We start from the raw sequence: 174,168 nt of genomic DNA, 5'->3' as shown, positions 1-174,168 counted from the left end.
CCCTTATAGAGGGCGATCTGCTTGCATAAGGGTATCTTTCCGCTTGAATGGTGCCCTTATAGAAGTGGGGTTGCTTGCATAAGGGTACCTTTCCGCTTGAATGGTGCCCTTATAGAGGGCGATCTGCTTGCATAAGGGTATCTTTCCGCTTGAATGGTGCCCTTATAGAGGTGGAGTTGCTTGCATAAGGGTACCTTTCCGCTTGAATGGTGCCCTTATAAAGGGCGATCTGCTTGCATAAGGGTATCTTTCCGCTGAAATGGTGCCCTTATAGAGGGCGATCTGCTTGCATAAGGGTACCTTTCCGCTTGAATGGTACCCTTATAGAGGGCGATCTGCTTGCATAAGGGTATCTTTCCATTTAAATGGTACCCTTATAAAGGTGAAAATAGTGGCCACTCATGCTACAGTATTACAATTCAGGACACCCTACGGCACTATACCTAAATATTAAAGCCAGCTCATAAATAAACTGAGCTGGCTCGACTCTTAATCTTTTTTAACTGGCAATCCTTCTTGTTCCCATCCGGAGAAGCCGCCTTCGAGGTTTAATACATCCTTGAAGCCATTTTTCAGCAGCAGGCTTGTTCCGATGGCGGAGCGTGCGCCTGACTGGCAATGGGCGATGATTTTCTTGTCTTTTGGCACTTCGTCGAGCTTTTCGGTCAGGTTGCCGAGCATCATATGATGGGCACCTGGTATGTGGCCGCTGTCCCATTCGCTCTGGTTGCGGACGTCGATGACAAAGTAGTTTTCGTCTTCCATCAGTTCTTTTGCCTCGCTTGCGGTTACAGATTTGTATTCCTCGAGGCCTCCTCCGAGCTCTTTCGGATCGACATACCCTGTTACCTGGTCAAGCCCAATTGATTGCAGGGATTTTTTCACGTCGGGCAGTTTTTCCGGATCTGCGATTAATACGATGTCCTGGTCATAGCTTAATAGCCAGCCGGCCCAGTTTGTGAAGGATTTATTGTACGGGATATTGATCGTTCCCTCCGCATGCCCGTCAGCGAATTCACTTGCCGGCCGGGTATCTACGACTGCTGCATTTCCTGTGTCGGACAGTGACACTTTATGAGTTTCCTCGCGTCTGAGCAATTCAGGGCCTTCCTTGTTCAGCTTTTTCATCTGGGCAAAGTATTTCGGAGGCTCTGGCTGTCCGGCTAGCAGCTCCTGAACAAATTGGTCCTCTTCATTGATCTGGAAAGCCCAGTTGAATTTTTTCTCATAGCCCAAAGTCGACATTGGAACCGCACCAAGGGATTTCCCACAGGCGCTTCCAGCTCCGTGTGCTGGCCATACTTGCAGGAAGTCAGATAGCTTTTCCACTTTCCGGAGCGATTCGAACATCTGGCGGGCGCCTGCTTCCGATGTATCCTTGATGCCTGCCGCTTTTTCGAGAAGATCAGGACGGCCGACATCGCCGACAAACAGGAAGTCACCCGTGAAGATGCCCATTGGTTCATTGGCACCGCCGCCCTTATCCGTCAGCAGGAATGAGATGCTTTCCGGTGTATGACCTGGGGTGTGGAGCACTTCAAAATAAATATTCCCAATATTGAATGTCGATCCCTCAGTCAGCAATTCATGCTCATACTGGTCGACATATTGATACTTCCAGTCCTTATCCCCTTCATCGGATACATACAGCTTGGCGCCATGGTGGTGGGCAAGCTCCCTTGCTCCTGACAGGTAATCCGCATGAATATGGGTTTCAGTTGCTGCTGAAATATTGAATCCTTCTTTTTTTGCGATATCCAGATAAGGCTGGATATTCCTTGCCGGGTCGACCACAAGAGCCTCACCCGTCCTCTGGCAGCCGATCAAGTATGACATATGTGCTAGCTGGTCATCAAAAAACGACTTAAAATACATATGAACTCCTCCTTCATTTTTCAATAGGTTTATGAAGTCTATACTCTTTTATACCCCACACCATATTTTTTAAAAGTCGAAAAAATCCCAGTACCGGGTGTTGCCTTAATTCCAATATATACCTATATATGTATTTTACCCTGTTATAAAATTCACTTCAAATAAAAAGAACCTGCTCCAAAAGCGGAAGCAGGTCTAGGTTCTTGCAGTCTTTTTCATCATGAATATATAGAGAAGAATCGAAGCAAAAACGGAAATGGCGGACGCAATGTAGATGCTTCCATATCCAAGCCAGTGGCCAATCTGGCCAAAAGCCATCGCCCCGACTCCGACACCTAGGTCGAAAAAGGAGAAGAAGGTCGCATTCGCCATTCCTTTCCTGTTCATCGGAGCATCCTGGACAGCCCAGGCCTGCAATGCGGGCTGTACGGAACCAAAACCGAATCCATACAGGCCGGCTGCAATAAACATCACAAGGCTGTTAGGCAGCCACGCTAAAAGGATCATGGCGATCATGATTAAAAATGTTCCAGGCAGGAAGACGGCACCATGACCTTTTTTATCATAAAGTTGGCCGGCAAATGACCTGGACAGCATCAGGGTTAATGCAAAAATGAAGAAGTACCACTCGATCCCGGCGATTCCTTTTTGTGCTGAGTAGAGCGGCAGGAATGACGCGATCCCTCCAAAGGTGATCGTAATGAACAATAACAGCAAGGACGGCTGCAGGGCGGACTTCTCATATACATCCCACCTCCGCTTCTCCGTATTCTCTTCGGTTTGCTCCACCTTTTTATAGGTGATACGTGATGCAAGGAGAAATGCAGCAATGCCCAAAGCAGCACTGATTAAAAATAACTGTTTGAATGTGATAGCCGCTGCCAAAGCAAGTCCAAGCGAAGGCCCCATCGCGAGTGCCACGTTCCCGGAGAGCCCGAAGTATCCCATTCCCTCTCCCCTGCGCCGCGGCGGGATTAAATCAGTTGCAATCGTGCCAGATGCTGTTGTCGAAAATCCCCAGCCGACTCCCTGGATGATCCGCATTAAAAACAGGAAGGCAATTCCGGATGCAAATCCAAAAGAACCTACTGAAAACACGAAAATTGCCAGCCCTGTAAGGTATATGAATCCTCTCCCTTTCGTTTCCAGCATCCGTCCGGCAAATGGGCGAACGAGCAATGCTGAAAACGTGAAAATTCCTACGACAAAACCGATTAACTGGTCATTTCCACCCAAATGCTCCACAAATAGCGGGATAGTAGGCAAGGTCATTTGAAACCCCAGGAATATGAAGAAATTCGCCAGGAAAATAAACAGGAAATCCTTGCTCCAAATTTTTTCAGTGCCCTGAGTTTGGTGAGCTCCTTTTGCTTGTTGATCCATCTGCTTCATCCTTTCTGACTGAATTTTTAAGGCACTGTTGCCATTTTTCCCTTTAAAAAAGAACCATGTTCAATATTCCGTCAATTTGTTGTAGCGTTTTTGTGAACAACTTCACAATTCCCTCATCTTTCTTTCGGATTCTGATATATTGTAAGTGTAATCAATAATTACTATTTTTTGAAGGGAAGCGATTTAGATGTTCGCGAAATGGTTAAGAGAAAACAATGTTGCTGCTGGCCTGTTGACTGTCATCAGGGTATGGCTCGGATATAACTGGATGACTGCCGGATGGGGAAAATTGACTGGTGAAGGATTCGACGCAACTGGATATTTAAAAGGTGCCGTTGCCAATCCGGTGAAAGGTCCAGATGGGCACATGGTTTATGGATGGTATGTGAACTTCCTTGAAAACTTCGCGATTCCGAATGTCGACCTATTCAACTTCATCGTGCCGCTTGGGGAATTCCTTATCGGTCTTGGATTGATCCTTGGTTGTTTGACTACTGCTGCGATGTTCTTCGGACTTGTGATGAACTTCAGTTTCTTCCTTGCAGGCACTGTATCTCATAACCCAACTGACATCTTCTTCGGCTTCATCCTTCTGATCGCTGGCTACAATGCTGGCAAATACGGTTTAGACCGCTGGGTGGTTCCTTTCATCCGCAAGACTGTTTTAAAGAGAGAACCGGAAGCTGCACATAAAGCCGTTTAACTTCAAAGAGCCTAAAGAGCCTGTATTTTGCAGGCTCTTTTTCATTGCCTGGAAATGATCGCTCGTTCAAAATCTTGACAATATGTTATTGCTATTTTGTGAACAGCGTTCTCAAGCCCTCATCAAAAGGCCAAAAACCAATATATTGTAGTGTAATCAAATAATCATTCATTTTTGAAGGGATGCGATTCATATGTTCGCAAATTGGTTAAGGGAAAACAATGTGGCGGCTGGCCTGCTGACAATTATTCGGATCTGGCTTGGCTATAACTGGATGACTGCCGGATGGGGAAAATTAACCGGAGAGGGATTTGATGCAACAGGGTATATAACCAATGCCATCGCCAACCCAGTCAAAGGTCCAGAAGGAATTGTTTATGGGTGGTATGTATCTTTTCTTGAAAACTTCGCGCTTCCAAATATTGAGCTTTTCAACTTTATCGTTCCCGTCGGTGAATTCCTCGTAGGTGTGGGACTCATTCTTGGCTGTCTGACAACTGCCGCTATGTTCTTCGGATTGCTGATGAACTTCAGCTTCTTCCTTGCCGGAACCGTATCCCACAATCCAACAGATATCTTCTTCGGATTCATCCTCCTCTTCGCCGGATATAACGCAGGAAGATACGGCCTGGACCGCTGGGTGATCCCATTCATCCGTAAAACAATCTTTAGGAACAAAGCAGCAACGAAATGAATAAGCAAGCCTCCTGAGTGAACTCAGGAGGCTTTTTTCATGTCGATGCTCAAATTGGTCTCACATTCACATAACAATGAGTTTGAAGATGGTTAAGCCAATTCCGATCAGGAAGCCGCACACCGCTCCGTTCACTCTGATCCATTGCAGGTCTTTTCCAACATTGTTTTCCATCATATCAATGAGTGTTTCCGTATCAAGCTTATCCAGGTTCTCTCTGACAAGCTTCCCGATTTTTGAATGGTTCCTTTCAATCAGGCCAGCAATTTTAGCATGAAGCCAGCTTTCGACCGCTGCTACTTTTTCGTCGTCTGCCTTGATTTCATCGATGAATTTTTTCACGATTGGAATGACTGTGTCATCCACAAAACTGTCCTTTTCGATTAGCGCAATCACACGATTCTTTGACTTTGCCAAAACTCCCTTGATTTGTCCGGTCAAATCCATTTCTTCGACCATTTTATTTTTCCAGGACTGGATTTCGGACATAAGGACTTCACGCTCACTGATGCTTCCCAGCTCTTTGCGAATTTTATCAAGGATCATATGGCGGTATCGATTATCATCCTGCTGCAGGTTTTTCATTCTTTTTAAAATGAATGATTGCAAAATATTGCCGACTTTTTCCTCGGTGATCATATTGCTGAAAGATTGAATGGCGAATTTCAGGAGACCATCCGCTTCGGTTGTATCAATTGCCTGTTTCCCCAGCTTGCCAAGGACCATTTTCGCTTCAGCCTGCGATGCCCATTTTTCTGTCTCTTGCAGAACATAGTCAAATGCAGCTGAATCATATTCCTTCGCCAGGACATGGCTTGATGCCTTTTGCAAAAACTCGGAAGAATCCGCTGAAAGCAGGAATCCTTTGATTTCTTTTTCAATCGTTGGCGCAAATCGTTCAACGTCCACTTTTCTTGCCACATCCAGACTGAATGCCTGGATGCTGTTTTTTACAGATTCAGAGTGAAGCTCCTTCTCAATCGTTTCGAAAATCTTATCCAAAATATGAATCTGCTTGAACTTTTCCATGATGCTTTCTTTCGTGAGCCAGTCATTCTCAAGCATATTGATTAATGCGCGCGTCACTTTATCACGATTTTTCGGCAAAAGAGCCGTATGCGGAATCGGGATGCCGAGCGGATGCCTGAACAGCGCCGTTACAGCAAACCAGTCAGCGAGTCCGCCGACAAGACCGGCTTCAAAGCCGCCCATCAGCAGTTTCCCAATCAGCGAGTCCTGAAAAGGAATCATAGCGAGGAATCCCGCTCCCATAATCGCCAGCGAAATGGCTGCTAAATGTCTAGATCTGTTGTTTCGTTTTTCCATATATCTCCCTCTGTAACTGTTTAATTGAAACTTGTGCAGTTCTGAAGCTCGCTTCTGTTCCCCACCTTGTATGTGAATTCTGGAAAAGAGCCTCTTCAATATTTTACCCAATTTATAGGGGAGAAAGCTATAAAAAAGGAAAAGTCCCAGGAGCATCGGCTGCTGGGACTTCCTTACATCATACTCTTACTCCATCCACTCTGGCTTTCCAAAACCTTTGAAATCATTATCAATGATTTTTTCAAAATCATCTGACTCGACGACTTCCTTGATGTCTTTTGCAAATTGGGCATCCTGGTCCTTTGTGTTAATGACGACACGGTTGCGATACTGGTCCGGCATGTTTTCAAGCTGAAGCGCAGTCAACAGATCCATTTTTGCTGCGAGGGCAAAGTTGCCGGGTACAGCAGACAGGTCAACGCTTTCGACGGCTCTTGGAAGCTGTGCTGCTTCGATTGGCTTGAACTGCAGGTTCTTGACATTATCTTTCACATCTTTTTCAGAAACAGTCAACGGATCAGCATTAGGATCAAGCTTGATCAGGCCGGCATCCTCAAGAATCAGGAAGGCACGTGCTGCATTGGTTGGATCGTTTGGAATCGCGATGGCAGAACCCTTTGCGACTTCATCCAGTGAGTTGAACTTCTTTGAGTAGATTCCCATTGGCGCTGTTGGGACGACAATCACTTCAGACAGCTCAAGATCGTGTTCTTTTGCGAAGTTTTCCATGTACACCTTATGCTGGAACAGGTTGGCGTCAAGATCCCCTTTTGACAGGGCCAGGTTTGGCTGGATGTAGTCGCTGAATTCGACCACTTTCACTTCATAGCCTTTTTTCTCAAGCAGAGGCTTGATTCCTTTTGTGACCATATCGCTATACGGCCCTGATGTCGCTCCGAAGGTAACTTGCTTTTTGTCAGCCTTCGCATCGTCGCCTGTTGCGGAATCACTGCCGCATGCAGCCAACAACCCGATTGATAAAAGTACCAGTAAAGAGAATAATAATTTCTTCATTTTAAAATAACCCCCAATTTTTATCTTTTGTCTACTAATTTAGCAATCCTGTCGCCGCCAAACTGGATCAGCTGGACGAGACAGATTAAAATAATCACCGTTGTAATCATGATGGTATTGTCATACCGGTAATAACCGAAGCGAATTGCCAGATCACCGACTCCGCCGCCGCCAACAATACCGGCCATTGCCGAGTATGCCACAAGGCTGATGATCGTGATGGTGACACCCTGGACGATTCCCGGCTTAGCCTCTGGAATCAGGACATCCTTGATGATCATCCACGGAGTAGCTCCGGTGGCCACCGCTGCTTCGATGACCCCTTTATCGATTTCGCGCAAGCTTTGCTCGACGATCCTCGCAAAGAACGGAATCGACGCAACTGATAATGAAACGGATGCGGCAGTCGGCCCGATTGTCGTGCCGGCGATTAAATTCGCCAGCGGCAGCAGGGCGATCAACAGGATGATGAACGGAACCGACCGGATCATATTGACGATGAAACCGGCAATATTTTTAAAAAGCTGGTTTTCCAGGAACAGGCCTTTATCGGTGACAAAAAGAAGAACCCCTGTCGGCAATCCAACAATGATCGAGACAAGGATGGAGATGCCGACCATATAGATTGTTTCAAAGAATGCCTTATTCAGTTCCGGCAGCAGTGCGACCAGATTATCAAGCAGCATCTTCAATCACCTCCAAATTTCTTGTCCTTGATGCGATATAGTCAATAGCCCGGTCGATTTCAACTGTCTCGCCCGACACTTCCATAATGAAAATCCCCAGTGGGATCTCCTGGATATACTCGATTTTTCCGTGGAGGATATTTCCCCTCACCTTGAATTTTTGGAATACATCCGAGATGACACCCTGCTCGGCAATCTCGCCCTGGAAATAAATCTTGATCAATTTGCCTTCCCGCACCTTCATCAGTCTTTCAGGCAATTCGAATTGAAGGATGGAGTTGACGAAATCCTTTGTCAGCAGTTCCTGTGGATTGGCAAAAATATCGTAGACATTTCCCTCTTCGATGATTTTTCCATCCTGCATCACGGCCATCCTATCACAAATCGTCTTGACCACTTCCATTTCATGCGTGATGAGTACGATTGTGATTCCTAACTCTCTATTAATCTTTTTAAGTAAAGATAAAATAGAGCGGGTCGTGCTTGGGTCAAGAGCGGAGGTTGCTTCATCGCATAGCAGGACGGATGGATTATTCGCCAGCGCCCTGGCTATGCCAACACGCTGTTTCTGGCCGCCGGACAACTGGGCAGGATATACGTCTTTCTTGTCGGAAAGGCCCACCATATGTAAAAGCTCTAGCACTCTCTCATTTATCTCTGTTTTCGGAGTGCCGGCAGCTTTTAGCGCAAAAGCGATATTCTCGCTGACTGTCTTTGCGCTTACAAGATGGAAATGCTGAAAAATCATCCCGATTTTCAAACGGGCTTTCCTTAGCTCACCCTTGCTCAAAGAGGTTAGCTCCACACCATCAATATAAATTTCTCCCGATGTCGGCTTCTCCAGGAGGTTAAGACATCTCAGCAAAGAACTCTTGCCTGCGCCGCTGTATCCGACAATCCCGTAAATTTCGCCCTTTTCTACTTTTAATGAAACATCGTCAACACCTGTCACCGATCCCTTTTTCGTTTCATATACTTTGATCAGGCTCTTCACTTCAATCATTTTTGCACCCCCGTTTTCACTCAATAAAAAAAGCCTCTTTCATTCAAAGAAAGAGGCATCGTAAATATCTATACGACTTATCTTTCAGAATGAAACCATTCTGCAGGAAGTGGCACCTTTCCATAAAGGAGGTTGCCGGACGTCATCGGGCCTAATCCCTCAGTCTCTCTTGATAAGTAACTTATTAAATTCATTTCGATAATTGAAATATTAAAACTCTCTGATATATTTGTCAACAAAGTTTTTTTGCATGGTTTCCATTGAAATCGTTTACATCGTTGGGGCTGTAAGAGAATTTAATTTCAAAAGAAAAACCCTTGTTTAAGATAAAACAAGGGCTCCATAAACGAGCGCACCGGCGATGACATAGGCCGGGTGCACCTTCAATTTTTCCATCAGGACGAAGCTGATTCCGCCTATCAGAATCGTTTGCGTTAAACCGACACCTTCATAGGAGGAAAAAAAGAAATCATAGGTCATGACTCCCAGAAGCACGGCAATGACTGGTCTGACTACCATAGTCAGTCTTTTGACACGAGGAGAATCCTTGAATTTCATCAGCAGCCCGAGCAGTCCAATCATTAAAATCAATGATGGTGCCACGGCTGCAAACACACCGACAATGGCGCCGAGGATTCCGCCTTCTGAATAGCCAATATACCCTGCCATCTTGGTCGCGATTGGTCCCGGAAGTGCATTGCCCATCGCCAGCACTTCACTGAATTCATTGACCGTCATCCAGTTGTATCGGTCGACGACTTCATTTTCAATCAACGGGATCGAGGCAGGACCTCCGCCATAGCCTAAAATACCAGGAATGAAAAAGGCCAAAAATATTTGAAAATAGATCATTTCTGCTCCCCTCCCATTTGTTTCTGTTCAGATGGTGAGGAGTCTTTTTTCAATAAAGCACCAAGCAGCAAGATGAAAATCAAAATGGCCGGATGCACGTTCAAGAATTGGAGCAGCACCAGGCTGCCAATCAGCGCAACGGCTGTCCAGGCCCAGCCGAGCTTAGATTTTCCAGACTTCTTGATGAAGTCCCAGGTCAGGACGGCGAGCATGACAGCAACAACCGGTACAACAGCATCAGCCATTCCTTTTACCCATGGCTGATCCTTGTAAGAGTTCAAAGTCGTAAGCAGGATAATCATCAGGAAAATCGTCGGAATCATCGTTGCGGCCAGGGCATTCAGCATGCCAAGGAAACCGCCGACTCGATAGCCGATATACCCAGCCATTTTCGTTGCGATCGGACCGGGGAGCGCATTCCCCAAAGCAAGAATGTCACCGAACTCATCAGAGTCCATCCATTTATATTTATCTACTACTTCCTTATGTACAAGCGGAATCGAGGACGGCCCGCCCCCATAGCCAAGGATTCCCACGCGAAAAAACGCCAGGAATAAATCTTTTTGCTTCAAAACTTCACCTTCTCTTTTGTTATTAGCTCTAAGCAGTCTCTTCCTATAATTCTTATTTCTTTTATTTAATTATAGACTCATATATTTGAAACTGCATGTCAAATTAAAGGAATTATATCGTCGTTGGGCCTCGTTTATCTTAATTTCCGCCATTTCGCGGGCATTGATTTACTCCACAACTCAATAATTTGGCGATTTCTTCATTTTTTCGATCACTTTTCGAATTATTTCGACCACATTTTGAATTATTTCGACCACTTTTTCAATTATTTCGACCAAGTATCGATTTTACGGTTAATTCATCGCTTTTCATCCCCACAAAAAAAGTACCACAGCTCCAGGCCATGATACTTTCAAAAATCATTTATTAAACTTAAAAATAGAAACAGATTCGTTCAATTCATTGGTCAGTTTCCTCAAGTCTGTTACCTTTTTCGAGAGGTTGCCGAATGCCGATAATTGTTCTGTTGTGGATGCTGAAATTTCTTCGCTTCCCGCTGCAGTTTCTTCGACGACAGCACTGATGGATTCAACATTGTGCAGGACCTTTGCTCCCAGCTCCTTGGAGGCTTCCATTCCTTTCACAAGCTGGGTGATTTTTTCCGAAATGCCGCTTACCCTTGCTTCTATATTTTCAAAAGCTGACATTGTCAGATTCATCGATTCCATTTGCTCATCAGCGATGACGCCGCCTTTGTTCACTGCTTCCCCAATTTCATCGAGTCCCATCTTCAACAGGTTGACCATATCGAAAATTTGCGTTGTTGCCAGATTTGACTCTTCGGCCAGCTTCCTGACCTCTGACGCCACGACCGCAAATCCTTTGCCAGCCTCTCCTGCTCTTGCTGCTTCGATTGCGGCATTCAATGCAAGCAGATTGGTCTGTGCTGAGATGGCTGAAACGGATTTCGCCATGTCTTCGATTTTTGCGGCATAACCAACAAACTTGCCTGTTGCTGCCTGGATGGAATAGGAGGCCTCTTTATTTTCTGTAATTAAAACCTTTTGCCCCTCAATGGCTTTCCTGCCTTCTCCAATCGCTTCGACTGCTTCCTGGCTATATGAAGAGGATTCCTGGCTGTAGTCCAAGTTCAGCATGATTTCCTTGTCCATTTCGTCAATCAGCTCGACGGATTGCTGCAGATCTTCCGAGACGGTTTGGGCACCTGCTGAAAGCTCATCCGTCGATACAGCAACCTGGTTCGAAATCTCGGTAAGCGCTACATTTTCCTGTTCGATTTCCTCTGCAAAATCTTCTACTTCTTTGCTGGTCCTATTCACCTTTTGCAGCAGGGATGTCAATTGTGCTGCCATCATGTCAAATGACTCATTCAAGGTTCCAAGCTCATCCTTATGCTTGTAGGGAACTTTTTCAATCATCAGGTTCCCTTTTGCAATTTCCTGTGCATTAATGGCAATCTGTTTCAGCGGTCTTGTAATCGAGCTCGTCAGCCTGATCCCGATCCCCCCGGCAACAAGAACAAGCAGGATGCTGCCGATGATTGCCGAAAGGATAATGAATTGAATCTGGTTCTTTAAATCCTCCTGAAGATAATCGTAATAATCATTCACCTGGATATTCAAGAGGTACAGATCATTCAGGATCCCCTCACTGCGCAGCGATTGCCGCTTCACTTCTGCACTGATTTTATCATCAAGTGCTTTCTCCGCTTCGGCCTTCAGGGCGGTGAACTTATCAAAAGCCTTATCCAACACTTGCCTGCTGTCCTCCTGCTGAATCAATCCTTTAGCCTGTGTGAAGGTTTCCGATGTTTTCGCCATTTTTGCCAATGCATCCTGCCTGTTTCCTTCGGTCGGATTGAAGGAAAAATTGCTTAGCGATTGCTTCGTGGCCGAAGTTTCAGCCTGCAGGTTCTGAACAGTCAGCAATACCTGTACATAATCTTGATTAGATGCCTGGACCATCAGCATTCTGTAAATGATAAAAGAAATCATTACAATTGATAGGCCGATGGCGAGCAATAAATTCAATAGTAATTTCTTTTTGATTGTCATCTTGGTTCCCCCAGTTGCAGCTGTTAATCTAGCTGAATTGAAACTTCATTTGTTGATAGCTTTTCTTCCAAGTCTTTCAAGGTCTTTTCCTGGTCTGGAGTCAGCTTGATGACACGGATTGGCGCAAGCCCGACCCCTTTTTCATTTATGCCCAGTTCAATTTGTCTCGATTGAAGCTTCTTCCCGGCCTGGAACTCCTTTACCGCTTCATAGAGGGCGATATCCACATTTTTCAGCATGGAAGTGATAATGGCCTTTTCGGCAAAAAAGTATTGGTCGCTATCTACACCAATCGCAAACTTTTTCCTGGCTTGCGCTTCCTTCAATACACCTACTCCCGTAAAACCAGCAGCAGCATAAAGAACATCCGCTCCATCATCAATCATTCCCGCAGCAATCTTCCCTCCAAGATCTGCATTGCCAAAGTCCTCAGAGTAGGCAACCTTTACCTCTGCATCCGGCTTCACTGCTTTCACACCCTGCTCAAATCCCGACTTAAATTTGCGGATTAGCGGCACATCCGCACCGCCAACAAACCCGACAACTTTTGATTTTGTGGCCATTCCGGCAACCGCGCCGGCGAGGAAGCTGCCCTGTTCTTCTTTAAAAACAATCGATGTGATATTCTCCATTTCTGATACCGAATCAACCAGTATAAACTGTTGTTCCGGATATTTTTTTGCAACTTTTTCCAAATCCTCAAGAACCATAAAACCAAGCCCGATGACAAGATCGTTTCCGTCTTCCACCAGCTCAGTAAATCCCTTTTCATAGCTGCCTACTTCCTGCAGCTCCCGATAATCAAATTGAATATCCAATTCATCCCTTGCTTTTGTCAGTCCGGCAAACGCCGCATCGCTAAACGATTGGTCACCAAGTCCGACGTCAGACAACATGATGCCAATCTTCACCCTTTCGTTCGCCTTTAACTCTGTGTTTGCGCAGCCCGCAAGTCCCCCTGCGAGTAAAACTGCGATAAAAAGCATATACATAATTCGTTTCATCTTGATGTCCTGCTCCCTTTTCCAGTAAATTTATATGTATTTCATCGGCCATAGTCTATATTTGTTAATGCTATAAAAGAAAGTCTATCTTTTATCAATTTTCAAAATAATGCACACAAAAAAGCAGACTGTCATTTCCCAGTCTGCTTAGTACCTGTCATTATTTTATTTTCGCGAATTTGTTCAAGTCACCATTTTCCCCAAGGACGATCAGGATGTCCTCTGCTCGGAGCGTCTTCTCCGGATCTGGCGATATATCGACTTTATTTGCTGTTTTGACGCCGATTACCGTGATATTGTATTTGGCACGGAGATTGATTTCAATCAGGTTTTTGCCGGCCATGCTCATTGGCAGCTTGATTTCTTCAATGCTGTAATCATCTGAAAGCTCAATGAAATTCAATACATTCGGGGACGCCATCAGCTGATGGGCAACGCGTTCTCCCATGTCCCGTTCAGGGAAGATGACTTTGTCCGCCCCTACCTTGAACAATACCTGTGCATGGTGTTTGTTGAGTGCTTTCGCCACAACATTGGAAACGCCCATCTCTTTTAAAATCAGGACGGTGAGGATGCTCGCCTGAATATCATCTCCAATGGCCACAATGACCGTCTCAAAATTTCTGATTCCAACTGCCCGCAATGTTTGCTCGTCGGTCGAATCGCCGATCACAGCATGGGTAACAAACTCTTTATATTCCTCGATATGCTGCTCACTTTTATCAATCGCCAGAACTTCATGTCCTTCATTATAAAGGGTGGTGGCGACACTCGAACCGAAGCGCCCCATCCCAATTACTGCATATTGCTTTGCCATATTAATATCCTCCTACCCAATCATCACTTTTCCAGCTGGATGTCGATAATGTGTTTCTTTTCTTTTTCTTGCCACTGCATAAGCAAGTGTCAATGGACCAACACGGCCCGCAAACATCGTAATAAGAATCAGGATCTTTCCATATGATGACAGATCAGGCGTCAAGCCCATTGATAGGCCGACAGTTGAAAAGGCCGATACAGCCTCGAAAAAGAGCATCAAAAAGTCTTTCCCCGGTTCCGTAATCGTCAAAACCATTGTAATCGAACCTACTAAAAATAGCGCAATCAGCGTAACCGTCAGTGCCTTTGAAATAATGCTGTTGTCCATTCGTCTGCCAAAAAAAGTGACATCTTCACAGCCGCGGATCTGCGATTTAACTGCGCCTAACAGGATTGCAAAGGTGGTAGTCTTGATACCTCCGCCTGTTGACCCTGGCGATGCACCTATGAACATCAGAAAAATGATCAAAAACAAGGTGGACTGTTTAAGGTCCGGGATATTCAAGGTATTGGATCCAGCTGTTCTTGGTGTAACAGCCTGGTATAGCGCCCCGAACATTTTACCAGTCATCGACAAGGGCTTCAAGGTCGATGGGTTGTTGTATTCAAGAATGAAAATCATCAGCGCGCCGGCCAACACCAGGACACCGGAAACGGACAGAACGAGTTTCGAGTGCAGCGAAATTTTTCTTGTACGTCGATATTCATAAAGCTCGTTCATGACAATGAATCCGATTCCGCCCAAACTGATCAGAGTGATCATGGTGATATTGACAATTGGGTCTGCTGAATAGGCCGTAAGCCCTTTGAATCCGCCCATCAAATCAAAGCCGGCATTATTAAAGTTCGAAACGGCGTGAAAAAAACCAAAATAAATGGCTTTTCCTGCAGCCATCTCCTGTGAAAATCGCAGAGACAAAATGATTCCGCCGGTAATCTCAATTACCGCTGTAAAAAGGAAAATCCGTTTCACGAGCCTGACAATCCCTTCGACAGTCTCGTTATTCAATGACTCCTGGATAATCAGCCTTTCTTTGAATGAAATTCTTTTTCCTAAAATAAATGCAAGCAAAGTGGCAAAGCTCATGAATCCAAGCCCGCCAATCTGGATCATGGACAGAATGACCATTTCCCCAAATGTGGTGAAGGTATCACCTGTGTCGACGACAACAAGGCCTGTTACACAAGTTGCTGATGTTGCGGTAAACAAGGCATCCAATAACGGGAGGCCTTTGCCATCAACTGTGGAGGATGGCAACGAAAGCAACAATGTCCCTAACAGAATAATTGCGCCGAACCCGACGACAAGCACTTTTGGCGGGTCCAGACTGAAAAACATTTTACTGCGCATGGCCCTTCCCTCTTTCCTTAGTATGAGGAATTATTCGTCGAATATTTCTTTGCAGGGACTTTTGTCTAACTGGATCCTGATCATGCCGGCGTATCAAAAATCATGCAAAACAAAAAAGCCCCCAGAGGCTAAAAGATTTCAGCCTTGTGGACTTTTGAATAGTCGTCACACAAGCTTCATCTTCCTCTTCTGCAACGCTTGCGAAGTTAGCTGTCGGATTAGGACTCAGAATAGCCCCGCCTTTTAAAAAGGCTTCACCCCAAGTGGATGCATCCACAAAATGGTTCCCCCGCTCCTGCCGGATTCAGCGATTTAGAAATATGAAACTCATTGAATTAGACTCTTTTTCGTAAAACCTTCGCCGAAAAGAGAGTATATTTTTTAAAACTGTAGTAATCATACTCCTCTGCCTTTCGAGTTGTAAAGCAGGAAAAGAACAGCAAAAACAGCCCTTTTAATCCAATTTAAATGAATACTCCTGGAAAATCACTATCTAGCTCACTGAAGCACAGTATTTCTTCGTTTTTCAAAAAAATCAAGACAGCTTCTTAACCAGCATCTTTTTGTTGCCAAATGAAAAACCGGGACAGCATATGCTTCCCGGCCGGGTTATTGGTCTGCAGCGGATTGATCAGGAAAATGAAAGGCATACAAGCATTTAATGAAATCCTCAAATCTAAGTGATGCCTCGCCATGTTGTTCACCGTTATCCCTGACACTGGTCATGACGCCATTGTACCAGTGCTGTAGACTATCGTTATTAGGATTAAAAAAGTAAACCCGCAAATCCCCATCCTGTTTAGCTTCGACTCTTTGAATCAAAATCGCATGCGGGCCAAGAAGGTTGCCTTTCCTGTCATACATCAAGATTCCCGCTGGCTGCGGCAAATGTTTCTTTATAGTGTCAGCTCCTGCAAAATAAAAATGATGGAAAAGAGCAACAAATTCATGTTCATTGTTCTTATTCCGTTCTGCAAAGCCTGGGAAAACACCTGCCATATGGAATTGGCTATTGACCCATTTATGAGGATCGGAATCTCTGCCTGCAGCTCTTTTAAGCATTTCACCATAAATTGCATCAAGGTGGGGAAGCATGACTGCTGACAGAGAGTCAATATGAACCAAATCTTTTAACTCGCAACGCACTAGGGATGATGAAGATATCGCTTGCCCTTCAAATTGAAGTTCTATTTCTCCGCTGGTCAATAATCTTCGGGCCATACTGATCAATTTATGAGGATATTTCTGTGAAAGGTAACTTAGAAGCCGCGTTGATTGGCATGTCGGATTAAATCCTTGTGCTGCTCCTAGCGGATGCCCTAAAATACTGATCAGCCCGGTTAAAATTTGATCTCTACGAGTCAGGCGATTTCTGCTGTTTTCATTAAGAGGATTAACCTTGGACGAGTGGTCACAGACGAATGCTTCAAGCTCTCTGACTACTTCAGCACTAAATACCTGCCGCTCAAACATATGATATAAACCATAAATACTCTGGCTTGCTTCTTTACCGGTGATCTCCTCTGTAATCTTGCGGATTAATGGAAAGTTTCTTTTAAGGGCCGCTCTAGCAGCTCTGCTTTTACCGAAAAAGATCTCAAGAAAATATGGTTTTTCTTTAGAAATATATTGAAGGAATGTGTCATGGTAAGTTGATACAAGGCCGGACTCCAGCATCGAATCCCTTAATTGCGAAGCCTCTGATAACAGAACAAGATCTCCTGCATTTTTTATTTCCTGAAGATAGTCCCCCTGCCTTCGGGCAAGTTCAGAGGGGAAAAAGAGAGAGCGCTGACATGCCTGAAGGGTTGGGTGACGGCTGACATTCCCATGCGCCAGGTTGCATGCACTATTGACCATGCTGATAACTTCACGGACTATTATTGGCCGCTGAGCTAAAAGATTGGTTATATCCTGTTCCAGTAAATCGAAAATTTTCGCGGAAAAACAGCATGAAGCCAGATATCTCATCAATGAACCCGCGCAGTCATCGTTATCTTTCCACCTTTTTTGATTCTTTTTCGTCTCTCCCAATGCCAGTATGTCGACATTAAGGGCCAGCAGGTTTTCCAGGTATGCAGCTGCCTCTTTTGAAGTCATCTCAGGGTTAGCATATACCCCTCTTGCCAACGCCAGGATCCTCAAATTACTGAGTGCTTCCGCTGCAGCCATGGACCCTCCAGCCATCAGTGTTCCCCTTGTAAGACTGGGATTCAACCCCTTTAAATCCTCCCATACAGTGCCGGCAAAAACACCTGCAGATTCAAAGATAGATGCATAGCCATACAGATATTCCAGTCCTTTATTCTCTTCCAGCAGCATGGCCGCCTCTTCCAGCACCATCTCTCGGAAATGCTTTTTTTGCTCTTCAGCACTGCCCCATAGCTGATATAAAGCTCCGTGGAACGAGGAATCTGCAGTTTTCAATATATATCCCATATCTCCTACCCTTTCTGATCGAATCCTTCCCTTAATCATAATGGCCAAAAAAAGACTCACATACTGGGTAACTTGAAAAATAACGTATACTTTATATTCTGCTTCAAATAGGTGAACCCTTTAAGACAAAATAAAAAACCTGCTATCAGCATACTGCCGATAACAGGTAATTGTTCCATATTAAACATTTTAAATCCAGGCTGGATATGCCTTGCCCCAGCTTTCTTTTGCCAGCGCTTCAACTTCACTTACAAGCGAGTCCTCTACCATATAGGTCTCGCCTTGCTCATATGGATTATAATGGAATGCGTACATCCGCGCCAGGAACTTATGGAATGGAAGAGAGGATTCTCCTTCTAATTCTCCATTTCCCTGGACGGCAGGCGTAATGCTCTGCCCCCAGTTTTGGCCGCTGTCATTATTAGGATTATAGAAATAAACACGGTAATCCCCCTGGTCATCCCTGGCTATTCGCTGGATCGAAACAGCGTGCAGTCCCATCAGCTCAGCGTTCACACTTGTAATGAAGATGCCGACTGGATTAGGATAAATCATTTCGTACCCTTCATTGTAGTCAGGATGGTGGGTGGCATAAAATAGCTTCACAAATGCCTGATAATTTGAAACGGCTCCTGTTATGGGATCGACCACATTGATGAATCCCCTCGGAATCCATTCCCCATAAAATTCAGGGTTCACCCATTTATGTCCATCTTCTCCCCTGAGAAGTGTTCTTTTCATCATTTCGTTATAGATTTTATCAAGATGCGGAACGAGCACGACGGAAACGGGATCCAGCTCCATATCAATCTTGTCGGCTACACCACCTTCAATCTGGCTCGAATGGATTGGTTCCCCCTCGAAGGTCATGTCAATATCATTATCCCGTGCGGCTCTTGCGATATACTCTAAAAGCTGGCCAATTCCATGCTGGGCCCAAAGGCTGATTGCCCTTGCAGACTGGCATGTAGGATTCAAGCCCTGCCCGATTCCAAGAGGCTGGCCAAGCACGCTCACTGTTCCGGCCACAAGAACTCCGTTCGGAGAAATGCCTCCTTGCTCGAATTCTTTCTTCATGAGTGCCCTCTTGACCTCATGATGGATTGGAAGTTCGAATAGACGGCGAATCCCCGGCAAAATTGGCTCTTGTGTCAGGACGCCCCTATCCAGCATTTTAGCCAGACCATATATTGATTGCCTTGTTTCTGGAAAAATCGAAAGCTGGATCAAGTCATGAATCAGCTGCTGGTTCGCATTATAGCTGGCAACGCCAGTTTCAGACAAATCAAGCGCAAGCGGCACAAGTTCCGGATGAGCCCGGTTTATATATCGAATGTAAACGGCATGGTATGGGGAAACAAGACCGGTATCCTTCATTGAAGCAGCAAAAGCCTTTGCCTCGGTTTCCAGCTCTTCTTGATATGCCTCTTTCAGTCTGACACGGTAATCTCTCTGGCTTTGATTTTCCCGGCTCAAAGGGCTTGGTGCCTGAAAAGCATTATGGTATTTCCTGATCGTTTCTTGTTCCTGGCCCTCGATTCCCGTTTCCATTAACTGTTCAGCTGATTCAATCATCTTAATAATCCTGTTAACCATGATCGGTCTTTGAACGGCCAGCCGCTCAATCTCTTCAACAAGATTATTGGCAATCGCCTTAAAGCTTAATTCTTCGCCAAGAAAACGGAATAAACGCTGTGCCCTTTCAATATGTTCACCATGTTCAATTCTCGCCTCCTCGGTTTCAGGAGGAAAAAGAAGGTCAAGGTTCAGCGCTAGTACCTCATTCAAAAATTCCCTTGCTTCTTCCGGCGTCACCAGGTCATGCTGATAATCCCCTTTCGCAATCGAAAGCATCCTCATTTCACTGAGAAGTTCCACAATGGAGTTTACTCCCTTAACCTTTAGGGAACCACCAACAAAGGAGGGCTGCAATTTTTCAGGATTTTCCCATGGCCCCCCATTAAAGACACCAGCCTGATCATATAAAGAACCCTTTTCATACAGATGAGACAATCCTTCTTCCGTTAAGGCAAGCTCTATTGCGAGCTGGAAAACGTTTGTCTGGTACATGCTTTTAGCGAAGGGTTTCGCCTGGTCAAGAGTGTCGAGCGCCTGGTTGAACCTGTCTTTTACACTAGTCATGTCATTGCTCATCGCTGCTCTTCTCCCTTATAAATAAAAATCGTAATTCTCGTATTCTTTCAAAAGCTCTCTCATCTTTGTGCTGTCATCGCCAAAGAAAAAGATTGTTCCGTAGTGGTTTCCGAACCCTACCCGCTCAGCCACCTTTGAAGTAACAGGGATGAACATATCATGTCTTTCGAAGTATGGATTTTCTTTCAGTTCAGCTGGGACATTCAGCTTTTCAATCAGCTGTACACGGGGATAGACCATGAGGCTTCCCGCAAATCCTTTAGCAGATACAACTTCTTCTGGGAAAAAGGCTTCGAGCTCTTCTTCAGTTGTCAGTGGATCACTGCAGAGAATTTGCGCCTGAAATGCACTGAAGCCATAAGCCCTTTCAATCAGTTCAAAAATATGTCCTCCCGGAACCCTGGCAGCCACTTCGCCAAAATTAATTTTTCCATCCGGGGAAATGAAAAATTCCGGGTGGATTACGCCGTATTTTATCTCGAAGGACTCTACCAGTTTCTCAATTTCCGCCCTGATCTGCGGCCTCCATTCCTCCAGAGAAGGGGATGCCGGCACGAAGTTGGAATGGCCAAGCTGTACATATTCCGTGATATTCAGGAAGCGGATCTTTCCGTTATGGATAAAAGCTTCACAGGAAAATTCCTGGCCATCAAGATGGCTTTCCATAAGACATGGAAACTCTGAATCGTCCATCATCTCAATCTCTTTTGCTTCCCTGATCACCCTGTGCCCGACTGTGCCCGCTTTATTCAGAGGCTTTACATGAATCGGATCATTCGGATCGCCATCCAGCTTAATCAATGCCTCATTAACCCGCTTCAGGAATCTGTACACATCCTGCTTGTCATATGCCTCTTCAAATACTCCGACTCTCATGCCAGCAATTTGTGCTTTACGTTTCATCAGCCCTTTGTCCCGAAGCAGAAGGGAACGATTAAAGATTCTAGGGTCTTCTGTAAATCTTGCATTTAGCGCCCCGGCCCACTCGACCGTTTCTTCATAAATTGGGACAGCCAGCCTAGTGTTGAGCATTCTGAGCTTTTCATAAAGCTCGGTCGATTTTTCATTTAAACGATCGAATTCCCATCCAATAAATTGAATTTCATGCTTGTCCGCAAACTCCTGGAAATCAGGCGGACCCACTACAACGAATGGACGGCCAAGCTTATCCATAGCTTCGATCGCAGGAAGACTCCATCCTAATATAGCTGTAAGCTGCTCTTTTTTTTCTGTATTCTCCATTAAAGCTCCCCGCTTCCACTAAAAAAAGTAGTATAACGACTTATATATTTCCAAAATAGCAATTTTTCAAACTAGTATTTTCAAAAAAATGGTTTAATATTCTTGTTTTTCAGGTATGTAATTATAGTTTCCATCAAAATAACAATCATATTAGGATAAAGGAGCCGAAAACTTGATTATAGACTGGCATGAAAAGCTGCTGGAATACTTCCCGGCCCGTGAAATGAAATCAAAAAAACATTTTGAATCCCTTTTTACCGAAAAGGAAAAATTATATAAAAAGGAAGAAGGACCGGAATATGTCCTTATTTACCTTGAACAGAAGGATTTTATTTTTATTGATTATATTTTGGTAAGCGGCAGCAGAAGAAGCAGGGGTACAGGATCCAGGCTTTTGGGCAGGCTTAAACAAAAGAATAAAGCCATCATTCTCGAAGTCGAGCCCGAAAACGCCAATGATCCCGATTCTTTAAAGCGGATCGATTTTTATCAGCGAAATGGATTTAAGGAATATGGTTCTATTCAGTATGAAAGAATTCATGCTGTCACTGGCGAACTGAATAAAATGGACATTTATTGCTGGGCTCCCTCACCAAGAACGGAAGAATGGGTATTCGAACGAATGGAAAACGTTTATGAAGAAGTCCATGCTTTTAACTCAGAAAAGTTATATAGCAAGAAGCCGCAGCCTGTTGAGGAAGTATTGAAGCTTAGAAAGAAAAGCTTTAGCAGGGCTAAATGACTTTTTGACTCAGCATGTCGGAAGCGAGCAACGGAGGAATGAACATGAAAAAGGCTATGATCATTGTCAATCCATCGTCCGGAAAAGAAAAAGCGAAGGACTATGTGGAAAAAATACAAGAAACCCTGCAAGAAGCATTTCACCTGATTGATGTAAAAGAAACGGAAAAGGAGGGCGATGCTGCGGCATTTGCGACTGAAGCCTGTGTGGCTTTATATGATGCGGTCATCGCTATGGGCGGTGATGGTACCATCAATGAAGCCATCAATGGACTAGCTGAACAGGCACACCGTCCCGCTCTCGGCATCATACCGCTAGGGACGGTCAATGATTTTGCCAGGGCACTCAAAATTCCGCTGGAACCATATGAAGCCATCTCTATTTTGGAAGAACAAAATCTTCGTCCTGTCGATATCGGAAAGGTCAATGAGTCTTATTTTGCCAATGTTCTAGCAGTCGGGGCGATTGCTGAGGCCTCTTACAATGTGAGCGCAGAACAAAAAACCAGGCTCGGCCCACTGGCTTATTTTATGGAAGGAGCAAAATCCTTCCTGAATGGTGAAGCGATTGAAATCAGTGTTGAACACGAAGGAGGGAAATGGGAAGGAGAAACCTTCCTTTTGCTTACAGCCCTCACTAATTCCGTTGGCGGGTTTGAGGCACTTGCACCTGAAGCAGACGTGAATGACGGTAAGTTCCACACTTTTATCATAAAAAAGTTATCCATTCCAAAAGTCGCATCACTCATCCCTTCACTTTTGAGAGGGGAGTTGGAAGAAAGCAAGGAGGTCGAATATATCCGCACCTCCTATCTTAAGGTATCCTCCGATAAAGCACATGTCGTGAACATCGACGGAGAAGAAGGCGAGCCACTGCCCTTCAGCGCAAAAGTCCTCCCAGGGCATCTCGATATCTTTGTGCCATCTAATCAAAAAACCTGAGCAGGGGATTTCCCCTGGCTCAGGTTTTTTTCAACATTATTTTACACTTGAATCAAAGTTATAGAAGAACTTGGCTGTAATGGAGCCATCTTTGTTTTCCTTGATGTCCGTTACATGGATACCGGAATCAGCTGGTGTAGCACCGTAACCTTTCCAGAAGTAGTAAGAACCTGTGTGTACATTGCCGCTTACTGGAGTCAGCTTGCTGCCTGTTTTAAAGAAGTCACCTGCGTCTCCTCGGTTAAGGTTCTTTTCGAGGTCATACTTGCCATCTGCCTGAAGGACAGATAAACCGTAGTGAGTCACTACATCACCATTGCTAGCAGTCTGTGACTGGTTGTACAGGAAGCGCTTATTCATCCAGTTTTCAACGTTGTTCGGACGGAAACCGGCTGTCTGGTAAAGGTTGATAACATTTTCATCAACATGCCATGCTACTAGACCATGAGCATCTTCACCTTGACGGACCATACCTTTGTTGAAGCCATCCTGCTGCATGTTTTCAAACAAGAAGTATTCTGTACCGTTTGATCCTGGAACTTCCATTTTCACGATTCCGTCGTCAGCTGTTGCTTTGTTTACAGCTGGCAGAGTGATTTCTTTCACGCCGCTTTCAGGTGTCACCTCGATTGGATTAGCCCATCCAAGGAAAACCTTTGAGAATGGATCGAAGTGTGTCGGTGAGTTTCCGCCGTACTCAGCTTTATTCGGATAGCGCATCCATGACCCGCCAGCCATCATGGAGTAGTTACCTACACCTTCTGATGAGTAAAGAGTGTCATAGAAATCCGGCAATCCTAAAGCATGTCCAAATTCGTGAGCATATACGCCAGTCTGTACTGGGAATGGACCTGTTTTCGCTTCTTCTTTATACGCGTTAGTAGCAGCATCGAAACCAGCTACGTTCCCGCCGATTCCTGGCTGGATGTTGTAGTTGTTAACGACTACCCCATCATAAGTCATGTCTTCTTTGACTGTTCTGTCAATCCATGCGCCCTGGCTGATTCCTTCGTACTGAGGTGCAGTCTTGCCAGTTTCGTAATATTTTCCATAGTAAAGCGCACTTAGCAGGCTCCACTTGTGAGACCAGAATTGGGCTGGGTCGCGGCTGTACTCTGCTCCAGTACCTTCATGGATTACGAATACGTTTGGAACTTCACCATTTTCATCAGCATATTTTGAAAAATCGACTTGATCATCCGCTGCTTTTAACAGGTCACGAATGAATTCACCAGTATGAGCGTCACCGTTTACGTTGCCCAGCTTATATACTCCGCCTTCAGCGTATGTGCCTTCCTGATCGAGATAATAAGATGCGCCCTTAGGAAGCTCAACCCACACAAATTCTGTGTTTTCCTTGCGAACCAGGTTGGTTTTTCCGTAACTTGATTCCTTATAAGCATTCTGCATAGTACGATCTTTTGGTACATCTGGACCATCATATTTTTGGAATTGCTCCAGTTCATACGGATTGTACTCCGTTCCAAAAATAAGATCTTCGTAATATTTTGGATCTACTTGTCCTTCCATGTCCCCGATTGGCTCGTCACCATCCTTGTACTTAGCCAAAATAACCAGGACCGGAATATCACCAGTTGCTTCCTTGTATGCAACTTGATTGTCGCCCGGCTGTTGGAATTTCGCTCCAGTCTGGGCAATTTTCTCTGCAGGATCGACTTTGGAAATATCGATTCCTAATTCCTTGGCTCTATCAACAAGCTCTGGAGCAGCACCTACATGGTGAGCAAGGCTTAGTTCATATTTACTTTGTGGTTTTACCGCGGAATCAGTTGCGCTGACTCCTGCAAACACTGCGCTTCCTGCCAAAGCAAGGGATAACGCCGAAGTTGAAAGGACTTTTAACAATTCATTCACTCCCTATTAGAATATTTCCATTTCCTAAATAATATAAAATATTCAGTATATTCTAAATAGGGACTATGGCTTATTTGATAGGTTTTCCGCTGCGTCGAAAGACTTAATTTCCAGTTTTGTCGCATAAATAGTTACTATATTACCATAATAATCCATTACTAAGAGATGGGTCAGAAAAAGTCCTTGCTGACAGCATTGTGGCTTAAACAACTTCTTAACGTTTTTTATCATGAGTCTTTTCATTCAGACAGCTTTGGGGCATTCCTTTTTAAAAGATGTCATAATAACCATGGGTTCTTGACAGCTTCGAGCCTTCCCTCCTGAAACCTGTCAAAATAACGATGGATTCTTGACAGCTTTGACCCTTTCCTCCTGAAACCTGTCAAAATAACGATGGGTTCTTGACAGCTTCGAGCCTTCCCTCCTGAAACCTGTCAAAATAATCACGGGTTCTTGACAGCTTCGAGCCTTCCCCCTTAAAAGCTGTCAAAATAACGAGGGGTTCTTGACAGCTTTGACCCTTTCCTCTTGAAACCTGTCAAAATAACCACGGGTTCTTGACAACTTCGAGCCTTTCCTCCTGAAACCTGTCAAAATAACGATGGGTTCTTGACAGCTTTGACCCTTTCCTCTTGAAACCTGTCAAAATAACGATGGGTTCTTGACAGCTTCGAGCCTTCCCTCCTGAAACCTGTCAAAATAACGATGGATTCTTGACAGCTTCGAGCCTTCCCTCTTGAAACCTGTCAAAATAACGATGGGTTCTTGACAGCTTTGACCCTTTCCTCTTGAAACCTGTCAAAATAACCACGGGTTCTTGACAACTTCGAGCCTTACTTCTTTAAACCTGTCAAAATGATCAGGGTTTCTTGACAGCTTTGGGCCTTCCCTCCTGAAATCTGTCAAAATAATCACGGGTTCTTGACAGCTTCGAGCCTTCCCTCTTGAAACCTGTCAAAATAACGATGGATTCTTGACAGCTTCGAGCCTTCCCTCTTGAAACCTGTCAAAATAACGATGGGTTCTTGACAGCTTTGACCCTTTCCTCTTGAAACCTGTCAAAATAACCACGCTTTCTTGACAGCTTCGAGCCTTCCCCCTTAAAAGCTGTCAAAATAACGATGGGTTCTTGACAGCTTCGAGCCTTCCCTCCTGAAACCTGTCAAAATAATCACGGTTTCTTGACAGCTTCGAGTCTTTCCCCCTGAAACCTGTCAAAATAACGATGGGTTCTTGACAGCTTCAAGCCTTCCCTCGCGAAACCTGTCAAAATAATCATCCTCCAACCACAACAAAAAGACTCCGCCGAGGCGAAGTCTTTTCCACACATGAATTTTACAGGATATCCATCCAGATTTTGATTGCTGTACCCAGGATCAGTACTGCCAGGATGTATTGAAGAATTTTTGTGTTTACTTTTTTACCTGCGTTCGCACCTAATGGTGATGCGATCAGACTGGCTACAACCATGATCATCGCCGGCCAGAAGTCTACCTGTCCAGTGGCAATTTTACCTACTGTTGAACCGATAGATGAAATGAATGTGATGGCCAGTGAAGTGGCGATAGTCATCCTTGTTGGGATTTTCAGGACAACGAGCATGATTGGCACTAGCAGGAATGCACCAGCTGCACCAACGATACCGGCGCCGATTCCGACGATCAGGGCGAAAAATGCGGCAAGCCATTTGTTGAATGTTACTTGATCAAGCGGGATATCATCGACGTTTTTCTTAGGGATGAACATCATAACTGCTGCAATCAATGCAAGAATACCGTATACAAGGTTGATGCCGCCTTCTGACATAAAGCGGGAACCGTAACTTCCGATCAAGGAACCAACCAGGATCGCAGCGCCCATGTAAATGATCAATGTCTTGTTCAAGTATCCGCCTTTACGGTAAGCCCAGACACCGCCGATGGTCGCGAAGAAAACCTGGACCGCACTGATCCCTGAAACCTCATGGGCACTGAATGCCGCGAGGCCGAACAATGGTGGTATATATAACAGCATTGGGTATTTAATGATGGAACCGCCAATTCCAACCATCCCGGAGATATAAGAACCGATAAAACCAATTAAAAATATAACGATAATAAATGATAAGTCCATCAGGTTTCCTCCTTAATTTAAATCACTGAACTCTGTTGTATTAACCTTTATAACCAAAAGAAAAGGGAGACCAGCTCCCCCTTCGTTCAATTAGGCCTTCTTCATCCAGAACTTGAACACACCGTTTTCTTCTTCATGCTTCAGTAGTTCGTTTCCAGTTGATTGTGCCCAAGCTGCAAGATCTTTTACAGCGCCTTTATCAGTTGTGTGGATTTCTAGTACTTCTCCAGATTGAAGGTCAGTGATTGCCTTCTTTGTTTTTACGATTGGCATTGGACAAGCAAGTCCTTTTGCGTCTAATACTTTTGCTACGTTCATGTTAAAATCCTCCTTGGTTGTTTAAAAAGTTGTATTTTTCGATACTGGTCAGGGAGCAAAGCCCCCTTGTCAGATTTATCTTACCGCACAGCGGTTTGGTCCGATTTCCATTTCTCTTTGCTTCTCATCGTCTGGGGTGATTTTGCCCATGTTTGTTTCACGGATTTCCTGGTATGCATTAGGCTGCGGAGGCAGGTTCTCCGTTACGAGTCTGCGGAATTCCGCTTCGTCTTCGATGTTCAAGCCATGGTTTTTCGCGAATAGAGTACCTAATTTTTCAGATACGCTGCCGTCTTCGTTCAGCTCTTCGATGATCATGAAGTGTGCTGGAAGAACAACCAGGTCATCGGAAAGCTGCTTGTAGCGATTGTATAGTGAGTTTCTTAAATCCGTTACCCAGTCTTCTGCTTTACCAGCAAGGTCCGGGCGTCCAATTGAGTCAATGAATAGTATATCCCCTGACAGAAGATATTTTTCATCAACGACAAAAGATGTAGAACCAATTGTGTGGCCTGGTGTGTAAAGTGCGTTGATGTCGATATTTGTGTCACCAATCTTTACATTGTTGCCATCTTCAAGAGGCTGGTAGTTGAAGGTTACTTCATCAGCATCTTTTGGAGGCAGCCAGTATGTTGCACCTGTTGCTTCGGCGATTTTTCTGCCGCCTGAAATATGGTCTGCGTGCAGATGTGTATCGAATACATGCTTGATTTCAACGCCAAGCTCTTTAGCGAAGTCAAGGTATACATCTGTCATTCTTGTTGCGTCGATCAAAGCAGCTTCACCGTTTGAAACGACCGCGTAAGAAAGGCAGCCTTTACCGATACGGACGAACTGGTACATGGATCCGCCATCTTTAAGCTCACCAACCTTAACTGGCTCAAGGTGTTCGCTCCATGCTTTCATTCCGCCTTGAAGATAAGATACTTCGCGGCCAGCTTCGTCAAGCATTTCAGCGACCATTACAGAAGATCCTTCTTTCGCGCAAACAACAAGCACTTCTTTGTCAGTTGGCACTTGATCAAGAATCTCTTCCACCCCATCAAGCAGGTCGAAGTAAGGAATGTTCAGGTACTCGAAGTTCTCACCTTCGATTTTCCAGTCATTGAAGTCGCTCTCGTTACGGACATCAAGGATAAATAAAGGTTCTTTATTGAATACTTTTTTTGTTACTTCTTTAGACGTCATTGGTTTCATAATCTATTGTACCTCCCTGGGTATGATTTTTTCTAAAAAAATAATTACTGTACTTTTGTATCAGTTGGGCCATTCCATCCGGACATGCCTGGTACAACATTCCAGACTTTCTCGAATCCATTGCTTGCAAGTGCCTGGGAAGCCATGTCACTTCTGTTGCCTGTGCGGCAAACAACAAGGATTGTTTTTGATTTATCAAGTTCTTCCATACGGCTTTCAAGATCGCCGAAAGGAATAGAGACAGCATTTGGAATATGACCGAATGCATATTCAGCAGGTTCCCTAACATCCAGGACAAGAACATCTTCGTTTGCTTCCAGCTTCTTCAGTACATCCTCATTGGAAACAATGTTCTCGAATTTGGTTTCTTCCTGCTCTTCACCTGAACCGCCTTTGCGGATGTAGTGCTTAAGAACATCGCCTTCTTCAATCGTTCCAAGGTACTGATTGCCAGAGCTTTTAGACCAGGCCTGGATATCTGCCCTAGAACCTTTATCCGTTGCAAGCACTTCTAAAACCTCGCCCGGATTTAAATTGTTGATTGCTTTCTTCGTTCTGACAATCGGCATTGGGCATGCTAGCCCTTTTGCATCGACTGTAGCATTTGTCTTAAAAGTTTCCATTTGTCGACCTCCAATTAAAATATCTATTAGATGAACAGGTTGACGTTGCCGTTTTCAGCATCAGCCAGGTAAGCTGCTACACCGGCAAATTCGACACCTTCCATGATTTCTTCTTGAGTAAGACCAAATAAGTCTACTGTCATCTGGCAGGCAACAAGTTTTACATCCTGTTCTTTAGCCATTTCAATCAAGTCCGGAAGCGGCATTGCATTATGCTTCTTCATGACATCCTTGATCATTTTAGGGCCAAAGCCTGCATAGTTCATTTTTGACAATCCCAATTTGTTCGCGCCTCTTGGCATCATCTTGGCAAACATCTTTTCAATGAAACCTTTATCCGCCTGGATTGGCTCATCTTTCCTTAGAGCGTTTAATCCCCAAAATGTGTGGAAGATTGTCACTTCATGATCATAAGCAGCTGCACCATTGGCAATGATATAAGCAGCCATGACTTTGTCATAATCCCCACTGAATAAAATGATTGTCGTTTTTTTCTGTTCTCCCATTATCTAACTCCCTCTCTTCAATTACGGTAATGGGTATTTTAAACGGCAAAAAAAATAAAATATGTTTTCCAACGTGATTACGTTGTTAAATACCTCACAGGGTATATATTATAAAAGATTCATCCCATTGTCAACCGTAAATTTGAATTTTTTATGACTTTTATCTGTTGAGATTGATTCAAGCCATTTAAGGCAGGACTCAATCCGGATATAATCATCCTATGCACAACTCAGTAAAAGTTGTTAAAGGTTCCTATGAGTATATTAAAAAAACAAAATAGAAGCTCTTTTGCCGATTGTCTCTATTTATATAGAAGAAAGTAGTTTCCTGATATAAGGATAAATTAGTTTTCTGGTATGTAAAATGGAAAGGATTGTGAGTTCATTAGAAGGAATTAATGCGGAAAATAAAAAAGAAAACCAAAGCCTGGGGTGAAGAATCTTTCAATTAGCAGATTGTAAAGATTGTGAACCAGGCTCCTTAGTCTTCGTCAAGCATTCTATATTTAACACTTTCATCGTAAAGCCCGTTTTTCTTGCTCCATGCCCAGATGATACCTGCAGAAGCGGTGAATGCGAACATGACGATCAGTAAAATCCATGCTCCCGGTGCCATTCCTACACCTCCTTTTAATATAATCTTCATCACTATCGAATTACTCTAACAGAAATTCCCGAAACCGTCCAGAGTATAATTCAGGGGTTGTAAAAAAAAATCTATCGGATTACAATGTGGTCAAATAATGAAGGAGGTACAAAAATGGACCATCAATCCCTTGGCTTTTTCTTCGATCTCTTCTATTACATCGGAGTGCCCATCCTGATTATCTTCATCCTTGATACACTTCGTAAAAAGAATAATAAAAAAGAAGAACAAAACTAAAACTTTCTCAACAGAGCGAATGCACTTCGCTCTGTTTTTTTTTGCCATAATTGTAAAAATAGACGTTATTTTACCAGTTAGTCAGCAAGTATAAAACAATTGGATAACACTATAAAAAAGTCGAATAACTTTATTTCAATATGGGATGTATCATGTAACATAGCAGATTGTGAAGAAATTGTGAAATTTTTGTGGTTATTTTATGAACAAGGGAGTGTCAAAATGTTTACAGACGAAAAATGGAGTTCTTCCAAGAACTGGTTCATTGCTGCTGTTTTTTGGATCATCATCGGCATGAGTATGGGACTTCTTACTGCAACAAAACAAATTTGGCCAGAATTGTTGAACAATCGCTGGACAACTTACGGGCATATTCGCTCAGCGCACGTCATGCTCGTCATCTATGCATGGTTATCAATGGCTTATGTAGGATCAATGTTCTACATGATTCCCAAGCTTGCAAAAACAAAAGTTTACAGCGAAAAGCTGGGGAATTTCGCACTAGTATTTTATAACATTGTCATTTTAGAAGGTTTCTTCGCATTGCTATTCGGACAGACATCTGTCATCGAGTACGGTGAATTCCCGCTCTGGGTTGACGTTCAGCTCCTTGTCGCTATCGGACTTGTTGCTTATAACCTTTTCAAGACGGTTGGACAAAGAACAGAGAAAATGCTTTATGTCAGTCTTTGGTACTTCCTCGGCTCATTGCTGTGGCTGCCATTGACATGGATTGTCGGAAACTTCCCGGCACAATGGATTCCAAGTGGCGTGCAGCAAGGTTTGATGGGCTGGTTCCTTGGACATAACGCAATCGGTCTCTGGATGACGACGGTCGGTGTCGGACAGATTTACTACCTGCTTCCTAAACTGACAGGACGTCCTTTATACAGCCACCAGCTTTCCATGATTGGATTCTGGGCAATTGCTACATTCTATGTTTGGAATGGTCCTCACCATTTGATGAATGGTCCAATTCCAAGCTGGATTTCTAAAGCAGGCGTCATTCCTTCCATCGTTCTATTGATACCGGTTTGGGCCGTATTGGCTAACTTCTGGGGTACGATGAAAGGTTCATGGTCACAGACAAGGACGAGCGTACCGCTTCGCTTCACAATGGCCGGTACGATTTTCTACCTTTTCGCATGTCTTCAGGGGCCATTGCAAGCCCTTCCATCCGTAAGTTCAGTCATTAAGTTCACGCACTGGACAGTCGGGCATGCACACATGGGACCATTCGGCGCGTTTTCTTTCACATCGTTCGCAGCTATCTATTACATTCTGCCTAAAATCGTTGGCCGCGAAATGTTCAGCAAGAGAGCAATGGAAGCACACTTCTGGTTCTCTACTGTCGGTTTCCTTGTCTTCGCATTCTCATTATGGATCGCAGGTGTCGTCCAGGGATTCGCCTGGATCGAAGGTGTACCATTCCTGCAGACTGTCTTGATGATGGAACCGTACGTACAAGGCCGCGCAATTGGCGGAACGATGATGTATGTAGCCCAGTTCTTCCTTGCATGGAATATGTATAAGACTATTAAACTTGCAAAACTTGAGAAAAAACAGCAAGCACAGCAGCAAGCTGCTACTGCTTAATGAGGAGGGAACACGTTGGAACGTAAACCATCAGCTGTATTAATCGTTGCATTGATTTTATGGATGTTCGGTGTAGCCGGCACGGTCATCCTTCCCCTCTTCGACCAGGAAATCAACTCTGCGACTGCAAGCGGTGAACTCCGCAACTACCCAGAGGATTCTGCTGAAGCAAGAGGAAGAGATATTTATATCCAGAATGGCTGCCAGACATGCCACACACAATTTGTCAGGGCATTGCCTGCCGATACGAACCAAAACCTTGGACCAGTATCTCAGGGCGGCGACTACAAATATGATTTACCACATCTTTTAGGTTCTAACCGTACTGGCCCGGATTTAATGTGGGTTGGCCTGAAATATAACGAAGACTGGCAGCGCCAGCACTTGATTGATCCTCAATCAACAAGCCCTGGTTCTATCATGCCATCCTTCGATTACCTGACCAATCAGGAACTGGATGACCTTGTTGCATACTTGATGAGCCTCAAGCCAACAGAAGAAAGATTGGAAGAGTACCAGAAAGAACGGGAAGAAGCAAAAATCAATGGAAAGTAAATAAGATCCATTAACTGCTCATTGCCTTGAATCCCAGCGATTTAAGGCGATGAGTTCCTATAACAGCATTTAAAGGCAGGTGTAGAACATGAAAAAAGAATATCAGCAACATGATAGCAAAGATGAGGATATTGTCTCCGGTATTAAAATTGAACATAATAGGGTGCCGAAACTCCTGGTAGCTGTATTTTATGTTGTGGCCATTTGGGCGATTGGGTATGCGATCTTCATGCCTGGAAAGCTTGCAGTCGAACCTGCGGCAGCTCCACAGGATAACAAGGGAGAGCTTATTTTCACAGGAACTTGCCTGAACTGCCATGCTACTGGTGCTGCCCCTGACTTGAAGGGTGTTACGGACAGGATGTCAGAAGAAGACATTAAGAATGTCATCAAAAAAGGCCGCAACACGATGCCTGCAATCGGACATCTTTACACAGAGAAAGAGATCGACAAGGTTTATGAATACTTAGAGGATTACAGATAAGGAAAGGAGGATTTACGTGGGTAAAACAATAAGTAGATGGGCATTTTTCATCATTATTTTCACACTGCCGTTCTGGAACGGTTTCCGGATGGATATCGACAACGAAAAGCTTTTCTTGTTTGGCTTCCAATTATCCTATGAGGCTGGCTATTTATTTTTCGTTTTCTTATTCTTGTTCCTGATGGCTTTCCTTGCACTGTCTATGATCGTGTACAGGGCTTTTTGCCAATATGCATGCCCGCATAATACCTTCAGCATGCTTTTGAACAAAATCGAATCGAAGTTGGGTGACAAAGGCAAAGCAGTTACATTCCTGCTTGCTCTGGTTGTCAGCATCTTCATGGCTTACTCGACTGTAAGTTACTTCTATAACCCTATTACAGTCTGGGAGTCACTCGTCAACTTTAAAATGGATAAATACTTCTTCCTTGTCACTTCAACTGCTGTTCTTTATACAGCTTTGTCTTACAAGGCAAGAAACTCTTTTTGTAAAGTCTGCCCATACGGACTTGCCCAGGGCATTTCACGTGTTGATGACAAAACAAAATGGCTTACACATCCTGGAGTATGGATTACATGGGGTACAACAACTGCCCTTGTTCTTGTCCTGCTTGTTGGATGGTTCTGATCAAATTTTAAAGCGAGGTGAAAACATATAATGAAAAAGATCTTGAAACTATCTGCATTCGCTTTACTGGCTGTCTCGCTTACTGCATGTTCTGAGGCAGCAGTTAAAGATACATCTCTTGATGATAAAAACAAAAAGGATCTCCCTCCACTCCATGAGGATTATTCTTCTAACTGGTGGAAAGACCAGCCGAACGGAAACGCAGACTCCAATAAGGACTGGGATGGAGAAGGCTGGATCCTCTCAGCGAACGAAGTTAGTAATGGGGTGGCCATTGCTGACATCAAAACTGGGAATCCGGTAAAATACATCCAAAGCTCAGGTACACCGCACCACATCCATTTGAACAAGGACCAGACTTGGGCATTTGCGACCCAGCGTTATGGAACAAGCGTCTTAGCGATCAATATGGAAACTTTAGAGTCTCATAATATCGATTTCCCTGGCTTCGAAAAACCGCCTGCGCCACAGCACATGACCTTATCTCATGACGGCAAATACGCCTTCACTTCATTGAATGGTGTAGAAGCAGTCGGAATGATTGATGCAAAAACAGCTAAACTCGTTAAGGTGTTTAAAAACGTCGGTAAAAAGCCAAGGGACTTGAATGTCACTCCTGACGGCAAAAAACTCTTTGTCAGCTTGCAGGCAGAACCATTTATCACTGTTATCGATATTGATACCGGGGAAATGAGACACCTTGAACGGACAGAAACAGACTATGGCAAAGGGACAGGTTCTGGCCTTGATATGTCAAATGACGGAAAATATGTTGCAGTTGCCAACACTGCTGACGATGAAGTTGCAGTTTATGACGCTAAAACAGAAAAGCTTTTAAAGAAATTTGGAGATATCCCTAAACCAGTTAACTTAAGCTTTATGGGCAATACGCATGATCTGGTTACAGGCAATCGTAATGATGGGTCAATTTCAATCATTGATACTGCCAAGCTAAAGTTCATCAAGACAGTAAAAACCGGAGCCGGTACGAACATCGCTTACCTTGGTCCAGATGGCTACTGGTATACTTCGCAAAACGGGGCTGGCTTCTTGACAGTCCTTGATCCAAAGGATAATTACAAAATTGTCAGGAAGATCTGGGGAGTACAGAATATTCACTGGCTGTCATGGAGTCCGGACGGAAGCATGATGTTCGGATCTAACTGGGGCGACAAAACGCTCACAAAAATTGACTTAACGAAAAAGAAGGATTTCAGACAGACAATTCCTGTTGGGTTGAATCCAAACGGCATCGCACTTAAAACAAATGTTCCAAAAGAACAGATTCTGGCTTATCAGAAAGGCAATGAGGAAGAAGCAAACAGAATCAAAAAAGCCTCTACCCTTGTATTCCCTGAGCCAAAAGATGTTAATGAGGAAGCTTTCCTCGGAACATGCCTGCAGTGCCATGATATCGGCCGGATCATGAAGAATTCAAGCAAAGGCGCAGAACAGTGGACATCTGTAGTGGACCGGATGGCTGGTAATGGAGCAAAGATGACAGATGAACAAAGACAGCAGATCATCGATTATCTTGCATCTGATGCACACAAGGCCCTTAAGATCCAAACAGAGCTTGAACTGGAGATAGCCGAACAAAATAAAAAATAAAAAAAAATCCTAATGCCTCTTTAACAGGAAGCATTAGGATTTTCATCTAGATTTCTTATAAAGTTCCATACTCTTTCATGCAGACTCGACTTGAACTGCTTATCCTTCCTTAACAAGAAGAATGGACGGAAACGGTCCCTGTCTTTAAAATGACTGACAATGAGCTGCCTGGATTGAACCTCCGGACAGATGGCCAGCTTGGAAAAGACTGCGACGCCAAGGCCATTTTTCACCCCTTCCTTGATGAGCGTGTTGCTGTTATAAACAAGGACGGACTTTGGTTCGATGTTCAGGCCTTTCCATAAATCCAGCGTCGCCTGTCTCATTGCGCAGCCAGGTTCGCGGATCAGCCAGGTCATTTCTTCAAGCTTTGCAGGATCCTGATTTTCCGGATTGACCCTGAGCTGCGGGGACACGCCAAGAACGAGCAGGTCATCATAAAATTCATGGGAAATAAAATCATAGCGTCCAGCTTTTCCCTCAACAAGAGCTAGGTCAATCTCGGAGGCATAAAGCAAATCAGTTATTTCGACCGATGTACCGATTGTGACCTGTATTTGATGGCTCGCTATATCAGGATTCAATTTTATGATATCCTGGATCATTTTGGATATGAGGCATTCACCAATTGTATTGCTGCAGCCGATCTTGATTGTTTCACTGGAATCTCCTTCAGCGAGAAGGCTTTCCAGTTTATCATTTAACGCCAGGAGCTGCTGGCCATGCTCATACAGGGTTTTACCCGCTTCTGACAGCCTTATTTTACGATTGGCCCTAATGAACAACTGCTTATTATAGTAAGTCTCCAACTGGCTGATTTGATGGCTGACTGCAGGCTGCGAAAGGTTCAGCATCTTCCCTGCCTGGGAGAAGCTCTCATATTTTGCAGCCGCTATGAATGTCTTAAGATGTTCGAGATTCAATATGATCGCACCCCTTTACTAATAGATTGGAGGGAATAAAATGAAGAAATTAGATATCACCGTTACAGTTATCGTATTATCTGTCTTTATTTTCGGTTTAATGTACTTCACCAAAGACGATTCAATTAGCTATCGCGATGTAAAATTTGAAATCGCGTCGATGGTCATTTTAGCCACTGTATCCCTGTTCACTTATTTCGGGATCAGAAGAAATTTAAATCATTAATTGGCATTATACCACACAGGGTTTAGATGTGAAGACAAAAAAACGCAAGGATAAAACCTGGGAGCTCTCTCCTGGGTTTTATTTTTTTATTCAGACAGTATACTAACAAGCAAGCGGGATTATGAATCAGTTCACATTTGAGAGAGAAAAAAATTGAAAGTCACTCTCAGTCATTATACAATATATTACGATATATACCAACAGGGGTATAAAAGGAATTATTCTTCATTAATCCTTAACAAAAACAATCCAATATAGTTTATAGAAAAGGAGTGAATATGGATATGTCAGATATTGGTTTATTTTTTGCTTTTACCGCCGGGATTTTATCATTTTTCTCCCCATGCGTGTTCCCTCTCCTCCCTGCTTACATAACTCATTTAACAGGAGGCAAAATTGAGGGATCAAAGGTCGCTGTCGATCGGGCAACGCTTTTTACCCGTTCATTCGGATTCATCATCGGCTTTAGCCTGATTTTTATCATCATGGGGGCCTCAGCTTCGTTTCTGGGACAGGTTTTCGCAAATTACAGGACAATCGTTATGCAGATTGCCGGCTTGCTGATCATCATTTTCGGCTTGCAGATGGCCGGTTTGTTGAATATTAAATTCTTGATGATGGAGAAAAAGGTCCATTCTGAAACGAAATCGAAGGGCGTTTTTGGTTCTGTGTTTCTGGGGATGGCGTTTGCAAGCGGATGGTCACCATGCGTCGGATTGGCTCTATCCTCCATCCTGCTTCTGGCCAGCTCATCCGATACTTTATATCAGGGAATGTACCTGCTGACTTCATACTCTCTCGGAATGGCTGTGCCTTTCCTGGTTATTTCTTTCGTCATTTCCTATTCATTAAAAGCAATCAAGAAGATCAATAAATATCTGTCAAAGCTCGCACTTGTAAATGGTATGATTATGGTAGGCATGGGCTTCCTTGTCCTGTCAGGCCAAATGCAGAAAATCAGTGCATGGCTGTCAGCTTACAGTTTATTTGGGTTCTGATTTTAAAAAGGATCTACCTTAATGCCTGAAGGAGTGACCTATTTTTGTGAAGAAAGAACTGATCGGCAAAAGTGTATTGGTAGTCGAAGACGACCCAAAAATAAGGACGCTAGTCAAAATCTATTTAACGAATGAGGGCTATGAGGTTCTTGAAGCGGACAATGGAATTGACGCTCAGGAGATGATTGAGAAATATGACCCTTGCATCCTTATACTTGACCTGATGCTTCCCGGCAAAAGCGGAGAAGAAATTTGCCGCTGGCTGCGGAACGATTTGGAAAGCATGATGCCTGTCATTATGCTTACTGCAAAGGCCTCTGAAAAGAGCAGGATCGAAGGCTTCAAGCTTGGCGCTGACGACTATGTGGTAAAACCATTCAGTCCGGCTGAGCTTATGGTCCGGATTGAAGCCGTATTGCGAAGGACGGCAAGCAGATGCGGAAAGCTGACTTTTACAGGACTCACCCTAAAACCGGCAAAAGGCCAGGCGCTGGTTGATGGTGAACCACTCGATTTGACCAACTTTGAGTTCAGGCTTCTCCATATGTTCATGCAGCATCCTGGACAGATTCTTTCGCGGACGCAAATACTCGATACCATTTATGAAAATAACGAAAAGGCCGTGACCGAGCGGACAATCGATGTACATATCAAGAATCTCCGTGAGAAAATCAAGGAAAAAACGCCGAAGGATTATATTCAGACAGTAAGAGGAATGGGGTATAAATTTGCGGCGAATTAAAAGCATCACGAACTTGTTGTTATCGAAGCTGGTGGCGGTCAACAGCATCGTCATCCTGCTGGTCATCATGCTGGCCGGTATTTCTGTAAAAGACTATGCCTGCTTCCTCGTCAATCATGAACAAGTGACCGGGCAGCAGCTCGTCGAAACCTTGAATTCATTCCTGATCAAGGTAAGCGTCATCGCTTTCATCGCTGCCGGGCTTTTGCATTATTTTTCAGTCAAAAAGATAGTGAATCCGGTTAAAGCGATGGCTGCTGCCGCAAATCAGGTGAAAACAGGAACAATCCCTTCGAAAATTGATGTGCAGGCAAGCGGTGAACTGGGTGAACTCGTAACAAATTTCAATGCCATGACCGAAACGCTTTCGGTTGTCCAAAAAAGGCGTGAAGAAATGTTAAGGGATATCGCCCATGAATTAAGGACGCCGCTAACGAATATCAACGGGTATCTAGAAGCTCTTCACAGCGGTGTATTGGAAGGTGACCAGGAACTTTTCGGATCGCTTCTCGAAGAATCAAGGCGGATTACAAGAATTGTCGATTTGATTGCCGAACTTGATGCATGGAGCCAGGAGTCCCATTTCCCCGAAAAACAATTCGAGGAAATCGATATGAAACAAGTATTGGCTGAATCACTTGCAGCGTTCCACTTGAAGCTATCAGGCAGGTTCGAGACATTCAGCCAGCAGCTCGAACACGCTCCTGTTCTTGGCCATAAAGACGGCTTGAAACAAGTCCTGTCCAATCTGCTGCAAAATATTATCGATTATGACACTGGCGGACACCTTGCCATTCAAGGACAGCGTGAGGGTGCAGAATACAGAATAACTTTTTCACATGAAGGAACCTATATCGACCCGGAACATAAAGAGCTAATTTTCGAACGGTTTTACAGGCTTGAAGAATCCCGCAGCACAAAAGCTGAGGGGGCCGGTCTTGGCCTGGCGATCGCGAAAAGTATCATGAATGCCCACCAGGGACAAATTGGACTTGATACTGATGGGCATAATCACTCATTTTGGATCAGGATACCACTCCATTCTGTTTCTTAATCAATCCTTAACAATCCGATTACATACTGGACTGAAAAGTAGTTTTCGAATTAAAGGAGTGATACTCATGGAATTTACTTATTATAATGAGAAACTTATCGGACAGATGGAATATGGTTTCCTTCCAATCTCCCCTAACGCAGAATTGGGATATAGGCCGATGGAACTGTTCGTATCCTCACTGACTGGCTGCAGTACAGCGGTGCTGGCAAATATTCTGGTCAAGAAGAGAATAGACTATAAAAGGATCGACGTTAATGTATCAGCAGTCAGGAATCCCGAAGAGGCAAACCGGATTGAACGGCTGACATTCGATGTAGCCGTGCAGACCGACACATTGGATAAGGCGAAGCAAGCTGAAAAGATTGCCGCCCTTGTCCTGAAAAATTGCGGCATGATCCAATCGGTCATTGGAAGCATCGACATCCGATATCTGATTGAATTCACGCCAGACCAGCCCAAAAAAGGTGATGTTGCTTGAATTATATAACGATTGGCAGATTCACGCTGCCGGCAGATTTGCTTGCGGCGTTCGCTGCCATATTTATCGGTGCCCTGATCTACCGGGCCAGGGAAAAAAAGAGCATAGGTGACTGGTATTGGAACAGCTTTTTCATCTACATAGCCATCTATAAGCTAAGCTATGCAGTTTTCAATTTCAAGATGTTCCTTGACACCCCCTTCTCCCTCCTCTATTTTAACGGTGGCACAGAAGGCCAGATCCTTGGTTTTGCAGGCATTGCAGCCTATTTGTATTGGATTGCAAGGAAAAAGGAAAGCATGATCCAAGTGACCGAATATCTGCAGGGTTATTTCCTTTTCTTTATGCTCTATTGGACCGGACTATTCGCATTTTCAGAGGCTTTCATCGCTGCTGGGGTACAGGCACTCCTGGCGATCATTTATGGAGCGTTTTATTTTAAAAAAATGGAGCTTTCGAAGGAATATGCTATATTATTCTTGATGCTTGAAGCACTCGTTCTCAGTCTTTTTTCTGATTTGCTTTCAGCGGAAAACGTGCTGATCTTTGCACTTGGTATTTATTTGCTAGTATTTCAGGGTTTAAATAAGGAGGAATTACAGCATTGAACAAAAATCTTTTATCATTCGCGATTTTAGCATTGGCTGTTGTCATTTTGGTCGTGAATATCTGGAAACCAGATTCGACCGAAAGCGAAAAGAAAACAACAGCACCAACAGAGGAATCCGTTGAAACAACTGAAGATATCCCGGGCGCTAAGCTGTCATCATTAAGGGAAGGCGCTGAGGCACCTGATTTTGAATTGAATACCCTTGGAGGAGAAACAGTCAAGCTGTCCGATTACCGCGGCAAAAGAGTGATCCTGAACTTCTGGGCGACATGGTGCCCCCCTTGTAAGGCCGAAATGCCACATATGCAAAATTTCTATGAAGAATACAACGATCAGGGCGTTGAAATCCTCGCTGTCAATTTGACCAGCATGGACAAAGGTGTGGAGGAAGTCCAAAAATTCGTTGATGAATATGGTTTAACCTTTACCATCCCTTTGGATGAGGAAGGAAACGCAGGAACAACCTATCAGGCGTTCACAATCCCAACCAGCTACATCCTCGATGAAAAAGGCGTAATTACCAAGAAAATCGTCGGACCGATGGATGAGAAAATGATGAAGGAACTCACAGGGGTAAAATAAGAAAAAGTCACGGTCTGTGCCGTGACTTTTTTGTTTTGTTTTGTTGTAGGTGCTGCTCCGACCTTGAAAAGTCTTCCTTGGACATTTTGACGATGCTTCGCCTTCGAAATGTCCATTAAAACACCTTTCTTGGACATTTTGATGTTCCGTCTCCTCCGAAATGTCCATTAAACCTTAATTCTTAGACATTTTGGCGCTGCTTCTCCTCCGAAATGTCCATTAAACCCTATTTCTTAGACAATTTGACGCTGATCCGTTTTCAAAATGTCCATTAACCAAAAGGTTTCTAGATGCTCAAAATCTTTGGTTCTCGATTAGCTTTGAATGTTCCCTTTTCATTTAAGAATTGCTTGATCACATCTATCGCATGGACACCGTGATAAGTTTTTCCTGCTTCCGCCCCTTTGAACAACTGCTTCCCGCCTCCGGCAATTTTATATTTCCTGTTCAGGTCGATTTCCTTGCCACCAACGAGCAGCTTCTGGATCCTGTTGCCTTCAGGGTTGTACGGCTTGAAAGCCATGAACATTCCAGAGGATCTTAGTATATATCCGCCTTTTTGCTTGAATGGATCCCTTGAGAATACCATCTCCAAATTCTTTTCGAGTGCATTGATCAACTGCTCCCCGCTCAATTCCAGCGTGAACATTCCAGGGTTTGTCGGGATGATGGTATGCAAATCGTATTCCGTTATCTCACCAGGCTTAACGGGTGTTCCATAACGCCAGCCATGGGAAAACGCCAGGTCGCAATCAGCAAATGCATGAAGATAAGCGTCAGTGATCAGCTGGTCCATCGGTGCTTCATTTAGGGTCATCCTGTGTAAAATCGACTCCGTCCTGCCTGCCACAGTAGTCCGTTCCTTCCTGTAAGGCTCCAGGATATTGGCAATCATCCCTTCCATTTCCTCATCTACAGGAAAGCTCTCATCGATTTCTACCAGTTCATACTGATAATTAGCCATTTTTCCGCCTTCCATAGTGATCTCCAGCTTTCCAAGGAAAGAAGCACTGGATCCTGCCTGAACGACCAGAGCGCCATTTACGGTAATCGGTTTTTCAATCCGGTCATGGCTGTGTCCGGATAGGATAATATCAATTCCCTCTACCAGGGTTGCCAGTTCAACATCAAGCGGGAGGCCCATATGGCTCAGCAGCACAATCAGATCCACGTTGCCTTTTAACTCCTCGACGCAACGGAGAGTCTCCTCCACACCTTTTGAAAATGAAAGACCTCTAGAAAAGCTTTCCGGCATCGTTTCGTCGACATATGGATAGGTCAGTCCAATGACTCCTAGCTTTAAGCCATTCATCTCTTTAATCATATAGGGCTTTAAAAAAGATTGATTGGAATCCGGCTCCTTTACATTGCATGAGAGAGCCGGGAAAGGAAGGGCATTTGCCAATGAAGATAACTGCTCTTTTCCATAGGCAAAATCCCAATTTCCCGGGACCCAGCCATCCAGTTCCATCTTTTGCAAAGCTGGTACTAGCGCATCCCCTTTTGAAGCAACTAACGGGAGTGACCCATGAAAAAGGTCGCCGCCATCGAGGAATAATACATTTCCTTTTTGCGATCTAAGATCTTTGATATATTTTGCAATCCGCGGAAGGCCACCAGTTTTACGGAGCTCGGGCTGGTTGTCGTTCCAAAATAATTCATCATGCAAATCCAGACTTCCATGGGTATCGTTCTGCTGGATGATCGTCAACTTGGTCATAGTTTCCTCCTCTATCAATTTTCTTTACGTATAAAAGCTTTTTCCGTAAACGTCCTGATTGCATGATGCTTATGGAAAAAGCCTTGTTAATTAAAGGCTCTGTTAAACAAGACTGTTGATTTTCGTTCCAGGCGCTTCGCTTTCCGCTGGAAGAATAATGAAAAAGCCCAACTGCCGGCTTTTTCAAAAGGCAATTCTTCCTGGCTGGCGCTGAGCCTCCTCGTCGCTTTGCTCCAGCGTGTCTCATCTGACCAGCTGCGCCCGCAGGACACTGAATAGCTTCCTCGAATTTGCCCATGCACGATGGAAATGCGATAGCATTTTCGGAGGAGTCTACGCGCCTTCCACTACAATCAACAGGTGTAAAAACAAGATTTAGCTTTAACAGAGCCTATTTAAAAAAGGAGTACCTTCACCATAAGGTACTCCTTTTATCTATCTTACTGCGCAACGATTCGGGCCGATTTCCATTTCCCGCTGTTCTTCGATATCCGGGTTGATTTTGCCCATATTCGTCTGCCTGATTTCCTGGTAGGAGTTAGGCTGAGGCGGAAGGTTCTCGGTCACTGTCTTCCTGAACTTCTCTTCACTGTCGATTTGCAGTCCATGGTTCTCGGCATAGAGCACGCCAAGTTTTTCAGACACGCTGCCGTCATCATTCATTTCATTGATGCCCATATAGTGGGCAGGCAGGACAAGCAGTTCATCGGCAAGCTCCTTATAGCGCTTGTACAAAGTATTCCTCAGATCACCAACCCAGTCCTGTGCCAATCCGGCAAGGTCAGGGCGTCCGATTGAGTCGATGAACAGAATGTCACCTGTCAGCAAGTATTGGTCATCTATAATAAACGAAGTACTCCCGATTGTATGACCAGGAGAGTATAAAGCCTGTATCACAGTGTTTCCAACCTTGATTTCATCGCCATCCTGAAGGGGTTCATATTGGAAGGTAACTTCTTCTGCGTCTTTAGGCGGGAGATAGTATTTAGCCCCCACTTTATCAGCAAGCTTCTTTCCGCCGGAAATATGGTCAGCATGAAGATGGGTATCAAGAAGGGCAACGAGTTTAAAATCCTTGCCAGTCATGAACTCCTCATACTGTTCAATCATCCGGTTTGTATCAATAATCCCAGCCTCACCATTGGATTCAACAAGATAGGAAAGACAGCCTTTCCCGATCCGGACGAATTGGTAGAGCGATCCGCCATTTTTAAGGTCTCCGATTTTTATAGGCTCAAGATGCTCACTCCAGGCTTTCATGCCGCCTTCAATCGAATAGACATTTGAATATCCAGCTTCTTCGATCTGTTCGGCAACAAACTCTGAAGAGCCACCTTTTGCACATACGACATAAATCTCCTGATTTTTTGGCAGTACATCCTTTATTGGATCGATCCCTTCAAGCAGGTCAAAGTATGGCGCATTATGAACTTTTACATTGCGGCCTTCGATTTTCCAATCATCGAAGTCATCCGTATTTCTTGCATCAATGATAAACAGGTCTTCATGGTTAATGACTTTTCGAACTAATTCTTTTGCTGTAATTGTCTGGACCATTTCATTCCTCCTGTTATGCTTTGATTCTTAGAATGTCAATGTAATGTCTGCATCGCTTGCAAAGTGAAGGAAAGAAGCTGCTCCGCCAACGTCAATACCATCAACGAACTGGTCTTTTTGAAGAGACATTACGTCCATTGTCATCTGGCAGGCAATCATCTTGACGCCCATTTCAGCTGCCATTTCAACAAGCTGTTCAACTGGAGGAACGTTTTCTCTTGCGAAACCTTCCTGGAAGTGCTCAGTTCCTGCTGGCATAGGAAGTTGCTTATGCGCTTCCTTATGGATCAGGTTAAGCCCTTCGAATGTAAAGAAGATTCCTACTTCTGCGTCTGTTGCTGCTGCCGCAGTCGCGATATTGAATACTTTATATGCATCGAACATTCCGCCGTTAGAGGCGATGATAGCTACTTTCATTATTTGGTTCCTCCTTATTTTTCAACTGATGTTTCCGTCGGGCCTGTCCAGTCCTTCATCCCGGAAACAACATTAATTGGTTTCTTGAATCCTTTTTCAGCAAGCTTCTTCGCTGCCATATCACTTCTTGATCCGGAGCGGCATATGATATAGACATCCTCTTCAGGATCCAATTCATTAAATCGCTGCTCCAGTTCTCCAAGCGGAATCGATTTTGCATTCGGAATATGGCCAAAAGCATATTCAGCAGATTCCCTTACATCGAGAACCGTTACCTTCTCTTCGCCTTCCAGTTTTGCCAACACTTCTTCAAGTGTGGCTGTATGAGGGTGTGGCGATTCATTGTTCAGTTCATCTTCACTTGCTTTACGGACATAATGCTTTAGCACATCTCCATCCGTGATTGTACCGAGATATTGATTGCCTGTACTTTGAGCCCATGCTTTAAGATCTGTTGTAGATCCTTTGTCAGTCGCCTGCACTTCAATAACCTGTCCAGGTTCCATCTCATTCATGGATTTCTTCGTTTTGACAATCGGCATCGGGCACGCAAGTCCTTTTGCGTCCAGTACTTTATCCGCAGAAATTGACATAGTAATCCCCCTTCCTAAAGCTTAGTATTTTATGAATTCGCGGAATCCATACTGAAAAAAATCTCCCTAGTTTATATACCTCCTACGGTAAAAACTATGCGTATATTGTAAATAAAATAAAAAAAAACAGCAACCATTTTGTCTTGGCTGCTGCTTCCTGCTTATTCGGTACTAAAATAGGTATTCGGAGCAGGCAGATTTGGAATGCTGTAGCCGTTTCTGCCCAACAAACGGAATGTAACTCACCAGATTTAGGCTACTGTATTGCCTGCCTATGAGATGGGTGCCGGATTATTGTTCAATCTTCCCGTTCACCAAAAGCCGCTTCCATGTCTGGCCTCCATCTTCAGATTCATAAAGGTCATTCAAGATGGTGATGAAGGCAATTCTTCCCTCCTGTCGTGGGTCAGCCGCTATATATGTGATTGGATTATCATCCTTAAGATGCGGAATCGGAAGCTCTTCTGATGCCCCTTCCCGCTTGGGATCCAGCTTGTACATTTTAATTCTTAGATCCTGAACCGGAGAAATAAACAGTGATTTTTTCGAGAATGCTGCTGCAGTCACCATCTCGAAATCTCCCGCTTTCTTCATGTTCTTCCCGAAGTCATCTGTGAGGAAGACACCTTCCTTTGTTGCCATTGCGAATACTCCCCCGTTTTCCGGGTGAACTGCAATCATACCAAGTGTTTTCGCCTCCAGTCCCGTCATGTCAATTTGCTCCCAGCTTCCGGCATGATCCCTGGATAAATAGACGCCTCTTTCCATGCTGGAATTTGGTTCTTCATTGATTAAATAAAGGCTGCTGTTGTGGTAGCCAGCGGAAAGGAAGTGGAAATCACTTTCACCGTAAAAAGCGATTTTCTCAAGTGTCCTGCCCTTATCCGTGCTTTTTATAAGGCCAAGCGGATCCTTCAAACCCGCCCCTTTTTCTGGGTGACCACTTGCAAAGAACCCATCCTGGGTTGCCTGAAAACCCATATAATCATGATTTTGTCCGCCATTTTCCAGCCATTCACCCTTTATAAACATTTTTAGGCCATTATGCGATGCAACATAGAGGCCAACATCATTACCTGGATATCCTATTCCATGTACGTGGTCTATTTTTTGCTCAGCTGCTTTTCGGACGAACTTTTCAGCTGGAATATCGCTGGTTATGTTCCCCTCCGTGCTTGGCTGGTTTTCAACTTGTTCTTGCTGTTCCTTCTGTTTCTGCTTTACCTGGTTTACCTGGTTTTCCTCCTGGTCCGAACAGCCTGTCAAAACCAGTGCGGTGAAGACAAAAGCTGCGGCCAGTAGCCTGTTTCTATACCTCATTTTACATCCTCCGTTTTCTTTTCTTCGTTGTCCAATAATAGTAGCAGACACCCACCACAACCGCAAAGACCGTCATTGACAGCTGGTACTCTGTTTTCCAGCCCAGCAAGGTGTGGACCGAATAGGATTCAATAAAGAGTGCAGGAATTTTACCAATCGTACTCGATACCATAAATGCAGGTGCGCCCATTTTGCTGTAAGAGGCAGCAAGCGTCACCAATCCTGAAGGTGCGAAAGGGAAAAGCCGCAATAATATCACCAGTATAAACGCCTCTGTGCCAGCAGTGCTCTTCAGCCGTTCCAGTCCTTTAATCGGTTTGGTGCTATTGATTTTTTGCGCCAGTTTTTTTACCCCTTTACGATAAAGAAAAAAGCTGATGATTGCTCCGGCAGCTTCTCCAATGATCGAAAGAATAAGGCCGCCGCTGAAACCAAAATAAATAATATTAGCAGCTGTCACAAATGCGCTCGGTATAACTCCAAGTATTGAGATTGTTATACTGACCGTCAGACTGATCAAAACCGCAATCCAGACCGGCTGTCCAGATAAAGTATCTAATAATGCCATTTATGTTCCCCCGAAAAAAGTACAATAATTTGTCACTGCTTCTGCTAAGTTTTTGCACACTGTCCCGCTAAAATTTACATATAAACGAAAGGAGTTGAACTGATGATGAAAAAACTGTCATTAAGTTTTTTAAGCGCAGCCTTAATCCTAGGAGCCAGTACAGCCGCCTTCGCGGAGGAAGGAACAGAAGGAAAAGGCATATTCAATTTTGGCCAGATGAAGCCGCTAATCGAAAAAATGCACCCAGGCTTGTCCGATGAAGAGGTCAAGCAAATGTACAATGACTGCCACGGAACCAATGGTGCTATGCCTAGCAAAAACTTCAATATGATGAATGGAGGCCATATGGATATCGTTGATTGAAAACTGGCTATTCCACTTCAAATAAGGTTCTGGAGAAATCCAGAGCCTTTCATAATGTACTTGGTCTATTCTAGCTGAAGTTTTTGCAAAAAAACATGAAGAAAGAGATATTTTCCCCTGAACATGAAAAAACAACCTGACCAAATCGGTCCAGGCTGTCTCAAAGCATTCTTAAACTAATCCTTCACCTTCACAAAGCTGTGACGGCAGGTCGGCTACAATTGTTCCGCTTTGCGAGTGCTGTGAGGGAAGATCTGCTACCAATGTTCCTTCTTGGGCATGCTGTGATGGCAGGTCGGCTACAATCGTTCCGCTTTGCGAGTGCTGTGAGGGAAGATCTGCTACCAATGTTCCTTCTTGGGCATGCTGTGACGGCAGGTCGGCTACAATCGTTCCGCTCTGCGAGTGCTGTGAAGGAAGATCCGCTAACATTGTTCCTTCTTGTGCATGCTGTGACGGCAGGTCGGCTATGGTGACTCCATCGCCCGAATGTTGTGACGGCAAGTCGGCTATGATTGTACCACTTTGCGAATGTTGGGATGGCAAATCGGCAAGGCTTCTATCTCCAGAATCCACACCTGACACACCAGCAAAAAACGCAGCAATAATGGTCATCAGTAATATTCTCTTCATTGTATCCTCCTCTGCCTATGGCTAAAAAGTTATAATGCGTATCAGCAATATTTCAATAATTTTTCCATTTCAGTTTCTACTAAGCTCGCAAACTTCTCATTCTTCTGCAGCTTGAAAAGCATGACTGCTTTTTCAAGATATTCCTTGCCTTTGTTTTCTTTACCCAATTTGATGAAATTCATGCCTGATTGGTAATAAAGTTCTCCAAATAAATACATATTTTCTTCATATATACAATTATCGATGCCTTTGCTGCAGTATATGAGTGATTCCTCATACCTTTCCAGCTTTGACAACGCCTGTGCGAGACCGTAAAGAATCCTTAGCCAGATGCTTGAATCCTGGACTTGAGGCAGCTCTGTCAGTTGGTTAAGGGCACTCAGAAAAAGCTCGACTGCCTTGTCAAGGTTCCCGCTGTCCTTTTCAATGATGGCCATACTGGTCAAAATCTCAATCTCACGTTCGGTCATGCTATCCTGTTCCTGATGAGTCATGGCCAATGCCCCATCCAGCAGGCTGATGGACTTTTGCTTATCTTTATCAAGGTAGTAAATACAGATTCCCTGGTGCCAAACTAAAAATTGATCGAAAGACGTATGCTTAAAAAGCGGATTATCCTGCTCCTTTTGGATGATTTCATGAATAGCCGCATAATCCCGCTCTCTTTTATATTTTTTAATTAACTCCGTGACAGCGATAGCGTAATTGTATGTATCCGTGGAAGCGATATCGAAAAAATGGTTAAGCTCTACTTCAAGCTTTAAAGCCATTTTGTATAATTGATCAATTGTTGGATATTTCTCTTCTTTTTCAAATTGAATGATATCCTCTTCAGAACATATACCTGCAGCCAACTGTTCCTCAGTCAACCCTTTAAAAACTCTTGAAGACTTAAGTATTTTTCCGAAGTTATATCCAACCAGGCTCATCCCTACACCCCATTTAAACGTAATTATATATATTTTATCATAGTGTTTGTAAAATTTAAAAATTTGTAGTGCAGAACTTGAAATAGTGAAAATTATTGATAAGAAAGGTAGTGAAGTGCTATGCAAGACAAAGACAAAAGGATGACGACAATAGCTCCAACCTTGTTTTTTTGCCGCCACAGCGTTATACCCATCAATAAATAATACAAGATGATAAAAGCTATGGCGATCCACATAATAAGTACCATCTAATCCCTCACTTCTTCAAGGCTAGGCAGTTTTGTCTGTCGTCCAAATTCACCAAATCGAATGGAGATATTCACCTTGACTGCTGCATCAGGATAAGTGTGCATCCAGTCAAATTCACGGAATTCCCGAAGGGTGGCAAACTCTTTCCTCATCGGTATGGATAAATCGAATGTATCTCCTTTTAATTCTTCCTGGCTATAGGCAATAAAATCGGTAAAGTTTTTTTCAATTGCAGCCGTAAGAGACTTTTTTAGCTTCTTAACCTTATCCCGGTTCTTTGCATAATTGGTCATGCTTGGGTCGCTGTATACTTCTATAAATAAAGGAACATCAATTTCAATGGTTGGACGGCCTTTCCCGGTAATCAGTTTAAATTTGTTGTCTTTTTTTTGAGAAATTCTTAAGCTTAGCTTATATCTCTCATCAAAAGGATCTTCAATCGCAGTCAAGATATCATCGGTTGTCCATTTATTGTCTAGTAGACTTGATATCCTAGTCTCTTCCCCAGTTATTTTGCCAACCATCATTCCCTCTTTGAAGACAGCAGATCCAAGGAACTGGGCATTGGCTGTCGTTCCCTCCACTTTAATCTCACCCGCCATAAGGTCATCGTCCGTTGAATGCATTCCATCTTTTTCCGCCATTTTGGTTGTAGCGTAGATGGCCAGATATAGGTCTGAATCTGCTTCCGTGACCCGAAAAAAACTATTCAGATCCGCTTCCGGAATCATGCCAGTTTCCTGACCTCTTTCAATCATGAGTTCTAAAAATTTATGAGGCCTGGATTCAATTTTTGGATGATTATTTTTTATGAATTCAGCCGCATCCTCCTTAGTGACAATAAATTGTGTACTCCGCTTAATTTCGCGATCCTTGGTTGCACTATAGATGACCCTGATAAAATCCGGATCTCTGGCTAATTCTTCTGAAACAATGAGAGCCTGAAGCAGATCATAGGATATTTCCTTCGCCACAACTGTATTGGCTGTATTGCGCGATGAAATAAAATCATCTGCAACCAAAGTCACGATTTCCTGCGTTGGCTCATTCGCTCCGCCTGAAGTCTGCTGTGACCCCACCTCCGGATTGGCAATCAGGTATGTCACACGGAGGTTTCCATCCGGTTTATGCTTATCAAGCCCTATACCAATGACGTATGCTTTATCATCCAGTTCCTTGTGGTCCCAGCATCCCGACAGGCTCAAAGTAATTGCGGCCAGGATCGTCGCTTTAATTATTATAGAGTGAATTTTCATTTTTAAAATCCCCCCGAATTTTTGCTACAACCCACATGAGTGGCGGCAGAATCATAAAGGCAGGACTCAAAACCAAAAGTATTTTTTCCCTTAGGGAGTAGAGAGTGATTGATGGAGCATCCGGTGACAATCCAATTAATACGATAATGGTTGCGATCAAGGGAATGAGGTATTCAAACTCCTTAATTTTAAGAACGCCCCCCAGGAATATGGCGATAAGATATAGATAAAACGAAAAACGGATAAAAGTTGCGACCAGCCAAAAGGGAAAAAATAAGGTTTCAACGTTTGCCAGGAATCCAATTTGGATATAACGGATTGTTTCATGGAAAGGATAGTTCAACATTTCAGCAGTGGTATAATCAAATAAAACAACAAACCCCACAAGTGCCAGGCTCAATTCCACTGTGATAAATCCGAGACTAATGAGGGTGCCTTTTTTCATATCTTTATAAGAAGAAACGATTGGCATGATGAGCGCAAGGAAGAAAAAATCCACAAATATCGAAACATTCTTTACGGAGGCTTTTGCTACTTCGAGTGGCCCTTCACCCCAGATGGGGAAAAGATACCCGATTGTTCCTTCCTTAAAAGTAAAGACCAGGGCAATGAACAACGTAATTTTGATATAGGGGAGCAGTAGCCAGGAAACAGTCCCGATCTGTTCTATGCCCCTCTTAGCTCCATATGCGCAAATAACCATTAAAAGGATGTAAAGGATAATACTTGGTGTTTTCGTAAAATACATGGACCCAATGATGTCGACATAGGTACCCGAGTCTGCTATCACTGCAGCTGTCCCGCCAATTATCAATAGAATAGATAGCATTGTTCCTAAAATTTTACCAAAAAGGTGCAGCAGAATTTCATGCAGGTTTTTTCCTTTATGAGCTGAATACACTTTTATTAATAAAATGACCGGAAAAAGTGAAAGAATGCCAATCAGCAACGATGCCATCCAGCCGGCATTTTTGGCATTTTCATAAATAATCGCAGGAGTGTCATCACTTAACTTCGCCCCAATGGTCAACGAGATGATCGCGAAATATTCTTTTATGCCGATTTTCCCCTTATTTTCCTTCATCGTCTATTCTCCATTAGCCTTTTTTTGTAAATCAGAACTTTTTAAGAAGCCTGGCCTTAATATTTCATTTTTTATCAGCCTGCGGAAAATCGTATCATTCGATGACTTGTAATTTGGTGACATAGGAGCTAAATACGGAACACCAAATGACTTGATTGAAACCATATAGAATAGGCCTCCGACAAACATTGCAGTCATACCATAAATACCCATCACCGCTGCACTCAGGATAAATAGAAAGCGCACCAGTCTTACGGCGAAGTTCAAACTTATATCACTAACTGCAAACGAGCTGAGACCACCAAGTGCGACCACAATAATGACAATGGGACTGATAATATTCGCTTCAACGGCTGCCTGTCCAAGGATAAGAGCTCCTACAATTCCAATGGTTGGACCTATGGGGCTTGGAACGCGAAGCCCTGCTTCCCTGATCAATTCAAATGCCATCTCCATGATTAAGATTTCAATCACCGCGGGAAAAGGAACTTTCTCACGTGAAGCCGCAATTGCCAGCAGTAAATCTGGCGGAATCATTTCAGCATGGAATGTGGTGATTGATATGTAAATAGCAGATGTGAAAATCGTAATAAAGAGAGCCGTCATTCTTAACGCTCTCGTAAAATTTCCATAAAGAAACCTCAGATAATGATCTTCAGGAGTATGGAAAAAAGACCAGAATGTGGCGGGAAGAACGAGACCATCAGGTGAGTTGTCCATTAAAAGGACGATATAGCCATCTTCTAAAAAAGAGGCTGCCCTGTCAGGCCTCTCTGTCGAAAGAAGGCTTGGAAATAATGAATAATTCCGTTCCTCAATATATTCCTCAAGCAGCGATAAGTTCTGGATGGCATTCACTTCAAGACTGCCCAATCGCTTCTTGATGTTGTCAATCAGCTTTTCATTAGCCAAGCCGCGAATATAAAGAACGTACACATCATTGTGGGAACGCTGCGAAACTTCAACGACTTCCACAATCAGGTTCTCATTTTTGATTTTCTTCCGGAGCAGCGAAATATTGACCACTGCTTTTTCATTGAAAGACTCTTTCGGGCCCTTGATTAAAATTTCACTGTCCGGCTTTTCGATTGCCCTGCCCTGGAAATCAGGACAATCAAGAACGTATCCCCTTGCTTCCCCATCCAACAGGAGCAGGGCGTTCCCTTTATTCACATCCTTTACAGCATCCTTGAATACGTCTATTTCATGGACCATCTGGATGGAAACGACATCCTTCACCTGTTTATTTGCTGATGTGTTTTCCGCCAGGGGCTTGAGAATGTTCTCTTCTATACTCTTAACATCCGAAATCGTGCTGATGAAAATGAGGGCAGCATTTTTCCGAAAGCCCTCAAGATACATTTCGCGTAATTTTACATCTTTATTGTCAGGAATGCTGTACAGTTTCCTGATCACCGACAGATTATTTTCAAGATCCGCCGAGAACTTCTGATTCTTTAGGCCAGCCTGCTCTCCCGTCAGTTTGTCCGCTGAGGGAGTAGGTTGTTTCTGCTGTTTTTTGAACAGCCTGAGCATTTCTTTTAACATATTCAATCTACTCCCTGCCAGTACGGTTGGCTTATTTCCTTTTCTTAACTTTTACTAAACTCCTATGTTTTATGAGTTTTATCCATATAAAAAGCTCAGGAAGTTTCCTGAGCACATCAATCCTTATTTTTTTTCCGTGATGCCAGCAAATAGACGACTCCTGCCCCCATGGCAATGATGCTGAGGGGAATTATGTACGGCCTGGCTACGTCCTTGATACCTGACCAGTTCTCGCCAAGGACAATCCCGAGATAGAGGAAGAATACCGTCCACGGAATCATCGCAGCTATCGTATACAGCGTGAACTTGATGGCAGACATGCCAGCAATCCCTGCAGGTATCGATATCGCATGTCTTACGACCGGAATGAACCTCGCTGAAAAAATAACCCCAGGCCCATATTGTTCGAACCATTTTTCCGAGACTTCAAGATGATGTTTGTTGATCAATAAGTATTTCCCATATTTCTCAAGCATCGGGCGCCCGCCTAAATAGCCAAGCCAATACAGGAACAGCTGGGCGAGCGTCCCACCGATGGTTCCCGCTACCACTGCCCCTATAAAACCAATGGTCCCTTCGGAAATCATATAGCCACCGTATCCCAGGACAATTTCACTCGGGATGATCTCAAGCATCAAACCGAGGGCAATCCCTAAATACCCAAGGCTCGACAGCCAGTCCAAAACATTCATAATGAATGCGTGCATATCTTTTCACTCCAGTCGATTGCTTCTTCTCTTTTAAAAATATATTGAACAATGTACAAGTTTATCTCTATTTTTCACTATACAAAACAAAAAGCGCAAGCGCCTTGTTCAGCCCCGACAAGCGCTGGAGGGCCGACCGGTGAAGTCGTTCTTTGACTTCATTGGGCGGACCGAAGCGACTCGAGGGGCTAGGCGCTGGAGCTAGATTAAGAATACTACATATAGTTATCCTCACCTAAACAATTTTCTAATTTCCTAAACAATGAAAAAGAACCCGCCTTTTAGACAGGTTCTTAGGAACGGAAACGTCAGCCACGCCAACCGCCCTTGAAGAGTACCCTCAAACCGATAAAAATAATGACGAAAGCGAAAAGTACGATAACAATGACACCAATAATGACGAAAATGCCTCCTGAAAGAGTCAACAGCATTGGACCGTAGTGAATCAATGCCCATCCAGCGACCATACAGGCGAGAAATAACAAAATGTTGGATCCCCAGTTGAATGACATTTAATAATCCCTCCTTTCCCTATTCAGCATATGCCAGGAATCTATATTGGTACGGGCTAATGAACAATTATCGCTTTTTTGTGTAAAAGTGTGTTTGCTCGACAAGAATAGAATTACATAAATTTTCCTAAGCCTGTTTTTCAATAGAGAAAAAAGGGAAAAGTAATTATTGCTTTCCTACATATATAGCAAGAGTGAAAGAGGAGGAATCAAAATGACGAATCAGTTATATATGCGCTTTGTCAGGCTGCCGATTCTTGCAAGAATCCTGATGATTGCCGCTTTGATGATATTCCTGTTTGGATCTGCCATCCATTATATTGAGCCCAAAAGCTTTCCGACCATTTTTGATGGGGTCTGGTGGGCGATCATTACAGCATCTACAGTTGGCTACGGAGACTTTTACCCTGTATCTACTGTTGGAAGAATAACCGCGATGATCTTGCTTCTGGTCGGGACTGGATTTTTATCATCCTATTTCATTCATTTATCTGCAGCTACTGTAACCAAACAGAATGCATACGCGGAGGGGAGAGTTGGTTATAAAGGGGGGAATCATATCATCATAATCGGCTGGAATGAAAGGTCTCGCACGATTATCAGGTCCCTCATCCGATCTGAATCCATCATTCTTATTGACGATACACTGGGTTCTAATCCAATCAAGGATGACAATGTACATTTTATCAGGGGGCGTGCCAACAAGGATGAAACTTTATTGAATGCCCGCATTTCAACTGCCAGAAAAGTAATTATTACTTCAGACCAAAATCTGGATGAGCTGCAGGCTGATATGAATACGATTCTAACACTGCTTGCCATCAAAGGACTGAATCCCGACATCCGCTGCATCGCTGAAATCCAAACGAGCGAACAGGTCAATAATGCGAGGAGGGCTGGCGCGGATGAGCTGATTCCCGCTAATGCTTTGACCAGTGCAGTCCTTATGAACAGCATCGCCTCTGAGGATGTTGTGAGTCCATTGTTGGACTTGCTAGGCGTATTAAATGGCAAACGCTTGACATATATAGAGGCGGAAACCGCTCTGATTGACAAGCACTTCCAGGAAGCAAGCAGCTCTCTGTTGAAAGAACGCAATACGATCCTGATTGGCATAAAAAGAGGGGATGACATAATCGTCAACCCCCAAAACAATATCAAAATCAAATATGATGATCAGCTTCTTGCCATTTCAAACGATTGATAATGTTCACAGTCTTGCCAGTTCAAAGGATTAGTGATGATCAGCTTCTTGCTATTTCAAACATAATGATGAATAGCTTCTTGCGATGTTAAACATTACTGATGATAAGGCCTTTTGTCATTTCAAACATTAATGACGATTAGACCTTTTGCCATTTCGAACATTAATGACGTTTTGCCTTTTGCCATTTCAAATATTAATGGTGGCCAGCTTCTTGTGATTTCAACCATCAATGATGCAATAAGGCAATTTCTACTTCGCGGACAAGTGATCGTCCGACTTCAATGTACTTTTCCGGAAAGCTCGCATCCTTATCCACTGGTTCCTGGAACTGGTTGAAGGATGCGCTGGCATTTCCAATCTCTGCATGGTCATCAAGACCTCGCTGATACTTATGCGAAAGCAGGAATGGTCGCTGAAGTGCGACAGTGCAGCCTTTTGAGTCCAGCTGTCCATCGATCGCTTTAAACGGGAGACGCAAAAATTGATAGCCCACCTCGTCATCGATTTTATAGTCAAAGGCTCCATGGTCATAATCCCAGTTTCCCCCTACGGAATACCCCAACGGTTTAAGCAGCTGTTCCAGTTTGTAAAGATCAAAATGTTTGCCCTCAAGCTCAGATTGTATCTCAATCAATGGTTTGTCCGCCTTTCCAAATGTTTTTGCTTAGTTTTAACCAAAATAGGCGATTTAATGAGCGGTGAAAGTGTGGATTGGCCCAAGGAGCCGGGGTTGAACCGGGTGTTGGTGTGGTGTTTAGTGCCTTTATTGGCGAAAATATAATTTTATTGGCGTTTCCACTATTTTTTTGGCGAAACTTTCTTTTTTTGGCGATTTGCACATGTTTATTGGCGAAATCAGAATTTATTGGCGAACTGGAAATTCCGCATGATTTTTTCCAATTTCTAAACAAAAAGGAGCACCCATGTGGGTACTCCTTCCTCATCATTATTTAAGTCGCTTTTCCAATTCCGCTTTCTTTTCTTCAAAGCCAGGTTTTCCAAGCAATGCGAACATGTTCACTTTGTATGCTTCGACGCCCGGCTGGTCGAATGGGTTTACGCCAAGCAGGTAGCCGCTCATTGCGCATGCTTTTTCAAAGAAGTATACCAGGTATCCGAATGTATACTCATCAAGCTGGGGAATTTCCACAACCAGGTTCGGTACGCCTCCATCCGTATGGGCAAGCATTGTGCCTTGGAATGCTTTATTGTTCACGAAATCAACTGTCTTGCCAGCAAGATAGTTCAAACCGTCTAGATCGCTATCAGCTTCTTCAATTGTCAGCTCATGGCGAGGCTTTTCCACCTTGATGATCGTCTCGAACAAATCACGGCGCCCTTCCTGCACATACTGTCCAAGGGAGTGAAGATCTGTTGAGAAGTTAGCTGAAGAAGGATAAATACCCTTCTGGTCTTTTCCTTCACTTTCGCCGAACAGCTGCTTCCACCATTCAGAGAAGTACTGAAGGGATGGCTCATAGTTGATCAGCATTTCGATTGTTTTGCCTTTATTGTAAAGCGCGTTACGGACAGCAGCGTACTGGTACGCAGGGTTTTCTTCAAGCTCGGACTTGCCGAAATCTTCCCTTGCCTGCGCTGCACCTTTCATCATCGCTTCGATATCTGAGCCGCTGACAGCGATCGGCAGTAAGCCTACTGCAGTCAACACAGAGTAACGGCCGCCAACATCATCCGGAATCACGAATGATTCGTAGCCTTCTTCGTCAGCAAGAGTCTTCAATGCACCGCGTGCTTTGTCTGTAGTCGCGTAGATGCGTTTGCGTGCTTCTTCCACACCATACTTCTCCTCAAGCATCTTGCGGAAAATGCGGAAAGCAATCGCTGGCTCGGTTGTTGTACCGGATTTTGAGATGACATTAATGGAGAAATCTTTTCCATCTAAAAGATCCATCACATCTGTCATATAAGTAGAGCTGATGTTGTTGCCGATAAAAATGACCTGCGGAGTTCTGCGCTTTTCCTTTGGAATAGCGTTGTAGAAGCTGTGCTGTAAAAATTCCAGTGCTGCACGTGCTCCAAGATAAGATCCGCCAATGCCGACTACGAGCAGGACATCAGAATCACTTTTAATCTTTTCCGCTGACTTCTGAATGCGTGCGAATTCTTCTTTATCGTAGTCGACAGGGAGATCAATCCAGCCTAAAAAGTCGCTGCCTGCACCCGTTTTTTCATGTAACGAATGGTGTGCTACTTTTACAAAATCCCTTAAATATGTAACTTCGTGTTCACCAAAAAAGCTAAGCGCCTTTGAGTAATCAAAACGAACATGTGTCATGTCTGATCCTCCATTATTTTATATTCTCTATCACTTTATCGAAATGAATCTCAATAATCAAGAAACACCCCCAAATGTAAGCGTGCCCAATTGTGAAATTTTAAGTAAAGTTTAAAATTAGTTCTCCAATCAGGCACTCCTACTATTTTTGTTTATCCAAAGGGTATAGAATAGTAACTCCCTAATTATGGAATCTGCTTAGCTTTAACAATCAGCCTGTGGGTCGCAGTATCAATCGGGGTGCAGGTGATGAGAGTTAAAGTCTTTTCATTTTTACTGCCGCTTAATACAGAAACATCTTCAGGTTCTACTACTAGGGTTTCATAAACTTTGTATTGGAATGTTCCATTTTGCCCCTTAACAGTAACTACATCCCCGGTACCAATTTCATCAAGACGATTAAACATTCTTCCATACGAACGGCTTCGGTGGGCAGCAATTGCGCTGTTTCCCGGTGCACCTGGAAGGGAGGTTCCATTTAACAGACCTGAACCCACACCAAGGTTACCCTGCGAGGCGCCATACAGGATCGGTAAGCGTAAATTGATTTTATCAATTTCAATTACACCAAGCATACCGGAATTGTTGCGCTTTGAGCTTTCCTCTTCGATGGTTGAGCTTGTGGGATCAACCAGTTGGTTTTGATCGACTTGATCCTGTTCTTCTGCTTTGAAAACACCATTAAGTTCATCCAGACTCTCTTTTGCAGCTTGCTGGTCAAAAGTGACATCAGCTGCTTCAGCTTCAAATGTTTTTGCTTCCCAATCATTCATCAACTTTTCCTGCTGATAATCAGTATATAAATTTGATATGGATGGATATAAAAACAGAAACACTCCGGATATTATAAGCATTAAGGATAGTATTTTTTTCATATTGCACACTCCCATTCAATATTAATTCAAAAATAAAGAGGGGAATCTCTTCCCCCCTCTCCTTTAGTTACTGATTGGCTTTCTCATTCTTAATCCTGTACCTGCTGCCATAAGAAGGAAGCCTACTATATAGAACATCATATTGCTGCTTTCTCCTGTTTTTGGAAGTACTTTTCCGGACCAGTTTTGTTTATCGTACCCTCCGGAATTATTATCATTATTGCCAGTTATTCCGGTCTCATCATCCTTGTCAACATCTGTCTCATTGCCAACATCAGTCTTATCATCAGCACCGAGGACTGCTTCATCAATTTTCAAATGAAGAACCTGGTCTTTCAATTCAAAAGAGAGCATGCTAAGCGTGATAAATTTGGTCGTTCCATCCTCAAACTCTAGTTCTATCCCCTTGATATTGGTAACATCTAAACCGTTAGCGAAAATAAGTTTCCAGAGGTTGTTAATCCGGGTGAGTTCGATCTTCTCGCCGCCTTTAATCACCAATGTCAACTTGACTACTGTTTTAATATCCAGATTAAGATTGATATACAGTTCTTTAACTATTTCAGTAACATCTGGTGATTCTCCATCTTGGTCGGAATCTTCGTCGCTATCTCCTGTTCCATTCCCTGGTTCTTCTGTATTATTATCCTCAGGTACTGTACAGTCCTCAATCCAATAATTAATTGACCCTTCTGCTTCTACTCCAACTCTAAGGTCTTCGATTTTATAGACTCTTTCAACGCCTGATTCAAATACAAGCTTAAATTCCGTGATATCATCCTTTGCAAATTCACCATCATCTTTGAGCTTATAGAGCGGGGAGTTACCTGGGTTGGACATTTCTTCCCACTCACCATTTAATTTAACAAACACACTCTTAACTGGAGCAACGCAGTTTTTCAGATGGAGGTGAATCTCTGTGCTTTTGTTGCCATTCTCTTCACCGTTATCATCTCCTGGTTCCTCTGTGCCTACACCAGGGTTCACTGTCCCGTCGCCTGGCTCTTCAGAAATGTCTTCTTCGTCAATAGAGCAGCTCTCAAGCCAATAGTTAATGGATCCTTCCGCTTCTTTTCCTACCCTAACTTCATCCATTGAATATATTTGTTCAGTTCCTGACTCAAACGTAAGCCTGAATGCAGTAATATCATCCTCTACAAACTCACCGCCATCTTTCAGTTTATAAAGTGGCGAGTTACCCGGGTTTGACATCTCTTTCCAAACTCCTTTTAACTCGACCGCTACTTTTTCAACATCTTCTGGGCAGTTTTTCAAATGCAGGTGGATTTCTGTGCTTTTATTGACATTCTCTTTAGGGCCCTCGATAGATGCCATGTCTTCCATATCGTTTTCTTTTTCTTCTTGAGCGGCATTGGCATTTTCGTCTTGACTTGAACCATCTTTTGCTGATTGATTCGATTCATCTTTTCCGTCTGGAGTTGGGTCATGATTTTGTTCTTGAGTTGTTGCCTCTTTTTCTTCTTGAGTTGAGTCATTGTTTTCTTCTTGTGTTGAGTCACCATTTTGTTCTTGAGTTGTTGCCTCATTTCCTTCCTGAGTTGATTCATCGTTCTCTTCTTGTGCTGAGACATCATTTTGTTCTAGACCTGCCTCAGCGTTCTCTTCTTGAGTTGACTCGTCATCCACTTCTTGGTTTGAGTCATTGTTTTCTTTTTGAGTTGCTTCTTTGCTTTCTGCTTGATTTGAATTCTCGGCCTCGCTTTTCAATTTTGTGTATTCTTCCTTATCTAGTGACACACCTTCATTTTCATTAGCGAATGCCGGTACTGTTAGTGAAAATAACATTAGGAATGCAATCGAGACTGCTGATAATTTTTTCATAAAAGTCGTTTTCAATTTCTCGTCCCCTTTTATATTGGTATTGAAAATTTGCTCGTAAAAATAACTGAATATTCAGTTATTTAAAATAATGTGTATCCTCCTTTCCGTAAAAATTCACCTATGTTTAGACAAAAAAAGCCGCCTGGAATAATACTTTTTCCATGGCGGCTGGACGGTCATAGCTGCATTTTCGCAGCCTTAGACTCCTGGCTTTGCGTCCCTGCTTTTCAACAGGTTTGCTATTAGCATGAATGATGTTTTTTGTTTATGTAAAATATTCCTCGGCTTCCTTGTCTTACATTTTTAAGAATTACCACAGTTACCCAGCAGGTTAAACATATAGTCCTATTAAATTTTTTGGTAAATTTTTCTCCTAATGTATTTATCACCCGTAAAAGGGGTCCTTTTCATTATTTTTTTCTTTTTCCTAATGGTTTTTATAAGATCATTGTCCTGATACAAAGACAAAGGACCCAGGGTTAATCCCCCGGGTCCTCATTCATTTATAACGACATACGATAGATTTCCACTACGTCGTCTTTATTCATTTTTGCAAAGTTGCCAAATTCACCGTTTGCCATTGCTTTATCGGCCATCAAATCGAGTTTGCTGTCATCAATGTCATAATCAGCAAGTCTTGATGGTGCGCCGATGCTGTTCCAGAATTCACGCAGCTTTTCGATTCCTTCCAACCCGGCTTCTTCGTCCGTCCGGCCTTCTGGATTCACGCCGAAGACTCTGACAGCCATTTTTTTGAAACGTTCTGGTTTTACCTTAAGGTTATGCTTCATCCAGTTCGGGAACAGAATCGCCAGGCCGCCTCCGTGAGGGATATCGTATACCGCAGATACAGCGTGCTCGATATTATGGGTAGCCCAATCACCACGGTAGCCCATATTCAGGATGCCGTTCAAGGCCATCGTTCCAGCATAAAGGATTGTTGCACGGTATTCATAGTTTTCCAGGTCATCAAGCAGCTTTGGAGCTGTTTCCATCACAGTCAACAGCAGAGATTCACACATGCGGTCCTGGAATTCCGTGTTCTCGGTCAGATGGAAGTAGTGCTCGAAAACATGGGACATCATGTCGACAATGCCATAAATCGTCTGGTTCTTCGGTACTGAAAAAGTATTCACAGGATCGAGGATCGAGAATTTCGGGAATGTTACCGGGCTTCCCCAGCCGTACTTTTCATTCGTTTCCCAGTTTGTAATGACAGAACCGGCATTCATTTCTGAGCCTGTAGCTGCCAAAGTGAGCACGGTTCCCAACGGAAGAGCTTCAGAAGCAAAAGCTTTCTTGGTAACCAGGTCCCATGCATCGCCATCATATTTTGCTCCGGCAGCGATAGCCTTCGTGCAGTCGATGACGCTGCCTCCGCCTACTGCCAGAAGGAATTCGATGCCTTCTTCTTTGCAGATCTTTACACCCTTCTGGACAGTAGAAAGCCGGGGATTCGGTTCTACACCAGAAAGCTCGGATACTTCGGCTCCCATTTCTTTAAGAGTGTCCATCACAGAATCATAAAGTCCGTTGCGCTTGATGCTTCCGCCGCCATAAACCAGCAGGACCTTCTTTCCGTATTGCGGAACTTCATTTTTAAGTTCCTCAAGCTGGCCTTTGCCAAATATCAGTTTTGTTGGATTGTAAAAAGTAAAGTTGTCCATTTAAATCACCTTCCTCTAGGATATTATGTTCTTTTTCAAAACGCATTGCAAAAAATACACTCCTTAATGTTCTCTAATGTGCCGCAAAAAGTTACAACTTTTTTTAGAAGGGTAGGAAAGAAATATAGGGCGGATGAATAATTCATATCGTGCTGAAACATTCTATAAAAGAACAAATTTAATTTAAGGAGGAAACATCCATGAGCGGTATTCAACGTGCAGCACTTGTTCTTACCATAATCGGGGCAATCAACTGGGGCTTAGTCGGATTCTTCCAATTTGATCTTGTTGCAGCAATCTTTGGCGGCCAGGATTCAGCGTTGTCAAGAATCATCTATGGTTTAGTCGGACTTGCCGGTTTAATTAACATTGGACTTCTTTTCGCGCCTAGCGAAAGAGAGGAAAGAGCAGCAGAACCGCGCGCTACCCGTTAGAAACCAAAAACCCGCCAAGAGGCGGGTTTTTTATCGTTTTATGATAAAACTTTCTTGATTCGCTCGATGGCCCAGTCCAGTTCTTCCTGGCTGATGACAAGCGGCGGTGCGAAACGGATGACTGTATCATGCGTTTCTTTGCACAGCAGGCCTTCTTCTTTCAATTCTTCACAATATTTGCGTGCCGGTTCTGTCAGCTCGACGCCGATGAACAGGCCGCGGCCGCGGATATCCTTGATGATTGGATTATCGATTTCTCGAAGCTTGCTGACAAAATATTCTCCAAGCTCCAGGGAACGGTCAGCAAGTTTTTCATCAATCAGCACATCAAGAGAGGCGATGGAAACCGCACAAGCCATTGGATTGCCCCCGAAAGTCGATCCGTGTGAGCCAGGGTTGAAAACTCCCAACACAGCATGATCTGCCACCACACAAGAAATCGGGAATACCCCGCCGCCAAGTGCTTTTCCGAGAATATACATATCAGGCTCAATGCCTTCCCATTCGCATGCGAACATTTTTCCGGACCTGGCAAGACCAGCCTGGATTTCATCAGCAATGAAAAGGACATTGTTTTCTTTACACACATCAAATGCCGCTTTCATGAAGCCTTCAGGAGGGATGACGATGCCTGCCTCGCCCTGGATTGGCTCAATCAGGAACGCCGCAGTATTTGGTGTGAAGGCTTCCTTCAGGGCTTCAAGGTCTCCGTAAGGAATCAATTTGATTCCTGGCAGCATCGGCCCGAAACCGCGCTTGTATTCTTCCTCCGAAGATAACGAAACAGCTGTCATCGTGCGGCCGTGGAAGTTGCCGACACATGCGATGATCTCTGCCTGGTTTTCTGCTACTCCTTTTACATCATAAGCCCAGCGGCGTGCAGCCTTCACTGCTGTTTCCACTGCCTCAGCTCCTGTGTTCATCGGCAGGGCCATTTCTTTATTCGTCAGCTTGCAGATCTTTTCATACCATGGGCCAAGCTGGTCATTGTGGAATGCCCTTGAAGTAAGCGTAACACGATCAGCCTGGTCCTTTAGCGCCTGGATGATTTTCGGGTGACGGTGCCCCTGGTTGACAGCAGAATAAGCACTAAGCATGTCCATATATTTATTGCCTTCAGGATCCTCAACCCAAACTCCCTCTGCCTTCGAAATAACAATCGGCAGCGGATGATAGTTATTCGCACCATACTTTTGAGTCTGTTCAATAAGTGAACTCGTTTTTGTCGCCATGAATCTTCCTCCGTTCCAATGAAAAAATTGGTAGACACTCATATTGTAACCTGTAAGCTCTTTCATTTTAACCCCCTAAAAGAGAATAGGGACGGAAAGATTCCTTGATTTCACCAGTAGGTAAATTCAATGATGGATACTTTTCCCCTTTCATTAAGGATTTCTGTCCATCATGGCACCAATCAGCTTTATTGGTGTACTGTTTTTCCAGTTATTGGTGGTTCAGAGCACCAATCGGCTTTATATTGGTGCACCGTTTTCCTAGTTATTGGTGTTTCGGCGCACCAATCGACTTTATTGGTGTACTATTTTCCCAGTTATTGGTGTTTCGGAGCACCAATCGGCTTTATTGGTGCACCGTTTTCCCAGTTATTGGTGTTTCGGAGCACCAATCGGCTTTATTGGTGACTTCTTTTTTCAAACTCACTACTTTCTTCGTTCGTTTCAGCTGCCTTTTTTTGTACGTCATACCCTCGATGTTGGGCACTTCCTTCGTTTCATCAACGATTTCTATCCGTCTCAATCACCATTTGTGCCTGACAGACTAAAATAAAAAAACCGGACGCAATGTCCGGTTCCTCGTTAAACCTTATTTCTTAGCCATATCTGACTGGTTGATCCACTCTTGAAGCTTATCCTTCAACGTGTTGAAGCCTTGTGCTGAGTCGTCCTGGTGCTGTACGACTGCAGCTGGGCGCTTGTTGCGTGGCTTTTTAGCGCGTTGTGGTTGTTCTGGAGCTTCTTCTGTTGCACGGATTGATAAGCCAATTTTTCCAGCAGCTTCATCAATTGACAATACTTTCACTTTCACTTCGTCGCCAACTGACAGGTGCTCGTTAATATCCTTAACATACCCGTGTGTGATTTCTGAAATGTGCACAAGACCTTGTGTATTTTCATCTAATGCTACGAAAGCGCCATATGGCTGAATTCCTGTTACTTTACCTGTTAAAACACTGCCTACTTCGATTTTCTCTGACATGGAAACACTCCTAAATATTGTTTTATTTTATCCCATTAATACGCAATTAAAAATTATATCATATTCTGTAGCATTTATCAAAAGGAATATGTTAATGCAATATGAGTGTTTCCATTATCCTCTTACTGGATTGGCAAATATTGTACTTTCCAGAAGCCATCCTCCTGAACCATCTGGAAGACTGGGCCATCTGTACGATCTGTGTAATGAAGCTGGATGCCGATGACTTTTTTCGGATCATCATCTGGGTGGTATAACGAAGCGTACTGATACCCTTTCAATATTTTGCTAAGATTCATTTCAGGATCGGCTTCCTCCATTTCTTTTATATATTGTTCCTTCGGCGGAAGGGCGCTTTGCCTGCTGTATAATGCGTACTTTGTCTCAAAATCCCCTGCTTGATCTGCATGAAAATACAATTGCATGATTTCAAACGGGCCGTAATGTTTCAGGATATTGAAATTCTTCTTGGCTGCAAATTCCTTATAGCTCGAAAGCAGTGAATCCGGCAGCGGAAGTAGTTCTTTGTCAAAGACGTCCTCCCGTTTTAAATCAGCAGGAAGCACCAAATACAATGGATAATCAAGTTCCTCGCCATCTGCCGGCTTTTGGAATTGGCTGCTTTGCATTTTTTTGTACATTCTATTCACCGCAGCTGCTGTATCGGTATCTGGATAGGTTTTCAGCATATATAAATATGCCTGTTTCACTTCGTCTTTTACCTCGTTATTCTTTTGATAAATATGTGGACTTACAACGAAAAGGGCATATAGCGACTTTGCGTCATTCCTCATTCTTTCCTCAATGACCTCATCTTTCACTGTTGACATTGTTTTTTCGACCTTTACCAATAGATCTGCCAGGCTCTCAAAGGAAATGACCTCTCCGTTACGGTCTTGAACCCTGTTGGTCCTAAGTTCCAAATACTTGATAAAATCTTCATTCGCCGCTCCGCGAAGGCGGTCTGCAATGCTGCTAAAATCCACATACGGTACGATCCTGCCACTATCCTCCGTAAAAGCATACCCATTATCAACAGCCTTTGCTGACATCTCTTTTAAAGCTTTAGAAGAAAGTCCTGCTCCGCCGGCATTCATCTTCTGGACAACCTTATCGACATTTTCATTCTCAATCGCTTTATTTATGTCATCTTCGTAATATGTCATTGAAAGATAATAGGCCCCCAAGAATGACTCCAGTTGATTAAGGAGAATTTCCTCAGGACCACCCATGGAAACTTCTTCGCTTTTTTCTTGCAAAAGCTCATCGATCACCTCTGACGGCATGGTGAAAGCATTGTCAATCTCGGTGGTAAGCCTTTTTCTGGTATCCTCTAAATCAGTTTGTTTATATGCTTGAAGATTCGAAAGGAAAGCGGCTTCGGCTTCATTCAGTTCCATTGGGATATTTCGATATAGATAATTTTCAAATCCAGATAAAAAGCCAAGCTTCTCTTTTGTCTGGAGTTCCTTCTCCTGATAAAACTCTTCCAAGTCATCAAATACTGCTTTTACATCGGATTTTTTCAATTCACCGGAACTATTTTCACCGGAGGCTGCCTGGTGCTGTTCTGTTTTCTCTTCAGGAGGGGCCTGATCTCCGATATATTGCATCATCAGGACTCCGGCGATCATGCCGACGCCGATAAAGCTGGCTGCATATGGCAAGTGAAACCATTTTTGCTTTGAATTCTTTTTCTGATCCTTTTTGATGGCCGCCAAGATTGCTGAACGGTTCTCCTCTTCAGGCATCTCGTCGTATGCTTTTTTCAGGCTGTCCAGCCGTTTTTCCAATAATTGATCATCCATGGTTTTCACCTTCCTTCTTCTCAGCCAGTGTGAGCAGCTTCTTTAAATGTTCCTTGCCTCTCATCATCCTGGTTTTTACATTTGCGAGCGACGCGCCGGTAATATCGGCGATTTCGTCATAGCTTTTATCATGAAAATAAAAGAGGATGATCGGAATGCGATACTTCTCATCGAGTTTCTGGATGCACTCATGGAGCACCCTGTCCTCTTCAAAGCGGAGGATGCTTTCCTCTGCTGTCTTCCCGTTAAATGTCCTCTCCTTGCCGATTTTCAGGACCTTCTTGATATGCCTCTGCTTATTCCGGGCAAAATCCCTCGTTACATTCAAAGTGATTTTATAAAGCCAGGTCGTGAATTTTGCGTGCGAAAACTGGTCAAGAAAACGATAGACCCTGACGAACACTTCCTGTGTGATATCATCTATGTCGTCATATTTGTTTCCGAGCTGGAAGGCAAAGCGGCGGACGGTCGGAGTGTGGATATCAATCAGCTCCGCGAACGCCTGCATATTTCCATTCCTGGCCCGGAATACTAATTCATCATCATTCATTTGGATCCCCCAAACTTATACGTATCTTTAATCAGGTGCTTCACATGGTTATTCTAGGACGGATGCGGCCGATTGCGTCCCGTAGTTTCAATGTGAAAGCTTTACCTATAAAACGGCGGATTTCAGTTTTTGTTTCAAAAAAATAACAAAAAGCTTAATAAATGTTTAAAATCTGAAAATGCTATGCTTTTTCCTGAAAAAATAGTAACATGAAAAGGTATTTTTTTATTTTGTCAGAAAATATAAATATTCAGATTATTAAAGGAGTTTTCTTATGAACAAGCACGAACAATGGACTTCTAAGCTTGGGTTCATCCTTGCAGCCGCGGGGTCGGCCATTGGACTCGGGGCGATTTGGAAATTTCCTTATATGGCAGGAACGAATGGAGGCGGAGTTTTCCTCGTATTCTTCCTTCTGATGACTATATTCATAGGAGCGCCGATTTTGCTGGCTGAATTCATCATTGGCCGGAATACCCAAAAGGATGCGGTCATGTCCTACAAGCATCTCGCCCCGAAAAGCCTGTGGCCATTGCTGGGATATGGCGGTGTCATTGCTTCCTTCCTGATTCTTTCTTTCTATAGTGTCGTTGGTGGCTGGATTCTGTCCTATCTGGCCCGCAGTTTTACCGGATCTCTTTCGGGGCTGACCCAGGCTGAGTACGGAGCCGCTTTCGAACAGACGATCTCAAATCCTGTTGAAGCGGTCGCTGTTCAGCTTTTATTCTTGGTGATGACCATCTGGGTCGTGCAGGGCGGTGTCCAGCAGGGCATTGAAAAAGCGAGCAAGTACATGATGCCATCGCTGTTCATCCTGTTCATCATCCTTGCGATCCGATCATTGACACTTGATGGAGCCATGGACGGGGTTGAATTTTTCCTGAAGCCTGATTGGTCAGCTGTAACAGGGCAGACCATCTTAATGGCCCTGGGACAGTCATTTTTCGCACTGAGTGTCGGGCTATCCGTCATGGTGACATACGCTTCCTACCTTCCAAAAGGCGAAAGTCTGGCAAAATCAGCGTTTTCAGTCGTCGGCTTGAATATCCTGATTTCTTTGCTTGCCGGCCTGGTGATTTTCCCGGCAGTCTTCGCGCTCGGTTTTGAACCTGAAGCAGGCCCTGGCCTTGCTTTTGTCGTGCTGCCAGCCGTTTTTGATCAATTGGCTTTTGGCGGATTGTTCTTGACGGTTTTCCTGATCCTGCTGTTATTCGCAACCCTTACATCCGCATTTTCAATCCTTGAGATCATTGTCGCCGTCCTGTCGAAGGGTGACAATGGAAAGCGGAAGAAATATGCCTGGATTGGCGGACTGCTTGTATTTGCTGCTGGAATACCAAATGCCCTATCCTTTGGGGTCCTATCGGAAGTGAAGTTTTTCGGTAAAACATTTTTTGACCTTGCCGACTTCCTGACAAGTAATATCGCCCTTCCTTTGGGTGCCTTTTTCATCGCCATTTTCGTGGGATATGTGCTGCCGAGGAAATTGGTCAGGAATGAACTCGAGGAAGGCACCGGAAACAATCCGGTACTTTTCAAGGTCTGGTACTTCTTGATTCGCTACATCGTGCCTATCGGCATCGGCTTTGTTTTCTTACAGTCGATTGGTATAATTTAAAGTTAAGAAAACGTTCACATTATTGTCGATATTTTCAAAAATTTAATGATAAACTTATAGTAAGAGATATTTTATTTTTGGAGGTGAAGAGCGATGACTGCAATTGGACAGAATATCAAAATGTGCCGTGAACGAGCCGGAATTTCCCAGGAGGAGCTCGCTTTAAAAATCAGGGTAGGTACCCGAACGATCCAAAGATACGAAAGCGGCGAGCAAACACCTAAATTGCAGACGGTTTTGAAGATCTCAACAGCCCTCGATGTCCCGGCATCCGAGCTGATGGGAGATGTTTATTACGCTGCACCGCCAGAACTTGACCAAAAATCAACCAGTGTATAATGGATAGATGAGCAGGCAGGAACGGATGCCTGCTCTTTTTTTAAGCAAAAAATTTCCGTAAACAGTGGTATATGATTCTGCCAAACTGGTTATCCTATTCACATAAGGCTTTCTAGTATTCCCCCCTTTTTAATGGATACCAGTTTTGGTGTCCATCTTTTTTTGTTTTCCGGGCAATTTTTTGTGTGAACTTTGGATTCACGGGGAAAATAAATGGCATACCTTACCTCATTCGCTAATCATGTCAGGAGTGAAAGCCGATGGAATTCGCCAGGAATAAAACTGTAAGAGGGATCGATTTGTATTATGAGCACTACCAAAACCCTGACGCAAAGGAAACCCTTGTCCTGCTGCATGGTTTTCTTTCTTCTACTTTCAGCTTCAGGCATTTGATCCCGCTGCTGAAAGAGGATTATAACGTCATATCCGTCGATCTTCCCCCTTTTGGAAAAAGCGGCAAGCTATCCAGTTTTAAATATTCGTATCAGAACCTTGCCACGACAGTCGTTGAGTTAATGAAATCGCTTGGCATCCGTGAGTTCAATGTTGTTGGCCACTCGATGGGCGGACAAATCGCCATGAATATCCTGCTGCATCATCCAGATCATGCGAAAAAAGGCATTCTTCTTTGCAGTTCAGGTTATTTAAAAAAGGCGAGCCTGCCACTGGTTCTGTCTAGCTACATCCCTTATTTCCACCTATATGTTAAGTTTCATCTGGCCCGCTCAGGAGTAAAGCAAAACCTTCAGAACGTCGTCTATGACCATTCGATGATCAATGATGAAATGCTGTATGGATATCTATCGCCTTTTCTGGAAGATGATATTTTCAAAGCGTTGACGATGATGATCAGGCACCGTGAAGGAGATCTTTCAGCTGAGGAACTGAGGAAAATCGAAGCGCCATGCCTGCTCATCTGGGGTGAGCATGATAAAGTGGTGCCGGTTCGGATCGGCAGGAAGCTGAACAAGGACCTGAAGCACTCCGAGCTCGTCATCTTAAAGGAGACCGGCCACCTTGTCCCCGAGGAGCGGCCTGAGGATGTGCATCAACTTATCAATACATTCATCGAAGCAGAGGAAACAGTTGAAGCAACAGCAAACGGCAGCCGCTGATGGCTGCCGTTCTGTTCGTGGCCCTTATAAAGAGCATGCATCTTCATTCTTGATGGCAAGCAACGTGTTTGCGATTGCCAGGCATTGATCATATGGCAGGACCTGTTCGAACGAGAACTCGAAAACAGACTGAATCCTCCCGGCGATTTTATTCGCTTCGTTATAATCATGGACTGCCTGGAGAATGTCAGCGATTTCCGGATCGAACTGGCCTTCGCCGACATTGAATGGATCCCAGTTATTCAAAACATCAATTAATTTATAGCTAAGTTCTTTCGATTCCAATCCAATCACCTGATTATTTTTTAAAAATATTTTATCATAAGTTTAGTATCATATAAATTTTTCAGGAAAAAGGCGGTGCGTACATATGGAAAACAAAGTTTTTGACAAGGTAGTCGACCGGAACAATACGCATTCTGTAAAATGGGATGCTGTCGGAAAAGTGTTTGGCAAAGACGATGTCCTGCCAATGTGGGTCGCGGATATGGATTTCCATCCTCCTGAGGCGGTCACTGAGGCTTTGAAGAACAGGATTGACCATGGAATATTCGGATATACTTTTGTCCCGATGTCTGTGACTGATGCGATCCAGGACTGGATGAAAAAGCGCCATGACTGTGAATTCAAGCAATCATCTATCCTATTCAGCGAAGGCGTCGTCCCTGCAATCAGCACGGCGATCCGCGCTTATACGGAAAAAGGCGATAAGGTGCTCGTTCACTCCCCTGTGTACACGCCATTTTTCAACATGGTCAAAAATAACGACCGCACTCTCGTTACTTCAAATTTAGTGGTTGAAAACGGACGCTTTGAAATGGATTTTGCCGACTTTGAAGCCAAGCTGCAGGATGGTGTAAAGATGTTCATTCTTTGCAATCCCCATAATCCAGGGGGAAGAGTATGGACGAAGGATGAACTGGAGAAAATCGGCGACCTGTGCGTGAAGCATGATGTTCTGATTGTTTCCGATGAAATCCATTCAGACCTGGTGTTCAAGCCAAATGTCCATATTCCCATCGCTTCGATCAAGGAAGAATTCAGAGAGATTACGACCACATTCATTGCGCCAAGCAAAACCTTCAACCTTGCCGGGCTTCAGGCATCCGCAGCACTGATCCCGAACAAGGAGCTGAAGGAAAAGTTCAAGAAAATCCAGGAACAGCAGGGCTTTTTCACATTGAACACCTTCGCGATTGCCGGAATGGAAGCTGCCTACCGGTACGGGGAAGAATGGCTTGAGCAGCTGCTAGTCTACCTCGATGAGAATATGAAAATCACCACTGATTTTATTGCAGAACACCTGCCAGCACTCAAACCAATGAAAGCCGATGCCACCTACCTTCTCTGGATCGACTGCCGCGAGCTTGGCTTGAGCGATGATGAAATCAAAGATCAGCTTTTGGAAAAAGGAAAACTGGGGCTGGAACCAGGTACGAAATATGGCGAAGGCGGTGAAGGCTTCGTCCGGATGAACCTCGCCTGCCCGCGGGAAACCTTATATGAAGGGCTTGAAAGATTGAAAAAGGCATTCAGTTAGGCACGATAAAGCAATGGAGCCACCCGTATCGGGATGGCTCCATTTTTATGCGCTCACTTCAAGCGCTTCATAATATGGTTCAAGGGAATAGTGGATGATGGTGTCCATAAAAGGATGAAGCTTTTGCGGAATCAGCGTTCGGGCGAAATCCCAGGCATTCATCTCAATCTGAAGGGCGATTCCCTTCTTCGTCATTTCATTGGCCATTCCATCCATCCGCTGAATCAATTCTGCAAGCTCGCGGTCCTCGGCATGCCCAATCTCATGCGCAAAAACGACAGCAAGATAATGTTCAAACTGGTCCAAAGAGGAAAAAAGCTGCATGCACTGCGCCTTGATCTCTTCAATATATAAAGTAATCGTATGATTTCCAAAATTATATTTCCCGCCCGCAAACCGGTCTCCCGGGAAAAAATCCTCAAGTTCAACTTGAACACTGCTGCCAGATTGGACAAGAATTCGTTCGACAATCTTCTCTATCTGTAAGTTCTTCAATTTATACCCCTACTCTTGATTTTTAGAATATAAATTGTATTATAACGTTTTAGTGAAATAATGAAAAGATAAGTTTTACCCTGAATTTGTTGTTGTTAAACCTGATTTACAACTAATTTTGTTACATTATGGCTCTGTCAAATCAGACTGTTGATTTTCGTTCCAGGCGCTTCGCTTTCCGCGGGGCTGGCGCTGAGCCTGGTCGCTTTGCTCCTGCGGGGTCTCACCTGACCAGCTGCGCCCGCAGGACATTGATAAGCTTCCTCGAACCTGCCCACGCACGATGGAAATGCGTTAGCATTTTCGGAGGAGTCTACGCGCCTTCCACTACAATCAACAGGATGTAAAAAATCAAAATTAGCTTAACAGAGCCCTATATTAATTATGATAATCAATAAAACTTCGATGACCTCACTAAACTTTTACACCCACAAAAAAAAGAACAGCCACTGAATCAGCTGTTCTCGTTCGTATCATTCATTCGCTTCAGTATTGCCTGCTCGTGTTCCTTTGCTTTCTGGGCTTCTTTCTTCGATACTTTGATGATGAATCGCATCGTCAGGATGGCCCCGATCAGGAAAACGAGTGAAGTGATTGCGGCAGGGATATATTCTGTTTTATCTTCCGGAAAATATAAAAACAATGAGATGACAAACCACTTACTCATCCTCATCTTCCTTTCATCAGCTCTCCAAACATTATAGCAAGGTTTGGAGTTTCGTCCAACCGCAAACAACTCTCTTATTTTAGTACATTGATTTTTTCGATGACGACATCTTTTTCTGGCTTGTCCCCGGCACCTGTTGGGACAGAGGCGATCTTGTCAACGACATCCATGCCTTCGACTACCTGGCCGAAGACGGTGTGCCTGTGATCAAGGTGAGGCGCGCCGCCACTTTCATACATCTTCAGGACTTCTTCATTTTCATACATCTTCAAGACTTCTTCAGGGTAACCTGCCTCCTTCATCGTCTCTGGGAAACTAGCATCCAGTTCCTTATTCTGAACGATAAAAAATTGGCTGCCATTTGTGTTTGGACCGGAATTGGCCATCGATAATGCGCCGCGAATGTTAAATAGCTGTTTTGAGAATTCATCCTCAAAAGGACCATCGTAAATGCTCTCGCCGCCCATTCCTGTTCCCTGTGGATCACCGCCCTGAATCATGAACCCATCAATGACACGGTGGAAGATGATGCCTTCATAGTAGCCATCTTCACTATGCTTAATAAAGTTTTCAACTGCTTTTGGCGCCTGTTCAGGGAAAAGCTTGATCTTGATTTTTCCCATCGAGGTGACCATTTCAACAAGCCGCTCATTATCCTGCACTTCTGTAGTTGCTTGAGGGTAATCAAGATTCTCCTCGGCTGCCTGTCCGCCATTCGTCGTTTCTTCCTTCTGCTTGTCTGCTTCCTGCTTTTCACCCGCTGTGCCGCAGCCAGCAAGAACCATCATCATTGCAAATAATACTGCCAATATTTTTTTAGTCATTATATGTATCCCTCCTATAGACACTTTAAACGATTGCAAAATGTTTTGCATCTTTGATTTTTGCTATAATGAAAGAAATCCAAGATTCCGAAAGGGGCATCTTTATGGCTGAATTGAATATTGGCGATCAAGTTACCGCCATTTATAAAACCGGTAAGTACATAGGTGAAATCACGGAACGGCGCCCGCAGCATTATCTTGTCCGAGTTTTGGCTGTCGCAAAACACCCGATGCAGGGTGACCTCCACAATCCTAAGGATGCAGAAGTAGGTTTTTTCCACGAAAGGAAGGCACTTTCCTTCCGCGAACAAGCAAACATCCCGGAAAAAATGGTCAAGCCATTCGAGGGTGAAATCCCGGATTATCTTGAGTCTCTTAAAGAAGCAACAGGCAAGCTTCGTTCTGAACTCGAGGGCGATGATTCCGCGTGGGCCCAGCAAAGCCTGAGAAACCTGGACTCCCTTGAAAAGGATTATTTTAAAAACCAGTGATAACGCCAAAAGCCAGATTGTTTTTTCCAATCTGGCTTTTTTATGCGAATTTATTGAGCAGCTTGGAAAAATCGACCATATCCCCGATTGTTGCGGGTTCAGGCTTCTGAAGATATTGTTTGTCTTTCTCCACGAGCTTGTAAATATGGTAGGTCGTCAGCGCGTCATCAAGGGCGCGGTGATGTTTCCCGGTCCCTTCCCTTCCATATTCCTGCACCGCTTTCCAAAGACCCGTCTGGTTCTGGTCGCCAAAGAAACGCTTATACTCCATCGAAAGGTCGATTTGCTTTCCCGGCAGCGGAAAAGCGACTGAAGCCTGCTGGCAATTTTGCTGCAGCACCTTCATGTCCATATTCCCCCAGGTCACGATCTGGCAATTTTTGTTCCCGCCAAGCAACTTAAGCTTTTCCGCCAAATCCTTGAAGGTAATTCCAGAGTTGACTTGTTCCTGGGAAATATTCAGGAATGAACGGCAGCGTTCTGTCAAAATCGGAAACCGCATTGGTTTTACATAAGATGAAAATTGTTCTACCACCTTATTGTTTTCGACCAGGACAGCCCCTGCTTCGATGATTTCCTGGTAAAATCCCCGTCTTTTGCTGTTCCGGTCAGGCATCGTGAACTCAAAATCAATAAATAATGTTGTCCTTTCTTTTTCGCTCATGCTTCCCCAACTTTCTGAAAAGCCAGTAGTTGTATGTAACCAGTATATGCTTTTCTCTGCATTATTTTTTCTATTATAGCACGTTTCTTAGTAAATTTTTTAATTTTCTGCATTTTAAGCTTGTCATTTTTTTGACTGTCTAAAAGAAGTAAATAATTTCATGCCCCGTTCCGATATTATGAGGAGTGACAGGAAAACATTTTGCAGGAAGAAAGGAATCACCGTGCGCATTTTCACAGGCTATCTTATGATATTTCTATTGGTTCCCGTTTTCATGGCGGCTGTCATGTTAACTTATACAGAAGCAGGCAAGGCTGTCAGCTTCAGCAAAACATTGGATAAAAAGATTGACTTGGAGGAGACAAAGCTTTCCGAAACGAGTTTTATCCTGGCAGGAAATGGCGATGTCATCACCGAGATTTACCGGCCGATGAACAGAAGCTATGCAAAGGGAAATGAGATTCCAGACTTTATAAAAGAGGTATTCATTGTCTCTGAAGACCGGAATTTTGAAAAGCATCCCGGTTTTGACCTGCCGGCGATTGGCCGTGCACTCGCCATCAATATGCAGGCAGATGGAATCCAGCAGGGAGCAAGCACGATTACCCAGCAGTTGGCCAGGAATCAGTATTTGAACCATCATGAATCATACAACCGGAAACTGAGCGAGGTATTATATGCGTACCAGCTGGAGAGGACTTTTTCAAAAAAAGAGATTCTCGAACAATATTTGAATGCGATTTATTTTCATAATAATGCATATGGCATCAAGGCTGCCGCTGATTTCTATTTTAAGGAAAAGCCATCGGAGCTGTCCGAGGCAGAACAGGCATTTCTTGCCGCCATCCCGAATAACCCGACCTACTACAATCCTCTTGAGCATTTCAAGCGGACAAAAGAGCGGCAGGAACGGCTGATCGACCAGCTTGCACAATTCGAAAAAATCACGTCTGAAAAAGCAGCGGAGCTGAAAAAGCAGCCTATTGTGCTGAAGGTCGATTCCCGTAAAAATCTCTATCCGGATTATTCTTCCTACGCGCTTTTCGAATTGCGGGAACTGATTGCCCGACAGGAGAACATACAGGATCCAGAGGAGGTAAGCCTGAAGATCGAGGATTTGCTTCGCTCAGGCGTGAGTATCCACACAGGCCTTGATATTGACAGGCAGAAACAAACAGTCCAGGCACTCTCGGCTAACCTGCCTGATGCTTCGGTCCAGGCGGCAGCAGCTGTTATCAACCATAAGAACGGGAGAATCGTTGCCCTGGCCGGAGGAAAAAAATACCAAAGCGGCGATTTCAATCGATCATTCCAGGCATTCCGCCAGCCTGGTTCGGCAATCAAACCGCTCCTCGTGTATGCGCCATACTTTGAAAGATTTGCTGTGAACAGCGATTCTAAGATTAATGGCGGCTCTCTATGCATCAAAGGATATTGCCCAAAAAATTATGGAGGTTCAACCTATGGGATGGTTACGCTTGAAAAGGCGTTCACCCATTCGTACAACACCCCTGCCATAAGGATTTTGCAGCAAGTAGGCATTGACGAAGCGTTCAATGATCTGGAGCCATTCAAATTCAAAAACGTAACAAACCAGGATCATGTACCCGCAGCGGCAGTAGGCGGCTTCACGACCGGAGTCAGTCCGCTTGAGTTGACATCCGCTTATACGGTATTCAGCAACAAAGGGCTTTATCTCACTCCCCGGGCAATCGTGAAAGTAACCAATCAGGCAGGTGAGGTCCTATATAAATGGGATGAGGAACCTGTCCAGGTGTGGAATCCAAGCACCATCCAAAAAGTACGAGCGCTCATGAAAAAGACCGTTTCCTCGGGAACAGCGAGAAAAGCGGCCAGTATTGGTCCTGAAGCCGGCGGCAAGACCGGAACCACAAATGACTTCAAAGATTTCTGGTTCATCGGCTTCAACGGTCCCTATACCGCAGGAGTGTGGGTCGGCAAAGACCAGCCGCAAAGCATGGAAGCCATCAACAATCAGTCTCCCCACCTGCTGATCTGGCGGGATATCATGAAGAAATAAACCGGGCCGCGGCCCGGTTTTTTCATATTAAAAATACCGACCAAATGAATGGGTCGGCACTTAAATCGGCAAGCTTGCAAGCAGGCTGTTATACACTTTTACCGCCAGGTACACTATACCAAGCACGAGGGTGCTCCAGAGGATGGTCTGAAAGAAGACGGTTCCGATCAATCCTGACATTGTGAGCTTGGGACTGATTTTATAGACAAAATAAATGAAATAAACCATGGTGGCCAATAAGAATATGGCCCCAATCCCGATGAAACTGAAGAAGCTTACCAGCGATGCAATCCCGCCTGCAAAATAAATGACGGCTCCTTTACGGATCAGTTTCAGACTTTCGCCCTCGTGATCTACGGAAAACAATAGCAGGCTAACCTCATTAATCGTATCGGCTATCAGCTTCAGGGCAGCGAATACCATAAAAAAAACGACCATCAGCAAGGCAAGCAATGACAGCTTGATGCCGGTATCCGAAAAGAATTCCATCATTCCATCATAAATCCCTGCATTTTTCAGGACTGCAAGCAGTTCTATTTCCGTACGGACAGAAAGAGCCAAACTGAACATCAGGATGGACATCAAAGGAAAGTAACTTGTAAAATAGGCGTTTTTCATGTTGTTTTTTCACTCAATTCCTGCGTATTTCCCTCATTCCTCATTATGAAAGAAATGGAGAACGCTGGCAATAAAAACAAAAGAAAAAAGCCCCATAAAGGAACTTTTATTTTTTTGAAACCTTTTCGCTTTTCATCCGTATGAACAGGTTGGAGTTATTGCGGCACAATCCGGACGTATTCTCTTGAACCGAATGGAATATATTCAGCTGTTTCAACCTCGTCCATATCTGATTGCTGGACATTCAGCACTCCAGGTCCTTTATTTGACAACTCCTTGTTATCCCTTTGATCGAGAAACATGAACCCCGTAAACAAACTCAGGAATATCCCAACACATACAATCAGCTTTCGGGCCATGGCTTATCCCCCCTATTCACTGTTAGTATGCAGAAAGAATCAGGATTTTATTCAGCATTCAACAACAAGTTAAACTGCCCAAGGCTGCCTAGAGAAAGCATATTCAGGTATGAAACGGGCCATTTGCTGGAGCTTAATTCAGAAAACCTTGATTTATCAAGGGAGTTTTCATGCATCCCCCTCTTTTTTACGATATAATTTTTACAACAGTGAGTTAGGGGCATGAAGTTGGGTTAAATGGCAAAAAATATAATGTTAAGCCATGAATTTGGAATTAAATAAGGAGGTATTATCATTTGTCTTTACTACACCTTGCAGTTTTATCACCGCTTTTACTCGCGATCTTAATTCCATTTATACATAAGTATTTCAAGAGTATCCATACAGGCTGGTTCCTGCTGCCGCTGCCGGCTGTGCTGTTTGCATACTTCCTGAAGTTCATCGGCACCACTGGCCATGGCGGCACAGTCATGGAAACGGTGCCCTGGATTTCATCGCTTGGGATTGATTTTACGTTAAAAGTTGACGGCCTTGGGCTGCTATTCGCCCTGCTGATCACCGGAATCGGCGCTCTCGTTGTGCTGTATTCAATTTATTATCTGTCACCGGACAAGGAAAAGCTGAATACCTTCTATGTCTACTTGCTTTTATTTATGGGAGCCATGCTCGGTGTCGTCTTGTCGGACAACCTGATCGTCCTGTATACATTCTGGGAACTGACCAGTTTTTCATCATTCCTGCTGATTGGCTACTGGAACCATCGAGAACGCTCCCGCTACGGTGCGCAAAAATCGATGCTGATCACGGTTTTCGGAGGACTTTCCATGCTTGGGGGCATCCTGATGCTTTATATCATCACTGGGACCTTCAGCATTTCTGAAACGATTCAAATGTCCAATCAAGTTATGAACCATCCTTTATTCACCGTGACTTTGATTCTATTTCTGCTCGGTGCTTTTACAAAATCAGCGCAGTTCCCGTTCCACATCTGGCTGCCTGATGCCATGGAGGCTCCTACTCCTGTCAGTGCGTATCTGCACTCAGCGACGATGGTCAAGGCCGGCATCTATCTTGTAGCCCGCATGACACCTGTTTTTGCCCATTCAGGCACATGGGTATGGCTTGTTGCCGGAGTCGGTGTGCTCACATTATTCTGGGGTTCTTTTTCTGCGGTAAAACAGACCGATTTAAAAGCAATTCTTGCATTCTCAACTGTCAGCCAGCTCGGCATGATCATGTCACTTCTTGGGGCCGGTGCTGCTGCACTTCATTATGGCACGATTAAAGATGGCTATTATATTGTTGCGGTCACTGCCGCGGTCTTCCATCTGATCAATCACGCTACGTTCAAAGGGAGCCTGTTCATGGTGACAGGAATTATCGACCATGAAACTGGGACAAGGGATATCCGCAAGCTTGGCGGTTTGATGAACTTCATGCCAATCACATTCACGCTTGCCATCATCGGAACCTTCTCCATGGCCGGGATTCCTCCGTTCAACGGATTCCTGAGTAAGGAAATGTTCTTTACAGGCATGCTGCGAGTGGCGGAAATGGATATTTTCAAAATGGATACATGGGGCATCCTGTTTCCAATCATCGCCTGGACAGCTAGTGTGTTCACGTTCCTTTACAGCATGATGTATGTATTCAAGACTTTCACGGGCAAGTACCAGCCTGAAAAATTGGAAAAGAAACCGCATGAAGCACCAATCGGCATGCTGATTTCACCGGTCATACTTGCATCACTCGTGATCATTTTCGGTATTTTCCCGAATGTACTGTCGCATAACATCATATCGCCGGCAATGGGAGCCATCCTGCCGTCATTGCTTGACAACGGTGAAGGATTCGACGTCCATATTTCGCACTGGCACGGACCAACAGCTGAATTGTTCATGACAATCGGTGTCATCACACTCGGAATTTTACTCTATAAGTTCATGCCAAAATGGACTGGCGTTTACCGCATGTTCCCAGAGCGCCTGGCACTTAATCATTTATATGACCGAGGACTGGAAACCATCCAGCTAGTCTCTAAAGATATCACAAAGTCTTATATGACGGGTTTCATACGGTCATATCTAGTGTATATTTCCTCATTCTTCATTCTGATCCTGGCTTCGACTCTATTTTATAAAAACGCATTTAAAATGGATCTCAGCAATATCGCCCCAGTCCACATAACGGAAGTCATACTGGTGCTGATCATTGCTGTATCATCAATTATGATTTTATTTGCCAAATCAAGATTGACTTCAATTATCCTGCTCGGTGCTGTCGGGTATACAGTCGCTCTATTCTTCGTCATTTTCCGGGCGCCTGACCTCGCACTGACACAACTAGTGATCGAAACGGTTTCTGTAGCGCTATTCCTGCTCGCGTTTTATCACTTGCCTCAGATCAGAAGGAACGAAGAGCGAATCCGCTTTAGGGCTACGAACGCTGTAATTTCAATTGGCGTCGGAGCGGTCGTGACGATGATTGCCCTATCTGCCCACAGCAATAAAATGTTTGGATCGATTGCGGATTATTATATCGAGAATACCTATAAAAAAGCTGGCGGCGAAAACATGGTCAACGTCATCCTTGTTGATTTCCGCGGCTTTGACACAATGTTTGAAATTACCGTACTTGGCATCGCTGCCCTCGGGATCTTCGCGATGATCAAGCTGCGTATGACAAGGGGGAAAGAATTGGATGAAAACAAATGATATAATCCTCCAGACTGTCACGAAGTTAACCTTGTTTGTCATCATCCTGTTTTCTATCCACCTGTTCTTTGCAGGCCATTACCATCCGGGTGGAGGATTCGTTGGCGGATTGATGACATCCGGGGCAATCGTCCTCCTGCTGCTGGCTTTTGATATAAAGACGGTCAAGGCAATCTTGCCTGTCGATTATATTAAACTGATCGCGGTGGGACTAATCTTTGCTATCGGAACTGGAGCAGGAGGTTTATTTTTCAACAAGCCATTCCTGACGCATGCCTATACTTATGTTTATTTGCCGCTCCTCGGCAAAACATCCCTGCATACGGCGGTATTGTTTGATACCGGAGTTTTCCTTGTCGTCATTGGTGTGACAATGACCATTATTCAAACGATTGGAGAGAGCGAATAATGGAAATCTTAATGGCATTTCTAATTGGAATCTTATTTATGACAGCCACCTACCTGATGCTTTCGAAAAGCCTGCTCAGGATTATCATTGGTACGGGCCTGTTAAGCCATGGAGCCCATTTGTTGATTTTAACAATGGGAGGTTTGAAGAGGGGGACAGTCCCTTTGCTGGGTGAACATGCCGAATCCTACGTTGACCCGCTGCCACAGGCGCTGATTTTAACTGCGATCGTCATCAGCTTTGGTGTGACAGCATTTTTCCTGGTGCTTGCCTACCGTGCTTATCAGGAGCTTGGAACGGATAATATGGATCGCTTGAGAGGAAAGGAAGGACATGAATAATCTAATCATCTTACCCATCTTAATTCCTCTGATAACAGGGGTTATACTCATATTTTTCACAAAAAACATCATGGCCCAGCGCTGGATATCTGCAATAAGCGCGGTAATCACTGTTATTGCAGCCTCCATGCTGGCAAATCATGTATATAGAGATGGCATCCAGACAATGGACCTCAGTAACTGGGAAGCGCCTTACGGGATTACGCTCGTATCAGATATGCTTTCCGCCCTGCTTGTATTGACGACCAGTATCATCGCTCTTGCCGCTTTATTCTATTCCTTTAAATCAATTGGGGAAGCGCGCGAAAAATTTTATTATTATCCGGTTGTCAACTTTCTGATGGTAGGTGTAAACGGTGCCTTTACAACAGGGGATATATTTAACTTGTTTGTATTTTTCGAAGTAATGCTTATGTCTTCGTATGTGCTGCTGGTATTGGGCGGGACGAAAATCCAGCTGCGCGAATCGATAAAATACATACTTGTGAACGTCATTTCCTCAGCACTGTTCGTCATCGCAGTCGCTTATTTGTACTCAGTAGTAGGGACATTGAATATGGCACATATCTCGGTGAGGATCAGCGAACTTGGAGACATGGGCATCATTACGGTCATTGCTGTATTGTTCCTCATTGTGTTTGGCCTGAAAGGAGCGATTTTCCCGCTTTATTTCTGGCTTCCAGGGTCTTATTATGCACCGCCTGCACCTGTAATGGCCTTGTTTGGAGCATTGCTGACTAAGGTCGGTGTCTATTCGATCACAAGGACTTATACGTTGTTCTTTTACCATGATGCCGGCTATACGCATCAATTGCTCCAGATTCTTGCCATCCTGACGATCATCGTCGGTGCTATCGGAGCAATTGCATATTCGGACATCAAGAAAATCATCATTTATAACATTATCGTGGCAGTCGGGGTCATCTTGTTCGGGGTCTCTGTACTGACCCCGGAATCTCTCACGGGCTCTGTGTTTTATCTGATCCATGACATGAACATCAAAGCGGCGCTCTTCTTGTTGATTGGAATTATCATTGCAATTACAGGGACAAGTGACCTGAATAAGATTAGCGGTCTGATCAATGGATATCCCGCTTTAGGATGGACCTTCTTCATCGCTGCGCTGGCACTCGCAGGTATACCGCCGCTCAGCGGATTTGCAGGTAAAATCATGCTGGTCCGATCCGGCTTCGAGAACGAAAGCTATCTTGGTGCGTTCGTTGTCCTGATGTCTAGTTTACTGGTCCTGTTTTCCGTCATGAAGATATTTATCCGAGGCTTCTGGGGAACACCTCGAGCTTATAAGAATGAGGAAAAATCTCCAGTGAAATGGCTGCTCATCGCACCGGCCGTCCTGACCGCGTTCGCTGTCCTGTACGGCTTCGGAACTGAAGCAATTTATCCGGTCATCTCCAATGCAGCAGAAACGCTGGCGAATCCGGAAATCTATATCAATGCTGTTTTAAAGGAGTGATGAGACATGGCTTTTCAAATCTTGCTGAATTTCATTCTGGCCTTTGTGTGGATGTTCCTTAAAACATCCTACTCCCCGGCTTCGTTTTTCGTCGGGTATTTCTTCGGCCTGCTCATCATTTATATTTTCCGCCGATTCTTCACTTCCCGTTTTTATTTGTTGAGGGTAGTGGCAGTAGTAGACCTGATCTACATTTTCACGAGGGAATTAATCCTTTCAAATATCGATGTCCTCAAGGCAGTTCTAAGGCCCAAGCTCAATATCAAGCCCGGAATCTTCGCATTCCCGACAGAATTGAAGCAAGACTGGGAGATTACAATGCTCGCAAACTTGATAACCTTGACCCCTGGAACCCTTGTCGTCGATATCTCTGATGATAATAAGATTCTGTATGTACATGCGATGGACATCAGTGATGCGGACGAAGCGATTCAAAGCATCAAAAATACGTTCGAAAAGGCAATTATGGAGGTGAGCCGATAATGTTCGATACCGTCATGTGGATTTCAGTTACCTTCATATCACTTGCGATGATAGGCCTGATTTACCGTGTTATCAAGGGGCCGACAGTGGCTGACCGGGTAGTTGCCCTGGACGCGATCGGAATCAGTCTGGTTTCTGTGGTTGCTTTAGTGTCAATCCTTCTCGATACGAGTGCATTTCTCGATATCATCCTGCTGATAGGGATACTGGCATTCATCGGAACAGTCGCCTTTTCAAAGTTTCTTGAGAAGGGAGTAATCATGGAATATGACAGAAATGGAGATCGTTAAGTTTTTTGCTGGCTTATTCATCCTGATCGGTGCATTCCTCAGCCTTGTGACAGCATTCGGGCTTATCAGGCTGCCGGATGTTTATACGAGGAACCACGCGGCATCTAAAAGTGCCACGATGGGTGTAATGCTTGTATTGCTTGGAACCTTCCTTTATTTTTGGCTAATTGAAGATCATTTTAATTCACGATTATTGCTGGGAATTGGCTTCATCTTCCTTACATCCCCTGTTGCCGGGCACCTGATTTCAAGAGCAGCATATAACAGCGGGGTAAAGCTGTCGGACCGTACTGTGCAGGATGACCTTGCAAAGGCACGGAAAGAGATCGCTGAAAATCAATCCAAATAACCATATGAAAGGCCATCAGGTACATTCCCCTGATGGCCTTTTTTTGTACATGGAAATTTCAAAGTTTATCCATACCAACCACAGAAGCAGCGGAGTATAGTTAAGATGAAAAGTCAGTCTGACAGAATGGAGGGAGAAAAATGGAGGATGAAAAAATCGCAATCGTCGGCGGCGGAATCAGCGGATTGTGCACAGCCATTGCCCTGCAGAAAAATGGAATCCATGCGGAGATTTATGAAAAAGAAAAACGGGTCCAGCAACCGGACACAGGTATGATCTTAAGCGGCAATGCAATTAGGGCCTTTTACCTCATGGGATTAGGCCCCGAATTGCTGGCTCACGGCCTTGATGCAGATGCATGCCAGCTGAAGTCCGATTTTGGGAATACCATTGCTACATTCGATTATCATGCACCTTCCCATATCCCAAACTATCTGTTCATCCATCGCTCCTCTCTTCAAAAGATATTGATGGATGCTCTTCTTCCGGGCTGTCTTCATTTGGAAAAACACTTGATTGATTTTACCCAGGGTCAGGTCGTGACATTATTTTTCAAGGATGGCACCACCGTGGATTCGGACTACCTGATAAGCTGTGACGGCGCATCTTCACCCATTCGCTCAAAACTGTTCCCTGAAAGCACCCTGACCCACACAGGCTATTCCTGCTGGCGAGGTTTGATCGAAGACCCTCCACTCCAAGTGAATGCTTATACCGAAACCTGGGGAGCAAGAGGAAAATTCGGCATCGCCCCTTTAACTGATCAGCAGATCTTTTGGTACGCCTTTAAAAAAACATCGGATGACAGCAGTCTTAGCACATGGACCCCAATCGACTTATTATTCAACTTTTTCTACTACCATGACCCTATCCAGGAACTCCTGGAAAATACCTCAGCCGACCAGATTCTATACGATGATATTTATGAATTAAAACCCTTAACACCACTTCAATCCGAAAACATTCTCTTTCTCGGGGATTCCGCCCACGCCTCAATGCCCAATATCGGCCAGGGAGCCTCACAGGCAGCTGAAGATGCCGTCTACCTGGCAAAATGGTTAAGCAAAGAAGCTTCAGGTTTGGAAGCCTTTAAAAAATACACCCAGCACAAACGCGAACGAACCAAGCAGATTAAAGATGAGATGAAAATCTACGGCCTTGCATCCCAAGTCGACTTCCCAATCCTTTGCTCCATCCGGAATAAACTGCTCCAGATGGCACCAGCCTCCTTCCATAATGAAAAGCTAAGGAGGATCATTGAAATTGAGGAGGATATGGAGAGGATGTAGCTTAGAGTGCATAGGTTTGGAGTCTAAAGGGTGGCGCTGTATTCGAAACATGTGCTGATTCCTGATGAAAGCTGTTAAAAGCCCATTGGTTTTTTGACAGCCTTTTTGCTTTTCGCTTTGGACCTGTCAAGATAACGTCACTTTCTTGACAGCTTTTCAGCATCTACACCCGAACCTGTCAAAATAACGTCGCTTTCTTGACAGCTTTGAGCCTTCTACCCCCGAACCTGTCAAAATAACGTCGCTTTCTTGACAGCTTTTCGGCATCTACACCCGAACCTGTCAAAATAACGTCGCTTTCTTGACAGCTTTTCTCCTTCTACCCCTGAACCTGTCAAGATTACGTGGCTTTCTTGACAGCTTTTCGCCTTCTCTCCCCGAACCTGTCAAAATTACGGTGTTTTCTTGACAGCTTTTCAGCATCTACACCCGAACCTGTCAAAATAACGTCGCTTTCTTGACAGCTTTTCGGCATCTACACCCGAACCTGTCAAAATTACGTCGCTTTCTTGACAGCTTTTCGCCTTCTCTCCCCGAAGTTGTCAAAATAAGGTTGTCTTCTTGACAGCTTTGAGCCTCATACTAAAGAACCTGTCCGAACTTCAAGCTACTTCGGACAACTTCATCAGTGTTTCCCAGAAACCAGTCCGAACCTCGCACTACTTCGGACAGCTTTTTCGGTTTTCCCCCTTAACCTGTCCGAACCTCAGACTACTTCGGACAGCTTTTCCAATTGTTGCTCCTAACCTGTCCGAACTTCGGGCTACTTCGGACAGCTTCATCCGTTTTTCCCACAAACCTGTCCGAACTTCGGGCTACTTCCACCCCCCTCCAAAGCACAAAAAAACACCAGCCAATTCGGCTGGTTTACTTTTTTCGCTTGATCACGGCGATAGTGCATCTAGATATGCAGACAAGATTGTTGTCTTCGTCTGTAATTTTGATATCCCAGACCATTGTGGTTTTTCCTTGATGGAGGACGGTGCCGACAGCTGTGACTACGCCTTCTCTTTTTGCCCTGATGTGGTTGGCGTTGATTTCAAGGCCGACTACGACCTCGTTTTCTTGATCGACTAGCTCAAATGCACCTACGCTGGCGACGGTTTCTGCAAGGGCAACGGAGGCTCCTCCATGCAGCAGGCCAAATGGCTGTCTCGTCCTGTCATCGACGGGCATCGTGGCGACCACTTTTCCTTTTTGCAGTTCTGTTATTTCGATTCCAAGCGAGCCTAGCAGTGTGTTGTTCAAATCCATATTCTTAACCTCCTTATATTTGGCAAACAATCGCAAGGGATTGTGGGAAAAACTAATCTTGTCCTTACCACTAAGGACCATCAACATCATGAGGTGATTTATTTGAACCGAATTCGCGAAGGCATGATCCCGACAGTTTTAGGTACGGCTGTAACGGCAGCAGGTTATGCGATGAAACAAAATCGCAAGATCGACAAGATGGTTTCCAACACGGTATTCGGTTTTGGATTGGCACATATCGTTCTGGGTGCTATTGATTTGGTCGAGCACAGGAACGATTTTTAACAAAACAGTGGTTACAGGGAAGGCGGCTATTGTTGCTGCCTTTCCTAATAGAGGGCTCATTCCACTTCGGTGGCTGAGCTCTTCAATTTCTTTCTTTTCACCGTAACAGCAATAAACAGAATCGCAGCGGCGAGGATGGCCAGCCACATTTCATCACTATACTTCATGATCAGTTCCATTTTATCTCCAAATAGGTAGCCTAGCACAAAAATGATCAATACCCAGAAAAAAGCACCGCTATAGGCGAAAATGGCAAATGTCTTGAAGGAAAGCCGGCTGATGCCATAAAGCAATGGCACAAAATACCGGGCTCCAGGAATAAAACAGCTGAGAGACAGTGAAAGCATATGGTATTTATCCATTAACCCCATCGCGGATTCAAGCGAACCTGCTAACCGTTTTTTCCCTTTCAAAAACCGTAGCAGCCGCCTCCCGATCAACCTTCCCAGCCAATAGCTGGAGGTGATGGCTGCCGCTATTCCCAGATAGGTAACTGCGAAGGCAGACAGTGGTGTTAAAGCTCCCTGTGATGAAGCAAGCCCAACAGTCATCAATATGACCTCGTTAGGGACCGGAATGACGAACACCCCGAACCACATCCATAAAAATAACCCCAAATAGCCATTTTCTTCAATCATATTGACGACCAGATCCAAATCCATGAGGTTTTTCCCCTTTCATGCCACCTTGGTCCGATTCTATTTCACAATAGAAGTTATTATGTATAACAATTCTCCTTTTCCCTTTATTTACCCTCTTTTTCCTGACATAAGTATTTTTGGCTTTTCCCACCTTCATACTTGTAGCTGAGATTTCATACATTGAATCATATTATGAACTTACCCGTCAGGAGGGGAAGTACTTATGCATTGTTTATTTTTTCATAAAAACAAGCAAACTGGCACTCGCCGCCCGTATCCGGAAGTGAACGTAACTTTGTTCAAGACCTCAGCTGAGAAAGCTATTGCCCTGATGAAGGATGCCAATCTTGTGATGGCAAAAATCACTTCATCCAGCTCTTTTTCCAGTGATTTAATGTCTGCGGCCCAGCAATCCAATACAAAGGAAGTCGAACGGATGATCAAAGCAACAGGAATCAAGAAATTCCCTAAAATCACTTACAATCCGGATGGAATCACCATGAACTTTGTGGATTATGCAGGGGAAAAAGAATGCTGCCATATCATCACCCAGCTCAGGTGGGAATGAATTCAAAAAAATGCCGCTGTTCCTGAAACAGCGGCTCTTGTTTTTATCTAATTAATAATACGGGAATCCATATCCATAACCATAGCCATAAGGCGGGAATCCACCATAACCGTAGCCATATCCGCCGGGGTACAATAACGCGCTGCCTAAAAGGCCTCCCAGCACTCCGCCAACAAACGGACCTCCAAATCCAAAACCAAATGGACGCCGGCCGCCATAAAATCGTCTTCTTCTATTCATCAGCTACCTCCCTCTTTTTGTATGCCTATAGTACTTCATATGCATACAGAGGGACAGTTGAATAGGCGTTTGTCCATTGTACTGAAAAAAATGCCTAGTCCCAGGTCATCCGCTGCTCTTTCCACGGGTTGCCATACATATGGTAGCCATTTTCCTCCCAGAAACCAGGCCGGTTTTCAGAGGTGAATTCTATGCCCCTGATCCACTTGGCACTTTTCCAGAAGTATAGATGTGGAATGACCGCCCGCAATGGATAGCCATGCTCAGGAGTTAATGGTTCTCCGTTATGGGAGTGGGCAAGCAGGCTCGTTTCCCTGAGGAAATCCTCAACAGGCAGGTTGGTCGTCCAGTTTTCTTCAGCATGCAGGATAACATATTTAGCAGCTTCCTTTGGTTTGGCCAGCCTCGCCAGCTCCACCGTGGATACTCCTTCCCAGACATTATCAAGCTTGGACCAGCCAGTCACACAGTGAATGTCATTGCCCGAGTTCATTTGCGGCAAGTCCATCAACTCTTTATAGGATAAAATCACTTCTTTTTCCACAAGTCCAAAAATCTTCAGGGTCCAATCATCAAGATTTTTATAGTATGGGACGTTTCCATAATGCAGGACAGGGAACGATCTCGTAACATTCTGGTTCGGCGGGACTCTGTCCGAAGGGCCCTTCTTCCGTGGTTTTCCGAAGTACATGTTGATCACCTCTTTTTATTATCCTACCGAAATTCACCTTTTAAATAAAGGCTGAAGAATAGGTCGGAATTGATTTGCGAACCTGGCAGCAAAGTTGACGGAACGAGCCTAGATAGACAAAGCCGCCCTGCCTGTAAAAAGGAGGACGGCATATAGAATATTATAGAACCATTGCGGCAATCCAGCCGAAAATGATCAATGGAATATTGTAGTGCACGAACGTCGGGACAACTGTATCCCAGATGTGATTGTGCTGAGCGTCCGCATTCAAACCAGCGGTCGGTCCAAGCGTACTGTCTGATGCAGGAGAACCGGCATCACCAAGTGCAGCTGCTGTTCCGACAATCGCAATCGTAGCCATCGGGCTGAAGCCTAATTGAAGACTTAGCGGCACGAAGATCGTTGCAATGATTGGAATTGTCGAGAACGAAGAACCGATTCCCATTGTGACGAGCAAGCCGACTACCAGCATCAACAAAGCGCCCATGGCTTTATTATTGCCAATCGCATCGGCAGCCTGCGTAACAAGGCTCTCCACATCCCCTGTTTCTTTCAATACTTCTGCGAATCCGAATGCTGCCAGCATGACGAATCCGATGAACGCCATCATTTTCATACCTTCGGTTAAAAGATTGTCTGCTTCACGCCACTTAATCGCTCCGCTTGCATATACGACGATTATACCCGCAAGCGCGCCCATGATCATCGAATCGAAAAACAGCTGTGCTGCAAGGGCTGCGATAATCGCAACAAAAGAGAAAATGATGCCTGCCTTCGAGTACTCATTTCTTTCCATTTCGACCACTTGGTGATCTTCATAATTTCTAGGTTTGCGGTAGGATACAAAAATCGCAATCAGCAAACCGACTACCAGGCCTGCAGTAGGAAGCAGCATCGCTGTCGGGATATCACCTTTATCGATATTCATCCCGCCTTCAGCCATATTCGTAGCCAGGATATCGTGGAAAATCCCGCCGAAACCTACCGGCAGCAAAATATATGGCGCGGTCAGCCCGAATGTCAAAACAGATGCTATCAAACGCCTGTCAATCTTCAGCTCATTGAAGACGATCAACAATGGCGGAATCAGGATCGGAATAAACGCAATGTGGATCGGAATCAGGTTTTGCGAGAAAATCGCCATCATTAAAATTAAAATCACAATAATAGCTTTTGAATAAGTTTTTGCTTTTGACTCGCCTTTTTTGCCAATCATGCTGATCATCCAGTCAACGATCAGGTTGGGCAATCCAGTCTTGGAAATGGCTACTGCGAACCCGCCAAGCAATGCATAGCTCAGCGCAACCTCGGCACTGCCGCCAAGTCCACCTGAAAAAACCTCAATTGTCTTTTCTATACTCAAGCCGCCAGTCAAACCGCCGATCAGCGCTCCGGCAATTAATGCCAATACAACATTGACACGAAGCAAGCTCAGGATCAGCATCGCCAGCACGGCAATAACAACTGCATTCATGGGAAAGTGCTCCTCTCGATGATAAAATACTTTAGTTTGGTAAATTGGTAGAGAATTAAAATGACAAGTATTAAATTATCATAGAATTGTTTTTTATGTCAATGGGTTTGTTTGATTTAGTGTTTCGATTAGCATTGAAATTTATGTTAAAAATGGGGGAATGCTCAGGTGTGGTATTTATACCTCTGTCAGTTCACAAAAAAACCCCAAAGTCTCATGTGGACTTCGGGGTTTTCCATTCTATTTATTTTTCATCTTCTTCTGTCTCAAATCGTTCAACGAGCAATGCGAGTGTTCGAGCCATGACGCCGGTCGCCCCTGCTGGTCCCAGGTCATATTCTTTGTTGGTAGTGGCTGTTCCGGCGATGTCGAGATGCACCCATGGAGTGCCTTCTGCAAACTCACCGACAAAAGCTCCGCCCATGATCGCATGTCCTTCGGCACCTGGTGAATTGTTCAGGTCGGCGATTTTGCTGCCCCGCACGCGCTCAATGTCGCGCTCAAACAATGGCAAGCGCCAGATTGGCTCTCCTGACTCATAGGAAGCCTCAAGCACTTGTTCGAAGAATTCCTCGTTGTTCGTCAAAGCTCCCGATGTATGAAGACCTAAAGCCGTGATGACTCCGCCTGTCAGAGTTGCTATATCAACGAGGTAATTTGCGCCGTGATGCTTAGCGTATGTCATAGCATCAGCAAGCACTAGGCGTCCTTCTGCATCAGTATTCAGCACCTCAATTGTTTTTCCGCTCATGGATGTGATGACGTCATCTGGCTTGAATGCAGTACCGCTGATCATGTTGTCAGTAGACGGAATCACGGCAACAACATTGCGCTCCGGTTTCAGTTCGCCGATGATCTCCATTGCACCAAGCACTGCCGCTGCACCGCCCATATCGGACTTCATGCCGACAATGCCAGCCTTCGTTTTGATTGAGTAGCCTCCAGTGTCAAACGTAATGCCCTTGCCGACCAGACCGATGACATCATTCCACTCTTCCTTGCCCTGATACTTTAGGACAATCATTTTCGGCGGCTCTGCTGATCCCTGATTGACAGCCAGCAACGCACCCATACCGAGCTTTTCCATTTCCTCTTTTTCTAAAATTTCTGCTTCGAACTCATATTTTTCTGCCAGCTTCAGTGCATATCCCGCCATATCCGTCGCAGTCAATAGATTGCCTGGTGTATTGACGAGTGTCCGTGCTGAATTCGTTCCCTTCCCGAAAACATAGCCGACCTCTAGCGCTGCTTCCACATCGCCTTCTCCATCGGCACTGTAAACAGTCAGGCTCTCAATGTGCTTTTCTGGCTCGTTGGATTTTTGCTTGTAGCCTGCAAATTCATATGTAGCCATCGGGAAAGCTTCTCCAAGTGCATGTGCTGCATCATTGATCTCGACGCTGTCACTTGTAAAAGTATCCAACAGAACTGCTGCTTCCGTCCATTTTTCCTTCTTGGCTGTCTTGAACAGACGGCCAAACGCGTCCCTCAAAGTCTCGAATTTGTATTCTTTCTCATGACCAAGACCGACAAAATAGATCTTCCTCGCGCCAGTTTTACCGAAAGTATGTATTTTGGAAACCTCTTTTTTCCTTGTTGAAATATCCCCGCTTTTGATCAGTTCAGTCAATTGTCCGTCAAAAAGCTTGTCTGCTTCCCCAACAACACCTTCAAGACCTGATGGCTTATTGAACAGGCCAATCACAAGGCAGTCATGGCTGTTGGTCAAATTAAATTGATTGCTAACTGTAAACAAATCGTTCACCCCTCCATCTTTATACTTTCATTATATCGAAACAGCTTAAATATTTCGACTTCCGCAGTTTTATTTTTAATCGAACTGCTAATCTTCCAGATATAAATATAAAACCGGCAGCTCTGGCAGTGTCCCGACTTCTTCATAGGGAACACGGTCAAGTCCGTCAGGGAATGTTTCGATGCACTTTTCGATGAAGGGATATATTTTTTCCAGATCAAGTCCCCAGTGGATCGGGCGGTATGTTTGCAGATAATCATGCGCCGCCTGCATCATCAGCCGCGCTCCCTTCACATTTCCGTAGCTGTAATGGTAGATGGCGACGCTCATTTGCAGCAGCCCTTTTAAAAAAAGATTTCCTTTATCCGTCATCCACATATCTTCCAGCAAGTCATGGCAGGTATAATAGTCCCCTTCGTTGAATTTAATAAAGAACTCATAATACTCTTCAGGGTAGCCTGTCACATCCCTCACCTCCATCCTGAACGTTAGAACTATTTTATCAAACATCGGCCGCCGGCTGTAATGTTATCATTTAACTTGGGTATTACTGAAAAAGGTACTTTTATAGAAAGAGGGGGAACATCTATGGAATTATTAACGAATTTCCCATTATGGGCCTCGCTGGCGGCGATTTTTTTCGCGCAGTTCGTGAAGGTCCCGATTCAATATATTGCGACAAGGAGGATCGACTGGTCGCTGCTGACGAGTACGGGCGGTATGCCGAGCTCACACTCCGCCGCTGTGACGGCTTTGTCGACCGGGGTTGCTCTTCAAACAGGACTTGATTCAGCGGTATTTGCTGTTTCGGCTGTCTTTGCGATTATCACGATGTTTGATGCCTCGGGGGTCCGCAGGCAGGCCGGGGAGCAAGCCATTGTCCTGAACCAGCTTGTGGCTGATTTTGGCCGCTTTGCCAACGAGGCCAAAGGCTGGCAGGATAAGCCCGAGCAGGAAAAGCAAAAAGAGCTGAAAGAACTGCTGGGACACAAGCCAATCGAAGTATTTTTCGGCGGATTGACTGGCATTTTGCTGACTTTGCTTCTGCATTATCTTTTATAAGGCGGGTGGATTCGTATGAAAGTAGTATCATTATGTCCCAGCAACACCGAAATCATGGAATTTCTCGGGCTGACCCATCTTCTTGTCGGAGTGGATGATTTCTCCGATTGGCCGGAAGCGGTAAAGTCGCTGCCAAAGCTTGGCCCGGACCTTTCGATCAATCTTGACCTTGTTGAAGAACTGAAGCCAGACCTCGTGCTTGCATCGTTAAGTGTTCCCGGAATGGAAAAGAATATCGAAGGACTGAAGGCACGCAATATTCCTCACATCATCCTGAATCCGCAATCCCTTAAGGATATTGAAAATGATTTAGTGATTACGGCCAAAGCCTTGAACATGCCGGATCGCGGGCAGGAAGCAGCAGAAAAGTTCAGGAACCGGCTGGAGAACATTAGGCAAAAAGGGAAAGCAGCTAAATGGAAACCGAAGCTGTACTGGGAATGGTGGCCCAAACCCGTATTCACCCCCGGCAGGATCAATTGGCTGACTGAAATATCAGAGGCTGCCGGTGCTGAAAATATTTTCTACGATGTAGAGCTTGCCAGCATACAAACCGACTGGGATGATGTAAAATCGCGGAACCCGGATTATATTTGTATCGCCTGGGTTGGTGTCAGGAAGCAGAAGGTTAAAAAAGAATTGATCATAAACAGGCCCGGCTGGGAGGAACTTGACGCTGTTAAGGAAGACCGTCTTTTCATCCTCGAGGAAGAACTGTATTGCCGGCCGTCCCCACGGCTTTTGGATGGTCTGGATAAACTGCACCATCTCATTCACGATTAAAAAGGCACTTTCCCCCGAGGAAAGTGCCTTTACCTTTTAAGATTTCTTCCCGCCAATATACTGCTGGCGGAAAACCTGCATGGATTCATTTTCGTTGAGTGCTTTCAGGTCATCTTCTGTAAGCTTGCCGTTACCCATTTCAATTATGTATGCATCCAGCGTCTTCTTGCCCCACTGTTCATATACATCCTTTACGGTATCGTAGTATAAGTCCACTTTATTTCCCTTGATTGCCCCGCCTTTATCGGCGACAACGCCAAATCCATAGCCAGGGATGAAAAGGATGGTTCCGATCGGGAATACATTCAGGTCAGCCGCTACTGTCGAATAGAGGTCACGTTTAACCTTTACACCTGAATAGGTGATTCCATAGCCTGGATGCCCAGGATTTTTACCAGTGGATTCAATTCCGGCCGTATACCCCGTTGCAATGATCTGCTTTGTCGGGTATTGTGACCAGTTCATCGATTCCTCAAGCGTCGGCGGTGCGCCGGCTACCTTTTCACTAGAAGAAATTTTCGTCGTAAAATCTGAAACTTTTTTCAAAAACTTGAGGGCAAGCCCCATTGACTTTTTCTTATGATCAAAACTTGAATTTTCCTCTTGTTGTGTGCCAGCACTGTCAAAAACGTATGTAGAAACAGTGGAAGCTTCCACTCCTGAAATCGAGTGGAAAGTTGAAGTTATAGCAGCAAAAAATAAAACTGCCATAGCTGAGCGTTTAGCCCACATTTTTAAAATATTCATATAATTTTTCACTCCTCCCAAAACTATTAATTTCCCAACAAAACAAGAAATATTCCAAAAGGAGCAAAAAAAGGATCAAAAGGCCTATTTACACTTCCATTAAAAGTAAATTTTACTGTTCACCTTCATTTTTCAAGTTCACTATTTTAATATTAGTCTCTGACCAATCCTTAATTTTATGCATAAAAAAAACCCTCAATAAAATTGAAGGTCGCCTTTTTAAAACATTTGATATCCTTTTTTTCGTAAAAGTTTGATGACAACACCGGCCAGGATGGCACCGGCAAGCCCGCTGCTTAGAATCAGCACATCTGCGGCAGCCAGATGTGAAATCCGCTGTCCAAGATCACGGAAAGCTTCCCCGCTGTTGCGGAAGTAATCGATCAATGGATACTTATCAATAATGAATATCGCAATCACTGGATAAACGATCGCCATTACCCAGGACATCCTCAGCAGCATATTCAATAAAAATCCAATCCCGAAAAACAGGACAAAAAACAATAACATCGAAATGATCAGTGTGACAACCGTCATCATGTCTATATCCCCCCATTAAACATCATTTCTAGTTTACTGTTTGTCCGTTTTCGAGTCAATGAAATGGTGCAGTCTCTCCCTATTCGAGGCAAAAAGAAAAACCCCGCAAGATGCGAAGGTCAAAGATGCTTTGCCTTATTTTTTTGATTTTCCGGAACCGCTGCAGCATGTGCATGTTTCTGAGCCGCCAAGAAGCAATTGGAAGTAGCCTTTACCTGAGCAATAAGGACATTCCTTTGAATCATGTGCCTGCATTTTCATAAGAGAATCTCTCCTTTTTATTATAGAATTTTCTGATAATATATCAGAGATTCATCATTTTTGAAAAGGTCCAAATTCGACCGAAATTCCACATTGAAAACGGATACATCCTATTTTTTCTTTAAATATCTGTCACTCTCTTTAAATTTCAGAAAATTATAAAAATAATTGATATGCACTATAGTGAAACTGCTTTCCAGGGTCAAGGCCCTGTTTGCCGCTGATTACATGAGCTATCGGTTTACTCAAAAGGTAATGCAGCAGCATCGATGTATGAGGGTCCGATTTTAAATGAATAGGTGACAAAAATCCAGCTTCATATAATTCCGTTTCTTCCGCCGTCACTTCCTGATCCGGCAATGGTTTTAACAAAAAAACGAGCATATTATCGCTGATCGATTCCCTGATTACGCCGGTTCGCACCCCAAGAAGACCGGTGACAGTGCACTCAATTCCTGTTTCTTCCTTCACTTCCCTGAGAACCGCCTGGTCAGCGGTTTCTCCTTCCTCAACAAATCCAGCAGGCAGGGACCAGCTTCCCTCCAGCCCGCCATAGCGCTTTTTGACAACAAGCCAGCGCCCATCCTCATCGATAACGACTCCGGCAACCCCAAGCCAGACATTTTCCCGTTTTCCCATTTGATCCCCATCCAATAATTTATTATAAGAATATTGTACACGATAGAATTTGGCTTAGTCATACTTCCCGGCCGGACCTTGCGTGAATCTGCTTTACTCAGTTGGACCATGACCGCCTTACCATTTTAGCCATGGACAAAAATAAAAACAGGCCCCGTAAAGAGCCTGTTTCAGTATATCTATTATAGAATGTTGAATTTGCCTTTTTTAAGAACCATTGAAGGTCCGCCAATCATATAAAGCGCACGGTTGTCGATCATCTTTTTCATGAAGGAAGCTTTCGTGCCGACCATTTTCTTGCCGAATGCTACGCCGATTGCGTCATCTTCACCAAGTGAACATACTGTTCCTTTGATATCTGGAGTGAAGGTTTCGAGCTCGGATTTGCCGCGGACAAGCGCCGCAAGATTCCTAGCGCAAACTTCACCCTGCTGCATTGCAATTTGTGCAGTCGGAGGAAATGGACGATTGATTTCTTCATTGATGATCAATGAGCAGTCACCCACGATGAATACATCATCTGATCCTGGCAGGCGAAGGTCCGGCTGGACTTTCACACGGCCACGCATTGCTTCAATGCCCGATCTTTCGATGACGGAGTTGCCGCGTACACCTGCTGCCCAGACCACTGTGCCAGCTTTGATTTCTTCGACTTCATCCTCACCTTTTGCGACGATGATACCTTCAGGAGTCGCTTCCTTGATTGCTGTGCCGATGCGGAATTCCACACCTTTTTTCTCAAGCGTAGCAACTGCATAGTTGACAAGCTCAGGGTCGAAACCAGGAAGAACCATTGGCGCAGCTTCAACACATACAATTTTTACTTTATGGTAATCTACATCATATTCACGGCAAAGTTCAGGAACTCGGTTTGTCAGTTCACCAAGGAACTCGATTCCTGTGAAGCCTGCACCGCCAACAACGATTGTCAGGCGCTCATCTTTCCTCTCGGCTTCAGTATTATATGTTGCGAATTGATATTCGATATGCTCACGGATCTGTCTGGCTGAGTTGACATTGACGATAGAGAAAGCATACTCTTTCAAGCCTTTAATACCGAAAGTTTCAGGTTCAGCACCCAGGGCGATGACCAGATAATCATATACGATGTCACCGTTCTCAAGGATTACACGCTTCTCATCCATCTTGATCTCTTCAACAGACCCCTGGACGAATTCAACCTTATGGCGATCGATTACATCACGAACATCATAGCGGACTCTGTCATGATGCAAAGTTCCTGCAGATGCTTCATGCAGCCATGTAGTTTCATAGTGGTAATCATTTTTGTTGACAAGGACAATGTCAGCCTCGTTTACTCCAACAGCTTTTTGTAAACGGGTAGCTGTCATTAATCCCCCGTATCCTGCTCCTAAAATTACGATCTTTGGCTTTCTCAAAGTGATCACTTCCACCTTTTTAAAATATTTTTGGTCGACTGGCTTATCTCTCTTTGACGCCATCATTCCCGGATAAGTTTGTGATATTATTCACTAAAATGTTCAAAAAAATGTCCTGAAAATGTCACAAAATCTTAACATTATTGCCTACAATCCATCTTATTCTTTTTGCGCCGCATTTTCAAGCGATTCATTCAACTTGGAAATATTCAGAAAATAGGATGATTTCACTATTTTCCCGTTTTGTAAAGGGAATTTTCTATGAAATATATTGTTCCACAAGCATTCTTCTATTATGATTAGGAGTTTATTTTTTCAATTTATGGTATTATAACAATTGGAGCAATTTTACTACATAGTGAGGGGGATATGGAGTGAAAGAAGATCAAAAAGTTTATGACATCACGATAATCGGCGGGGGTCCTGCTGGTCTGTTCACTGCTTTCTACGGCGGAATGAGACAAGCATCTGTTAAGATTATTGAAAGTTTGCCACAGCTAGGCGGGCAATTATCTGCACTTTATCCAGAAAAGTACATATATGATGTTGCCGGCTTTCCAAAAGTCCGCGCCCAGGAGTTGATCAACAACCTGAAAGAGCAAATGGCGAAATTCGAGCCTGCGACTGCTCTTGAACAGTCTGTTGAAAAGCTTGAGAAGCTGGAAGACGGAAATATCAAGCTGACTACTGATAAAGAAGTTCATTATACGAAAACAGTCATCATCACTGCCGGAAACGGTGCGTTCCAGCCACGCAGACTTGAACTTGAAAGCGCTGCCCAATACGAAGGCAAGAACCTGCACTATTTCATTGACGACTTGAACCAGTTCGCTGGCCAGAAGGTCGCAGTTCTCGGCGGCGGGGACTCTGCTGTTGACTGGGCATTGATGCTCGAGCCAATCGCTGAGCAGGTAACCATCGTCCACAGACGCGATAAGTTCCGCGCCCACGAGCACAGTGTTGAAAACCTGCAAAATTCAAAGGTTGATATCAAAACACCTTACGTTCCATCTGAACTGATAGGTGATGGAGAAAAAATCAGCCAGCTTGTCCTTAAGGACGCAAACAGTGAAGAGACAGTAGCTGTTGACGTTGACGCAGTCATCTGCAACTTCGGTTTCGTTTCATCTCTAGGACCAATCAAGGAATGGGGCCTTGAAATCGAAAAGAATGCCATCGTTGTCAACTCTAAAATGGAGACAAATATCCCAGGCGTTTACGCTGCCGGTGATATCTGCACATACGATGGAAAAGTCAAACTAATTGCAACAGGATTCGGTGAAGCACCTACAGCTGTCAACAACGCGAAATCCTATATGGATCCAAAAGCGAAGACTCAGCCGCTTCATAGTTCATCCATGTTTAAATAAGAATTGAAATGCGCAAGCGCCTGTCCAGCTTCAACCACTGCTGGACCAGACACTTGAAAGCTAAAAAAGCAAGGTCCGCGGACCTTGCTTTTTGTTTAGCATTCTTCAGGTGTGCCCTCACGAGTTGCCGTTTTGAAACTGGAACCACAGCCGCATGATGCGATCGCGTTCGGGTTGTCGATTGTGAAGCCGCCGCCCATTAAAGACTGCTTATAGCTGATGGTTGTGCCATTCAGCACTGGAGCGCTGTCCTTATCGACAAGGATCTTGATACCGTGCTGCTCGAGCTGGTTGTCACCTTCTTCGACTTCATGCGCGAAACCCATTCCGTAAGACAGGCCGCTGCAGCCGCCGCCTTTTACAGAAACACGCAGGAAAGCGTCTTCCGTTTCATTTTGCTTCATCATATCTTTAATCTGCAATGCAGCTTCTTTAGTGATAATTACAATGTTTTCCATTTTATTAAAACCTCCTTGTTCCCTTTCTTATAGTATATACAGCATTTTTCCAATCCTCAACCAATCAAGCTGAAAAAGAATATTCTTCAAGTTTTTCCTCCAGCAGCCAAAAAACTTGGTATAATAGACCTAATTACTTTTTAAAAATTTATAGGAGATTCGGCAGGTGACAAAGATGGCTCAACTAGTACCTCTTTATGATAAAAAATACACATGCGCCATGTGCGAGAATTCTTTTACGACCAAGAAGGTTCGCTCCCGTTTTGTGAAAGTCCTCAGCTTTGATTCTGACTTTGCCCCTCAGTATGCCGATGGTTTTGAAAATCCCAATCTTTACTATACCAATGTCTGTCCTGACTGCGGCTATTCTTTTACCGATGAGTTCAGTACCTATTTTCCGCCGGGCGCCAAGCAAGTCATCCAGGATAAAATCTGCAATCAGTGGGCTCCGCATCACTATGGAGGTGAACGGACGATCCAGGAGGCAATGAATACTTTCAAGCTTACAGCCTACAGTTCGACACTGAAGAAAGAGAAACATATTGTTTCGGCCGGCCTGTACATAAGGCTTGCCTGGCTGTATCGCTCAACCGAAAACGATGAACAGGAAATGCGTTTTCTGAAGCTCGCCCTGAAGGAATATACCGAGTCTTACAGCACTGGCGACTATAAAGGCACCCAGGTTTCAGAATTGCGCCTTATGTACCTGATCGGAGAGCTGTCACGAAGAATCGGCCAAACGCAGGACGCCGTCCGCTTTTTCTCGAAGGTAATAGAAAAACAGAGACAATCTGTCGAACCGCAAATCATCCAGCTCGCAAAGGATCGCTGGCAGGAGATGCGGGAAACACAAGCTGTTTCCGGAAACTGAATCTCTCTAAAAAACAAGCCGTTTCGGAAACTAACTTTCTCTGAATCATGAAAAAAGCTGGCGAATGGAACGATTCCATGCCAGCTTTTTTCTATATTAAAACATCGGATTTTCATCCAGGTATTTATAAACGTTTTCAACCAGCTCTTCTGGAGTGTCACCGACTACCGGATCACCGTTAACAAGCGCAAACATAGACATGGCGCATTTTCCACAGTAACCAAGACAGCCATATTCAATGACGTCAAGATCAGGGTCCCGTTCGAGCTCTGCCCTGGCTGCCTGAGAACCGCTCGCAAGATTGCTGATACAAAATTCAATGATCGGCTTAATCATTTGTTTCACCTCTCTACTAATTTTTAATCGTAACCTTTTTCAGGAAAATCGTCAATTTCCCCGGCTTGCTACATCTATAAAATTGTTGTTATTTTGTCACAATTTCGTTATACTTTTTATGGATTAAATCGAATCAGAAAAAATATTGTAGAATAATTTCGAATAATGTATCCGTTTACCGATTGCAAGAACGAGCATAAAAAACCTCCATCATTGACTGTCTGTGATGAGTTAAAAAGGGGAAATTCACATGAGAAATCTCGTTATTCTTGGCGGCGGCTATGGCGGCATGCGTGTCCTCCATAAATTACTGCCGAATGATCTGCCGGAAGATGTATCCATTACATTGATTGACCGCGTTCCTTACCACTGCTTGAAAACTGAATACTATGCCCTGGCTGCAGGCACGATTTCCGATCAGCATATCCGAGTGTCATTTCCTGAACACCCCCGCCTTCAGGTAAAATATGCGGAAGTTACGGCCATCAACCTGGAGGAAAATAAGGTTGAACTGCAGGACAATGACGCTGTGGAATACGATGACCTGATCATCGGCCTAGGCTGTGAAGATAAGTACCACAATGTTCCCGGAGCTGATGAGTTCACGTACAGTATCCAATCGATTGAAAAATCACGTGCTACTTATCAGGCACTGAATAATCTGCCAGCCGGATCAAGTGTGGCGATTGTCGGTGCAGGATTGAGCGGCGTCGAGCTTGCGAGTGAATTGGCAGAAAGCCGCAAAGACTTGAAAATCAAGCTTTTCGACCGCGGAAACCATATTCTGTCCGCATTCTCCGAGCGCCTGAGCACCTATGTGGAAAATTGGTTTGACAACCATAATGTCGAAATCATCAACAATGCCAATATTACGGAAGTACAGAAAAACGTCCTTTATAATCACGATGAGCCGATTGTATGCGACGCGATTGTCTGGACTGCTGGAATTCAGGCAAACCGACTTGTCCGTGAAATGGATGTCGAAAAAGACAGCATGGGCCGGGCCGCGGTGACTCCACAGCACAATTTGCCTGGCCATGAAAATGTCTATGTAGTCGGTGATTGCGCGAGCCTGCCGCACGCACCAAGCGCCCAGCTTGCAGAAGGCCAGGCGGAGCAAATCGTCCAGGTGCTGCAAAAACGCTGGAAAGGTGAAGAACCACCTGAATCCTTCCCGCCGATCAAGCTGAAAGGCGTCATCGGTTCGCTTGGCAAAAAGCACGGTTTCGGTCTGGTTGCCGAACGTCCGATTACTGGCCGCGTCGCACGATTGCTTAAGTCAGGTATTCTGTGGATGTATAAGTATCATAATGGGTGATGTATTTGTGAACCGGGCGAGGGTGCCCGGTTTTTTATTTTCAAAACTGGTAAAAATCAGAGGAAATTTCCAGTTCGCCAATATAATCAGATTTTCGCCAATAAACAGGTCATTTTCGCCAATAAAATATAAAAATCGCCAATAAAGTTGTGAACTCCGCCAAATAAATAATTCCCCCCATATGGTTTCATTCAAATGCTTCGCCAAATATAGAAAAAGCACCCCATTTTGGAATGCTTTCCATCATTTTAAGCCGGTACATACCCATATTTCTCTAATTCTGCGTAAATCGTCTTCAATTTTGGGTTTCCTTCGCCGACAATCTTGCCTTCGAGCAGGACGACGGGATAAAACATGTCTTCTTCGATGACTTTTTCGGCGAATTCCTTTTTGTCTGCTTCTGCTGGAGGGTTGTAGATATCGACATATGTAATCTTAAAAGGCTGGTCTGCATATTTGCGGCCGATCGCGGCTTCGAGCCATTCGTATGTTTCTTTTGAGGATGGCAGGTTGACACAGCTTGGGCATAATACTTCTGCGCCGTACACGACAATTTCTACTTCTTTGCGTTCCATTATCAATTACCCCCTGTTATTTTCTTTTATTTTACTATACGATGAAAGGGATGCATAAGGAAAAAACTGTTGTTCTGAGGTTTTTCATTCAATTGGATAGATTTTTCCGGCTGATGAGATTATAATAAGTATTATGAAAGGAGTCGATTTGCATGACTGAACAGCAAATGTTTGAGCAAGTACAGGAAGTATTAGATAAATTGCGTCCATTCCTTCTTCGCGATGGTGGAGACTGCGAACTAGTGGATGTTGAAGATGGCATTGTTAAACTTCGCCTGCTGGGTGCATGCGGAAGCTGCCCGAGCTCCACAATCACGCTTAAGGCTGGAATCGAACGCGCCCTTTTAGAGGAAGTACCTGGCGTTGTTGAGGTTGAACAGGTATTCTAATTAACCAATAATAAAGCGGTTTTGCCTTAAATGGCAAAACCGCTTTTTTTCATGCTGGAGCTGCACCCTGTCCGGTCGATTTTCAGATTCAAAATTCCCATTCCATCGACACACTGCTTCATTTTTTCCGTGACTTCCTCCCCTTGACCAGGTTCCGCCAGACACAATATTGAAGGGCCAGCCCCGCTCAGTGCCACGCCGAATGCGCCTGACTGGATGGCTTTTTCCTGTACATCATCAAAAAACGGCACAAGTTCTTTCCGGTATGGCTGATGGAACAGGTCGGCTGCCATCATCCTGCCTGCTAGCGGCCAGTTCTGTGTTATCAAAGCGGCAAGCAGCTGATTGGCAACAGCACTAGCCTGGACACTGCTCTGGAAGCCCATGGCTGAAGGCAGAACATCACGCGAAATTTCGGTCAACAATTCCTCCCTGGGGACAACCAGAATCGGGTCGAACTGAATCTGGTCCAGTACTGTCAGATCCACTTCATCTCCTATTTGGCTGCCCACCACTACTCCGCCGAAAAGGCTCGCTCCGGCATTATCCGGATGGCCTTCAAACCTGGCAGCGACCTGTAATTTTTCACGCGGTGACAATTCTAAACCGCAAAATTCATTGGCCAGCTCCACTCCGGCAACAATCGCCGCAGCGCTGGATCCAAGCCCTCTTGCCAGCGGAATGTCACTTTTGACAGACATGGAGAGCGGCGGCATTTTCTGCTTGTACATTAAAGCGGTTTTAAGTGCGACCTGGCAAATATAATTCTCTTCATCACGCGGAAAATCCGTTAGAGATGAAGAGAGGAACTCCACCTTCCACAGATCGCTTCGCTCAGCCTCGAGCTCGAGGTATAGATCCAATGCGACCGCAAGAGAATCAAAGCCAGGGCCAAGGTTCGCTGAGCTGGCCGGGACTTTTACCGCAAAAACTTGTCTTGCCGGAATCCCTGCAGCATGCGGTTCCTCCAGTCCATTCATTGTCTGACCACTCCCCTGATATGCTCGCTGACGATTCTCTCATCATTCGGAAGCAATACGGGTGAGATGGAACTGATATCGATGGCAGTAGAAGGGTCCTTCAAGCCATTTCCGGTCAGTACAGCAACAATCCGGGAACCTCGAGGAATTTCTCCCTGTTTCAGAAGCTTGTGGATCCCTGCCAATGAGGCACATGAACCAGGCTCAGCAAAAATCCCTTCTGTGGAGGCCAGTCGGCTATAGGCCTGCAAAATTTCTTCATCGGTAACGAAGTCGATTGTTCCTTCTGATTCATCCCTGGCAGCAACAGCCAGATTCCAGCTGGCAGGATTGCCAATTCGAATGGCTGTAGCGATGGTTTCTGGCTGCTCAATCGGTTTACCCTGCACGATTGCTGCCGCTCCTTCTGCCTCGAAACCGAACATCCTCGGCAAACCTGTCACCCTGCTGGCATCGTATTCTTTGAACCCTTTCCAGTAAGCACTGATATTCCCCGCATTCCCCACCGGAATCGCCAGAATATCTGGTGCTCCGCCCAGCTGGTCACAGATTTCGAAGGCAGCCGTTTTTTGGCCTTCGAGTCGATATGGATTGACCGAATTCACGAGCGTGACCGGTTCATTTTCGCTGATGGCCCTGACCATTTTCAATGCCTCGTCAAAATTCCCTTCGATTGACACGATGCTGGCGCCATACATCACTGCCTGTGCCAGTTTGCCCATCGCGATTTTTCCTTCGGGAATGACGATGATGCACCGCATTCCTGCTCTCGCCGCATATGCAGCTGCGGAAGCCGAGGTATTGCCTGTGGAAGCACAGATGACCGTATCACTGCCTTCCTCCTTGGCTTTCGCGACTGCCATCACCATGCCGCGGTCCTTGAATGAACCCGTCGGATTGGCTCCTTCCACTTTTACATGCAAATCTATGCCCCACTCCTCTGACAGCTGGTCAAGCCGGATCAGCGGAGTGTTTCCTTCATGCAGGGTCAGCATCGGAGTCAGACCATTGACTGGCAGGTATTCACGATATTCACTCAACAGCCCCTGCCATCTCATTGTTTGACACTCCCCTCAACTCTGTATGAGCTCTTGATTTCTTTCACAACCCTGAGGTCACGCAGCTCCATCAGGATAGTTTGATAGTCTTTGAGGGAAGCCCGATGGGTAACCACCACGATTTCCGCAAGTCCTTTTTCCTTCAAAGGCATCTGGAGGATTTTTTCAAAACTGGCATTATGTCTGGCGAACAGCGAGGTGACCTCTGAAAAGACACCAACTTCATCGTGGACATGGAGTCGGAGGAAATGCTTGGAGCTCACTTCTCCATCGTCCTTCAGCTGTTTCTCGTATTGAGGAGTGACCATGGAACGGCCATTCACACCAAGGCGCAGATTCTTGATGACGCCCACAAGGTCTGAAACGACAGCAGTGGCGGTTGGCAGACTGCCGGCACCCGGGCCGTAGAACATCGTCTCCCCGACCGCTTCACCGTACACATATACCGCATTGTACTCATTATTGACAGACGAAAGCGGATGGGACGATGGCAACAGCGCTGGTTCTACACATACCTCGACTTTGTCGCCTTCACGGACAGCGATTCCGAGCAATTTCATCGTATAGCCAAGCTGTCTGGCATACTGCAGGTCTTCCTCTGTGACTGAAGTGATTCCTTTCACTTTTACATCATCAAGGTCGATTTTCATCGAAAATCCAAGTGTACCCAGGATCGCCATCTTCCTTGCTGCATCAAGTCCTTCCACATCCGATGCCGGATTCGCCTCGGCATATCCCAGCTCTTGCGCTTCTTTCAGCACGCTGTCATATGGAAGTCCTTCCTGGCTCATTTTCGTTAAAATATAATTTGTTGTTCCATTCACAATTCCCATCATCTTTGTGATCCTGTCAGACGCAAGTCCGTCAACGAGGCTGCGTAAAATCGGGATCCCTCCAGCCACGCTCGCTTCATAAAATAGATCGCAGCCATTTTCACTCGCTGCAGTCAGCAGCTCTGAGCCGTGGACAGCCATCAAATCTTTGTTTGCTGTCACTACGTTCTTTTTGTTCCTCAGTGCCTGCAGCATATGTTCACGGGTATTCTCGATTCCGCCCATGACTTCAATCACTACTTCAATTTCCGGATCCTCGATGATGTCCGCTGGATCCATCGTCAGGAGAGATGGGTCCACCTTTACCGATCTTTCCTTTTCTACATCCTGGACGAGGATTTTCTTTACCTTCACCGGGCAACCCACCTGGTGCATCAATTTATCCTGGTGGTTCTCAATGATTCTCACTACCCCCGACCCTACTGTTCCCAATCCAAGAAGCCCTACCGAGATTGCCTGCATTTTCTCTTCCCCTCTCTCTTTGTCTTTTCTAAAAATACACTTGTTTTTGTATAGTAGACATTATATAGACGACCAACCGCTTTTACAAGGGATATTTAGGTAGTTTTTCTTCATGAAAACGCTTAATCACAAGGGGCTCTAAGTGTAAAAAAAAATCCTTCCCTGCATGAAGGGAAGGATCAATGAATTATTGAAGCACTTCTTTATTAACAATCGTCTTTGGACTGTCTCCAGTGAGGACAGCTTTGACATTTGTGCAGCAAAGCTTGATCATCGTTGTCCTCGTCTCTGTGCTTGCGGATCCAATATGCGGGATTGCTGTCACATTAGGAAGTTCAAGCAGCGGATGGTCTGTTGAAATGGGTTCTTTTTCAAAAACATCAAGCCCTGCACCGGCAATCTCTCCGCTTTTCAGCGCTTCGTATAATGCCTGCTCGTCCACAACCGGGCCGCGTCCGGCATTGATGAAAATCGCATTTTTTTTCATTTTCGCAAAAACCTCTGCGGTAAAAAGATTTCTCGTTTCGTCTGTCAGCGGTGCGAGTGAAACCACATAATCAGCCTTTGATACAAGATCCTCGAATGAACTGTAGACAGCGCCAATCTCCTTTTCCGCTTCCGGTTTGCGGGAACGGTTATGGTAAAGAATATCCATCCCAAACCCTTTCGCACGGCGGGCAACAGCCTCACCAATTTTCCCCATGCCGACGATCCCGATCGTCTTTCCATACACATCATGCCCTGCAAGCAGGTACGGGCTCCAGCCTTCCCACTTACCAGCTTTGATATAATCAGCTGCTTCGACAATGCGCCTTGCCGCAGCCATCAACAAAGCAAAGGTAAGATCAGCGGTTGTCTCGGTCAGCACATCAGGTGTATTGGTCACAATGATTCCGCGCTCGGTGGCTGCTTTAAGATCGATATTGTCAAAACCGACAGCCAGGTTGGCGACGACTTTCAGGTTTTTACCAGCTGACAGCAGTTCCTCGTCAATTTTATCAGACAGCATCGTGATCATCCCACTGGCTTTTTTGGCTTCAGCAAGCATTACCTCCCTCGGGGCAGGGATATCTTCATGCTCCCACATCTTCACCTCAAATTGCTCGGTGAGCTCTACAATCGTTTCTTCAGGCAGTCTCCTGGTGATAAAAATATACGGCTTCATAGTCTGGCTCCTTTTTGAAAGCGTTTAATATAATAGAATAATATTTATTCTATCACATTTCCGCAAAAGCTTCGACTACCGTAATAACCAGTCAACCGGGGGAAGCTTCGCCATTTTTACAGGGGCTTCACCAATCTGGTAAAAATGGCTTAAAAAACGTTCGTAATCACTGCTTTGGTCGAGATACTTCCGCAAACGGTCCTCGAGCTGGCGCTTTGTTTGTTCAGATTGAGTAATATAGTAATTCTCTACAACCTCATAGTAGTGAAGCGGGAACAGCAGCCTCGAGTACAGAAGTCTCCACGAAAACGGCGACAGCACCGTCACGCTCTGATACTCGGCAAGGAAGTTTTTTACTTCCGGCTGGTTCGTCTGGATATTAGCAAAATAACGCTCCCTCACCCACTCAGCCAGATCGCGGCTTCCATGGTCGAATACCCATTCAAATGGATTTTTGACAAAATACGGCCCTCTCCAGACTGTATTGGTAAAACGCTCATGGCATACAGTCCCGTGGTCGACCCTAGTCGGCTTATCATCGATCTCCGTATCGGCAAGATATTGAATGGCATTTTCCGATAATCCCATATAATACGGAAAAGACTCCATGAACATTCTCTCAAAGTCGTTCTCAGGCTCAGTATAAAGTTTTCCGCTCCATACCTTTTCCATCTGGTCGAGCCGCTTTTCCCACAGCTGTTTCCACTGTCCGACCCTGTTCATGCTTTCAACCTTGAAGGGAATCTGCCGTCCTCTTGTATGGAACCTTGCCAGCTTCCTGCCTGTTCGCAGTTTTTCCGGCATCGGTGCGGCACGATTCTGCAGCACACAGTACTTCCTTCCCTCCCATTCGCAAATCTGCCGCCCCTCCTTGTCCGTCAGCACCCTCGAAACGTTGCGGTCACCCGCTTTTTGCATATGGTCAGCGATTCTCGAAAGCTCGCTTATCTCTTGCTCTTTTGACCCGTTAGCGTCCATAATCAAATAAAGCCCTTCATTCTGTTTATATCCATGATATCTACCAAGAGATACTTCTGAATCCGGAAAAATCCCATATACTTCTTTTAACATCTTTTGAAACATCAAACAGCACCTCTTTCCAAGCCATTCTTTTACAAATATATGTACCGGACTGCAAAACAATGAAATGAATAACTGCCTTCATTCTGGAAATGATTTAAAGGAATGAATTCTTTCACTAAAACGGATTAAGCGGAATAATTTAGGTTAAATAGGATATGAAGAAAGCTATTAGAAAAGCGTAAGCGCCTTGGTCAGCCCCGACAAGCGTTGGAGGGCTGACCGGTGAAGTCGTTCTTTGACTTCATTGGGCAGACCGAAACGTCTCGAGGGGCTAGGCGCTGGAGCTAGACAATTTTCAAAGTGAGATACACGCTTTATTACCTGAAATAAAAACAGAAAGGTGATGCAGATGTTAGAAAAGAAACGCGCCATTCATATGACAGAGGAAACTGCCCGGAAGTGGCTTCACGAACGCGGGGTTGAAATAGAAGATATTGCGAAACTTGTGTTCTTCTTGCAGGAGAAGTACCATCCGAACCTTCAGATGGAGGACTGCATCCAGAATGTCGAACGAGTACTATCCAAACGTGAGGTCCAGAATGCCATCCTGACAGGAATCCAGCTTGATATCCTTGCAGAGCAGAAGAAGCTTGGCGAACCGCTCCAATCCATCATTGAAACAGATGAGAGCCTGTATGGCGTGGATGAGATCCTCGCGTTCTCAATCGTCAATATTTATGGTTCGATTGGATTCACGAACTACGGGTTCATTGATAAAGCAAAACCGGGAATCCTTGAGCTCCTTAATGATAAAGAAAAGTCAGGCAAATGCCATACGTTCCTAGATGATATTGTGGGAGCTGTTGCGGCGGCTGCTTCAAGCCGACTTGCCCACAGAGCAGCAAATATTGAGGACTAAAAATAAAGGGACTTGCACCTGAGATGGCGCAAGTCCCTTTTGTTTTTTATACTTCCCAGTCGTCCAGTGAATCGACGGTATAGGTTGGCATTTCATCGTAGCCTTTAAGCAATTCTTTCGTTGTGACCCCTGTGTGTACAAGGAGCGTATCCATTCCGGCTCTCATGCCGGCAAGAATGTCGGTATCATAATAGTCCCCGACCATCAGCGTCTCATCCTTTGCCGTTCCCAGGACCTTCAATGCCTGTTCCATAATCACTGATTCCGGCTTGCCAATGAAAATCGGATCTGTTTGTGTGGAAACAGCGATGACGGATGTCAGCGAACCATTTCCCGGAAGCAGGCCGCGTTCTGTCGGAATCGCGATATCTCCGTTGGTCGAAATGAAGGTGGCGCCGTTCCTGACTGCCAGGCAGCCTACAGCCAGCTTTTCATAGGTAATGCCGCGATCGATTCCGGAAACGACGAAATCCGCGTCTTCCCCTGCGAATTTTAGGCCCTTTTCCTCAATGGCTGTCTGGATTCCCTCTTCGCCAATCACGTATACAGTCGCATCTTGCTTTTGCTCATAAATGTAGTTGGCCGTTGCCTGGCTAGTCGTAAAAACCTGTTCCTCAGTCGTTGGGATATCAAAGCTGCGCAGCTTTTCCGCCACCTGGGCCGGTGTACGCGATGAATTGTTCGTGACAAATAAATAAGGGATTTCAGCTGCAATCAGCCTTTTTATAAAATCCGAAGCCGCCTCGATCCGCTCTGAGCCCCTGTACATCGTTCCATCCAAATCTATCAGATAGCCTTTATATTTTTTCATGATGATCACTCCTATGAATAATGTTCCCTTGTTGTGCGAAAACGAATACTCCCATTTTATTAAAGTCGAGCAGGCAGTGCAAAGGACAAAGCTCACTGCAAAGAAAAAGAGACCGACTGATGAACTGCTCTGTCCATCTGATCGGTCTCTTCTTCCAGCTTTACTTTTTAAAAGCGGAAACCGGGCCCAGTTCATTCGTTAAATATTCCCTGACCTTTTCCGGAAACAGCTTGAGTTGCGGAAGTTCGGATTTGAAAGTTTGGATCAGGCTTTCATGGTCCACGTCCGTATATTGCTGGACGAGCATCTTCCTGAACAGGACGATTTTTTTCAAGCTTGCACTCAGCTCTGGTGTCACGACTTTTTCATCATCGAGGATGTCGATGATGTCTTCATAGCTTCCCGGGTCGCGCATGATGAAGCCATCAATCATCGCATTGCCCACATCAAGAACGCCCTCCACCATCGTATGCGCCGCACGCTCGAGAGCTGCTTTTTCCATAGGCGTTTCCCATGATTCATTGCTTTCAAAAAAATCAATCTGCCTGTTCAAAAAATGTAATGTTTGTTCAATTTGATCCCTGTCGACAAAATACATTCCTAATCACCTCTCAAAGATGCTAGACGGTTTTCAATAATCCGGGTCGGGCGTAAAAATAACCTTGCGCCAGTTCAACCTTGTTCCGCGAAAGGACTGAAGCTTCATGCTCGTTTTCGATTCCTTCAGCTATGACAGTAGAGCCCGCTTCCCTTGCAACAAGCAGAAGCCCCTTCAGCATCGACTCTTTTACAGAGTTCTTGTCGATGTTTTGGATGACGGATCTGTCGATCTTGATGACATCCGGCATGATCTCACTGATAGTATTCAGGCTGGCATATCCCGCTCCGGTATCATCAACCGCAATCTTGATACCCATTCCTCTTAACACCTTTATATTATAGATAAAATTGTCGATTCCCTCAATCGAGTCCCGTTCGGTGATTTCCAGGGTGATCTGATTCGGCTTGATGTCTTCATAAGATTTCATCATCGTTTTCAGGTCACGGACGAACCGGAAATTGCCAAGCGTGATCGGCGTAAAATTAATGAAGATATCATCCAGGCAGCCGGTTGACGTGATTTGGTCAAGCGTTTTCCTCAGGACGATCATTTCAAGCTCATACAGCATATTCGTTTGCCTTGCGACTGAAAAAAGCTGCAGGGGACTCTCGAGGGCAGTCCCTTCCGGACCACGGGTCAGCATCTCCCATGCGCGCACTTCCTTGGTGGCGACGTCAATAATCGGCTGCGCCAGAAGCTTGATATTTTGCTGGGAGATGATTTTGTTCATCTCATACACCATTTCATTGAATTCCGTCTGGATTCGTTTTTCAGCCATCGCAAACGCCTGCTGGTGAGCCTTCAAGACCGCTTCATGCACGGAACCTACTGATTTATCGATGAAAATGAATCCTGTGTCAAAGGTTGGCTGGACAGTAGGATACTCATGAAAAATCCTGCTTTCCGCTTCCCTGAGGATTTTCTTCATCTTCGCATCAATCTCCGAGATACAATGCCTGTTATGGTCAATCCGCATAAACAGGCTAAGGCTGTCACTATAATAATCATGCAGGACAATCATGTCCTCTTTTTCAATTTCCAATTCAATGACTGCTTTGAAATGACGCTTCAAAGCCTTATGGTACTTCCACGTCTCCTCACCAAGCTGAGCCGCCAGCTCGCGGTGATTTTTAATCGTATAGGCAATGACTGCCACTTCACATCCACTGTTGAAAGCCTTCTTCACCCCGGCTACAACAGGATCCCTCAAGATGAACTGAGGCGGATAATAACAAAGCGATGAATGAGGCAACATTATTTTCCCCCAACCAAGCAGGTTGTCCAATATGCTAGTAACACGGCGGGCCATAGGTTTCAATCCTCTCAGACGATGACTAGAACTTTTTCTTAATTGTACCATATTTCGCTAAAATAGACCTTTTTTCCTAGATAGTTATTTCAAAATATTTTTACTCTTTGGATGGTGGAAATATTGGGAAGGGTTGATTTACGTCTGAATTCTTGTTTGATTGTGACAGGTTTGCTTGCTTCTCTCTTAAACTTGTCCGAATTACGGGGTTTTTTTGACAGCTTTTACTGCTTCTCCTCCAAACCTGTCAAAATAACGGCGCTTTCTTGACAACTTTTCTTGTTACTCCTTCGATCCTGTCAAAATAACGTCACTTTCTTGACAGCTTTTCTTGTTTCTCCCTCAAACCTGTCAGAATTACGAGCTTTTTTTGACAGCTTTTCTTATTCTTTTCCCAAACCTGTCCGAACTTGGTGCTACTTCAGACAACTTTTCTTATTCATCCACCTAAGCTGTCCGAAATCGGGGCTACTTCGGACAGCTTTCCTTGTTCTCCCTCCAAACCTGTCTGAAACGGGTGCTACTTCGGACAGCTTTCCTTGTTCTCCCTCCTAAGCTGTCCGAACTTGGTGCTACTTCAGACAGCTTTTCTTGTTCTCCCTCCTAAGCTGTCCGAACTCGGGGCTACTTCGGACAGCTTTTCTTGTTCTCCCTCCTAAGCTGTCCGAACTGGATCGCTACTTCGGACAACTTTTCTTGTTCTCCCTCCTAAGCTGTCCGAACTGGACGCTACTTCGGACAGCTTTCCTTGTTCTCCCTCCTAAGCTGTCCGAACTTGGTGCTACTTCAGACAGCTTTTCTTGTTCTCCCTCCTAAGCTGTCCGAACTGGACGCTACTTCGGACAACTTTTCTTGTTCTTCCTCCAAAGCTGTCCGAACTCAAGTGCTACTTCGGACAGCTTTCCTTGTTCTCCCTCTTAAGCTGTCCGAACTCGGGGTTACTTCGGACAGCTTTTCTTGTTCATCCGCCCAAGCTGTCCGAACTCGGGGCTACTTCGGACAGCTTTCCTTGTTCTCCCTCCCAAGCTGTCCGAACTCAAGGCTACTTCGGACAGCTTTCCTTGTTCTCCCTCCTAAGCTGTCCGAACCGGGTGCTACTTCGGACAGCTTTTCTTGTTCTCCCTCCTAAGCTGTCCGAACACGCGCTGCTCCGGACAACTCCACCTGCTCTTCCGCCAAACCTGTCCGAACTCGCAACTGCTTTCACCCAACTTCACCTGTTCTCCCACAAACCTGTCCGAACTTCAGCTTGCTGTTAAACCATTTCCCTTCTAATCCAGTTTGAAATAGGCCTTTCGTAATTTCCTGCAAAGATAAATTCAGAAATAAAAGTTTTTCTGGTAAGATTGATGGTGGGTGAGAATGCTGTCGAAAATGGAGGAGAGACATTTGGAACACGAATTGGCACTGTCCGCTACATCACAGCACATCATCATCTCAAACACAAGCTGCATCTTGTGATGATTTAGAAAATACATACTTTTTACAGCACATAGGAGGTTCACGATGACGGAACAATTTTTTTTATACGATGAAACAGAAGCTACAAAAACGCGCTATGTCAGCTTTGTGGGGGAGAACCAGCGCTTTGATCTCGCCATCTTGCAGACAGGAAGATATTACGGCAAGAGCATCGTGATGGATATCCAGGGAAGCCGATTTGCAATCCTTGGCCACGATGACCTTGATGAAGAAGGCTATCTTGAATATGCCTATAACTTATCCGAAGAAGATGCGGAAGAACTTCGCTCATTCCTAAGGCCAATCCTTTAATCTGGAACGAACTGTTTGTTTGATTTGTCTTTTCGAAGAAATACTAAAAAGACAACAAACAAAAGAGGGTGAGTTTCATGAGCAAGGAAGACAGTGAAAAGTACTCTGATTTTTCGAATGTAGAAAAGCAAAAGAACTATATAACAGCTGAAGACTTTCCTGAGGGGCCGTACGGGTCGCCATTCCGGGAAAACGAACCGGTTGAGGGCAAAAGCACACCATGGCGTGAGGGACAGCGTACGTACAGCAATTTCAATTATGAGTTCAAATCTCTTCATCAGGGAACGCCAAGAAAAGAAGCAGGCGCCCATCCAACCCATGATGATCCGAGCGAAAGTGAACAGCCGCCATATAGCGACCTCTAAAAAAGAAATGCTCCAATCGTCAGGATTGGAGCATTTCTTCGTTTTTCTATTCTATTTGTCCTGGCTTTGCTTTGCCACTTTCTTGGCGACAAAATAGGCACAGCCAAAATTGCAGTACTCATATAAGTATTCGCTTACCGTACTGATTTTCGTATCGAATGTTGATTTCTGGTTCTGGTCATCAAAAAAACCTCTTAAGCGAAGCTGCCCATATCCCCAGTCGCCAACTATATAGTCATATTTCGTCAGAATCTCGCTGTATCTGGCGCGAAATGCTTCCTCATTAAAGCCATTCCGTCCTTCATCCACTATTTCATAACAAAGATTATTGATGCAAATCATTGGTAGGTCCACCTCTTTTTCCATAACGGTCTGTCTTGATCACCAAGTACACGCACCTGCGCTTTTCTTAATTATAACTTATTCCCCATCAATTACTAAGCAAAAAAAATAATTTTGGAGCCATTCTAATCATTAGGGGGTGTTTAAATTGAAAAAAGCATTAATGGCTCTTGGTATTTGCGGAACTGTGGCTATGACTGGCTGTGGTGCGGGCGATAATAATGCCTCACCAGACGGCCGTGATGGCGGGGCAGGAATTTATCAACAGAGCGGGAATACACTGAATGTAAACGACAACCGTCCAGAATTATATAATGAAAATGGCAAAAGTTTGCGGGACAGAAGCGAAGACTTCGGATATGTTCGCCATCAAAAAACAGGTGTAATGGGTGCCGATAACATGCAAAATGCATACCAGGCGATCGACCGTGAACAAATTGCTGACATGATCAGCAGATTCAGCCTGATGGCACAGAATGTAGATGATGTGTCTACTCTTGTGACAGATGAAGAAGTGCTGATTGTCTACGCAACCGATTCCCCAAACCGCAATGAGACTGCAGATCAGGTGAAGCGGATGGCTATGTCAGTCGTTCCGCGCTGGTTCCATGTATACGTTTCAGACGACACAAGCCTGCGCAAAGAAGTCGAGAACTATGCCACACTCGATACTGATAGCCGTAATGTCAGCGACCAGATTGATGGCCTAATCAAGCAGATGCTTAAATCGCCTCAAGGGCGCCCTATGAGCTCAGGTGAAAATGCCAATGGAGAGGCAAAAGGGGAGCTGAACGAAGAAACGGACAAGGACGATCTGTCAACACAGATGAAAAAGGGTCAATAACGAAAAGAGTTCAGCCTGTTTTATGCTGAACTCTTCTTTAGGCTTTTAAGAATTATGCCTGCTGTGCTTCCTGCTCTGCAAGCTGTTGTTTATGCTTTGCAGCTGAGTTGACTTGCTCATCGGCATGGTAGGATGAACGGACAAGAGGTCCAGCTTCACAATGGCTGAAGCCTTTCTCGAGCGCGATTTCCCTTAACTCGGCAAATTCATCCGGATGATAGTACTTCTGCACCTCTAGATGCTTTTTGGAAGGCTGCAAATACTGGCCCAGTGTAAGGATGTCCACATTGTTTGCACGCAGATCATCCATTGCTTCGATCAATTCTTCCTTCGTTTCTCCCAGTCCAACCATGATGCTTGACTTCGTCGGAATATCCGGCTGCATTTCTTTTGCACGGCGCAGAAATTCCAGTGAACGCTCATATGTAGCACGCGCACGGATTCTCGGTGTCAGGCGCTTAACTGTCTCGACATTGTGGTTCAGAATATCTGGACGCGCATCCATCAGCATCTGCAGGTTTTCGATCACGCCGCCCATATCAGAAGGCAATACTTCAATAGAGGTGAACGGATTTTTCCTGCGGATGGCTCTTACAGTCTCAGCAAATACAGCAGCTCCCCCATCCTTCAGATCATCGCGGGCTACAGCTGTGACGACGACATGCTTAAGGTTCATAAGGGTAACGGAATCCGCGACTCTTTCCGGCTCCTGCCAGTCAAGCTCAGTAGGCAGTCCCGTTTTTACAGCACAAAAACGGCATGCACGCGTACATACATCGCCAAGGATCATGAAGGTCGCAGTCCGTCTAACCGCCCAGCATTCATGGATGTTCGGGCATTTTGCTTCTTCACATACAGTATGTAGATTTTTTTCGCGCATCATCTTTTTTAAGCCCGTATAGTTTTCGTTCGTATTTAACTTTATTTTCAGCCAATCAGGCTTTCTCTGTACCTCTTTTTTGCTCATTATTTTCACTCCATTCCTGCTGCACTTCCTCAAGAACACCATGAAAAAATCAAGGCTGGCATACAGCTTCTGATGTCACTTTAACATAATGGAATACTATCGACAAGTACGATAACTTTGCGATTACCATTATTTGATATTTATGAAAAACCCCCATCATCGCAAACTAACAGAAGTCAAGCAAAAGCAGATTTCATACGCTTGAGCTGGAAATTAAAGGAGTAAAATCATGAAGGGAGGATTACGGTGAAATTCCTTAAAGCAGTTATCGTTCTTTTTTTCCTTTACCCTGTCCTTTCTGTGGATCTCGCGTCTGCAGCTGAGCAGGAACAGGATATTTATAAAAAGAGAATGGATCTATACACCCAAGTTGAAGCGGTTACCCAGATTCCCTGGTATTATATTGCTGCGGTGGATCAATATGAACGGAATGTCCGCCAGGCAAGAAAGGACTTGCCCAAAGCTGAAGGAACTGCCGGAATTTATTTTAAGCCGGAAGAGTGGGCTGGACTTCTGAATCCAAATCTGGAGGATGACAATCCGGTCTCGATACAATTTTTCAATGGAATCGGGTTTGATGGAAACGGTGACGGCAAAGCAAGCCTGAAGGATGATGAAGACGTATTGCAGGCATTCGCCCAATATCTCCTGAATTACGGTACAGACCATGAGAATATTAAAATTGGCCTCTGGAATTACTATAAACGCGATAAGACGGTCGGAATCATCATCGGAAAAGCCATGATCTACAAGCATTTTGGGCGTTTGGACCTTGATACGCATGTCTTTCCTCTCCCGCTGCGGAGCAATCACAGCTATAACAACACATGGGGAGATGCTCGTGGATGGGGCGGCAGAAGAATCCATGAAGGAACGGATATTTTCGCCGGCTATGGAGTGCCAGTCCGAGCGACAGGGTATGGCATCATTGAAATGAAAGGCTGGAACAAATATGGCGGATGGCGGGTAGGCATCCGTGATATAAATAATACCTACCATTATTTTGCCCATCTTAGCGGATTTGCCAAGGACCTTAAAGTAGGGCAGATCGTCGAGCCTGGAACTGTCATAGGCGGTGTGGGCAGCTCCGGGTACGGGCCGCCGGGAACAAGCGGAAAATTCCCGCCGCATCTTCATTACGGCATGTACAAGGACAATGGCTATACCGAATGGTCCTTCGATCCATACCCTCATTTGAAGTTATGGTCCAGGCAGGAACGAGCGAGACTCAGGAATAAGTAAGAAAGGTGCCCCACTTTTGGGGCTTTTTTTGAAAGCAGCGTGATTATTCCTACATTCAAACTTTTGCCACTCTCCTTGGTTTCAGACTGCCACATGAGTGTTCTGTGACCAAATTCTTTGCAAAATAGAACTCTCGCTGTACCTCAGTATAAAGACAAAAGGATCCGGAATGTACATTCCGGATCCTTCTTGTATAAGGCCATCACTTAGGATCGCCTGTGTATATTAAGATGAACGTGATTTTTTTGCTGCATGCAGCACGCTGACAACCAGGCCGCCCCAAATGATTCCAATTCCAAGTACCATCATTACGATTGAACTAGCATCCATTATTTAGAGACCCCCTCGTCTTGTGGAACTTCATGTAGAGTATTATCCCATTTCTTTACATACTTGAAAACAAATCCTACTAACAGTGCAGCGAATGCCACAAGCCAACCATAATAGAAGTTGAACGATTCCGGATAACCGCCATAGCTCGTTTTTAAATCAGTTAGGATGTTCATAACCATCATGATACCCAGAACAACAGGTGTGACGTATTTTAAACAAATATTCCACCAGCTGCCCAGCTGGATATCTGAAACAGCATCCGCATGGCTTCTTAAGTTGTTCAATTCCTTGGCAACCCAAGCTACTATGATGATTTCAACAAATCCGGCTGCAACTACACCATAGTTATTGATGAAAGCATCTACTGTGTCTAGGAAGTTAAGTCCGCCTTGAGTAGCAAAAAGGATTGAAATCAGAGCTGAAAGACCGCCTCCAATGACAACTGCTTTATTACGGGAAACATTGAACTTATCTTGAATCCCAGCTACATATGTTTCGACGATAGAAATTAGAGATGTTAATCCAGCTAGCGTCAAACTTACGAAGAATAAGACACCAAATGCCGCGCTGAATGCAGGCAGTTCATTTATAATCTGCGGGAAGACTGCAAACGCCAAAATGACTCCTTTGCTGACCACTTCGTCAATTGGCACTCCCTGCTGGCTTGCCATGAAGCCTAATGCTGCGAAGACTCCGATCCCAGCTAACACTTCGAATGATGAGTTAGCGAAGCCGGTAATAAATGCATTATTTGTGATATCAGATTTTTTTGGCAGATAACTTGAATAAGTAATCATGATTGCAAATGCAATGGATAAACTGAAGAAAATCTGCCCATATGCTGCTACCCAAACTTTTCCATTCAAGATTTGTCCCCAGTCAGGCTTGAAGAATGCATTGACTCCATCAATGGCTCCATCCAGGGTTAAAGCACGTACAACAATAATTAAGAATAAAATGACAAGTGTTGGAATAAATACTTTATTTGCTGCTTCAATACCCTTTTTAACACCTTTGAAAAGAATGCCAAGTGTGATTACCCATACAATAATCAATGGAACAAATACTCCAGGAACAAGGCTTCCAACATCTCCTGCATCTACTACTTTCAAGTAATCTCCAACAAGGAAAGTCAGTGGATCATCGCCCCACTGCTTGCTTAGAGAAAAATAGGCGTAAGACATAGCCCAGGCAATGATGACCGCATAATAGGTTGAGATGACAAATGAAATAGCCAATTGCCACCATCCAAGCCACTCTGAACCTTTCTTTAATTTCGCAAAGCTCAATGGTGAAGAACCACGATACTTATGGCCAATGGTGAATTCCATGATTAATAGCGGAATCCCTGCGGTTAGTAATGCGAATAGATATGGAAGGAAGAAGGCCCCTCCTCCGTTCTCATAAGCTACACCCGGGAAGCGCCAAATATTTCCCAACCCGACTGCCGAACCTACCGCGGCAAGAATGAAACCTGCCCTCGTGCCCCACTGTGGACGATTTTCCATTTTTAATCCCCCTTGCCTTCTAACCACCTGGAAAATATCGATGAATTAGAAAGTTTTATATTTTCAGATTATTTAGTCTAGAAATAGTATAGCTAGTTTTTTAGGGCTTGTCAAAATATTATTTGCGACATAATAAATTTTTTTCGATAAAATTTTCCCAACTATACTAAAACTCCTATTAATTAGGATTCTATTCCCACTATTTTAAAAATATGAAAAAAGCTGTCTGATTCCAGACAGCTTTTTCATTATTCTGCTAGATTTTCTTTCAGTACTTCTTCCTGGTTTGTTTTGCTTCCGAAGATGAACGCAAAAGCAACCAGCAGGATGGCTACTACTGCAAGTGCTGCGAGCGTGCTGCCTGTAAAACCGAGGACCAGGAAGCCGACAGCTGAAATCGCTGCTGAAATCAGCGCGTATGGCAGCTGAGTCATGACATGGTCCATATGGTGTGAACCAGCACCTGTTGATGAAAGAATCGTTGTATCAGAAATTGGCGAGCAGTGGTCTCCAAAAACCGCACCAGCAAGGACAGCTGCCAAAGCTGGCAAAAGAATTGTAATATCAGCTGCCGCTGCAATATCTCCTGCAATCGGAAGCAAGATTCCAAATGATCCCCATGATGTTCCTGTTGAGAAAGCCATGATACCGGCTACGAGGAACAGCAGGAATGGCAGGAAGGCAATATTGATGTTTGAGCTTTCAACGATACCTGCCAGATATTTACCTGTTTCAAGCCGGCCAATCAGGTCAACGATGACCCAGGCGAAGACGAGAATATAGATAGCCGGAAGCATTGATTTAATGCCCTCAGCAATACCTTTTCCAAAGACATTGGCATTGACTCCTTTTAATACAGCTGCCTGTCTGACAAAAAGAATCAAAGCTACAGCAAGACCCAACAATCCGCCAGTTACAAGAGACTTGGTGACATCTGTATTTTCAAAAATACCGAAAATGGTTACTTTTCCTTCAACAGCACTTGCGCCTGTCCATAGCATCATGCCTACTGTTCCAACGACAAGGGCAACAATCGGCCATACAAGGTCTCCAACAGTACCTTTCGTACTCGTTGGCAGATCATCCTTCAGTTCGCCTGGTACCGGCTTGTCCTGAGGAACAACAATTCCTTCCGTAATCGCAAGTTCCTCATGCTTTTTCATTGGACCAATTTCCACATTCCTAAGAGCAACAATGAAAACCATTGCCAATGCTGCAAGAGCATAGAAGTTCATTGGCACGATTTGCATGAACCCTGAGAACGCACTATATTCATTCACGCCGTGAGCAGCAAGGATTGTACCAATCAATGCAATGATGTAAGCACCCCAGCTGGAAATCGGAGAAATGACACACATTGGTGCTGAAGTTGAATCGATAATATAGGCCAGTTTTGCACGTGAAACCTTCTGGCGATCCGTGATTGGACGAGTGATCTGCCCTACAGCCAGTGCATTGAAATAATCATCAATAAAAATAATAATGCCAAGGAAAGCACCGACTAATTGAGCTCCAGCTCTTGTTTTGACACGCTTCATTGCCCATTCGCCGAACGCTCGGCTTCCTCCTGAAATAGAAATGAAGGCTGTAATTGTACCCAAAAGCAGCAAGAATAAAATGATGTATAAGCTATACGTGTTCAGTTCGCCATCCGCAATGACTATCGCCTTGGCAGCATCCCACACAATAGCGAATGTTTCAATGATATTAAAGTCAGCAAGCAAAAATGCTGCTGCGACGATGCCTGTCCCCAAAGACAATAGCACCCGCCTTGTGATCACTACCATCAAAATTGCCAATAATGGCGGCAGCAATGAAAAAATTGTGTTCTCCATTCTTTCTCCTCCTTGTTTTTGACAGGGGGGAAACATTTACATGAAAAGAGTTGTAGCCACTTTCTTAAAAAATAAAAAAGGACAACGATAGAGAACATTCTATCGCTGCCCTTAATAAGCAACTAGTGTCTCCATCACGATCTGTAGCTCCCCATTATGGATATACCTCCATAATGACAGTGATACTCTTGTTCAAAGTATCCCCAGCAATAAAAAATGTGACTCATCTTATCATTGCTTCGGCAAAATTCCCTTTCAACTGTGATCAACGTTGTCATCCTCACACAGCTTACTCTTTAATCCTGCGCCTCTACCCCATCGGAATGATGTGGTTTATTATTCAATTGATTTTATAATATAACAATATCGTTAACTTGACAACTATAATTATTCACCAGGCAATTGAATCGCTGGCGAAGTATTCCCGCCCCCATTGTAAAACTGCGGAACTTTTCCAGGATAGTAGAAGCTGCCAATCGGAATATTTTCCTGCACAGTCGCAATTTCCGTCGCAAAAGGAATAATGATTTGCACATTCACTTTTACCCTGACCGATACATTGATAAGGGTATTATTAATTCCATGCTCTTCAGTATCCCAGACGACATCTGCCGTCACATCGCCGATTGCATTGAACTTCACCGGAACCCTTGGCCCCATATTACCGAGCAGCGCATTGTTGGTCGCCTGACCCAAAGGAACATAATAAATGATTCCTTCTTCCCTGTCTTTTTCATCGGTCACGAGCTCGACATCTGATAACATCTCGAGAGAGGTAAGATTCCCTCTTTCCGCTTCTTTCAGGTTCATTTGTACAATATTAGTCGTTTCCGCTTTTACCCGATTGATGATTTCTGTGTTGAATTTCACCACAGTGGTTGTACCCCCATCCACCGGTACAAATTCAATCACTTTATCAATATCCATCCCGCTGGCTATTTTTTTGTTGATCGCCTTGTTGATAACCAGAGTCGCAATTTTTCTTGTCTGGGATTCAGCATATTTCATCAAAGTCGGTTCAAGTCCTTTATCGATGATCCAAAGTCCTGCTGCAGTGGAAAAGGAAAAAAACACGAATGTCAGCAGGAATACATACCTGAAAGGCAAGGGCCCTTTCCGAGGCAGCCGCCGGCCGAATTTTGCCAAAACAAATCCCCCCTCTAAAGCTATATGTATGCTTCAAAGGGGGGAACTAGCCTAATTACTTTGTCTTATACTATATTGATTTTCACTTTAATAATTCGCTGCGTACTCGTATTGTATGATCGTATCACAGCTGACAATCATCAGTGACAGATTTGATTTTAGATCCAGGTGGTATGGTTCCACTCTTTGCCCGTTATCCTCAAGAATTCGGACTACAGGACGCTCGCTCAAGCCGGGATTCTGTTGTACTACGACGCCTTTCCGGCCATCACTCAGGATCACTGTCAGGCCGACCGGATAGATCGCCACAGCCCGCCGGAAAGCGTCGACCACCTTCGGGTCAAACAAGCTGCCTGCACCCGAATAAAGAATTTCCAGGCCTTCATGAGGCAGCATTGCCGGCCGGTAGACCCGATTGGAGGTGACAGCGTCAAACACATCAGCTACACCGAGGATTTTACCGAATAAATGGATTTCATCCTCTTTCAGTCCACGAGGGTAACCTGCTCCATTCAAACGTTCATGATGCTGATATGCACAATGGGCAACAATCAGCGGGATAGTGGGAATATTCCTGAGCATCTGGAAGCCGTCCTCTGCATGCGCCTTGATGATCTGGAACTCTTCTGCAGTCAGCTTGCCTGGCTTGGATAAAATTTCTTCAGGGACCTTCATTTTTCCCACATCATGCAAAATCGCACCCAGACCGAGCTGTTCAAGTTCCTTCGGGGAGAGCTTCATTTCTATCCCGATCGCAAGGGAGTAAAGCGTTACGTTCAAGCTATGCGAAAAAATATAATGGTCATGCAGGAATACATCCGAAAGCAGGTTCAAAAGCTCTTTGCTGCTTTTTAATTCATCAAGTAAAGCAACAATCAGCTTCTTGAATTTCCTCGCCGATTTTTCCAGTACGAACGTTTGCGAGATCTTGGAATCCAGCTGAACTTGTTTGAAAGTTTCACCGATCGTCATGATCGCATTGACCCGCATTTCATCTGGTATCGAGTTCTTCACGATGATATCGTCGGTATCTGGATCTTTGATATAGATATAATCAATCCCAAACTCTTCAAGGCGGTTCAGCATCTTCCGCTCGAGCCTTACACCTACATTCAGCAGGATCTGGCCCTTGTCATTATAAATGGCTTTCCCGAGTAAAGCCCCTTCCTCTACCGATGTGGTGGCTACGAGTCTCATGTTCATTCCCACTTTATCTGTTAGTTGGCGGCTATATTTGCCTTATCATGAATTGAAGAAAAATTTACATAAAACGACAATATTTTCTTATATTCTATCACAATTGCAAATCATTGGGTCATTCGTTTTCATTTTTGAGTTGGGAAAAAACGAGCCCATTTTTGCATTCAATCATTATATCGGATTGAAAATTCACTTCTTTTACTGCTTCTGCAAATATTCACATGAAGTACACAAAAAAAGACAGCTCTTCAGGCTGTCTTTTTTTATGGCTTTATTCGAATTAATTCATAAGCAGCAAAGCTTCCTTGCCAATCATCCCTTTTGTGGCGCCAAGGTTCTCCGCCTCGAATGTGACGGACTCAAGCGGGGCTTCGAGCAATTCTTCAATCGTTTTCACGCCAACGGCTCTTCCTGCAATGACCTTCCTGCTCTTGAGCTTTTCATTGAGAAGCGCGACATCAAGGGCGCCGCACATTATATATCCTTTGTCGCCGGTAACGACAAGTAGGTTTGTCTTTGGCAATTTTACAGAAATACATAAAAATGTTCTGCCTTCTATTTCAATGGGTGACATATCGATCATGACCACAACTCCTCCCTTCAATCCCAATAACACTCTATGAAGATGGAAGGAAAAGCGTGATATTTTGATCAAATATTAATCGTCATATTTGAAAGCTTCCACTCGAGCAGATTGCGGAGAAACTCTGGCAGCCAGTATCGTTTTTCCTCAGCACGCTGGATTTCCGGAAAAAATCGGCCGAACGTGAACATATCGGGAATGGCGAGTAAGTAGTGCTTTTTTGCATCGATGAGCTCGCCATTGATGAACACTTGCTGGACATTGCCTTTTTGACGAAACTCAATCCCATCGTACTCCATGACACCCATCACGGTGCCGCGGAAGCCAAGTCCTTTTATCTGCAAATGGGGCCATGTTTCATCTCTTGTCTGAAGAAGCACTTCTTTCAGTTCCGCACCTGACATGTTGATGGTACAAGGATTGATCGGGTGCGGACAGATTTCAAGCAGGTCGAATCTCGTTACATCTCCCTGCTTTAGGCCCTTAAGAATCATGCCGGCATTCATGAAGGCGCAGTCCGCATCACACCACTCCCTTAAAGCCTGAACGAGCAGCCTTGCCAGTTCGGTATGCTGCATAGGGTCGGCTGTTAACTCAACAGGCAGGCTGGCAACCGGCTCACCCATCAAGTCTTTTCCTTCTAAGTAATAACCTGCAGCCATCTCCTTCTCGCCTTCTGCCTGGCCACCTTCATTCATATCATACAAGATGGCAGTTTTCTCTAGCACCTGCTTCGTATCGTGATCTAACTTCACAGTCACATGGCCGGTATAATAACCAAACTTGCCAGCACCCGCGAGCAAACTCGATCCGACTTCTTTTCCTTCATGTAAAATATGATGAGTGTGTCCGCCAAGAATGACGTCTATTTCCGTGAACTGCGATGCAATCCTTTCATCATCATGGATCCCAAGATGGGATAACAGAATGATGATATCACTTTGTTCTTTTAACTCCTCGACGCAGGTCTTTATTTCTTCCATCGGGTCGGTCACCTTCCATCCGAGCTGCTCATAGAATCGCCCGAAATTGACCGTGACACCAATGACTCCGATCCTTGTGCCTTTTTTGCTTATGTACACATGATAAGGCTTAGCCCAAACCGGACGGCTTCCATCCTGTTTATACAGATTCGCCACAAGCATCTCGAATTCTTTTTCATGATACATCGAATCCAGATCCTCGAATGGAAGCGTAATACCTTCATTGTTCCCAATGGTACCGGCATCATAGCCGGCCTCATTCAGCAGTCGGCAATTCGCCTTCCCCCTGGTCGCATCAGATAACGGATGCCAGCGGTCCATATGATCGCCAATATCAAAAACGAAAACCTCATCGCCTTCTTCCTCATGCCAGCGCCGCCGCTCAGTTACAAGCTTATGGATACTCGGCCAGTGCTCCAAATGGCTATGCAAATCATTCGTATGGTATATATGAATCATCTCTTCCATTGAACCATCATTCCTCTTTTAAAATGAAGTGTCCCCTCACTGCTGCCAGGAGGGGAATATAGTATCAAAACAAATCAAGCTGTCTCGGGTTAAGCCCTTCATATTCGATATCCAATAAATCCATCATCTGTTTCGCGTTATCGGCCGCATCTCCGCCGGAATTGTTATTGAACAGGGCGAACACCTGGGAAGTCCCTTCATTAAGTTTACGAAGGTTCTCGGCCCACTCCGTCAATTCGGCCTGATTATAGCGATATAAATAACGTACTTCGCGCCATTCCTGGCCTCGCCCCTTCTTGTTCCATCCATGGATATTACGGCCATGGAAGCGGACAAGGACTTTTTCCGGGGAAGTGGATTGCAGCACGGTCGGGATCGAGCCTTCGCCTGCCTGCGGCTCATCGCAAATGCTGTGGATCCAATTTTCCTTTTGCATGAACTCAAGCGTTTTCTCGCGCATCTCACCTGCAAACCATGACTGGTTCCGGAACTCGAGCGCACAATCAATATCGCCCATCTGCTCGCGGCACCAGCGCAAGTAATCGACATTCTCCTTGCGCAGGTCAAACCACGGCGGGAACTGAAACAGTGTCATTCCATGCTTATTGGCCTCAAGATAAGGCCTCAACGATTCCTTGTAGGCAGTGAACATCTCATTTTTATCTGTAAAAGGGATCTCCCCGCGCTGATGGCCGGTCATTCCCTGGTACGCTTTTACAATGAATTGAAATTTGTCAGGTGTATCCTCTACCCATTTCGCCGCGTTCTTCACAGGCTGCACAGCGTAAAATGAGGCATCGACCTCAACTGCAGGAAAGTGGCTGGAATACTCCTTCAGTTTATCACGAGGCGAAACCTTGCCTTCATATAAACTGTCATGGTCTCCCCAGCCCGTTAAGCCAACAATAATCATCTGTGCACCTCCATTTTCCCTTCATAATAGCACAATTAAGCGCTGAATAAGAACTAAGACATGTTCTAACCTTATTTCCCGCTTATAGAGAAGGAAAAACATTGATGGAGTCAGATGCTACGCACGTTTTTACCGATGAATTGCTGAAAAATACTCTGCAATCCAGGTTACTTTAATATATTCTCTACGGTTTTAACAATATTCTCTACGAAAAGATATTGAATCTCTACGATTCCCTCATTAATCTCTACGAAATGTGCCCGAATCTCTACGAATTCCATAAAAGGGTAAAAAAATCCACCTGCCGAGGCAGGTGGATTCCCGTAATCATCTATTAACCGATTGAACCTTCCATTTCGAACTTGATCAGGCGGTTCATTTCGACTGCGTATTCCATTGGCAGTTCTTTTGTGAACGGCTCGATGAAGCCCATGACGATCATTTCTGTTGCTTCTTCTTCAGAGACTCCGCGACTCATCAGGTAGAACAATTGCTCTTCTGATACCTTTGAAACCTTCGCTTCGTGCTCAAGAGAAATGTTATCGTTCAGGATTTCATTGTATGGAATTGTGTCTGAAGTAGACTTGTTATCCATAATCAGCGTATCGCACTCAATGTTTGAGCGGGCGCCGTCAGCTTTGCGTCCGAAGTGGACGATACCGCGGTATGTTACTTTTCCGCCCTGCTTTGAGATTGATTTTGATACGATGGTTGATGATGTGTTTGGCGCAAGGTGGATCATTTTCGCACCTGCATCCTGGTGCTGGCCTTTACCAGCAATCGCGATGGATAATGTCATACCGCGAGCGCCTTCACCCTTAAGGATGACTGCTGGGTATTTCATTGTCAGCTTGGAACCGATGTTGCCATCGATCCATTCCATTGTCGCGTTCGCTTCACAAACCGCACGCTTTGTAACAAGGTTGAAGACGTTGTTTGCCCAGTTCTGAATTGTTGTGTAACGGCAATATGCGTCTTTTTTGATGATGATTTCAACGACCGCACTATGAAGTGAGTTCGTTGTGTAAACTGGAGCTGTACATCCTTCAACATAGTGTACGTGCGCGCCTTCATCAACGATGATCAATGTACGCTCGAACTGGCCCATGTTCTCAGAGTTGATGCGGAAATACGCCTGAAGCGGAGTATCCACTTTGATCCCTTTTGGAACATAGATGAAAGATCCGCCAGACCAAACTGCAGAGTTCAACGCTGAGAACTTGTTGTCTGTTGGTGGGATGACTTTTCCGAAATGCTCACGGAAAATGTCTTCGTTCTCTTTCAGAGCAGAATCAGTGTCCTTAAAGACGATTCCCAACTCTTCAAGCTCTTCCTTCATGTTGTGGTATACAACCTCTGATTCGTACTGTGCAGAAACACCTGCAAGGTATTTTTGTTCAGCTTCAGGGATTCCAAGCTTGTCGAAAGTCGCCTTGATTTCATCAGGTACTTCATCCCATGATTTTTCAGATTTCTCGGATGGTTTTACATAATACGTGATTTCATCAAAGTTCAATGAAGCCATGTCTCCGCCCCACTGAGGCATTGGCATATTGTAGAAGTGCTCCAATGATTTTAAACGGAAGTCCAGCATCCACTGGGGCTCTTCCTTCATTTTTGAAATTTCTTCAACGATTTCACGCGTCAGACCGCGCTTAGACCGGAAGATGGAAACGTCTTTATCGGAAAATCCGTACTTATAATCACCGATCTCTGGCATTTTTTTAGCCATCGTCGAATTCCTCCATTCTTAAAGCAGGGAAACAAGGTTTCCCGCTTTGTAGTTGTTCGCTGCAGGCCAATCCCCTGCAGCATGTTCGGGAAAAATCACCATGCGATGATTTTTATTGGCTGTCTTCCTCTTCCTTCAGGCCTTTCTCCATTGCCTTCCACGCAAGAGTTGCACATTTGATCCTTGCCGGGAACTTCGCCACACCTTGAAGTGCTTCGATATCCCCGAGGTCCAGATCATCCTCTTCATATTCTTTTCCCAACATGATGTCAGAAAAAACGGATGAAAGCTTTAAAGCCTCGTCGATGTTTCTTCCTTTTACCGCCTGCGTCATCATCGAAGCAGAGGACATGGAAATCGAGCAGCCTTCCCCTTCAAATTTCGCGTCCGCAACCTTGCCGTCTTCGACTTTCATCGTCAGCTGGATGCGGTCGCCGCATGTCGGGTTGTTCATGTTGACTGTCAGGCTGCCTTCTTCCAAAACACCTTTATTGCGGGGATTCTTATAGTGATCCATAATAACTTGCCGATAAAGGTTATCTAAATTATTAAAAGACATCGCTGAAATACTCCTTTGTTTTGACAAGTCCGGCTACGAGTTTGTCAATATCTTCTTCTGTGTTGTACAGGTAGAAGCTTGCACGTGCTGTCGCGGACGCCTTCAGCCATTTCATCAAAGGCTGTGCACAATGGTGTCCCGCGCGGACGGCGATTCCTTCAGCATCTAATACAGTTGCCACATCATGTGGATGTACGTCATCAATATTGAATGTTACGAGTCCTGCACGCTTGCCGGCTTCCTTCGGTCCATAGATGGTCATGCCGTCAATTTCAGACATTTTATCCATCGCATAGGCCGCAAGAGCGTGTTCATGCTTCTCGATATTGTCGAGTCCGATTTCATTGAGGAAGTCGATTGCAGCACCCAGACCAATCGCACCAGCGATGATCGGTGTTCCGCCTTCGAATTTCCACGGCAGCTCTTTCCATGTTGATTCGTAGAGACCTACGAAATCAATCATTTCGCCGCCAAACTCAACCGGCTCCATTTTTTCAAGAAGGGCCTTCTTGCCATATAATACGCCGATCCCCGTCGGCCCGCACATTTTATGTCCGGAAAAAGCGAGAAAATCGCAATTCAGGTCCTGGACATCGATTTTCATATGCGGAGCGCTCTGGGCACCATCGACAACCATAATCGCACCATTCTGGTGGGCAATTTCGGCAATCTCCTTGATCGGATTCATGACACCCAATACGTTTGAAACCTGCATGATCGAGACGATTTTCGTATTTTCTGTCACTGTTTCTCTGACAGTATCAAGTGAAATCGTGCCATCTTCCTGCAGATCGATATATTTCAATGTTGCACCCGATTTTTTAGCTACCTGCTGCCAGGGGATGATATTGCTGTGATGCTCCATGTAGGAGATGACAATCTCATCGCCTTCTTTAAGGTTATCGCGTGCATAGCTTGCCGCAACCGTGTTGATGGCAGTTGTGGTGCCGCGGGTGAAAATGATTTCTTCAATCGATTTTGCGTTAATGAACTTTCTGACCTTTTCCCTTGCTCCTTCGTAACCATCGGTCGCTCTTGTTCCAAGAGTATGGACACCGCGGTGTACGTTGGAGTTGTATTCGCGATAATATTTATCCAGCGCTTCGATTACCTGCACCGGCTTTTGTGATGTTGCCGCACTGTCTAGGTAGACGAGCGGGCTGCCATTGACTTCCTGATTTAAAATCGGAAACAATTCACGAATTTCGCGGGCGTTCATTATTTAACTTTCCTTTCGATGACCTCAACCAATTGCTTTTTAACTCCCTCGATTGGAAGCTCATTTACAACAGGTGCAAGGAATCCGTGGATGACAAGGCGTTCTGCCTCGTGCTGCGGAATACCGCGGCTCATCAGATAGTAAAGCTGCAATGGATCAACGCGTCCAACAGAAGCCGCGTGGCCAGCTGTTACATCATCTTCATCGATCAGAAGAATTGGGTTCGCATCTCCACGTGCTTTTTCGCTAAGCATCAGAACGCGTGATTCCTGCTCCGCATTGGACTTGGAAGCACCGTGCTCGATTTTTCCGATTCCGTTGAAAATTGAAGTAGCACTATCCTTCACGACACCGTGCTTCAGGATATAGCCTTCTGAATTTTTACCGTAATGGATGATGCTCGTCGTGAAGTTCTGAGTTTGTTCTCCACGTCCGACAACGACAGTCTTAATGTCAGAGTATGAACCATCGCCAACCAGGTTCGTTACATTATCAGAAATGGTGTTACCGTCGTTCATCATGCCAAGAGCCCACTCGATACGTGCGTCTCTGCCGGCATGGCCGCGGCGGTTCACATAAGTTGTAAGGCCTTCAGCCAGTGTATCAACCGCACCGTACTGGATTTTCGCATTTTGGCCAGCGATTGCTTCCGTTACGATGTTGACCAAACCGTTCACTTTGCCAGTTGTAGAGAAATAGTTCTCGACATATGTCACAGAGCTATTGTCTTCAGCAACAACCAGTACGTGGTTGAACAGGTTCGCTTCTGCATCATCATGCAGGAAGATCGCCTGGATTGGGCTGTTCAGCTGTACATTTTTCGGAACATAAAGGAATGCTCCGCCATTCATGAATGCTGTGTGAAGAGCAGTCAAACGATGCTCGTCGTTTTTAACAGCACTCATGAAGTATTTCTTCAGCAAGTCGCTATATTCGCGCGCCGCTGTGAAAATATCAGTGAAAATAACGCCTTGCTCCTGCATTTCCTTTGAAAGCTGGAGGTATGCAGGCTTGTTGTTGCGCTGCACATACAGGCTGTTTTCTTTTGCTTCCTTGCCAACAAGTGCTTTTACTTCTTCAGGAAGTTCATCTAATGATGAAAAAGCATCGCTTGCAACAAGCAGCTTTTCAAACTGAGTGAAGTTCCATTTATCGATTTTCGTTTTATCCGGTCTTGGCATGGAGAGGTCTTCTGCTTTCGCAAGAGATTGCACACGAAGCTCTGTCAGCCATACCGGCTCGTTCATTTCTTTTGAGAAGGAAGTAATGTACTCCTGGTCAAAAGCCCATTTCGTTTCCGTAGTCATTATAAATCCCCCCAACGCTTAAGCTTCTTGCCCAACTGTTTCGTCTTCGATGCCAAGTTCTTTCTTAATCCAGTCGTATCCTTCTGCTTCTAAGCGCTGTGCAAGTTCTGGTCCGCCAGACTTCACAATGCGGCCCTGCATCATAACGTGAACATGGTCAGGAGTGATGTAATCAAGAAGGCGCTGGTAGTGAGTGATGATCAAGCAGCCGAAATCTTCGCCGCGCATTTCGTTGATTCCTTTAGAAACAACCTTCAATGCGTCGATATCAAGACCTGAGTCGATTTCGTCAAGGATTGCAATTTTTGGTTCAAGCATCATTAACTGAAGGATTTCATTACGCTTCTTCTCACCGCCGGAGAAACCTTCGTTAAGATAACGCTGTGCCATATCAAGATCCATTTCAAGGAATTCCATTTGCTTATCCATCTTGCGGATAAATTTCATCAGGGAAATCTCATTTCCTTCGCCAAGACGGCTGTTCAAAGCAGAACGAAGGAAGTCAGCATTCGTTACACCGCTGATTTCGCTTGGATATTGCATCGCAAGGAAAAGACCAGCACGTGCTCTTTCGTCCACTTCCATTTCAAGAACATTTTCGCCATCAAGAGTTACAGAACCGTTCGTTACTTCATATTTTGGATGACCCATGATAGAAGAAGATAAAGTAGATTTACCAGTACCATTCGGTCCCATGATCGCGTGGATTTCTCCACCCTTAACTTCAAGGTTCACACCTTTTAATATCTGCTTGCCTTCAATCTCAACCTGAAGGTCCTTAATTGATAATACAGATCCTGCCATAATAATACCTCCGTCAATATAGAAAAGATTTTAAGCCGACTATTGCCGCCAAAAGCTCTATTCTCATTTTATTCTCATTACAATCTTATAACAAATGAAAAGTGTTAGCAACACCTTAGAAGTGGAAAGAAAAATATCAAAAACTGTTGATTAATGTCAGATTTTTGGCTCATGCCGAGATTGAGTGAAACGACCGGGCAAACGGGTTTGCCCGCAGCGTTTCATTCAATCTCGGCAGCTTTTCAGCGTAAGCTGAAAAGCCAGTGAAGCGTAAGCTTCACGCCAATGAGCCAAAAATCAACACAAACTAATCTAGAATCATCTCATCAAGAATCTTCAGTTTTCACGAATTACTTCTTTCAACTTCCCGCCACCCGCCTTTCAGCTTGCTGAAAGGCGACCGCTGAGTTTCGAACACTCATCTCCATTTTACCAGACCAAGCCCCGCAAAGCAGGATATCCCGCTCACAGCTCGTACATCATTTTATTTTTTACCTTCTGTTATAAAAAAATGTACTGGATAGCGTTAGGGCAGATAAATCCGTTTGATTTATGAGCAGGAATGTAAATCGATATAGCAAGGCCGATCCTGATTCAGATAGCTTTTCGCTTATCGACTCCATACCTGTCAAGATAATGAGGGATTCTTGACAGCTTTTCATGCTAACCCCTCTAACCTGTCAAAATAACAGGGGTTTCTTGACAACTTTCCATCCTATCGCCTCTAACCTGTCAAAATAAAGAGGCTTTCTTGACAACTTTTCACCCTATCTCCTCGAACCTGTCAAAATAACAAGTCTTTCTTGACAGCTTTCCTTCCTATCGCCTCGAACCTGTCAAAATAACAGGGCTTTCTTGACAGCTTTCCATCCTATCGCCTCGAACCTGTCAAAATAACAGGGCTTTCTTGACAGCTTTCCATCCTAAAGCCTCGAAGCTGTCAAAATAACAGGGCTTTCTTGACAGCTTTCCATCCTAGCGCCTCAAACCTGTCAAAATAACAGTGCTTTCTTGACAGCTTTCCATACTATCGCTTCAAACCTGTCAAAATAAAGAGGTTTTCTTGACAACTTTCCATACTATCGCTTCAAACCTGTCAAAATAAAGAGGTTTTCTTGACAACTTTCCATACTATCGCTTCGAACCTGTCAAAATAAAGAGGCTTTTTTGACAGCTTTCTATCCAATCGCTTCAAACCTGTCAAAATAAAGAGGTTTTCTTGACAACTTTACACCCTATCACCTCGAACCTGTCAAAATAAAGGGCGATCCAGATCCTGATCCGGCTGAAACCCGATTTCTAAAAAACCATCTTCATTTTTACCATAAATAATAAAGAAACCAGTGCAAAAAATACACTGGTTCCAATTTTTTCTTCTATTATATATCCCGTCGCTTACGAGTGGACTTTTCGGTCCAGGTCAGCGACCATCCGTTGGCTTTTGATATAATCTTGCTCGCGTTTTCTTTCGACTTCCATTCTTGCGTCATGGTTCATGCTGTAGACTTCGTAACTAATTCCATGAGCTCCATGCATCGCCTTTTCCATTTCACTTGTGTAGTTCAGTTTTAGCTGACTAATAGTGAATCATCCCTTCGGTTTTTCGCTTTTAATAAGCGTTTTTTTGTTATTGCAATGGTAACACCTTTTGTTTACCACTATCAAAGCGTTTAAAACCGTTAATTTTTGGATGTAATGGAATGAGGAGGTCTATGGAGGCCTCACCTCTGCCATTCTTAGAATACTGGCAATATCCTCCCAAATGAAGCCTTTCCTGTTAGTCAGCAATCAATTAATCTGATTACAACAGCTTTTACTGCTTTAAAGTATTCAGTTCTGCCATGGCTTCCTGGACAAGTGTGACTGCCTGGCTCATGGCCGCCCCGCCGCCAAAAGCCGCTGTCACCCCAACTGCTTCCAAAATTTGTTCTTCAGTGGCTCCCTGGTCCAGGCAGCCTTTTAAATGGTAAATGATGCAGTATTCGTCCTGGGAATACAATGAAATCCCTAGAGCGATCAGCTGCTTTTCTTTTTGTGTCAGTGTCCCTTCCTGAAAACACACTTCCGTAAAAGCATTATAATGTCTTGCAAGCTCCGGCATTTTTTGCGTAAAAACGCCCAGTCCCTGTTTATATTCATGAAGAGCTGCTTCTGTTGAATTCCGAGGTTCATAATGATGCTCCATTGCTTCCACTCCAATCTGCTTTTTTCTCGGTTAGTATGTTGAATTTCAGAGCGGGTTATGCGACAAAAAGAAAAGCAGGCTTTTCGCCTGCTTTCCAAAGTTTATTCTTTTACCGGTACGACTGCACCTTCATATTTTTCAAGGATGAAGTCCTGGATTTCTTTAGAATGAAGAACTTCCACAAGTGCTTTGATTGCCGGCTTGTCTGCATCGCCTTCACGAACGGCAATGACGTTTACATATGGAGAGTCACTTTCCTCAATTGCGATAGAATCCTTCAATGGGTTCAATCCAGCGTCAATCGCGTAGTTTGAATTGATTAGAACAGCGTCACCTTCACCATTGTTGAAGATCTGCGGAAGCAATGCTGCTTCATATTCTGTACCAAACTTCAATTCTTTAGGATTTTCTTCAATATCGTCGATTGTTGCTTTTACTTTTTCCACGCCGTCTTTAAGAGTGATCAGACCCTCTTTTTCAAGCATTGTCAAAATTCGGCCATGGTCTGCTACAGAGCTGCTCATGATGATTTGGGCACCTTTTGGAAGGTCATCAAGAGTTGTGTAATCTTTAGAATATACACCGATTGGCTCGATGTGGATTCCGCCAGCATTTTCAAACTTATAGCCATTCTCAGCCATTTGTGACTCGAGGTAAGGGATGTGCTGGAAGTAGTTCGCATCAAGTTCTCCTGAATCCAATGCTTTGTTTGGAACAATATAGTCGTTGAATGTCTTGATTTCCATTTCGTATCCTTTTTCTTCAAGAAGCGGTTTCGCCTCTTCCAGGATTTCAGCATGAGGTACGTTTGATGCACCAACAACGATTTTCTTGCTTTCTTCCTTGCCGCCTTCTGTTTTTTCCTCAGATGATCCGCAAGCTGTAAGTCCTGCTGTTAAAACCAATGCTAAAAGTGCTAATAACCATTTTTTCAATGTCAATCTCTCCTTTATCTCTTGTCTAATTTTCTGGTGATGGAATCGCCAATAATCTGGATTAAAAATACAATGATCAAGATAATGATGGTCGCCATCAGCGTGACATCATTCCGGCCCCTTTGGAATCCTTCCATGTAGGCAAGGTTTCCAAGACCGCCTGCGCCGATGACTCCAGCCATCGCCGTGTAACTTACAAGCGCGATCGCGGTCACTGTGATGCCTGAAACCAATGCAGGCATTGATTCAGGCAACAGAACCTTCCAGATGATGGTCGTCGTTTTTGCTCCCATCGACTTTGCTGCTTCGATGACTCCTTTATCGATTTCACGCAAACCGATTTCAACCATCCTTGCGTAAAATGGTGCGGAACCGATAATCAGCGCCGGTAATGCGGCATTTTCGCCAATCATTGATCCAACGATCAATTTTGTAAAAGGGATCAGAAGGACGATCAAAATGATGAATGGGATGGATCTGAAAATATTCACCACTGCGCTCAGTACGACATTGACCGGTTTGTTTTCCCATATATTGCCCTTCGATGTCAAGAAGAGCAACAGTCCAAGAATGGCTCCAATTATGAAGGTAGCGACAACGGAAATGGCACTCATGTATAGTGTCTCAACTGTCGCCTCCCACATGCGGTCCCAGTTGACATTCGGGAATAAAGTTTCAGCCATTCGAAATCACCTCCACGCCGACTTCATGCTGGCCGATAAATTCTATCGCACGGGCCAGCTCTTCCTCTTCACCATCAAGATGGATGAACAAGGTTCCATACGATCCGCTTTGTGTCTGAGAAATTTTCCCCTGCACAATATTGACCGTGATGGCATATTTGCGGATTAGATTGGTGATCAGCGGCTGTTCGACCCCTTCTCCTACGAATGTCAGCTGGATGACCCGTCCATGCGGATATCGCTCAAGTAAATGGTCTACTGTTTCCTTTGTTTCCTCCGGTTCAGTCACCTGCTGGACAAATCTTTTCGTAATTGGCTGCTGCGGGTTCTTGAACACATCCAATACCGGCCCGGTCTCAACGATCTTTCCGCCCTCCATGACTGCAACCCGGTGACAAATTTTACGGATGACATGCATTTCATGAGTAATCAGGACGATGGTAAGCCCCAGCCTCTTATTGATATCAACGAGAAGATCCAGGATCTGGTCGGTCGTCTGCGGGTCAAGTGCTGACGTCGCTTCGTCACCGAGAAGAACTTTCGGATTATTCGCCAGAGCCCTGGCAATCCCGACCCTCTGCTTCTGCCCGCCGCTTAATTGTGAAGGATAAGCATCGCCACGGCCCTCAAGACCGACAAGCGTGATCAATTCTTTTACCCTCTTGTCTCTCTCGGATTTCGGCACTCCTGCAATCTCAAGAGGGAATGCAATATTATCTGCAACCGTCCTTGACCAGAGAAGGTTGAAATGCTGGAAAATCATGCTGATTTCCTGTCTTGCTTTCCTTAATTCCGCACCCTTGATCCTTGAAACTTCCCTGCCTGCCACAACGACAGAACCTGAAGTTGGGATTTCAAGACCATTCAACATGCGGATCAATGTGCTTTTACCTGCGCCGCTATATCCAATGACGCCAAAGATTTCGCCTTCTTTCACTTCAAGGTTGACATCATCTACCGCTTTAACTTCGCCTTTTTTTGAAGGATAAATCTTTCTGGCTTTTTTTATCGTTATCAATTGACTCCCCCTCTTTTGCAACAACTATATTCTAAACTCAATAAACCATTAAATCTTCCATCCTAATAAGAAGGTTATCAATCTAGTTTCCCATTCCCTAAGCGAAAAAATTCAAACTTCAGGTAAAATGGGTGCTCCTTCCGGGAAGAAAATACTCTTGTAAAAAACACCTCAGGATCGTATTGGATCGATTCGGCAATAAAAAAGCCTTTCTGCAAATAAGCAGAAAGGCATAATCGTAGGCTGTATCCTTTCTCTCATCTGCCAAAGCCATCAGCTTTGAGTGAATTGGCACCGTTTCAGATAAGCAAGCTTACTGACGGTTGCCGGGCTTCATCGGGCACTTCCCTCCACCTCTCTTGATAAGAGCACGCTATTAAATTATAGAATCGGTTTTAAGTTACGAAAGTGATTGTAGCATGTAATAAAAAAGGGTGTCAATAAAATTATTTTCAAATACTTTTGGCAGGTCCTGGATTTTACGCTCTTGCCGTGACTCCTGGTACTCCAGTTGCTTTTTCGATCGCCTGCTCGAGGTCTTCAATGATGTCCTCAACATTTTCAATCCCGACAGAAAGACGGATCAGATCCTCCGGTACTCCTGCTGCTTTAAGTCCATCTGAATCAAGTTGCTGATGTGTTGTGCTTGCAGGGTGGATAACCAGGCTCTTCGCATCGCCGACATTGGCAACATGGGACCATAGTGTCAATGAGTTGATCAGTTTTGCTCCAGCTTCCCTGCCGCCCTCGATGCCAAATACCACAACTGATCCTGCACCTTTTGGAAGGTAGCGGTCTGCCAAATGCTTATCAGGGTGAGAGTCATGTCCAGGGTAGGTGACCCAGGTAACAGCTGGGTGTGACTCAAGATAGTCTACTATTTTACGCGTATTGGCGACATGCTCTTTCATGCGGACATGCAATGTTTCGATTCCAAGATTGAATTGGAAGGCACTCTGCGGGCTGATGGCCGGGCCAAGGTCGCGCAGCAGCTGGACCCTCGCCTTAACAATATATGCGGCTGCCCCAATCGCTTCACTATAAACGATATCATGGTAGCTGGAGTCCGGTTCATTGAAACCAGGGTACTTAGGGGATCTCCAGTCGAATTTTCCTCCATCGACGATGATTCCACCCATGACTGTACCGTTTCCTAAAAGCCACTTGGTAGCTGAGTGAATGACGACGTCTGCGCCATGTTCAATCGGGCGGCATAGATATGGAGTCGCAAATGTATTATCGATGATCAACGGAACACCAGCATCATGGGCAATATCCGCAACCGCTTCAATATCCAATACCCTGAGACTTGGATTTCCGATTGTTTCCGCGTAGACCGCCTTGGTTTTAGGAGTAATTGCCTTCCTGAAATTTTCAGGGTCATCAGGGTCCACCAGGTGAACGTTGATTCCGTATTTCGGCAAGGTTACGGCAAATAGATTGTAAGTCCCTCCGTACAGGTTAGAGGCTGCAACGATTTCATCCCCTGCATGGGCAATATTCAAAATAGCCATCGTAATCGCAGACATCCCGCTGGATAGGGCGAGCGCACCCACGCCTCCCTCAAGCAAGGCTACTTTTTCCTCCAGTGCCGTGACGGTAGGATTATGGATTCGCGAGTAAATATAGCCAGGCTCCTTGAGTGCGAATAAATCGGCTGCATGATCCGTGTTCTCAAATTGAAAAGCATTGCTTGAGTAGATTGGCACTGCCCTCGCTCCAGTTACCGGGTCTGGTGATTGTCCTCCGTGGACACCAATTGTTTCGATTCTGTAGTTTTTTTGCTCACTTGCCATCTCCATCTCTCCTATCTTGAAAATTAATGGAAAGGTGATACAAAAAACCCTCTTCTTAAGAAGAGGGTCATTTATCAACTCTCCTTATCTTTTCAGAGTCTACACTCTGCAGGAATTAGCACCGTGTTTAACAACCGGTTGCCGGGCTTCATCGGGCCAGTCCCTCCGCCTCTCTGGATAAGAATATTCAGTTCGTTTTATTGCGTTAAAGTGATAATATCATTTCCATGCATTTAAAGTCAATATATTAAGATTTTTCAGAATAAATTAAGCGGAGATTGGTCTGGCAAGATAGAAAATCGACTCCAGGACCAATAGATCTCTGAACGGACCGTCTTCTACGGAATAATATCCCCATCTGATTCCTTGCCTCAGTTTGAACTCCCCTTTCAAGAGTCCAGAAAGGCTGGTCTCACTTCCTATGATTGTGATCTGGAATTGAGAACCGAGATTGCTTGTTAGGAGTTCCGCTCGTCCCCCCTTGAATGCCAGGTATACTTCTTCCTTTTCTGACTGTAATTTTAAGCAAAGATCGAGTTTTTTGATCAATTGCAGTATATGAGCCTTACCGCCAACTTCATTCGCAAAAAGTTCAATAGATTCCCGCATGCCGCTCAACTCCCTTACCTAACTATTTCTTTTTTGCAAGGGGAAAAACCTGTTGGAATCCTTCGACAAATACTTCGCTAATAAGCGGTTAACAACATAACAAACATAAAAAAAGACAATAACGAATGATATTTCGCCATTGTCTTTCATTTCCCGAGAAATATATCCAAAGAAATACAGTAATTAAGCTGGCTTAGTGGCTGAGATGACGGATTTTGTTTTGTCCATTGTCTTGAATACAAAGAAGAAGTAAGATGACCCGACTAAATAAAGACCTGCAGTGATGGTGAAAACCGTCGCATATCCCCAGTAGGAACCGTATTTCAAAACGATTCCGGTCGAAACCGGTCCCATAATCGCCCATCCAAGATTAAATACCATTTGATTCACAGAGTTGGCCAATCCTTTCATTGAATCATCAACCTTCGACATCATTAACGACATTTGAATGGGATTCCCTGCGTTCATAAGGGCCTGTCGAAATAAAAAGCCAAGGGCAGCAAGCCAGAAATGCTGTGTGTAAGCAGTAAGCAGCAAAAACGGGAGGGAGAGCATTTGCAGGACAACGACTGCTTTCACTTCCCCAAGCTTGCGCACCACCATCGGACCAATGATCATGGCTACTGCAGTTGCTCCCTGTCCAAGTGAAATGACCAGACCAATTAGTGAATTGGATGCCATGAACCGGTCAGCGAAGTAAAGATTCAAGTATGGGATGACCAAGCCAGCACCGAAACCGATCATCAGCTGTGCGACAGCAAATAGAATGATGATTTTAAGGCTCGCTTTATATGGGATTCCTCTTTTTAAATCCATGAACTTTCTGTCGGTCCGTTTTTCTGTCCGTACTTCCCTAAGCCGGGCAATGGGAAGAAGTGCGGCCAGAAACAGTGCGGAACCAGCGACCAGCGTGAAACGGATACTCTCCAATTCAGGGAGGAACAAAGAAAACACATCTGTAAGGATCCCTCCCAAAAGGCTTCCGACAACATTGGCCGCTGTCATTGCCGCAAAGTGAATGCTGAAGAGATGCACACGCTGTTCAGGTTGGGAGTTTTCTGCCAGCCACGGAATGATGGAAACCTGGATAAAAGCGGACGCAAGACCAGTACCAAATGCAAACAGGATCAACAGTGCCTGGGTCTCAACCATGCTCCGTGTAAATAAAATCATCCCTGTCGAGATTGCTCCAAACAGCATCAGCTTTTTCCGGCCAGCCCTGTCACTCATAACCCCTGCCGGAATGAGTACCAGTGCCGTTGCAAGAGAGGTCATCGAAATCACTTTCCCGTTAACCAGTTCATTGAATCCCAGCTCTCGTATGTAGAAATTATAAATCACCATAAAAATCCCCAGCCCAATTTGAGTGAGTATGTTTGCCAGGAAGGTCAACTTTATGTTGCGATTATAGCTTTTGATTTGGTCTGCCCATTCTTGATAAAGAGCCATTTTTATTTCGCTCCTCGGTTATTTCGATACTCTAAATATAAACCGTTTGGTATGAAATGTAAATGTTTTTCAAGGTTGTCTCTTTTCGTTATGATCCATAAGATTTGAACGGGGAATTAGAATTTTTTCACTAGCCAAAGCCCAAAAAAAAAAAAACGGCCAAGCCGTTTCTAATTACCCTTTCAACTCTTTCAATTTTTCAAAAAGATACGGAACAGAATGAAAAGCATAGATTTTCTCCTGTACCACACCATTTCTCAAGACAAAAAGACATGGTACACTTTCTATTTCAAAACGTTCTGCCATTTCAGGCAGGAAGTTCAAATCGGCTTTCCCTGATGGGAGATCAGGCAGGAGCTGTTCAATCACTGTCAGCATCTTGCTTGCTACCTGACAGGTTCCGCACATTGGTGTGTAAAAGTATAGGTACCCTGTTTGTTTTTCGGCAAGGAATGTTTCGATATCAGTCCTGGTCCAGTCTTCCATTTAAGTCATCCTTTTTCTAAGTACTCTGCATGAACATCAATATTTGCTCCGATTAAAACAGTAGCCAGGTGGTTTTCCGGTGCGGTTGCCACTTCCCGGTACATCCTGTCAATGTAAAGATGGTTCGCCTCAGGAAATTCCCTTTTAAATTGCTTTCTCAGCTTTTCGCCTGATGCATCTGCATCTACGAGGATATAGACATCTCTATCAAAAAGCGAATCAATCAGCTCATCAAGCTTTGAAACGCCGATCGTCCCATTCGTGCAGATTATTTCCACTGGCTCCTTCAGCACGGTCTGTACTTTCTTTTTGTCTGACGAACCTTCTACTATGATCACCTTGTGATTTTCGTCCATCGCCATAACCACCTATGCACCAGAAAATAATTACTTTACAACATTATAAACATTATTAAATAAATTGTGCTGTTTACTTGTATTAATTCTATTGTTACTGTTTCTTTCGGAGATTGCAAAGATTTAGTCCACTATGAACTTCAACAGGTAGTAAAAGGAATTCTATGTGCCGTACCTTGATTTTATTCCTGACTTTACCAGATAACAGCTAAAAAAACAGCGGCCAGGCTGGCCGCTGTTCCTTTTTAGCACCAGCCGCCTTCGTCACAATCAGTGTACCGTGGCTCTGATTGGTCCGGTACTGATACATGCTGGTAAATCTTATTCTGTTCCGCTTCATAATGATGATCCAGTTTCATCTGGATACCTTCTGGAAGCTGGATGTTTCCAATAGGCTCATTTTCAAGGTAAAGTCGAATCTGGCCATTTTCCAGTTTTCCTGTTACCCTGTCTGTGATTTCAACTTTTTGCTGGTTCAACGCCATGATTTTTCACCCTTTTTAAATAGTCATTAACATTAGTTTGTCCGAACTGCTGGAATGAAGTGATGGAAAAATGAAGGAGTTTTTCAAGAGTGGGAAATGAAAAACGCCTTGAAAGCTCAAGGCGTCGGCGAATCTTATTCTTTGATCATTTCTTCGTATTGTTCTGGTGTCATCAGCTTTTCTACTTCACTGCTGTCTGTCAGTTCAACTGTAATCATCCATGCTTTTTCATATGGAGATTCGTTAACGAATTCAGGGCTGTCGTTCAGTTCTTCGTTGATTTCAACAACCTTGCCGCTCACTGGTGCATATAGCTCAGATACGGTCTTTACTGATTCAACGCTTCCAAAAGGCTGGTCCAGAGTGATCTCGTCTCCGACTTCTGGAAGTTCGACGAATACGATGTCACCTAGCTCGGATTGCGCGAAATCAGTAATGCCCACGCGAACCTTTTCTCCTTCAACTTTTACCCATTCGTGTTCTGCTGAATAACGTAAATCTTTTGGTGTATTCATTGACTATCCCTCCAATTGTATATCTCTATCGATTAATATCGATGGGACCAAAATTACAGCCATGCTTTTTCATACTCATCTTCTTTGAAACCAACGGTCACTTTTTCGCCATCTGTCATCAGCGGGCGTTTGATGAGCATACCGTCAGATGCCAGCAGTTCCAGCAATTCACTACTGGAAGCCGTCTTGACCTTGTCTTTCAACCCAAGCTCACGATATTTTTGGCCGCTTGTGTTAAAAAACTTCTTGATTTCGAGGCCGCTTTTCTCCAACATTTCTTCCAGCTGTGACTGGGATGGCGGATTTTCTACAATATGTACTTCGTTATAGGCAACTTCATGCTGGTCCAGCCATTTCTTCGCATTCCTGCATGTACCACATTTAGGGTACCAATAAAACGTTTTTTCCATGATTTCACCACCCTTTGCTAGTATCCCATAGATTAAACCCTCTAAACGGATAGTAACATATTATCAAGGTGAAATACTATCATTCAGTGCCTGATCAACCCTTTAATTTTAACATCCTTTTATTAAATTCAACAATGTTTGCAAAAATCCTGCCTTTTTAAAAAGATTAGCAAAAACACTCCTCCCGGAATGGAAAGGAGTGTTCGGTTAAATCAGTTTTTAAACGATAAAGCGTTCTGCATCGATCAGCTTTTCAGCTGCTTCACGCTTCTTCGCGATGACGTTGATTGGAGTGTGTCTTGTGAACTTGCGCAATGCGGAAGTCAGCATGCGAAGTGCGTCGCCTTCTTCTGTAGCCACAAGTGTTTCCTTTGCGTCTCGCTCGATTTCATTGAATGCTTCCTGGCAGAAGATTTGTGTGTAAAGAAGCTTTTGCTTGCTCTTCTCTACGCCATCTTTTGCGATTGCTTTTTCTGTACGAAGAACTGCAGATTCCATTGAATACGCATTTGAGATGATATCTGCGATATTGACGAGGATTTCCTGTTCTTTTTCCAGAGCTTTCCCGAATTTCTGTGCTGCTAATCCAGCTGCAAGCAAGCCGATCTTCTTCGCGTTTTTCACAAGATATTTTTCCTGTGCAAGTGGCTCATCGCCTGGCTCTTCTGGCATTAGCATCATCAGTTCTTCCTGAAGCTGCTGTGCTTTTTGCAATAATGGCAGCTCGCCTTTCATTGCCTTGCGCAGGAATGTTCCCGGTACAAGAAGACGGTTGATTTCATTTGTTCCTTCAAAAATACGGTTGATCCTTGAATCACGGTAAGCTCTTTCGATTTCATACTCTTGCATGAAGCCGTATCCACCGTGGATCTGGACGCCTTCATCAACAACATAATCAAGTGTCTCAGTTGCGAATACTTTATTCATTGAACACTCAATTGCATATTCAGCGATTGAATCGGCAACGGCTTTTCCATTGTTGATTTCTTCTTCTGACAACTGGTTCATTCTTTCCTCGAACAAGCCTACTGTACGATATACAGAGCTTTCAGTTGCATAGATTTTCGAAGCCATTGTCGCAAGCTTTTCTTTTGTAAGGTTGAATTGTGAAATAGGTGTCTTGAACTGCTGGCGCTGATTAGCATATTTTACAGTCAGACCAAATGCCTGCTTCGCTCCGCCAGTTGCGCCTACACCCAGCTTATAACGTCCGATGTTCAGGATATTGAAGGCGATAAGATGGCCTTTTCCTGCTTCACCAAGAAGGTTCTCCACAGGTACCTGGGCATCTTCAAGAATCAATGTTCGTGTTGATGAGCTTTTGATTCCCATTTTCTTTTCTTCTGCACCTACTGAAACGCCTGGATATTCTCTTTCAACGATGAAAGCAGTGAACTGTTCTCCGTCGATTTTTGCATACACAACGAATACATCCGCAAAGCCAGCGTTTGTGATCCATTGCTTTTCTCCGTTAAGGACGTAGTGAGTTCCTTCAGCATTCAGTTTAGCTGTTGTCTTTGCACCCAATGCGTCTGATCCTGAACCTGGCTCAGTAAGTGCATAGGCTGCAAGCTTTTCGCCAGTTGCCAGTGCAGGAAGATATTTTTGCTTTTGTTCTTCATTACCGAAAAGAACGATTGGCAATGACCCGATCCCTACGTGTGCACCGTGCGAGATTGAGAAGCCGCCTGCAACTGCCATTTTTTCTGCGATCAAAGCGGAGCTGATTTTATCTAGGCTCAGGCCGCCATACTCTTCAGGAACGTCTGCTCCAAGAAGGCCAAGCTCTCCAGCTTCCTTCAATAATTTTACCGTACGGTCGAACTCGTGCTGCTCGATATATTCAACCTGAGGCAATACTTCGTTTGTCACGAAATCCTCAGTCGTTTTTGCAATCATTTTGTGCTCGTCTGTGTAATCCTCTGGAGTGAAAACATGGTCATATGATACATCTTCGATTAAGAAGCTTCCGCCTTTTACAAGCTTTTCTGTTTGGTTACCCATTTAATGTTCCTCCTATCCATTTTGAGGAGGGGCCCAGCCCCTCCAATTTTCATTTTATAAAAGCTCAAATACTCCAGCTGCTCCCATGCCGCCGCCGATACACATCGTGACAACACCGAATTGCTCATTCCTGCGTTTCATTTCGTGGATGACTGTCAAAGTCAATTTTGCGCCAGTTGTTCCCAGCGGGTGTCCCAATGCGATCGCTCCGCCGTTGACGTTGACCTTATCCTCATCTAGACCAAGCTCACGGATGACCTGGATGGACTGGGAAGCAAATGCTTCGTTCAATTCAAATACACCGATATCAGAAACCTGCAGTCCAGCAAGCTTCAATGCTTTAGGAATTGCTACGACAGGGCCGATTCCCATGATTTCAGGTGGCACTCCGCCAAGTGCGAATGAACGGAATTTAGCGAGCGGCTTCAACCCAAGTGATTCAGCCTTTTCACGGTCCATGACCATAACAGCTGCTGCTCCGTCACTTGTCTGTGAGGAGTTCCCAGCAGTGACTGTGCCTTTGATATTGAATGCCGGACGCAGTTTCGCAAGTGTTTCCATGTTCGTATCTGGACGTACGCCTTCATCCTGTTTGAATTGGATTGTATTTTCGACAAGCTTATTGTCTTTTCCTACGGAACGGAGTGTTACATCGACAGGAACAATCTCATCCTCGAACTTGCCTTCCTGGATTGCTTTTGCTGCGCGCTGATGGCTTCTTACTGCAAAAGCATCCTGGTCTTCACGGGAAATACCGTATTTCTTTGCGACTTCCTCAGCTGTATGCCCCATTCCCATATAGTATTGCGGAGCTGTTTCAGCCAGCTTAGAGTTCGGACGGACCACATGACCCATCATCGGTACAAGGCTCATTGATTCCGCACCGCCGGCAATGATTGTGTCTGCATGGCCAAGCATGATGCGCTCGGATGCATTAGCAATCGCCTGAAGTCCTGAAGAACAATAACGGTTGATTGTGATTGCCGGCACTTCATGAGACAGACCGGCCAGTGCGCCGATATTACGTGCCATATTCAAGCCCTGCTCTGCTTCTGGCATAGCACAGCCGATGATCAAATCATCAATATTCCCTTCATAATTGCCTGCACGCTTTAGAGTTTCTCTTACTACAAGAGCTCCAAGATCATCAGGCCGGACGTTAGCAAGAGTACCTTTTTTCGCTTTTCCGACCGGTGTCCTGGCTCCGGCTACGATTACCGCTTCTCTCATCTCATTCCCTCTCTTTCCTTGGATGTTAAAATGTATTTCACTTTCAATCTATCAATCTATTAGTTGCGCAATGGCTTTCCTTTAACGAGCATATGCTGCATGCGCTGCTGTGATTTAGGTTCTGCCACAAGGCTCAGGAACGCTTCCCTTTCAAGGTCAAGCAAGTATTGCTCATCGACTTCGGTTCCGTATGGCACTTTACCGCCAGAGATGACATACGCAAGCTTTTTCGCAATCTTCAGGTCATGCTCAGAAATGTAACCTGACAGATGCATTGTCTGGGCACCTAGCAGCAGGGTTGCATATCCTGGCTCGCCGGTTACAGGAACTTTCTTTCTGACCGGTGCTTTATAGCCGCTTTCATATAAGTTCAATGCCGCCTGTTTTGCATCGTATAGTAAGTGATCGCTATTGACACTGATGCCGTCTGCTTCATTCAGGAAGTTATTTTCACGAGCTTCCTCTCCTGAAGTGGAGACCTTAGCCATCGCAATGGTTTCAAATACTTTATTCGCAACCTTTTGAAGGTCAAACTCAACGCCTTTTGGCAGGCCTTCAAGATGCTTGATGTAAAGCTCCTTGTTTCCGCCTCCGCCAGGGATGAGGCCAACTCCCGCTTCAACAAGCCCCATGTAAGTTTCCATCGATGCCTGTATATGAGCTGCCGGCAAGCACATTTCAGCGCCGCCGCCAAGCGTCATTCCAAACGGAGCAGCGACAACAGGCTTAGATGAGTATTTGATTTTCATCGTCGTCTGCTGGAACTGGCGAACGACCATATCAAGATCCCAGATGTTATCGTCTTGCGCTTCCATCAGGATCATCGCCAGGTTGGCACCAACCGAGAAGTTTTTGCCCTGGTTGCCGATGACAAGTCCTTTGTAGTTCTTTTCCACTTCATCGATCGCGAAGTTGATCATCTGGAGGATATCAGGCCCGATCGAGTTGCTGTGAGAATGGAATTCCAGAAGGGCGATACCGTCGCCAAGGTCGATCAGGCTTGCGCCGCCATTCTTTTTAATGACACCCTTTTGCTTCTTCAAAAGCTTCAGGTTGATTGCCTTTGGATTTTCCTCTACAGCTACGTATTCACCATTGTGGTAATAGCTCAGTCTCCCATCCTCTTCCTTATAGAAAGCAGTGAAGCCTTTTTCGACCATTTCTTTTACCCATACAGGAACGGTCTTGCCTTCAGACTCCATTTTGCTGATTGCCTTCTCTACACCAAGTGCATCCCATGCTTCGAAAGGCCCCATTTCCCAGCCGAAGCCCCACTTCATTGCACGGTCCACGGCGACGATATCGTCAGCAATCGTGCCCAGCAAATCAGCTGAATAAACAAGCACAGGACTGAAGATGTTCCATAAAAGCTCTCCAGCGCGGTCCTTTGCATAAACAAGCGCTTTCATTTTATTGGCAAGCCCTTTTTCCTGCTTGGCCATTTCAGTAGACGCTGTTTTTAGTTTTTTACGAGGTCCGTATTCCAAAGTCTGCGAGTCCAGCTCAAGGATTTCCTTGCCCTGCTTCAGGAAGAATCCCTGACCAGACTTGCTTCCAATCCAGCCGTTCTCGAGCATCTTCTTCATGAACTCAGGTACTTCAAAGACTTCCTTTTCTTCTCCTTCTACCTGGTCATACACATTTTTTGCAACATGAGCGAAAGTATCAAGACCCACTACATCAAGTGTGCGGAATGTTGCGCTCTTAGGACGGCCGATCATTGGCCCAGTAATGGAGTCTACCTCACCAACACTGTATCCGCCTTTCACCATTTCCCTCACGGTCACAAGCAATCCGTAAGTACCGATTCGGTTGGCGATGAAGTTTGGTGTATCCTTCGCTTCAACAACACCTTTTCCGAGCTGGTCTTCACCGAATGTTTTCATGAAGGCAAGGACTTCAGGATCCGTATCTTTGGTAGGAATCACTTCAAGCAGCTTCAGGTAACGTGGCGGGTTGAAGAAGTGCGTTCCCAGGAAGTGCTTCCTGAAATCTTCTGAACGTCCTTCTGCCATTGCTTCGACAGAAATTCCGGAAGTGTTGGAGCTGATGATGCTTCCCTGCTTTCGATATTTATCTACATCGGTAAAAACTCTCTTTTTAATATCAAGGTTCTCAACGACTACTTCGATTACCCAGTCTACATCCTTGAGTTTTTCCATATCATCTTCAAAGTTGCCCGCTTCAATTAGAGCAAGATTCTTTTTGGAGGCCAAAGGTGCCGGTTTTTGCTTCAATAACTTCTGCAGTGCTCCTGCACTGATTCGGTTGCGCACCTGCTTATCTTCAATTGTCAGGCCTTTCGCTTTTTCCTGTTCCGTTAATTCCCGAGGTACAATGTCCAGCAGCAATGTCGGGATTCCGATGTTGGCCAGATGTGCGGCAATTCCTGATCCCATGACACCTGAACCAAGCACCGCTGCCTTTTGAATTTGTCGCATCAAATTTGTCTCCCCCTTTGACTCTTTTTGAATGAATACTCATTCATTTTTGCACCAAAAAAAATATGCATATAAATGAGCTCTGTTAATTACTACTATAAAATATTTAAAAAATTTCCGCAATAATAAGGTGTGGAAAAAATAAAATTTTTTGAATCTTTAATCCATATGCTTATTCTTAAACACTTGGGCATTCTATAAAGGCGATACTTTTATCACTTAAAAACACGGAGGTATGATCATGGCAAGAATGAAAAAAGATCCATCCAAGGCTGGCGTAAGTGCAGCAAGCGTAAAAGGCGATGCAGGCCCTTCAATGGGCAAGGGCGGAGAAAGAAAGCAGAACAGCCAGAATAGCCAATATAAAAAATAAAAGCGTAAGCGCCTTGGTCAGCCTCGACAAGCGTTGGAGGTCCGCCCATTGAAGTCGTTCTTTGACTTCATTGGCAGGACCGAAGCGTCTCGAGGAGTTAGGAGTCGCAGCTAGACAGGTCTCGAGATGCTCAAAGCTAACGCTTCTCGCAAGATTCTCCAGGAAGCCTTTTCAGGGATGAAAACTGGCTAGGCGCTGGAGCTGGATAATTCTCAAAGTAGAGTTTTACATCTTCCTAAATAAAACAGGCTGACAATTGTCAGCCTGCGGATTTATTTCTTCATCATTCCTTTTAGCACAAATGCTACGTTTGCCGGGCGTTCTGCAAGGCGGCGCATGAAATAGCCGTACCAGTCTGTTCCGAAAGGCACATATACGCGCATCGTATAGCCTTCTTCAGCAAGCTGTAGCTGTCTTTCCGGCATGATCCCGAAGAGCATCTGGAATTCGAACTGGGTTTTCGGAATGTTGTTCGCCTTTGCGAATTCCTTGGTGAAGTTGATAATATTGTCATCGTGTGAGGCAACTGCTGTGTAGTTACCATTCAGCATATGCATTTTGATAATTTTTTTGAAGTTCTCATCTACATCCTTCTTCTCAGGGAAAGCTACTTCCGGAGATTCTTTGTAAGCTCCCTTCACAAGACGGAGATTTGGTGAGTATTGATTCAAATCCTCAATATCTTTTTCAGTACGGTACAGGTATGCCTGGATGACAGTACCGATATTATCGTATTCGGACTTCAGCTGTTTGAAAATATCCAGCGTCTTCTGGCAGCGTTCATAGTCTTCCATGTCGATGGTCACAAATACATTATTCTCCTTGGCAGTATCCATGATTCGGCGCATATTGTTCATGACTACTTTCTCAGAGATGTCAAAGCCGAGTGAAGTCATTTTGACGCTCATCTGGGCATTTAATTTTTCGCGGCCAATTGCTTTGATCATTGCAATTGAACTTTCCGCTCTCTCGTTGGCCTCTTTTTCATTGTCGACGAATTCACCGAGAAAGTCGACGGTTGCCGCAAGATTCTTGCTGTTTAGCTCTTTGATTACTGCGACTGACTGCTCGACCGTTTCGCCTGAGACAAAGCGTTTTGCTCCTAAGCGAAGGCCGTATTTCTTGGCCATCTTCGTGAAAAATTTATTTTTTGATAGAAAAAGAAAAAAGTTCCTCATTAATTGTTCCATAGCTTTTCCTCCCCTTAATGAAACCGATTACATTACCCTTTAAAAAAATTGCTTCATCTATATCTATTTTGCAAAATCATTTTATCACTTTTTAATAACTTTGAGTATTACTTTCGTAGAAAAATGTTCTTTTTTGACGAATCTTGATCTGCATACTTTATTTCGGCGCGGGAACGATAATATCCGTAGGAATGATCATAAAACAGGAGGTTCTATTATGCAGCAGCAAAACATGAATTTTCAAAGCCAGCAGCAAGGGATCATGCAGTCGCCGCCATCCGTTGTATCCACTAAGGATTCCCTATACTTAACAGATATGCTTTCATGGAATTTACTTGCCATGAAAAAAGCACATTTCTTTGCACAGCAATGCCAGGACCAGGAGCTAAAGATGGAAATCGAAAAGTGCGGCCAAATGCACCAGAAGCATTACGAGAAAATCCTTACGCACCTGAACAGCCCGCAAAACCAGGCATATTCCCAATCACCGGGAATGCAATAATCGAACTAGACAGGAGGAAAAAGCGGATGAACCAGAACCAGAATCAGCAAAAAATCCAAAATCCAGAAACACAGGTGCAAAAGACACCGCAAATGAATGACCGTGATTTTATCAATGATATTTTAACGACGGAAAAATACATGACCGACGCTTACACACAGGCACTCCATGAAGCCAGCCACGACCAGCTGTACCAGGATGTACTTGCCATCTACACAGAAACTGCAAACGCACAGCGCAGCCTTTATAACATGATGTTCAAAAAGGGCTGGTATGCAGTTGAGGCAGCTGACGCGCAAAAGCTTCAGCAGTCACACCAGCAATTCCAGGGCTACACGAATCAATTCCCTTATGGCGGGCAGCAGCTTCAGTAATACCCCATGTGTTTAACCAAACCGGGCAAAACGCCCGGTTTTTATGGTTAAAATTCCTTCCCCTGTCTTCTCCTTTTCACTTTCGGTTTGAGATTGAACCCCAAGAAGGATTTTTCCCTACAAAAAAACCACCTCGCTTGGAGATGGTTCTTCGTTATTTCTGGCGGTTCCGCTCATTCATTTCTTTGATCTCGGCAATCACGTTCTTGATCTGCTCCTTCGCCTCTGGATATTCCGCATTCCAGTGCTTGGCCAGCGGCGGCATTGACTTGGCGATATGGCCGTACAAAATCCATGTTTTTACCTTTTCGATGTTTTCAGGTGAACTTTCGCCAACCAGAAGTTCAGTATACTTTTCCAGCAATCCGTTGATTTGTTCATTCAAATTATTCTCCATCATCCTACTCCTTTTCGCATGTACGCGGACAAGTTTTGCAGTAACCACCTTTTTCCTTCAGCTTGTAGCTATAACAGCAGGTTTTTCGCACCCTGATAAAAGAATCCACTTCTTCTTGATAAACTGGTTTAGTGTAATATCTAGCAATTGGATTTTTATGATACCTTCCGAATAGTCTGCCGGGTGCTGACTCAACCAAAAAGGTAAAGTCCTCTTCGGCCCTCACCCTGATATCTGGATCACTGGACTCATTCAGGATTTTTTCATAAAGCCAAAAGACATAGACCGCTACATTTTCCCAGAGGACCAACTTTGAAATTTTCGCAGACTTCGAGATGGCATCCATGACAGGAAACAAATTATCGACAAACAAGTGCCTTACTGCTTCCATCCGCCACTCTTGCCGTTCCTCGTCGGGACATACATCGGCAATCTTGCTTTTTAGATAAAACTCCGGAAGCCAAAGCCCATCCTTGATCGCATCTGCAAGGATAATATTTTCAGGTGAAACATCAATCCTTTTATTAAAAGCGGTCATTGAATATAAATATAGGACCGCGAGGAAGGCATGTCTTTTCATGAATACAGAAGCGGCCGTTTTTGCATCCGGTGCCTTCAGCCCTTCATTGAACCGATCCAGATAAGCTCCCATCATTGATTCATCCATGAATGGCTTGAAATCGATTTGCACATCCTTTTCAGGTTCAGCAACAACAAAACGATAATTTGCAAGAATCGCTATTTCATTTGAAGTTAATTCAGCCTTCATGTCGTTGCTCCTGCCTCGTCCTTTAGGATCCGGCGGCCTTTTCCATGCGGAATGCATAATGGCGTACCGAACAGCGGGTCAATCGTCACTTCGCAATCCATTCCGAAAACATGCTTCACAAGACCGCAATTAATGACAATTTCCGGTTTTCCCTGGTCAAAAATCTTCTGATCCTTGATCGCCACAATATTATGTGCATATCTGCATGCCAGGTTCAAATCATGCAAAACCATGACAATCGTTCTGCCTTCATTTTCATTCAACTCATAAAGCAGATCAAGAATCTCGATCTGGTGGGTCATGTCCAGATATGTCGTTGGTTCGTCGAGAAGGATGATATCAGTGTCCTGGGCAAGGGTCATCGCAATCCAGGCACGCTGCCGCTGTCCCCCGGACAATGAATCGACTGTTCGATCTTTAAGCTGATCAATCCCTGTTGCCTTCAACGCATTCTCTACACTTTTTTCATCCTCTTCGGACCATTGCTTCAGCCATGTCTGGTATGGATATCTTCCCTGTTTCACAAGTTGCAGGACTGTTAATCCTTCCGGAGCTGACGGAGATTGGGGAAGAATCGCCATTTTGCGGGCAACTTCCTTTGTTGACAGCTTCGCGATTGACTCGCCTTCAAGCAGAATCGATCCTTCCCTGGGCTTAAGAAGTCTGGCGATTGAGCGGAGCAAGGTCGACTTGCCGCAGCCATTCCCTCCTATAAAAACAGTAATCTCACCTTTTGGAATTTGAATGTCTAACTCATTTATGATGATACAATCTCCATAGGAGAGCGTCAGTTTTTCCGTTTCGATAGCCGAGGTCATGTCCATTCCCCTTTCTGTCAACTTAAGAATTTCGTGTCTTGAATAACAGGTATATAAAATAAGGCGCTCCAATGCCTGCGGTGAAAACACCTGCAGGGACTTCCAATGGCGAAAACATCGTCCGCCCGATTAAATCAGCAAGCATGACAAGAATGCCGCCAATCAAAGCTGATACTGGCAAAAGCGCACCGAATGCTGATCCGACAAGCCTTCTCGCCATATGCGGGGCCATCAGGCCGACGAAACCAATTCCACCGGCAAAAGCAACTGAACTGGCTATAAGTGCGGTGCTGACGAGTAAAAGTGCAAAACGCTGGCGCTGGACATGTCCCCCGACACCAGTAGCGATATCTTCCCCTAGTTCCTGTACATTCACTTTTCTCGCAAGGATGAAGGAAATTAAAAGCATGATGATTGTCCACGGTACGAGCACCGCTACATTTCCCCATGTCGATCCGTAGACCGTACCGGTGATCCAGATATTCGCCTGGCTGGCCCGGTAAATTGGACCCATGATCATCATCAGTGTGGTCAAAGCCTGCATCATCGCGGAAATCCCTATACCAATTAGGACGAGGCGTACAGGCGAAACACCATTTTTCCAAGAAAGAAAATAAACGAGGAAGGCTACGATCGCGGCACCAGCAAATGCGGCAACCGGCATCCATTCTATACTTACTGTCAAAGCATTATTGTCATCACTGAAAATAGCTAAAAATCCAACTACTGCAACCGATGCTCCTCCGGTGATCCCCAAAATATCAGGTGAAGCAAGCGGGTTCCGGATCATCCCCTGCAAAAGTCCCCCGGCAACAGCCAAACTTATTCCGACCATGAGAGCAACAATAATTCTCGGAAGACGGAAAGATTGTACAACCAATCTCTCCATATCGCTTCCCCCGCCAAAAAATACAGCAAGCACGCTGATTGGGCTGATGTCCATATCGCCTAGTCCAGTACTGATGACAAATACGGCAAATGCCGTAACCAGCAGGCCAATCATAATAGCTGCGGCTTTTTTATCGATTAGAAAGGATACTCTATCCTTAAAAAGTCTTAAGCTTTTAAACTGGCTCATTTTCCGTTGAACCCCTTTCTCGCGATATAAATGAAAAATGGAGTTCCGATCATCGCGGTCATGACACCAACCGGGATTTCCTGCGGCATTAGCACATATCGGGCGGCGATATCCGCCGCCAATAGCAGCATCCCTCCAAAAATCGCCGAGAAAAGAATGACCCAGCGGTGGTCAATGCCAACTACTGCCCTTGTCAAATGCGGGATTACAATCCCGATAAACCCAATTGGACCCGCCACTGCCACAGCACCACCCGATAAAAGGACAATGATTACGCCAGCGCCAAGCTTTACAAAACCGGTATTCAAACCAAGACCCTTGGCCACATCTTCACCCATTGACAGTACATTCATTTTAGAGGAAATCAGAATCGCTGCGATCCAGCCAATTGCCAGATATGGCAGGACACCGATCAGTGTTTCCAGTTTACGTCCCTGGATAGACCCCGCCAGCCAGTATAGCACCTGTTCAAGTGCAGCTTCATCCAACACGAGCAGACCTTGTGTGAACGATGAAAACATCGCGCTCATCGCAGCGCCGGCAAGCGTCAATTTCATCGGTGTTAATCCCTCACGTCCTGCCGATCCGATCACATAGACGCTGATTGCAGCAAGTGCAGCGCCTAAAAAGGAAATCCACGCAAAAGCCTGGAGGCTGCCGACTGAAAAAATCGTCACCGCCACTACGACCGCGAAACCAGCTCCCGCATTCACACCAAATATGCCGGGTGATGCCAGCGGGTTCTTCGTCAATGTCTGCATCAGGACACCCGCAATCGCCAGGCTAGCACCGACTGCTGCGGCAATCAGTGCACGAGGAAGCCGGACGGATTGAATGATGATATGTTCATTCGATCCGTCGTAATTGGTGAAAGCATCAAAAGCTGTTCCCCACGAAGTATCAGTATATCCGTAAACGATACTGGCACATATTAATAAGATGATGAAGACGATGGCGGCAATGAGTCCCGCCAATCTTTGACCATTGGTTTTTAACAGCATAATGAATTTAACCTTTCTTGATAACAATGTGGCTTTATAAATTAAGTTAGTTACTTATGTTGTTTAATACTGTACGTGAAATCAGCACTCTTTTCATCATTTGACGAGACATATTCACAAAATTGTCATTGATGATGAAAATCATTATCAATTAGTATTGACAGTGTCTACTCTTACATTTTATCATAAGGATGCAGTAATTGAAAATGATTATCAATAACAACCTAGGAGGAAATACATATGAAAGTTACCAAACACCTGCTGGCTCTTATCAGCATTTTCACCATCCTGCTTTTGGCAGCATGCGGGACAGATGAGGATCAGGCGAAGGACACAGCTGAAAAGCCAAAGGAAAAAGAAGAAAGCTATACGGTGGAACATGCGATGGGTACAACCACCCTGGAAAAGACTCCTCAAAAGGTTGTTATCCTGACCAATGAAGGAACGGAAGCACTTCTTGCCCTTGGAGTCACTCCAGTGGGAGCGGTCCAGTCATGGACAGGAGACCCATGGTATGACCATATCGCGGATGATATGAAAGATGTGGAAGTCGTTGGCGTTGAAAGCCAGGTAAACGTAGAAGCAATAGCAGCGCTGCAGCCAGACCTGATCATTGGCAATAAAATGCGCCAGGAAGATATTTATGAACAGCTTAAAGCAATCGCTCCGACAGTTTTTGCCGAAGACCTTCGCGGAAACTGGAAAAATAACTTCGAGCTTTATGCCAAAGCCGTGAACAAAGAGGAAAAAGGCAAGGAAGTACTAGCTGCCTATGACAAGCGTATTGAAGACTTAAAAGAAAAGCTTAGAGATAAAATTAATACGAAAGTATCAATGGTCCGTTTTATGGCAGGTGACGTTCGTATCTACCACAAGGATTCCTTCTCCGGAGTCATTCTTGAACAAATTGGCCTGGCCCGCCCAGAAAGCCAGGATCAAGAAGACTTTGCCGAAAAAGGCGTAACGAAGGAAAGAATCCCGGCAATGGATGGAGATGTCCTGTTCTACTTCACCTATGATGAAGGCGACGGCAAAGCAACTGAAGTCGAAAAAGAATGGATCGAGGACCCGTTATTCCAAAATCTTCAAGTAGCGAAAAAAGGTGAAGTATACAAAGTTGATGATGCCATCTGGAATACAGCCGGCGGAGTTAAAGCTGCCAACCTGATGCTCGATGATCTTGAAAAACACATGTTAAAATAAAATCCCCCCAAGATTTTATTTTACTAATCCCCCTTCCCCATATATATAAAGCAGGAAACCCGCAAAGTTAGGCGGGTTTTTTCTTTTTATCCAGTTTCCAATTTTGCACCAGGTTGATAATAGGAACCATCTTTAACAAAATTACCTAAAGACTTTTCATATTCCTCCCAATTTCGGAAATGATAAACGTAAACCAAGATTGGCGGAGAGTGCGATGAAAAAGCTATTCAAGAAAAAACTGCTGGAAGACATCGAAAAAGAAGCGGCCAGACAGGATACAGAAGGCCAAAAGCCTGACCAATATTTAAATGACCATGAATGGGAAAATACACTTTTCAAGTCCCACGATTATAAAAAAACTTTTTACGTGAACCAGAAATCAGGAAAAAAATTCTGCTTTTCCTTCATTTCCACGCTTGTGGATGAAAGCCTCCTGCAGAATAATGCTCTCCCCGGCCTGCTTGAAGGTGACTTTTCAACCATTGCAGATGTCAAAAAGCTGGTTCCCGTCGCTGATGTCCAGGTATCGGAAAAGAACGAGGATATTGAAGCAAAGCTCTTTAACGGGTATGTTTTGCTGACCCTTGAAAATGAAGAGAAATATTTTGCGTTCATCGCGGCACAGAAGGAAATTGTCCGAGCAGTCGGGATGCCAGAAGTCGAGTTCAGTGTTATCGGTCCTAAAGAGTCTTTTGTTGAGTCAATTGACCAGAATCTTAATATGATTCGGAAAAGGGTTCCTGTTAAAGAGCTGATCGTCGAAAACTACACGGTTGGTTCACTGTCAAAAAGCGGAGTTGCCATCCTATACATAGACGGGATTACGAACAAGGATAATGTCGATACGGTAATCCAGCGAATTAAGGATATCGAGTTCGATGAGATTACGGATAGTTCTTATATTGTGCAACTAATTTCTGATAACCAGAATTCTCCTTTCCCGCAATTGCTCGATACGGAAAGGCCGGACCGGATTGCGGCAGTTCTCGCAGAGGGGAAAGTCGCCATCCTTGTTGACGGTTCACCACATGCGCTGATCGGCCCTACGACCCTGGTCGAATTTTTCGGGTCATTCGAAGACTATTTCCTGAATTATTTACTGTCTTCTTTTTTCCGTTTGGTTCGTTTGTTCGCTGTTGCCTTCTCGATTCTGATTACGCCGATTTATGTGGCAACATTGTCGTATCACTATGAATTGATCCCGAAGGACCTGCTAAGCACATTGATTACATCTAGAAGAGAAATTCCGCTTCCTCCTATCCTGGAAGCATTGTTCCTTGAGCTAACAATTGAACTCCTGCGAGAGGCTGGAGCCCGGCTGCCAACCAAGGTCGGCCAGACGATCGGTATCGTGGGCGGTATCGTTATCGGGACAGCTTCCGTTGAAGCCGGCCTGACCAGTAACGTCCTGCTGATTATTGTTGCGTTGGCCGCACTGGCATCCTTTACAACACCTGTTTATCGAATGGGCAACACGATCAGGTTGCTTCGTTTCCCATTCCTTTTGTTCGCAGAGCTCTGGGGTTTGCTCGGAATCGTCGTTGCCTTTTCGTTCCTTCTGACCCATTTGCTTAGACTGACATCACTGGGACGGCCATTTTTGGAGCCTCTTTACCCTCCCAGAGTCACTGATTTCAAGGATGCGATCATCCGTCTTCCGTTTACGATGCAATACAATCGGCCACAATATTTGAGGACAGAAAATCCTTCCCGCTTCAGTGAGAAAAAGGCAAAGGAAAAGAAGGACATTGATGAATGAGCATTGGAGGTTATGAGTCATGCAGCAGCCAGTACCCGAAAGATTGCAAGTTTCACCCTTTCTCGTTCTCTATTTAATCATGTCTATGCAAATCGGTATCGGGGTCCTGGGTTATCAGCGGATCATCGCAAAGGCTGCAGGCTATGATGCCTGGATATCCGTTCTTGCTGCCGGTTTTAGCATCCATATCATCATCTGGATGATTTATAAAATTTGCGGGACCGTTGAAGGAGATATTGTCGCGGCAAATGTCTATGTGTTTGGCAACAAAATCGGCAAGATGATAAGCGCCGTTTTCATTATCTACCTGCTTATTTTTTCAACAGCTGTATTACGGACCTTTATTGAAGTCATCCAGGTCTGGATGTTTCCTGAAATCAGCACATTCTGGTATAGCCTTGTTTTTTTGATTCTTTCTATCTATATCGTATTTGGAGGGTTTCGCACAGTAACCGGTGTTGCCTTTTTCTGCATCGTCCTGCCGAGTTATCTGCTGTTGACATTCGGTTTCGCACTTAAATATGCTGAATTCAGAAATCTTCTGCCCATTTTTGATCATTCCTTTAAAGAACTTGCAACCAGCGCCTATAATATGTCCTTGACCTATATCGGATTCGAGATCCCACTTTTTTTCTATCCATTCATTAAAGATGCACCAAAATCCCAAAAGTGGGCACATCTAGGCGTCTTTTTGACAACCATAATCTATACCATCCTGGCAATCATTACATTCAGTTTTTTTTCAGAAGCACAGCTCGCAAAATCCATTTGGGCTACCCTTGACATGTGGAAGATTGTTACGATGCCCTTCGTCGAAAGGTTCGAATATATCGGGATTGCCAACTGGAATCTGATCATCCTCCCGAATGTCTGCATTGCTCTTTGGGGTGGCAGCATGCTTTTAAAAAGGGCTTTCAAGCTGCGGCAAAGAAAAGGCGTCATTGGCCTTGCCTTGATCTCTTTAATTGCGATCATGTTCTTTGATACTCGTGCTAAAATCAATCTCCTGAATGACTGGACTGCTAAAATCGGCTTCGCCGTGACCTATGTTTATATCCCCTTTTTATTTATCGCCACATGGATTGCGAAGAAGGTGAAAAATAAAAATGAGAATTAAAATACTATTTCTGCTTGCTGTTGCTGTAGCCATCCTTTCCGGTTGCGTCGAAAAGGAAATTATTGATGACGTCAATATCGAAATGGGCGTCGGTTATGACCTGGTTGAGGATGACAAGATTGAGGGAACTGTCATGATCCCCATTTTCAATCCTGATAAAAAGATCGGCAATTTCACCTATTCTGCCAAAGCCGCAAGCGGTATGGACCTTATCCAGGAGGTACAGCGGAAGTCTGCGCAGCCAATTGTCACCGGCTCACTGGAAATCGCCTTGTTCGGAGAGGATATTGCCAAAAAAGGCATCAGCGAGTATTCCGATGCTTTTCAGCGCGATGCCAGTATCGGCGCAGGGGTGTATTTTGCCGTAGCTGATGAGTCAGCAAAAAGCATTTTAACCGGCACATATGGCAACCGCGGGAACGCCGTCCACTTATCCCAGCTGATCGATCATAATATGAAAAACCGGAATCTCCCTGTCACAAATATGCACTTGTTTACCTTCGACCTTTATCAGGAAGGAAAAGATCCCTATCTTCCCATCTTAAAAAAGGTGGAGCCAGAAATCGTTGATATTGTAGGGATTGCATTATTTAAAGATGATCACCTTATAAGCGAGCTCCCTGCTGAAAAAATGTTCTTTTTCAAACTGCTGACAGATAAGTTCAGCGAAGGGTCTTTTAAGCTTTTTGTGGATAATAATAAAGTCGTTATAAAAGATCTGGATTCAAAACATAAAATAAAACTGACAAAACGGGACCCTTACACCATTACAATGGATATCAAAATTAAAGGCCTGATCCGGGAATATACCGGAAATAGCGTAACACCAGCGGTTATAAAAGATATCGAAAAACAATTCGAAACACAGGTCAACAAAGAGGCCACCGCGATGATCAAAGATTTTCAGGAAAAGGGCATCGATCCCGTAGGATTCGGCCAGTTCATTAAAACCCAAACGAGAGGCTTTGATTTTAAAAGATGGGAAGATGAATACAAAAATCTGACCGTGCATGTAAACACCGATGTGGTCATTACTGAGGTAGGAATTATTGAGTAAGAAAAGTTTTTCTCTAGCATAAAAAACGAGCAGGGATTGAATCCTGCTCGTTTTTATGCGGATGTTGAGAACATATATTTTTTGTAATGGTACCTTATCGAGAATATCAGGCTGACAGCGAGCATATTCCCCATCAGGGAGCTGCCTCCGTAGCTGATGAATGGCAGCGGGATTCCCGTGATTGGCAGAAGGCCGATCGTCATGCCGATATTCTGGAACACGTGGAAGGTGATCATGCTGATAACACCCACACAAATATAGGTGTAAAAATCGTTTTTTGTTTCCATCCCGATTTTCGTGATCTGGTAAATCAGCAGGAAAAACAAGCTGACAAGAACACTTGCCCCAACAAATCCGAATTCCTCACCGATGATACTGAATATGAAGTCCGTATGGCTTTCCGGGAGATATACCTCCCTTGTTCCATACCCTTTCCCGACTGTTTCACCGGAGCCGATTGCCAGCAGCGATCTCGTCAGCTGGAACCCGGTGGAACTCTGGTAATTATATGGATCCAGCCACGAATAGATCCGGCCGAATTGATATTCTTTTACGCCAAGGTATTTCTCAAGAATTTCTGGCTTCCAGATGACAAAGTAGAAAATAATAGAAACCAAGGTAAGGCCTGTCCCAAAAATCGGCACAAGCAGCTTCCATGTGATGCCGGAAATGAAAATCATCCCGAGCATGATCGCAATATACACGAGCGAGGTACCAAGGTCAGGCTGCTGCATGACGAGCAAGAGCGGCACCATAGTCACCAAACCGATTTTCACCAATAACCAAAAATCAGTCTGCATTGTCTTCAACCGGTATTTCTGGTGATGGTCGACAATGACTCTCGCAAGCGCCAGGATGATGAAAACCTTCACCAGCTCCGATGGCTGGAGTGTCCCCATCGCCGGCACCTTGTACCAGCTTTTGGCACCGTTGATGACCGGAGCGATGCCTGTTGGAGCAATGATGAGCCCCGCAAGCAGCAACAGGCCAAACCCATACGCATACCAGCTCAACTTTTGCAGCTGGTCGGAATCCAGGGTAATGACGGCCGTAATGATGCCAGCACCGATGATATACCAGATAATCTGTTTGATCAGGAAGTTTTCAGAGCCATACTGGCCCGTCGTCTGGGCACTGTAAATGGCAATACAGCTTGCAAGAAATAGGAAAATCAATATCGTAACCAGCCCATAGTCAAGCCGGGAATTATTTTTTTGATTCGTTGTCATGTTTATTCCCCTTTTTAAATGAAGGACGTTTTCTGCCGAAAGATCAGAAGAACTGTTCAATACTTCATTATATTTTTTTCGACAATAAATCACAACTTCTGACTCTGAAATGGTTATTATTACATATCCAAATTTGTTGTAATCAGGCATATTGACACAGGTGGAGGGTGGTGGCATTTTGGCGGCGTCTTCAAATAGCTTGCATACCACCGGGACATGTCTCATAGCTTTGTAATGGACAAAGTCTTTGAAAAAGTGGGGATTCTTCATGCTATCAAAAATTGAAGCTTTTATTCTGGGTTTGATTCAGGGGCTGACCGAGTTCTTGCCAATCAGCTCGACCGGGCACCTTTATCTCGGTCGGAACCTTTTCGGGCTTGAGGAAGCTGGCCTTCTGCTCGACACGATGCTCCATGTTGGTACACTGTTGGCCGTATTTGTGTTTTACAGGTATGAATTCATCAAGATGTTGAAAAATCCGTTCGGGAAGCTGACTTTCCTGCTGGTTGTCGGTACGCTTCCCGCTGTCGTTGTCGGATTGCTGTTTGAGGATTATTTTGATGAAATATCCAAAACAGGCGTGACGATCGGCTGGGAATTCCTTATTACCGGAACATTGATGTGGTTTGCGGATTCGATTAAAAACGGGCGCAAAAAGATGGATGACATCAGCTATACAGATGCCCTTGTAATCGGGACCTTCCAGGCTGCTGCGATTTTCCCGGCCATTTCCCGTTCAGGGCTGACCATCGTCGCCGCACTCTGGCGAAAGCTGGACCGTGAGACAGCAGCTTACTTCTCTTTTCTGCTTTCCACGCCAGCCATTCTCGGGGCCATCGTCCTTCAGGGAAAAGACCTCTTCAGCGGCGGGAGCGAGACAATTTCACTTCAAGCTTTGCTAATCGGCATCATTTCAGCAGCGATTTTCGGTTATATCGCCGTAAAATGGATGATTGGCTATTTAAAAAAGCGCTCATTGAAACCTTTTGCGATTTATGTATGGGTAATCGGGCTAATTGTGCTGTATTTTCAGTATAGCGGGCAGTTCTGAAACTCTTTATAGCGCAAATCTTGATTATATAGCGACTTTTCATTTTTTATAGCGAGTTTTTCATTTATATAGCGAACTGGAAATTTAGCTCGATTTTTTCCAGTTTTTTCGCTCATAAGAAAAAATGCACACCATTCACAGGATGGTGTGCATTTTTCTATGTCAGGCATTTGCACAGAGTAGTGTGCATTTATCAGCAGCCACCGTCGCCGCCCATGAGGACTAGTCCTTCACGGTATTCGTCATATTCCAGCGCCATGCCTTCTGTATAGTCGACGATATTGGATTCAATCGCGACCTGGATTTCATTGATTACTGTTACATGATCATCTTCTTCCGGCTCCTCCAGAGCCAGACCAATCTGCGGGCCTCCTCAGCCAAAGCCTCCGAAGTAGACGCGGATACCTTCTGCTTTGCGCTCTGCGAGGATTTCTTTTAAAATGTCGCGCGCTTTATCTGAAATCTGCATTCTCCCGTTTTCCTTTCTGCATCAAATATTCTAGAGTTTAGTTTACCATGTATTGAATCAGAAATACACAATACTGCCCGGAGTATTTTGTGAAGGTTTTATTTGGAAAAATAATTCCTTAATTGTGAACAAAATATGATATATCCCTGACGAAACCAAACAAAAATAAACAAAACCTAACAATAACTCTACCATTCTATAAAATATTTTATTATATTTAGATTAATAAGAAAAGGAGGAAACCCGATTGCAAATTTATACTCCGGACGAAATCGCCTCCATGCTGAAAATATCCAAACATACCGTTTATGAAATGATCAAGCGCGGAGACCTTGCTGCTTTCAAAGTGGGCAATAAAATGCGCATTGAAGAAAGCGAGTTTGAAAGATACAAAGCTAACATGTCCGCAACCCCTGCCAGGGCTCAGGAATCAAAGGGGAATCCCCTGCATTCTTTGCAGCTGGCTGGCAGCCATGATTTCCTGGTCGAACAGCTTGTAAAGTACATAGCCTCTGAAGGAACGGGACTCTCGATCACTCCCTCCTACATCGGCAGTCTCGAAGGTTTGATGATGCTGTATCGCGGCAGTGCGGATATCGCGGCAGTCCATCTGCTCGACCCGACATCGCAGCAATACAATCTTCCCTTTATCCGCCAGCTGTTTGTCCATGAGCCGATTACCGTCATGAGGCTTGCTTCAAGGGAACAGGGCATGATTGTCGCGAAGGGCAATCCAAAAGACATTACCGGAGTCAAGGATCTGGCAAGGACTGACGTCACGATTGTCAATCGCCAAAAAGGAGCCGGCACCCGTTTCCTGCTCGATTCCTTCCTCGCCAATGAAAAAATTGAGCCGACAAATGTGAAGGGGTACGACAACGAAGAGTGGACCCACCTTGGAGCGGCAGCCTATATCAGCAGGGGTACAGCAGATGCAGCCTTAGGAATCAGGTGCGCAGCAAGCCAGCTTGGTCTCGATTTTATCCCGCTTACAAAGGAACAGTTTGACTTAGTGTTCCGCTGGACTCCTGGAAACAGAGAAGCCCTGCAGCACTTGATTGACCTGATTCAGCTCACCAATTTCAAAGATAGCATCGCAGACCTTGATGGCTATGATGCTGAAGAATTCGGAACCATCATTTATGCAAATCACTCAACGGAGGAATAAGGAATGAAATTCAAACATGTAATTTCACTATTGCTTGTACTTATGTTCGCTTTTGTAACAGGTTGTTCTGACTCATCGACAAAGGAAGCTGAAAATCAGCCAGAGACCAAAACGGAAAAAACAGAAAAAACGGATTTGATCCTCGCGACAACTACCAGCACCCAGGATAGCGGACTGCTTGATGTCCTGAAGCCTGATTTTGAAGAAAAAAACAATTATAATCTGAAGATCATTGCCGTTGGTACCGGTCAGGCACTAGAAATGGGAACACGAGGTGAAGCGGATGTCCTTCTTGTGCACGCACCTGCAGCGGAAGAAGAGATCGTAAAAAGCGGCGATGCCATCAACCGCCAGAAGGTCATGTACAATGACTTCATCATTGTTGGGCCAGCTGAAGACCCAGCAAAAGTAAAAGGCCTAACAGTTCCTGAAACTTTGAAAAAAATCATCGATTCAAAAGCAGCATTCGTATCTCGCGGTGATGATTCCGGCACTCATAAAAAAGAGCTTGAGCTGTGGAAGAAATCCTCACTTGACCCGAAAAGCCTTGGTGATGCATACATAGAAGCTGGACAAGGGATGGGCGCAACGCTGCAGATTGCTTCAGAGAAACAGGCTTATACTTTGACAGACCGTGCTACATACCTGGCTCAGAAAAAGAACATGCCTGACACGGAAATTTTGGTTGAAGGTGACGAAAGCCTGCTGAATATTTATCACGTTATGCAAGTGAACGACGAAAAACATGATAAAGTAAATGCAGAGGGTGCGAAAGCATTTGTCGATTATATGACTTCAGAAGATACAAAGAAGATGATCAAGGAATTTGGCACCGATGAATACGGGGAGCCCCTATTTTTCCTATTTGAATAGATTTTTACTAGACAAAATTTGAAAGAAAGTCTGATTGCGCATGGAACTTTTACTAGAAGGATTGAAAAAAGCGATAGAAATGATCCTGTCAGGGGACAGGGAAATCCTCGAGATTACCCTGCTGACGCTGAGGGTTTCGATTACAGCTGTGCTGATCAGCACGATGATCGGTATTCCGGCAGGTATGTTCCTTGGGCTTGCCCGGTTTCCGGGAAGGAAGCTGCTCCTTGCCATCATCAATATCGGCATGGGCCTCCCTCCTGTCGTTGCCGGCCTATGGATCACTCTTTTCCTGTGGCGCTCAGGTCCGCTTGGCGACCTGGCCTGGCTGTATACGCCCACGGCAATAATCATGGCACAGATTCTCGTTTCACTGCCGATTGTCACTGCGCTGACGAGCACGGCATTCCAGCAGATCAACCCTAAACTGATCCTTCAGGTCAAAGCTCTTGGAGCGACGAAGTTCCAGCTATATTGGATTTTGATGAAAGAAGTAAAGCTTGCGATTCTTGCAGCCATCATCGCAGGCTTCGGACGAGTCATTGCCGAGGTCGGCGCCGCGATGATGGTCGGCGGCAATCTCAGCGGCGAAACGCGGATCCTTACCACTTCGATCGTCATGGAAGTATCGAAAGGTAATTTCGATATCGCCCTTGCACTTTCATTCATCTTAATGACATTGGCGTTCATCATCACATTTAGCCTGACTTATTTACAGCAAAGGAAGCGGAGCCTATGACCCCACTGATTACTGTAAAAAATTTAGAAGTGAGAGCAGGAAAGAAAAACCTGCTTTCCATCCCCCATTTTGAGATACAAGACGGGGAAATCCTTGGGATCATGGGTCCGAATGGTGCTGGAAAAAGTACTTTTATCAAGGCTTTATCCTTGCTGGAAAAACCAGCTCAGGGCTCGATTTTTTTCAAAGATCAGGATATCTCTGATGATCTGTCACTTAAGATGCGAAGAAAATTCGCTGTCGCGATGCAGCAGCCGCTGCTTCTTGATACAACCGTTTTTCAGAATGTTGCGATTGGCTTGAAGCTAAGGAATCTTCCCCGCCAGGAAGTAAAACAAAAGGTTGGCTACTGGCTCGAAAAATTCCAGATTAGCCATCTTGCCAAAAAACACGCAGCATACTTGTCCGGCGGCGAGGCTCAGCGTGTCAACCTTGCCCGGTCAATGGTGCTCGAGCCGGAAGTCCTGTTCCTCGATGAACCCTTCTCTGCACTTGACTTCCCCACGAAGGTGCAGCTATTGAAGGATATTAAGTCGATCATAGGGCAGACGAAAACGACAACAGTTTTTGTCAGTCACGATCTCATGGAACTGAAATTCCTTGCTGGAACGCTTGCAATTCTCATGGATGGCGAGCTGAAACAGACTGGTCCCACAGAGGAAGTGTTGTCATCCCCCAACGCATCTGCTTCCACTTTTATAAATGATTGGAAAAGCCTTCTCGATTAGTTGCTTAAAAGCATGGCTGCAAGATGCCATGCCTTTTTTCATTTAGTGGAATGAGATTCCCTTTATAGTATGATGAATGTAAAGATATCCTTTGGAGTGAGCAAATATGGATCGCATTTCACTTAAAATAGGCATTGTATTTTTTTTAACAATATCGATGGTTGAGGGCTTCCTGTTTTACTACCTTCACTCGTCAATCATCCATTCAAGGATTGATGAAGAACTGGATTCCCTGCTGACACGCGGGAATAACCATCGAGATATTCTGGAAACCTCCTATACTGCTGAAACGATCCACCATATTACGACGATGGAATCCAGGACGGAAACTCATGTTGTCATCACCGACCAGAGTGGTGAAGTTGTTGCTTCCTCCATTCCTGTTGACCAATACATACAAAATATTATTACGGCGGCTCCAATGAACATTCGGCGTTCCGGCTTGATCCTGGAGGATGACTGGCAGGACAAGAAATACATTGCTTCGGTCAGCCCTTTAGCGGAAAAAGGAAATGTCTATATGTTCAAGAACACGCAGCGTGTCCAGGGGCTGATCGCCAAGCTTAACAAGCATTTCTGGCTTGCAGGAATCCTGCTGCTTTCTTCAATGGTGATCATCACACTTTTCCTTTCCAGATTCATTACAAAGCCAGTGATCAAAATGAATGAGGCGACCTTGAAAATCCGCCAGGGCGACTATTCTGTCGCTTTGCCCCATCTTGGGAAAGATGAGCTGGGGGAACTGGGGGAATCGATCAAAGTGCTGGCAGATGACCTCAACCATATCAAGCAGCAGCGCAGTGAGTTTCTCGCAAGCATTTCGCATGAACTCCGGACACCGCTGACATATATAAAAGGCTATGCAGACATTGCTGGAAGGGCATCAACAAGTCCAGAGGACAAAAGCAAATACCTGCAAATTATCAATGAAGAAGCAGCCAGGCTGTCCGGTCTCGTCAAGAGTTTATTTGATCTAGCCAAAATGGATGAGAATACTTTTTCCATCCAAAAAGAGACTGTGGAACTTTGCGGATTTTTGCATAGCATCCAGATGAAGATGCTTCCCTCTTTTAACGAGAAAAATATCAAGCTTAATTTAACCTGTGACGGGGAAAGCTATATCGAGGCTGACCCAGTCCGTTTTGAGCAGATCATCATCAACCTGCTGGATAATGCCCGGAAGTATTCTGATGCAGGCACAACAGCCTCAATTCATGCGTTTAAAAAGAGCGGCCGTACACATCTCACGATTGAAGATGAAGGAAAAGGCATCCCGAAAGAGGATCAGGCATGGGTTTTCGACCGCTTTTATCGCGTCGACAAGTCGCGATCGTCCTCCCTGGGCGGCTCCGGCCTCGGACTTGCGATCGTAAAAGAGCTTGTGGAGGCGCATGGCGGCAAAATCAAACTCAAAAGCGAGCCTGGCAAAGGGACAATTTTTGAAATTATTCTTTGATTGGTTTTAAAGTCCTTAAATATGGAATACATAATAGAGGGGTGATGTCATTGAAACGAGTTCATTCGTTGGCGGAAATTGTTGAAGCTGTAAAAGAAGATCAAAATGCGAAGAAAATTTTGCTCAGCCAGCATGAGACCTCCCGTTCTGCAGTCACACTTGGCGACGAGGACACAGAGTCCGGTACAAGGCTGCGGGTTAAGGCCGTGCTGGATGATTCCTTGTACTATTCCGAGGAATTCACCGATGACACGCTTTATGAGGAAGCAAATGAGCTGATCCAGCAATTGAAGGAGACGGCTCAAGTAACAAATGTGAGCGAAAAAGAAATTGAACAAGTGATCAAAGAGTAAACAGAAGGGGGCAGCTGCCAGCCAGCTGCTCCTTTTTTATGCATCCTAAGAAAACAGTACATATTGCTCCATGCTTTCCGGGAAAACTAACCTGAACTAAATACTAGGAGGGCTTATAATGACCAAAAAGAACAATAAGGGCAGCAAAAATCAAAATTCACCGAAGCTTGGCAACCAGATGGCTGAGTTTTCTGGTGAGCTGACGAGCGGGGATAACAGCAAGGGCAACAAACGCAACAAAGACCAGAGCGATAAAACGGACCGCCATCAATAAAAGTATTCCTTACAGGGCAAAAAGCCGGCAATCATCTGCCGGCTTTAGTCCATTTCCGTAAGTATGGCTGACTGGTTATTCAGGTTTGCGGGATCAACTCCATCGCTTTTGTTTTCGTCGTAAAAAGCATCCTGGAGTTTCATGTTCGCTTCCGCAGTTTTCAATTGCTCTCCCAAATCACCCTGGTTCGCAGGCTGTGCGTTTGCATCGATGTTCACAAATTTATCCTTTTTCATGATGAATCCCTCCTGCAGTTAGTATCAACGACCATGATTATTTTACCCGCATTGATGCCGACAGGAACTTGAAATATATGGAACATCACAAAGCATTCGTCTTTGTACTTCTTGAACAACGGTCCAGCCGGGAATACTGGACGATTCCCATCACCGCACCGGCGACCTCGACTACTTCCCCATGCATCATGACCGGCATAAGTGAAATGGCATATGTGTTTCCGCCAATATCGATGTCAAAGACAATCTTCTCGTTATTTTTCCAGACACATTCATAATACTTCTCCACTCTTCCCGCCTTTTCGGGCAAAAACTCCCTCAACGTCTTGCCGTTGATTTCATTCGGAGTGAAGCCAAGATCTTCAAGCAATCCACCGCCGACAATCTTATGGATAAAGTCATTTCCCTGCTTCGTCAGCCTGAAGATAATTCCGTAATGACTCTGGATCATCTCTTCAGTCTGAGACCAAACTTTTTCCCGGGGACCTTTAAAAAAGCTGTCATCGGCAATTGTCGAGAAGTAGAAGCCTCTCATGATGAAAAAGTAGCCAATTGCCTTGTATAAATGTCCGGTGAAATTATCGATATCATATACGCTCTGATAGATGGTAAAAACGAGCTCCGAAAGGAATAAAAACGTAAATGCGAGGGCCACATACAGATGCTGGCCCTCCTTCCCTTCATAATAAAAATAAAGCGAAATCACGATGGAAATAAAGTGCAGGAAACTGACACCATATTCAATGACATTTTTTAAAAGTGTCGTTCCTTCCCCTTCAATGACGAGCAGCGGCAGACTTTGCTCATACCTGAAAACCACATACATAATGGCACCGAGAAAAAAAGTGCAGAATGCCAGGCAGATTCGTCTTGGGTCCTGCTTCAGCTGGCGTTCAGGCAGGATGAGGACAAGGACCATCAACAATGACTCGGCCAGCCTGGCAATAACCCAGAATGATGTCGCCTTTGCGATCGAGCTTTCAGTAATAAAAAACGGCATCCCTTTGAACGTAAGCGTGTGCAATAAATCAAGCACACCGACAATGAAAAACAAAAATGACAGCATCAGGATTTTTCTTGACTTAGTGAAGCCAGATAATTTCCAGCCATATGAAAGTATCGAAAAGGAAACGGCAATGCTGAAAAATTCCAAAATGGTATGGATGGCAATATAGTTTTCAGGATTCAAGTAGGGTGAAAGATCGGAGTGATAAAGATGAATCAGCATGAACAACATGACTGCAGCAATGGTATAGATTAGGAATCTTCCCTCCGACATGCTTTTCTCCATTTTTTGCTCACCTGCTTTTGGAGGTCGTATAGTTACTTTCATTATAATCACCATCATGGCCCAAGGCTTAGCCCACATATATCCGTTTTGTGAATATTGACAATTTGGGTTTGGATACATATATGGGTTTTGCTATTTTTCTTTAATTCGATAAAGTGGTAGATAGATTGATTCAGAGGAAGTGTAATAATATGAAAATGAATGAACTTTTGCCTCGTTATAGCATGCCGGTGTTCAAAGGGATTGCTTTAACGTTGGTCCTGGCACTGGCTGCGCGCCTGATCGCAGGCCTGCCATTCTTCGCGATCATGGGCCAGCTTGTCATCGCCATCATGCTCGGAATGGTGTGGCGTGCTGCCGTTGGAGTGGATAATGGTTTGTTGGAGGGTGCCTCCTATTCCAGCAAAAAGCTGCTTCGGCTCGGAATCATTTTGCTGGGTTTCAGGCTGAATCTTAATGATATTTACAATGCAGGGGGAACTGTCTTTTTCATCGCCTTCGCGAATCTGACGTTTGCCTTGCTGGTGGTTTATGGACTGAGCAGGCTTTTCAAGGTGGAGAAGAGACTCGGCATCCTGACTGCCTGTGGCACAGCGATATGTGGTGCTGCCGCCGTTGTCGCCATCGCACCGGTCATCAAGGCGAATGAAAAGGAAACAGCCGTCGGCGCAGCCAATGTTGCGGTGCTAGGAACGATTTTCACGATTCTTTATACGCTTATTTTCTCTTATCTTGGGTTGGATGCACTGGACTACGGTGTGTTCGCCGGAGGTACTTTGCATGAGATCGCCCACGTCGTCGCCGCTGCCGACCCGGCTGGAAAGGCTGCGCTTGATCTTGCCATCATCGTAAAATTAACGAGAGTAGCACTGCTTGTCCCAGTTGCGATTTTAATCGGCATCCTGCTTCAACGCAGGGAAACCGGAGCAACAGGGCAGAAAATGACGCTCGCCTCCCTTCCGATTCCCTGGTTCATCCTCGGTTTCCTCGCTGTCAGCGCCTTCAATACAACAGGGCTGGTCAGCGAAGGCGCCGCTTCGGCAATCGTCAGCTTCGCCTACCTGCTCATCGGCATGGCCATGGCCGGACTAGGACTGAATGTCGATTTCAAGTCTTTCCGCCAAATGGGCGGAAAGGCATTGACAGCTGGACTTGCCGGGTCAGTGCTGCTTTCGGTGTTTGGGTATTTGCTTGTGAGACTGTTTTATTAAGAGTAGCTTCTATTTTTTGGAAAATGTAGAGATTATGGGGTAAATCGTAGAGATTAATCAACTTTTCGTAGAGATTATCGAATAAATCGTAGAGATGATTTCTTTTACCGTAGAGATTATTGGGCAAGTCGTAGAGATTGCCTCGTAAAATAGCAATTTTCACTTAAAAAAAGCGGCACAATGGCCGCTTTTTTTTCATTAGTCTATAAAAATCTTCCCCGGATTCAAAATCCCATTCGGATCCAGGCTTTTTTTAATAGTTTTCATCACTTCATAGGCTGCCCCGTGCTCGAGGCGCTGGTATTTGGCTTTTCCCAGTCCTACTCCGTGCTCGCCGGTGCAGGTACCGCCGCGTTTTAGTGCATAATGGACAATTTCTTCATTGATCCGTTCAGCTTCGTTTACTTCTTCAGGATTTTCTTTATCCAGCAGCAGCAAAACATGATAGTTGCCGTCGCCGACATGGCCGACAATCGAACCTTCAATCCTCGAAGCATCGATTAATTCGCGGGTGTGGAGAATCGCTCCGGTCAATTCGGAGATCGGGACACTGACATCTGTCAGCATGATGCTTTTGTTGCCGGCGGTGTGTTTGTAGGCGTAAAGCAGGTTATGCCTCGCTTCCCACAGCTGGTTGCGCGCTTTGGAATCGGCCTCGAATTGAAAGCTTGTACAGCCGTGGTCCTTCAATATTTCCGTGGCGAATTCAACATCCTGAGCCAGCCCTGCTTCGTTGCCGTGAAATTCCATGAATAGCGTCGTGTCTTCTTCATATTGAGTTTCCATATATTCATTCACTTTTTTAACAGATTCTCCATCGACAAATTCAATCCGGGCAACGGGGATGCCGCCTGCCAAAATGCCGACTACGGCATCGACGGCTTTTTTTACAGAAGGAAAAACCGCCCGTGCTGCGGTAATCGCTTCCGGGATTCCGTACACTTTCAACGTGAGTTCTGTGATGACGCCAAGCGTTCCTTCCGAGCCGACAAACATGCCGTTCAGGTGGATTCCTGAAGAAGACTTCGCTGACAGGCCGCCGGTATGGATGATTTCACCGTTTGCGAGAACGACTTCCAGATCTCTGACCTGGTCCCGCATGATTCCGTACCTGACAGAAGTCGTACCGCTCGCATTCGTTGCTGCCATCCCGCCGAGTGTCGCATCTGCACCGGGATCGACTGTGAAGAACAAACCGTATTTCTTCAGTTCTTTATTCAACACAGACCTGGTCACGCCAGGCTGGACTTTAACCAGGAAGTCGTTTTCCTTCACTTCGAGGATCGCATTCATATGAGATAGGTCGAGAGAGATTCCTCCATTCACTGGAATGACATGGCCTTCAAGACTGGTGCCCAACCCGAATGGCACGACCGGAATCCTTCTTTCGTCCGCAAATTTAAGGATCTTGCTGACATCTTCTTTATTGCGCGGAAATACAACGACATCAGGCAGGCGCGGTTCGTGATACGACTCATCGCGGCCATGAAGTTCCAGAATCGTCTCATTCACACTTACAAGTTCTTCTCCGATCACTTTTTTCAGCTCATCAATATAGCCTTCCAAGTCCCTCTCCCCTTTATCGTAAAATTCATCTTGCTGCCATCCTATGTAGTTTTCAATCCCATTAGGACCCCATGTATCTGGCATAATAGGTTTTCGCTTTTACCAAATCATTCGTGCCGTGGACAAGCACCCTTCCATCCTGGAAGATGACCATGGTGATTTCGTCATCAGGCATGAAACGTAACAGGAACGGGTTGCCTTTTACTTCGCCATTATTTTTCAAACGTCCTGCCAGCTTTTCAAGGTCCAGTTTTGCCTTCTGTCGCGGATTGATCTGGATTGTGTTGCGCCCGCAAAGCGATGCATAGTTAATCTGCTGCTCTGATGAGCGATCGAGAAATTCATATTGATGATGGACACATGCCGGGCATTCCGGATTGCGCCCCTGGCTGACGTCCATTTGCAAAAACGAGTTATACCAGATATCCATCTGTTCAAGATTGGGATTCGACTCCGCACTGACAAGCAGCTTCAGCGCTTCGACCGCTTCGAACGAACCGATGATGTCTGTGATCGGTGAAAGCACACCGATGCTGTCGCAAGTATCTCCAAGTCCTGCAGGGACGGAAGGAAACAGGCATCGATAGCACGGTGTCTCCCCCGGTTTGATGACAGCGAACATGCCCCGCGAACTGACAGCCCCGCCATACACCCACGGAATGCCATGTTTTACAGCAACATCATTTATAAGATATCGGGCCATGAAATTATCGGTCCCATCGACGATCACATCAAAACCAGCAAGCAGGTCCTCCGCATTATCCAGCGTCAGGTCGGCAATGATTGGCTCCAATTTCACCTCGGAATTGATTTTTTTCAGTTTTTTTTCAGCAGCTATCACCTTTGGCAGGTTTTCGCGTGTATCTTCTTCATCATAGAGAGTCTGGCGCTGGAGATTGGACAGCTCGACAAGGTCACGGTCAATGAAGCGGACATGCCCCACGCCCGAACGGACCAGATGATTCGAGATCACTGTGCCGAGCGCCCCCATGCCGACAATGACTGCAGAACTGTTCAGCAGCTTTTTCTGTCCTTCAGTTCCGA

General features: G+C 44.7%; 183 protein-coding genes and 6 riboswitches (1 of these 189 only partly in view). Of the genes, 63 read left to right on the top strand and 120 right to left on the bottom strand.

Going from position 1 to position 174,168, the window contains the following annotated elements:
* Positions 1 to 489: 489 nt before the first annotated feature.
* Positions 490 to 1,875: an MBL fold metallo-hydrolase gene (locus J7E38_RS09115; RefSeq protein ID WP_214705134.1), complete on the bottom strand. Its 1,386-nt coding sequence runs from the start codon at positions 1,873 to 1,875 to the stop codon at positions 490 to 492.
* A 195-nt stretch (positions 1,876 to 2,070) separates the two neighbouring features.
* A complete protein-coding gene (locus tag J7E38_RS09110; RefSeq protein WP_214705135.1) occupies positions 2,071 to 3,258 on the bottom strand; it encodes an MFS transporter in 1,188 nt (395 codons plus the stop codon).
* Between the two features lie 196 nt (positions 3,259 to 3,454).
* Here J7E38_RS09110 and J7E38_RS09105 point away from each other — a divergent pair, with 196 nt between their 5' ends.
* Both J7E38_RS09105 and J7E38_RS09100 read left to right on the top strand, forming a co-directional pair.
* Entirely contained in the window at positions 3,455 to 3,970 is a 516-nt protein-coding gene (locus J7E38_RS09105; protein ID WP_214705136.1) for a DoxX family protein, read from the top strand.
* Between the two features lie 193 nt (positions 3,971 to 4,163).
* On the top strand, positions 4,164 to 4,664 hold the full coding sequence (locus tag J7E38_RS09100) for a DoxX family protein (RefSeq protein ID WP_214705137.1): 501 nt from the start codon (positions 4,164 to 4,166) through the stop codon (positions 4,662 to 4,664).
* A 66-nt stretch (positions 4,665 to 4,730) separates the two neighbouring features.
* Here J7E38_RS09100 and J7E38_RS09095 read toward each other — a convergent pair whose 3' ends face one another.
* The 13 genes from J7E38_RS09095 to J7E38_RS09030 all read right to left on the bottom strand — a co-directional run bounded on the left by J7E38_RS09095 (position 4,731) and on the right by J7E38_RS09030 (position 21,142).
* Positions 4,731 to 5,990, bottom strand: coding sequence for a DUF445 domain-containing protein (locus J7E38_RS09095; RefSeq protein WP_214705138.1), 1,260 nt, complete (start codon positions 5,988 to 5,990; stop codon positions 4,731 to 4,733).
* 186 nt (positions 5,991 to 6,176) lie between these two features.
* Positions 6,177 to 7,004, bottom strand: coding sequence for a MetQ/NlpA family ABC transporter substrate-binding protein (locus tag J7E38_RS09090; RefSeq protein WP_214705139.1), 828 nt, complete (start codon positions 7,002 to 7,004; stop codon positions 6,177 to 6,179).
* A 20-nt stretch (positions 7,005 to 7,024) separates the two neighbouring features.
* On the bottom strand, positions 7,025 to 7,690 hold the full coding sequence (locus J7E38_RS09085; RefSeq protein WP_214705140.1) for a methionine ABC transporter permease: 666 nt from the start codon (positions 7,688 to 7,690) through the stop codon (positions 7,025 to 7,027).
* Positions 7,680 to 8,693: a methionine ABC transporter ATP-binding protein gene (locus tag J7E38_RS09080; RefSeq protein ID WP_214705202.1), complete on the bottom strand. Its 1,014-nt coding sequence runs from the start codon at positions 8,691 to 8,693 to the stop codon at positions 7,680 to 7,682. The genes J7E38_RS09085 and J7E38_RS09080 overlap by 11 nt, the downstream gene beginning before the upstream one ends.
* A gap of 74 nt (positions 8,694 to 8,767) precedes the next feature.
* A riboswitch (SAM riboswitch) is annotated at positions 8,768 to 8,872 on the bottom strand.
* A gap of 142 nt (positions 8,873 to 9,014) precedes the next feature.
* Positions 9,015 to 9,545 carry a chromate transporter gene (locus J7E38_RS09075; protein ID WP_214705141.1) on the bottom strand — a complete coding sequence of 177 codons (531 nt, stop codon included), beginning with the start codon at positions 9,543 to 9,545 and terminating at the stop codon, positions 9,015 to 9,017.
* Entirely contained in the window at positions 9,542 to 10,117 is a 576-nt protein-coding gene (locus J7E38_RS09070) for a chromate transporter (protein ID WP_214705142.1), read from the bottom strand. The genes J7E38_RS09075 and J7E38_RS09070 overlap by 4 nt, the downstream gene beginning before the upstream one ends.
* Before the next feature lie 360 nt (positions 10,118 to 10,477).
* Positions 10,478 to 12,133 carry a methyl-accepting chemotaxis protein gene (locus tag J7E38_RS09065; protein WP_214705143.1) on the bottom strand — a complete coding sequence of 552 codons (1,656 nt, stop codon included), beginning with the start codon at positions 12,131 to 12,133 and terminating at the stop codon, positions 10,478 to 10,480.
* 23 nt (positions 12,134 to 12,156) lie between these two features.
* Entirely contained in the window at positions 12,157 to 13,137 is a 981-nt protein-coding gene (locus J7E38_RS09060; protein ID WP_214705144.1) for a BMP family lipoprotein, read from the bottom strand.
* A 160-nt stretch (positions 13,138 to 13,297) separates the two neighbouring features.
* A complete protein-coding gene (locus J7E38_RS09055) occupies positions 13,298 to 13,954 on the bottom strand; it encodes a potassium channel family protein (RefSeq protein ID WP_214705145.1) in 657 nt (218 codons plus the stop codon).
* 12 nt (positions 13,955 to 13,966) lie between these two features.
* Positions 13,967 to 15,307 carry a TrkH family potassium uptake protein gene (locus J7E38_RS09050; RefSeq protein WP_214705146.1) on the bottom strand — a complete coding sequence of 447 codons (1,341 nt, stop codon included), beginning with the start codon at positions 15,305 to 15,307 and terminating at the stop codon, positions 13,967 to 13,969.
* Positions 15,308 to 15,486: 179 nt separating this feature from the next.
* Positions 15,487 to 15,627, bottom strand: a riboswitch (cyclic di-AMP (ydaO/yuaA leader).
* A gap of 289 nt (positions 15,628 to 15,916) precedes the next feature.
* Complete coding sequence (locus tag J7E38_RS09040) at positions 15,917 to 17,746, bottom strand: hypothetical protein (RefSeq protein WP_214705148.1); 1,830 nt, start codon at positions 17,744 to 17,746, stop codon at positions 15,917 to 15,919.
* 189 nt (positions 17,747 to 17,935) lie between these two features.
* On the bottom strand, positions 17,936 to 19,900 hold the full coding sequence (locus J7E38_RS09035) for a hypothetical protein (RefSeq protein ID WP_214705149.1): 1,965 nt from the start codon (positions 19,898 to 19,900) through the stop codon (positions 17,936 to 17,938).
* A gap of 15 nt (positions 19,901 to 19,915) precedes the next feature.
* Positions 19,916 to 21,142: an ATP-grasp domain-containing protein gene (locus tag J7E38_RS09030; RefSeq protein WP_214705150.1), complete on the bottom strand. Its 1,227-nt coding sequence runs from the start codon at positions 21,140 to 21,142 to the stop codon at positions 19,916 to 19,918.
* A 172-nt stretch (positions 21,143 to 21,314) separates the two neighbouring features.
* On the opposite strand from J7E38_RS09030, the gene J7E38_RS09025 reads away from it, so the two are divergent.
* Positions 21,315 to 21,884: a GNAT family N-acetyltransferase gene (locus tag J7E38_RS09025; RefSeq protein ID WP_214705151.1), complete on the top strand. Its 570-nt coding sequence runs from the start codon at positions 21,315 to 21,317 to the stop codon at positions 21,882 to 21,884.
* A 44-nt stretch (positions 21,885 to 21,928) separates the two neighbouring features.
* Positions 21,929 to 22,825 carry a diacylglycerol/lipid kinase family protein gene (locus J7E38_RS09020; protein ID WP_214705152.1) on the top strand — a complete coding sequence of 299 codons (897 nt, stop codon included), beginning with the start codon at positions 21,929 to 21,931 and terminating at the stop codon, positions 22,823 to 22,825.
* A 36-nt stretch (positions 22,826 to 22,861) separates the two neighbouring features.
* Here J7E38_RS09020 and J7E38_RS09015 read toward each other — a convergent pair whose 3' ends face one another.
* From J7E38_RS09015 to J7E38_RS24075, 7 genes are all read right to left on the bottom strand, one after another.
* The gene (locus J7E38_RS09015) at positions 22,862 to 24,700 is read right to left on the bottom strand and encodes a M6 family metalloprotease domain-containing protein (RefSeq protein ID WP_353049945.1); all 1,839 of its coding nucleotides are present in this window, start codon (positions 24,698 to 24,700) and stop codon (positions 22,862 to 22,864) included.
* A 1,335-nt stretch (positions 24,701 to 26,035) separates the two neighbouring features.
* Positions 26,036 to 26,812 carry a sulfite exporter TauE/SafE family protein gene (locus J7E38_RS09010; RefSeq protein WP_214705154.1) on the bottom strand — a complete coding sequence of 259 codons (777 nt, stop codon included), beginning with the start codon at positions 26,810 to 26,812 and terminating at the stop codon, positions 26,036 to 26,038.
* A gap of 90 nt (positions 26,813 to 26,902) precedes the next feature.
* On the bottom strand, positions 26,903 to 27,130 hold the full coding sequence (locus tag J7E38_RS09005) for a sulfurtransferase TusA family protein (protein WP_023626705.1): 228 nt from the start codon (positions 27,128 to 27,130) through the stop codon (positions 26,903 to 26,905).
* Between the two features lie 75 nt (positions 27,131 to 27,205).
* Positions 27,206 to 28,327 (bottom strand): MBL fold metallo-hydrolase, encoded by a 1,122-nt coding sequence (locus tag J7E38_RS09000; RefSeq protein ID WP_214705155.1) that lies wholly within the window; start codon positions 28,325 to 28,327, stop codon positions 27,206 to 27,208.
* Positions 28,328 to 28,371: 44 nt separating this feature from the next.
* Complete coding sequence (locus tag J7E38_RS08995) at positions 28,372 to 28,950, bottom strand: sulfurtransferase TusA family protein (RefSeq protein ID WP_214705156.1); 579 nt, start codon at positions 28,948 to 28,950, stop codon at positions 28,372 to 28,374.
* 26 nt (positions 28,951 to 28,976) lie between these two features.
* Positions 28,977 to 29,456: a DsrE/DsrF/DrsH-like family protein gene (locus tag J7E38_RS08990; protein ID WP_214705157.1), complete on the bottom strand. Its 480-nt coding sequence runs from the start codon at positions 29,454 to 29,456 to the stop codon at positions 28,977 to 28,979.
* A 481-nt stretch (positions 29,457 to 29,937) separates the two neighbouring features.
* The gene (locus J7E38_RS24075) at positions 29,938 to 30,072 is read right to left on the bottom strand and encodes a hypothetical protein (protein ID WP_260983616.1); all 135 of its coding nucleotides are present in this window, start codon (positions 30,070 to 30,072) and stop codon (positions 29,938 to 29,940) included.
* Positions 30,073 to 30,216: 144 nt separating this feature from the next.
* Between J7E38_RS24075 and J7E38_RS24070 the strand changes: the two genes are divergently transcribed.
* The 6 genes from J7E38_RS24070 to J7E38_RS08965 all read left to right on the top strand — a co-directional run bounded on the left by J7E38_RS24070 (position 30,217) and on the right by J7E38_RS08965 (position 35,213).
* Positions 30,217 to 30,339: a hypothetical protein gene (locus J7E38_RS24070; protein WP_285291715.1), complete on the top strand. Its 123-nt coding sequence runs from the start codon at positions 30,217 to 30,219 to the stop codon at positions 30,337 to 30,339.
* Between the two features lie 222 nt (positions 30,340 to 30,561).
* The gene (locus tag J7E38_RS08985) at positions 30,562 to 31,935 is read left to right on the top strand and encodes a cbb3-type cytochrome c oxidase subunit I (protein ID WP_214705158.1); all 1,374 of its coding nucleotides are present in this window, start codon (positions 30,562 to 30,564) and stop codon (positions 31,933 to 31,935) included.
* A 15-nt stretch (positions 31,936 to 31,950) separates the two neighbouring features.
* Positions 31,951 to 32,490 (top strand): cbb3-type cytochrome c oxidase subunit II, encoded by a 540-nt coding sequence (locus J7E38_RS08980; RefSeq protein ID WP_214705159.1) that lies wholly within the window; start codon positions 31,951 to 31,953, stop codon positions 32,488 to 32,490.
* Between the two features lie 88 nt (positions 32,491 to 32,578).
* Positions 32,579 to 32,974: a c-type cytochrome gene (locus J7E38_RS08975; protein WP_214705160.1), complete on the top strand. Its 396-nt coding sequence runs from the start codon at positions 32,579 to 32,581 to the stop codon at positions 32,972 to 32,974.
* Between the two features lie 16 nt (positions 32,975 to 32,990).
* Positions 32,991 to 33,602, top strand: a complete 612-nt coding sequence (locus tag J7E38_RS08970; RefSeq protein WP_214705161.1) for a 4Fe-4S binding protein — start codon at positions 32,991 to 32,993, stop codon at positions 33,600 to 33,602.
* A 30-nt stretch (positions 33,603 to 33,632) separates the two neighbouring features.
* Positions 33,633 to 35,213 (top strand): beta-propeller fold lactonase family protein, encoded by a 1,581-nt coding sequence (locus J7E38_RS08965; RefSeq protein ID WP_214705162.1) that lies wholly within the window; start codon positions 33,633 to 33,635, stop codon positions 35,211 to 35,213.
* Positions 35,214 to 35,233: 20 nt separating this feature from the next.
* Here J7E38_RS08965 and J7E38_RS08960 read toward each other — a convergent pair whose 3' ends face one another.
* Entirely contained in the window at positions 35,234 to 36,136 is a 903-nt protein-coding gene (locus J7E38_RS08960; protein ID WP_214705163.1) for a LysR family transcriptional regulator, read from the bottom strand.
* A gap of 40 nt (positions 36,137 to 36,176) precedes the next feature.
* On the opposite strand from J7E38_RS08960, the gene J7E38_RS08955 reads away from it, so the two are divergent.
* From J7E38_RS08955 to J7E38_RS08925, 7 genes are all read left to right on the top strand, one after another.
* Positions 36,177 to 36,362 carry a hypothetical protein gene (locus J7E38_RS08955; RefSeq protein WP_214705164.1) on the top strand — a complete coding sequence of 62 codons (186 nt, stop codon included), beginning with the start codon at positions 36,177 to 36,179 and terminating at the stop codon, positions 36,360 to 36,362.
* Positions 36,363 to 36,646: 284 nt separating this feature from the next.
* On the top strand, positions 36,647 to 37,360 hold the full coding sequence (locus J7E38_RS08950) for a cytochrome c biogenesis CcdA family protein (RefSeq protein ID WP_215038325.1): 714 nt from the start codon (positions 36,647 to 36,649) through the stop codon (positions 37,358 to 37,360).
* 46 nt (positions 37,361 to 37,406) lie between these two features.
* Entirely contained in the window at positions 37,407 to 38,102 is a 696-nt protein-coding gene (locus J7E38_RS08945) for a response regulator transcription factor (RefSeq protein ID WP_214705166.1), read from the top strand.
* Positions 38,089 to 39,156 (top strand): HAMP domain-containing sensor histidine kinase, encoded by a 1,068-nt coding sequence (locus J7E38_RS08940; RefSeq protein ID WP_214705167.1) that lies wholly within the window; start codon positions 38,089 to 38,091, stop codon positions 39,154 to 39,156. The genes J7E38_RS08945 and J7E38_RS08940 overlap by 14 nt, the downstream gene beginning before the upstream one ends.
* Before the next feature lie 67 nt (positions 39,157 to 39,223).
* Entirely contained in the window at positions 39,224 to 39,637 is a 414-nt protein-coding gene (locus J7E38_RS08935; protein ID WP_214705168.1) for an OsmC family protein, read from the top strand.
* The gene (locus J7E38_RS08930) at positions 39,634 to 40,245 is read left to right on the top strand and encodes a hypothetical protein (protein ID WP_214705169.1); all 612 of its coding nucleotides are present in this window, start codon (positions 39,634 to 39,636) and stop codon (positions 40,243 to 40,245) included. The genes J7E38_RS08935 and J7E38_RS08930 overlap by 4 nt, the downstream gene beginning before the upstream one ends.
* Positions 40,242 to 40,829 carry a peroxiredoxin family protein gene (locus J7E38_RS08925; RefSeq protein ID WP_214705170.1) on the top strand — a complete coding sequence of 196 codons (588 nt, stop codon included), beginning with the start codon at positions 40,242 to 40,244 and terminating at the stop codon, positions 40,827 to 40,829. Before J7E38_RS08930 ends, J7E38_RS08925 begins: the two co-directional genes overlap by 4 nt.
* A gap of 286 nt (positions 40,830 to 41,115) precedes the next feature.
* Here J7E38_RS08925 and J7E38_RS08920 read toward each other — a convergent pair whose 3' ends face one another.
* The 7 genes from J7E38_RS08920 to J7E38_RS08890 form a co-directional block, all read right to left on the bottom strand.
* Positions 41,116 to 42,549, bottom strand: a complete 1,434-nt coding sequence (locus J7E38_RS08920; protein ID WP_214705171.1) for a bifunctional metallophosphatase/5'-nucleotidase — start codon at positions 42,547 to 42,549, stop codon at positions 41,116 to 41,118.
* Between the two features lie 86 nt (positions 42,550 to 42,635).
* A complete protein-coding gene (locus tag J7E38_RS08915; protein WP_214705172.1) occupies positions 42,636 to 42,821 on the bottom strand; it encodes a hypothetical protein in 186 nt (61 codons plus the stop codon).
* 163 nt (positions 42,822 to 42,984) lie between these two features.
* Complete coding sequence (locus J7E38_RS08910) at positions 42,985 to 44,106, bottom strand: MBL fold metallo-hydrolase (RefSeq protein ID WP_214705173.1); 1,122 nt, start codon at positions 44,104 to 44,106, stop codon at positions 42,985 to 42,987.
* A gap of 27 nt (positions 44,107 to 44,133) precedes the next feature.
* Positions 44,134 to 44,523, bottom strand: coding sequence for a DsrE/DsrF/DrsH-like family protein (locus tag J7E38_RS08905; RefSeq protein ID WP_023626682.1), 390 nt, complete (start codon positions 44,521 to 44,523; stop codon positions 44,134 to 44,136).
* Between the two features lie 14 nt (positions 44,524 to 44,537).
* Complete coding sequence (locus J7E38_RS08900) at positions 44,538 to 45,116, bottom strand: sulfurtransferase TusA family protein (RefSeq protein WP_214705174.1); 579 nt, start codon at positions 45,114 to 45,116, stop codon at positions 44,538 to 44,540.
* A 291-nt stretch (positions 45,117 to 45,407) separates the two neighbouring features.
* Positions 45,408 to 46,436: a F510_1955 family glycosylhydrolase gene (locus J7E38_RS08895; RefSeq protein WP_214705175.1), complete on the bottom strand. Its 1,029-nt coding sequence runs from the start codon at positions 46,434 to 46,436 to the stop codon at positions 45,408 to 45,410.
* A gap of 1 nt (position 46,437) precedes the next feature.
* Complete coding sequence (locus tag J7E38_RS08890; RefSeq protein ID WP_214705176.1) at positions 46,438 to 47,004, bottom strand: TVP38/TMEM64 family protein; 567 nt, start codon at positions 47,002 to 47,004, stop codon at positions 46,438 to 46,440.
* Between the two features lie 102 nt (positions 47,005 to 47,106).
* Between J7E38_RS08890 and J7E38_RS08885 the strand changes: the two genes are divergently transcribed.
* Complete coding sequence (locus J7E38_RS08885) at positions 47,107 to 47,367, top strand: hypothetical protein (protein WP_214705177.1); 261 nt, start codon at positions 47,107 to 47,109, stop codon at positions 47,365 to 47,367.
* 171 nt (positions 47,368 to 47,538) lie between these two features.
* Here the strand turns inward: J7E38_RS08885 and J7E38_RS08880 are convergent, their stop codons facing one another.
* From J7E38_RS08880 to J7E38_RS08850, 7 genes are all read right to left on the bottom strand, one after another.
* A complete protein-coding gene (locus J7E38_RS08880; RefSeq protein ID WP_214705178.1) occupies positions 47,539 to 48,000 on the bottom strand; it encodes a hypothetical protein in 462 nt (153 codons plus the stop codon).
* Positions 48,001 to 48,041: 41 nt separating this feature from the next.
* A complete protein-coding gene (locus tag J7E38_RS08875) occupies positions 48,042 to 48,929 on the bottom strand; it encodes a helix-turn-helix domain-containing protein (protein ID WP_214705179.1) in 888 nt (295 codons plus the stop codon).
* Positions 48,930 to 49,177: 248 nt separating this feature from the next.
* Positions 49,178 to 50,434: a Ger(x)C family spore germination protein gene (locus tag J7E38_RS08870; protein WP_214705180.1), complete on the bottom strand. Its 1,257-nt coding sequence runs from the start codon at positions 50,432 to 50,434 to the stop codon at positions 49,178 to 49,180.
* A complete protein-coding gene (locus J7E38_RS08865; RefSeq protein ID WP_214705181.1) occupies positions 50,409 to 51,518 on the bottom strand; it encodes a GerAB/ArcD/ProY family transporter in 1,110 nt (369 codons plus the stop codon). Before J7E38_RS08865 ends, J7E38_RS08870 begins: the two co-directional genes overlap by 26 nt.
* Before the next feature lie 3 nt (positions 51,519 to 51,521).
* Positions 51,522 to 53,066, bottom strand: coding sequence for a spore germination protein (locus J7E38_RS08860; RefSeq protein ID WP_214705182.1), 1,545 nt, complete (start codon positions 53,064 to 53,066; stop codon positions 51,522 to 51,524).
* 116 nt (positions 53,067 to 53,182) lie between these two features.
* Positions 53,183 to 53,773: an undecaprenyl phosphate transporter UptA gene (gene uptA / locus J7E38_RS08855; RefSeq protein WP_214705183.1), complete on the bottom strand. Its 591-nt coding sequence runs from the start codon at positions 53,771 to 53,773 to the stop codon at positions 53,183 to 53,185.
* Between the two features lie 308 nt (positions 53,774 to 54,081).
* A complete protein-coding gene (locus tag J7E38_RS08850; protein ID WP_214705184.1) occupies positions 54,082 to 54,285 on the bottom strand; it encodes a hypothetical protein in 204 nt (67 codons plus the stop codon).
* A 214-nt stretch (positions 54,286 to 54,499) separates the two neighbouring features.
* Between J7E38_RS08850 and J7E38_RS08845 the strand changes: the two genes are divergently transcribed.
* Positions 54,500 to 55,489 (top strand): potassium channel family protein, encoded by a 990-nt coding sequence (locus J7E38_RS08845; protein WP_214705185.1) that lies wholly within the window; start codon positions 54,500 to 54,502, stop codon positions 55,487 to 55,489.
* A gap of 229 nt (positions 55,490 to 55,718) precedes the next feature.
* On the opposite strand, the gene J7E38_RS08840 is transcribed toward J7E38_RS08845, so the two are convergent.
* The 6 genes from J7E38_RS08840 to J7E38_RS08815 all read right to left on the bottom strand — a co-directional run bounded on the left by J7E38_RS08840 (position 55,719) and on the right by J7E38_RS08815 (position 62,172).
* Complete coding sequence (locus tag J7E38_RS08840; protein WP_214705186.1) at positions 55,719 to 56,126, bottom strand: YugN-like family protein; 408 nt, start codon at positions 56,124 to 56,126, stop codon at positions 55,719 to 55,721.
* Entirely contained in the window at positions 56,119 to 56,403 is a 285-nt protein-coding gene (locus J7E38_RS08835) for a hypothetical protein (RefSeq protein ID WP_214705187.1), read from the bottom strand. The genes J7E38_RS08840 and J7E38_RS08835 overlap by 8 nt, the downstream gene beginning before the upstream one ends.
* 35 nt (positions 56,404 to 56,438) lie before the next feature.
* Positions 56,439 to 57,788, bottom strand: coding sequence for a glucose-6-phosphate isomerase (locus tag J7E38_RS08830; RefSeq protein WP_214705188.1), 1,350 nt, complete (start codon positions 57,786 to 57,788; stop codon positions 56,439 to 56,441).
* 185 nt (positions 57,789 to 57,973) lie between these two features.
* Positions 57,974 to 58,561, bottom strand: coding sequence for a class D sortase (locus J7E38_RS08825; protein ID WP_214705189.1), 588 nt, complete (start codon positions 58,559 to 58,561; stop codon positions 57,974 to 57,976).
* A 165-nt stretch (positions 58,562 to 58,726) separates the two neighbouring features.
* The gene (locus J7E38_RS08820) at positions 58,727 to 60,520 is read right to left on the bottom strand and encodes an LPXTG cell wall anchor domain-containing protein (protein WP_214705190.1); all 1,794 of its coding nucleotides are present in this window, start codon (positions 60,518 to 60,520) and stop codon (positions 58,727 to 58,729) included.
* A gap of 145 nt (positions 60,521 to 60,665) precedes the next feature.
* Positions 60,666 to 60,756: riboswitch (cyclic di-GMP riboswitch) on the bottom strand.
* Positions 60,757 to 61,008: 252 nt separating this feature from the next.
* Positions 61,009 to 62,172 carry an iron-containing alcohol dehydrogenase gene (locus tag J7E38_RS08815; protein ID WP_214705191.1) on the bottom strand — a complete coding sequence of 388 codons (1,164 nt, stop codon included), beginning with the start codon at positions 62,170 to 62,172 and terminating at the stop codon, positions 61,009 to 61,011.
* 200 nt (positions 62,173 to 62,372) lie between these two features.
* Here J7E38_RS08815 and J7E38_RS08810 point away from each other — a divergent pair, with 200 nt between their 5' ends.
* A complete protein-coding gene (locus tag J7E38_RS08810; protein WP_214705192.1) occupies positions 62,373 to 62,606 on the top strand; it encodes a DUF378 domain-containing protein in 234 nt (77 codons plus the stop codon).
* Between the two features lie 38 nt (positions 62,607 to 62,644).
* On the opposite strand, the gene J7E38_RS08805 is transcribed toward J7E38_RS08810, so the two are convergent.
* From J7E38_RS08805 to J7E38_RS08790, 4 genes are all read right to left on the bottom strand, one after another.
* A complete protein-coding gene (locus tag J7E38_RS08805) occupies positions 62,645 to 63,838 on the bottom strand; it encodes an ornithine--oxo-acid transaminase (protein WP_214705203.1) in 1,194 nt (397 codons plus the stop codon).
* Positions 63,839 to 64,427: 589 nt separating this feature from the next.
* A complete protein-coding gene (yugI, locus tag J7E38_RS08800; RefSeq protein WP_214705193.1) occupies positions 64,428 to 64,820 on the bottom strand; it encodes a S1 domain-containing post-transcriptional regulator GSP13 in 393 nt (130 codons plus the stop codon).
* Between the two features lie 122 nt (positions 64,821 to 64,942).
* Positions 64,943 to 66,628, bottom strand: a complete 1,686-nt coding sequence (locus J7E38_RS08795; RefSeq protein ID WP_214705194.1) for a hypothetical protein — start codon at positions 66,626 to 66,628, stop codon at positions 64,943 to 64,945.
* Complete coding sequence (locus J7E38_RS08790; protein WP_214705195.1) at positions 66,621 to 67,178, bottom strand: RNA polymerase sigma factor; 558 nt, start codon at positions 67,176 to 67,178, stop codon at positions 66,621 to 66,623. Before J7E38_RS08790 ends, J7E38_RS08795 begins: the two co-directional genes overlap by 8 nt.
* Before the next feature lie 274 nt (positions 67,179 to 67,452).
* On the opposite strand from J7E38_RS08790, the gene J7E38_RS08785 reads away from it, so the two are divergent.
* The 3 genes from J7E38_RS08785 (at position 67,453) to J7E38_RS08775 (ending at position 70,250) form a co-directional block, all read left to right on the top strand.
* The gene (locus J7E38_RS08785; protein ID WP_214705196.1) at positions 67,453 to 68,796 is read left to right on the top strand and encodes a sodium-dependent transporter; all 1,344 of its coding nucleotides are present in this window, start codon (positions 67,453 to 67,455) and stop codon (positions 68,794 to 68,796) included.
* A gap of 93 nt (positions 68,797 to 68,889) precedes the next feature.
* Positions 68,890 to 69,135, top strand: coding sequence for a helix-turn-helix domain-containing protein (locus tag J7E38_RS08780; protein WP_214705197.1), 246 nt, complete (start codon positions 68,890 to 68,892; stop codon positions 69,133 to 69,135).
* A 260-nt stretch (positions 69,136 to 69,395) separates the two neighbouring features.
* A complete protein-coding gene (locus J7E38_RS08775) occupies positions 69,396 to 70,250 on the top strand; it encodes an alpha/beta fold hydrolase (protein ID WP_214705198.1) in 855 nt (284 codons plus the stop codon).
* A gap of 24 nt (positions 70,251 to 70,274) precedes the next feature.
* On the opposite strand, the gene J7E38_RS08770 is transcribed toward J7E38_RS08775, so the two are convergent.
* Positions 70,275 to 70,535, bottom strand: a complete 261-nt coding sequence (locus J7E38_RS08770; RefSeq protein ID WP_214705199.1) for a DUF1871 family protein — start codon at positions 70,533 to 70,535, stop codon at positions 70,275 to 70,277.
* An 85-nt stretch (positions 70,536 to 70,620) separates the two neighbouring features.
* Here J7E38_RS08770 and J7E38_RS08765 point away from each other — a divergent pair, with 85 nt between their 5' ends.
* Entirely contained in the window at positions 70,621 to 71,790 is a 1,170-nt protein-coding gene (locus tag J7E38_RS08765; protein ID WP_214705200.1) for a MalY/PatB family protein, read from the top strand.
* A 45-nt stretch (positions 71,791 to 71,835) separates the two neighbouring features.
* Here the strand turns inward: J7E38_RS08765 and J7E38_RS08760 are convergent, their stop codons facing one another.
* The 4 genes from J7E38_RS08760 to J7E38_RS08750 form a co-directional block, all read right to left on the bottom strand.
* A complete protein-coding gene (locus J7E38_RS08760) occupies positions 71,836 to 72,285 on the bottom strand; it encodes a hypothetical protein (RefSeq protein ID WP_214705201.1) in 450 nt (149 codons plus the stop codon).
* 126 nt (positions 72,286 to 72,411) lie between these two features.
* Positions 72,412 to 72,537: a hypothetical protein gene (locus J7E38_RS24065; protein WP_285291714.1), complete on the bottom strand. Its 126-nt coding sequence runs from the start codon at positions 72,535 to 72,537 to the stop codon at positions 72,412 to 72,414.
* Between the two features lie 202 nt (positions 72,538 to 72,739).
* Positions 72,740 to 72,952, bottom strand: coding sequence for a hypothetical protein (locus J7E38_RS08755; protein WP_214706573.1), 213 nt, complete (start codon positions 72,950 to 72,952; stop codon positions 72,740 to 72,742).
* 74 nt (positions 72,953 to 73,026) lie between these two features.
* Positions 73,027 to 73,776 carry a peptidylprolyl isomerase gene (locus tag J7E38_RS08750; protein ID WP_214706571.1) on the bottom strand — a complete coding sequence of 250 codons (750 nt, stop codon included), beginning with the start codon at positions 73,774 to 73,776 and terminating at the stop codon, positions 73,027 to 73,029.
* A 104-nt stretch (positions 73,777 to 73,880) separates the two neighbouring features.
* Between J7E38_RS08750 and kapB the strand changes: the two genes are divergently transcribed.
* Positions 73,881 to 74,267, top strand: coding sequence for a kinase-associated lipoprotein KapB (gene kapB, locus J7E38_RS08745; protein ID WP_214706569.1), 387 nt, complete (start codon positions 73,881 to 73,883; stop codon positions 74,265 to 74,267).
* 40 nt (positions 74,268 to 74,307) lie between these two features.
* Here kapB and kapD read toward each other — a convergent pair whose 3' ends face one another.
* Complete coding sequence (kapD, locus tag J7E38_RS08740; protein WP_214706567.1) at positions 74,308 to 74,931, bottom strand: 3'-5' exonuclease KapD; 624 nt, start codon at positions 74,929 to 74,931, stop codon at positions 74,308 to 74,310.
* A gap of 286 nt (positions 74,932 to 75,217) precedes the next feature.
* Here kapD and J7E38_RS08735 point away from each other — a divergent pair, with 286 nt between their 5' ends.
* Positions 75,218 to 76,972: a transglycosylase domain-containing protein gene (locus J7E38_RS08735; RefSeq protein WP_214706566.1), complete on the top strand. Its 1,755-nt coding sequence runs from the start codon at positions 75,218 to 75,220 to the stop codon at positions 76,970 to 76,972.
* A 60-nt stretch (positions 76,973 to 77,032) separates the two neighbouring features.
* Here the strand turns inward: J7E38_RS08735 and J7E38_RS08730 are convergent, their stop codons facing one another.
* Both J7E38_RS08730 and J7E38_RS08725 read right to left on the bottom strand, forming a co-directional pair.
* Positions 77,033 to 77,590 carry a DUF5366 family protein gene (locus J7E38_RS08730; RefSeq protein WP_214706565.1) on the bottom strand — a complete coding sequence of 186 codons (558 nt, stop codon included), beginning with the start codon at positions 77,588 to 77,590 and terminating at the stop codon, positions 77,033 to 77,035.
* A gap of 155 nt (positions 77,591 to 77,745) precedes the next feature.
* Positions 77,746 to 77,949 (bottom strand): hypothetical protein, encoded by a 204-nt coding sequence (locus tag J7E38_RS08725; RefSeq protein WP_214706564.1) that lies wholly within the window; start codon positions 77,947 to 77,949, stop codon positions 77,746 to 77,748.
* Positions 77,950 to 78,245: 296 nt separating this feature from the next.
* On the opposite strand from J7E38_RS08725, the gene J7E38_RS08720 reads away from it, so the two are divergent.
* The 8 genes from J7E38_RS08720 to J7E38_RS08685 all read left to right on the top strand — a co-directional run bounded on the left by J7E38_RS08720 (position 78,246) and on the right by J7E38_RS08685 (position 85,298).
* The gene (locus tag J7E38_RS08720) at positions 78,246 to 80,663 is read left to right on the top strand and encodes a Na+/H+ antiporter subunit A (protein ID WP_214706563.1); all 2,418 of its coding nucleotides are present in this window, start codon (positions 78,246 to 78,248) and stop codon (positions 80,661 to 80,663) included.
* A complete protein-coding gene (locus tag J7E38_RS08715) occupies positions 80,650 to 81,072 on the top strand; it encodes a Na(+)/H(+) antiporter subunit B (protein ID WP_144478582.1) in 423 nt (140 codons plus the stop codon). Before J7E38_RS08720 ends, J7E38_RS08715 begins: the two co-directional genes overlap by 14 nt.
* Positions 81,072 to 81,413, top strand: coding sequence for a Na(+)/H(+) antiporter subunit C (locus J7E38_RS08710; protein ID WP_144478580.1), 342 nt, complete (start codon positions 81,072 to 81,074; stop codon positions 81,411 to 81,413). The genes J7E38_RS08715 and J7E38_RS08710 overlap by 1 nt, the downstream gene beginning before the upstream one ends.
* Complete coding sequence (locus tag J7E38_RS08705) at positions 81,406 to 82,887, top strand: Na+/H+ antiporter subunit D (RefSeq protein WP_214706562.1); 1,482 nt, start codon at positions 81,406 to 81,408, stop codon at positions 82,885 to 82,887. Before J7E38_RS08710 ends, J7E38_RS08705 begins: the two co-directional genes overlap by 8 nt.
* A gap of 6 nt (positions 82,888 to 82,893) precedes the next feature.
* The gene (locus J7E38_RS08700; protein ID WP_214706561.1) at positions 82,894 to 83,370 is read left to right on the top strand and encodes a Na+/H+ antiporter subunit E; all 477 of its coding nucleotides are present in this window, start codon (positions 82,894 to 82,896) and stop codon (positions 83,368 to 83,370) included.
* Positions 83,371 to 83,384: 14 nt separating this feature from the next.
* Positions 83,385 to 83,660 (top strand): Na(+)/H(+) antiporter subunit F1, encoded by a 276-nt coding sequence (locus J7E38_RS08695; protein WP_483297165.1) that lies wholly within the window; start codon positions 83,385 to 83,387, stop codon positions 83,658 to 83,660.
* Positions 83,638 to 84,009: a monovalent cation/H(+) antiporter subunit G gene (gene mnhG, locus J7E38_RS08690; RefSeq protein WP_144478572.1), complete on the top strand. Its 372-nt coding sequence runs from the start codon at positions 83,638 to 83,640 to the stop codon at positions 84,007 to 84,009. The genes J7E38_RS08695 and mnhG overlap by 23 nt, the downstream gene beginning before the upstream one ends.
* A 140-nt stretch (positions 84,010 to 84,149) precedes the next feature.
* Positions 84,150 to 85,298 carry an FAD-dependent monooxygenase gene (locus J7E38_RS08685; RefSeq protein ID WP_214706560.1) on the top strand — a complete coding sequence of 383 codons (1,149 nt, stop codon included), beginning with the start codon at positions 84,150 to 84,152 and terminating at the stop codon, positions 85,296 to 85,298.
* A gap of 867 nt (positions 85,299 to 86,165) precedes the next feature.
* Here the strand turns inward: J7E38_RS08685 and J7E38_RS08680 are convergent.
* Positions 86,166 to 86,552 (bottom strand): PaaI family thioesterase, encoded by a 387-nt coding sequence (locus J7E38_RS08680; RefSeq protein ID WP_214706559.1) that lies wholly within the window; start codon positions 86,550 to 86,552, stop codon positions 86,166 to 86,168.
* 123 nt (positions 86,553 to 86,675) lie between these two features.
* Between J7E38_RS08680 and J7E38_RS08675 the strand changes: the two genes are divergently transcribed.
* Entirely contained in the window at positions 86,676 to 86,837 is a 162-nt protein-coding gene (locus J7E38_RS08675; RefSeq protein ID WP_144479017.1) for an asparagine synthase, read from the top strand.
* A 56-nt stretch (positions 86,838 to 86,893) separates the two neighbouring features.
* On the opposite strand, the gene J7E38_RS08670 is transcribed toward J7E38_RS08675, so the two are convergent.
* Positions 86,894 to 87,499: a DedA family protein gene (locus tag J7E38_RS08670; protein WP_214706557.1), complete on the bottom strand. Its 606-nt coding sequence runs from the start codon at positions 87,497 to 87,499 to the stop codon at positions 86,894 to 86,896.
* Between the two features lie 202 nt (positions 87,500 to 87,701).
* On the opposite strand from J7E38_RS08670, the gene J7E38_RS08665 reads away from it, so the two are divergent.
* Complete coding sequence (locus J7E38_RS08665) at positions 87,702 to 88,046, top strand: YuzC family spore coat inner layer protein (protein WP_214706556.1); 345 nt, start codon at positions 87,702 to 87,704, stop codon at positions 88,044 to 88,046.
* Between the two features lie 51 nt (positions 88,047 to 88,097).
* On the opposite strand, the gene J7E38_RS08660 is transcribed toward J7E38_RS08665, so the two are convergent.
* From J7E38_RS08660 to J7E38_RS08640, 5 genes are all read right to left on the bottom strand, one after another.
* Entirely contained in the window at positions 88,098 to 88,286 is a 189-nt protein-coding gene (locus J7E38_RS08660) for a hypothetical protein (protein ID WP_214706555.1), read from the bottom strand.
* A gap of 94 nt (positions 88,287 to 88,380) precedes the next feature.
* Positions 88,381 to 88,977, bottom strand: coding sequence for a sulfite oxidase-like oxidoreductase (locus J7E38_RS08655; protein WP_214706554.1), 597 nt, complete (start codon positions 88,975 to 88,977; stop codon positions 88,381 to 88,383).
* A gap of 160 nt (positions 88,978 to 89,137) precedes the next feature.
* Complete coding sequence (locus J7E38_RS08650; RefSeq protein WP_214706553.1) at positions 89,138 to 90,451, bottom strand: Na+/H+ antiporter family protein; 1,314 nt, start codon at positions 90,449 to 90,451, stop codon at positions 89,138 to 89,140.
* Positions 90,452 to 90,695: 244 nt separating this feature from the next.
* Entirely contained in the window at positions 90,696 to 92,207 is a 1,512-nt protein-coding gene (locus J7E38_RS08645) for a leucyl aminopeptidase (protein WP_214706552.1), read from the bottom strand.
* Between the two features lie 87 nt (positions 92,208 to 92,294).
* Positions 92,295 to 92,672, bottom strand: a complete 378-nt coding sequence (locus J7E38_RS08640; RefSeq protein ID WP_483297164.1) for a DUF309 domain-containing protein — start codon at positions 92,670 to 92,672, stop codon at positions 92,295 to 92,297.
* A gap of 123 nt (positions 92,673 to 92,795) precedes the next feature.
* Here J7E38_RS08640 and J7E38_RS08635 point away from each other — a divergent pair, with 123 nt between their 5' ends.
* Together J7E38_RS08635 and J7E38_RS08630 are read left to right on the top strand one after the other, a co-directional pair.
* Entirely contained in the window at positions 92,796 to 93,269 is a 474-nt protein-coding gene (locus tag J7E38_RS08635) for a divergent PAP2 family protein (protein WP_214706549.1), read from the top strand.
* A gap of 15 nt (positions 93,270 to 93,284) precedes the next feature.
* Entirely contained in the window at positions 93,285 to 94,052 is a 768-nt protein-coding gene (locus J7E38_RS08630) for a cobalamin-binding protein (RefSeq protein ID WP_214706548.1), read from the top strand.
* A gap of 36 nt (positions 94,053 to 94,088) precedes the next feature.
* Here J7E38_RS08630 and J7E38_RS08625 read toward each other — a convergent pair whose 3' ends face one another.
* From J7E38_RS08625 to J7E38_RS08605, 5 genes are all read right to left on the bottom strand, one after another.
* Positions 94,089 to 94,799, bottom strand: coding sequence for a 3D domain-containing protein (locus J7E38_RS08625; protein ID WP_215038321.1), 711 nt, complete (start codon positions 94,797 to 94,799; stop codon positions 94,089 to 94,091).
* A gap of 219 nt (positions 94,800 to 95,018) precedes the next feature.
* The gene (locus J7E38_RS08620) at positions 95,019 to 95,339 is read right to left on the bottom strand and encodes a YuiB family protein (RefSeq protein WP_214706547.1); all 321 of its coding nucleotides are present in this window, start codon (positions 95,337 to 95,339) and stop codon (positions 95,019 to 95,021) included.
* Between the two features lie 135 nt (positions 95,340 to 95,474).
* Positions 95,475 to 95,600, bottom strand: coding sequence for a YuiA family protein (locus tag J7E38_RS08615; RefSeq protein ID WP_176167275.1), 126 nt, complete (start codon positions 95,598 to 95,600; stop codon positions 95,475 to 95,477).
* Positions 95,601 to 95,756: 156 nt separating this feature from the next.
* Positions 95,757 to 96,239 carry an NUDIX domain-containing protein gene (locus J7E38_RS08610; RefSeq protein ID WP_214706546.1) on the bottom strand — a complete coding sequence of 161 codons (483 nt, stop codon included), beginning with the start codon at positions 96,237 to 96,239 and terminating at the stop codon, positions 95,757 to 95,759.
* Positions 96,240 to 96,421: 182 nt separating this feature from the next.
* Complete coding sequence (locus tag J7E38_RS08605; RefSeq protein WP_214706544.1) at positions 96,422 to 97,639, bottom strand: NAD(P)/FAD-dependent oxidoreductase; 1,218 nt, start codon at positions 97,637 to 97,639, stop codon at positions 96,422 to 96,424.
* Between the two features lie 374 nt (positions 97,640 to 98,013).
* Between J7E38_RS08605 and J7E38_RS08600 the strand changes: the two genes are divergently transcribed.
* Positions 98,014 to 99,009, top strand: coding sequence for an NAD(P)/FAD-dependent oxidoreductase (locus tag J7E38_RS08600; protein WP_214706541.1), 996 nt, complete (start codon positions 98,014 to 98,016; stop codon positions 99,007 to 99,009).
* A 95-nt stretch (positions 99,010 to 99,104) separates the two neighbouring features.
* On the opposite strand, the gene J7E38_RS08595 is transcribed toward J7E38_RS08600, so the two are convergent.
* Positions 99,105 to 99,467, bottom strand: coding sequence for a HesB/IscA family protein (locus J7E38_RS08595; protein ID WP_215038319.1), 363 nt, complete (start codon positions 99,465 to 99,467; stop codon positions 99,105 to 99,107).
* Between the two features lie 175 nt (positions 99,468 to 99,642).
* Here J7E38_RS08595 and J7E38_RS08590 point away from each other — a divergent pair, with 175 nt between their 5' ends.
* Positions 99,643 to 100,338, top strand: a complete 696-nt coding sequence (locus tag J7E38_RS08590) for a DUF2225 domain-containing protein (RefSeq protein ID WP_214706540.1) — start codon at positions 99,643 to 99,645, stop codon at positions 100,336 to 100,338.
* Between the two features lie 96 nt (positions 100,339 to 100,434).
* Here J7E38_RS08590 and J7E38_RS08585 read toward each other — a convergent pair whose 3' ends face one another.
* Complete coding sequence (locus J7E38_RS08585) at positions 100,435 to 100,674, bottom strand: YuzB family protein (protein ID WP_079507135.1); 240 nt, start codon at positions 100,672 to 100,674, stop codon at positions 100,435 to 100,437.
* A gap of 250 nt (positions 100,675 to 100,924) precedes the next feature.
* On the opposite strand from J7E38_RS08585, the gene J7E38_RS08580 reads away from it, so the two are divergent.
* A complete protein-coding gene (locus J7E38_RS08580; protein WP_214706538.1) occupies positions 100,925 to 101,992 on the top strand; it encodes an NAD(P)/FAD-dependent oxidoreductase in 1,068 nt (355 codons plus the stop codon).
* 248 nt (positions 101,993 to 102,240) lie between these two features.
* Here J7E38_RS08580 and J7E38_RS08575 read toward each other — a convergent pair whose 3' ends face one another.
* On the bottom strand, positions 102,241 to 102,567 hold the full coding sequence (locus J7E38_RS08575; protein WP_214706536.1) for a YuzD family protein: 327 nt from the start codon (positions 102,565 to 102,567) through the stop codon (positions 102,241 to 102,243).
* Between the two features lie 152 nt (positions 102,568 to 102,719).
* Here J7E38_RS08575 and J7E38_RS08570 point away from each other — a divergent pair, with 152 nt between their 5' ends.
* A complete protein-coding gene (locus tag J7E38_RS08570) occupies positions 102,720 to 102,956 on the top strand; it encodes a NifU family protein (protein WP_023626615.1) in 237 nt (78 codons plus the stop codon).
* Between the two features lie 26 nt (positions 102,957 to 102,982).
* On the opposite strand, the gene thrB is transcribed toward J7E38_RS08570, so the two are convergent.
* The 5 genes from thrB to yutH all read right to left on the bottom strand — a co-directional run bounded on the left by thrB (position 102,983) and on the right by yutH (position 108,537).
* The gene (gene thrB / locus J7E38_RS08565; protein ID WP_214706535.1) at positions 102,983 to 103,936 is read right to left on the bottom strand and encodes a homoserine kinase; all 954 of its coding nucleotides are present in this window, start codon (positions 103,934 to 103,936) and stop codon (positions 102,983 to 102,985) included.
* Complete coding sequence (gene thrC / locus J7E38_RS08560) at positions 103,933 to 104,994, bottom strand: threonine synthase (RefSeq protein ID WP_214706534.1); 1,062 nt, start codon at positions 104,992 to 104,994, stop codon at positions 103,933 to 103,935. Before thrC ends, thrB begins: the two co-directional genes overlap by 4 nt.
* Complete coding sequence (locus tag J7E38_RS08555) at positions 104,991 to 106,289, bottom strand: homoserine dehydrogenase (protein WP_214706531.1); 1,299 nt, start codon at positions 106,287 to 106,289, stop codon at positions 104,991 to 104,993. The genes thrC and J7E38_RS08555 overlap by 4 nt, the downstream gene beginning before the upstream one ends.
* 187 nt (positions 106,290 to 106,476) lie before the next feature.
* A complete protein-coding gene (locus J7E38_RS08550; RefSeq protein ID WP_214706529.1) occupies positions 106,477 to 107,454 on the bottom strand; it encodes a 2-hydroxyacid dehydrogenase in 978 nt (325 codons plus the stop codon).
* Positions 107,455 to 107,529: 75 nt separating this feature from the next.
* Positions 107,530 to 108,537, bottom strand: a complete 1,008-nt coding sequence (yutH, locus tag J7E38_RS08545; protein ID WP_214706528.1) for a spore coat putative kinase YutH — start codon at positions 108,535 to 108,537, stop codon at positions 107,530 to 107,532.
* Positions 108,538 to 108,913: 376 nt separating this feature from the next.
* On the opposite strand from yutH, the gene J7E38_RS08540 reads away from it, so the two are divergent.
* A complete protein-coding gene (locus J7E38_RS08540) occupies positions 108,914 to 109,396 on the top strand; it encodes a phosphatidylglycerophosphatase A family protein (protein WP_214706590.1) in 483 nt (160 codons plus the stop codon).
* 46 nt (positions 109,397 to 109,442) lie between these two features.
* Here J7E38_RS08540 and J7E38_RS08535 read toward each other — a convergent pair whose 3' ends face one another.
* From J7E38_RS08535 to J7E38_RS08525, 3 genes are all read right to left on the bottom strand, one after another.
* Entirely contained in the window at positions 109,443 to 110,207 is a 765-nt protein-coding gene (locus tag J7E38_RS08535) for a TIGR01457 family HAD-type hydrolase (protein ID WP_214706527.1), read from the bottom strand.
* Positions 110,208 to 110,367: 160 nt separating this feature from the next.
* The gene (locus J7E38_RS08530) at positions 110,368 to 110,805 is read right to left on the bottom strand and encodes a DUF86 domain-containing protein (RefSeq protein ID WP_214706525.1); all 438 of its coding nucleotides are present in this window, start codon (positions 110,803 to 110,805) and stop codon (positions 110,368 to 110,370) included.
* A 22-nt stretch (positions 110,806 to 110,827) separates the two neighbouring features.
* The gene (locus J7E38_RS08525; RefSeq protein WP_214706522.1) at positions 110,828 to 112,063 is read right to left on the bottom strand and encodes an EAL domain-containing protein; all 1,236 of its coding nucleotides are present in this window, start codon (positions 112,061 to 112,063) and stop codon (positions 110,828 to 110,830) included.
* 1,560 nt (positions 112,064 to 113,623) lie between these two features.
* Between J7E38_RS08525 and J7E38_RS08520 the strand changes: the two genes are divergently transcribed.
* Positions 113,624 to 113,890, top strand: a complete 267-nt coding sequence (locus tag J7E38_RS08520) for a DUF3055 domain-containing protein (RefSeq protein WP_214706520.1) — start codon at positions 113,624 to 113,626, stop codon at positions 113,888 to 113,890.
* A 77-nt stretch (positions 113,891 to 113,967) separates the two neighbouring features.
* The gene (locus J7E38_RS08515; protein WP_214706519.1) at positions 113,968 to 114,255 is read left to right on the top strand and encodes a hypothetical protein; all 288 of its coding nucleotides are present in this window, start codon (positions 113,968 to 113,970) and stop codon (positions 114,253 to 114,255) included.
* Between the two features lie 51 nt (positions 114,256 to 114,306).
* Here J7E38_RS08515 and J7E38_RS08510 read toward each other — a convergent pair whose 3' ends face one another.
* Positions 114,307 to 114,597 carry a YutD family protein gene (locus J7E38_RS08510; RefSeq protein WP_215038313.1) on the bottom strand — a complete coding sequence of 97 codons (291 nt, stop codon included), beginning with the start codon at positions 114,595 to 114,597 and terminating at the stop codon, positions 114,307 to 114,309.
* Positions 114,598 to 114,745: 148 nt separating this feature from the next.
* Here J7E38_RS08510 and J7E38_RS08505 point away from each other — a divergent pair, with 148 nt between their 5' ends.
* Positions 114,746 to 115,441, top strand: a complete 696-nt coding sequence (locus J7E38_RS08505) for a YhcN/YlaJ family sporulation lipoprotein (protein ID WP_214706516.1) — start codon at positions 114,746 to 114,748, stop codon at positions 115,439 to 115,441.
* A gap of 52 nt (positions 115,442 to 115,493) precedes the next feature.
* Here J7E38_RS08505 and lipA read toward each other — a convergent pair whose 3' ends face one another.
* Complete coding sequence (lipA, locus tag J7E38_RS08500) at positions 115,494 to 116,408, bottom strand: lipoyl synthase (RefSeq protein ID WP_214706515.1); 915 nt, start codon at positions 116,406 to 116,408, stop codon at positions 115,494 to 115,496.
* Positions 116,409 to 116,708: 300 nt separating this feature from the next.
* Between lipA and J7E38_RS08495 the strand changes: the two genes are divergently transcribed.
* Positions 116,709 to 117,650 carry a M23 family metallopeptidase gene (locus J7E38_RS08495; RefSeq protein WP_353049946.1) on the top strand — a complete coding sequence of 314 codons (942 nt, stop codon included), beginning with the start codon at positions 116,709 to 116,711 and terminating at the stop codon, positions 117,648 to 117,650.
* 225 nt (positions 117,651 to 117,875) lie between these two features.
* Here J7E38_RS08495 and J7E38_RS08490 read toward each other — a convergent pair whose 3' ends face one another.
* The 29 genes from J7E38_RS08490 to J7E38_RS08350 form a co-directional block, all read right to left on the bottom strand.
* A complete protein-coding gene (locus tag J7E38_RS08490) occupies positions 117,876 to 117,980 on the bottom strand; it encodes a methionine/alanine import family NSS transporter small subunit (protein WP_214706514.1) in 105 nt (34 codons plus the stop codon).
* Entirely contained in the window at positions 117,980 to 119,491 is a 1,512-nt protein-coding gene (locus J7E38_RS08485; RefSeq protein ID WP_214706512.1) for a sodium-dependent transporter, read from the bottom strand. Before J7E38_RS08485 ends, J7E38_RS08490 begins: the two co-directional genes overlap by 1 nt.
* Positions 119,492 to 119,739: 248 nt before the next feature.
* On the bottom strand, positions 119,740 to 121,326 hold the full coding sequence (locus tag J7E38_RS08480) for a Na+/H+ antiporter NhaC family protein (protein ID WP_214706510.1): 1,587 nt from the start codon (positions 121,324 to 121,326) through the stop codon (positions 119,740 to 119,742).
* Between the two features lie 136 nt (positions 121,327 to 121,462).
* A riboswitch (Lysine riboswitch) is annotated at positions 121,463 to 121,647 on the bottom strand.
* A gap of 66 nt (positions 121,648 to 121,713) precedes the next feature.
* Positions 121,714 to 122,472, bottom strand: a complete 759-nt coding sequence (gene yunB, locus J7E38_RS08475) for a sporulation protein YunB (RefSeq protein WP_214706508.1) — start codon at positions 122,470 to 122,472, stop codon at positions 121,714 to 121,716.
* 87 nt (positions 122,473 to 122,559) lie between these two features.
* Positions 122,560 to 123,669 (bottom strand): HD-GYP domain-containing protein, encoded by a 1,110-nt coding sequence (locus J7E38_RS08470; RefSeq protein ID WP_214706505.1) that lies wholly within the window; start codon positions 123,667 to 123,669, stop codon positions 122,560 to 122,562.
* 283 nt (positions 123,670 to 123,952) lie between these two features.
* On the bottom strand, positions 123,953 to 124,255 hold the full coding sequence (locus J7E38_RS08465; RefSeq protein ID WP_214706501.1) for a YunC family protein: 303 nt from the start codon (positions 124,253 to 124,255) through the stop codon (positions 123,953 to 123,955).
* 68 nt (positions 124,256 to 124,323) lie between these two features.
* The gene (locus J7E38_RS08460) at positions 124,324 to 125,706 is read right to left on the bottom strand and encodes a bifunctional metallophosphatase/5'-nucleotidase (protein ID WP_214706498.1); all 1,383 of its coding nucleotides are present in this window, start codon (positions 125,704 to 125,706) and stop codon (positions 124,324 to 124,326) included.
* 64 nt (positions 125,707 to 125,770) lie between these two features.
* Positions 125,771 to 126,619, bottom strand: coding sequence for a DUF72 domain-containing protein (locus J7E38_RS08455; RefSeq protein ID WP_214706496.1), 849 nt, complete (start codon positions 126,617 to 126,619; stop codon positions 125,771 to 125,773).
* A gap of 334 nt (positions 126,620 to 126,953) precedes the next feature.
* Complete coding sequence (gene sufB / locus J7E38_RS08450) at positions 126,954 to 128,351, bottom strand: Fe-S cluster assembly protein SufB (RefSeq protein WP_144478507.1); 1,398 nt, start codon at positions 128,349 to 128,351, stop codon at positions 126,954 to 126,956.
* Positions 128,352 to 128,463: 112 nt separating this feature from the next.
* The gene (gene sufU / locus J7E38_RS08445; protein WP_214706494.1) at positions 128,464 to 128,910 is read right to left on the bottom strand and encodes a Fe-S cluster assembly sulfur transfer protein SufU; all 447 of its coding nucleotides are present in this window, start codon (positions 128,908 to 128,910) and stop codon (positions 128,464 to 128,466) included.
* Positions 128,900 to 130,129, bottom strand: coding sequence for a cysteine desulfurase (locus J7E38_RS08440; RefSeq protein ID WP_214706492.1), 1,230 nt, complete (start codon positions 130,127 to 130,129; stop codon positions 128,900 to 128,902). The genes sufU and J7E38_RS08440 overlap by 11 nt, the downstream gene beginning before the upstream one ends.
* Positions 130,129 to 131,436 carry a Fe-S cluster assembly protein SufD gene (gene sufD / locus J7E38_RS08435; protein ID WP_214706491.1) on the bottom strand — a complete coding sequence of 436 codons (1,308 nt, stop codon included), beginning with the start codon at positions 131,434 to 131,436 and terminating at the stop codon, positions 130,129 to 130,131. The genes J7E38_RS08440 and sufD overlap by 1 nt, the downstream gene beginning before the upstream one ends.
* 18 nt (positions 131,437 to 131,454) lie before the next feature.
* Entirely contained in the window at positions 131,455 to 132,240 is a 786-nt protein-coding gene (gene sufC, locus J7E38_RS08430; RefSeq protein ID WP_214706490.1) for a Fe-S cluster assembly ATPase SufC, read from the bottom strand.
* Positions 132,241 to 133,635: 1,395 nt separating this feature from the next.
* Positions 133,636 to 133,788 (bottom strand): YuzK family famiily protein, encoded by a 153-nt coding sequence (locus tag J7E38_RS08425; RefSeq protein ID WP_214706489.1) that lies wholly within the window; start codon positions 133,786 to 133,788, stop codon positions 133,636 to 133,638.
* Positions 133,789 to 134,053: 265 nt separating this feature from the next.
* Complete coding sequence (locus J7E38_RS08420) at positions 134,054 to 134,425, bottom strand: carboxymuconolactone decarboxylase family protein (protein ID WP_214706487.1); 372 nt, start codon at positions 134,423 to 134,425, stop codon at positions 134,054 to 134,056.
* A gap of 101 nt (positions 134,426 to 134,526) precedes the next feature.
* Entirely contained in the window at positions 134,527 to 135,360 is an 834-nt protein-coding gene (locus J7E38_RS08415; RefSeq protein WP_214706485.1) for a MetQ/NlpA family ABC transporter substrate-binding protein, read from the bottom strand.
* A 14-nt stretch (positions 135,361 to 135,374) separates the two neighbouring features.
* Positions 135,375 to 136,043, bottom strand: coding sequence for a methionine ABC transporter permease (locus J7E38_RS08410; protein WP_214706483.1), 669 nt, complete (start codon positions 136,041 to 136,043; stop codon positions 135,375 to 135,377).
* Positions 136,036 to 137,061: a methionine ABC transporter ATP-binding protein gene (locus tag J7E38_RS08405; RefSeq protein WP_214706481.1), complete on the bottom strand. Its 1,026-nt coding sequence runs from the start codon at positions 137,059 to 137,061 to the stop codon at positions 136,036 to 136,038. Before J7E38_RS08405 ends, J7E38_RS08410 begins: the two co-directional genes overlap by 8 nt.
* Positions 137,062 to 137,315: 254 nt before the next feature.
* A riboswitch (SAM riboswitch) is annotated at positions 137,316 to 137,430 on the bottom strand.
* Between the two features lie 110 nt (positions 137,431 to 137,540).
* Positions 137,541 to 138,857 carry an O-acetylhomoserine aminocarboxypropyltransferase/cysteine synthase family protein gene (locus J7E38_RS08400; RefSeq protein ID WP_214706479.1) on the bottom strand — a complete coding sequence of 439 codons (1,317 nt, stop codon included), beginning with the start codon at positions 138,855 to 138,857 and terminating at the stop codon, positions 137,541 to 137,543.
* Positions 138,858 to 138,938: 81 nt separating this feature from the next.
* A riboswitch (SAM riboswitch) is annotated at positions 138,939 to 139,041 on the bottom strand.
* Between the two features lie 83 nt (positions 139,042 to 139,124).
* Entirely contained in the window at positions 139,125 to 139,466 is a 342-nt protein-coding gene (locus J7E38_RS08395) for a hypothetical protein (protein WP_214706478.1), read from the bottom strand.
* Positions 139,467 to 139,649: 183 nt separating this feature from the next.
* A complete protein-coding gene (locus J7E38_RS08390) occupies positions 139,650 to 140,915 on the bottom strand; it encodes an MFS transporter (protein WP_214706477.1) in 1,266 nt (421 codons plus the stop codon).
* A gap of 174 nt (positions 140,916 to 141,089) precedes the next feature.
* Positions 141,090 to 141,401 carry a thioredoxin family protein gene (locus J7E38_RS08385; protein WP_214706476.1) on the bottom strand — a complete coding sequence of 104 codons (312 nt, stop codon included), beginning with the start codon at positions 141,399 to 141,401 and terminating at the stop codon, positions 141,090 to 141,092.
* Between the two features lie 5 nt (positions 141,402 to 141,406).
* A complete protein-coding gene (locus J7E38_RS08380) occupies positions 141,407 to 141,763 on the bottom strand; it encodes a toprim domain-containing protein (RefSeq protein WP_215038311.1) in 357 nt (118 codons plus the stop codon).
* Positions 141,764 to 142,002: 239 nt separating this feature from the next.
* Positions 142,003 to 142,242 (bottom strand): YusG family protein, encoded by a 240-nt coding sequence (locus tag J7E38_RS08375; RefSeq protein WP_214706474.1) that lies wholly within the window; start codon positions 142,240 to 142,242, stop codon positions 142,003 to 142,005.
* 134 nt (positions 142,243 to 142,376) lie between these two features.
* Positions 142,377 to 142,757, bottom strand: coding sequence for a glycine cleavage system protein GcvH (gcvH, locus tag J7E38_RS08370; RefSeq protein ID WP_144478477.1), 381 nt, complete (start codon positions 142,755 to 142,757; stop codon positions 142,377 to 142,379).
* A gap of 53 nt (positions 142,758 to 142,810) precedes the next feature.
* On the bottom strand, positions 142,811 to 143,167 hold the full coding sequence (locus J7E38_RS08365) for an arsenate reductase family protein (RefSeq protein ID WP_214706473.1): 357 nt from the start codon (positions 143,165 to 143,167) through the stop codon (positions 142,811 to 142,813).
* Between the two features lie 219 nt (positions 143,168 to 143,386).
* Complete coding sequence (locus J7E38_RS08360) at positions 143,387 to 145,171, bottom strand: acyl-CoA dehydrogenase family protein (RefSeq protein WP_214706472.1); 1,785 nt, start codon at positions 145,169 to 145,171, stop codon at positions 143,387 to 143,389.
* 54 nt (positions 145,172 to 145,225) lie between these two features.
* On the bottom strand, positions 145,226 to 146,401 hold the full coding sequence (locus J7E38_RS08355; RefSeq protein WP_214706470.1) for an acetyl-CoA C-acetyltransferase: 1,176 nt from the start codon (positions 146,399 to 146,401) through the stop codon (positions 145,226 to 145,228).
* 59 nt (positions 146,402 to 146,460) lie between these two features.
* Entirely contained in the window at positions 146,461 to 148,842 is a 2,382-nt protein-coding gene (locus J7E38_RS08350; protein ID WP_215038373.1) for a 3-hydroxyacyl-CoA dehydrogenase/enoyl-CoA hydratase family protein, read from the bottom strand.
* 241 nt (positions 148,843 to 149,083) lie between these two features.
* Between J7E38_RS08350 and J7E38_RS08345 the strand changes: the two genes are divergently transcribed.
* Entirely contained in the window at positions 149,084 to 149,215 is a 132-nt protein-coding gene (locus J7E38_RS08345; RefSeq protein ID WP_144478469.1) for a YuzL family protein, read from the top strand.
* 272 nt (positions 149,216 to 149,487) lie between these two features.
* On the opposite strand, the gene J7E38_RS08340 is transcribed toward J7E38_RS08345, so the two are convergent.
* A complete protein-coding gene (locus J7E38_RS08340; protein WP_214706466.1) occupies positions 149,488 to 150,405 on the bottom strand; it encodes a proline dehydrogenase family protein in 918 nt (305 codons plus the stop codon).
* Between the two features lie 217 nt (positions 150,406 to 150,622).
* Here J7E38_RS08340 and J7E38_RS08335 point away from each other — a divergent pair, with 217 nt between their 5' ends.
* Together J7E38_RS08335 and J7E38_RS08330 are read left to right on the top strand one after the other, a co-directional pair.
* Complete coding sequence (locus J7E38_RS08335) at positions 150,623 to 150,907, top strand: hypothetical protein (RefSeq protein WP_214706464.1); 285 nt, start codon at positions 150,623 to 150,625, stop codon at positions 150,905 to 150,907.
* A 26-nt stretch (positions 150,908 to 150,933) separates the two neighbouring features.
* A complete protein-coding gene (locus J7E38_RS08330) occupies positions 150,934 to 151,281 on the top strand; it encodes a spore coat protein (RefSeq protein ID WP_214706462.1) in 348 nt (115 codons plus the stop codon).
* Positions 151,282 to 151,435: 154 nt separating this feature from the next.
* Here the strand turns inward: J7E38_RS08330 and J7E38_RS08325 are convergent, their stop codons facing one another.
* The 5 genes from J7E38_RS08325 to J7E38_RS08305 are packed head-to-tail and all read right to left on the bottom strand — an operon-like array spanning position 151,436 to position 155,344.
* Complete coding sequence (locus J7E38_RS08325; RefSeq protein WP_214706460.1) at positions 151,436 to 151,678, bottom strand: YusU family protein; 243 nt, start codon at positions 151,676 to 151,678, stop codon at positions 151,436 to 151,438.
* A 4-nt stretch (positions 151,679 to 151,682) separates the two neighbouring features.
* A complete protein-coding gene (locus tag J7E38_RS08320) occupies positions 151,683 to 152,447 on the bottom strand; it encodes an IucA/IucC family C-terminal-domain containing protein (RefSeq protein ID WP_214706458.1) in 765 nt (254 codons plus the stop codon).
* Positions 152,444 to 153,265 carry an ABC transporter ATP-binding protein gene (locus J7E38_RS08315; RefSeq protein ID WP_214706456.1) on the bottom strand — a complete coding sequence of 274 codons (822 nt, stop codon included), beginning with the start codon at positions 153,263 to 153,265 and terminating at the stop codon, positions 152,444 to 152,446. The genes J7E38_RS08320 and J7E38_RS08315 overlap by 4 nt, the downstream gene beginning before the upstream one ends.
* 22 nt (positions 153,266 to 153,287) lie before the next feature.
* Entirely contained in the window at positions 153,288 to 154,343 is a 1,056-nt protein-coding gene (locus J7E38_RS08310; protein ID WP_214706455.1) for a FecCD family ABC transporter permease, read from the bottom strand.
* Entirely contained in the window at positions 154,340 to 155,344 is a 1,005-nt protein-coding gene (locus J7E38_RS08305; protein ID WP_214706453.1) for a FecCD family ABC transporter permease, read from the bottom strand. The genes J7E38_RS08310 and J7E38_RS08305 overlap by 4 nt, the downstream gene beginning before the upstream one ends.
* A 240-nt stretch (positions 155,345 to 155,584) precedes the next feature.
* On the opposite strand from J7E38_RS08305, the gene J7E38_RS08300 reads away from it, so the two are divergent.
* The 4 genes from J7E38_RS08300 (at position 155,585) to J7E38_RS08285 (ending at position 160,480) form a co-directional block, all read left to right on the top strand.
* The gene (locus J7E38_RS08300; RefSeq protein ID WP_214706452.1) at positions 155,585 to 156,547 is read left to right on the top strand and encodes an ABC transporter substrate-binding protein; all 963 of its coding nucleotides are present in this window, start codon (positions 155,585 to 155,587) and stop codon (positions 156,545 to 156,547) included.
* A 214-nt stretch (positions 156,548 to 156,761) separates the two neighbouring features.
* Complete coding sequence (locus J7E38_RS08295) at positions 156,762 to 158,306, top strand: spore germination protein (RefSeq protein WP_214706451.1); 1,545 nt, start codon at positions 156,762 to 156,764, stop codon at positions 158,304 to 158,306.
* 19 nt (positions 158,307 to 158,325) lie between these two features.
* On the top strand, positions 158,326 to 159,423 hold the full coding sequence (locus J7E38_RS08290; RefSeq protein ID WP_214706450.1) for a GerAB/ArcD/ProY family transporter: 1,098 nt from the start codon (positions 158,326 to 158,328) through the stop codon (positions 159,421 to 159,423).
* Positions 159,413 to 160,480 (top strand): Ger(x)C family spore germination protein, encoded by a 1,068-nt coding sequence (locus J7E38_RS08285; protein ID WP_214706449.1) that lies wholly within the window; start codon positions 159,413 to 159,415, stop codon positions 160,478 to 160,480. The genes J7E38_RS08290 and J7E38_RS08285 overlap by 11 nt, the downstream gene beginning before the upstream one ends.
* A gap of 53 nt (positions 160,481 to 160,533) precedes the next feature.
* On the opposite strand, the gene J7E38_RS08280 is transcribed toward J7E38_RS08285, so the two are convergent.
* Positions 160,534 to 161,709: an FtsW/RodA/SpoVE family cell cycle protein gene (locus tag J7E38_RS08280; RefSeq protein ID WP_214706448.1), complete on the bottom strand. Its 1,176-nt coding sequence runs from the start codon at positions 161,707 to 161,709 to the stop codon at positions 160,534 to 160,536.
* A gap of 268 nt (positions 161,710 to 161,977) precedes the next feature.
* On the opposite strand from J7E38_RS08280, the gene J7E38_RS08275 reads away from it, so the two are divergent.
* The 8 genes from J7E38_RS08275 to J7E38_RS08240 all read left to right on the top strand — a co-directional run bounded on the left by J7E38_RS08275 (position 161,978) and on the right by J7E38_RS08240 (position 168,820).
* Positions 161,978 to 162,760, top strand: a complete 783-nt coding sequence (locus tag J7E38_RS08275) for an undecaprenyl-diphosphate phosphatase (RefSeq protein ID WP_214706445.1) — start codon at positions 161,978 to 161,980, stop codon at positions 162,758 to 162,760.
* Between the two features lie 716 nt (positions 162,761 to 163,476).
* On the top strand, positions 163,477 to 164,397 hold the full coding sequence (locus tag J7E38_RS08270) for a substrate-binding domain-containing protein (RefSeq protein ID WP_214706443.1): 921 nt from the start codon (positions 163,477 to 163,479) through the stop codon (positions 164,395 to 164,397).
* Between the two features lie 3 nt (positions 164,398 to 164,400).
* Positions 164,401 to 165,270 (top strand): ABC transporter substrate-binding protein, encoded by an 870-nt coding sequence (locus tag J7E38_RS08265; protein WP_214706441.1) that lies wholly within the window; start codon positions 164,401 to 164,403, stop codon positions 165,268 to 165,270.
* 40 nt (positions 165,271 to 165,310) lie between these two features.
* Positions 165,311 to 166,009, top strand: coding sequence for an ABC transporter permease (locus J7E38_RS08260; protein ID WP_144478436.1), 699 nt, complete (start codon positions 165,311 to 165,313; stop codon positions 166,007 to 166,009).
* Positions 166,006 to 166,737, top strand: coding sequence for an ABC transporter ATP-binding protein (locus J7E38_RS08255; protein ID WP_214706439.1), 732 nt, complete (start codon positions 166,006 to 166,008; stop codon positions 166,735 to 166,737). Before J7E38_RS08260 ends, J7E38_RS08255 begins: the two co-directional genes overlap by 4 nt.
* A gap of 106 nt (positions 166,738 to 166,843) precedes the next feature.
* Complete coding sequence (locus J7E38_RS08250; protein ID WP_214706436.1) at positions 166,844 to 168,193, top strand: sensor histidine kinase; 1,350 nt, start codon at positions 166,844 to 166,846, stop codon at positions 168,191 to 168,193.
* Positions 168,194 to 168,243: 50 nt separating this feature from the next.
* On the top strand, positions 168,244 to 168,546 hold the full coding sequence (locus J7E38_RS08245) for a hypothetical protein (protein ID WP_214706434.1): 303 nt from the start codon (positions 168,244 to 168,246) through the stop codon (positions 168,544 to 168,546).
* Between the two features lie 118 nt (positions 168,547 to 168,664).
* On the top strand, positions 168,665 to 168,820 hold the full coding sequence (locus J7E38_RS08240) for a hypothetical protein (protein WP_214706432.1): 156 nt from the start codon (positions 168,665 to 168,667) through the stop codon (positions 168,818 to 168,820).
* A gap of 44 nt (positions 168,821 to 168,864) precedes the next feature.
* On the opposite strand, the gene J7E38_RS08235 is transcribed toward J7E38_RS08240, so the two are convergent.
* Positions 168,865 to 169,056 (bottom strand): hypothetical protein, encoded by a 192-nt coding sequence (locus J7E38_RS08235; protein ID WP_214706430.1) that lies wholly within the window; start codon positions 169,054 to 169,056, stop codon positions 168,865 to 168,867.
* An 85-nt stretch (positions 169,057 to 169,141) separates the two neighbouring features.
* On the bottom strand, positions 169,142 to 170,347 hold the full coding sequence (locus tag J7E38_RS08230; protein WP_214706427.1) for a membrane-associated sensor domain-containing protein: 1,206 nt from the start codon (positions 170,345 to 170,347) through the stop codon (positions 169,142 to 169,144).
* A 191-nt stretch (positions 170,348 to 170,538) separates the two neighbouring features.
* Between J7E38_RS08230 and J7E38_RS08225 the strand changes: the two genes are divergently transcribed.
* On the top strand, positions 170,539 to 171,558 hold the full coding sequence (locus tag J7E38_RS08225) for a YeiH family protein (RefSeq protein ID WP_214706426.1): 1,020 nt from the start codon (positions 170,539 to 170,541) through the stop codon (positions 171,556 to 171,558).
* A 198-nt stretch (positions 171,559 to 171,756) separates the two neighbouring features.
* Here the strand turns inward: J7E38_RS08225 and J7E38_RS08220 are convergent, their stop codons facing one another.
* Both J7E38_RS08220 and J7E38_RS08215 read right to left on the bottom strand, forming a co-directional pair.
* On the bottom strand, positions 171,757 to 173,208 hold the full coding sequence (locus J7E38_RS08220) for an FAD-binding oxidoreductase (RefSeq protein WP_214706425.1): 1,452 nt from the start codon (positions 173,206 to 173,208) through the stop codon (positions 171,757 to 171,759).
* Positions 173,186 to 174,168, bottom strand: the 3' portion of a protein-coding gene (locus J7E38_RS08215) for a ThiF family adenylyltransferase (protein WP_214706424.1). The gene runs 46 nt beyond the window's last position; only the last 983 of its 1,029 coding nucleotides appear in the window; its start codon lies off the right edge, out of view; it ends in the stop codon at positions 173,186 to 173,188. Before J7E38_RS08215 ends, J7E38_RS08220 begins: the two co-directional genes overlap by 23 nt.

Source organism: Bacillus sp. ISL-35, assembly GCF_018613355.1.
Lineage (GTDB): Bacteria > Bacillota > Bacilli > Bacillales > Cytobacillaceae > Mesobacillus.
The sequence above is the reverse complement of the archived record's forward strand: the minus strand, read 5'-3'. Positions and strand labels throughout refer to the sequence as shown.

Coding starts and splice junctions, on each gene's coding strand:
- J7E38_RS08965 (WP_214705162.1), top strand. CDS start 33,633: ATGAAAAAGATCTTGAAACTATCTGCATTCGCTTTACTGGCTGTCTCG.
- J7E38_RS09115 (WP_214705134.1), bottom strand. CDS start 1,875: ATGTATTTTAAGTCGTTTTTTGATGACCAGCTAGCACATATGTCATAC.
- J7E38_RS08425 (WP_214706489.1), bottom strand. CDS start 133,788: ATGGAAAAGGCGATGCATGGAGCTCATGGAATTAGTTACGAAGTCTAC.
- J7E38_RS08240 (WP_214706432.1), top strand. CDS start 168,665: ATGACCAAAAAGAACAATAAGGGCAGCAAAAATCAAAATTCACCGAAG.
- J7E38_RS08345 (WP_144478469.1), top strand. CDS start 149,084: ATGGCAAGAATGAAAAAAGATCCATCCAAGGCTGGCGTAAGTGCAGCA.
- J7E38_RS09030 (WP_214705150.1), bottom strand. CDS start 21,142: ATGGAGAATACAGAAAAAAAAGAGCAGCTTACAGCTATATTAGGATGG.
- yugI (WP_214705193.1), bottom strand. CDS start 64,820: ATGTCAGAGAAAATCGAAGTAGGCAGTGTTTTAACAGGTAAAGTAACA.
- J7E38_RS08295 (WP_214706451.1), top strand. CDS start 156,762: ATGAAAAAGCTATTCAAGAAAAAACTGCTGGAAGACATCGAAAAAGAA.
- J7E38_RS08695 (WP_483297165.1), top strand. CDS start 83,385: ATGTGGATTTCAGTTACCTTCATATCACTTGCGATGATAGGCCTGATT.
- J7E38_RS08250 (WP_214706436.1), top strand. CDS start 166,844: ATGGATCGCATTTCACTTAAAATAGGCATTGTATTTTTTTTAACAATA.
- J7E38_RS08550 (WP_214706529.1), bottom strand. CDS start 107,454: ATGAAGCCGTATATTTTTATCACCAGGAGACTGCCTGAAGAAACGATT.
- thrC (WP_214706534.1), bottom strand. CDS start 104,994: ATGAGATGGCAGGGGCTGTTGAGTGAATATCGTGAATACCTGCCAGTC.
- J7E38_RS09075 (WP_214705141.1), bottom strand. CDS start 9,545: ATGATCTATTTTCAAATATTTTTGGCCTTTTTCATTCCTGGTATTTTA.
- J7E38_RS08875 (WP_214705179.1), bottom strand. CDS start 48,929: ATGAGCCTGGTTGGATATAACTTCGGAAAAATACTTAAGTCTTCAAGA.
- J7E38_RS08320 (WP_214706458.1), bottom strand. CDS start 152,447: ATGAAGGCTGAATTAACTTCAAATGAAATAGCGATTCTTGCAAATTAT.
- J7E38_RS08440 (WP_214706492.1), bottom strand. CDS start 130,129: ATGAACGCCCGCGAAATTCGTGAATTGTTTCCGATTTTAAATCAGGAA.
- J7E38_RS08360 (WP_214706472.1), bottom strand. CDS start 145,171: ATGGGTAACCAAACAGAAAAGCTTGTAAAAGGCGGAAGCTTCTTAATC.
- J7E38_RS08230 (WP_214706427.1), bottom strand. CDS start 170,347: ATGGAGAAAAGCATGTCGGAGGGAAGATTCCTAATCTATACCATTGCT.
- gcvH (WP_144478477.1), bottom strand. CDS start 142,757: ATGAATACACCAAAAGATTTACGTTATTCAGCAGAACACGAATGGGTA.
- J7E38_RS08300 (WP_214706452.1), top strand. CDS start 155,585: ATGAAAGTTACCAAACACCTGCTGGCTCTTATCAGCATTTTCACCATC.
- J7E38_RS08730 (WP_214706565.1), bottom strand. CDS start 77,590: ATGAAAAACGCCTATTTTACAAGTTACTTTCCTTTGATGTCCATCCTG.
- J7E38_RS08350 (WP_215038373.1), bottom strand. CDS start 148,842: ATGCGACAAATTCAAAAGGCAGCGGTGCTTGGTTCAGGTGTCATGGGA.
- J7E38_RS09060 (WP_214705144.1), bottom strand. CDS start 13,137: ATGAAACGAATTATGTATATGCTTTTTATCGCAGTTTTACTCGCAGGG.
- J7E38_RS08995 (WP_214705156.1), bottom strand. CDS start 28,950: ATGGAAACTTTTAAGACAAATGCTACAGTCGATGCAAAAGGGCTAGCA.
- J7E38_RS08420 (WP_214706487.1), bottom strand. CDS start 134,425: ATGGAGCATCATTATGAACCTCGGAATTCAACAGAAGCAGCTCTTCAT.
- J7E38_RS08785 (WP_214705196.1), top strand. CDS start 67,453: ATGAACAAGCACGAACAATGGACTTCTAAGCTTGGGTTCATCCTTGCA.
- J7E38_RS08485 (WP_214706512.1), bottom strand. CDS start 119,491: ATGGAAAATCGTCCACAGTGGGGCACGAGGGCAGGTTTCATTCTTGCC.
- J7E38_RS08755 (WP_214706573.1), bottom strand. CDS start 72,952: ATGAGTAAGTGGTTTGTCATCTCATTGTTTTTATATTTTCCGGAAGAT.
- J7E38_RS08990 (WP_214705157.1), bottom strand. CDS start 29,456: ATGGGAGAACAGAAAAAAACGACAATCATTTTATTCAGTGGGGATTAT.
- J7E38_RS09005 (WP_023626705.1), bottom strand. CDS start 27,130: ATGAACGTAGCAAAAGTATTAGACGCAAAAGGACTTGCTTGTCCAATG.
- J7E38_RS08540 (WP_214706590.1), top strand. CDS start 108,914: ATGACAGAGGAAACTGCCCGGAAGTGGCTTCACGAACGCGGGGTTGAA.
- J7E38_RS08815 (WP_214705191.1), bottom strand. CDS start 62,172: ATGGACAACTTTACTTTTTACAATCCAACAAAACTGATATTTGGCAAA.
- J7E38_RS08920 (WP_214705171.1), bottom strand. CDS start 42,549: ATGACCAAGTTGACGATCATCCAGCAGAACGATACCCATGGAAGTCTG.
- J7E38_RS08790 (WP_214705195.1), bottom strand. CDS start 67,178: ATGAATGATGATGAATTAGTATTCCGGGCCAGGAATGGAAATATGCAG.
- J7E38_RS08625 (WP_215038321.1), bottom strand. CDS start 94,799: ATGAATATTTTAAAAATGTGGGCTAAACGCTCAGCTATGGCAGTTTTA.
- J7E38_RS09055 (WP_214705145.1), bottom strand. CDS start 13,954: ATGGCAAAGCAATATGCAGTAATTGGGATGGGGCGCTTCGGTTCGAGT.
- J7E38_RS08715 (WP_144478582.1), top strand. CDS start 80,650: ATGAAAACAAATGATATAATCCTCCAGACTGTCACGAAGTTAACCTTG.
- J7E38_RS09000 (WP_214705155.1), bottom strand. CDS start 28,327: ATGAAACCAATGACGTCTAAAGAAGTAACAAAAAAAGTATTCAATAAA.
- J7E38_RS08795 (WP_214705194.1), bottom strand. CDS start 66,628: ATGGATGATCAATTATTGGAAAAACGGCTGGACAGCCTGAAAAAAGCA.
- sufD (WP_214706491.1), bottom strand. CDS start 131,436: ATGACTACGGAAACGAAATGGGCTTTTGACCAGGAGTACATTACTTCC.
- J7E38_RS08455 (WP_214706496.1), bottom strand. CDS start 126,619: ATGATTATTGTTGGCTTAACGGGCTGGGGAGACCATGACAGTTTATAT.
- J7E38_RS08615 (WP_176167275.1), bottom strand. CDS start 95,600: ATGAAAATGCAGGCACATGATTCAAAGGAATGTCCTTATTGCTCAGGT.
- J7E38_RS08950 (WP_215038325.1), top strand. CDS start 36,647: ATGTCAGATATTGGTTTATTTTTTGCTTTTACCGCCGGGATTTTATCA.
- J7E38_RS08665 (WP_214706556.1), top strand. CDS start 87,702: ATGCATTGTTTATTTTTTCATAAAAACAAGCAAACTGGCACTCGCCGC.
- J7E38_RS08825 (WP_214705189.1), bottom strand. CDS start 58,561: ATGAATGATTGGGAAGCAAAAACATTTGAAGCTGAAGCAGCTGATGTC.
- J7E38_RS09100 (WP_214705137.1), top strand. CDS start 4,164: ATGTTCGCAAATTGGTTAAGGGAAAACAATGTGGCGGCTGGCCTGCTG.
- J7E38_RS08780 (WP_214705197.1), top strand. CDS start 68,890: ATGACTGCAATTGGACAGAATATCAAAATGTGCCGTGAACGAGCCGGA.
- J7E38_RS08480 (WP_214706510.1), bottom strand. CDS start 121,326: ATGGAGAACACAATTTTTTCATTGCTGCCGCCATTATTGGCAATTTTG.
- J7E38_RS08845 (WP_214705185.1), top strand. CDS start 54,500: ATGACGAATCAGTTATATATGCGCTTTGTCAGGCTGCCGATTCTTGCA.
- J7E38_RS08955 (WP_214705164.1), top strand. CDS start 36,177: ATGAAGAAATTAGATATCACCGTTACAGTTATCGTATTATCTGTCTTT.
- J7E38_RS08935 (WP_214705168.1), top strand. CDS start 39,224: ATGGAATTTACTTATTATAATGAGAAACTTATCGGACAGATGGAATAT.
- J7E38_RS24070 (WP_285291715.1), top strand. CDS start 30,217: ATGGACCATCAATCCCTTGGCTTTTTCTTCGATCTCTTCTATTACATC.
- J7E38_RS08575 (WP_214706536.1), bottom strand. CDS start 102,567: ATGGAACGCAAAGAAGTAGAAATTGTCGTGTACGGCGCAGAAGTATTA.
- J7E38_RS08330 (WP_214706462.1), top strand. CDS start 150,934: ATGAACCAGAACCAGAATCAGCAAAAAATCCAAAATCCAGAAACACAG.
- J7E38_RS08275 (WP_214706445.1), top strand. CDS start 161,978: ATGCTATCAAAAATTGAAGCTTTTATTCTGGGTTTGATTCAGGGGCTG.
- J7E38_RS09085 (WP_214705140.1), bottom strand. CDS start 7,690: ATGCTGCTTGATAATCTGGTCGCACTGCTGCCGGAACTGAATAAGGCA.
- J7E38_RS08335 (WP_214706464.1), top strand. CDS start 150,623: ATGCAGCAGCAAAACATGAATTTTCAAAGCCAGCAGCAAGGGATCATG.
- J7E38_RS08525 (WP_214706522.1), bottom strand. CDS start 112,063: ATGTTGCCTCATTCATCGCTTTGTTATTATCCGCCTCAGTTCATCTTG.
- J7E38_RS09110 (WP_214705135.1), bottom strand. CDS start 3,258: ATGGATCAACAAGCAAAAGGAGCTCACCAAACTCAGGGCACTGAAAAA.
- lipA (WP_214706515.1), bottom strand. CDS start 116,408: ATGAGCAAAAAAGAGGTACAGAGAAAGCCTGATTGGCTGAAAATAAAG.
- J7E38_RS08530 (WP_214706525.1), bottom strand. CDS start 110,805: ATGTATTTTGTCGACAGGGATCAAATTGAACAAACATTACATTTTTTG.
- J7E38_RS08340 (WP_214706466.1), bottom strand. CDS start 150,405: ATGGAACAATTAATGAGGAACTTTTTTCTTTTTCTATCAAAAAATAAA.
- J7E38_RS08660 (WP_214706555.1), bottom strand. CDS start 88,286: ATGAATAGAAGAAGACGATTTTATGGCGGCCGGCGTCCATTTGGTTTT.
- J7E38_RS08380 (WP_215038311.1), bottom strand. CDS start 141,763: ATGGCGATGGACGAAAATCACAAGGTGATCATAGTAGAAGGTTCGTCA.
- J7E38_RS09035 (WP_214705149.1), bottom strand. CDS start 19,900: ATGAGCAATGACATGACTAGTGTAAAAGACAGGTTCAACCAGGCGCTC.
- J7E38_RS24075 (WP_260983616.1), bottom strand. CDS start 30,072: ATGGCACCGGGAGCATGGATTTTACTGATCGTCATGTTCGCATTCACC.
- J7E38_RS08705 (WP_214706562.1), top strand. CDS start 81,406: ATGAATAATCTAATCATCTTACCCATCTTAATTCCTCTGATAACAGGG.
- J7E38_RS24065 (WP_285291714.1), bottom strand. CDS start 72,537: ATGTCCTGCGGGCGCAGCTGGTCAGGTGAGACCCCGCAGGAGCAAAGC.
- J7E38_RS08555 (WP_214706531.1), bottom strand. CDS start 106,289: ATGCAGGCAATCTCGGTAGGGCTTCTTGGATTGGGAACAGTAGGGTCG.
- J7E38_RS08765 (WP_214705200.1), top strand. CDS start 70,621: ATGGAAAACAAAGTTTTTGACAAGGTAGTCGACCGGAACAATACGCAT.
- J7E38_RS09040 (WP_214705148.1), bottom strand. CDS start 17,746: ATGGGATATATATTGAAAACTGCAGATTCCTCGTTCCACGGAGCTTTA.
- J7E38_RS09020 (WP_214705152.1), top strand. CDS start 21,929: ATGAAAAAGGCTATGATCATTGTCAATCCATCGTCCGGAAAAGAAAAA.
- mnhG (WP_144478572.1), top strand. CDS start 83,638: ATGACAGAAATGGAGATCGTTAAGTTTTTTGCTGGCTTATTCATCCTG.
- J7E38_RS08870 (WP_214705180.1), bottom strand. CDS start 50,434: ATGAAAATTCACTCTATAATAATTAAAGCGACGATCCTGGCCGCAATT.
- J7E38_RS08395 (WP_214706478.1), bottom strand. CDS start 139,466: ATGCGGGAATCTATTGAACTTTTTGCGAATGAAGTTGGCGGTAAGGCT.
- J7E38_RS08260 (WP_144478436.1), top strand. CDS start 165,311: ATGGAACTTTTACTAGAAGGATTGAAAAAAGCGATAGAAATGATCCTG.
- J7E38_RS08355 (WP_214706470.1), bottom strand. CDS start 146,401: ATGAGAGAAGCGGTAATCGTAGCCGGAGCCAGGACACCGGTCGGAAAA.
- J7E38_RS08265 (WP_214706441.1), top strand. CDS start 164,401: ATGAAATTCAAACATGTAATTTCACTATTGCTTGTACTTATGTTCGCT.
- J7E38_RS08590 (WP_214706540.1), top strand. CDS start 99,643: ATGGCTCAACTAGTACCTCTTTATGATAAAAAATACACATGCGCCATG.
- J7E38_RS08880 (WP_214705178.1), bottom strand. CDS start 48,000: ATGAAGAGAATATTACTGATGACCATTATTGCTGCGTTTTTTGCTGGT.
- J7E38_RS08635 (WP_214706549.1), top strand. CDS start 92,796: ATGGAATTATTAACGAATTTCCCATTATGGGCCTCGCTGGCGGCGATT.
- sufB (WP_144478507.1), bottom strand. CDS start 128,351: ATGGCTAAAAAAATGCCAGAGATCGGTGATTATAAGTACGGATTTTCC.
- J7E38_RS08910 (WP_214705173.1), bottom strand. CDS start 44,106: ATGGTCCAGACAATTACAGCAAAAGAATTAGTTCGAAAAGTCATTAAC.
- J7E38_RS08305 (WP_214706453.1), bottom strand. CDS start 155,344: ATGCTGTTAAAAACCAATGGTCAAAGATTGGCGGGACTCATTGCCGCC.
- J7E38_RS08470 (WP_214706505.1), bottom strand. CDS start 123,669: ATGAGACTCGTAGCCACCACATCGGTAGAGGAAGGGGCTTTACTCGGG.
- J7E38_RS08775 (WP_214705198.1), top strand. CDS start 69,396: ATGGAATTCGCCAGGAATAAAACTGTAAGAGGGATCGATTTGTATTAT.
- J7E38_RS08375 (WP_214706474.1), bottom strand. CDS start 142,242: ATGGCGTTGAACCAGCAAAAAGTTGAAATCACAGACAGGGTAACAGGA.
- J7E38_RS08280 (WP_214706448.1), bottom strand. CDS start 161,709: ATGACAACGAATCAAAAAAATAATTCCCGGCTTGACTATGGGCTGGTT.
- J7E38_RS08865 (WP_214705181.1), bottom strand. CDS start 51,518: ATGAAGGAAAATAAGGGGAAAATCGGCATAAAAGAATATTTCGCGATC.
- J7E38_RS08535 (WP_214706527.1), bottom strand. CDS start 110,207: ATGAAAAAATATAAAGGCTATCTGATAGATTTGGATGGAACGATGTAC.
- J7E38_RS08225 (WP_214706426.1), top strand. CDS start 170,539: ATGAAAATGAATGAACTTTTGCCTCGTTATAGCATGCCGGTGTTCAAA.
- J7E38_RS08735 (WP_214706566.1), top strand. CDS start 75,218: ATGTTAACTTATACAGAAGCAGGCAAGGCTGTCAGCTTCAGCAAAACA.
- yutH (WP_214706528.1), bottom strand. CDS start 108,537: ATGTTTCAAAAGATGTTAAAAGAAGTATATGGGATTTTTCCGGATTCA.
- J7E38_RS08570 (WP_023626615.1), top strand. CDS start 102,720: ATGACTGAACAGCAAATGTTTGAGCAAGTACAGGAAGTATTAGATAAA.
- J7E38_RS08580 (WP_214706538.1), top strand. CDS start 100,925: ATGAGAAATCTCGTTATTCTTGGCGGCGGCTATGGCGGCATGCGTGTC.
- thrB (WP_214706535.1), bottom strand. CDS start 103,936: ATGAATGGACTGGAGGAACCGCATGCTGCAGGGATTCCGGCAAGACAA.
- J7E38_RS08510 (WP_215038313.1), bottom strand. CDS start 114,597: ATGATTTGCATCAATAATCTTTGTTATGAAATAGTGGATGAAGGACGG.
- J7E38_RS08975 (WP_214705160.1), top strand. CDS start 32,579: ATGAAAAAAGAATATCAGCAACATGATAGCAAAGATGAGGATATTGTC.
- J7E38_RS08410 (WP_214706483.1), bottom strand. CDS start 136,043: ATGGCTGAAACTTTATTCCCGAATGTCAACTGGGACCGCATGTGGGAG.
- J7E38_RS08630 (WP_214706548.1), top strand. CDS start 93,285: ATGAAAGTAGTATCATTATGTCCCAGCAACACCGAAATCATGGAATTT.
- J7E38_RS08365 (WP_214706473.1), bottom strand. CDS start 143,167: ATGGAAAAAACGTTTTATTGGTACCCTAAATGTGGTACATGCAGGAAT.
- J7E38_RS08710 (WP_144478580.1), top strand. CDS start 81,072: ATGGAAATCTTAATGGCATTTCTAATTGGAATCTTATTTATGACAGCC.
- J7E38_RS08325 (WP_214706460.1), bottom strand. CDS start 151,678: ATGGAGAATAATTTGAATGAACAAATCAACGGATTGCTGGAAAAGTAT.
- J7E38_RS08515 (WP_214706519.1), top strand. CDS start 113,968: ATGAGCAAGGAAGACAGTGAAAAGTACTCTGATTTTTCGAATGTAGAA.
- J7E38_RS08465 (WP_214706501.1), bottom strand. CDS start 124,255: ATGATCGATATGTCACCCATTGAAATAGAAGGCAGAACATTTTTATGT.
- J7E38_RS08585 (WP_079507135.1), bottom strand. CDS start 100,674: ATGATTAAGCCGATCATTGAATTTTGTATCAGCAATCTTGCGAGCGGT.
- J7E38_RS08885 (WP_214705177.1), top strand. CDS start 47,107: ATGATGAAAAAACTGTCATTAAGTTTTTTAAGCGCAGCCTTAATCCTA.
- J7E38_RS08900 (WP_214705174.1), bottom strand. CDS start 45,116: ATGTCAATTTCTGCGGATAAAGTACTGGACGCAAAAGGACTTGCGTGC.
- J7E38_RS08220 (WP_214706425.1), bottom strand. CDS start 173,208: ATGCCAGATACATGGGGTCCTAATGGGATTGAAAACTACATAGGATGG.
- J7E38_RS08670 (WP_214706557.1), bottom strand. CDS start 87,499: ATGGATTTGGATCTGGTCGTCAATATGATTGAAGAAAATGGCTATTTG.
- J7E38_RS08400 (WP_214706479.1), bottom strand. CDS start 138,857: ATGGCAAGTGAGCAAAAAAACTACAGAATCGAAACAATTGGTGTCCAC.
- J7E38_RS08905 (WP_023626682.1), bottom strand. CDS start 44,523: ATGAAAGTAGCTATCATCGCCTCTAACGGCGGAATGTTCGATGCATAT.
- J7E38_RS08520 (WP_214706520.1), top strand. CDS start 113,624: ATGACGGAACAATTTTTTTTATACGATGAAACAGAAGCTACAAAAACG.
- J7E38_RS08650 (WP_214706553.1), bottom strand. CDS start 90,451: ATGAATGCAGTTGTTATTGCCGTGCTGGCGATGCTGATCCTGAGCTTG.
- J7E38_RS08895 (WP_214705175.1), bottom strand. CDS start 46,436: ATGAGGTATAGAAACAGGCTACTGGCCGCAGCTTTTGTCTTCACCGCA.
- J7E38_RS08750 (WP_214706571.1), bottom strand. CDS start 73,776: ATGACTAAAAAAATATTGGCAGTATTATTTGCAATGATGATGGTTCTT.
- J7E38_RS09095 (WP_214705138.1), bottom strand. CDS start 5,990: ATGGAAAAACGAAACAACAGATCTAGACATTTAGCAGCCATTTCGCTG.
- J7E38_RS08725 (WP_214706564.1), bottom strand. CDS start 77,949: ATGGCCCGAAAGCTGATTGTATGTGTTGGGATATTCCTGAGTTTGTTT.
- J7E38_RS08255 (WP_214706439.1), top strand. CDS start 166,006: ATGACCCCACTGATTACTGTAAAAAATTTAGAAGTGAGAGCAGGAAAG.
- uptA (WP_214705183.1), bottom strand. CDS start 53,773: ATGCACGCATTCATTATGAATGTTTTGGACTGGCTGTCGAGCCTTGGG.
- J7E38_RS08235 (WP_214706430.1), bottom strand. CDS start 169,056: ATGAAAAAGGATAAATTTGTGAACATCGATGCAAACGCACAGCCTGCG.
- J7E38_RS08810 (WP_214705192.1), top strand. CDS start 62,373: ATGAGCGGTATTCAACGTGCAGCACTTGTTCTTACCATAATCGGGGCA.
- sufC (WP_214706490.1), bottom strand. CDS start 132,240: ATGGCAGGATCTGTATTATCAATTAAGGACCTTCAGGTTGAGATTGAA.
- J7E38_RS08830 (WP_214705188.1), bottom strand. CDS start 57,788: ATGACACATGTTCGTTTTGATTACTCAAAGGCGCTTAGCTTTTTTGGT.
- kapB (WP_214706569.1), top strand. CDS start 73,881: ATGGCTGAATTGAATATTGGCGATCAAGTTACCGCCATTTATAAAACC.
- J7E38_RS08890 (WP_214705176.1), bottom strand. CDS start 47,004: ATGGCATTATTAGATACTTTATCTGGACAGCCGGTCTGGATTGCGGTT.
- J7E38_RS08460 (WP_214706498.1), bottom strand. CDS start 125,706: ATGGAAGAGATGATTCATATATACCATACGAATGATTTGCATAGCCAT.
- J7E38_RS08610 (WP_214706546.1), bottom strand. CDS start 96,239: ATGGGAAAACGGGAAAATGTCTGGCTTGGGGTTGCCGGAGTCGTTATC.
- J7E38_RS08290 (WP_214706450.1), top strand. CDS start 158,326: ATGCAGCAGCCAGTACCCGAAAGATTGCAAGTTTCACCCTTTCTCGTT.
- J7E38_RS08310 (WP_214706455.1), bottom strand. CDS start 154,343: ATGAGCCAGTTTAAAAGCTTAAGACTTTTTAAGGATAGAGTATCCTTT.
- J7E38_RS08805 (WP_214705203.1), bottom strand. CDS start 63,838: ATGGCGACAAAAACGAGTTCACTTATTGAACAGACTCAAAAGTATGGT.
- J7E38_RS08850 (WP_214705184.1), bottom strand. CDS start 54,285: ATGTCATTCAACTGGGGATCCAACATTTTGTTATTTCTCGCCTGTATG.
- J7E38_RS08285 (WP_214706449.1), top strand. CDS start 159,413: ATGAGAATTAAAATACTATTTCTGCTTGCTGTTGCTGTAGCCATCCTT.
- J7E38_RS09090 (WP_214705139.1), bottom strand. CDS start 7,004: ATGAAGAAATTATTATTCTCTTTACTGGTACTTTTATCAATCGGGTTG.
- J7E38_RS08315 (WP_214706456.1), bottom strand. CDS start 153,265: ATGACCTCGGCTATCGAAACGGAAAAACTGACGCTCTCCTATGGAGAT.
- J7E38_RS08700 (WP_214706561.1), top strand. CDS start 82,894: ATGGCTTTTCAAATCTTGCTGAATTTCATTCTGGCCTTTGTGTGGATG.
- J7E38_RS08620 (WP_214706547.1), bottom strand. CDS start 95,339: ATGATGACGGTTGTCACACTGATCATTTCGATGTTATTGTTTTTTGTC.
- J7E38_RS08860 (WP_214705182.1), bottom strand. CDS start 53,066: ATGTTAAAAGAAATGCTCAGGCTGTTCAAAAAACAGCAGAAACAACCT.
- J7E38_RS08685 (WP_214706560.1), top strand. CDS start 84,150: ATGGAGGATGAAAAAATCGCAATCGTCGGCGGCGGAATCAGCGGATTG.
- J7E38_RS08490 (WP_214706514.1), bottom strand. CDS start 117,980: ATGGATGCTAGTTCAATCGTAATGATGGTACTTGGAATTGGAATCATT.
- J7E38_RS08385 (WP_214706476.1), bottom strand. CDS start 141,401: ATGGAAGACTGGACCAGGACTGATATCGAAACATTCCTTGCCGAAAAA.
- J7E38_RS08595 (WP_215038319.1), bottom strand. CDS start 99,467: ATGGAAAACATTGTAATTATCACTAAAGAAGCTGCATTGCAGATTAAA.
- J7E38_RS08675 (WP_144479017.1), top strand. CDS start 86,676: ATGATCCCGACAGTTTTAGGTACGGCTGTAACGGCAGCAGGTTATGCG.
- J7E38_RS09065 (WP_214705143.1), bottom strand. CDS start 12,133: ATGACAATCAAAAAGAAATTACTATTGAATTTATTGCTCGCCATCGGC.
- J7E38_RS09105 (WP_214705136.1), top strand. CDS start 3,455: ATGTTCGCGAAATGGTTAAGAGAAAACAATGTTGCTGCTGGCCTGTTG.
- J7E38_RS08655 (WP_214706554.1), bottom strand. CDS start 88,977: ATGTACTTCGGAAAACCACGGAAGAAGGGCCCTTCGGACAGAGTCCCG.
- J7E38_RS08680 (WP_214706559.1), bottom strand. CDS start 86,552: ATGGATTTGAACAACACACTGCTAGGCTCGCTTGGAATCGAAATAACA.
- J7E38_RS08985 (WP_214705158.1), top strand. CDS start 30,562: ATGTTTACAGACGAAAAATGGAGTTCTTCCAAGAACTGGTTCATTGCT.
- kapD (WP_214706567.1), bottom strand. CDS start 74,931: ATGAGCGAAAAAGAAAGGACAACATTATTTATTGATTTTGAGTTCACG.
- J7E38_RS09010 (WP_214705154.1), bottom strand. CDS start 26,812: ATGGACTTATCATTTATTATCGTTATATTTTTAATTGGTTTTATCGGT.
- sufU (WP_214706494.1), bottom strand. CDS start 128,910: ATGTCTTTTAATAATTTAGATAACCTTTATCGGCAAGTTATTATGGAT.
- J7E38_RS09080 (WP_214705202.1), bottom strand. CDS start 8,693: ATGATTGAAGTGAAGAGCCTGATCAAAGTATATGAAACGAAAAAGGGA.
- J7E38_RS09050 (WP_214705146.1), bottom strand. CDS start 15,307: ATGCGCAGTAAAATGTTTTTCAGTCTGGACCCGCCAAAAGTGCTTGTC.
- J7E38_RS08390 (WP_214706477.1), bottom strand. CDS start 140,915: ATGGCTCTTTATCAAGAATGGGCAGACCAAATCAAAAGCTATAATCGC.